This window comes from Lactonifactor sp. BIOML-A5 (assembly GCF_009677585.1).
GTDB lineage: Bacteria > Bacillota > Clostridia > Lachnospirales > Lachnospiraceae > Lactonifactor.
This window is the reverse complement of record NZ_WKYV01000015.1, coordinates 1-230,686: the sequence shown is the minus strand read 5'-3', so window position 1 is coordinate 230,686 and position 230,686 is coordinate 1. Positions and strand designations below refer to the sequence as shown.

Genomic DNA, 230,686 nt, shown 5'->3' with positions numbered 1-230,686 from the left:
TATTCAGCCTCTCATCAACGAAGGGGCCACCAAGGAGGATCTCTCCGCCTCTATTTTCCAGGCAGTGGTTAACCAGACCATCAGCGGACTGGCCTGCGGAAAGCCCATTCGGGGCCATGTGGCCTTTCTGGGAGGTCCGCTGCATTTCCTGTCTGAGCTTCGGGAGGCATTTATCCGTACTCTGAAACTGGACGATGCGCATACCATTATCCCGGCAAATTCTCATCTTTTTGCCGCCATCGGTTCCGCCCTGAACGCAAAAGAAGATGCGGATACTGTTTCTCTCCTTGGCATGAGAGACCGTCTGGCTTCTTCTATCAAAATGGAATTCGAAGTTGACCGGATGGAGCCTCTTTTTGCCTCTCAGGAAGAATACGACATCTTTAATGAGCGTCAGAGTGCGTACAATGTAGCATCTGCGGATCTCGCTTCCTATGAGGGAAACTGCTACCTGGGGATTGACGCCGGCTCAACTACCACCAAAGCCGCACTGGTAGGGGAGGATGGTTCTCTGCTCTATTCCTTTTACAGCAGCAACAACGGAAGCCCTCTGGCTACTACCATAAGAGCAATTAAAGAAATCTATACTCAGCTCCCCTCCAGCGCTACCATTGCGTACTCCTGTTCCACAGGATACGGGGAGGCCCTCATAAAGGCAGCACTAATGCTGGATGAGGGGGAAGTGGAAACGGTATCCCATTATTATGCCGCCGCCTTCTTTGACCCTGAGGTAGACTGTATCCTGGACATCGGCGGTCAGGATATGAAGTGTATTAAAATCAAAAACAATACCGTTGACAGCGTACAGCTCAACGAGGCCTGCTCTTCCGGCTGCGGTTCTTTTATTGAGACCTTTGCCAATTCCCTGAACTACAGTGTACAGGATTTTGCCAAAACCGCACTTTTCGCCAAACATCCCATTGACCTGGGTACGCGGTGCACTGTATTTATGAATTCAAAGGTTAAGCAGGCACAAAAGGAAGGGGCTGAGGTATCAGACATCTCTGCTGGTCTGGCCTATTCTGTCATAAAAAACGCGCTTTACAAAGTAATAAAGGTATCTGATGCGAAAGAACTGGGTGATCATATTGTTGTCCAGGGAGGAACTTTTTACAACGACGCTGTACTGCGCAGTTTCGAAAAAATTGCGGACTGTGAAGCCATACGCCCGGATATTGCAGGAATCATGGGAGCCTTCGGTGCTGCCCTGATTGCCCGGGAACGGTATGATGTCTCAAAAGAGACTACTATGCTGCCCATTGAAAAAATAAATACGCTGCAGTTCTCCACCTCTATGGCCAACTGCAAAGGCTGCACAAATCACTGCCGCCTCACCATTAACAAATTCTCCGGAGGACGTCAGTTTGTTACTGGTAACCGCTGCGAACGGGGCATAGGCAAAGAAAAAAACAAAGAGCACATTCCCAATCTCTTTGAATACAAATATAAGAAGCTCTTTTCTTATGAGTCTCTTACATTGGATAAAGCTGTGCGGGGACAGGTGGGAATTCCCAGAGTTTTAAATATGTTTGAAAACTATCCTTTCTGGCATACCTTTTTCACAGAGCTGAAATACCAGGTTGTACTCTCTCCCACCTCTACCAGAAAGATTTATGAACTGGGAATTGAATCGATCCCCAGCGAATCGGAGTGTTATCCGGCCAAATTAGCCCATGGACATGTAACCTGGCTGATTAAGCAGGGCGTTAAGTTTATCTTCTATCCATGTATTCCTTATGAGAGAAAAGAATTCCAGGATTCCATTAACCACTATAACTGCCCCATTGTAACTTCTTATGCAGAGAATATTAAAAATAACATTGACGAGCTTCAGGATGACTCTATTGTATTTCGCAATCCGTTTATGGCATTCACCAGTGAGGAGGTTCTGACCAAGCGTCTGATAGAAGAATTCCCTGACATCCCGGAAAGTGAAGTTAGAGCCGCCGCCGCCAAAGGGTGGAAGGAGATGGCTGACAGCAGGGAGGATATAAAGCGGAAGGGTGAAGAAACGCTGGAGTACCTAAAGGAGACTGGCAGAAGAGGCATTGTGCTGGCCGGACGGCCTTACCACATTGACCCGGAGATTCATCACGGGATACCGGATCTGATTAACTCCTATGGAATCGCAGTGCTGACTGAGGATTCCATCTCCCACCTGGCTCCCATTGAACGTCCTCTGCGGGTAAATGATCAATGGATGTACCACACCCGGCTGTATGCCGCCGCCAATTATGTGAAGACTACAGAGAATCTGGATCTCATTCAGCTGAATTCCTTTGGATGCGGTCTGGACGCGGTCACCACAGATGAGGTTTACGAGATTCTGGCACACAGCGGCAAGATATATACCTGCCTGAAAATCGATGAAGTCAACAATCTGGGAGCGGCCAGAATCCGTATCCGCTCACTGATCGCAGCGATCCGGGTAAGAGAAGAACAGAAAATGTCAAGGACTATTGTGCCTTCTTCCATTGAAAAGATACCATTTACACAGGAGATGCGGCAAAACTACACCATACTCTGCCCTCAGATGTCACCCATTCATTTTTCCATCCTGGAGGCAGCTTTTAATGCCAGCGGATACCATTTGGAGGTATTGCCCAATGATAATAAAGAGGCTGTGGATGTAGGTCTGAAATATGTGAATAACGATGCCTGCTACCCATCTTTAATGGTAGTGGGGCAGATTATGCAGGCGCTGCTGTCCGGCAAATACGACACTCACAGAATTGCTATCATTATGTCCCAGACCGGAGGCGGCTGCAGAGCCTCCAACTACATCGGATTTATCCGAAGGGCACTGGAAAAGGCAGGGCTTTCCTATATCCCGGTCATATCCATTAATCTAAGCGGACTGGAAAGCAATCCCGGCTTTAAAATCACAGCCAGGCTGGCAAGCCGCCTTGCCTTCGCGGCAGTCTTCGGTGATATTCTGATGAAATGCCTTTACCGGATGAGGCCTTATGAAAAGGTTCCCGGCTCTGCCAACGAACTGCACCGGAAGCTGGAAAAGGAATGCATTGCCTTTGTAGGTCAAAAGCATGTAACAATCGGGGGCTTTAAAAAGCTCTGCCGGAAGATGATTCGTGAATTTGACAGTCTTTCCATTACCGATGAAGTGAAACCAAGAGTAGGCATTGTAGGCGAAATCCTGGTAAAATTCCTTCCAGCGGCCAACAACCACCTGGCCGAGCTTCTGGAACGGGAAGGCGCCGAAGCGGTATGCCCGGACTTAATTGATTTTATGTGCTACTGCTTCTACAACCTGAATTTCAAGTCCAGATACCTGGGCTTTAAGAAATCCTCGGCAACCCTGGGCAACCTGGGAATCAAGGCGATTAACTGGATTCGAAAAGCCGCCAATGAGGAATTTGCCCAAAGTGTACACTTTACTCCCTCCGCGGATATCTCCCAATTGGCAAAAATGGCTTCTTCCATTGTATCCGTAGGAAATCAGACCGGCGAAGGCTGGTTCTTAACCGGAGAGATCCTGGAACTGATACATAACGGTACCCCAAATGTGGTCTGCACCCAGCCCTTTGGCTGTCTGCCCAATCACATTGTGGGAAAAGGAGTCATCAAAGCCGTGCGGAAGGAGTACCCCCAGGCAAACATCGTAGCCATTGATTACGACCCCGGAGCCAGCGAGGTAAATCAGCTTAACCGGATTAAGCTGATGCTCTCCACTGCCCAGAAGAACTTAAAGAAGAGTGGTTCCGGCAAGCCTGAGATCAGGTAACATTTGAACTATAAAAGGGATGCTGTCACGTAACCTGACAGCATCCCTTTTATAGTTCTTTTTAATACAACACACATATCACCGCGTTACAAGTCCTGCTTTTTAAATTCCCGGACAGCTAATACACTGCCAAGCAAGCCTGAGCAAAGAACTGAAATAATGCAGATATATAAATATTGGCTGTCCGCCGGCAGCATAGCAGATATCTGTATCGCCAGCCACGGTACAAAACTAGCCGCGGGAAGCAATTCTTCTGAGACTTGAGAGCCAACGGACTGCAGCAAAACAAAAATCAAAGTGCATAACATCGCCGGATAAAACAAAGTCCGCTGTCTGACGGCAAACCAGATAACAGGCAGAAATGCAATAAAGCTTAAGATACCTATTTGCGTTAGCAGCCGTACGGTATAGGAAACCGTAGTTATTGTAACCTGTGAACGGAATAAGCACAGTGAACCTGCTATAGTAATACATTCTGTAAAAATCATTACTGACAGATACCAGCAAAACCATACAGCAATTTTACTCAACACAAAATTTTTTCTATTTACAGGAGCGGTTATAATATTTATAATTGTCTTTTCTCCATATTCCTTCTGCATGGATTGTGTAATAAAGAAGCCGCTCATAATTGGCAGAATGATGTTTACCAGCATAGAAACTGTCTGCAGCCACTCTTGATAACCAATCTTAGATTTATCAATCAGAAGGGATTTCAAAACCAGCAGAATAGGTATGGAAATCGTCGACGCAAAACCTATAAGGGCCATTTTGTTTTTCTTTAATTTTAATATTTCTGTCAGAAACACATTATTCAAATTTGGCACCTCCAGTCAATGCGGTAAAATAATCTTCTAATGTTTCGTGTTTAAAATACAGGGATGATAAGCCTACCCCGTGGGTAACAAGGCAATTTGCTATAGATACTGGATCTAACGTATCCTCATAGATCTCAACACAGTTTTTATCGGTGACTGCATAATTATTACAGTTTAACAGGTTTTCCAACAGCTGCGTTGCTTTTGGAACAGAATCTACTTTAATTTCAATATACTTCTTATTCTTTTCTTCTAATTCTTTCATAGAAATTTCTTTTACTAAATGGCCCCCGTGTATTATCCCAATATCGTCTGCAAGCAAGGCAATTTCAGATAAGATATGACTGGAAATAATAATGGTCTTCCCCTGCTCATGGCACAAATTTTGCAAAAACTTTCTGATTTCAACTATGCCAACCGGATCAAGGCCATTTGTAGGTTCATCCAATATCAGTAGCTCGGGATCATTCAATATGGCGTTGGCAATTCCTAATCGTTGTTTCATGCCTAACGAATATGATGAAAATGGCTTCTTGTCTTGATAGGGAAGCCCTGTAACTTCCAACGCGCTTTTTACAGCATCTTTTTTGATTGTTCCCCGCAGCCGGGCAAATATCTCTAAATTCTCCGTTCCCGTCAGGTAAGAATAAAAACTAGGTGTCTCGATAATAGAACCTATACGTTTATAAATATTGTTTTCGTTTCCCTGCAGCTTTTCTCCAAAGGCTTCCACTTCCCCGGATGAAATGGAGATAAGACCCAGTACCATTTTCATAATAGTAGTCTTTCCAGCCCCATTTCTTCCCAACAAACCGTATATACGACCTTTCTTTACGTTTAAATTAATTTTTTCCACAGCCATAACATTCCCATAGGTTTTAGTCAGCTGCTTCGTGCGCAGAATTATCTGGTTTTCCATATACCGCCCTCCTTTTCCTATTACAATTAAAGCATAGAAACCCTGCTGAAACCTTGCCGTAATTATGCTTTATTCATGCTTTTGGAAAAGTCAGCCGAAAAGTTGTACCTCTGCCCCAGCAGCTTTCTGCATGAATCTCTCCATGTAAGGAAGCAGTCAGCTCTTTGGCTATGGACAAACCCAGACCGTTGCTGTTTTCCGTTCGTGATGTGTCACACTTATATAAGCGGTCAAATACAAATGGTAAATCTTTTTCTGCTATTCCAATCCCATTATCAGCGATTGAAAGATTAAGTTCATTAAGGGAGCAGCTTATCCGGACCGACAGTTGTGTGGCATGGCTGTGCCTGATCATATTTGCCATCAAATTAGTAAGGATTCTGGTATACGCGCTTTTATCAAGAACGACATATACAGCTTCCTCCGGTATCTCAAACCTAAACTCTATCTTGTTTTCTTCCAATTTTATAACCCAATCTGCAAGTATCAAGCGGGTTAATTCACATATATTCTGCTTTTTTAAGTCATAAACCCATTCGCCGGACTCTATTTTTAAGAATTCAAATAATGACTGTATATAATCCCCCAGATTAAGTGCTTTTCTTTTAGCGATAGTCAAAAACTCATCATGCTCCTCACCGGTAACACCATTCTTTTCTAATACTTCCAAATATCCGATAAGTGAAGCTAATGGTGTGCGGATATCATGGGATAAACTGGTGACTAATTTTTTATATGCCTTTTCCGACTTGTCTTTTTCCATAAGTTTTTCTTTATCGCGGATCACGATAGCATTGATTTTGTAAACAAGTTCACTAACTATACTATTTTCAACGGCCAGCAGTCTTCTGTCTAAATTGCCGCTGCCTATATCATCCAGAATATGAGAAATTTCCTTGATCTGCTTCTTCGTATTGCAGATATAAATAAATTGAAAGATAATAATAACACTTAAAACAGTAATAATTATCCCTAACATGATTACACCTCTGTGCGGAAGCGATAGCCAATGCTGTGAATGGTTTGAATATAATCTAAATCCATCTGCTCATTTCTTATTTTTTTACGCAGTTTGCTGATAAAGGACATGATATTTCTATCGTCAAAAGAATACTCATTCTTCCACACATGATTATAAATTTGTTCTTTTGTGAATACTCTGCCTTGGTTTGAAGCCAAAAAATAGAGAAGATCAAATTCTTTGGCGGTTAGCCGGACTTCTTCCGTATTTACAAAGACACTTCTTAATGAGTAATTAATTTCTAAGCCGGTAAAATGCAGTGTTGAATTTTCTTCGGACTGGCCATTAAAGACAGTGTATCTTCTGATCAGTGAATGAACCCTTGCCACAAACTCACTCATTAAAAACGGCTTTGTTAAATAATCATCCGCTCCCAGCCTAAGCCCTGTTACTTTATCCACTTCGGAGTCCTTTGCCGTAAGCATTAACACAGGCACATGATCCTTGATTCGTATGTTTTCTAATACCTCAAACCCATTGAAGAATGGAAGCATAATATCCAGCACAACAAGCTGATACTTATTATTTTCAAAAGCCTCCAACCCGGTTTTACCATCGTACTTTACCGTAACCTCATAATTTTCTTGCAGCAGTTCTCTTTCAATCAACATACACAAATCTTTATCATCGTCTATTAACAAGACCTTACTCTGCTTCATAAAAACTCCTCCTGCTCTATAAGTTCCCCCACATTATATACGGTTAACGGTATAATAGCAATGGGGCTTCCTAATCCGGCTAACCAAATTTCAGTTCCGGAAGACCTTTCTTTCACAGGATACCGCAGCGCAGTTCCTGGAAAGGAAAAAGTCCGCATAGCCTGTGAAAGGCTTTGCGGACTAATCAAATGCTAATAAGAGCGGCCCAAAAATCATTTATATAAGCGCAGTTTTTTAGCCAGTTTATAGATAATATTTCCAGCCGGGAGTCTTCTCAGCTGATCCTCGGGCGCCTTCACAATAGCTACAAAGAGAATAATATATGTGAACACTGCCAGAGGCACTGCCACAGCCAGGCAAACAATATTATGGGGAAGTAAATGATGCAATCCATAATAGCTCCCCCAGGCCACAAGTCCCATCCCGGCAGAGGCCAGAAAAGGCTTTCCGTAGGAGTCTCTGAATTCATTCTTATATCCCAGATACTTTTTCAGATAGATCCCATTCAGGATACACATACTGACAGAATACAGGATAGTGGCCACCAGCACTGCTATGATCCCAAGCTTGTCGGTAAACCAAAGTCCACAGAACAAAAATACCACATTGAGCACAAGGGCAATGGCTGCATTGCGAACCGGAATCTGGGGTTTTCCTATCCCCTGAAGAACGCCGTTGGTTATGGTAGACAGCGAGGAAAAAACTATGGATACCGCCCCAATCATAAGAAGGTTGCCCGCAATTCCTGTGGTTGTGGGGAAAAACAGCTGAATAATAGGGTGGCCTAACACCGCCAGCCCCACAGCAGCCGGGACAGAGATAAACATGGTCAGCTGTACAGCCTCATCTATCTTTTGATTGGCTTTTGAGATCTCCCCCCGGGCATAATGTCCCGATATATTAGGCACCACCGCCGTGGAGGATGCACTGGAGAGACTGAGGGGTATATTAATCAGAGTCATATAGTAGCTGCTGAATTCTGCATAGGTTGCGCTGATCAGCTCGTCATCAATTCTATGTCTGCCCATAATTGAGGAGAACATGTAACCGTCAATATAACTGCTGACATTATAAATAAAAGTACTGAAAATAACCGGCGTCACCATCAGCAGAATAATCCGGAATACTTCCCGGTAGCTGATGTCCACCCCTGTACGATCCCGTTTCAACTGACGTCTCAGCGTGCCCCGGTTAATATAATATACAAAGGTCATAAAAAGCAGACCTGCCAGCACCCCGGCTCCCGTACCCACGGTTCCTCCGGCGGCCCCCCAGGTAGCTTCCTCTACGGCATCTGCCGCCAGATACTTAATCAGCAGCCACGCTGCAAGTACACTAACAATAGCATTCAGAATCTGTTCTATGATCTGTGAAGCAGATGTTGGAATCATTGTATTATGTGCCTGAAAATACCCCCGCAGGACTCCGAGGATAGCAGATAAAAAGATGGTTGGAGTTAATACCTGCAGTGCCGGAATGGCATTTGGCTGATTCTGAGGGATCAGATAGGGAGCCCCGAACAGAGCTACCAAGGCTGCAATCCCTCCAACAATACAGGCATAGATCATAGCGCCCTTAAAAACCTTATGAGCACTTCTGTACTGGCCAAGAGCCAGACGTTCTGATACTACTTTAGAAACAGCCATGGGAATACTATACGAAGAAATTAAAAGCAGTATAGAGTATACCGAAAAAGCAAAGCTGTAATACCCCATCCCTGTTCTGCCAACGATAGCATTGAGGGGAATTCGGTATACAAGCCCGATGACTCTGGATACCAGAGCCGCAATCATGAGAAATGATGCATTCTTCAAAAAAGTATTCTTTTGTTTCATAATTATTCATCCTTCGTTTTATACATTTTCTATCTGCCAGTCAATCGGCGCAATTCCATGGCTTTGCAGAAAATTATTCGTCTGGCTGAAAGGCCTGCTTCCGAAGAACCCTCTGCCCGCGGACAGAGGACTGGGATGGGGAGCTTCCAGAATAAGATGGTTTGGGTTGTGAAGCATGCTCTTTTTCATCTGTGCCGGCCTGCCCCACAGGATAAATACCATGGGCCGGTCAATTTCATCCAGAATACGGATGGCTGCATCTGTAAACTGCTCCCACCCCATTCCCTGATGGGAATTGGCCTGGTGAGCTCTCACCGTTAACACTGTGTTCAGCATCAGAACTCCCTGGCGGGCCCATTTTTCCAGATATCCATGGTTGGGAATGTAGCAGCCCAGATCATCGTGCAGTTCCTGGTATATGTTAATCAGAGAGGGCGGAATATCCACCTCTGGCTTTACAGAAAAACATAAGCCGTGGGCCTGCCCGTAATTATGATAAGGATCCTGTCCCAGAATCACAGCCTTTACCTCTTCCAGAGGAGTAAAATGAAAGGCATTAAAGATATCGTCAGCCGGGGGGAACACCCTTTTTGTCTGATATTCCTGGTTTATTTTTTCAAAAAGCGGTTTGTAGTATGGTTTGCTGAATTCCGGTTTTAAGGCTTCCAGCCACTCTCCCTGTAAAGGGGGCATATGCACTTCCTCCTGTTCTTATAATCTGACAGAAACACCCTTATTATGTAAGTATCTCTTAACTTCTTTGATTTCCAGTTCCTTATAGTGAAAAAGAGAGGCCGCCAGAGCCGCGTCCGCCATTCCTGAAGACAGCGCCTCATAAAAATGCTCCATAGTTCCGGCACCCCCGGATGCAATCACAGGGATATCAACTGCCTGGGCAATCTGTCTGGTCAGCTCTATATCATAGCCGGCTTTCGTCCCGTCGCAATCCATGCTGGTGAGAAGTATCTCCCCGGCACCCCGTTTTGCCGCCTCTCTGGCCCATTCCACTGCATCGATTCCCATGTCAATCCGTCCGCCGTTCTTATAAATATTCCATCCGCTTCCGTCCGGCCGCTTTTTGGCATCTATTGCCACAACCACACACTGGCTGCCGAATTTGTCTGCAGCGTCATTGATTAAATCCGGTGTATTGATGGCCGATGAATTGATAGAGATTTTATCTGCACCCTCCCTCAGGAGCATTTTAAAATCATCCACGGTTCGGATACCTCCCCCCACAGTAAAGGGAATGAACACATTGGCAGCTACCTTCCGGACCATATCTACTACCGTATCTCTCTGATCCGAGGAGGCGGTAATGTCCAGAAAAACCACCTCATCCGCACCTGCCTTATCGTAAGCCCTTGCGATCTCCACCGGGTCACCCGCATCCTGGAGGTTCACAAAATTAACACCCTTTACTACTCTGCCCCGGTTCACATCCAGGCAGGGAATAATTCTCTTGGTAAACATAATCAGCGTCCCTCCCTGTGTATATTTGTAAAGTTTTCCAGCATCTTAAGTCCCATAGTGCTGCTCTTCTCCGGATGGAACTGACACCCAAAGAGATTCCCCTTCTCAACAGAAGCGTGGATCTGCGTACTGTATTCTGTGGTTGCTTTGACAACAGATGGTTCATCCGCTTTCAGGTAATAGGAATGCACAAAATAGACATACGTTTCTTCCGGTATCCCGTCAAATAACCTGCCCTGATTTTGTATATGGAGAGAATTCCATCCCATGTGAGGGATCTTCAGACCCTCCTGCTTTGGTATGTGAAGAATTTTACCCTTTAACAGACCCAGTCCTTCCACGCCCGGACTCTCCTCACTCTCCTCAAACATAAGCTGAAGCCCCAGGCAGATGCCCAGAAAAGGGATCTGTTTCTCTGCAACTTCGTGTATTACCGGTACCAGTCCGTATCTGTTCAGATTCCCCATAGCATCGCCGAAAGACCCCACCCCCGGAAGGACTACCCGATCTGCAGACAGTATCTCCTCCCTGTCTCTGGACAGCACTACTTCTTCCCCCAGAAGGGCGAATGCTTTTTCTACACTTTTTATATTTCCTGCGTCATAATCAATGATTGCAATCATATGTATCTTCCCCGTTCGTTCCTTAAATATTCAAAAACGCCCCTGTATTCCTGCTTCGGAGCGCACTCCATGCCAGGTATGGCATAAGCATACATGGATAGTTTAACACAGCTAAAAAAAATATACAACGGATGAAAACACGAAAAGAGGGCATCTGACATGCCCTCTTTCGATCATTTTCACTGTTTTTCTAACTCAAACCAGAATTCTACTCCATTGTCATAATTCTGTACTCCGCACTTCTGATTCATGGAGTCCATAATAGCTTTTACAATAGAAAGTCCAATGCCGCTACCTCCGTATTCTCTGGTTCTTGCCTTGTCCACTTTATAAAACTTTATCCAGATTTTATCCAAATCCTCTTCCGGTATGGGATCTCCTGTATTGAACACAGTAACCCTCACTTTTCTTTCTTCCTGAAGGATCCGAATCTCTATGGTATTGCTGTATTTGACATGGTTCAGAGCATTGGATACATAATTTGTAACCACTTCCTCTATCTTAAACTCATCCCCCCATACATAGACGGGATTCTCCTCCTGGAAGATCACCCTTACTTCTTTCTGTTCTGCCAGTATCCTGGTAGACTGCACCACGCCACGGATTAATTCTGTCAGTTCAAACCGCTCCATGGTTACCTGATCCTTGCCGAACTCCAGCTGATTCAGAGTCAGAAGCTTTTTTACCATCTCATTCATCTTGGCTGATTCGTCGATAATGACATCACAGTAGAAGTCCCGGCTCTCTTCATCCTCATTGATACATTCCTTCAGGCCCTCCGCATATCCCTGTATCAGGGCAATAGGGGTCTTCAGTTCATGGGATACATTGGAAAGGAATTCCTTTCTCATCTCATCCACCTGAATCTTCTTCTCTATGTCTTTCTGCAGTTCGTTGTTGGCAGATTTCAGGCCTGAGATTGCTGTCTCCAGTTCCCTGGACATCCGGTTAAAGTTATCTCCCAGAATACCTATCTCGTCCTGCCCCCCGCTGGTGTATCTGGCATTAAAGTCCAGATCCGCCATTTTCCTGGAAATATCCGTAAGTTCTGTAATGGGCTTTGTGATTCTCCTGCTGAAAAACAATATGATTACTATACTGATAAGAATCATCACCAAACCAATATAAATATAAAACATATTGGAAATCTGCACGCTGTCCCGAATGCTTCCCACAGGGGTGCGGATCAGAAAATATCCGCTGTTCTCCAGCTTCCCCCACATCTCCAGATAATCGGTCTGCAGGTTGGTGTCCTGAATCTTCTGAATAATATAATCATCGGTCTGCTTTACTGCTTTGCCGTTGGCATTGCGCAGGCCATTGATATACCCAAAGAGGGTGGGATATAATACATCACTCTCTCTGCCCTCTACGATACGGTAGGACTGGTAGTCGCTGGCCACCCAGGAGATATTCTTCTCTGAGCAGTATCTTCTGAACTCTGAGGTTACATCGGAGTCTCTCACATTGGATGTCACTACCAATTCGTTGATCTTACCGTAAACTGTCCTCAGCATATCTTCCTTTTTTGAGGTATAGTAAGATTCCAGAAAAAAAGTATTGATCAATCCGATAGCCAGAAGCATTACCAGCATTAGCCCGGTAAAGGTAAATGCCAGTTTTTTATTCAATGATCGTTTCATGTCTATACCTCAAACTTGTACCCCATACCCCAGATGGTTTTGATATATTCCCCTCTGTCTCCCATCTTGCTTCTTAATTTTTTTACATGGGTGTCAATGGTACGGGCGTCCCCAAAGTAGTCATAGTTCCATACGGAATTCAATATCTTTTCCCTGGACAGAGCAATGCCCTGATTCTCCATAAAATATGCCAGAAGCTCAAATTCCTTATAGCTGAGTTCAACGTTTTCTCCGTCAATAGACACCATATGCGCGGCTTTATTCAGCTCAATTCCCCCAGCGGACAGGATATCGTCGGATGCTATCTGATTTGTCCGGCGCAGGATAGCTTCTGCCCTTGCCACCAGAATCTTAGGGCTGAAGGGCTTAGAAATATATTCATCCACTCCCAGCTCGAATCCCAAAAGCTCGTCCCTCTCATCCCCCCTGGCGGTCAGCATAATGATGGGGACCTTGGATTCCTTGCGAATTTCCCTGCATACCTCCCAGCCGTCCATCTTTGGCATCATAACATCTAATATAATAAGTGCTATGTCCTTTGTCCCATAAAAAATATCCAGAGCCTCTTCACCATCCCCGGCTTCCAGCACATCAAAGCTTTGCTTTACCAGAAAGTCCCGGACCAATTTTCTCATCCTGCTCTCATCGTCCACAACTAATATCTTACATTTTTCCATCTGGTCTTCCTCCAACATGATCTATCTTTCTTAACTATATCAATCAAATATGTTAGAACTGTGAAATTTCCGGATCTTTTTACTCTTCCTAGAAAAACAGGTTTCTATCCGTCTTTTCAAAAGCTTTTCCTTATTATACCCTCTGTACAGACACATTGCAACCAAACCGGCCAGCATGTGTAAAAGCTGCGGCAGGCAACTATTCGTCACCTGCCGCAGCTTTTATTTGTCTTTATCTCTTGTTAAATATCAATTGCCCGGTAATACCCGTTAGAAACGGCATCTACAACACGTCCTGCCCTGATGCAGTCTCCAATCTCAAAGACTCTGGGCGCTGCATTATAAAAGCTTTCCGCCGTCTTACGATCTGCTTTCATACCTGCAGCCAGAAGAATGGTGTCAGCCTCAAAAAGGACCTCTCCCTCAGGAGCAGTACACAGGAGACCTTCCTCAGTAATGGCTTTGGCTGTGGTATTGACCTGTATTTTAATAGTACTGTCCTTCATATAAACCTTCATGGCATTTTTGTGCATGAAATAGGAATCCGCTGCCCAGTCATCCTTCATTTCAACAATGGTAACCTCTTTCCCAAGCCCGTCAAGATAGATGGCACATTCACTTCCCACAAGGCCGCCTCCAAGAATAACAACCTTCTGTCCAATTGCAGGAGGCGTTTGATGAAGAGCTTCCAGTGTAACCACTTTATGGTTATCTATACCAGGAATGGGAGGTACAATTGGCTTTGCTCCAACCGCTGTCATGATGACATCAGCGCCCAGTTCAGCCGCCTGCTCTGCTGTAAGCTCTGTATTCAGCTTCACAGTAACCCCGGCTTTATGGAGTCTCCGTTCCAGTACTTTGACAAACTGGAACATATCCGCCTTAAAGGGAATGTGCTCCTCAGATAAGAGCTGTCCTCCCAGACGGCTGTTCTTCTCATAGAGAGTGACGGAGTGTCCGCGTTTGGCTGCTGTTATGGCCGCCTCCATTCCCCCGGGGCCCCCGCCTACGACTACTACCTTTTTGGGAGAAGTCGCGGGAAATCCAAATTTATTTTCCAGCTCATTTCCAACCACAGGATTAAAAGCACAGGAATAGGTTCTGTTCGTCAGATAATTGTAAAAACAGGTAAAACACCGGCAGCAGCGGGTAATATCATCTTTCTTTCCGGAAAAAGCTTTTTCCGGGAAATAGGGATCGCAGATAGACTGCCGTGCAATCTCTATAATATCCGCTTTCCCGGATGCAATAATTTCTTCCATCATATCTGGATCGTTGAGTCCACCTAAGGTGGCAACCGGGGTCTTTACATGCTTTTTCACCTCAGCTGCCAGGAATACATTACATCCGTGTTCGATAAACATAGATGGATGCGTAATTACAAATACTTCCGGATCCTCATGGACACCTGCGGAGACATGAATTATATCAACTTTTCCGTCAAGCACCTTAGCCATCTCTATCCCTTCCTCAACGGTATACCCGCCGGGTGTGAACTCTGCCCCGCTCATCCGGTATTCAATGGGGAATCTGCATCCCACTGCTTCCCGAATCTTTTCGATTACCAGAAGTGGGAACCGCATACGGTTTTCTAAACTGCCCCCCCATCTGTCCGTTCTCTTATTCATAGACGGCGACATAAACTGCCCCAAGAGCCACCCGTGCCCTCCATGGATCAGTACCATGTCAAACCCTGCCTCTTTTACCAGCTTTGCAGCACTGGCAAAACAATCCGCAACTCTGTAGATATCCTCCTCAGTCATGCTGCGCACGGTAAGGCCATCCGGGTTAATTTCGTCGTTGGGACCGATTGCACACTGTCCGGAAGAACCGTCATGGCTTCTGGCGTTGGCATATTTTCCCCCATGGGCAAGTTCCATAACGGCATTGCAGTTGTGACGGTGCATAGCCTTCGCCATCTCCTTCAGGGATGGCAGTGACATAACATCGTAAAGTGTAACCTCCTTGGTATGGGTCCTGCCCACAGCATCCACAATGCCAAGCCCTATGGCTACGCTTGCAAGGCCGCCCTGTGCCCGGTTTTCGTGAAATGCCATATCCTCTTTTCTCATATGGCAGTCTGGGTCCAGCTCCGGATTTGACATGGGAGCACCGAAAATCCTATTTTTAAAGGTGACTCCATTGATGGTTATGGGGCTTGCCAGATTTGGATAATACTTATTGTTCATAGATATACCTCCTCGTTTGCTTGTACATCCTGTTTTAATATGTTATAAATATAACATACCGATTCTTTTATTAGAAGAATCCTTTTCGTTGTGACCCTACAAGAAAAATATTGTATCTTTGTGCAGGGAGGGATCCTATGACATTTAGACAAATAGAATTTTTTACCACTGTATGCAAATGCAAAAGTATCAGCAAAGCCTCCGCCGTGCTGCGCATATCCCAGCAGGGGATATCAAAGGCACTGCTTGACCTGGAGGCCGAACTGGGCTGCCAATTGCTGAAAAGGACCAGCAGCGGGGTGACTTTAACTAACTACGGAACTTATGTGCTGCAGGAATTTGAAATTATCCTGAGAAAAAAAGAGTACATATCCTCCTATGTCCTCCAGATGAAATCCACAGCCAGAGAGCCGCTTCTGGTAGGTATGTCCTTTGGCGTTCTCTCCGCTCTGCCCCACAACTTTTTATCCGATTTTATAACCCAACATCCCTATATTGAGTTGAATTACAGCGATTATACAGATATCACTCTTGAGAACAGGTTATTAAAAGGGGAATGTGATCTGGCACTTATTGCCGGACCAGTGAATTGCGAGGGTCTCCAGATGGAAGTTATAAAGGCCGAAAAGGTATATCTATGCATCCCTTCCAGACACCCACTGTATGAGGCACAGGAAATCACCCTGCAGGGTTTGGCTGCCTATACCTTTGTCATGTTCAGCGACCAGTTTTATATCCAGCACCACTTTTGGGATTCCTGCAGACACGCGGGCTTTTCTCCCCGGGTATTTCTGTCATCAAACGATTTTAATTCCCTGAAAGAGCTTGCCTTTGACACAGGGAACCTGTTTGTGGTGCCGGAGCATACCATTCCCAAAAAGGATTCGCAGTTCAGGTATTATCCCTTTCCGGATCCCTATTTTACTTGGGAAATCACCTATGCCACACGCAAAAATAAGCTGATGACGGAAGGTATGATGGCCTTTTATCAGAGTTTAAAAGAAACTGTCGGCTAAGGAAAAAGAACGAGAGCTTCCTTTTAAAAATTCTTTAGAAAGTCTTTCCTGTTACTTTAGATTCTCATCACAGATTCGTCACAATCATCCTGTAATATAATAATTGTTAAGAGGCCAACAACCTAACGCAAAACTTTTTCTTTTTCAAGCCAGCATCCGAATGGGTGCTGGCTCTCCTTCATTAATTCTTTTAATAACCAGAATATTCAAGGATAGCCCTGGCAGAATACACCAGGGCTAGTTTTTGTTAAACAAGTCTTCTTATTGTTATAATTGTCCTGTAGTTTGCAGGGGTTAATTTAATACCTCCGTCCGGAAATGGTGCTGAATTAGAAGCATTAACCATTTCTCCATTTCCAATGTAGATACCAACATGTCCATCATAGCACAAAAGATCTCCTGGTCTGGCCGCTGATAAAGAACCTACGGCCGTACCACTGCTTCTCTGTTCACCGGATGTGCGCGGTATTTTAATTCCAAATTTTTCGAATACTTTCATCGTAAAGCCTGAACAGTCGCATCCATTGGTCAGACTTTCTCCGCCCCATACATAAGGATTGCCGATAAACTGCATGGCATAATTCACTACTGATTGTCCCATATCAAGAACGCCGTCACTGGAAAAGTAATATGGGATTCCTTCAACCTGGTAAGTTCCGCTTACGCGAACTCCTGTAGATTTGCAATAATAAGTTTTTCCTCCTACGTCTACCCATCCGGTTGCCATTACCCCGGTGGAATAAAAGTAATACCAGGCATCGCCAATCTTCTTCCACTGATTGGCCGCCATAACTCCCGTAGTTTCAAAGTAATAATAATTAGCACCTATGTGTTCCCAGCCAATTGCCATTACTCCGCTGCTATAAAAATAATAATCATTTACACCTAGATGTACCCAGCCAGTTGCCATAGCCCCACTGGCATAGAAATAATACCATTTATCTTCTAATTGTACCCAGCCAACTGCCATAATTCCGCTGTCATAAAAATAATACCACTTATTTTCCAGCTGGAACCAGCCTTTCACCATACCGCCCCAGCTTTTTAGATAATACCACTTTCCTTCATATTTTAGCCAGCCTGTAGCCATAATACCGCTATCAGAAAAATAATAGTAATTATCTTCAACCTGCAGCCATCCTTTTGCCATCGCTCCCCAGTTTTTTAGATAATACCACTTGCCATCCAGCTGTAACCAGCCTGTGACCATAATACCATCACTTTGGAAATAGAAGTACTCATCATCTATCACCATCCACCCGGTAGCCATAGCTCCCCAATTTTTTAAATAGTACCATTTACCCTCTAGTTGTATCCAGCCCGTCTGCATCCATCCGTAATGGTCAAAATAAAACCATTCGCCATCAATGTATTCCCAGTCACTTATCGTAAAAGATCCATCCGCATGTCTATACCACCACAGTCCGTTTTCTTCTTGTACCCATTCTCCTGAAATCGCTGCATTTGCAAGGTACTGGACATTCTCTTGAAGTTCTTCTTGCTCTTCTGTAGAACTTGCCTCATCTTCTACATAATCAACTGCCTCGTATGGAGCATAGTCTTCCTGAATATCTGCCGCCTCATCGGTTCGACCTTTATTCTCCGTATCAGTGTTTTCATCCTCAATATCTATAAAATTTTGCTCCTCTGGAATTTGATCTGCGCCTTCCACTTCATCTTCGCCAGAATTTATTACAATATCTTCCCCCGTCTCACTTGCATAAACAGAATTTGGACAGCTTCCGATTACCATAGCAGCTGCCACCAATGCGATCATTAACTTTGCCTTTCTTTTTTTCATATAACGCCCTCCCAAGTTCATTTGTTTTTCAGTTCATTTATATCTTTTTAATTCTCCATTGGACCGTACCTCCTTAATAAAGCCAATATATATGTACATATTTGGCATTTTTATGCATAGTTATAAGTTTTCTAATTTTATTAACTATATATTATTTTTAACGATTTATATCCGTATTACGCTCACTATTTTTTTTCTTCAATTATACTATCGCCTTATTCAATAATCAATTTTAATCGTTCGACTAATTTCGACAAAACGCCATCAAAAAAAGAGTCTGCTACATAAGACTCTTTCATAAACATTCTATTATTCATCTTTACAATTAAAAAATTGGGGTGCTACACATAAAACAAAATCCAAACTCTATAACGAGTTCGGATTTTGTTTGTTCAAATGGAGTAGACGGGAATTGAACCCGTGTCCAAAAGCCTCTCCCATGTTCTTCTACTATCATAGTCAGTTCTTTTACATTCCCTCTGCCACCCGGGAACTAACACCCTGGTGGGTTCAGTAGCTTCATATTACGTCTACCGGCTCAAAGCTTTGCCGATAAAGTTTCTCACAAAGTCGATGCCAGATTCTTAAAGTGTGAGTGCTCTAAGGCTGACAAGCTGCAATTAGGCAGCTAACGCTAAATTTTCGTCTGCGTTTAATTTAAGGTTGTGATTTAACGCATCACCTGCGGATAGCTTCACCATCTTCGAAACCCCTGTCGAAACCTTTACTACCCCCTGTAGTAAAGTGTACCCGGAACGCTGCAATGCCTGCCCCTGGGTGTTCATACAGCTTTAGCCGTATACATCATACAAACGAATCGCTAACTTATTATATGATACTCACGCGCGTACTGTCAAGGCCGAGAAAATAAACTTTTTGTGAAACCAGCCAGGCACAGGGAATCATCGCAGCGCCCCGGCGAAACTCGAGGGGATGTGCCATAATCAGACACATCCCCTCAGACCTACTGGTGCTGTTTGTTATAGATCCCCAGCATAATTAGGATTCCCAACAGACCGGCAAGCATTTCCAGAAGATAGCCTGCCCCTACGGTTCTCTGACCGTGAATTACCAGTGCAAGACATACAATAAAAAGCACCAGGCCAATAATTCTCACTATCCATTTCTTCATAACACACACCTCCTGTGTTCTCTCCTAGCCCTTGAGTCCTCCAAGGCTCATACCTTCTGTCAGTTTCTTCTGCACACAGATATACAGAATCAATGTGGGCAGCATTACAATAACCAGACCGGCATAGAGACGGCCATAGTTTGCGGCTGCCTGCTGTGCCTGCATCAGCTGCATCAGTCCTACCGGAAGTGTCTTGGATTCTCCTGTGAGCATGGTCATGGCAATGATATATTCGTTCCAGAAGGAGAGGAAGTTAAATAGAATTACCGTTATAATACTTGGCCTTGCCATGGGCATCATAATTGAAAACATCGTTTTGAAATACCCGGCACCGTCTACAAAAGCTGCCTCCTCGTAATCTTTGGGAATTGATACAAAGAAACCGGACAGCAGGTAAATGGTAAAGGGCAGTGCGGTGGAGGCATATACCAGCGCCAGCACAAAAAGGTTATTTAACAGAAAACCGCTCCCGAATACCCGGTTCAGGAATTTGTCTCCGTCCACAAACATCAGGAATATGGGGACAACAATGTAGTTTACATTGATAAATAAACCTCCCATAAACATAATATTACACAGTTTGCTGCCTTTGAAGCGGTATCTTGCCAGAACATAAGCTGCCGGCAGCGCGATTACCAGGAGAAGCAGCAGCGCTAATACCGTAACTATGACGGAATTAAGCATATATTCTCCCATTTTGGCACCCTGAAAGGCATCGATAAAGTTCTGAAAATAAATGCCTTTGGGCAGTGTCCATGGATTGCCGTAGAACTCTGCATTTTCCTTAACGGAGGCCAGAAATACCCAGCCCACTGGAACTGCAATACTGATTGCCAGAAGCAGCAGTACAATGTATATGAACACCTTATACAGCGTGTCTTTTCCATTTTTCTTCATATTCTCACCCTCCTAAAATTCCAGCGGCTCCCGCTTTGTAGCCAGGTTTACAAGTCCAGCCAATCCAAATGAGAACAAGAATACAATCACTCCTATGGCCATACCATATCCGTAAGATGAGTTCGTATACGCCTGGCCGTACATATAGCTCAGAAATACTTCACTGGCTCCGTCGGGCTTACCTCCTGTCATGGCCTTGACAAAAAGGAAACTCAGATTAATGGTACTGATGATAAAAAAGGTAAGTGTTGTTCTGATATTTGTCCAGATAAGGGGCAGGGTTATATTAAAAAATTGATGAAGTCTTCCCGCTCCTTCCAGATTGGCTGATTCATATAAGCTCTCCGGTACGCTGGACATACTTGCCATATACATTACCATATAATATCCGATTGCCTGCCACACCATAGCGATGACAAGGCTGTAGATTACCAGCTTTTGATTGCCCAGCCACAGAATAGGATCCGCTTTTGCGCCTCTGAATATGGACAGGATACTGTTCAGCAGACCCTGGCTGGGGTCGTAAATTGCGGAAAAGATGGCTGATATAACAACAACAGACAAAATGTTGGGGATGTAGAAAATAATTCTGAAGAAGTTCTGGCCCTTGATCTTTTCTCTGGACAGAATCGCTGCAAAGACAAGGGAAAATACCATTGTAATAATAGTAACCATCACAATCAGCAGTACTGAGTTCTGGAAGGACCGATAGAATTTGGGATCCTCAAAAAGTATCCTAAAATTATTCAATCCCACAAATGTCTTGTTATTGGAAAATCCGCCCCATTTATATAAGGACATTTTAAATACATTTATTGTTGGGACTATCATGAAAATTATGAAAAGAATAACTGCTGGCAGCACACACACTGCAATAAAACCATTTCTTCCTTTCCTATGTTTCATTCCCGTTCCTCCTTTCTCCCTTTTGCGAAGAAAAAAGGACATTATAGAATGCCCTTTTTCCTGTTGTATAGATTACTCCATAGCTTCTCTTAACTTATCGCTAGCTTCCTCTACTGACTTCTGCCAGTCTGCAACTGTTTTATCTCCGCTTACGATACTATCCACTGCCCTGAACAGGGTGTCATTCATGGATACACCTTCCACCGGATTAGTAGAGGCGAATCCGCCCATTACAGGTACTGCTGCGTCGTTATCATATACACTGTAGAACATTTTATTGTCGCCTGTAAGTTTTTCTGAAATCCCAACTATTGGCTGAATGGCATTAGACTTCGCAAAGATGTCAGCTGCTTTGTCAGAGTACATAAATGCAATCCACTCTTTAGCCAGATCCTGGTTCTTTCCTTCCGCCGGAATCCACATCTGCTCAAAGAAGGTAAAGGAAGAAGGTTTCTGAGAATCTGATACTGCAGGAACTGCTGAGAATCCCCACTCAAATCCTTCTGCTCTCGGTGCATCTGCCATTTCTCCCGGAAGCCAGGTTCCGTTCGGACAGAAGATTGCTTTGTTGTCCAGGATTAACTGCTGATTTTTTGTAAAACTTTCTTCATTGGCATTACCCAGAGTTGTAGGTTCTACATACTGTGCCAGTTTGCCGATTGTCTCGAATACTGCGGTTGCCTCCGGTGATTCCCATATGCCGTCTTTATACGTCATGCATTCGTTATAGAAATCCGCACCGCCCGAAGACTCCAGGGTTGCGTAGATAAATGCGTCGAAGTATCCCGCATGAGGATAGGTGAATAAGGAGATTCCCTCAGCTTTTGCTTTATCACCCAGCTCCCACATTTCATCCCATGTCTTCGGAACTTCCCAGCCTTTTTCTTTCAGCAGGCCTGCGTTGTAGAAAAGTCCGCAGGGGCTGTAGAACATAGGCGCATAATATGTTTTTCCGTCATTGTAAGGCATAGTTCCCAGGGTATCGAGAAATCCCGGAAGGATTTTTTCTCTTACTGTGACCTCTTCTCCCGGAACTGTCATATCCAGCACATCATCCAGACAGGTAAGGCCTTTTTCCTTTGTAATTGTCTCAGTAAGACCGGCATCTCGTCCTGTGGCACAGTGGATTACGTCCGGGTAGTCACCGCTCTTCATAGCAGGCGTAATCTTATCTTCAATCTTTTTATCAACCTGCAGTTCAACGGTTACACCCTCATGGGTTTCCTCAAACGCTTTGGCGACCTCACTCCAGAGTTCTGCGCCGTAACCGCCTTCAAATGCAGCTACTTTCAGCACCTGTCCCCCGTCCCCTTTAGCGTCATCACCACCCTTTGAACTGTCGTCTGTATTCCCACAGCCTGCGAGAATGGTGGTTGACATTACTGCTGCAAGTCCCAAAGCAAGCCATCTTGTTACTTCTTTCCTTTTCATACCTTTTTCCCTCCATAAATGATATTTCCTTGAGATGTTTTTATCATAGCCTAGTTTTACTTCTAATTCTATAAATATCTTGTCTTTACTTTTATATATTTTGCTTTTTACACAAAAGAAATACTATTTTATTAAAATAATCAGTGCATTTCAACCACAATATGAGCTGTGTAGATTTTGGCAGCTATCATTTCCAATAAATTTCCAGGTTGAAAAAAAAGTATCCTGCCTTTATAATTATGGCAACTTCAAAAGAGAAAGGAATGTACAGCAAATATGAATAAAAATGGCACTCTTTGGTATGATACGGACGGAAATCCTATTCAGGCTCACGGAGGAATGATTCTTCAGCACGGCGATACCTATTATTGGTACGGAGAAAACAAAAACGGCCCGACTTCCTTTGCTCCCTCCGGTGATATCCGGGTAGATTTCATAGGTATCTCCTGCTATTCGTCGAAAAACTGCATGGACTGGAAAAATGAGGGGATTGTCCTTCCTGCTTCTGCCGCACCGGACAGTGATTTATACCGTGATATGGTCTGCGAGCGTCCTAAGGTAATCTACAACCAAAAAACCGGAAAATTTGTCATGTGGATGCATATAGATACCCCGGACTACCGCTCCGCCAGAGCCGGCGTAGCTACAGCAGACGTCCCCACCGGCCCATTCACCTATTTGTACAGTGATATTCCCAATCGCTCGGACTGCAGGGATATGACTCTGTTTCAGGATCTGGATCAGCGCGTATATCTGATTCACAGCTCAGACTGGAATAAAACGCTCCGAATCAGCCAGTTGACGGAGGATTATCTTCACTTTACCGGTGTCTGCACAAAGATATTTCCAGATCAGGAGAGAGAAGCCCCGGCTGTTTTCTTTCACCAGGGCCTGTATTATATGATCACCTCCGGCTGCACCGGCTGGGATCCCAACAGCGCCCTGTACGGCATCTCTTCTAATCTTTTAACAGGCTGGAAGCTCATCGACAATCCCTGCGAGGGGGAAAATTACCGCAAAACCTTTTACGGCCAGAGTACCTTTGTTTTTGAAAAAGACGGACACTTTTATTTGATGCTGGATCACTGGAAGCCTGAAAACCTAAAAGCATCCGGCTACAGTATCCTGCCCGTAACTGTGGATGGAATGGATCTGAGTATTTCTTTTACAGAATATCCGTTCCAGCACACAAAATAAAGGGGGCATAAGCCCCCTTACCCTATCTCATACCATATAATCTCATTGGCATCCAGCTCTGCCCGGAAGCTGCTGCCGTCTCCCCGGTACACTACCGTACTCTGAGGCTCATAGGTATTGTTAACCACACAGTATTTATTATTTTTAATATAGGCATGTACCTCCACATTATAATTTGTGCTGAACCAGTGTCTGATATTTTCTTCGTCTGACGCGGCCCAAAGCACAGCCCGGTACAAAAGCCTGCTGTTCTCAAAACTGTAAGGAAGCCCGCTGATGTATACACTTCTTCCCCTGCCGAAAGAATTTACCGCCAGCTGCACTTCTTTGTCAATCTGTTTTAGAACCGTTGTTCCTTCCAGGGCAAATATATTCTTCTTTCCCTCACCAAAGTCAATTTCACCCCGGCAGTCTTCTGTGATAAAGTGCGCATGTTCTTCCCAGTTATACTTATCCTTATTCAGGTTGAATCCATTTTCTTCCTCAACCCCCATTACCGTGGCCAGCTGGAAAAACCTGCCTTCCCACTGATAGGCGGCAGGTTCCCCGACACCGATAAAACCGCCTCCCTGGTATATAAATTTTTTCACAGCCGTAATGATTTTCTCATCGATCCAGTTTTCACCTCCGCTGTATGCCGTGCCGGCATCCCCCACGTTGATGATAACATCAATACTGTCCAGGAGATGTTCGTCCCTGCGGATATCGTCAAAGCTGATAAATTCAACCGCAAAGGGTGCACCGCTCAGAGCCTCTATAATGCCTGCATAAGAATAGTTCTGTTTATAATACAGCGCGTGATGAACCATGTGATTGCCCCAGGCACGCATTCTTCCCCAGCAGTTCAGGACAGCCACTTTTTTGATGCAGTAAGGAGTGGTTCCCTTTATATTGGAATACAAAAGCCGGAATTCCTCACACACGCTCTGCACATAGTCCATAAATTCCGGAAATTCCAGGGCCAGTTTCAGGTATCCCCCATAGCCGATCCGGTCAATGGGTTTCCTGAGGATCGCCCGTCTCGCAGTTACCCAGTTCACTTTTGCCTCTTTCACCGGGTCTCCTCCTTCATGGAAGACATCCGGGAAGAAATACGGAAGGAATCTTCCCTCTGTATATTTTACCCCCGGTATATCACTGATAAGACGGAGGGTGGAACCGTTGCCCACACTTCCCACCACAGCGTCAAGGCCAATGCTTTGGAATTCATCCATAAAGGGCTCCATGCCAATCCAGTGGTCACCCAGGAACATCATGGCTTCTCTGCCGTATTCATGTGTGATATCTACCATTTCTTTTGCCAGTTTGGCTACCTCTTTGCGCTGAAAATCCTGAAAGTCCCTGAATTCCCTGGAAGGTATCCGGTAGGTGTTATTCATATATCCCTGATCAATAATAAATTCCGGGCGGAACCGGTAGCCTGCCTCCTGCTCAAACTGTTCCAGTATATAAGGGCTGACCGATGCAGAATACCCGTACCAGTCCACATATTTTTCTCTGGCAAGTTCATCAAATATCAGGGTGAACTGATGGAAGAACGTTGTAAAACGTACCACATTCACATGAGGATTTTTCTCCAGAAAACGGCGCAGCCGCTCCATGGAATAAGCTCTGGTCTTGGGCTGACGCACATCAAAGGTCACCTGATGCTCCACATCCTTCCATCCGTTTGTGACCGAGTTGTACATATGAACCGGATCCCACATAATATAAGCCAGAAAACTCACCGTATACTCATGATAAAGGCTGGCAGGCTCTATGACAACACTGCCGGATTCTTCGTCATAGTTCCACCGGTCCACAGGAACCACCTCACCTGTGGTGCGGTCTATGACTTCCCACCATCTTTTTATATCATCCCGGGTATTCACCTTCAGCATATCCGGATAGAGATGGTCCATTAAATGAATGCTGAGCTTCTCTTTGTCTGCATTATGAAAGGAAGTCATGATATACATCTGCTGGATTTCGTCAGGGTTCGCCTTTGCCCACTCATTATCTTTCCGGGTCGTATAATAGGTTGAGTATACCTTAACTCCGATATTCTTTAATTCATCCGGATAATCTGTCCCGTCGCAGTCCCGAATGGCATCCGCCCCCCAGCGCTTTACCACTTCTTTTGTCTCCTGTACAATATCCATATCTGTTGGTATTGTCACTCTTCCAAAACCATACTCTTCCATAGTTTATCTCCTTACCTTCCCGTTTCTGCATTCTGTTACTAGATCTACATGATTAAATTCAGTATAAAAAAATAGTTTTCTGCCTTCAACTCCATTGTTGCTCAATAAGTTATATATCTTGTCTTTCCCCACTGAAAATGCTATAATTATACTATTATTTTTTTAAGGAGTCTCTTATGGCACATGTACAATATTCCATGGCTGAGGTCTACAACCGTCAGCCTCTTGAACGTTTATTATATATTTCCTCTTCCTCTTACGGAAAGGATTGGATCAGCCTGCTTCATACCCACAGCTTTGCAGAATTATTTTATGTGGTGGAAGGCAGCGGATATTTTTGCACGGAATCTCACCAGTTTCCCATCTGCAAAGACACTTTAATTATCATTAATCCCAATGTAAAGCACACAGAAAAGTCATCTACAGACAAACCACTGGTTTACATTGCACTGGGGATAGAAAATCTCCGTTTTCAGTTTTTCTCCGACACCCTGGACTGTCACATCTATGATTTTCAGAACCACAGAAGCAGCATCCTTCCTCTGCTTCAGACTATGCTGGATGAGGTAAAGCACAAAAAAAGTTCCTATGAGCAGATCTGCCAGCATTATTTTATGATTTTTCTTCTGCGGACCCAGAGAATAACCGGCGACAGTTTTTCACTGGCAGCCCCCAAAGATATTCCGGCTGAATGCGAGTTCGTGAAAGAGTATATTGATACCCACTACCAGGATTCCCTTACCCTGGATTCTCTCGCGGAGCTGTCCCACTTGAACAAGTTTTATCTGTCCCATATGTTTTCAAAGGCCTATGAGACCTCACCCATTAACTATCTTCTGGAGCGGAGAATCCTGAACAGCAAGGAGCTTCTGAAGAATTCCGATTACAGCATTACTCAGATTGCTCATATGACCGGTTTTTCTTCCTCTAATTACTTTTCTCAGTCTTTCAAAAAATATGCGGGCGTTACCCCCAATCTGTATCGAAAGAAGCACAGAATCGGAAAAGCAATGCTGCAGGAATCCTGATTCCGCAAAAAAGGGGAGAAGAAATCTTTTCAGTAGATTTCTTCTCCCCTTTTATTATTTCGTCACTGCACCGATAAATTAGAGTATCCCATCAGACTGATATCCACTTCTCTGGCTGCCTCCCGGCCTTCCCGGATGGCCCATACGACCAGTGACTGTCCTCTGTGCATATCTCCCGTTGTGAATACATTAGGCACACTGGTAGCATATTCCCCTTCTCTGGTGGCCACATTCGTCCGGGGGGAAAGATCAACCTTAAAGGCATCGGCAATATACTTCTGGGCGCCCAGAAAACCTGCTGCGATCAGCACAACCTCAGCCTTCATCTCCTGCTCGCTGCCTTCCACCGGCGCCATAACCATGCGCCCTGTTTTCTCGTCTTTTTTGCTCTCCAGCTTTACCGTAATCAGCTTTTCCAGCTCTCCCTTTTTATTCTTCACGAATTCTTTCACTGTAGTCTGATAGATTCTGGGATCATGACCAAACATAGCAATGGCCTCTTCCTGCCCGTAATCTGTCTTGCAGATCTTTGGCCATTCTGGCCAAGGGTTATTCGCCGCCCGCACATCCGGGGCCTTTGGCATCATCTCCAGCTGCGTTACATTGGCTGCTCCCAGGCGGATAGAAGTTCCCACACAGTCATTGCCGGTGTCGCCTCCACCGATAACAACCACGTTCTTTCCCTTCACGTCAATATATTTTTTATCTGCAAATTCCGAATCCAGCAGGCTCTTTGTGGCAGCCCTCAGGAAATCCACCGCAAAGTGGATCCCCTTGGCATCCCTCCCCGGCGCGCTGATGTCTCTGGGATTGGAAGCGCCGCAGGCCAGAATTACTCTGTCATAATTTTTCAGGAGATCCTCAGCCTTATAGTTTTTGCCGATATCTGCATTTGTGACAAACTCTACTCCTTCCTCCTCCATGACTGCGATTTTCCGATCAATGACGGATTTGTCCAGCTTCATGTTTGGTATGCCATACCTGAGAAGACCTCCGATTCTGTCGAAGCGTTCAAATACCGTCACGGAATGCCCCCTGCTGTTCAGCTGATCCGCAGCTGCCAGGCCGGAGGGACCGCTCCCCACAACAGCCACCTTTTTACCGGTTCGGACCTTAGGAGGATTGGCCTTTGCATATCCCTCTTCATACGCCTTTTCGATAATTGCATATTCATTTTCTTTTGTGGATACAGGCTGACTGTCCAGATTGCAGGTACAGGCCGCCTCACAGAGAGCAGGACATACCCGGGAAGTAAATTCCGGAAAATTATTTGTCTTCTTCAGGCGCCGGTATGCCTGCTTCCAGTTGCCAAGATACACCAGATCATTCCACTCCGGCACCAGATTGTGGAGCGGACAGCCAGAGGCCATCCCCGCCAGCATCATTCCCGACTGGCAGAAAGGCACCCCGCAGGCCATGCACCTGGCCCCCTGGAGCTGCTGCTCTTCCAGAGGAAGGTGAACATGGAACTCATTAAAATGTTTTATTCTTTCTTCCGGTGCTTCTGCATCTGATGTTTTTCTTTTATAGTCTAAAAATCCTGTTGGTTTTCCCATCTTCTTTTCCCTCCTATCTTCTGGTATTGGCATAAAATGCTTCAATCTGTGCCTGTTTGCTGCTCAGCCCTTTTTCCTCCATCTGCACAATCGTCTGAAGCATACGGCTGTAATCATGAGGTATAATTTTCTTGAATTTGGGGAGGTATTCTCCAAAGTTATTCAGAATCTCTTTTCCCTTTTCCGAATTGGTACAGGTAACATGATCCTGAATCATTTCTTTTAATTCCTGCACATCGTATTTAGATGTGATTTTTGACACGGAGATCATCTGTTTATTTAATTTTGTATAGATATCGCTGTCTTCGTCCAGCACATATGCCACACCGCCGCTCATTCCTGCGGCAAAGTTCTTGCCGATTTTTCCAAGAACCACAGCACGGCCCCCTGTCATATATTCACAGCCGTGGTCTCCTACGCCCTCCACAACTGCAATTGCCCCTGAATTTCTCACACAGAAGCGTTCTCCGGCTACGCCATTTACATAAGCCTTTCCGCTGGTGGCACCGTAGAGAGCCACATTGCCGATAATAATATTTTCATCCTGCTTAAACTGCACGCTCTTAGGGGGATACACTATCAGCTTGCCTCCGGAAAGCCCTTTTCCGAAATAGTCGTTGCTGTCTCCCTCCAGCTCCAGGGTCAGACCTTTGGGGATAAAGGCGCCGAAGCTCTGTCCCCCTGCCCCGTGGCAGAGCACTGTATAAGTATCTTCGTCCAGGCTGTCCTGGTATCTCCTGGTTATCTCAGCCCCGAAGATAGTTCCAAAGGACCTGTCGGTGTTGGACACATCCACTTCAATGCTCTTCTTCTGTCTTCCCTCCAGCGCAGAGCCCAGCCGTTTCAATAAAATTTTTTCATCGGCTGTCTTTTCCAGATGGAAGTCGTATACCTGCCTGGGGTCAAAGGTTACTTTTGCCTTTGGGGAAGCATAGGGATTATCCAGTATTCTGGCAAGATCAACCTTTGATGCCTTACTGTTTTGGATCGTATCCTTTACTTTCAGCAGATCGGTTCTCCCTACCAATTCATCCACTGTTCGGACGCCAAGCTCTGCCATATACTCCCTCAGCTCCTGGGCAATAAATTTCATAAAATGAATGACATACTCTGGTTTCCCCCGGAACCGTTTTCTAAGCTCTGGATTCTGTGTCGCCACGCCTACCGGGCAGGTATCCAGATTGCATACACGCATCATCACACATCCCATGGTTACAAGGGGTGCTGTGGCAAAACCGAACTCTTCCGCCCCCAGCATAGCGGCAATGGCTACATGGCGGCCGCTCATCAGCTTGCCGTCTGTCTCAATGACTACTTTATTGCGCAGTCCGTTCCGTATCAGTGTCTGGTGGGTCTCAGAAAGCCCCAGTTCCCAGGGCAGCCCAGCATTGTGGATAGAACTTCTGGGCGCCGCTCCGGTGCCTCCGTCATAGCCGGAAATCAGGATAACCTGGGCACCCGCCTTGGCAACACCTGCTGCGACTGTGCCCACACCGGCTTCGGATACCAGCTTTACGGAAATTCTGGCATTTTTGTTGGCATTTTTCAGATCATAGATAAGCTGTGCCAAATCCTCAATGGAATAGATATCATGGTGGGGCGGGGGAGAGATCAGACTCACCCCAGGGGTTGAATGTCTGGTTTTTGCAATCCAGGGATATACCTTGCCTCCAGGCAGATGTCCGCCCTCCCCCGGCTTTGCCCCCTGAGCCATCTTAATCTGAATCTCCTGGGCGCTGACCAGATATCTGGAGGTCACTCCGAAACGGCCCGATGCTACCTGCTTGATAGCGGAGCAGCGGTTTTTGCCGTCCTTTCCTGTTACCAGGCGATCGTAGTCCTCTCCGCCTTCTCCGCTGTTTGATTTGCCGTGGAGAGTGTTCATGGCAATTGCCAGCGTTTCGTGAGCTTCCTTAGAGATAGAACCGTAAGACATGGCTCCGGTTTTAAATCTTTTTACAATAGCCTCCACACTCTCCACTTGATCTAAAGGAATTCCTTTTTTCGGATACTTAAAGTCTATCAGATCTCTGAGCGTACCCATCCGTTCCTCATTATCTATGAGATGTGTATACTCTTTAAACTGGCTGTAATCTCCGTTTTTCGTGGCTTCCTGCAGCAGATGGATAGTCTGCGGATTGTACAGATGTTCTTCCCCTCCACGGCGCATTTTATGTCTTCCCATGCTGTCCAGGGTTGTATCTACCTCAAGTCCCAGAGGATCAAAGGCCTGGCTGTGAAGCTCATTTACTTCCCTGGAAATATCCTCCAGGGTAATACCCCCGATTCTGCTCACAGTGTTTGTAAAATATTTGTCGATCACAGTCTGGTCGATGCCGACTGCCTCAAATATCTGGGCTCCCTGGTAGGACTGGATGGTAGAAATGCCCATTTTGGAGGCAATCTTTACAATCCCGTGGAGCACTGCATCATTATAATCGTTCACCGCCGCATAATAATCTTTGTCAAGCATATGATTGTCAATCAGTTCCCGGATTGTCTCCTGAGCCAGGTATGGATTAATGGCACAGGCCCCGTAACCCAGAAGCGTTGCGAAATGGTGAACCTCTCTGGGCTCTCCAGATTCCAGAATCATTGCCAGAGAAGTTCTTTTCTTAGTTTTTACAAGATGCTGATGGACTGCCGACACAGCCAGAAGGGAAGGAATGGCTACATGATTCTCATCCACTCCCCTGTCTGAAAGAATTATAATGTTGGCGCCGTCCCGGTGCGCTCTGTCAACTTCCACAAATAAGCGGTCAATGGCTTTTTCCAGATTGGTATTTTTATAGTACGTAATGGGGAGCACTTCAACGGTAAAGCCTTCTATCTTCATACTTTTGATTTTCATCAAATCCGTATTTGTCAGTATCGGGTTATTCACCTTCAGTACTTTACAGTTCTCCGGCTTTTCCTCCAGGAGATTGCCGTCCTCTCCCACATATACCGAAGTACATGTCACGATCTCTTCACGAATCGCATCAATCGGCGGATTGGTTACTTGGGCAAACAGCTGCTTAAAGTAGCTGAACAGGGGCTGATGTGCGTTAGAAAGCACGGCCAGAGGAGTGTCAATTCCCATAGCCCCAATTCCCTCACTTCCGTTTCGCGCCATGTTCAAAATGGATGTACGGTATTCCTCAAAGGTATATCCAAAGGCTTTCTGCAGACGCATTCTCTCCTCGTCCGTGTATTCCGGCACCCTCTTGTTGGGAATCTTCAGTTCCCTCAGTTCCACCAGGTTGCTGTCCAGCCATTCACCGTAAGGCTGCCTGGAGGCATAGTATTCTTTTAACTCATCATCCGAGAACACCTTGCCCGCCCTGGTATCTACAAGGAGCATCTTGCCCGGATGCAGCCTCTCCTTCTGTACGATTTTTCCGGGAGCAATGTCCAAAACACCTACCTCTGAGGAAAGTATCATATATCCGTCTTCCGTAATATAGTAGCGGGAAGGACGCAGGCCGTTGCGGTCCAGTACCGCCCCCATAATATCACCGTCTGTAAACAGAATAGACGCCGGTCCGTCCCAGGGTTCCATCATAGTTGCGTAATACTGGTAAAAATCTTTTTTGGACTGGGACATGGTTTTATTGTTGGCCCACGGCTCCGGGATGGTAATCATAACCGCCAGAGGAAGAGGCATGCCGCTCATTACCAGAAATTCCAGTGTGTTATCCAGCATGGCGGAATCCGAACCCTCTGCGCTGATTACCGGGAGTACTTTGTGGAGCTCTCTGCTCATGGCACCGTGATCCATGGTTTCTTCACGGGCCAGCATCTTATCCGCATTTCCGCGGATCGTATTAATTTCTCCGTTATGTACCACCAGCCGGTAGGGATGCGCCCTCTCCCAGCTGGGAGTGGTATTGGTACTAAACCGGGAATGCACCAGGGCAATGGCGGATTCATATTCTTCACTCTGCAGATCTGTAAAGAAGGTTCTCAGCTGACCAACCAAAAACATCCCCTTGTAGGCAATGGTACGGCTGGAAAAAGAAACCACATAGGTATCTTCATTGCTCTGCTCAAATACTCTCCGCACCACATACAGCTTTCTGTCAAATGCCAGGCCCTGCTCCACATTTTGGGGACGCTTAACAAAGCCCTGCATAATAAATGGCATACACTCCACCGCCCGATGCCCAAGAACCGAAGGAACCGTAGGAACTGTTCTCCAGCCCAAAAACTCCAGTCCTTCTTTTTCTACTATGATTTCCAGCATCTTTTTCGCCTGATTTCTTTTCATCTCATCCTGAGGGAAGAAAAACATGCCCACACCATAGTCTCTTTCTTCTCCCAGCCGGATACCAATGTCGGTGCACGCCCTGCGGAAGAACTTATGGGATATCTGCAGAAGGATTCCGACTCCGTCACCAGTCTTGCCCTCCGCATCTTTGCCTGCTCTGTGCTCCAGGTTTTCTACAATTTTCAGCGCATTGGCGACAGTTCCATGGGTTTTAACACCATTGATATTCACAACCGCACCAATACCGCAATTGTCATGCTCAAACCGGGGTTCATATAAGCCCTGGACTTCCGGGTTATTCGTTGTTTTCTGCATCTTATATCCATCCTTTCTTAATTTGTCTCCTGCAGCATAACTGCCTGCCGCTTTTTATCTTTAGCAATTCACTGCACTAAATATACTACATTTTTTCGTGCCTGTAAATAGGTTTTTCCCATTAAATTGACAGATAATTTGATATTAATTAATATACAAAAATATTATCTGTTTATATCAGTATTAATCTCAAGTTTTTATATATGTAAAAACAATTTTACCACTTTTTGTTCTGTTTTGCTCATAAAAAAAGACAATCCACAGCCATGCGGATTGCCTCTTTTTAAAATTGTGTCTAAATTGTCTGACTGGATTTCCCAGTTTTCTTATAATTTTGGCTGAGGTAATAGCAGCCCCATACTGCAATGAGTATCTCAGCAACAATCAAAAGTGGATACCAGGTCCAAAAGCCTGAGTCTGATGGAATATAGGTTAATATACAGGACCATACGTTCACCGCAACGTGAGCCAGAATTGGAATCAGCAGATTGCCGGATTTTTGATACAGCCAGGCAAACCAGCACCCAAGGCAGAAAGCAAAAATGAACTGAACCATATTGCCGTGATAAATCCCGAAGATAAAACCCGACAGCAGGATCCCCCATCTGCCTCCCAGATAGTCTTTCAGTCTGGCATACACCAGTCCCCGAAATACCATCTCCTCAGCGACAGGTGCCAGCACTCCCACGACTGCCAGAATCACTATAAAGCTGCTCTGCGCATACATCTCATCCGTCATCTCTCCGTAGTATGGAAAAAGGTCCGGTATCCGAAGTACTGCCATTCCCTGGCTGAGCAGATCAGAGAGTGCAGCTGCCGCAAACAGCAAGATGAGTACAAGGACAGGAGAAGCTTTTGTCTTTATTCCTTCCGCACCCAGATTTTCACGGAGTATGCGGTCTTTTTTCATAAAGTACAGCAAAAAGGGGATTGCAAGAATCTCCATCAGCCCCGTAAGCCCAATGGTGCTCACCGCATCTGCACCGGCGCTCCCTCCCATAAGGGCATACACCGTCATTGGTATAATCACTATAAGAGAAGCTACGATACTGGCAGCAAAATGTATTCCTACAGGGTACAAAACCCTCCATACCTTAAGCAGGGGCCTTCCTCTGTGCAGATCCAGCCTATCCTTCTGCCCGGTTTCCTGCGGCTTTGCCGCCTCCTGTCTTTCCAGCCTGCCGTCTATTAAAAAGGCTGCCAGTTCAGGGACTGAATTGACAATGGCAAGAGGCTGGGCCCTCAGGAGTTCCTCCCTGCTGCCATAGCCGTAGGCCACGCCTACACAGGGAATCCCGACCCTTCTGGCTCCGTTCACATCATGCTCTTTGTCCCCTACCATCAGAACTCTCTGCCGGTATTCTCTGATCTGAAGCTGCCTCAGGGCTTCCTCAATCACCTCTGCCTTATCGGTTCTGCTTCCATCCAGTTCACTTCCCACCACTACCTCAAAATACGGCAGAAGTTCAAACCGTTCCAGAATCTGTTTGACAAAGTGTGTAGGCTTGGAGGAGGCCACTCCCAGTGTGTAACCCCTGGTGCAGAGCTTGGCCAGCATCTCCTTTATTCCCATATATGCATGGTTCTCCCAGATGCCAATCTTGCTGTACCGCTCCCTGTAGACCCGGACAGCTTCCTGCCCCTGCTCCTCACTGAACCCGCAGTATTTCATAAACTGCTCCTTCAGGGGAGGTCCCACAAAGCACTCCAGCTTCTTTAGATCTGTTTCCTGAATTCCGAAATGTGCCAAAGCATACTGAACGCTCTTTGTAATTCCCTCCGCCGAGTCTGTCAGTGTGCCGTCTAAATCAAATAATATTGTATTCCACATGCTATCCCAATCTTTCTGTGTGTATATTGTATCTATTCATGCTCGGTTATTTCACAGAGTACGGCTGCATCTTGAATCTCCGTATCAATGAAGTGTTGCTAATGGAATACATTATAGCACAGTTAATTCCCGGATACAAACCCCAGCAGGCTAGGATCTTCTGATTTTTTTCCTGTGTTCCGCCAACATCAGAGAACTCCCGCTTATCAGGAAAACGCCTTCCCAGGGAAATGCCTTTTGGCTTTCCTGTTCCAACGGCTCCTGAACCTCTATGCCGCTGTCCGGTTCCTCTTCCTCCTCTTCTATCATAAATTCCCACGGCTCCATCTTTGTAAGATTTCCCGCTCCGTCTCTCACTACAAGAATAATTCTGTTTTTGCCGGTTTCCAGGGCTTCCCTGTCCACATAGATTTCTCCCTCTTTGATGGTACACCGGACTTCCTTGCCGTTCACGGTACAGGATACAACCTGGATTTCATCCGGGTTCTCCCACTGGATTCTGGGGACGAACTCTTTTGAGTAGGTAACTTTCTCCCCCTCCCCGTTATAGTAAAATCTGGTTCCATTCTGATTCACCGTAAACATCCAGGTTTTCTCTGTACAATTGCCAAAGAGATCTTTTGCTTCCAGACGCAGTGTATATTCGTCATCCTCCGTAATAGGTGCGAAAGACAAGGTCATCTGACGCTCCCCTTCCTTCCGGGCAAATACCGGTGTGAGTGTCCCCTGACGCTTTCCCTGCAAATGAATCCTTAGAAACCCAGTATCCAGATGGTCGTCTTCAATCGCAACCTCAGGAGCCACCGCACAGGCATTGGAGGACAAATCCTCCAGGTTCTTCATAGTGAGGACAGGACAGGAAGAATCCTGGACTTCATAGGGTCTTCCTATGCTGTGCAGCTCCTCCTCAACCTCCTCCTTCTCCGGTACTTCCGGTTCGCTCTTTTCATCCTCCTCATTGACAGGCTCTTCCGCATCATTATTTTCTATCCTGACCGTATATCTTACCAGGATCTCTGTCTCTCCCGGCTCCACCGCTTCCAGGGTTCCGTCTTCCCGGCTCTTCAGTTTTCCGGTATCCAAAACCTCTGCATAGCCTGCCCACGGGCTCGTCCAACACTCTCCCGGCTTTAGCCTAATGGGCTGTCCATCCGGCCCAACAGCACCTGATTCCCCTGCCATAACAGGCCGCGGAATCAGAAGCAGTATGCCTATAGCAGTTATCATCAGTCCCCAGTCTTTTTTCATTCTTGTGGCTCCTTTCTTTCTCCCGATTCTTTTAAACGCTCTGTGAGAAGCTTGTAACTGTAGTTCTCCCGGATTCCCCTGACTTCCTTCCCCCTGTCCAGTATCTCCTCTGCCTTTTCCCTGTCCTTTTCCTCCATCAATGCCATAAGGCTGTAGGCACAGTAGGGCTCCGCCTCCTCCGGAAAGTCCTGCAGCAGTCTTTCATAGATTCCTCCTGCCTTTTCACAGTCCCCCTCCATACGGCAGTTCCAGGCAGTCATCAGCCTGATCTTAACCTGTTCTTTCTCCGACATGGGGTAAGCTAAGGTTTTATCATACTGGGCATTCGCCTCGTTCCAGATCCCTCTGTACTCATATGCCTTTCCTGTAAGCAGGCATAATTCACGGGCATAAACAGGGTAAAGAATGTGATCTCTGCAATGCTCCAGTGACTCTGCCCCCTCCTCTGCCAGGGCAATCCCCTGTTGCCAGGGGTCCTCAAGATATTCCCCCAGTTCCTCCTCGTAAGAAAAATAAACACCGCACAGTGTCATACATTCCTGTGCTTTTACCAGTGGATTCTCTTCCTCCCCAAGCAGGCCGCGCAGATATTCCAGCGCTTTCCCGGCCTCTTCCCAGGGGATCTCGTCACTATAGCAGGAGAAGATACGGCACAGATTCAGGTAGCTGCGCTTTTCCCTGGAATCCTTCGGATCCATAGAAAAATACTCCTCTGCTTTTTTATAATTTACCGAAAAATAGGGATCCCGGATGCTGCCTCTGAAATAAAGCCTTCCAATCTCTGTCCACAGCTTATGCTCCCGGGGCAGCCTTTTCTCATACCTTTCGGCCAGTTCCCGTATTCTCTGTATTCCCGCCTTTGTCTCTCCCCTTGCTATATAGGTGTTTAGCAAAGCCAGGTACACCTCCTCCTTCTCCGGCTTCATTTTGACAGCCTGCTCATAGGCCTGTGCAGCATCCTTCTCCTGCCGGGCTCCTGTTTCAAGAGCCTCCTGGTAGGTTTCCTCCTGCTTCTGGATGTTTATCTCCTGTTGGAAAAGGAGCAGACACCCTGCCATTACAAATACTGCCCCCGCCGCCGACAGCAGCCCTGTCTGCCTCTTTCTGTACAGCAGTCTGGTGAGTCTGTGCTTTACTGTCCGGACACTTTGATATCGTTCCATGACGTTTCTTCTGGTACACTTCTCCATAATCTGTTCCAGGGCACAGAGATCCTCTCCCTGATATCTTCCGCACTTAACCAATTCTTTCAGAACCATACCCAGTCCATAGATATCTGACTGTACGGCCGCCCTCCCCCGGTACTGCTCCGGGGCTGCATATCCTGCGGTTCCTAACCGATCTTCTGCCGAGTGTCTGTCTCGAATCAGTGCAATGCCAAAATCTACAAGGAACAGTTTTCCTTTTTTTCCGATGATCAGATTTTCCGGCTTCAGATCCCGGTATATTACAGGCGGTTTCTGATTGTGCAGATAGTCCAGTACATCGCAGAGTTCTATTCCCCACCGAAGAATTGTCTTCCCGGGAATCTTTTTTTTCGCTCTACAGAGCTCCTTTAAGTTAATTCCACAGATATAGTCCATTACAAGATAGGTATACCCTCTCTCCTCTATAATATCAACAATGCCGGGAAGGGCAGGGTGCTTCATTTTCTTCAGCACATCCCTCTCCCGGAGCACGCCGCCTCTGCCGCTTTCTATTTCTTTTACTGCCCAGTTCTTCTCCAGTCTGAGATCATAAGCCAGATAGACCTTTCCCATTCCCCCTTTGCCTATCAGCTGTATAATCTGATATCTGCAATCTAATATTTCTCCCTTTGATGCAATCGTTCCTCCCCCTCTCTGTCTGTACGCCGCTGCGGTCTGTCCACTGCCGCCGTCTGCGCTTACCCTTAACAGAGAAATCTCACTTCTCTTTTAAACCTATAAAAATGGAAATATGGCGGATCTGCCTGAAAAATAGATACTTAAGATCTTGAATGTGATTCAAGTATAGTACAATCCCTTGCAAATATCAAGTGTAAATTTGCATACGCAATCTTACTATGTGTTTTTCGCAAAAAAAGGCAGACAAAACCGCTGTTTCAGCAGTCCTGTCCGCCCTGTGTTCTTTCCTGTCCTACATTCTCTCGGGAGCCGAAAAGCCCAGAAGCTCTATACCAGTCTCAAGCACATCTCTGGTAAGTACTAAAAGTCTTATCCAAGAGGCCTTTTTCCCGGAATCTTCTTCCCCCAGAATCTTTGTCTCATGATAAAAACGGTTAAACGCATTGGCCAGATCGTAGACAAAGGAACATATCTTATGAGGAGCTTTTTCCTCGTAAGCGTTCTCCACCACACTGTTAAACCTGGAAATCGTAAGCATCAAATCTTTTTCACAGTCATTTGCAGGCGCTTTGATGCAGCCCTGCTTCCAATCGCCTCCCTCTTCCTGATACCTGCCGAGAATAGACTTAATCCGCACAATTGTATATAAAATATACGGACCTGTATTCCCTTCAAAGGAGGTAAAACGCTCCACATCAAAGATATAGTCTTTGGATGCCTGGTTCGATAAGTCGCCATACTTAATCGCAGACAGGCCCACAATCTTGGCCGTCCCCCTGGCATCCTCTTCTTTTACGCTCCGGTTGTCCACAATTTTTTTATACATTTCATCATTGATTTCCCGGATCAAGGTCTCCAGCCGCATCACTCCGCCTTCTCTTGTTTTAAAAGGCTTCCCGTCTCTTCCATTCATAGTTCCGAATCCAAGAAAGCTTAATCCGGTTTCTTCTTTTACCAGCTTTGTCTTTCTCGCACACCGGAAAACCTGTGTAAAATACAGTTCCTGGCGTTTATCCACAACGTAAATGATCTCATCCGGACAAAACAGCTTCATCCGCTCTACAATGGTTGCCAGATCTGTAGTATTATACAGAGAGGCCCCGTCTGACTTCAGAATCATACAGGGAGGGATCTCTTTGGTGTCAGACTCTTCTTTTACATCTACCACAAGTGCCCCTTGATCCAGATGTGCATATCCTTTTTCCTTCATATATGCAACCATCTCCGGTATATAGGGCTGGGCATCGGATTCTTTTTTCCACAGATCAAAGGTTACATTCAGCTTTTCATAGTTTTTCTTCAAATCACTGACTGAGACATTCAGAATATGGTTCCACAGAGCCTTATATCCAGGATTCCCATTCTGCAGCTGATGCGTCGCCTCCATAGCCTCTTCTTTGTATTCCGGATGTTCTTTGGAATATGCACTGGCAGCCGGGTAAATCTCTTCCAGTTCAGCGATGGTAAATGGAGGTTCTGTGGGGTATTCCCCTGTATAATCAGGCTGGAAATACACCAGCTCTGGTTTTCTCTTTTTCAATTCCGTGATAATCAGTCCCATCTGAAGACCCCAGTCACCCAGATGTACATCCCCAATCATTTTGTGACCCAGAAAACGCCCCATGCGTTTCAGACTCTCACCGATAATTGCAGAGCGAAGATGGCCCACGTGCAGCGGCTTTGCAACATTGGGACCGCCGTAGTCGATCATCACCGTCTTGGGATTTTCTGTCTGTTCCACAGAGAGATGATTGTCTCTTTGCATCTCATTGAGATACTCTGACAGAAATTCCCCGCTGATTTTCAGGTTAATAAAACCGGGAGGCACCGCTTCTGCCTCCTTAAGCACCTGGCTTTCCCCGATCTGCTGTACCACATCGCCGGCGATCATAATCGGAGCCTTTTTATATTGTTTTGCAGCAGCCATCGCACCGTTGCACTGATATTCACACAGATCCGGACGGTTAGAGATGGTCACCCTGGCATACGTCTCGTCATAATCTGCTGCCTTGAACGCTTGTCTCAATTCCTCTTCTATTAGTTCCAGTATCTTTTTCATAACTCCTCCACTACAATTCTATCTCAACTTTTTTTGCACAGGCTACTGCCAGCGCTCCATATCCAATATGGCAGGCAACACTTAAGGAAAGGGGATCCATATGAATCGGCATTCCGGGGAAAGCAGCTTCCAGTTCCTTCTTCCATTCCAGGGCTTCCTCCTGATTTCCTGTATAGGCAGCCTCCAGGCACATCAGACCGGACTGCACATACCCTGCAAATCTCCCCTCAAAATCCTTTTTCATTGCCTGAACCATGGTTCTTTTCGCCTGCTTTTTGCCTCTTGCCTTAGACAGGGCATCCAGCTTTTCTCCCTGAATCTGCAGGACAGGCTTCAGGTTCAGAACCGTTCCTATGGCCGCGGCGGCAGGGGTAATTCTGCCTCCTTTTTTCAGGTATTTCAAAGATTCTACCGTAATATAGATACTTGACTCGGCCTTCTCCTTCTCCAGGATTTCCCGAATCTCTGACGCAGACCTGCCTGCAGCTGCCAGTGTAATGGCATCCAGAACGGACTGTCTCTGAGTCACTGATATTCTCTGATTATTCACAACCTGTACCTTGCCGTTATACTCCTTAGCCAGTGCCTGCGCTGTCTGGCATGAATTACTTAACCCACTTGACATAGGGATATGGACAATTGCTTCATACTCCTCTAAAATTTTCTCCCAAAGCTCCATAACGTCCGCAGGAGATGGCTGCGACGTAAAGATCTCAGCATCATCCTCCAGCCTCTGATAGAACTCCTTCTGTGTCAGTGTTATATCCTCCAGAAAAAGCTGTTCGTCGATATAAAAGGGCATTGGGATTACATAGATTCCCAAATCCCCAGCCTGGGACTGGGTAATGCCGCTATTACTATCTGTTACGATTGCTGTTTTTTTCATATGGCCTTGTACCACTCCTTTTATATTCTCGTGTTCAATGTACTGATCAAAAACGAACCGAGTTTTAGCCGTTACATTTCATTTTAGCATAACCAAACAAATATGACAAATCATTTTCTAAAACTTCCATTGTTTATCAAAAAATATGGTACAATGATACTATCTGAAGAAAGGAGGTCATTTTATATGTCATACAAATCTCAGTCCTACGCCAATACGGCAGAAACATTGATAAAAAATCTAAAAAAGCGAAACATGGAGGGATTCTACTGTCCGACTGCAGAGTCCGCCGTAGAAAAAATCCGGGAATTAATCCCGGAAACTTCCTCGGTAACCTGGGGCGGATCAGAAACTTTAGTAGAGGCAGGAATTCTGAAAGGACTCCAGGGGTGCGGCTATGAACTCATTGACCGAATGTCCGCAAAGACTCCGGAAGAGAAACGGGCACTTTACGGCAAAATTGTAATGGCTGATTACTTTTTGATGAGCAGCAACGCCATCACTATAGACGGTGAGCTTATCAACATAGACGGTGCCGGCAACCGGGTTGCCTGTCTCTGTCACGGTCCCCGGCATGTAGTGATAGCGGCCGGTATGAATAAGGTGGTAAAAACCATAGAAGACGGAGTACATAGAGTCCGAAATGCAGCCGCACCGCCCAACAGCCTCCGGGTTGGTGTAAAGACGCCCTGTTCCGTAACAGGAACCTGCCAGGACTGCCTGTCTGACGGATGTATCTGTTCTGATCTTGTAATTACCAGACGTTCCATGGTACCCGGCAGAATTAAAGTAGTTCTCATCGGAGAAGATTACGGCTTTTAAACGCAGAAACCTCTGCCCTCGGGAAAATTTCCCGGGACAGAGGTTTTTCCTATTCTCTGCGCAGTGCATCAATAGGATTCAGATTTGCAGCTTTCACAGAAGGTAGAAGTCCGAAAACAATTCCGATAACCATAGAAAAGATTACAGAGCCCACGATAGCCGGAGGACTGATGGCAACCGGCGTCTGAGACATCTTGGAGATAGCCTGGGCCAGAACAATACCTGCAATGATTCCCAGAAGCCCCCCGATACTGGTAAGTACCGCGGCCTCTGTCAAAAACTGTGCAAGAATCTTATTCTTCCGTGCGCCTATCGCTTTTTTCAGACCAATCTCGCTGGTACGTTCTGTCACAGATACCAGCATGATATTCATAACGCCGATCCCCCCTACCAAAAGAGAAATACTGGCTATCCACAGAAGCTGCCGGTTTGTATTGGCGCTTACTTCCTGGAGATTTTTGGCTTTTTCCAATAGATCTGCCGCTTTATACTTAATCTCTCCGGTGCTGTCAAACAGATACCCATTGAGCAGATCGGCTGTTTTTCTGCCTGCACTGCTCATAGTTTCTGTGTCAGGGGCCTTCACAATTACGTTCTGGGGTTCATCATAACGGTATACTACAGGCCAGGCGGCATCAGGCATCATCAGCACGCCGCTGCTCTCCTGGTTATAATTGTAGTAATCCTCCATAGAATTAATCACCGGCTCAAAGGCATTGGTTCTCTTTACCACACCAACCACGGTAAAAGGCTCACCCTGTATCTCAACTGTCTTTCCCAGGGGCTGTTCATCCTGAAACAGACTGTTTTTGGAGTCCTCATCCAATAGCACTACTTTGGCAAATTGACGGTAGTCCTTTTCTGTTAACCCTCTGCCCTGAACGATTTGGTACCCGCAGGTATCCAGGTAATCTTTGTCAATCCCCAGAACCTTCCCCCCTTCCAGACCATTGTTCTGATAATAAATCCCATCCGCATAGGTCCTGCTCTGATACAGGGAAGCCTTTTCCACCTCATCCAAATTCAGGATTTCCTCTTTCACCTCAGGAGTGATCACGGGAACTCCTGAAGGGATATCATTATAGCCCATTTCATAGGGATAATCTCCCTGATTCAGCGTTACATCTACTGTGTTGTTGCCTGAACCAATCAGGTTCTGTTTGATCTGCTCGTTTGTTCCCTTAATAGTAGAAACAATAGAAATAATAGATGCAATTCCTATGATAATGCCCAGCATTGTCAGGAAGGAGCGCATTTTATGTGACCAGATGCCCTGAAAGGACAATCTTATGTTTTCCAGCATAACTTACCTCCTTCTAATAATAAAGTTCATCAATAGACGCATCCTTTGTTCTGGCATTCTCCTTTACCCCTTTTCCATAGGGAAAGGCCAACTTATCCTCTCTTGTGAGTCCGCTTTTTATCTCTATAAGAGAGCCCCACAGTGTCTTGCCTGTGATCACTTCCTGTTTTTTCAGCCTTCCTTTTACAGAACAGTATACGTAGCTTTTCCCGTCCTCCGTCCTCACAAAGGGCTTTTGAAGATACAGGGCATCCGCACCCGCACCGGTGTCTATATCAGCCTGAAGACTGACATATTCCTGGTTTTTTAATCCCTCTGCCTGGGCGATATAGGCAGTAAAAGGATAATAAGATACATTGCTGTTGCCGCCGCCCCCAAAGAAATTGCTGCTGGCCGGATATGGGGAAATTTCCTTTATCTCAGCCTCAAAAGGAGTTCCCGTCTCCATAGAACTTCCCGTCAGCATCTGTCCCGGCTTTACATTATCCAAAAGAAGCTCACTGATGCTTCCCCGCACATATAGACCTTCACTGCTTACCACCTGAATAAATGGTTTGCCGTCTGTTTCACCTTTCTCGGGATCGCCTACTGCTTTCACCGTGCCTTTAATCGTACTTTTAATGGTCTGATTCTCCAGTTTGCCGCTGATCTTCTGTATTTTCAGGTCACTTTCTTTGATATCCAGCTCCAGCTTTTTCAGATCCTTCTGTTTCTCCTGGATCGCTTTTTCCAGCTCTGCCTTGGTATAGCCTGCAATAATATCATCCTGTGGAATCTCATCGCCGATATCAAAAAATTCATCTCCCTCCGGATTTTCTTCCGGCTCTTCTCCCTTTACGGCACTGAGACGGATCTGATATTCTTCCTCCGGGATACATTTTTCCACAATCTTTCTTCCGTCCAGGTAGAGGGCCGTCAAAAGCAGTCCGTCCACCGTATCTCCTTCCCGTATTTCCAGCTGGGCATACTTTTCGGGAAGTGTCTTGGTATCCCCTTCCCCAAAGCCCCCCAGCATATTCAAAAGGGAACCCATTAGTATGGGATTTTCTTTACACAGATAGACAAAGGGGTCCTCTTTTGTCCCACTTCCTTTGTAGGGCTTGGAATTCTCATCAATGCGCTCCAAAGCCTCTGCCTTGACCTCTTCTTTGGGCGGTTCCTCCTTGTCGGGGTCCTGACCTGGGTCCAAAGTTCCCGGATCCGGATTTCCTGCCTCGGGATCTTTTTCATCCATGTCTTCTTCTCCCGGTGCACCTGTCTTTGGCTCCATTGCCGAGCTGCCAAAGAGACGGGTAAATCCGCCGCTCACCCCTGTGAAGGATGTGGTTTGGGCTGTACCTGCTGTCTCGTCTTTCCCCGGAGAAGAAACTTTTGAGGATTCCGGCACAGGCTTTTGCTTCTTCAGCTTCTCAATTTCCTGTTCTGTTCCTTTCTTCTGGATCTCCATCCCTTCTTTATTCAGTTTTTCAACTTCCAATTCTATATTTACAAGGGTCATATCATAGGAGAGCAAAGGGTCACCCACATCTACCTGGTCTCCCTCACTCACATAAACCTCTTCTACGATCTGCTTGTCGGTCAGATGTACATCCTGGGAAACATCGGAGGAGATCATTCCGTTTAAGCTCATGGGATCTCCCCAGTAGCCCTGGGCCAGATCACTGACATTGTATACCTTTACCGTTGATTTACTCATTTTGCCGTAGCCGTACCAGATACCCACGGCTGCCACGCAGACTCCTGCGATTCCCCCTATCACTAATCCCAGTCTCTTTTTCATTCTCTGCCCTCCTCTTCCGCCAGGATACCGTCTTTGATGGTTACAACCCGCTGAGCATAAGACGCTATCCCCGCATCATGGGTAATCATTAAGATGGTGACCCCTTCTTGGTTCAGGCGTCCGAAAAGTTCCATTACCTGTTCCCCGGATCTGGAGTCCAGCGCACCGGTAGGCTCATCTGCCAACAGTATCTTTGGATTATTGACCATAGCCCGGGCAATGGCAACCCTCTGTTTCTGCCCGCCGGAAAGCTGCGTAGGCTTAAAGTCTACCCTGTCCTCCAGCCCAACGCGGGTCAGCGCAGCAATCGCCTTTTCCTGTCTTTCTCTGCGCCCCACACCTGCATAACTCAGAGGAAGTTCCACATTCTCTAAAGCACTCTGCCTGGGCAGCAGCTGAAAGCTCTGAAAAACAAACCCGATCTTGTTTAGACGAATATCTGACATGGCGTTGTCTGAACAGCTGTTAATATCTACTCCATCCAGGAAGAAGGCTCCGCTGGTAGCCTTATCCAGGCATCCGATAATATTCATTAAAGTGGTTTTCCCGGAACCGGAAGGCCCCATAATGGCCGTATACTCCCCCTCTTTCATGGTGAAGTTTACATTTTTAAGTACAGGGATTGTCATTTTGCCCTGCATATAATCTTTACAGATATCTTTTAGCTCAAGTATCATTGGGCAACCGCACCTTCCTCTCCTTCCGGGCTTTCGATCATATCGTCAGAAGGTATGGGTTCCTCCGAAGACATCCCCTCGTCTGAAGGCATCGCCTCGTCCACAGGCATGTCCCCCTCTGCAGGTGCTGACATATCCCCCTCATTCATCAAAGCGGTAGGGCTGTCCGTTGTAGGTGCCCCCTCCTTTAGGGTTTCCAGGGGGAACGCCACCGCATCCTCCCTGGACAGTCCGTCTTTGATTTCATACTGATTCAGCGCTTCATCGAACTCACCCAATACTACACTTCTCTTTTCCAGCTTTTCTTTGCCGTTATCTGCCCATACGTATGGTTTGCTGTCAAGATCCGCTATAAAGGAAGCATCCAGCCATACCCCTTCTTTTTGTTCTTCCTGTCCGGCGTTCTGTTCTATATATACATGCTGCCCCAGAAGAAGTCCGTCCGAGGACTCTAATTCCACATAAAAGTAATAGGAAGTGGAGGCTGACTGATCCGAACCTCCCTCCGAAGACATCCCCATGCCATACATTCCGGAATTGTTGCTGGCGGCAGGATTATCCACATCAATCTTCCCAAAGGTTCCGTTCCATATCCGCTTGTCATCCACACGGGAGCGGACAATAGCCGGTTCCCCTTCTGTCACGGCCGAGAGATTTTGTTCGTTTACTTTCCCCTTGATCCTGAAATCTCCAGTGGCAAGGATGGTCATAAGCGCCTGGCTTTCCCCTCCTGTCATATCCTGGCTTTCTCCATTGTTGATGGATTTTACTACACCTTTAATCTCACTGGTAATCGTCGCATTCGCAATCTGTTCCTTCATCTGCTCAATCTCAACAGATTTGCTTTTTTTCTCATATTCTGTTTTCTTTATATCCGTCTGAGCAGTCTGAATCTGGGTTGTATAAGATAATTTTTCGTCATCACTGGCTTCTTTTTTCTCTTTTTCCAGCTGCTTAATCTGGTTGTTCAGATTTGTGATATCATTGTCAAAGCGTTCCAGCTCCAGCTCCGCCTGCTTCAAGTCGGTCTCCATGGTTGCTGTATCGTAAGTCAGAAGGGGGGTTCCCACATCTACATCTTCCCCTACTTCCACTAATATCTCCTTAATGGTTTTGTCCTGCTTTTGCTGTATCTCCCAGGTTTCCTGGGATTCTACCACACCGGAGAACCTTCCCGGATTCCCCATACCGCTGCCCAGTCCCATCAGTTCGGAAACCTTCTCCACATACACCAGCTCGTCCGTATTCTTCCCCTTGTCCCTTCCCCGAAGCAGCCAGAAAGCCCCTGCTATCACACATACGGCAGCAACTGCAGACACCGCAATTAGGATTTTCTTTTTCATACATCATCCTCCATCTTCCTTATATTTAATTTTCACTGTGTATTTAGGATAAACAAAAATATTTTATACAGTATAGCAAAGTCTTATTAACTTCTCTATGTAATTTTCTTAAATATTCTTTAATTCTGCATGCCGTATTGTTAGGGTTTCCAGAATACTGCTGCTTATGTGCCCCCAGCCTTTCTTTTACGCATACGGTTCACGCCTTGTAATTGCTTAGTTGACTTTTTTCCCTTATCTGATAAACTATATGAATAAAAATAAAACAGTAAATTGGAGAAAATGCATGAAATACAGCAGAAAACTATTGCTTTTTACACTGTTGCTCCTGATTCTTGTCTGTCTTTTTGGGGGGTGTCAAAAGTCAGAAAAAAGTCAGGTAAAGGCTGCTGCTACCAGAGAGCTGGATTTGTTAAAGGATTTGGATGATAAGACCATTGAGAAGTATATTTCCTACGAAGATCTTTACCCCTCAGGGGAAATCCATCAGGAAGTTTCCTCAAAAATCAAAAATATATTCTCCAGGTTTTATGAGAACTTTTCCTATAAGATCCTGGACATTCAGGTGAAAAACGAAACCGCCAGGGTAACGGTTCGTCTCAACACCATTGACGCCGAAACACTGGCAAAGGACTATTCCCGGGCTTCCATGAAAAAACGCATCGCCAGTTCTGCCAACCCGGAAGGAGTCGAGTATTCCCTGGAAGATTATTATCTTCTTCTGGGAGAGCTGCTAGATGAGAACCAATACGACACTGTGGAGAATAACTGTACTCTGAAATTATCTAAGGAAAGTAATACCTGGAAGCTGGAGCACAGCAGCCGCCTGGACGACCAGCTGGTAGGAGGTTTCGTGTCTTATCTAAAAGATCCTAACCTATTTGCCCCGGAAGAGATTGTGGAGATTCATTTTGATACTCTGAAGGAATTTGACACCGAACAGCTGAACCGTTATCTGGGGATAGACACCTTGTTTGATGCAGACGACGCCTATAGCCGTTCTCTCACTCAGGAACTGACAAATCAGATCAGCGATCATTTTGACTATCGTATCTTAAAAGAGTCCGATGACAGTCATACTGCTACGGTAACCGCAGAGATTACCAGCTACGATGCCAAGAGTATTTTGAATTCCTACGAGAAAAAACTGGACTCCTATCTGAACTCCTCTCAGGCCTTTGCAGACGGTGAAAGCGGCCGGCTGAAGAAATCCAGTCAGCTGCTTCTGAATTCTATAAAGGCCAATAAAAGCGCTTCCTCCACAAAGCTGGATCTTACTCTTATCAATGACGGGACTAGCTGGAAGCTGCAGATGAACGAAGATGTGGCGCAGGCTATTCTTGGGGGGATGGGAGAGGCAGTGAAGGAGATTTCCAGTGATGTGAAATGATCTGTCTTATCAGGACGGACGGGAAACAGATGCCGTTCCTACGCAGGGTCAGGCGGGAGATAGTACAGCTCATATGCTTGCTACTGCGCTTCTCCTAAGCTAACTGCCTACCGCTCACTAAGAATCTCCGGAGAGCCGTCGATTCTAAGTGTTCGGTGGCAGTGGATCTTAGGACGCGCTACGTAGTCTGCGCATATGAGCTGTACTATCTCCCGCCTGACCCTGCGTAGGAACGGCATCTGTTTCCCTGGCAGTATATTCAATTCACATACTGTGTATATTGGTAGTATATTTAGTATGTAGTATTTTTTATGGTTTGATTATTTGTTTCTGCAAGTGTAAATTTTTTCTATTTCATATTCCCGTGATTATTTTTATGAATAAGAGTGCCAGTACTGCCAGGATGATGGGTCTTACGATTTTGGTGCCGGTTTTCATGACCATTCCGGAACCCAGATAGTGGCCGGCTATGCTGAAGACGGAGGCGGCTAAGCCCAGGGGGAAGATGATCTTGCCGTGGAGGAGGAAGGTTGCCAAGGCGGCCATGTTGGAGGCAAGGTTTACCAGTTTGGTGTTGCCGGCAGCTGTTTTAATGTCCATGCGGGCCATTCCGGTATAGATGAGTATCAGGAAGGTGCCGGTTCCCGGACCGTAGAAGCCGTCATAGGCGCCGATCACAAAGGACGCTGTAATTACAATTGCATATTTTGCCCTCCCTGAGATTGCCACGGAGGATTTTCTTTCCATGTCTTTGCTGCGGAACACGTAGAAAGCTGCCACAGGCAGAACTGCCAGAAGTGTAATTTTCAGGATTTTGTCGCTGGTTATGAGCGCAATGTTGGCTCCAAGAGCGGAGCCTGCCAGAGCCACCAGAACAGAAGGGATGGCCAGGGGGAGATCCGCGTATTTATTTTTACAGAATCTCCAGGTGGAGATGCATGTGCCTGCGGCAGAGGATAATTTGTTCGTAGCTATGGCATTGTGGATAGGAACACCAGCCAGAAAATAAGCAGGCAGGGAGATTAGGCCTCCTCCGCCTGCTACTGCATCTACAAAACTGGCCAGAAATATAAGGGGACACACTATCAGAAAAGCAGTAACTGTCAGTTCCATATCTGTCTTCCTCCATTAACCCGCTGCATTGAATACGTCTCTGTCCAGGGCTTTGTCCTGACTGGCAACGATGGTTGTGCATACAGCGTCCCCTGTGATGTTTACGGCCGTTCTGGTCATATCCAGGATACGGTCGATTCCCATTATAAGTCCGATTCCTTCTACCGGAAGACCCACGGAAGTAAAGACCATTGACAGAGTGACCAATCCTACAGACGGCACTCCGGCAGTTCCTACGCTTGCCAGGGTTGCTGTGGCAATCACCGTCAGGTAATCCACGGGAGTCAGACTGATATGGAAAGCCTGTGCTACAAACACCACGGCAACTCCCTGCATAATAGCGGTTCCATCCATATTGATAGTTGCCCCAAGGGGAACCGTAAAAGAGGAAATACGCCTGGATACCCCCATCTTTTTGGCAAGGGTATCAATCGACAAGGGAATGGTGGCATTTGAGGTTGCTGTTGAAAAAGCGAATCCCATTACAGGCAGAAATTTTTTCACAAACTTGATAGGATTCAGACCAGTAAATAGCTTCAAAAAGATTTGATAGACCCCAAAGCACTGCAGGGCCAGTGCCACCAGCACTGCGGCCATATATTTCAGCATAGGCACAAAGGCATCAAATCCTATATTGGCAAATGTCTTTGCAATCAGACAGAACACGCCCACGGGAGCCACTTTCATCACTGCCATGGTCATATCCATCATCAAGTCATTCCCCTGGCTGAACAAATTTGCCAGCCCTTCCGCTTTTTCTCCCCGCTTTGCCAGAAGAATGCCCACAATCAGCGCAAAAAATATTATCTGCAGCATATTTCCCTCTGCAAGAGACTGAATGGGGTTCTTGGGTATAATATTCAGCAGTGTATCTGTCAGACTGGATGCCTCTGCCACCTGCGTCTCCTGTGCCTGAACCGATGTGATATCCAATCCCACACCAGGATTAATCAGGTTCGCGATTCCAAGAGCAATAGAGATCGCCAACGCTGTGGTAGCCAGATAGAAGGCCATGGTCTTTACACCGACTTTTCCCAGCTTCTTTGTATCTCCAATGGCCATACTGCCGCAGATCAGAGAGCAGAGAACCAGCGGTACTACCAGCATCTGCATCCCCCGGATGAACCCGGTTCCAATCACTTCAAAGATACCGCCCACAATGATGTTATCTCTGACATACCCTTCCGGGAAAAAATAATGGATCAGAATACCGGCAGCAGCTCCCAGAATCAAAGCGATAAATATTACCGTAGTCAGCCCCGGTTTCTTTCTCTCTTTCTTTGCATTCATATACAATCTCCTCATTTTCCTGATAAACTAGTTTTTCAAGCTGCAGATATAGGTTTCCAGCGCTTCCTGCCAACTCACAGGAGTCTCCATACCGCTGATGCGCAGCATCATATTATAGAGCACCGAGCGGGCAGGGCGCATGGATATATCAGGTAAATCTCTGGAGAAAGCAGGAATAATCCTGGCATCAAGACCTGCAAGCTGCATAATCTTCGCAGCAAATTCATATCTGCTGCAGGAGCCGCTGCAGACAGCGTGATAGGTTCCGTATGCTTCCTCTGTCAGAAGACGCAGGATACACTTAGCCACCTCCAGAGCACTGGTGGGGGCCGCCACCTGCTCCTCAGGAACCGGTATCTCTTTCTCTTCCTTTGCCGCTTCCAGCAGGTCATTTACAAAATTTTTTCCCTCACCGTATACCCAGGAGCTGCGGATTATCAAATGCTTGGGCGCCAGATCCTTCACAAAGTTCTCTCCTGCCAGCTTGGATTTGCCGTACACGGTAAAAGGGGCCGGCTGATCGAATTCACTGTAATAGGTATCTGTCTTTCCGTCAAAAACATCGTCTGTGGACAGCTGGACAATGCGGGCATTTACCCTTCTTGCCGCCACTGCCAGGTTCCTGGCTCCCAGCGCATTCACGCGGTAGGCAAGTTCCGGCTCTTTTTCGCAGAGCTGTACATCTGTGATTCCTGCACAGTTAATGATGACATCCGGCCGATTCATTTCTGCAAACATGTTTACTCCATCGGCATCTGAAACGTCCCTGTCTTCCCGGTCTGTAAGAAAAAGCTCTGCTTCCCTGGCATCTAAGAGTTTTACAAATTCTCTCGCCACCCTTCCGTCAGCCCCTGCAATCCAAACCCGTCCTAACTGTGTATTCCTCATCGTTGACCTCCTGTTTATTGTTCTGTCTGTCCTACTGTCTTGTCTATCTTAAGTCCCAGCTCCTTCAGCTGTATCTCGTCCACCTCACCAGGTGCCTGGGTCATAAGGCAGGAAGCATCTTTTACTTTAGGAAATGCGATAACGTCCCGTATACTGTCTTCTTTAGCCATCAGCATCACCATACGGTCGAGTCCGTAGGCAAGGCCCGCATGAGGAGGCACCCCATATTTGAAGGCATCCAGAAGAAAGCCAAAACGCTCGTAAGCCTCTTCCCTTGTGAATCCAAGAGCCTCAAACATCATTTCCTGAACGTCATTCTGGAAGATTCTGACGCTTCCGCCCCCCAGCTCTGTTCCATTTAACACAATATCGTATGCCTTTGCCCTTACAGCCCCCGGATTAGTCTTTATCATGGGCAGATCCTCTTCCATGGGCATGGTAAAGGGATGGTGCATGGCAGTAAAGCGGTTCTGTTCCTCTGACCATTCCAGCAGCGGGAATTCTGTAATCCACACAAAGCGGTATTCCTCCTTGTCCAGCAGCTCCATCTGCCGGGCCAGTTCCAGCCGAAGAGCCCCAAGGACGTCCCAAACTACCCTGTTTTTATCGGCGGCAAAGAGAAGCAGATCTCCGGGCTTACCGTTTAGAGCGGCGATTAGCCCCGACATCTCCTCTTCCTTCATAAATTTAGCAAAAGAAGACTTTACGCTCCCATCCTCCTGAAGGGCAATATAAGCCAGTCCCTTTGCACCGTAATCTTTTGCGTAATCCACCAGCTTGTCTATCTTCTTTCTGGGCATGCCTCCCTGCCCTGGAGCATTGATTCCCCGCACGCTGCCTCCGGCCTCCAGTGCATTCTTAAACACGGCGAATTCACAGCCCTTTACAGTTTCTGAGACATCCGTAAGCTCCATGCCGAACCGGATATCCGGTTTGTCGGATCCGAACCGGTCCATAGCTTCCTGCCAGGTCATCCGCTGTATGGGAAGGGGAACTTCCACACCCAGTACCTCTTTGAATAGATACGCCAGCATTCTTTCATTTACATCGATTACATCGTCCACATCAACAAAAGACAGCTCCATATCGATCTGGGTAAACTCAGGCTGACGGTCTGCACGCAGGTCCTCGTCCCGGAAGCATTTTGCAATCTGAAAATAGCGGTCATAGCCAGAGCACATGAGAAGCTGCTTGTAGAGCTGAGGGGACTGTGGAAGTCCATAAAAGCTGCCCGGGTGAACACGGCTGGGAACCAGATAGTCTCTGGCGCCTTCCGGGGTGCTCTTCCCGAGAACCGGTGTTTCTATCTCCAGGAACCCCTCCTCTTCCAGAAAGCGGCGGGTAAGCATAGCCACACGGCTGCGCATCATAAGATTCCTCTGGAGATCCGGACGGCGCAGATCCAGATAACGGTATTTCAGACGCAGTTCTTCCTTTGTTTTGCTCTCCTCTTCCACCGGGAACGGAGGAGTCTCAGCTTCAGAGAGGACACGGAGCTGTTTGGCACGAATCTCAATCTCTCCTGTCGCCATCTTTTCATTTACCGCTCCGGAACGAGCCTCTACTTTTCCCACTACAGCAACTACAAACTCACTTCTGAGTCTCCCTGCCTTTTCAAACCCTGCTGCATCAATGCTTCCCTCCTCAAAAATCACCTGTACAATCCCGGAACGATCCCTGAGATCCAGAAAGATAATGCCTCCCTTATTCCTGTTTTTCTGAACCCATCCCATAAGGGTCACTGTCTCACCAATATTTGCTGTAGAGACTTCCGTACATCTGTGGGTTCTCTTTAATCCCTTCATTGATTCTGCCATAATCCTCTTCTCCTCTATACTCTGTCCTTAAAGAACTCTTCAATCTCCTGATAGCCTTCCTGCATCAGCTGTTCTTTCTGGAATTTCTTATTTTTCTTCATCATGGAAATAGATACCTGTATGCCTGCCTGGCGCTCCTTCGCTGCCTGAGCAAGAAGCTTTATCATACCTTCCGCAGGCATTCCCTTTTCAATCAGATACGCTTTTTTCCCCTCTCCCTGGGGAACCTGGTATTCCCTCTCCAGAAGCAGCATAACAATACGCTCAAAACCAATAGAAAATCCGCAGGCACATGTCTGATTTCCAGTAAATTTTCCAATCATCTCATCATAGCGTCCGCCCCCGCCTACTGAGCCGCCGAACCCATCGATAGAGATCTCAAAAATAGGGCCTGTGTAATAAGACATGCCCCGCACCAGCGTAGGATCGAACTGGATTTGAAAATCAGCTGTCTTAGCAGCATCAACGCTGGTAATAATTGTTTCCATATCTTCCGCAGTTGATGCATCCAGATATCCTTCCAGCTTTTCTTTACAGTACCGGACACCCTGAATATCACTGGTGATCTCCTGAAAGAGATCCAGATATTTATGGATTCCTTCCACCGGGAATCCTTCTTTTTCCAGCTCCTGGGCCACACCCTCAGCGCCTATCTTGTCCATCTTATCCAGAATAATAAAAACTGTGTCATAGCTTTCTTCAGAGAACCCGCTGTAGGCAGCCATTGCTTTCAAAATCTTCCGATCGTTGATGCGGATTGTAAAGTTCTCAAAATCCAGCTTTCCAATAAGAGTAGAAGTGGCAAGAATCAGCTCAATCTCCGCCAAAACTGTTGGTTCCCCCAGTATGTCTATATCGCACTGCATAAACTGGCGGAAGCGCCCTCTCTGGGGACGGTCAGCCCTCCACACATTTCCCATCTGCAGGGCTTTAAAAGGAGAGGGCAGTTCATTGGCATTGTTGGCATAAAACCTGGAGAGGGGTACCGTAAGATCGTAGCGAAGTCCCCCGTCCACAAGATCTGCCTCACAGGCTGCTGTCTCCAGCTTGAGCTTTTCCCCTCTTTTCAGGATTTTAAAGATTAATTTTTCGTTTTCTCCTCCCTGTTTGCTGGAAAGATTCTCTATATGTTCTACACAAGGGGTCTCAAGGGACAGAAACCCGAAGCTCTTATACGTATCTTTAATCATGCGGATCACGTAATCGCGGATCTCCATTTCTTTTGGCAGGATATCCTTCATCCCGGTTACCGGTTTCTTTTTTAATGCCATAGTTGTTCTCCTCTCTTTCATGTTTAAAATTCTTCATGCACAATCTTCTGAAAGGTCAGAAAAATCAGCATGTCATAATTCTTTACTTCATCAATCATCATTTCCAGAGCTGTATATTTATCAAACTTTTTACGGTACGGGCGATCCGTAGTCAATGCCGCAAAGACATCGCACACTCTCAGAATCCTTGCCCCAAAAGGTATAGTCTCCCCTGCCAGATGCTCCGGATATCCGGATCCGTCAAAATTCTCGTGATGATAATACACACTTCTCAAAATAAAAGGAGAATAGTTTCTCTCCTTCAGTATCTCATGGCTCAGAGTAGAATGAAGCCGCACATATTTTAGTTCTTCCACAACCAGAGGGTTTTCAATGCCTGCGATGTAACCTGCCAGCTTTAGCTTGCCGATGTCATGGAGAACTCCCGCAACTGCCAGCTCATATGACTTCTCCTCCTCCAGTCCAAGCCCCTGAGCTGTCTGATAAGCCAGATTGCTCACCCGGATGCCGTGTTCGATCTCTTCTTCCAGATCAAAGCTAATCAAATGATGGGGTTCCTGATCCCGCCGGAAATCCGTCATCTGAATTCTCCTTCCTGCAGATAAGTGGCAATTCCCACACGTTTTCTCTCAATCATCTCGTCTATTCTGGTAATATAATGGGTTACATCTTTCACATTTTCCACCCGCTCAATGCGCCTGCCGCTGTCAAATACCAGTTTTGTGGATGCACCCGCTCCGGCAGCAATAATGGTCTGCTTTTCTTCCATAATCAGTATATTGTATATTCCTGCTTTGTCAACCCTTGCATACCCAACATTTTCAAGATTGCCTGTCATATTCTTCTGCCGGTACAGATAATAGGGACCCATCCCCATACTTCTGGCACAGTCCTGCACCATATCCATAATCTCCTGGTTATTCTCAAAGGTCATCTCCTGATACTGTTCTTTAAACATATTCAGCCGGGCTGCTCTTTTCACTGCCAGTGAGTGCACGGTTAAACTGTCCGGGGAAAGTTTCTTCACTTCCTCTAACGTACAGGTTACGTCATCCTTTGTCTCCCCGGGCAGGCCCACGATAAGGTCCATGTTAATATTGTCAAATCCGGTTTCCCTGGCCAGGGCAAATGCCTCCCGGATATCCTCCACAGAATGTTTTCTCCCAATGAGGTCCAGAGTTCTCTGATTCATGGTCTGGGGATTCACTGAGATCCTGGTAACCGGATATCTGCGCACTGTCTCCAGTTTCTCCCGGGTAATACTGTCAGGTCTGCCGGCTTCTATTGTGAATTCTTTTACCTGCTCCAGGGGAAATCTGTGCTCCACATGGGTGAGGAGACGCTCTGTCTGCCTGGGGGTGAGGGTAGTGGGGGTTCCTCCCCCTATATAAATCGTGTCCAGCCTTCGGTTCTTCATGGTCTCGCTGATAAAATCCAGCTCTTTTAAGAGGGCATCCAGATATTCGTCTACTCTGTCCTTCCACCGTTCCAGAGGATAAGAGCTGAAGGAACAATACAGGCAGATGGAAGGGCAGAACGGGATTCCGATATACAAACTATAGCCGTTTTCATAATCCACAGGCTCAAGCAGCACCCTTTCTCTGTTGGCAATGGTAATCGCCAGCGCTGTCTTTTCATTGCTGGTATAATAGTTTTTGCGCATATAATCAGCGGCCTCTGCATTGGACATGCCTGACTCAATCAGCCCCATGGCGATCTTGGTCGGGCGTATCCCGGTAAGGTTCCCCCAGGGCAGCTCTCTGCCTGTGAGCTTTGCCAGGTTTCTGTACACCATCTGTTTCAGCCTGTTCTTGGCTGTTTTCCTGTCTACACAATCCAGGGCAATGGCATCCGAAACGGAGCATTGCCCTGCCTGATAGACGAATAATGATGCCTTTCCTTCCTGGTACAATACCTGAAGCAAGGTCTGGCACAGCTTCTTCTCTGCTTCCTTCTCTGCCTCCCCTTCGTAGAATATCCGAAGCTCTTCCCGGGGATAAAAGGCTTTCACCAGCGTATATACATCATATTCAAAATCTCTCTCATTAAATTCGATTCCTGTCATCTTCTGTCCCCCGGCCTACACAAAGGGATTAAAAGCCTTTTCATGGGCTGCTGTGGTAGCTTCTCCGTGACCCGGATACAGTTCCGTATCATCCGGAACCGTGTCCAGGATTATGTGAATACTTTTTCTTATCTGCGACATATCCCCCGTAGGCAGGTCTGTTCTCCCACAGGATTCCAGAAAGATAGTATCCCCGCAGAAAACCACATGTTCCTCTTCCATGTAATAACAGCAGGACCCTTCCGTGTGCCCGGGAGTAAGAATCATACGAATCTCAAATCCTGCCAGATGCAGAACCTCACCATCCTCAGCCCAGTAATCTGTCTGTACATGGTAGGGCTTCATCATCCAGCCTCCAGACAGATTCTTGGCGGAATCTGCCAGAACCTCCCGTTCTGCCCTCGGCGCATAGATAGGAATATGATATTCTTTTTTTACCTGATTTGAGGCCATCATGTGATCGTAGTGACCATGTGTCAGAAGAACAGCCACCGGCTTTCCCTCTATTTTTGATACAGCCTGTTTAATCTTTGCCGGGTCATCCCCCGGATCTATAATCACCAGCTCCCTGGTATCTTTATTCATAACTAAATAACAATTGGTCGCTCCCATACCCACAGGAAGATACCTAAGCTCTAACATTCCCATAGCAACTCCTAACCGGTGGTACGCTCAATGTCAATGACACTGTCCACCTGCCTGATTTTTTCAACTAAACTGTGCAGTTCTTCCTTGCTCCTGATATCAAAAGACATACTGATCGTAGCCGTCCCCTGCTTTGTCGTCCTGGTATTCACTGCGCTTAAGTCAATTCTCCGCTCCGTAAAGATTCGTGAGATATCTACCAGGAGTCCTGTCCTGTTGGTAGCGTACACATTAATCTCAGCTGTGTACAGCTCACTATGGGCCACGTCCGGCACCTGCCATTCCGCGTCGATGAGACGCGCCCTGTCAGCCTCTGACATATGCAGCACATTCACACAGTCCGTGCGGTGGATAGATACCCCCCGCCCACGGGTGACAAAGCCAACAATTTCATCTCCCGGTATTGGGCTGCAGCATTTGGAAAAGCGTACTGCCACATCGTGAATCCCTTTCACCACAATTCCATTTTTGGACTTGCCCACCGGAAGCTTTTCTTTGGCCTCCGCCGCCGCTTCCAGCACCTGTTCGTCTGTCAGCTCTTTTTTATGCTCTTTCTCATAGCTTTCCATGAGCTTATTCAGCACCTGGCCCTCTTTCAGTCCCCCATGCCCAAGGGCTGCCAGTACAGAATCCCAATCACGGAAGCCGTATTTGCGCATCACAGATTCCATGTATTTATTTTTCGTAAGGCTGCCCAGAGCCACACCCTTGGCTTTGGCATATTGGCTCAGCATATCCTTGCCCTTGGAAATATTGTCTTCCTTTAATTCTTGTTTAAACCATTGGTTAATCTTGTTTTTTGCCTGGGTACTTTTCACTACCTTCAGCCAGTCCCTGCTGGGTCCCTTGGAATTCTGTGAGGTGATTACTTCAATTCTGTCCCCGTTTTTAATAACGTATTCTATAGGGACCAGCTTTCCGTTCACTCTGGCTCCCACCATCTTATTGCCCACCGCACTGTGAATGCTGTACGCAAAGTCAATTGGCGTGGAACCGTTAGGCAAGGTTTTTACATCTCCTGCAGGGGTAAAACAATATACATTCTCTGCAAATAAGTCTAAATCACTTTTCAGAAGGCTCATAAATTCCCGGTTATCCGACATATCCCGCTGCCATTCCAGAATCTGCCGCAGCCAGCTCAGCTTCTCTTCTTCCTGCTGGCTCACGCTTTTTTTGCCGTCAGAAGCTTCTTTATACTTCCAGTGAGCGGCGATGCCATACTCTGCCGTCCGGTGCATCTCAAAAGTACGAATCTGAATCTCAAAGGGCTGTCCTGTAGGTCCTATCAGCGTCGTATGTAATGACTGGTACATATTAGGCTTCGGCATGGCGATATAATCTTTAAATCTTCCCGGAATCGGCTTATACATCTCATGTATAATTCCCAAAGCCGCATAGCAGTCTTTGACCGTATCCACTATGATACGCACCGCAAAGAGATCATAAATCTGATCCAGGGTCTTATCCTGATTCACCATCTTTTTATAGATGCTGAAAAAGTGTTTTACTCTTCCGTCTATCTGCGCATGTATATTAGCTGCTTCAATATGCTTCCGGACCTCGCCCACAATACTGCCCACGAACTCTTCTCTCTGACTCTTTTTTAAAGAGATCTTCTCTACAAGGTCATAGTAGACTTCCGGCTTGAGATATTTCAGCGCCAGGTCATCCAGTTCCACTTTAATCTTAGAGATACCAAGACGCTGGGCAATGGGAGCATAGATGTCCATCGTCTCTCTCGCCTTATCCTTCTGCTTATGCTCCGGCATATACTTCAGGGTACGCATATTGTGAAGACGGTCAGCCAGTTTGATGAGTATAACCCGGATATCCTTGGCCATAGCCAGAAACATCTTTCTCAGATTCTCTGCCTGTACCTCCACTTTGTCGGCTGAGTAGGACAGCTGTCCCAGTTTTGTAACTCCATCCACCAGAAGCGCTACCTCTTCGCCAAACTCCCGGATGATTTCATCCGTGGTCATTACGGTATCTTCCACGACATCGTGCAGAAGGCCGGCAACGATGGTTTCCTTATCCAGCTCCAGGTCAGCCAGTATAATTGCCACGCACAGGGGATGGATGATATAGGGTTCTCCAGACTTCCGCGCTTGCCCCTCATGAGCATCTCTGGCGATTTGATAGGCTTTCTCTATCATGGTAATATCGGTGGACGGATGGTATTTTCTGACACTGGAAATAAGCTCTTCATATAATACTGAGGGGCTGGTAAAATCTTCCATGGCCTTGACGCTTTCGTCTGCCTTTTTGATTTTATATAACTTTTCTTCCCGATCTACTGTGTGTTCATTTTCCATTCGTTTGCTCACCTACCAATTTATTTTCCGTCATAACAGATGACAGACGCTACATCGTAACCCTTCAGTCTCTCCCTGCCCTTTAAGCCTGCCAGCTCCATGAGGAAGATAATCTTTACCACTTCTCCTCCCAGTTCCTCCACAAGCTTTACGGCAGCTTCAATGGTACCTCCGGTTGCAATGAGATCGTCTACAACCACAACCTTCTGTCCGGGTTTAATGGCATCTGTATGAATTTCAATCTCTGCGCTGCCGTATTCCAAATCATACTCCATTGCCAGCGTCTCGCAGGGCAGCTTTCCCTTTTTGCGCACCGGCACAAAAGGCTTATGAAGATTGTATGCAATAGGAACACCAAATATAAATCCTCTGGACTCTGTGCCCACAACCACATCTATATCCAAATCCTTTACAAGATTCTGCATAGAATCCACTGCCAGCTGCAGCCCGTCCGCATCCTGCAGTACACTTGTTATATCCCTAAAGATAATACCTTCCTCCGGGAAATCCGGGATACTTCTTACGTAATCTTCCACTTTCTTCATTTCAATTATCTCCTTAACTGCGTCTTATGCAGTTTTTCTTTCTATCTCTCCATATTACGACACAAAAACTGCATTTTACAGACATTATAGCATCTTTTTTTTGCAGAATCAAATTCTATTGTAAATTCTGAACTACGATTTGTAAAGTCTCTCTTCCCATATAACTGTTCAGCTCCGGATAATATGCCACACTCCACTCCTCTTTTTGACGGATCTCCTGCACAAATGCTTCTCCGTCCCCAAAGTAAACAGCCTCCATGGGATAACCCGTCTCATCTACCGCCTTCATTTTTACTACATTTTTATTCTTCCCAAAAACTCTCGCTCCCATAAGTCTCAATTTTTTCTGGGCAAACAAGGGTTTTTGGTTTCCCTTTCCAAATGGCTCTAAGAGACTCAGCTGGCTGATGAGGTTTTTGTTTATATAATTCAGGGGCATGGGGACATCAATGAGCACTTTAGTGACAAAGTCCTCCTCCGTAAGGCTGCAGCCGCTGTTTATCTTTTCCCTGAATGGTTCAATATTCTTTTCTTCCAGGGACAGCCCTGCGGCCATGGGGTGCCCTCCGAATTTTGTCAGGTATTCCCGGCATTTCACCAGCTCATGAAACATATGAAATGCCTCAATAGATCTGCCGGATCCCTTGACCCCTTCCTCCGCTCTGGTAAGTACAAACGCAGGCTTTCCATACCTTTCACGGATTCTTCCTGCCACAATTCCCGCCAGACTCTCATGGCACTCCGGCAGGTAGATCACCAGCACTTTGTCCCGGCCCAAAGACGTGTTCTCTACCATCTGCACGGCTTCCTCTGTGGCCTTTGCCGTCATATCCTTTCTGCTGTCATTGAGGCTCTTGAGATCCTGGGCCAGCACTGCGGCCTCTGACGGATCCCGGCATTCCAGAAGAGACAAGGCTCTCTTGGCTGTGCTAAGACGTCCGCTTGCATTCATACATGGCCCCAGAATAAAACCGATATGGTAGGAGGTAATCTTCCTGTCCTCCAGCTGATTGGCCCGAATAAGTTCCCTGAGGCCAGTATTCCTGGTGTTTTGTATGCGCTTCAGTCCTTCCTTTACCAGAATTCTGTTTTCCCCCTGCAGGTCCATCACATCCCCTACTGTGGCAATGGCCACAAATTCCAGTAATTCTTCCAGTGCGTCTTTGGAAACCCCCAAATGCTCAAACAGCCCGCATACAAGCTTGTATGCCACACCGGCTCCGCAGAGGCCTTTAAAGGGATATCTGCACTCCTTCTGTTTTGGATTTACTACCACATCCGCAGGGGGAAGGATCTCCTTAATTTCCCCTCCTTCCGTCTCCTGAAAAGGAACCTCATGATGATCTGTCACCACAATAGTCATTCCCAGCTCTTTTCCGTAGGCAATCTGTTCTGATGCGCTGATCCCGTTGTCACAGGTAATAATGGTGTCAATCCCCTGCTCATAAGCTCTGGCAATGAGTTCTTCGTTCAGGCCGTATCCATCCTTTATCCGATCTGGAATATCAATATCTACAGACGCTCCTGCCTGCCGGAGCCCCTGAAGCAATATGTAGGTAGAACAAACTCCGTCAATATCATAATCTCCGATAATACGGATGTTTTTTCTCTCCTCAATTTTCATATAAATCAGAGAAACTGCCTCCCTGAGGCCTTTCATCCGTGTCCATGAGGGAAGATCCCCCAGGGTGCCGTAAAGATACTCCCGGATTGCGTCATCCCCAACAATATCCCGGTTGCGTATCAGTCTGGCGATCACGGGGTCAATCCGGAATTCCTCCCCGATCCTATTAAAGTCTGCACTTTTCGCTGTTATCATCCATCGTTCCATGGTTTTCCTCCTGTAAAACATTACAGGGGATGCCCGTCGGACATCCCCTGAAGCTTGTATTATGCTCTATTTTTTCCAATCTTTGTCTTCATCACATACCACAGTGCACCTGTAATGCATACAGAAGAATATGCACCGCAGAGAATGCCCACCATCAGAGGAAGTGCAAATTCCCGGATAGAAGATACACCCATGACAAACAGCAGAAATACCATAATAAAGGTAGTCAGAGAAGTATAAATACTTCTGGTCAGCGTCTGTGTGATACTTGCATTAACAATTGTAGCAAGCTCATCCTTTTTCTTCATCATACCCTTATTCTCACGGATACGGTCAAAGATAACAATGGTAGCATTGATGGAATACCCAACAATGGTCAGCATACATGCGATAAAGGTATTGCTGATAGAGATTTTGGCAATGGCGTAGAATGCCAGCACCACCAGCACGTCATGTATCAGAGCCAGTACGGCGCTGCTGGCAAAGCGGATATCTTTGAAGCGGAACCAGATATACACCAGCATCAGCAGGGTAGCTACCACCACTGCGATGACCGCGTCTTTTCTCATCTCTCCGCTGATCGTGGAGGAGATACTCTCTGTAGTAATCTTGGTCTCATCTACCTGGAAATTATCCACCATAGCTTTGTTCAGCGCTTCTCTTTCATCCACTGACAGAGTTCTTGTCTTGATGATTACCTGGTTGGAATTTACTACCTTTGTAGGCTGTACATTAGCGTCTCCGGTGATATCTTCCACAAGAGGAACTACCTTGCTGTCTATCTCATCCATGCTTAAATCTTCGTTAAAAGTTACATTCGTAGAAGTACCTCCCACGAATTCCAGGCTGTAATTCAATGCCTTCCCTGAGGAAGCCTGATTTACCCCCATCATAACAGGTGCCAGCAGCACTAGTACAATGGATATGGCAAAGAAAATCTTTTTCTTTCCCAGAAAATTAATTGGCTCTCTGGGTTTGATTTTACCGTAGAACTTAGCGTCTCTGACTCCGACTGCATATAACGCATAGATAATCAGTCTGGATACCACCAGTGCGGTAAACATAGATAAAACAATACCAAGGGCCAGAGTCTGAGCGAATCCCTTGACGCTTCCTGATCCCAGCCAGTTCAGCACAAAGGCAGCGATTAAGGTAGTTATATTGCCATCAAAAATAGCAGAAAATGCCTTTTTAAATCCTGACTGTAGTGAGGTTCTCACAGATTTTCCGGAAGCAATCTCCTCTTTGATTCTGGCATAGATAATAACATTAGCGTCCACAGCCATACCGATGGACAGGATAATACCTGCGATACCCGGAAGGGTCAGTGTCAGATCAAATGCATTCAGACAGATAAGATCCAGACATACATAGATGATAAGTGCAATACCGGATACCAGTCCGGGAATCAGGTACACGATAATCATAAACAAAATCACCAGCGCCAGACCAATACCGGCTGCCTTCACACTGGTATTAATCGCCTGAGTACCCAACTGAGCCGCCACTACATTAGAACGCAGTTCCTGAAGCTCCAGCTTCAGAGAACCAATTCTGATTGCAGATGCCAGGTTCTTGGCTTCTTCAATACTGCTCATACCTGTTATCTGTGCATTCCCGTCAGAAATTACGCTCTGCACCACAGGGGCACTCAATGTTTCATTGTCGTAGACAATAGCAATCTGTTTATTTAAGTTAGCCTCTGTTGCCTCGGCAAACTTTGCGGCGCCCTCTTTTGTCAGCGTCAGGCTTACCACGTACTGTTTGTTCTTTGTGGTATTATCTTCGCCTACCACACCCTGGGCGTCCGCCACATCGCTGCCTTCAAGAACTACATTTCCCTCTGTATCCATAAACTGCAGAGATCCCGGCTTGCCTAATTCCGTAAGAATGGCATTGGCATCTGTAGCACCTGGGATTTCCACACTGATTCGGTTATTTCCCTCCTGGTACACCTGAGCCTCTGTACTGTACTGCTCCACACGTTTCTGAAGCTTATAGATAGTATCAGACATATCGGAGGCGCTTGGGTTCTCTGCTTTCGTCTCATAGGTTATGCTGACACCGCCGGCCAGATCGAGACCTGTCTTAATGTGTTTTGCCGCCCCTGTTCCGGTAGGCCCAATTCCCACGGCTGCTGTAAATACCAGGAAACCGGTAATCAGCACTGTCAGAATTAAAACAACTATTCCTTTGTTTTTTTTCATCTTTCTTCCCTTCTTACTTTCTTAAGATTAGTCAGCCAACGCTGCTTTTATCATAATGGCACATTCCACACGTTTTCTCTGAAGCTCACAGCCCACTTCATATACATCATGTATTGTGTCATGGAAATGATAGGAGTTGGCGGCACAGCCGCCGCTGCAGTAAAATCTAGCAAAGCATTCCTGGCACTTGGGCTTGGAATACACATTGCAGTCTTTAAATTCTTTGACAATGTCCTTTCTGACCACACCCTCGTCCACGTTGCCCATAAGGTATTCTTCTTCCCCCACAAACTGATGGCACGGATAGAGATCTCCCCAGGGCGTAACTGCCAGATATTCGGTTCCGGAACCGCATCCGGAAAGCCGTTTGTATACACAGGGTCCCCCTGTAAGGTCTATCATGAAGTGGAAGAAATTAAATCCTCTTCCTTCTTTTTCTCTTTTAATCATTTCTTTTGCCAGGATATCATACTGTTCACAGATGATCGGCACATCCTCAGGACGTATGGCATACTCTTCCTCGAAAGGAGCAACCACAGGCTCCACAGAAATCTGCTTAAAACCCAGATCAGCCAGGTGAAGCACATCCTCAGCAAAATCCAGATTATGGCGGGTAAAGGTCCCTCTCACATAATATTTATCCTGATTTCTGCTCTCCGCAAACTTTTGAAACTTGGGAACAATCAGTTCGTAGCTTCCCTTTCCCTTCCGGAAGGGGCGCATATAATCGTGGATCTCTTTCCTTCCGTCAATGCTCAGAACCACATTGCCCATTTCCTTATTGGCAAATTCCATAATCTCGTCGTCAAGCAGCACGCCGTTGGTAGTCAGCGTAAAACGGAAGTTTTTATTATGAAGCTTCTCCTGTTCCCTGCCGTAGGCTACCAGCTGCTTCACAACGTCCCAATTCATCAGGGGCTCTCCGCCAAAGAAATCCACTTCCAGATTCTTCCGGTTTCCGGAATTAGCAATCAGAAAATCCAGTGCTTTTTTTCCCACTTCAAAACTCATCAGAGCCCTTCTGCCATGGTATTCCCCTTCCTCGGCAAAGCAGTAGCGGCAGGCAAGATTGCAGTCATGTGCTATATGCAGGCACAGTGCTTTTACTACTGTCTCCCTCTCTTTAAAATGAGAGATAGCATCCTTATAGATATCCTCAGTAAAAAGCATTCCCTCTTCTTTCAGCTCCCGGCACTCCGCCAGCGCTGTTTCCACTTCCTCCAAAGCATATTTTTCGCTTAGTATCTTTGCTGTCTCCTCAAAAGACAGCTTGTCTTCCAAAAGACCAACCGCATCGTATACAATTTCGTCCACAATATGGACGGAACCACTGTTAACATCCAAAACGATATGGCAGTCATTATTTATATAACGATGGACCACAACGAATCCCCTTTCTCTCTCTAAAAAAGTCCAGCGAACCTCCTCAGCATGCATTACAACACAAACAAGCAGCGGCTTTTGAACCGCTGCTTCATTGTTCCGTATTACAGCTGACTATTTGGAATGTTCACAGCTCTGGTTGCCAACGGTGCAAGATGTCTTGCAGGCTGACTGACAGGATGTCTGACATTCTCCACATCCACCTTTTTTCACTGTATTTTGTAAACTTTTCGTATTTAATGTTTTAATATGTTTCATTACTTTTCCTCCTTAATATCGTAAACTGTGCTAATTATATCACAAGACACCCCTTTTTAAAAGTATTTTTTTACTTGTTGAGCGCCTTACGACAGCATTCCTCCCAGGGTCCCTCCCGCCACACAGAGAAACAGTGAAGAGAGCAGAGACGATGTGTTTTCGCTTACCCGGTGTTCCACCAAAAAGGTGACTCCCACCAGCAGGGCTGCATAGATTGCACCCAGCACCATACCCCAAAGGAATTTCCGGGTCCCCGCTCCCTTTCCCACGAGAAATCCGCCAAGAAAGCAGGATAATATGTAGATCACTGTAATCCCAAGATTTACTTTACTTTCTCCCAGATCGAATTTATACAGGAGAAATGCCAGCAGAAAAAGCAGCAGAGCGGTAAGCACATAGGATGCCAGCAGGGATTTCATTAGTAACATTGGTATTGATTTTTTTGCAGCTGTCTGTTCCATAAACAAACCCTCCCATATAGTAAATATATGGAAGGGTTTCCCGTTCTATCACTTTTTTCTATTTTTTCTTCTTTTTTCTGGTAACAACAAGAATAATTATGATAAGTAATGCTGCTGCTCCTCCAATAATATAAGGAAGCAAAACACTGGTATCTCCTGTACTCGGATTGGAAGCTTTGGTCTGCTGGGTCTTGGCTGCAGCTGCTTTCGCAGTTGGGGTCTTTTTCTTATTGGTTCCCGTCTTGTTGCTGCTGTCCGTACTGCTGCCATTATTCCCGGTCAGGCTGCTGTTATTGTTGGAGCTGCCTGTACTGTTCGTTTTCTTGTCGGATGAGTCACCGCTCGGCAGCCCCACCAGAGGTTTGCTGCCTCCTACGTCAAAGGGACTGAAGGATGACGTCTCAAATGTCATCAGTCCGTCGGCAATGACTGGAGTGATAAGCTCTACGGTGCCATCCTCCAGATAATGGACAATGGTAAAACTTTCATACCCCGATACCTCCGGTGCTTTCATCACTACGGTCACTTTCCTGCCGTGAGGAATCTCATATTCAGTGTCCGTCATAAGGTCCCAGAGCTTCATCTCATAAGAGGATAGCAGAGTATCTATGGTGGGAATCGCCAGTGACGGGGCGTCATGATTCAGATTCACCTGAAACTGTACATACCATGGAAGGAAATCCCCTGAAACACTTACCCCGTTGCTGGTACGGTTTACATACCCCGCTGCCTCCTGGGCGTCTTTCAGCTTTTTCAGATCATCAGCAGCAGTCATTGCCTTATCCGCCGGGGAGAGTTCCTCATATAGCTTCGATGCGGCAACCACTCTTCCCACCTGGGACTGTTCCGTGATTCTCACGGGGAGGGATTCCACTGCCAAATGGAAAGCACTGCCCTTATGGGAGGCCACCGTCTTTTCCGTCTCTTCCCCTTTTAGTGTTTCTTCATTATCAGCCCCTATCTCATCGCTGCTTTCCTTGTCCTGAACAGGATCCTTATCTGGGCTGTCGCTTCCCTGGGGAGTATCCTGTCCCTTTGAACTGTCTGTGCCTGGCTGCTTATCCTGACTTTGCGTATCGTTCTTTTCAGGTACGCCTCCCGGATTCTCAGCCTTGTCTTTGTCCTGTGTTTCCTGATCAGGGGTTTTGTCTGTTCCCGGTTCACTGCCCTGGGTTCCGCCGCTGTTTTCCGTCTTCTCATCAGTCTCAGTCTTACCAGTGTCGGATTCTGTTTTCTCTGTGTCCTTCCCTGTATCCTTCAGAGAGGCGGTGTAAACAGTGACTGTCCGCTTTACCACGCCTTTCTTCTCATCCCAACCTTTTATCTGAGAATAGTCATACTTTTCTTTATCACTTGGAGAAAAGATAACTACACAGGCGCTTTCATATGTATCAGGTACAAAGCTGCTGTCTGCCCAGGAAAAAGTTCCGTCTCCGCTGCAGCTTTTCAGGGACAAGTTTGCCAGAGCCTCCGGCTTTTCCATAGTAAAGGAATCCGGAAGAGAGATATCCTTTGCAGGCTTACTCTTTCCGCCGTCTTCTTTCTCTATATTTTTATCGTCATCCGTATTTTTATTGTCGTCTGTCTTCTTATCTTCCGTCTCTTTTTTCTCGGTCTCCTGTTTTTCCTGTTCTTTATCCTCTTTTAACGGCTCTTTCTTGGATTCATTCTTCTTTTGAGCTTCTTCTTTTTTTGGTGTGCTGTCAGCCTTTTCTTCCCCCTTCACTGCAAGGCAGCCGTCATCCCCCAGGGACGCGTCTTCTTTTCCAAAATAATTGGCAGCCAGAGTAAGCTTGCTGCCTTTCCCTACATTAACCAGAGGTTTGGTAAAACCAGGAGCTCTTTTTAAGCTGACTCCTGAGGGAAGGGACCATTCCGCAGTACCAGAGATGGTTACAGTACCGCTGATATAGATTGTCCCGCTGCTTCCCGCCAGGGATTTAGCTTTTTTCCACGTCTTCACCGCAGTTTCCGCCGTACCCCCTCCTGCCGTGTCATCTCCGGAAGCTCCGTTCAGATAAACAGTAGTTCCGGCCTCAGCCAGTATTGTCTGGGTATTCCCTGCCAGTCCTGATACTATGAGGGACAGTACAATGCTTAAACCTATAATATTCGAAACAAGATTATGAAAACGTCTTTTTTGACCTCTGTTTAGTTTTTTCATTTTTCCACCTCTTATGTTTGCTCTTCTCAAATTGATGACTGTTTATATTCAAGTATATCCCAAAATAGGGCATATACATTTCTACATTTTCCCAAACATTATATCATAGTTCTCTTTCTTTCGACACCCCTAAAATCATATTTTTTGAATAACCATATTATGGAAATCCATCCGTGCAGCAGACCGCTCACACAAGCACTGCTTTTAGTTCTCACTTGCAATTATTACTGAAATACTGTATATTTTTCTTTATATATAATTTATACAGATAAAGGAGTGACATTCATTGGATCCTAGTGATGCCATACAGTTAATGGTTCTGCTGCTGTTATTAGCACTTTCTGCTTTTTTCTCATCAGCAGAAACCGCAATGACCACAGTGAACAAGATCCGTATTCAGACAATGGCTGAGGACGGCAACAAGAGGGCTGCCACCTTATTAAAAGCGGTCAACGATTCCGGCAAGATGCTGAGCGCAGTTTTAATAGGAAATAATATTGTAAATCTAAGTGCTTCTGCCCTGGCAACTTCAGTAACGATTAAGCTTTTCGGCAATGCTGCCGTAGGGCTGGCAACAGGTATCTTAACACTGTTGATACTGATTCTGGGGGAGATTACACCTAAGACAGTCGCTACTATCTACTCAGAACAGCTGGCGCTGGCCTACGCTAAGGTAATCTACGGACTGATGGTACTGCTTACCCCGGTGATCTACCTGGTGAATAAACTGTCACTTGGGCTGCTGCTTCTATTCCGAATAGACCCTAACGGCAAAAACAGTACGATGACCGAGAGCGAGCTCCGCACCATTCTCAACGTCAGCCATGAAGAGGGAGTGATTGAGAGCGAAGAACGCCAGATGATCTACAATGTATTTGATTTCGGCGACTCTCAGGCAAAAGATGTAATGGTACCCCGCATTGATGTAACCTTTGTGGATGTGGAATCCACCTACGATGAGTTGATTGAAATTTTCAGGGAGGACAAGTTTACAAGACTTCCTGTCTACGAAGAGACTACGGATAACATCATTGGAATTGTTAATATGAAGGACTTGCTTCTGCTGGACTCCAGAGAAAACTTTTCCATCCGTTCGATTCTGCGGGAGGCATACTTCACCTATGAATATAAAAATACTTCTGAGCTTCTGATGGAGATGCGGGAGGATTCCATTAATTTTGCCATTGTTCTGGATGAATACGGAGCTACAGCCGGCCTGGTGACACTGGAGGACCTTCTGGAAGAAATCGTGGGAGATATCCGGGACGAGTACGATGATCAGGAAGAAGAAGAGATTACGGAGATTGTGCCGGGAGAAGAATACCTTTCCCTAGGCTCCACAAAGCTGGATGATCTCAATGAAGAACTTGACATTGAACTGGAATCCGAAGACTATGATTCCATCGGCGGATATATCATTGAACAGCTGGATCGTTTTCCGGTAAAGGGCGAGGAGGTTACCACCCCTCAGCAGATCCGTCTCACTGTGGACAGTGTGGTGAAAAACCGGATTGAACTTGTGCATATCTATCTTCCCTCCAAGGAAGAAACATCTGAAAAGGAGAAATAATACTATGGGTAGTTTTTTTGGTCTGGACAGCCCTCTTATGAGATTTTTATCCAGATTAGCTGATATCTTTATTCTGAATATACTGTTTTTAATCTGCTGCGTCCCGGTTATCACCATCGGGGCCTCAGCCACAGCCCTTTACACAGTCACCCTCAAAATGGCTCGAAATGAAGAGTCCTACATGGTAAAGGGCTTTTGGAAAGCCTTTAAGAGCAATTTTAAGATCAGTACAATTGTATGGCTGATTATGCTGGTTCTGGGTATCATACTCGGTCTTGATTACCGGATTACGGCAGCCTTTACAGGGGTTATGGGAAAAGTCATGCAGATAGCCATTCTTATTATCGGTACCTTTTATACTATTACCATGCTCTATCTTTTTCCCTATATTGCCAGGTTTGTCAACGATGTGAAGAACAGCCTCAAGAATGCCCTTCTGTTCAGTATTCTGAATCTTCCTTACACCATACTGATCGCAGTGATCACAATCGCTCCGGTATTCCTGACTTTTCTCACAGGAAAAACACTGGCATACGGACTTTTTATATGGCTTTTCTTTGGATTTGCTGCCATCGCATATGTTAATTCCCTGCTGTTCCGAAAAATATTCGCTAAATATGAACCTCAGTCTGAGGACAGCTCTCCGGAGCAACAGGGGGCAGAATAAAAAAAACGCCGTGCAGGCACAGAATGGATTACTTTCACAACAAGTACCATCCTACACCTGCATGGCGTTTTTTCGGAGTTTTTTATACTGTGTCTGGCCTACAGGCGGAAGCATCCGCCGCCCACAAATTCTCTGAGAATTGAATTATGAGGGATATCTTCACTTGGCACACCCACAAAATAGTCCAGAAACTTCAGCAGCCTCTTGGCCTCCACATATTCCGGTGCATCCCTCTCTATGCCAAACAGAATAGGCTCTGCGTAAAGCTTCAGAATCGCCAGCTCGTAGATAAGAGCAGAGTTAAACATAACATCCGCGGATTCCTGGTAGGGGAAGATATTCTCGCTCTCTCCCCTTCTCACAGATGGCCACATGGCTATGGTATTTTTAGCTGAAGTACCTCTGGTTCTGGCATCTCTCACAATACGCCTGATTAGCCGCCCGTCTGTGGTGGGAATCCGGTTGTGTTCATCAATATTCAGCTGGGTCAGGGCACTGATATAAATCTTATATTTGCTGTCCGAGGGAAGGGAACTGCTGAGTTTATCGTTCAGGCAGTGAATCCCCTCTATGACCAAAACATCCTCAGGGCCCAGCTGCATGGTATCCCCCCTGTACTCCCTCTGGCCGGTAACAAAGTTGTAGGTGGGCAGCTCCACACACCTGCCCTCCAGAAGATTGCACATATCTTCATTGAACTGTTTTACATCCAAGGCCTCCAGACACTCGTAGTTTTTGTTTCCCTCACTGTCCACAGGCGTATCTTCCCTATTGACAAAATAATTATCTACCGAGATCTGATGGGGCTTTAGCCCATGCGCAGACAGCTGAATGGAGAGTCTGTGGGAAAATGTAGTTTTACCGGAAGAAGACGGGCCGGCTATCATAATAAACTTCTTACTCTTCATCCCTGCTATATCTTCCGCAATCTTGGATATCTTGCCTTCCTGAAGTGCCTCAGCGATGAGTATCATTTCTCTGGCGCCCACGGTGGTAATCATGTCGTTCAGCTCTCCCACCGTAGCCACATCCATCCGCTCTCCCCATTCCTCAGATTCCTTCTGCACCTGAAAGATCTTAGGCATGGGACGAAACGGCGGCACCTTCTCCGGATTGGTGGCTTCCGGAAGCTGGAGAACGAATCCCTCATCGTAGAGAAACAGATCGAAGTATTTCAGATAACCTGTATGATTGACCATAAACCCATAAAAATAGTCCTCAAATTCATCGATACTGTAAATATTGACTCTGGAGACCCTACGGTAGCGGAACAGCTTTTCCTTATCATACATACCATGCTTGTGAAAAAGATCTATGGCATCGTTAGTTCCCACACTCCGCTTCATAATGGGAATCTTCTTCTCCACCATTTCCATCATATAGGCTTTTACTTTCCCTAGAAATTCTTCATCCACTTTCACCTTTCCCTGAATTGTAAAATAGAATCCGGAGCCCACCGCAAAGTGAAGGACTGCCTTCTCTACGTTTTCGTGTCCGGCCACATGGTACACTGCTTTCAGAAGAAGAAGAGAGGCGCTTCTTTTGTATGTTTTATGTCCAATGGAGTCTCCGGTGGTGATAAATTCTATGGTGCACTCTCTCTTCAGACGTTTATGGAGTTCTTTTAGTTTTCCATTCACTGTAACCAGCACAATAGGATATCTGGTGCTACCCTCATAATCCTGTGCAATTTCTCCAAAGGTAATTCCCCATGGATACTCCCTCTTTTCCCCGTTAATTTCCACACAAATTTTCTCCTGTTCCATAAGCAACCTCCATTTATAAAGTAAGGACGAAGGAATACACTTCCCCGTCCCAATTCTGCTCTGCATGATCCAATCAATGATTTTATATCCAGGTAAACGGCTCCTTTACCGGCATTCCCTCCACAGAGAGCTGCGGGTATTCTTTGGCAAGTACCTGTCTCATAAAATCAATAAACATAGCTTCTGTTCCGTAATGCCCTGCATCAATAATGGCTATCCCTCTGGAAGGCGCATCAATTCCCGTATGATAGTCAATGTCCCCTGTCACCAGAACTTCAGCCCCTGACGAGATAGCCTTTGCCACCATACTCTTTCCGGATCCGGTAGACACGGCTGCACGTTCCAGACTCTGCTCCATATCCCCGTAAACGGTTACATGGGACAGATTCAGGGCTTTTTTCACAAAATCGGCGCACTCCCTCAGTGTCATCCTCCGGGGAAGGGTTCCCACTCTTCCAATCCCTTCCTCTCTGCCGCTGTCCTCAAAGGTAACATCCAGCACGGAGGTGTCGGTCAGCTGAAGATACCCGGCACTCAGTTCTGCCATGCCGCAGATATCAAAATTTGTGTGCATGGCATAGCAGGATATGTCCTCTTTTATCATTTTTATGATCCGTCTTCCCAGATAATTCCCGGCGTTTACTTGTTTGATCCCGCTGAAGATCATAGGATGATGGGTTATCATCAGATCCGCATGAAAATTTACTGCGGCATTTAATGTCTCATCCGTCACATCCAGGGCAAGAAATATCCTGGATATCTCTGCTTCCTCATCTCCCACCAACAGTCCGACGTTGTCCCAATCCTCTGCAAAGGACGGGGGATACAATCTCTCCAGCGTCTGTATAATTTTCTTACATTTCATAGTGTTGTAAAGCAGCTTTTATATACTGCATCTCCTGTTGAATTTCTTTTTCCCGTTCTCTTGCCTGAGAGGTTCCGGATAAAGAAAGCGTATCCAGAATCTGCAGGCAGGTATCTCTTTCCTTCTCCAGGAACTGTCTCAGAACAGGATGCCCGGACTGAAGCAGTTCTCGTCCGTACCTTAAGTAAATCTCTTCCGTATATTCCATCTCTCCATGGACAGCCCTCATCATGGGATAGTATTTTCCATCTTCCAGCACCATTGTCTCATCTGTTATGAAGTATCCGTTTTTCTGCAGAAAGAATCGTACCTGGCGGATCTCTGACTGGGGCTGAAGAATGAATTCCGATACACTGCGGAGGACTTCTTCGCCGTCCCTGAGAATCTTCTGTACCAGACCTCCCCCCATCCCGGCAATGATAAGCGTGTCTGCTTCTCCGGGCTTCAGGGCCTGTACACCGTCTGACAGGCGTGTCTGTATGTATTCCCTGAGCCCATTTTCCTCTATGTGTGCCTCAGCCCGGGACAAAGGGCCTCTCCGGATGTCCATGGCGATGGCGCATGGTATCTTTTTCTGCTGTATCAGATAAATGGGGATATACCCATGGTCACAGCCTACATCTGCAACTGTGTTTCCCTCTGTAACCATGCCGGCCACAGCTAAAAGCCTGTTGGATAACTGCATACGATTTCTCCTGTATTAATCCAAATAGTCTTTCAGCTTGCGGCTGCGGCTGGGATGGCGGAGTTTTCTAAGGGCCTTTGCCTCAATCTGACGGATACGTTCCCTGGTTACATTGAATTCTTTTCCCACTTCCTCCAATGTTCTGGCGCGGCCGTCATCCAGGCCGAAGCGAAGACGGAGCACCTTTTGTTCTCTCTCGGTAAGGGTTCCCAGTACTTCCACCAGCTGTTCCTTTAACAGGGTAAATGCTGCTGCATCCGCGGGCACAGGTACATTGTCATCCTGAATAAAATCACCCAAATGGCTGTCTTCTTCCTCTCCGATAGGAGTTTCTAAGGACACCGGCTCCTGTGAAATTTTAAGAATCTCGCGCACACGGTCAACTGACATATTCATCTCCTCTGCGATCTCTTCCGGCAGAGGTTCACGGCCAAGCTCTTGAAGGAGCTGTCTGGATACCCGGATCAGTTTATTAATGGTCTCCACCATGTGAACCGGAATACGGATGGTACGGGCCTGATCGGCTATGGCCCTTGTAATTGCCTGGCGGATCCACCAGGTGGCATAGGTGCTGAACTTGTATCCTTTTCTGTAGTCAAACTTTTCCACTGCCTTGATAAGACCAAGATTTCCTTCCTGGATCAGATCCAAAAACAGCATCCCCCGGCCTACATAGCGCTTTGCTATGCTCACCACCAGACGGAGGTTCGCCTCTGCCAAACGCTTTTTGGCATTCTCATCCCCGTCTTCCATCCGCTGGGCAAGCGCAATTTCTTCCTCCGCGGTCAGAAGGGGAACCTTTCCAATCTCTTTCAGATACATCCGCACCGGATCCTCAATGCTGATCCCCTCAGGCACAGTCAAATCTATATTCTCTACATCAACCTCGTCTTCTTCGTCCAACTTAATATCTTCATCATCGTCCAGCAACAGCACATCCGTATCCGTATCGCTGATTCTCAGCACGTCGATTCCATTGGCTTCCAGATAGTCAAAGACTTTGTCCAGATATTCAGCATCCAGCGGGGTATCCCGGAAAAAGTCATTAATCTCCTGATATTCCAGAACATTCTTTTTCTTTTTGCCCATTTCCAGAAGCTCTGCTAATTTTTCACTGAATTTTGCCATATTCATTTCCATAGGTGTTCCATCCTCTCATAACTTGTTTATATTTTATCCTTAATCGAAAGAAATATGCAATATCACCCGTTTTGCCTCTATCTCCTCTAATCTGCGCTTATCCGCCAAAATCTGCTGTAAACCCTGCATATCAGTGGGAGACAGGTGTGCTGTCCGATATTCGATGCTATTTCTCATAATTCGGCATACCGTATCGGTTAATGCCTGCTGCCGTTCTCCGTCTGTCTCCAGATGAAGTGTGGCATTGAATAAAGAGGCGATCTCTTTTTGTTCTTCACTGTCTGTAAACCGGTTCAGTAGCTTTGCCGGATTCACTTCACCCTGTGCGTGCTGTTCATATAAAAGCTCTGCCACTGTATGGTACAGAGGGGTGGTAAAATCATCCGGGCCAATATAGCCTCTCACCGTGTCAAACATGGACGGATAGGAAACAAGCCAGGTTAGCATCAGCTTCTGGGACGTTTCTATTCCGCTTTCTTTATTGTTTTTTTTGTGAATGCCGGATTTAGGCTTAATTCTCTCCTCTGCCGGTGTTCCGCTGAGGGCCAGCTTATTCACCAGCCGCTTCAAATCTTCATAGGCAATATGGTACTTAGATGCAATGGATTCCATATAGTTGTTCCGCTCGATCTCCTCCGGAAATTCCAGCAGCTTCTTGGCTATTGCCCGGTAAAAATCCGTCTTGCCCTGGGGATCCCCAAGATCATACTCCCCTTCCATCACAGAGATTTCGAACAGAAAACTGTTCATTGCTTCATCCAGACGCTCTTCAAAAGCTTCCCTTCCCAGTGCCTGTATAAACTCATCCGGATCCTTATAGGGGGACAGATTCACCACCCTGGCCTTGAGTCCTGCGGCCTTCACTATGGGAATTCCTCTGAGTGCTGCTTTTCTTCCCGCCTCATCGCTGTCATAGGTGAGGAGGACTTCCTCTGTGTACCTGCGCATCAGGCTGGCATGCCCGGACGTCAAAGCTGTCCCAAGAGAAGCTACCGCATTGGTAAATCCTGCCTGGTGCATGGCAATGACATCCATATAACCTTCACATATAATCAGATTTTTCTTTCTGGAGGTTCTGGCGATGTTCAGTCCATAGAGGTTCCTGCTTTTGTCGAATATCTTTGTCTCCGGAGAGTTCAGATATTTGGGTTTTCCATCCCCCATCACACGCCCTCCGAATCCAATCACCCGGCCGTTCACATCCTGAATGGGAAACATCACACGATTCCAGAACTTGTCATGCATTCCTCTTTTCTCATCAAACTGAAAGAGGCCGGAATCCTTTAACAGCTCATCCGAATAGCCCTTTTGTTTCAGGTACCGGTGCAGCATGTCCGAATATTTAGACGAATAGCCGAGTCCGAACTTTTTTATGGTTTCGTCACTGAGACCTCTGCCGGTGAGATAGCCGTAAGCCTGTCTGCCCGCCTCCTGGCGGAGCTGGTAATAGTAAAAGTTCGCAGCCTGTTTCTGAATCTCCAGCAAGAGAGCCTTCCGGTCAGCCTGCGCTTTCTGTTCTCTGGAGTATTCCATCTCAGGAAGCTCCACTCCGGCACGTTCAGCCAGCATTTTGACTGCCTCTACAAAGGTATAATTCTCATATTCCATAATAAAGGTATATACGTTGCCTCCGGCTCCGCAGCCAAAGCAGTAATACATCTGCTTTCCGGGGCTCACAGAAAAGGAAGGAGATTTTTCATTGTGAAAGGGACAAAGACCAAAGTAGGAACTTCCCTTTCTCTGAAGCTTCACATAGCCGGAGATGACATCCACGATATCATTTTTCATTCGTATCTCTTCAATTAAATCATCTGAATAATACATGTTCTTCCTCCATATGCTATATTACACGTTACTTCCCGGTTTCCTTTTCCTTTTTCTCATTTTTTTGTCGGAAATTCCTGTCAATATACTTCCCATCCCTTCGGAATATAGATTTCCCGGAACTTATTAATGGAAAATTGGTCGGTCATTCCCGATATGTAATCGCATACCACCCTCTCCTTTTCCTCTCCGTTTTGTATTAGTTCCACATACTCCTGGGACATAGCTGTTTCATGTAAGCTGTAGTATTCATACAGCTTTTCTATCATATTGCAGGCTTTCTCTTCTTCCTTTTTCGCCACAGGATTCAGATACACATCCTGAAACATAATGCTCCTCAGATCCCGCATGCCCTCTTCTATCTCCGGAGACATTGTGATCTTGTCTCTCCCCTGGCTGTTTCTGATAATGTCATGGATAAAGGTATTGAGCCGCTCTCTGGTCGTGTACCCCAAAAGCATTCGGATTGTGATGGGAATGTTATCCTCACTGATAATCCCCGCTCGTTCTGCGTCATCCATATCGTGGTGTATGTAGGCGATTTTGTCACAGTAGCGCACAATCTGTCCTTCCAGTGTGCTGGGGCTTCCCGCAGTTCGGTGATTGCGTATTCCATCCAGTACTTCCCAGGTCAGATTCAGTCCTTCTCCCCGCTTTTCCAGCCGCTCTACCACCCGCACACTCTGTTTATAGTGGGCAAATCCCAGAGGACATATAGTGTCCAGCACCTTTTCTCCGGCATGTCCAAAGGGCGTATGCCCCAGATCATGTCCCAAAGCAATAGCTTCCACAAGATCCTCATTCAGACGGAGTGCTTTTGCAATGGTTCTTGCAATCTGAGACACCTCTAAGGTATGTGTCAGCCGGTTGCGGTAATGATCCCCCTGAGGAGACAAAAACACTTGTGTTTTATCTTTCATCCTCCGAAACGCCTTGGAATGCAGAATCCTGTCTCTGTCTCTTTGATAGACGGTTCGCACATCACACTCTTCTTCATGCCTCCTGCGTCCTCTTGAATGTCTGCTGTAAGAGGCATAGGGACTCAGAAGTTCCATCTCCAGTTCTTCAAAACTTTCACGAATTGTCATACTTTGCACCTCCATGGGAACAAGTAAAATCAAAGTGTCTATATTTAATATATTCCGCAAAATACAAAAATTTCCTCTTTTTTGTAAGAAAAGGCCTTATTTTGTATGGTGCCTCCTCCCAGTAATTTTTGCTTTATAGAGCCCGCCCTGCAGAGTAAAAAAATACGGATACTGTCTGTATCTGCTCACAGACAGGTATCCGCATTTCTGCTCCTATATAAATCTGGCAACCATCGGAACCAAAACAACCGTTATGATTCCTGTAACTACAATGGCAAGGCTGCTCATAGCCCCCTGAACCTCACCCATCCCAAGAGCTTTGCTTGTCCCGATGGCGTGTCCTGAAGCTCCCAGTGCAAGTCCCTGAGCCACAGGGTCTTTGATACGACATACCTTAAAGACCAGATCGGCGACCACGGTACTAAGTATTCCTGTGATTACCACCGCAGCAACTGTTATACCTGACAGGCCTCCGATCTCCTCTGTCACGCCAATGGCAATGGCTGTTGTGATGGATTTTGGGAGCAGAGACAGGGTCATGGTTCGTTCCAGATGCAGCAGGCAGGCCATCCCTCCAATCAAAGCCATACAGGTGACTGTACCTGCGGTAAGTCCAGCCAGTACAGGCACAAGGTTCTCTTTCAGAATCCTGAGCTGCCGGTACAAAGGCAGTGCCAGGCAGACCGTAGCCGGAGTGAGCAGATACGTGATATACTGCGCCCCCTGGTTAAACGTCTGATAACGAATCCTGCCGGCAAGCAGCACCGCAATAATAAATACAGTGGAGATAAGAAGGGGATTGCACACTGCCAGTTTCGTTTTTTTCTGGACTGCCAGCCCCAGCCCATACCCCAGCAGGGTAAGAAAGAATCCAAAATATGCTGAATTCTCAAACACCGCATTCATAATCCTCACCCCCTGACTCTTTTTCCGTTTTTTTCACCTTTGCGCACAGCCGCATTGCTCCCTGGGTGACTGCCCCTGTTACCCCCATAATTGCCGCAGTTGTAATTACAATAATCACAGCAAACCCCAGCAGCCCCTGGGATATACTGGCGTAATTCTCTATTACTCCCACACTTGGCCCTGTAAACATCACAGGCATCAGCACCAGCAGAAAATCGGCAGTTTCTTTTATCTGTTCTTCTTTAACGAATCTCATACACAGAGCCAGAAACAGCAGAATCATTCCATACACACTGGCCGGAACCGGCAGAGGCAGCAGATAATTCAGCAGCTCCCCTGCAAAGGTAATGCCTCCGATAATCCCAATTTGCTTTACATACTTCATAATAATTAAGACCCTTCTTTCTGTTACACTCTAATAGCCATTCGCCCTTTATGATAGCACAACTGGGATCCTCTGTTAATATTGCCTCCCACTTTTCCACTAATTTCAGATGATTGAACAATATTATTTTCTTTTTCTTATACTTTCTGGTTATTTTTATACGGTCTGCCGTTAACGGTATGCCTCTCTTAGAAGCTGGATTTCTCTGGCATAGCCCTCCAGATCATTTGGCGTTTCCAGATAAAAAGGCAGCTCTCTCAGTGCAGGATGATTGATGATACGGATCAAGGCCTCTTTGCCGATATGCCCCTCCCCTATCCTGGCATGCCTGTCCTTATGGCTGCCCAGCTCATTCATACTGTCATTTAAGTGGATCGCTTTTAAACGCTTCAGTCCGATCACCTGATCAAACTCCGTCAGCACTTCATCCAGATCATTTACAATATCATACCCGCCGTCAAATACATGGCAGGTATCCATACAGACTCCCATTTTATCCGAGAGTTCCACACGATCCAGGATCTCCCGCAGTTCCTGGAAGTTTCGTCCTACCTCACTTCCTTTTCCGGACATAGTCTCCAAAAGCACAGTCGTGGACTGTTCCGGCCTCAGATTCCGATTCAAGACATCAGCAATCAGAGCAATCCCTTTTTCAGCCCCCTGCTTAACGTGGCTTCCCGGATGAAAGTTATAATAATTTCCCGGTGTATACTCCATTCTTCTGAGATCGTCTGCCATGGTTTCAATGGCAAAGGTGCGTACTTTTTCATCTGCTCCGCAGGCATTCATGGTATAGGGTGCATGAGCCAGAATACAGGGAAACCCATGGGCTTGGGAGAGGTTCTGAAAAGACTGCACATCTTCCGGCCGTATCTCTTTTGCCTTCCCCCCTCTGGGATTCCTGGTAAAGAACTGAAAGGTATTGGCACCGATTTTCAAGGCTTCTTTTCCCATAGCTTCATACCCTTTTGCAGATGATAAATGGCTTCCTATTGTTAACATCATAATTCTCCTTTTTCTTAACATTTCATGCAATATCTGATATATTATTATTTGAGCTTAACAGCTCCTATTCTATCACAAATCACACAAAGAAAGAAGAGATACTATGTTCGGAGAATGTCATGCCCATATTATTATGGACGCTGTTAACTATAAACATGCGGTAAACCGCCATCAGACCGGTGTAGACGAATCTGTAATTCATGCCCATTTTTCAGCCTATCAAAAACTGGGTATCCGGTTTGTCAGGGACGGCGGGGACAGCTTAGGTGTATCCAGGCGGGCACGGGAGATTGCCCCCTCTTACGGAATCGACTACCGCACTCCTATATTTGCAATACATAAAAATGGCCACTACGGGGGCATTGTAGGCAGGGGCTTCGACACTCTTCCGGAATATACTGCCCTTGTCAGAGAGGTAAAGAAGCAGGGCGGGGATTTTATTAAGATCATGACAACGGGAATCATGGACTTCGATACGGACGGCCATATCACGGGGGATGCCCTGCCCTATGCCCTGGTTAAAGAAATGGTGCATATCGCTCATGAGGAAGGTTTTGCGGTCATGACCCATACCAACGGAGCCGGCCCTGTATACGATGCCCTGCTGGCCGGCGTGGACAGCGTGGAACACGGCAATTACATGGATGATGAGTGCATCCTGGCCTTTTCCCAGTCTGAGGCTGTGTGGGTGCCTACGGTCACTGTAGTTCCTAACCTCATAGGCTGCGGGCGGTTTACGGACACCGTTCTGGAAAGCATCTGGCAGGAAGCCGGTGATAACATAAGAAAAGCCTGGAAAGCCGGCGTCACCATGGCTTTGGGCAGCGACGCAGGCGCTTATCTGGTTCCCCATGGACAGGGACTTTTAGATGAGTTGAGGCGGTTTAAGAGTATTCTTTCAGGGGAAAGGGATCTGGAACAGAGATTGGAGTTGGGGGAGAGGAAGATTAAAGAAAAATTTTAGTTTTGTGTAATTGTTTTGTGTATGTAAAGTTCGAGATAAAATAGTCGGCGAGCGGAGTGTCGCAGACGGACGGTCAAGGGAGGAGGTCTTGGGGCCAGGGGTACTGTGTGGATCTGCTTGCTACTGCGTTTCTCCTCAGCTAGCTGCCTGGCCGTTCACTAAGAAGCTCAGGAAAGCCTTCGCTCCTAAGTGACCGCCGACAGTGGATCTTCGGACGCACTCCGTAGTCTGCGCAGCTCCACACAGTACCCCTGGCCCCAAGACCTCCTCCCTTGACCTGGCAGAGACTCACTTCACATTCACGGAAAACGGGGGAAAGGTTGGGAGTTGTACACTTTTCCTCTTATTTCGCACCATTGTCCGCTTGATGTTTTGGATAGATAGCGCCCCCCCTGGAACTTCTCTCACCGTCCCCCCGCCACCTCACACTTTCCGACTTGAATCACTTTAAGCTGAAGTCCAAGCGCTACACCCTTAAATCCCAATTAGACACAAAAAAATCTCTGTAAACTGCATTTACAGAGATTCTACTGCGGGAGATGGGACTTGAACCCACACGAGCATACACCCACAAGATCCTTAGTCTTGCCTGTCTGCCAATTCCAGCACTCCCGCTTATCGCCTTGGCTTTACTGCCGAACGACAAGTGATATTATAGCATCCAGTTTATGTTTCGTCAACACCTTTTCAGAATTTTTTTCAACTTTTTTCCCCTTTTTTCCAAGCCTTAATTCTGTCAAGCTTTTCCTTTACTTCTTTCTCTTCCCCCTGAGATGTGGGCTGATAGTAACATCTGTCTTTCAGGGCATCCGGCAGGCACTGCATACGAGACAATTTCTCCTTTGTATCATGGGCATATACATACCCTTCCCCATAGTGAAGTTCACCCATCAACCCTGTGGGAGCATTTCTAATCTGAAGGGGAACTGGTTCCGCAAGGTGATTCATGGCATCATTTTTACACTCTTCATAGGCGGTATATAAGGCATTGGACTTCGGTGCCATAGACAGGTACACGACTGCATGGGTTAGATTCACATTGCATTCAGGCATTCCATTAAAGTGGCATGCCTGGTAGGCAGAGACTGCCAGATTCAGGGCATGGCTGTCCGCCATTCCCACATCTTCACTGGCAAAGCGAATCAGACGCCTGGCCACATAAAGGGGATCCTCCCCTGCTTCCAGCATTCGCGCAAGCCAGTACACTGCCGCGTCCGGATCGCTGTTGCGCATAGATTTATGAAGTGCGGAGATCAGATTGTAATGCTCCTCTCCATTCTTGTCATAGAGAAGTGATTTTCTGCTGATACACTGTGACATTCCCTCATCTGTAACAGTGACACCCCCGCTGCTGTCAATTGCACCGTTTAACACCGCCATTTCCAGAGTATTAAGAGCAATCCTGGCATCCCCGTTCGCAAAGGCAGCCACAGCCTGAAGCTGTCGGTCCGTAATACGGATATTCTGTCCCCCGAATCCGGCAGGACTTTTAAGTGCATGCGTCAGAAGTTTTACCAGATCTTTTTCTTCCAATGCCTTGAGTACAAATACCTTACACCGTGACAGGAGAGCCGCGTTAATCTCGAAAGAAGGATTTTCTGTAGTAGCACCGATAAGGATAATGCTTCCCTTCTCCACATAAGGCAGAAAGGCATCCTGCTGTGCCTTATTGAAACGGTGAATCTCGTCTACAAACAATACCGTGCGGATTCCCATTCTCCGGCTGCTTTCCGCGCGGCTCATCACATCCTTAATCTCCCTGATTCCGCTGGTAACAGCACTAAAATTTATAAAATCTGCCTTGGTGCGGTTTGCTATGATGCTCGCAAGTGAGGTTTTACCTATTCCAGGTGCGCCCCAGAAAATCATGGAGGATATCTGATCCCGCTCTATAAGCTGGCGCAGCATCTTGCCCTCCCCCAGCAGATGTTCCTGCCCTACAAACTCTTCCAGACGCTCCGGCCGAAGTCTGCTGGCCAGGGGAGCGCTCCGGCCTCTGTCATCAAATAACGTCATCTGTTCCATATCTATACCACTCCTTACCGATCCTTAATTCTTATTTTCCTGTGGACAACTTATATACGAAATTCTATAAATCATCATTACTATTTTATCAAACATTTGTTCGGACATCAATGCTTTATTTCATGTTGCAGCCTTTGATCCTGTATTATACCCGTACAGACCTGCAAAGGAGACGCAAAAAACAGGTGCCCGGACTCTGATAAGAGTCTTCAGCACCTGTTTTTTATCACGCTTCCATCTCGACGGAGGCCACCAGCCTTCTGGCATCCTCATCTGAGGGTTTCTTTCCCGTCCAGATCTCCATTGCCCGGATTCCCTGGCATGAACTCATGGCTTTTCCAACATAGGACTGGAATCCTTTTTCTTTTGCCGCCCGGGGAAGCTTCGCATCTGAGTATCAAAGGTGCCGGAACACGAGATCGGATAGTCCGCAGTTAACGCTCTGCGCCGTTATGGCGTAGATACCTCATCGGTTCTTCGCGGCGGTCCCAGGCTTGGCACCTATTTTGTTGAAAAAGCCGCCAAGGAAATGGGGCTGACGGTCAGCTGCGATTTAAACTACCGCAAAAAATCATGGTCCAGAGATGAAGCAAAGGAGGTCATGAGCAGATTACTGCCATACGTAGACGTCTGCATCGCAAATGAAGAGGATGCCGCCGATGTATTCGGTATTCATGCTGAAAATACTAATATTGAAACCGGTAATATTTCAAAGGACGGGTATATTGGCGTAGCGCAAAAAATCTGCCGGCAGTTCGGCTGTAAAAAAGCTGCCATTACACTGCGGGGAAGCCTGTCCGCTACGGATAACAACTGGGGCGGCATGCTTTATGACGGTAAGAATGCCTTTTTCTCCCGTACTTATTCCATTCACATTGTGGACCGTGTAGGCGGTGGCGACAGCTTTGGAGGAGGGCTTATCTACTCTCTGATCTCCGGCTATTCTTCTCAGGAAGCCGTGGAATTCGCAGCGGCTGCCTCTTGTCTGAAGCATACCATTGAGCATGATTTTAATCTGGTTACCCCCGATGAAGTCACCTCTCTTGCAGGCGGCAATACAAGCGGCCGTGTACAAAGATAAAAAATCAGGACAAACTAATTACCCATTTAAACGATTCCGGTTTAAATGGGTAATTTGCTTATTATGCTCCTATATATTTTGCCTTTCTGTTCTGGCAATTCACCCTCTTGCAGATGGAGCAGCTGACAAAATCTTCCTCTGATGGGAACATGATTCCTGAGACTGACTTTGTAGGATACATCAGAGTTCCCCCAGTCAATTCCACACCTGTAAGTTCTTTGACATCCCCTATCAGAGAGAACAGCTGAGCCTGCTGTCTGATGGGCCAGGTGTCTGCGTTCCCGGATCCGGGATTCATAACGCCGAAGGTTTTAATCCCGTACTTTTCGGATAAACGATTCCGGAACTGCTTTCGCGCCTCTACCAGGATCATTTCCTTGAGCATATCCAGCCAAAGATTCACAATGTAGTCATCCTCCCGGCGGCTCCACTCATCCACCTCTGTACCACAGGTTGCTACAAAGGCAAAGACATTGTGAACACCTTTTAGTTTGGCCGCAAGGGTAGGGCTTTGGAATTCGGTATCCTCTATGGTTACTTTATCCCCATCAATTTCCGTCACCTCACAGATTTTATACACTGCTTTAGGCTTTGCAGTCCGAAGGGCATCCTGCAGCTTTTCTCCCATCATTTCCACATCGTCCTGCTCTGTCAGATGCAGCTTCTCCGACAGTGTCTCTATGGATATCTGTACTTGAAAGTCATCCATCACAAAACGTTCCATTGGCATCCTCCTTTACAACTTCATATTCTTATGTGTCACGCGAATCATCTTACTGTGATTGTACTATTCCTCCGGCCGGTTTGCAATGAAAAACCATTTATTTTAGTATCACTGCAGCATAGTGGAGGACAACATTCAGCGCCCCGGCGATGCCCATAACCTTTATAGGGTTCATCTTTCTTTTTCTCAGCAAAACCATGGAAACCACAAAAATTGCTCCTCCGGACAGGCTCAGCGTTTCAAAGGAAATCCCCCGGCTGCTGTCGCTCCAAAGTGCCTGTACCAAAATACCAAGGCCCGCAGAAGCAATCAATGCCACAACCGCAGGCCTGAGCGCCTGCAGAATCGTCTGAAGTACTTCCAGCTCCCGGTATTTGAAATAAAAATAGGCCAGAACCGACATGATAATACATGATGGGAGGATACAGCCCAATGTAGCAATCACTGCCCCCAATAAGCCGCCCAGACGCAGGCCCACAAATGTGGCTGCATTAATGGCGATTGGGCCCGGAGTCATCTGTGAAATTGTCACCAGATCCGTGAACTCCCCCGCAGAGAGCCAGTGCTGAATATGTACTACCTGACTTTGTATCAGAGGAAGGGCGGCATATCCCCCGCCGATGCTGAAGGCGCCTATCTGAAGAAAACTGAGAAATAATTTTATATAAATCATTCTGTCCCATCCTTCCTCATATTCCACAGCCCACGTATGGTCCCAATCCCCACACATACCAGTATGATAATAATCACATTTATATGAAACACATAAGCACAAAGGAAAGCCCCTGCCATAATCAGCAGAGATACCACATTCTTCTCCCCCGTAATCTTGGCGCCCAAATCGATAACCACATCTGCTATTACCGCTGCGACTCCCGCCTGCATTCCTTCCAGAACCAGACTAACCATCTTATTATCCCGGAACGCCGCATAAAACATGGAAACGATCGACAACACAAAAAACGGAGGCAGTACTGTCCCTGCTACTGCGGCCAGAGCCCCTCTGAAACCTGCGATTCTAAATCCTACTATAAGAGACCCGTTCACCGCAATCGCCCCAGGGGCCGACTGAGCCAGAGCAGTAAGGTCCAGCATCTCCTGCTCCTCCATCCAGTGGTATTCATCCACAAACTTCTTTTTCATCAAAGTAATAATGACATATCCTCCTCCGAACGTAAATGCACTCAGATAAAAGGTGGATAAAAATAGCTTTTTTATAATTCCCTTTTCCATCTTTGAAAGCCTCCTCTTCCATCAGTATACGTCCTGAGGGTTGATAAGTAAAATAATAATCTCCCATGAACTATATAAATATATCCCTATTTTGATAAAAAATATGCATATCCCATATTTGGGGACAGGCCTGATCGATTTTGGGACGTGTTCTTTCTAGAAAGAACACGTCCCCCCTTTTCCCTCTACCAAACTATCCTGATTTCTGTACCGCTTCCCTGAATGCTGTCCATCTCTATACAGGCTCTATGAAACATAGCCCCGTGTTTTACAATGGAAAGCCCCAGCCCTGTACCTCCCACCTGTTTTGAGTGGCTTTTGTCTACCCGGTAAAAACGCTCAAATACTCGCTGCTGATCTGACTGAGGGATGCCAATACCGTTGTCTTTGACTGCCAGTACGGTATGCCCCTCTCTGTCCTCTACACGAACCTGTACATATCCGCCTTCCCGGTTATAGATTATGCCGTTGATACAGAGATTGTATATCATTTCATCCAGTATCTGACGCACTCCGTTTACGGTTCTGGATTCTCCCAACAGGGAGAGAGTGACACTATGGCCGGAGGCGGTTGCCTGCAGGCGCTCCACAACTTCTCTTGCCACGGAATACAAATCCACCTCTTCTTTCTGCAGAGCCACCTGGTTCTCGTCCAGCTGGGACAGCTTTATAATATCACCTACCATGGTTATTAGCCTCCCGGTCTCTTTATAGATATTCTCTGCAAATCTGGGAATGTCCTCCTGTTTTACCAGGCCGTTTTTCATGATCTCAGCATATCCGGAGATCGATGTGAGAGGCGTCTTAAGCTCGTGTGAAACATTTGCGGAAAATTCCCTGCGCATCTGCTCTCTCTGCTGCTTTTCTGTAACATCCATGATCACAATAACCGCGCCTTTGATCTGCTTTTTGCTGGTCACGGGATTCGCCATGATCTGGCAGTATTTCCCCTCTACCTGTATTTCCTGTTCACTTGGATTGCCCTTCAGCGCCTCGTCCACTACATTCTGGAGTCCCACACTGCGGTTAAAGGTAAGTATATTTTGTTTCTCTCCGATGGCCTGTTTCATCCCCAAGAGCTCCAGTGCGCTGCTGTTGTAGGAGAGTACATTTCCATCCTGGTCAATCACCAAAAATCCTTCACTCATATTTTCGGTCAGCGCGGTAAACTCTCTTTGTTTCACCTTCAGTTCCTCAATTTGAAGCTTAATGGTCTTGTTTTGCTTTTCCAGTCTGCCCAGCAAAGGTGCCAGCTCATCGTAAGTATCATTCTCTTCCGGTTTTTTCAGATTCAGTTCATTGATAGGCTGTACAATCTTTTTCGTCTGGCGGGTAGCTATCAGCATGGTAATTGCAGATACTATAACACAGATGAGAAGAACCAGGGGAATAACCCGCAGGAGGCTGGCATATACACTGCTGCTGGTATTCGCCACCCGAAGTACCATACCGTTGTCCAGCTTCAGGGCATAATAATACGTCTCCTGCTGCAGGGTATCTGATACCCTGCTGCACCTCCCTGTCCCCTCTGTCAGGGCAGCCTGAATCTCGGGGCGCTTCCTGTGGTTTTCCAGGGACTGGGGATTATAATAACTATCAAAAATAACCGTGCCATCACTGTTTACCAGGGTGATACGGTTTCTTCTGTTTACCTCCGGCTGGCTGAGGATCTCATCAAGATACTCCTCTCCCATCTGTTCCACGGCAGTTTTGATATATCCTGCCTCTGTCTCCACTTCGCTCTTCATCTTCTCTACAAAATCCCCGTAAAATACACCCACAACGAAGATAGAAGTGACTAAGATAGCCAGTATAGAGATCACACACATATTCCCAAAGATTTTTTTTCTCATTATCTGGTTCCTCCTATCCGGTATCCCACACCCCGGACAGTCTCTATCATTTCTCCGCAGCCGCCCAGCTTCTGCCGAAGAGTACGGATATGTACATCCACCGTACGTGTCTCCACATCAATGTCATATCCCCAGATACGGGAAAGAATCTTATCCCGGGACAGCACAAACCCTTTGTTTTTCAGCAGGTAACAGAGCAGTTCAAATTCTTTCAGGGTAAGTGTAACCTCTTTTCCGTCAGCCATAACCAGGTGCTTGTCAATATCCACAGATATGCTGCCGGCTTCAAATACGTTTTCATCCTTCACCGGCTCCGTGCGGCGCAGGACTGCTTTTATCCGGGATACAAGCTCCATCATGCCAAAAGGCTTGGGAATATAGTCATCCGCACCGCTGTCCAGCCCTACCACTTTATCATATTCCGTGCCTTTTGCTGTGAGCATAATTACAGGAACCTTCTTTGTAGAAGTATTTCCCCGGAGCTTCTTCAGGATCTGAAGACCGTCCTCATCCGGCAGCATAATATCCAGCAAAACCAGGGCCGGCATCTGCTTTTCTATTCCCTTCCAAAAGTCCTTTGCACACATAAATCCCACAGCTTCAAACCCTGTGCTGTGCAGCGTGTAAATCACCAGTTCCCGTATGCTGTCATCATCTTCTACCAAATAAATCATACGTTCCTCCATCCTATCCTTATTATCTAAAACTCATGCTTTCCGGTAATTGAAAATTCTACCCACTGGGCAATATTTTCTGCATGATCACCGATTCGTTCAAAATACTTGGCAACCATGATAAGATCAAAATAAAACTCTCCATTCTGGCTGTCTTTTACAACCAGTTCAATCAGCTCACTTTTTACCTCCTGAAACAGATCATCCACCACGTCATCATACCTGACAACCTCCTGAGCCATTTTCAGGTCTCGGTTTACATAGGAATCAATGCTCTCCGTAACCATTTTAGTAGTCGCCTTAGCCATGTCTCCAATATGAATCTTGCTGGCATTTTGGCGCACCTGAACATATTTGGAAATCTCTGCAATATCAGCCGCCTGATCTCCAATGCGCTCCATATCAGAAATCATCTTCAGCGCAGAAGAAATCTGTCTCAGATCCCGGGCAACCGGCTGCTGCTGCAGAAGCAGCTTCATACACAGGGCTTCTATGTCCCGTTCCTTCTGATTGATTTCATCCTCAATCCCCAAAACCTCTGCCACGCACTCTTCATTTTTATCCACATTGAGCAGCGCTTCATTTGCCTTATTAATGGCTGATTCACACAGGGCGCCCATCTTGATTAATTCAATATTCAGCTGTTCAAGCTGCTGTTCGAACCTGATTCTCATTATCCAAACCTCCCGGTAATATAGTCCTCTGTTTTCTTGTTATTAGGAACAGAAAATACCTGCTCTGTCTCCCCATACTCAATAACCTCTCCCAAAAGGAAGAATACTGTTTTGTCAGAAATACGGGCCGCCTGCTGCATATTGTGCGTAACCATAATAATAGTATAATCTTTTTTCAATTCTATCGCAAGATCTTCGATTTTTGAGGTCGAGATAGGATCCAGCGCCGAGGTAGGTTCATCCATCAGGAGCACCTCCGGCTCTACCGCCAGCGCCCTGGCGATACAGAGACGCTGCTGCTGCCCTCCGGACATGCCCAGGGCGCTTAATTTCAGCCGGTCTTTCACTTCCTCCCAGATGGCGGCATCTCTAAGAGACTTTTCTACAATATCGTCCAGCTTTGCCCTGGAATGAATTCCGTGGGTTCTGGGACCGTATGCAATATTGTCATAGATGCTCATAGGGAATGGATTCGGCTTCTGAAACACCATGCCCACTCTTTTGCGCAGATGATTCACATTCATATCCCCGTAAATATCCTCCCCGTCCAGCAGCACTTTTCCTGTGATTCTGCATCCTTCCACCAGATCATTCATCCGGTTCAGAGATTTTAATAAGGTTGATTTTCCGCAGCCGGAGGGGCCGATAAAGGCGGTTATTTCGTTGGGCGGCAGATTCAGATTTACATCCTTCAGGGCATGAAAATCATCATAATATAAATCCAGATTTGAAATCGTAAACTTATCCATGTCTTTATCCTTTCTTCACTTTTTTGGCCAGAGCACCAGACAGCCAGTTAATCAGCAGTACAATAATAAGGAGAACCACCGCAGTGGCATACGCCTGATCGGTATAGAGGCCTTCACTGGACAAGGCATACATATGCACAGACAGAGTTCTCGTGGAAGACAGGATGCTGTTTGGCACTTCAGCTACCGTTCCCGCCGTATACATAAGGGCTGCTGTCTCCCCCACAATTCTTCCGATAGCCAGAATTACTCCGGAAAGGATTCCGGGGACAGCGGACGGAAGGACCACTACAAAGACTGTTCTGAGACGTCCGGCCCCCAGCCCAAAGCTCCCTTCCCGAAACGTATCAGGCACAGCGCCCAGCGCCTCCTCTGTGGTTCTCATAATTACCGGCAAAATCATAATTGCGAGGGTAAATGCGCCCGCAAGAAGGGAAAATCCCCATTTCAGTGTTGTCACAAAAAACAGCAGGCCGAAAAGACCGTATACAATAGAAGGAATTCCCGTCAGAGTCTCAGCCGTCACACGCACAATTTCTACTAATTTATTGCCCCGCTTGGCATACTCTACCAGATAGATCGCAGCAAAAATTGCCAGGGGGCCTGCAATTAGCAGGGATAACAGTGTCATAAGTATGGTATTGATAAGTGCAGGAAGCAGTGAAACATTCTCCGTGTTATATGTCCATGCAAAAAGAGACGGCGTCAGGTTCGGAATCCCCTTTATCATAATGTATCCAATGAGAAATAGAAGAGCACATACTGTAATCAGAGACGCCAGTGTCACTATAATCAGCAGAAACAGGGACAAAGGGCTGCTCCCATAGGCTTTTACTTTTTGCTTCCAGGTTTGCTTATTCATTGCCTGCATTATTTCTGCCTCCTTTTAAGTAACGAGAATAATAGATTGATAATCAGGATAAACACAAAGAGTACCACTGCTGTTGCAATGAGCGCTTCTCTGTGGAGATCCGCCGCATACCCCATTTCTAAAACAATATTAGCAGTCAGGGTTCTGACCCCTTCGAAGAGTCCCTTGGGCATACGCGGCTGATTGCCAGCAATCATAATCACCGCCATAGTTTCTCCGATCGCTCTTCCAACCCCGAGTACCACTGCGGCCATAATGCCTGACTTAGCTGCCGGAAGCACTGTAAAAAATACACTTCTTTCATGAGTTGCCCCCAGGGCAAGCGCCCCTTCATAATATTGATCCGGCACTGCCCGGATTGCCGCCTCTGAAACGCCGATCACTGTGGGGAGAATCATAATTCCCAAAAGAAGAGATGCCGTAAATATACTGCTGCCGTTGCCATTCAGCTCAAATGCTCTGCAGAACTGCCGCACAAGAGGGACCATTACTACCAGCCCGAAAAAGCCATAGACAACTGAGGGGATTCCCGCCAGCAGGTCCACAGCAGGCTTCATAAACCGGTACATCCATTTTGGACAGAACTTTGCCATAAAAATTGCTGTCAGAATTCCGATGGGAACGCCTGCGATAATTGCTCCTGCCGTAACATAAATACTGCCCAGTATCATGGGGAAGATGCCGAAGAGATTATTATTCGGTCTCCAGGTCTTTCCCAGAAGGAATTCCCCGGCTCCGATTTTGCCTATGGCCGGAATTCCATTTGCAAAAAGGAAGATACAGATAAGGGCCACTGCCAGTATAGAAGCGCAGGCAGATATCAGGAAGATAATTTTCATTATTGTTTCTTTCATGTCTTTCATGTTTTACGCTCCTTCAACGCGAAAAAGGGCTGCGGCCTCTTGTTTCTGCCACAACTCTTTCGCCGTAAAATGATTACTGAATATCTCCCCAGGATGTTGTCTCGCCTGTGTAAATAGCTTTTACCTGGTCACTGGTCATGTCTTCTACTGAGTTTTCTTTGTTTACAATTACTGCAATTCCGTCCAGCGCAATCTGAGTTGCTGTCAGACCGCCGCCTGTTTCAGAGTCCTTCAGTTCTCTGGAAGCCATTCCGATATCGCAGATGCCATCCATCGCGGACTGCATACCTGTTGTTGAATCACTCTGCTGTACTTCAATTTCAGCTCCGGTATTCACTTTCAAATATGCCTCCTTCAGCGCTTCCATAACTGGTGTTACGGAGGAAGATCCTGCAACTACAATCTTTCCTGACGGTTTGCTGCCGGCATATGCTTCTGCGGAATCGTTCACAGTGATATATCCGCTATCCTCAACTACCTTTTGTCCTTCACTGCTTAAGATAAAGTCCACAAAGTCCTGAGCCACTTCACTTAAGCCTTCTTTTGCAGCAATATTAAAGGGACGGGAAATCTTGTAAGTACCGTTTTTAATGTTGTCTACCGTTGCCTCAGCCCCATCGATTTTTAATGCTTTTACAGTGTCATTCAGGGAACCCAGAGAAATATAACCGATGGCATCAGGATTTCCAGCCACACTTGTCATCATAACACTTGTGCTGTTGGTGATTTCCGCGTCCTGTGTGGTGTTGTCCACTTTTTCCCCGCTGTCATCTTTCTCTTCCACGCCAAACAGTTCAATAAACGCTCCTCTTGTGCCTGACCCGTCCTCCCTTGAAATAACAGTGATGGGATTGCTATTTCCAGACGTATCCTTTGCATCCGTATCTCCTGTGTTGTCTGTACCCTCAGTCTGTGTGCCGCTGTTGGTATCCCCTGTGTTATCTCCGCATCCTGCCAACATGCCAAGGGTCATCGTTGCTGCCAAAAGTCCTGCTACTAATTTTTTCATCATAACCTTTTACTCCTTTTGTTGTTTGCTTCACTTAATACATTTAGATAGTAACAATCCCTTGTAAAATCCAAAAGCCTGGGCATGTTAAATAAATGTAAAATGTAAAATCTGCCTCTCTTACTCATGATTCCCACAAAAGGCAAAGGATATGAGTTTCTCTCTGAATTTTTCCAGAAAAGTGATTCACAGGTACATATTAAAGACTGCTGCATAAAATATTACGAAGGTTCTATTTTGCGAGGTACTTATGAATTATTCGCATATGCGCGCTATGCAGGATAATCGGGTGGATCGGGGCAGGCTTATGGTAACTGTCCAGTCCTCCATCCGGAATCTGCCCATCACAAATGCAAAGGTCACTATCTCCTACTCCGGAGATCCCGAAAGCCCTATCGAAGAATTAACCACAGATGCAAACGGACAGACACCTGAGATCGAGCTTCCGGCACCTCCGCTGGATTACAGCATGGCTCCCTCAGAGTATCAGCCCTATTCGGAATACACAGTTCAGATCAATGCTGACGGCTTTGAGCCTATCGACGTCTCCGGCACAGAAGTTCTCCCGGAAGCCGAGGCACTTCTTCCGGTTCGTATGCAGCCCACAGCGCCCGGAGAACAATTTCAAAACATCGTGATTCCGGCTCATACCCTGTATGGAGAATACCCTCCCAAGATTCCTGAGGATGAAATTAAACCCACCAATGAATCGGGGGAAATTGTTCTGAGCAGGGTTGTAATCCCGGAATATGTCGTAGTGCACGACGGCGCCCCCAGCGATTCAACGGCAGCAAACTATTATATCCGATACAGGGACTATATCAAGAATGTTGCATCCAGTGAGATCTACGCCACCTGGCCGGATAATACCATACGTGCAAATGTTCTGGCCATTATGTCCTTTACCCTGAATCGTGTTTACACAGAGTGGTATCGGAACAAAGGGTATGATTTTACCATTACTTCTTCCACAGCCTATGATCACAAATTTATGTACGGCAGAAATATTTTCAAAAGCATTTCCGATATTGTAGATGAATTATTCTCCAATTATCTGTCACGGCCGAATGTTAAACAGCCTATCCTGACACAGTACTGCGACGGACAGAGGGTCTCCTGTCCCAACTGGATGAGTCAGTGGGGTTCAAAATACCTGGGGGATCAAAATTATTCAGCCATTGAAATCCTCCGGCACTATTACGGCGACAATATGTACATTAACTCCGCAGAGGAGGTTTCAGGGGTTCCCGCCTCATGGCCCGGCTATAATCTGGATATCGGCGCCAGCGGAGACAAGGTACGCCAGATGCAGGAACAGCTTAATACCATCGGAGAGGTATACACTGCGATTCCTTCCATTGCTGCTGACGGCATCTACGGGGAGGGCACACAGAATGCAGTCCGAGAATTCCAGAGTATTTTCGGTCTCCCTCAGACCGGAATCGTAGATTACCGCACCTGGTATAAGATACAGGAAATCTTTGTAGGCGTTACAAGAATTGCGGAACTTCAGTAGCTGCTGCCGCAACAAGGGCCGGGGACACATGGTTCCCGGCCCATTTATTTATCTTTTTGTCATACTAGTTTAAATACCTTGTCTTTTTCTCCCTCCAGGTAATAGCGGATGTTTTCCATAGAGATTCTCTCACAGGCTTCGATGGAATCATCGGAATAAAAGGCACTGTGGGGTGTTATAATCACATTCTCCCTGTTAGTGAGCTGGCTGTTTGCAAGGTCAGGGGATTCACTGTATAGCACATCCAGACCCGCGCCTCTGACAAGCCCCTTATCCAGCGCCTCCGCCAGGTCCTCCTCATTGATCATACCCCCTCTTGCCACATTAATGATAAAAGGATGCTTTTTCATTTTAGCAAAGGTATTTTTATTGAAAAAGCATTCATTCTCTTCCGTCATGTTCATATGGATGGTGATAATATCAGAGCTTCCCAAAAGAGTGTCAATATCCGTCAGCAATACCCCCATATCATTGGCGGTTTTAGCCTCAATGTAAGGATCATATGCAATCACTCTCATCCCAAAGGCCTGCGCCCTTTTCGCCACGGCCCGGCCAATCTTTCCGAATCCTACAATCCCCAGAGTCTGGCCTTCAATCCGCCGGACCTCACGATCTTTTAAGCTCTCAATCTCCCATGCCTTATCCTGGTTTATTCTTCTTGTATGATAGGGAAACATCTTGCAAAGTGCCAGCATAAGTGCCATCGCATGATCTGCTACTTCCTGGGTACAATATTCTCCCACCGCACATACAGCAATCCCCTTCGCCTTAGCATAATCAGAATCAACGAAATTCCAGCCTGTTGCCTGCACAGATATAATTCTGCACTTTTTCAAGTGATCAATCGCCGTTCTGTCAAGGGGGGCAAACCCCGTCAAAACGGCATCTGCGTCTTCTAAAGCCTCATAATATGCCTCCAGATGATCTTCGTCATACACCGCGAATCCGATCTTTGCGCCGTCCGGCAGATACATAAGCTCTGTTTTAATATCCCTGTTTCTACTCTCTGGATACTCAGCAAATACAACCTTCATATCATTAACCTCCTTATACATTGTCATACGGCATAGCCGCATGCCCGCCAATTATTCTGGTGTAAAAGTAAATTTACTCTTGAAATTGGTCTGACCAATTGTTATAATATTATTATACACTATAACCGCTAAAACGTAAATACATTTTATCCTGTTATTTATTTAACTTTCTAAAAGGAGAAGAAACTATGGAATTCACAAAAACCACCACAAATTGCAACGAAGTATTCAGAAAAATCGAGCAGGATATTCTCACCGGGGAGCTGGAATGCGGGGACAAGCTTCCTACAGAACGAGATATGGCTGCCAACATGTCACTGAGCCGCTCGTCTGTTCGAGAAGGACTGAAGGCCCTGGAAATTATGGGGATCCTGGAAAGCCGCCAGGGGGGCGGCAACTATATCACCCAACATCCGGAAAACACGATCAACAATACCCTCTGTATCATGTTTGCCTTAAGCAAAGGAAAGCTGGACGATCTTCTACAGCTCCGAAAGGTTCTGGAAACGGAGGTATGTAAATATATCGTACGAAATGTCTCTGATCAGGCTATTCTGCAGCTAGAATCCTCCATTATTCCTCCCCAGGCCCACATGGAACCTGGCAAGGAACTATCTGTGGAACTTCTCACGGCATATGACAGCAATTTTCATATGGCGCTGTTGGATCTTTCCGACAATATCCTCTACAAATACCTGTATCAGACCCTTTTTGTTCTGATTCAGCAGTACTTTCAGGGGATGGCAGAGGTCACCTATGAGAAAGCCGAATACCAAAAAACTTACGAAGAACACCTGGCAATCCTTACCGCTTTGAAGAAAAGAGATGAAAAGCTGCTGGAAGAGATGATTGAAGCGCATATCAGAATTGACGAGACTTACAGAGAATCTCTTCCCAGACACACCAAGATGGGGATCTCCATATAGGAGAGCATCCGGTTATTCAGATTCCCTCGCAGAAGCACAGTTTCCTGGGTAGTAAGAAAGATTGCGCGAAAGCGCATTCTCCGCCTGCGGCGGGCTGTCGCAGACAGCACCTTCCTTTCCGCAGCAGTGTGATCCCCCGGAGGGTTTTTTATTACATAGGGAACGAAGTTTCCTATGTAATAAAAAAACGCAGCCGGAAGACTTTGTCTGCCTCCGGCTGCGCATATCTATACATCCTATTAAACTCAGAACAGTTTGCGGATATCATTAAACATTACAAATACCATCAATGCCATTAAAAGCATAAATCCGGCAAAATGAACCATACCTTCCACATTCCGGTTCAGTGCCTTGCCCCGGATGGCTTCAATTATCAGGAAGACAAGGCGTCCTCCATCCAGAGCAGGAATCGGCAGCAGGTTCATGACCCCAAGGTTCGCCGACAGAAGGATGGCCCAGTAAATCATCTGCAGGGAAACCATCTTCGTCCCTTCCGGCTTTGCCTGATCAATCGAGTCGCCGATGGCATTTACGATTCCCACTGGTCCGGAAAGATCGTTTACGGTAAACTGCCCCTTAACAAGCATAAATAAGCTTTCCACTGTGGTACGGATCCAATATTTTACTTCTATGAAGCTATACTTCATGACCCCCAGGAAGTTCGTTTTCTCCCTGCCCAGATTATAAGCGAACCCCAGAGAGATATTCTTATTCATCCTGGGAACTACAGATACTTCCTTTTCTTTGCCGTCTCTCTCGTACCCGATGGTTACTCTCTGGCTGCTAAGAGGATTTTCCTCCAGATACTTTACCAGCCCATTGGCATCTCCAATGGGGGTTCCGTCTATACTGGTAATTACATCTCCAATCTGAAGACCGGCTTCCTCCAAAGGCAGTCCTCTGGACAGGCTGGTAATTTCTGCCGGGCCGTCAGGCGTATAGCCGAAACCAAGCATATATTTTTCCACACTCTCCGCCTGATAGCGGATTGACTGCTCTTTTCCGTCTCTGGTGTAGGTAAGGTTTATCTCGTCGCTGGTAAGTCCGTGAAGGGCAATGTACGTATCCATATCCCTGGCGATATCTACGCTGCGGCCCTCAAACTCTGTGATTATGTCTCCGGCCTGAAGACCCGCCTCTGCCGCCGGGGATCCCTCCGGCACTTCCATCACCTCGGCAGGATCATATCCCACCACACTGACAATAATCATGGCAAATGCAAAGGCCATAATGAAGTTAAAGATTGGCCCCGCAGCTACCACGGCAATACGTCCCCAGATAGGGGCATTGTTAAACGTATTCTCCCCTTGTTCGTCCCCGTCTTCTCCTACCATAATGCAGGAACCGCCAAAGGGCAGAAGCTTTACGGAATACCTGGTTTCCCCTTTCACTGTACTGATCAAACGGGGACCCATTCCCAAAGAAAACTCCACAACACCAATGCCATTTCTCTTTGCCAGCAGAAAATGACCCAGTTCATGAAAGATTACAATGACGCTGAATACCAGCATTGCCACCAAAAGTTTTACAAGAAACGGTCCTGCGTTACTTACCATATGAAATATATTGCTCATAATTTACCACCTGCTTTCAATCCACTTGTATGTATCCTTTTCTATCTCCAATATTTCGTCTACAGTTGGATTGCTAACCACCTGATGTCTTCCCATAGATTCCTCAATAATACGGTAAATATCCAGAAAACCGATACGTTTCTTCAAAAATTTGCCCACTGCCATCTCATTGGCGGCATTAAATACCGTGGGCATAGAGCCTCCTGCTTCGGAAGCCTCCATAGCCAGGGGCAGCCCCCGGAAGGTTTCTGTATCCGGCGCCTCAAAGGCAATGCCGGCCAGCTGGAAAAAGTCAAGACGTTCTCCGCCCAGATACTTTCTGGTTCCCCCATACAGGGCATACTGAATCGGCAGGCGCATGTCAGGGGTGCCTAACTGAGCCATAATACTTCCATCCTGAAATTCTACCATAGAATGTATCACGCTTTTCGGCTGTACCACTACCTGAATCCGGTCCAGTTCAACGCCAAACAGCCACTTTGCCTCCATAACCTCCAGGCCTTTATTGACCAGCGTCGCTGAGTCTATGGTTATCTTCCGGCCCATAGTCCAGTTGGGATGTTTCAGGGCATCTTCCACCTTTACATTTCTTAGGTCCTCTGCCTTTTTTCCCCGAAAAGGCCCGCCGGAAGCTGTAATCAGAAGTCTGCTCACCGTCCCGGTGTCTTCCCCGTTCAGACACTGAAAAATTGCACTGTGTTCACTGTCAACGGGAAGAATTCTCACGCCCCGGGACTGCGCCAGGGGCATAATAATATGGCCGGCGGTTACCAGCGTCTCTTTATTGGCAAGGGCAATATCCTTTCCCGCTTTTATTGCTTCTATCGTGGGCAGAATTCCTATCATCCCCACTATAGCAGTTACAAGAAGTTCCGTTTCCTCTAAGACAGATAATTCCAAAAGACCATCCATCCCGCTCACCACCCGGGTATCGGTATCGGCAACTCTCACTGCCAGCTCTTTTGCTTTTTCTTCCTTCCATACAGCTGCAAGACGGGGATGAAATTCCCGTATTTGCTCTTCCAGAACCTCAATATTGCTGCCTGCACTCAAAGCCAGAACCTGTATATCCTGATTTCTGCGTACCACATCCAGCGTCTGTGTCCCTATGGAGCCTGTGGACCCCAAGATTGCTATTTTCTTCATATGCTTCCCTTCGCTATAACAGCACTGCCGCTAAAAAATAAATAAACGGCGCTGTGAATATCACACTGTCGAACCGGTCCAGGATTCCCCCGTGTCCCGGTATCAGCGTACCATAATCCTTAATCTCACGGTTTCTTTTGATGGCAGAAGCCGCCAGATCCCCTATCATAGAGATCAGCGCGCCGACAGCTCCAATGACCGCATACATGGCAATATCACTGTGGACGGCAGCCGCATAGACGGCACCGATAAGAGCTGCACCGACGACTCCGCCGACTCCGCCTTCTACCGACTTTTTCGGGCTAAGAACAGGAGCCATCTTATGTTTTCCTATCAGCATCCCCACACAATATGCGCAGGTATCACTTCCCCAGGAGCAGATAAAGATAAGCCATACAATAAACTTACCATCCTCCAGGTTCCTGGTCTGGTAGATATAAGAGAGCATCACCGCTACATAAACAATGCCGAAGAACGCCGCCATAACCTGTTCCGCACGGTACTTTGGATAGGCGAACACATAGACACACATAATACCCACCAGCCCAAAGAGCAGGGCAATCATCTCATACTTCGGCTGGCCCAGAAGGATGGTGAGATAGAAAATCACTGCCCCTCCATAGCCTGCCAGTTCCAAGGCATTAAACCTATCTTCTCTCACACCCATGGCACGGTACAGCTCCTGCATCCCTATCAGAGAGATGCCCAGAAGTGTACAAAATAATACAAGATTTCCTGAAATAATTGTAATCAGAGCCAGAATCACCAGTACAATCCCGCTTAACAGCCGTGTCTTAAACATTATGACTCCTCCTTGACGCCTCCGTAGCGTCTGTCTCTACTATTATATTTCTCGATTGCCTGGATTAATTCATCTCTTCCAAAATCAGGCCACGGAACAGGAGTAAAATAAAACTCTGTGTAGGCCAGCTGCCACAGCAGAAAATTGGACAGCCGCTCTTCCCCGCTGGTGCGGATCATCAAATCCGGGTCCGGCAGTCCTGCGGTATCCAGATAATTTGAAATCGTGTCCTCAGTTACAGTTTCCCATTCCAGTTTCCCCGCTTCCTGATCCCGCATCATTTTTTTTACCGCACGGGCGATCTCATCCCTGCTTCCATAGTTCAGGGCCAGCTGAAAATGAAGTTCATCATAGTCCCTGGAGAACTCCTCCAGTTCCCGGATGCTCTCCTGGAGGTCTTCGTCGAAAGCAGATGGCTCTCCCAGGATACGGACTCTCATCTTATTCTTTTTTGCGATTTTAATGCATTTCTTGGTGTAATTCCGGAACAGCTTCATCAGTCCGTCAACTTCTTCTTTGGATCGTTTCCAATTTTCCGTGGAAAATGCATATACCGTCAGATATTTGATCCCCAGATCTTTTGCAATCCCGCATATCTTCTCCAGATTTTCACAGCCCTTTACATGGCCGTAATTCCGGGGCATTCCTTTGGACTTTGCCCACCTTCCGTTGCCATCCAGTATGATGGCTACATGATTGGGAATATTCATCCTAAACTCCTCTCTACGCGCAAAGAGGCACGTGCCCATAAGATACTTATGGTAGTGTGCCCCTCTCCTGTCTTTCCTATCAATTATACGGTCAGGATTTCTTTTGACTTATCTTCTACAACTTTGTCAATATCTTTTCCAAACTTATCTGTGAGCTTCTGTACTTTTGACTCCAGCTCTTTGATTTCATCTTCAGAAACATCCTGTTTTGCCAGCTTTTTGTAAGCATCGTTGGCGTCGCGGCGGATATTGCGGATGGCCACTTTGCATGCCTCTCCTTTTTTCTTAACATCCTTAACTAATTCTTTTCTGCGCTCCTCTGTCAGCTCAGGGAGCACCAGGCGGATTACTTTTCCGTCATTGGTAGGGTTGATTCCCAGATCGGAAACAAGTATTGCTTTTTCAATGGCCTTTACCAGGGAGCCTTCCCAGGGCTGAATCTGAATCATTCTGGGTTCCGGCACGGTAACATTTGCCACCTGCTGAAGAGGAGTCGGCGTACCGTAATATTCCACCTGAATCTTGTCCAGGATATGCGGGTTGGCACGTCCTGCACGGATCGTTCCCAACTCAGAAATTAAATTTTCCAGTGATTTCTGCATTTTGTTTTCGTATACCTGCACTCTTTCGTCCATATAAAGTTCCTCCTAAATCCTTTTATTTAATAAGCATTTGAATTCTATACCGTTACTCTTGTGCCGGAGCAGTTTCCATGGGCGGTATTCACAATACTGTTTTCTTCACTCAGTCCGAATACCAGCATAGGCATATGGTTTTCCATACACATAATAGATGCTGTCATATCCACAACTGCAAGCTTCTGGTCAATGACCTCCTGGATGGTTACTTCCTCATATTTTTTCGCGTTCGGATTAATCTTAGGATCGCTGTCATATACACCATCCACAGCCTTTGCCAAAAGAATGGTCTCCGCCTCAATCTCAATGGCACGAAGTACGGTAGCGGTATCTGTGGAGAAATATGGATGGCCTGTTCCCCCGGCAAAAAATACTACCATTCCTCTGTCAAAATATTTATTCGCCCTGTCCTTGGAAAATAATTTTGTAAAAGATCCACAGGCAAATGGTGTCAGCACCTGAGTCTTTATTCCCACATAGCGGAAAATCTCGGATACATAGATACAGTTCATCACGGTAGCCAGCATGCCAATCTGATCTGCTTTGGTTCTGTCGATAGTCTCACTGGTTCGTCCTCTCCAGAAATTCCCGCCTCCGATGACGATTCCTACCTGGGTTCCCTCATCCGTCAATACTTTTACCTGTCTTGCTACTTCCATTACCGTAGCTTCATCAAACCCTGTCTTATTAGGACCTGCCAAAGCTTCTCCGCTTAACTTCAACAATACTCTCTTCATGAATTACACCTCAGTTATTTTAAGTCTTGCCTTTCAGCATTCACAGGACATGGATCATGTTTGTCCCATGCCTACCGACATTATACCATAGAACTGCATAAAATCCATATTTTTTTTCTATAGTTTCTGCCGGTACGCTCACCCGCATTTGCTGTATCCGCACTGGCGGCAGATGACGCAGCCGCCCTCATGCTCTAAGGATGCACCGCACTCTGGACAAAAATGCATATTTCCAGGGACTTCACCGGGTTCAGGGATCAGTGGATCTGCTGATTTACGCACTGTGCCTTTTCCGTCTTTTTCGGTCTTTACTACGATTTTGCTGGCAGGAGGAGCCCAACGCCCTAGTTTTACCTGCTCATTATAGACTTTTTCGATTACCCGGGCGATGGCGTCCGGGCAGGATGTACATTTTAACTTTGGCTGCCTGATAGTGGACGGACACCGGATTCCCCGAAGCTGATTTACGATAGATTTTACATCAATACCGCTGCGCAGAGATATAGAGACCAGACGGGCGGTAGCCTCACTCTGGCTGGGACAGCCTCCGGCTTTCCCGGTGTTGGTAAACACTTCACAGATTCCCTCATCGTCATAGTTTACGGTTATATAGAGATTGCCGCATCCTATCTGTACCTTTTCCGTAATCCCGGAGACAACAGCCGGTCGCAGACGGGGAACTACTCTTCCCGCTATCTCTTCCTCTTCCCCGTCCTTTTTCACCTTGCCGATATTCAGTACCTGCTCGTTGCGGCTTCCGTCTCTGTAGATGGTAACCCCCTTGCAGTCAAGCTTAAAGGCCTGGGTATACACCTCTGCCACATCCTCTCTTGTGGCATAATTGCTGAAATTAACGGTTTTTGACACTGCATTATCCGTATATTTCTGGAAAGCAGCCTGCATGCGCACATGATAAGAGGGGCTGATGTCATGGGTGGAGACAAAAACTCTCCGCAGATCCTCAGGAAGCTCTTCCATATGGGCCACCGTACCTTCCTTTGCAATCTTCCGCATTAACTCTTCTGAGTATAAGCCTCTTCTTTCCAGTTCCTTTTTTAAGATGGGATTGACCTCCAGCAATTCTGTCCCATCCATAATATTTCTTATGAACACATAGCCAAAGATGGGCTCTACTCCCGAAGAACAGCCGGCAATAATAGAGAGTGTCCCTGTGGGGGCTATGGTTGTGATTGTTCCATTTCTCTGGGGCATATCCTGAGGAAGGATACTTTCTTCGAAGAGCGGAAACGCTCCCCGCTGTTCTGCCAGCTTCCGGCTGGCCTCACGGCCGCTTTCCGTGATGCATTTCATTACCTGTTCTCCCAGCTCTACTGCTGCCTCTGAATTATAAGGGATTCCCATCATAAGCAGGCAGTCTGCCCACCCCATAACGCCAAGTCCGATCTTTCTTGTCTGTTTTGTCGTGTAATCGATCTGATCCAGAGGGTATTTGTTCACATCAATTACGTTATCCAGAAAATGAACTGCCTTTTTCACAGTATTTTTCAGTTTTTCCCAGTCAAATACATAACCTGCTCTGCTCTCCCTTAACATCTTTGTCAGGTTGACAGACCCGAGATTACAGCTCTCGTGGGGAAGCAGGGGCTGTTCTCCGCAGGGATTGGTGGATTCAATCTCGCCCTGCTTCGGAACTACATTGTCCCTGTTCAGGCGATCCAGAAAAATAATTCCCGGCTCTCCGTTTCTCCACGCGGCATCCACGATCTTGTCAAATACCTTTCTGGCTCTGTATTTGCCGGCCACGGTTCCGGTATGGGGCTCGATCAGATTGTATTCTCCATCCGTCTCTACTGCCCGCATAAATTCTTCTGTAAGCCCTACAGAAATGTTAAAGTTCGTGATCTCTTTATTATCGGCTTTGCAGTCAATAAATTTCAGGATATCCGGGTGGTCAATTCTAAGAATTCCCATATTGGCACCCCTTCTGGAGCCGCCCTGCTTTACTGCTTCTGTTGCCATATTAAATACCCGCATAAAGCTTATGGGGCCGCTGGCCACACCTCCTGTAGAATTAACCGTGCTTCCCTCCGGACGAAGTCTGGAGAAGGAAAATCCAGTCCCGCCTCCGCTCTTATGGATCAGAGCAGCCTGCTTGATGGCCTCAAAGATAGAGTCCATACTATCCTCCACCGGAAGAACAAAGCAGGCAGACAGCTGACCCAGAGGACGTCCTGCATTCATAAGGGTAGGGGAATTAGGCAAAAATTCCAGTTCCGTCATCATATGATAAAAGGCTGCCGCCGTGGCATCTACATCTGCGTTTTCATCGTGGAGAAGATCTCCCCGGGCAATTGCGTTGGCCACACGGTGGAACATTCCATCCACCGTTTCCATTGCCTCTCCATTTTCATCTTTCATCAGATAGCGTTTTTCCAGTACCATTCTGGCATTCTTTGATATCTCCATTCATTTCCTCCTTTTCCGTGAAAAAGAACCGCTGCAGTTTTTTTGCCTGTGGGCCTTTGACTGCAACAGTCCTTTTCTATCTTTCGTTCTGACATACCATATATTGTAGCATAGCTTCTAAAAATGTCAATACCTGGTGGTTTATGTCCGATATTATTTTAATGCCTGCACCATCTGCTCTAAGCGTTCGTCATACTCGTCCATCCCCGACAAAAGGGATCGGAAGGGTTTGTTGCCGCAGGCCTCATCGTAGATTTGAAATCCATTTTTCCCCATACGCTTTGACATATAAAGTGCCTGATCTGCTTTATGAAGAAGAACATCGTAGGTGTCTCCGTCCTCAGGATAACGGGAGGCGCCGATACTCACAGACACATGCCAGCCGTCCACATTCTGCCTCAGGCTTTCACACATCTGCTCCAGCTTTCTCTCAAGGGCTTCTCTCGTAGAAATCTCCCTGAAAAATACGATAAACTCGTCACCTCCGATTCGTCCTATATAGTCTGTTTCTCTAAGTATACTCCTCAGAACCACGGCCACCCGCTTGAGGACCTCATCTCCGAACATATGACCGTAGCTGTCATTTACCGTCTTGAAATTATCCAGATCAATGAACCCGATGGCCCCGGCGTGAATTTGCCTGGTCCTCAGAAGATGGGATACTTTCTTCTGCATTGCCTGCCTGTTCAAAATCCCTGTGAGGGGATCACTGTCTGCTGCCTTCTGCAGCTGCAGGTTCCTCTTTTTCTGCTTCTGGATATTTATCAGTTTTCCCATATAGCCGATGCATACCCTCTCGAAGCCAGTATCCCAGATTGGATATAGATATACCTCATACCACTCATAGCCTTTTTCTTCCAGATCAATCTGCATCTCCAGCCTGCAGTCTGGCTTATCTTCTGATATTTCTTTTATCTTTTCATAAAGTCTGGGAATATCTTCTTTCAGAATCAGCTGTTCTTTGGCGCTTCCCCGCCAGAAATTTTCAAAACCTGCATCCCGCCCTGTCAGCACCTGGTACTGATCCGAAAATATCAGTTTGTCTGACTTGATATTATACTCAAATAAAATTTCTCCGGAAAGCTCGGAAAGAATTCTGTATTTCTGCCTTTCTAATTCCAACAGTCGGAGAGTACGGGTTGACAGCTCATACTCGTTGTCCTGGTGGCTTTCCATATCTGGTACAATGATACCGCTGTCCTCATCTGTCAGATTATTTTCCTCTGACTCTCTGCGTATGCCCTCCTCAAACTTGTAGACTACTTTGAGAAAACAGTCCAGCATAAGAGGGTTGAACACTCCGCATTCCCCGTCTTTTATCATCTGAATCGCCTTCTGGGAGGAATAGGCATCTTTGTACACCCGCTTGCTTGTAAGAGCATCATACACGTCTACGATAGACACCGCCTGAGCCCAGATAGGAATCTCGTTTTCCTTCAATCCGTCAGGGTAGCCATTTCCATCCCATCTCTCATGATGATAGCGGCAGATATCATAACAGTAATCATAGTAAGCCAGGCTCTGTACGGTAGCCAGTTTTTCCAGAATCTCACACCCTTTCAGGGTATGTGTTTTCATTATTTCGAATTCTTCCTTTGTCAGCCTGCCTGGTTTATTTAATATCTGATCGGGAATTGCTATCTTTCCGATATCGTGCATGGCTGCTGCCTCGGAGATACTTTCTATCTTTTCTTCGTTCAGGGCATACTGTCTGTGTCTGCGGGAGAACTCCTTCAGCAGAATCTTGGTAAGTGTACGTATATTATAGATATGCTGCACCGACTCTGTATTTTTAAACTCGATCACAGCACTGAGCGTGTCAATCATCTGGGCGCTGTTTTCTCTGAGCTTCTTGGACTGGCGTCTGAGAATCTCTGTCTGTTCTTCCACTAGCCGCTCCAGCTTCTGTTTGTAGGTATACTGTTCGATGATATTGTGGATACGCTGACGGATAATATTGGGATTAAATGGCTTAGAGATGATATCGGTAGCTCCCATCTCATATCCCTTCTGCATTACTCCGTCGGATGTCTCTACCGTAATCATAATTACCGGTATCCGCCCAATCCATCCCTTTTGGCTCATCTTATCCAGCACACCGAACCCGTCCAAAATAGGCATCACAATATCCAGAAGAACTACCTGAATGCTGTCGCTTTGTTCTTCCAGCACATCAATAGCCTCCTGGCCGTTTTCAGCCTCCAGCACTTCATATTCTTTGCAGAATAGTTCACACAATATCGCCCGATTCAGTTCCAAGTCATCCACGATGAGAATCCTGGGTTTCCCTCTATGCAATTTCTCATCTGCAGTCATGCTTGACACCTCCTCTTTTACCCCTGTATCTGACGAATACAGTACTGTCTCATATTCTTTCTTTGCCTGCTCAAAATAAGGGGAGATTTCTTCATACCGCTTTTCTCTCACTGCCGTTACGATTCCGGCGCACTCCTGGCTCAGCTTGTCAAATCCTAAATTGGCTCCTACACCTTTTAAGGTGTGAGCCTGCATGAGAATCTTATCATAGTCTTTTTCTTCTATTCCTTTTGTAAGCTCGCAAAATGTGGTATCATCTACAAATTTACACAAAAACTTTTTCAACAACGCCTCGTTGTTTGAAAATCTTCGTAAAGTAGTTTCATATGGAAAACCGGCTGTTTCCATAATTTCTTTTATTTCCATATTCTTAATATCCTTTCCGGGCTTTTTTCCCTGCTGAATAAATTATTTCATTTTTTACTATTTTACTCTTCTTTCTATCAAAAGTAAAGCACATGTAGCGTTTGGCAATCTCCTTCTGACACTCCTAGGGCTAAAACTTGTTGGATTCTTATATACGCCTACTTCCAAATATACTCGAAAGTATCTAAGACCAATGGATTTCTATAAGACTTTTACTACCAATGCTTCTTATGAATCAATTTACGATGGCATAAGGCTCGTGTCTAAACCTGTTTGGTTTCTGATTGTACCGTCAGTATTATAATTGTCTACATTAGTCGTTCGTCTACTTCTGTCCATTTTTCTGAGAAGTCTACGCTTTGTATTTTCAATGTTCTGTACCTTATCAGTTAGTTCTAATATTTTTACATCGGATTCTCTTGCAATAGCAATAAAAGACCTGGCATCTTGGACAGTTGTGAAAATTCTTCTCTAAGTTCCTTACTTGTATAACCTTTGATGTGTTGCACGATATCTGATGGGCTGAATGTTGGAAGACAATTTAAAAACATATGATACACTATCCATCCAACCCCTAAAGGAGTTGGCTTTTCGCTATTTTATTGTAAAAGTTTTGGTTTCATTTTATAATAAGTACAGTTTTAATTACCACAAGGAGGTATACTACATGAAACGATTAAAGATTGAACCCGCAGTTACTGATGCCCAGATTCTGACCATCGCCGGCCTTGCCAAAGAAATATGGCAACAGCACTTTACCCCTATCATAGGCGCTGAACAGGTTGCATATATGCTGGAACGCTTCCAGTCCTACTCGGCTCTCAAGGAACAGTTAGGAGAAGGATATGAATACTTTCTTCTCAGTCTGGAAGGTACTCCTATCGGGTATTCCGGAATTCACCAGGAGGACAAAACGCTGTTTCTCAGCAAGATTTACATAAAAAAAGCGCACCGGGGCAACGGCTACAGCTCCCAAGTGATTGATTTTTATACTTCCCTGTGCAGGGAGAGAGGACTCTCCCTCATCTGGCTGACGTGCAATAAAAACAATACAAATTCCATTGGAGCTTATGAGCATTTGGGATTCCGGAAAACAAGAACGCAGGTGGCGGATATTGGGAATGGGTTTGTGATGGATGATTATATAATGGAAAAGAAATTATAGTTTTGTGTATGTAAAGTTCGAGATAAAATAGTCGGCCAGCGCAGCGTTGCAGACGGACGGATATAGGAGGGAGCACCGGGGGGCCGGGGCTCCCTCCTATATCCTGGCAGAGACTCACTTCACATTCACGGAAAACGGGTGGGGAAAGTCGAACGTTGTACACTTTTCCTCTTGTTTCGCACTATTGGTGGCTTGATGTTTTGGATAAATTGCGAGCCCCCTAGAACTTCCCCATACCCAGGTGAGAGGAATTCTGCGGCGGTGGGCGGGCTGGTTCGGGCGGGAGGGAGGCTTAAGTTCCGGGGACGATTCCGCAGGAGTGAGTAGAGAGTCTTAGGCAAAACCGGGATTCACGCNAGATTTTTTCGGCAGTCAGGGCCGAAAAAAAGTGAGCATGGGCAGAGAATGCACATCAAGCATTCTTTGCACATACGAACGGTGCTCCGGCGGAGATTCCGGTTTTGGCTTAGACTCTCTTCGCGACGGAGGTGTCCCCGGAACTTAAGCCTCCCTCCTGTCCGAACCAGCCAGCCCACCGTCGCGGGATTTCTCTCACCGTCCCCCCGCCACCTCACACTTTCCGACTTGAATCACTTTAAGCTGAAGTCCAAGCCCTACACCCCTAAATCTCAATTTTTCGACAACAAATACCTCTTCCGATACTTCAATTTCACATACCTCATTACCCGGTTAAAGTAGGACACATTAACAGCTCCGCCTAACACTCCCACGACAGGTATCCCCTGAATAAACTTCATACACAGCATATCCTCTGCCATGGCATCCGCCGTCTGCCGCATCTGTTCTTCCACCAGATAAGGGACAGCGATTCCCTGGCTTAAATACTCTGTAATCTCATTTACCTTGTCGTCCAGCGTTCGCTGTGTTTCCTCATGTGCAAGCGCTGCCTCTATCATCAGAAGAATATAATATTTCTCTTCCTCTTTTTCATAGGAGAATCCATAACTTATAGCTGCTTCATAGATTCCCTTCAGAAGCACCCCAATAAACACAGGAATATCAGCCAATCCGATTCCCAGGACCCCCATGACAGTTCCCTCCAAAGCTGTCAGTCCCAGATTAGACATACTGCTTCTGGAGGAAACTTTATTCAATTGTTTGATTACTCTTTTCTGATCTCTCTCATATGTATAATCCTCTGCTTCATACTCCAACATTCGCTTTTCTTTGTTGTATGTTTTTTCGATCCATCCTGTCCCTTTTGAAAAGACCAGGCGGAATCCTTTATAGAAAGCAGTTTCCAGCTTAACTTTTACCCCTTCGGGAATCTTATTTTCTAACTTTTCCGAGACTGCCCGAACAGTCCCCTTCTTATTCTTGTCCAGCAGTTTCTTCTCTTTTTTGCCAATCTTTTTCAGCTGGCTTCTCATAACATTATCCATAATATTCTCCCCTTATAACTATACAGGCACATCTTTATGTGCCGCCTTCAGCAATTCTAAACCGGCCCCTTTTTCCGGTTTAGAATACCCAATAATCATAACATATATTATTCTTGACAGCTGTTAATTTTTCATGAAACATTGGTGGGAATATTTAAAGAAAATTTATATGTTTTGCAATACATTAGAGGAATATAAAGAAAAAGGGACAGGGCAAGATGAATTAGGGACAGGCTGGATCGATTTTGGGACGTGTTCTTTCTACAAAGAACACGTCCCCTCTTTTACATCTTTTAGATTTGAGTCATGATAAAGATATCATATATTGCCTTTATTGCTGTTTCAAAGTCACTGTCTTTTACACCGATAATGATATTCAGTTCACTGGATCCCTGATCAATCATTTTTACGTTTATATTGGCATGAGCCAGCGCAGAGAAGATTCTTCCGGCCGTTCCTCTGGTAGCGCGCATTCCCCGGCCTACTACCGCCACAAGGGCCAGATCGGACTCCATCTCTACTACATCAGGCTGCACGGCTCTGTGGATACCCGCTATTACCTGCTGTTCTTTTTCTTCGAACTCGCTTTGGTGGACAAATACTGTCATGGTATCAATTCCTGACGGCACATGTTCGAATGAAATACCCTGTTCTTCGAATACCTGAAGGACTTTGCGCCCAAATCCGATCTCTGCATTCATCATAGATTTTTCGATGTAAATAGAGCAGAATCCCTTCTTGCCGGCCACACCTGTAATGGTGTATTTTGGTTTTCTGCAGGTGCTTTCTACGATGAAGGTTCCCTTATCTTCAGGTGCATTGGTGTTTCTGATATTAATGGGAATTCCTTCTTTTCTTACAGGGAAGATGGCATCTTCATGCAGTACAGTTGCTCCCATATAGGAAAGCTCCCGAAGCTCTCTGTATGTGATAGTTTCAATCACCTGAGGATCTTTAATAATTCTCGGGTCTGCCACTAAAAATCCTGAGACATCCGTCCAGTTTTCATACAGGTCTGCCTTGATCGCCTTTGCCACGATAGATCCTGTAACGTCCGATCCCCCTCTGGAGAAGGTGTGAACCACCCCATCCTCTGTGGCACCATAGAATCCGGGGATTACAGCAGTCTTTACATTTTCCAGGCGTGCAGAAAGTATCTCGTCAGTTCTGTCTGCTTCAAAACTGCCGTTTTCGTCAAAGATAATAACTTCTGCCGCATCTATAAATTCGTATCCCAAATAGGCAGCCATAATCTTACCATTGAGGAATTCCCCTCTGGAAGCTGCATACTGCTCTCCCGCACCATTTTTAAATGATTGCTCAATTACCGCAAATTCTTCTTCCAGTGACAGAGAAAGGCCAAGACCGCCGATGATCTCCTGGTACCGCTCCTGGATACATCTCAGCAGATTTTTAAATTCTTTTCTCTTCTCTGCAGCTGCCTGATAGCACTCATACAGCATATCCGTAACCTTAATATCATCGGTAAATCTTTTGCCGGGTGCAGAGGGAATCACGTACCTTCTTGACTCGTCGGCACGGATAATATCCCCCACCTTCTGAAACTGTTCTGCACTTGCCAAAGAGCTCCCGCCGAATTTCACTACTTTCTTCATTGCTGCTTTTCCTCCCGATTGTATGATTCCATTACAACATAATACATAATATTATCGTTAAATTTTAAAAAAGTCCAGAAAAAATTGTCTTTTTTACAAGGAAAATGTCTTTTCCTCTATCATGTGCAGGATTTTTTCGTTTGCCTGGTTATTCTTGCTGTTATCTGCTTCGAAGCGTTCCAGCATTCCCAGATAGTCTGCGCTCTCTCCGCACACATCAATCCCCAGGACCCTGTGATTTCTGCAGATCTTTCCGTAAACCTCGTTCAGCTGCTTTAGGGTCAGACCACCCTGATCCCAGTTGGTAGCAGCCTCCCCCGTGTCTATTACATCTTTATCAATAGAAATATATACCGGATAATGAATATGCCGCGCCGCAAATTCCTCCCAGACATCGCTTTCCTCCACCGTCTGCCTGCTATATGCTGTAATCCGCTTTCTGTATGCAGGATCAATGGCCTCCAGCTGCCTTTTTTCCATTCCGATCATAATTACTTCCTGAAGATACTTATGTTCCTCCAGAGTTCTTCTGACCCAGCACCCGCAGGATAATAACTCCTCAAAAAGCGGCTGCTGCATATCTGTGTGATGGTCAAAGAGAACCAGGGCAAATGGTTCTCTGATATATTCCAGCAGCAGATAAGTCACATAGTGATAATTGCCGGAATCAATAAAATGAATTCTGGCATGGGGTCTTTGTCTCAGCCGTTTTCTCAGTACAGCCATGGCATGGCTGTCACAGTAGCCATTTACCCCGGATACATCTGTAAGATCGATCCAGGTATACTTCTCCTTCCGGTAAAAATCCTGTTCCTCATAGACATGATCAAAATTCAATACTGTTATGGGTTCTCCCATTTATTTCTCATTCTCCCTTTTTCTGCTGTCAAAATAAACAAACCTGTCTACCGCATCCAGAATGTCCTGAAACTCTTCCCTGGGTGCAAGGTCAATATACCTTTTAAGAAGCTCCCGTTCCTGTTCCTTATATCTGCCATAAAAAATATCAAAAAGGTTATGGCCCCGCAGGTAAATTTTCACTTCCTCCATATGGCTTATGAGTTCTTCCTCAGATTCCAGGTTCTTCCCCAGCACTTCTGTCAGATGCTGTCCGCTCCGTATTCTCCAGAGGTAATCCTGCCATTTTCCGAAGAGGATGCGGTAAAACTCTTCCGGAGTCTCTATCACTCCCAGCTGTGCCATAATCTCCGGATTCAGGAAATAGTTTTCAAAGGAATAGTATTTTAAAATGAGAACATTTCTCCTGGTTACCTTGGGAAGCTTATCAATGTCCTCCAGGCTGCGCTCATCGTAATATCTGCAGAGCTGCTTTGCCAGCTGTTCCGGATTCTTCCCGTCCCCGTCCCTTATCATAAGAAACTGGTCCCTCATATATATCTGGTTCATATACTTCAGATTAGCGTAAGTTTTGATGTTCGTACAGCTATTGGTCGTTATAATAGCAATCCGCGAAAGCTTCCCTTTTTTGTCATAAATCTCAGAATAATATTTTTCAAGAAGCAGCGGCAGACGGTTTTTATCCTGTCTGCCCTCTACAATAAATACAAAGCTTACATTCATCAAATCGCTGGCCGAATATCCCAGGTCATCGAGAATAGCGTTTATATTCGTCTTTTTCCTGGCAACAGAATATTCATCCTCCCCCAATACAATCTGACGAATCTGCCTGCTGTTAAAGTTAAAAATCAAATTCGGAGAGTGGGTAGAAAAAATCACCTGATTCTTTTTCGACAGCCGATACAGAATCTCACTGGAAACCTTCTGCAGCTTGGGATGGAGAAAAATCTCGGGATCTTCTATCATGATAATACTAGGGATTAGATTTCCCTGTTCCACGTATGCCTCCAGAAGAGACAGCATATAGATACTTTTCATGCCTTTGCTCAAATGTTCAATAGGCTGCTTTCTGTTTCTGCCGCTGTGATACGTTTCTACCGTAACCTGAAACATATGATCCGGACTGCATTCCATCGTATAGCAGATTTCTTCAGAAGAACCACCGTTTCTTCTGAAATTCCGGTTCACCTTACGGGAAAAATCGCTTAGGTTCATATGATACATCTTATACTCCAGAAGCTTTGATGTCTCGAACACATCCAATTCCCGGGGCGTCTTCTTCTCAATCAGCCCTATGCAGGAAAAACAGTGCTGACACTGCTTCCCCTCATGGAACATACAGCTGCCAGAGCGCATTCTGCCGAGAAGTTCGTTTTCCTGAAACATCAGCAGATCATCCTGTATTTCTTTAACCTCCCGCTGTATGTCAATAAAATAAATTTTTGGAAAAACCTCCCGAATATGGGAGTTATTCTTTTTAATGCCATCGTGATACCGTATTTTCCCCTCATAATTGGCTGAAAACTCAAAGAACAGCTTACCGTCCTTATAGGAGGGCAGCTTCTGGCAAAAGTCCTTCTCCCACAGCTCATAGCGTTTATACTGGCTGACCATCCCAAGGCTGTGAAGAAGCCCTAAATCCTGAGGAGAAAAGCTTAACGTAACCTGAATCTCTATATTCTGGCGCTTTTCATTAAAATCCTCTTTTTTTATCTCATACACCCCGCCCACTGCACGAATCGCATCCAGGACAGAAGTTTTTCCCGTATTATTTTTCCCCACAAGAATCAGGGCATTTTCAATTCCCTCTATACGCATTTCACGGATAGATTTAAAGTTCCGAATAACAAGGCTCTCAATCTGCATAATCTGCTCCTTTTCTGGAACAACATGTAACTACGGCAAAAGGACGGAGAGTGTGTCCCCGCCCTGTATTCTCAGGCTAACCTGGAGATAAAGCTTTCAATCTTGTCAAATGCAGTCTTCAATTCTTCAATAGAATACGCATAAGAAATCCGAATAAATCCCTCTCCGCATTCCCCGAACGCAGTCCCAGGGATCACAGCCACCTTTTCCTCCGAAAGCAATCGGTTGGCAAATTCTTCCGAAGTCATGCCGAACCTGGATATATTGGGGAAAATATAGAATGCTCCATACGGTTCAAAGCAGGAAATATTCATCTGCGCTAACCGATGCATCAGATATCTCCGCCTTTCATTGTAAGACTGGCGCATTAAAAGCACATCCTCATCCCCATATCTCAGTGCACTGACAGCTGCATACTGGCTGTTTGTTGGCGCTGACATAATGGCAAACTGGTGGAGCTTGATCATCTGCTTCATAATCTCACCGGGCGCCAGAGCATAACCAAGTCTCCACCCCGTCATGGCATAGGCTTTTGAGAATCCATTGATAAGAATGGTTCTCTCCCGCATTCCCGGAAGACCTGCTATGCTCACATGGGGATCTCTGTATGTCAGTTCACTGTAGATTTCATCTGATATGACAGCCAGATCATGTTTCATAATCAGGGGTACCAGTGCCTCCAGATCTTCTTTCTCCATAATCGCCCCGGTAGGATTGTTGGGAAAGGATAAAAGAAGCGCCTTCGTTTTTGGGGTAATGGCCGCCTCCAGCTCTTCCGGCTTCAAACGGAACTGGTTTTCCTCCTTCAGGGAGATCGTTACCGGCACTCCGTCAGCCAGCTGTACACAGGGTACATAAGATACAAAAGCCGGCTCCGGAATAATTACCTCATCCCCCGGCTCCAGTATGGTGCGGAAGGCAATATCAATGGCCTCACTCCCCCCTACGGTAACAAAAACCTCACTTAAGGGATCGTAGCTAAGCCCCTGTTTTCTCTTCATATGTCTGCATATTTCTTCCCTGAGCTCCTTGAGACCGGCGTTGGAGGTGTAAAAGGTTCTGCCGGCTTTCAGAGATCGGATACCCTCCTCCCGGATATGCCAGGGTGTATCAAAATCAGGCTCCCCAACCCCAAGGGAAATGGCATCCGGCATCTCGCTGACCAAATCAAAAAACTTTCGGATACCTGAGGGTTTCATCTGCTTTACTTTATCAGTCACAAACCGGCTCATGGAGTGATCACCATTCTTCCATCCTGTTTTTTCTTAATCAGGTTGACTCCCTGCTCCTTATATTTTGTCAGCGTAAAATAAGTAGCCGTGCTTTGCACTTCATCCATAGACGCCAGATTTTCTGATACAAACATGGAGATTTCCTTTATGGTTTTCCCCTTCAGCTCTACCAGAAAATCGTAAGCCCCTGACATAAGATATAAAGTTTCCACTTGGGGATACTGGTAAATCTGCTCCGCGATTTTATTATAGCCATCTCCCCCCTGAGGAGTTACCTTCAGTTCTACCAGTGCAGTTACCAGTTCCTCCTCTTCCTTGTTCCAGTTAATCAGCGTATGGTAGCCGCATATAACCTGCTCATTCTCCAGTTCTCTGATAATCTTCTGTACCTCGTCTGCCGGCCTGCCTGCCATCACGCCGATCTCCTCAGCGCTCAGACGGGCATTCCTCTCCAACAGCCGCAGAATCTCTTTTCTCAATTCTATATCCATATTCTGTCTCCTCATCTCTGCTCACACGGTCTGGTTTACTGTCTTTTTATTCCAGCACTCTAAGCTTAGCCAAAAATTCATATCCCAGGGTAGTAGTCCCCACATACCCCACATCTCCGGTCATAAGAACTTCGCCGTCCTCTTCGATTTCTACCTGAAGTTCTCCTCCCGGCATATGAACGGTCATCTTATTGCTGGCAAGGCCCAGGCGGTATGCCACACCTGCAGCCGCACAGCTGCCGCTGCCTGATGCCAGTGTGTAACCGGCGCCCCTCTCGTGAATTTCTATGGCTATATTGTATTCATCTATAGGCTTCATGATCAGCGTATTCATCCTGTTCGGAAAACAGGGGGCGTCCTCGGAAAACTTTCCAATAGAACAGACCTTTTCCCTTGAGATTTCATCCATGGGAATGACACAGTGGGGAATTCCTATAGAAACACAAGTGGTCTTATAGGTCTTTCCTCCAAACTCCATCTCCTCATTGATGACTTCCCGCCTGGGTCCTGTGACAGGAATCTCATCACTGAAAAAATTGAGTTTTCCCATAGATGCCCGAAGCCGGCTGCCGTTCTCATTGAGATAGGTCACTTCCACAGGCCCTCTGTCTGTGTGGAGAACAAAATGTTTTTTCTGAACATAGTCATTATCCTTGAGATAACGGGCAAAGATTCGGATTCCGTTTCCGCTCTCCTCTGCCATGCTCCCGTCCGGATTATATATTTTCACATGTATGCCGTCTTCCTCAAAATAAGGCCCCACCAAAATTCCGTCAGACCCCACCCCAAAATGCCTGTCACAAATCATCCTGGCCCGCTTAGGTGTCAGCTCATAAGTGTTTTTAATACAGTCGTACACCAGATAGTCATTCCCCAAACCGTGATATTTTTTAAATGTAACTGCCATAATTCATACCTCCCTATTCTCTCTTTTCCTATCATAGCAAGCATTATTTGATCACAAAATCGAAATGGTGCTTTTTATATTGCAAATTATGCTGTATAATACAAAAGAGGTGTCTACTATGAGTATATACGAGAAACGTGGGTATTTAAATAGTGAATTTCAGCTTTTTCACCTGACAGATGCCCCCATGACAGAATTTGAATTCCATTACCATGATTTTGATAAAATAGTTCTTTTTATCAGTGGTAAGGTAAATTATATGATCGAGGGAAAAACATATGAACTAAAGCCCTATGATATCGTATTCGTCAACCACAATGCCATTCATCGTCCGGAGATAGATGTGACAGTGCCATATGAACGGATTATCGTCTATATCTCTCCTAATTTTATTAAAGATTACCGTACCGGCGACTACGATCTCAGCTACTGCTTTCAAAAGGCACAAACGGAGAATTCCAATGTCCTGCGCATGCATACCCTGGGCAAAACGACTCTTTTTGATTCCGTTGTGGCGCTGGAGCAATCATTCTCTGATTCCGCCTACGCCAGCAGCTTGTACCGCCAGCTGCTTTTTCTGGAGTTCATGATACATTTGAACCGTGCCGCCCTCAGCAATGACCTGGAATACCTGAATACCAGCACCTGCAATTCCAAAATCATGGACCTGCTGGCTTACATTAACGAACATCTGGCAGAAGATCTCTCCATTGATCATCTGGCTCAAACCTTTTATATCAGCCGCTATCACATGATGCGGCTTTTTAAAGAAGAGATGGGGTATACCATTGGGAATTATATTTCATACAAACGGCTGTCCCTTGCCAAAGAATTGATAGAGAAGGGGATGCCTGTAACACAGGCCTGCTTAGACTGCGGGTTTAAAGATTACTCCACATTTTCCAGGGCCTATAAAAAGAGGTTTGGGCATTCGGTGACCGGGGATAGATAATGGAAGAGTGTATGTAAAGTTCGAGGTAAAATAGTTGCCAGCGGAGTGTTGCGGACGGTCAAGGGAGGAGGTCTTGGGGCCAGAGACAGGCCAGACGCACGTAAGAATGGGCAGAGAATGCACATAAAGCATTCTCTGCCCATACGAACGGTGTTCCCACTGGGGTATCCAAACTTAGGAAGCTATTTCTCTCCTACTCGACAATTTTATAATACGTCCTAGCCGTCACTCCGTAGACAATTCCATACAGTACCCCAAACACCAATATCACGCCAAGCGTACAGGCAGCAAACAGTCCTACATTCGTCAGATTCATAATTGCCATTAATCTGGTTACTATAGGAAAGGCAAAAGCAATGTGAATGACAGCCATAACCAAAGGCAGGAAGAACACGGTAAGTACCTGACTTCTGATAGATGATCGGATTTCCTTTTTGCTCATTCCCACCTTCTGCATAATGGCAAATCTCTCTTTGTCATCGTACCCCTCCGAAATCTGTTTATAATAAATGATCAGTACGGTTGCCATTAAGAAAACCAGGCCCAGGAAGATACCAATAAAGAACAGTCCTCCATATACCGAATAAAAATCTTCTCTGCCGGATAATCTTCCTTCCACAAAGACGGCCAAATCCCCGTCTGTATTTTGCTCAAACCGTGACTTCAGGTCACTCTCAAAGTCCCGAATCTCATTCTCATCGCCCTTTAAGTCAAACCCATACTTATACATAAGTCCGTTGAGATTGGCTTCTTTAAAATCCTGTTTCTGCATCTGCCTCTTCACCGCATCTGCGTCCGGGAGAATCATGTAATATACCTCTATGAGTTCTTGATCCTCCGGTCTCTCTGTATCAAATAAGTGATCCAGATGTTTTTTCACCTGAAAGGTATCGCCTTCTATAGTAATCTGAGAGTCACTGGAATCGTTTTTTGAATACATGAGGATTTCGCCCGGATTCAGTGTTTCCTCTTTGTGCTCCAGGCGGTTATACTCCTCCAGAGGAATCAGGCATATCTCTTTTAATTGGCTGCTGTTAAAGTCCTGCAGTTCGGTGATTTCAAAATCGCTGCCATCTTTATAAGCAACCATGCTTCCCATACTGACAGCAAACTGATTGACTGCCTCCATCTGACGGTCTTTCAAGGTCTCCTCCACTATGGAATTGACAATCTGCTTCTTTTCTTCATTGATATCATATCCTGTAACCTGTACTTCTCTGGGGTATCTGGTTTTAAGAGCATCCTCCTGTCCCACATACAGAGATACCGTGCCTGAAATCATAACCAGCACCGCTGTTGATAGAATGCAGATATTGGCCAGACCTACCGCATTTTGTTTCATTCTGTAAATCATTCCCGAAACGCTGATAAAGTGCTTCGTCTGATAATAATATCCCGGGTTTTTCCGCAGAAGCTTCAATATGGCCACACTTCCTGCTGTAAACAAAGCATAGGTGCCGATAATGACCAGAAGGACGGCTACAAAGAAAAGCATCATTGCATCGAGAGGAGATTTTGTGACAATTGATATTGTATAGCCAATGCCTAAGCAGATAACTCCCACCAGAGCCAGCAGCCATTTTGTCTTAGGTTCCCGCTCTCCTCTCTGTCCCCCTTTAAGGAGATCTATGGGATTTATGAGGTGAATCTGGTGCAGATTGCTTGCCAAAATCACCAGGAAAATCGCAGCAAAAAGGCAGATCGTAGACAAAAGGGCTTTACCGTATATTGCCGATTTCAAGGTCACTGAAAAATTTAAAAGTTTTAGCAGAAGAAGGAACATGAGACGGTTCAGCAGAAGCCCTCCCACCAGTCCTCCCACTATAATAATCAGTGCAATCTGCAGGGTTTCGCAGAACAGCATCTTACCAATATGTCCTTTATTCATTCCAAGAATATTCAGAAGTCCTATCTCTTTCTGCCTCTGCTTCATTAAGAAACGGTTCGTATAAAACAGAAAAATCACCGCGAAAATTCCGATCACCCAACATCCCAGATTGAGTATAATCTTCAGACTGGCGCCCCCGCTCATGTGATCCAGTCCCTCATTTAAGGAGATGGAATTCAGCATATAGTACATCATCGTAGTGAAAATCCCTGCTAGAATATAAGGGATATATACTCTTTTATTCTTTTTGATGTTATTGGCTGCAAGTTTGTGATAAAAGCCTTTATTCACGTTCCTCACCTCCGCTCATCAGCACCGTCAGTGTATTGTTAATCTGGTGCATAAGTTCCTCACTGTCCATATTTCCCTTATAAATCTGATTGTAGACTTCCCCATCCTTGATGAACAGCACTCTGCCGGCATGACTGGCCGCCCTGGCACTGTGCGTTACCATCAAAATGGTCTGTCCCTCTTCGTTAATCTCTGAAAACATATCCAGCAGTTGATCTGCGGAACGAGAATCAAGAGCTCCGGTAGGCTCATCCGCCAGTACCAGTTTGGGGTTTGTAATCAATGCTCTGGCGGCGGCGGCACGCTGTTTTTGTCCCCCGGATACTTCATAGGGATATTTTTTTAAAATTGCCTCTATGCCCAGCTGTTTGGCCAGGGGAAGGAGTCTTTTATTCATTTCCTCATACGGCACCTTTGAAAGAACAAGGGGAAGCAAAATATTATCCTGAATGGAAAAGGTATCCAAAAGATTGAAATCCTGAAACACAAAACCCAGATTATTTCTTCTGAATTCAGCAATTTCCTTTTCCCGTATCCCCACAATACTTTTTCCGTTCAGCATAACATCTCCCCCTGTAGGTTTATCCAGGGAGGCCAGAATATTCAATAAGGTGGTTTTTCCGGAACCAGACTCACCCATTATTGCAACATATTCTCCTTCCTCTACAGAAAATGATACATTGCGCAATGCCTGCACTTTATTGCCGCCGAATCTGGTAGTATATGTTTTTTTTACATTTTTTACGTCCAATAATTTCATAATTAATCCTCCATCCATATGATAGCAGGTTTTCCCTGCGATTACATACATCAGAATACCAAACCTACAGATCTTCTGCCATAGATTGGGCTTACATTTCATTGAGGCAATCTTACGAAACCGTAAGGTTGCTTAACAATATAATACCCGTTATAATCGCATATATCTGCATATTTACAGCATTTTTCATGGATTTAGTTGGATAATTATTCAGATAACCCTTTATAATTCTTTATATTATCTTGGGCAATTGGTGTAAAAATTGGTGTAAAATACGATTTATCAAAAATCCATTGGTGTAAAAACTTTATCTAACTAAAGTACTGTTTTTGCTTGTGGTTGACAGCTTTCCAGGAGGTTTTAAAAACTAGATACTATGCTGCAAGTATAAATGGTCCACTTTTTCTATCTCACTTCGCATCCTACTTATGTCAACATGATTATAAACTTGCATTGTTAGATGTAAGTTGGAGTGCCCCATTATCTCCTGTAGGGTTCTTTGATCCATCCCACTCTCGGCCATTCTGGTGCATCCAGTATGTCGTAAAATATGTGGGGTAATATTCGGTAATAACTCTGGATCACGCCCTTCCCGTTCAGAATCATACTTCTCTTTTTTATTGTAACCGCACACTATACGTTTTAAAAGACGCTCGATAGTGTTAACACTCATTAATTTACCTTGGGATGTTAAAAAAACAAAATCGTGGTAATCACCAACTGTGTGATTTTTTATCAATCCCCTTCTAAACATTAATTCTTTTTGGTTTACTATACTCTCGATTGCTCTTTGGCTCATAGGTACATAACGATTACTTTTAAATGTTTTGGGGGCATCAACAAAGAAATGATTTTCTTCTTTTTCATAATATGAGTGTAATAGCTGATGGTCTATTTTAATCATTTTTGTATTAAGTTTAATATCATTCCAAGTCAACCCACAAATCTCACTTGCTCTACAAGCTGTTTCAATCATAAACACGAATAGCCAATAATATTCTCTATATACTGATGAAGAAGCAACGTATTTTAAAAAAACACCTTGCTCTTCTAGCGTTAGTGCTTCTCTGGCATTTGATCTTATACCTAATTCTTTAACGCAACCTTTTGCATAATTCTTTCTTATGAAGTCCTCCGATGCCGCATAGTTAAGAACTGCACATATAACTTTTCCAAGTAATATAATGTTTCCATTACCAACATAATCATCTTGCATATCTTGATACATAGTAATGAAATGATGTTTTCTTAATGAATTTATTGGAATATTTACTTGTCTTCTTTTACTTATATGTTTATCCCATAGCATTTTATAATTGCTATATGTCCTTTTTTTGACATGTCCAAGTTTTATTTTAGATTTATAATACAAGTCAAATAAATCATTTAAATTCATTTTCCCAGAAGTGTATGAAATAAAATCCTCAGCCTCGGTTCTTATCTTCTCTTCTTTTTCTCTTAAAGAGATGTCCTTTCTTTTACCCTTAGGGTGTGGATCTTTTTCCACAAGTCTCCAACTGTATTCCGCTTTTCGTTCTCCTGAAATATCGGTATAGCGAAACATATACCTCCCATCGTTGCGTTGACTTTCACCATCCCTTAAAATACGTCCTTTGTTATCTTTGCGCTTTTCAGACATTATGCTCTCCTTTCCAAATCTGAAAAGAGCCTTAATATGATATATAAAATATACCATAAGAAGGCTCCGTATTCAATTAAAGTGCCTGAAGTTTGTCGTTAAACTCCTCAAATTGCTTGCGCTTAATCAGTCGATGAGTTCCTTTCCAGATAACAAAATTGCAACTGGGGTCTCTAGTTAAATTGTCCAGCTTATTAACTCCTATGTTGAATAGAGCTGCAGCTTCTTCTAATGTTAGATTAACTTTTTCCCATACTGGAATTTCTATTTTCCCTATATTAAACACCTCCTCTAAATTCCCAACTCAAATTTCAATTGCGGCTGAGTTGGATTATAATCAGTCAATATGAAATCCTCATATGTAAACTCATAGAAATTATCCTTCGTAGTATCTAAAGCAAAAACAGGTTCTACGTCTTGAGATTTTCTTTTTAACATTTCCTCAGCTTGTTCGACATGCCTATCATATATCTGAACATTTGTCATAAAATGAGTAAATACCCCTGGTTTATAGCCACAATGCTTTGCTACCATCATCTGAAGCGCTACATACTGTATCTGGTTAATATTCCCGGCGGTCAGCCAGTCGCTGGAACGCTGAATTAAGCACATATCCAAATATTCGCCGCGTACATTCCAGATAGTCAGGAAGCAGCAAGGCATAAGTCCATCAGTCATTTCAAAGTCTGTATTTTGCCAAAGAGACATTATGTGCCTCCTGCCATAAGGATTATTTTTAATGTCATCCAACAATCGTTCCAACAAATTATGCCTCTTGACAGTTGCACCGTACCTTTGGCCGATAGTGCCTGGTATATCTTTGCTCTCCCATGGCCTCCACCATTTTATATCTAATATATCTTCTAAAATCTCAAGAGAATTGCTTTGCCACTGATAAATCCAAAGAATTTCGTTTATTGCTTTTTTGATTTTAATTGGACGTAAGGTTGTGATAGGGAATTCGTTTTTAGATAAGTCATAAGAATGTAAGACATGATTAATTGATATTGTATGCGCTGGAGTCCCATCAGCATATTGAGGTCTAGGATCTTTATCCCAGTAACCCTCATCCAAAATTCGTCGAATTGTTTCTTTCATATATCTATCGGCTTTAGTCACTGTGCTCCCTCCTTTACTTTCCACTTTTCCAGTGTTTTATAGAACATATCTCTAACCGATGTTCTTTCAGTATGTATCACCACGGTTATCGGCTGGGATAAATCTAAACTTAAAAGCCCAAGATACGATTTGCCGTCAATTACCGCACGTTTCTGCTTAACATCTATGTCTTCCTCATATATATTGCAAACTTTCATAAAGCAATTTAAGTCTTCTATCTCAGGCAATTTAATATTAATTCCCATATGTCCTCCTATTTTATGTATACATCCGATTTCTTGGTTCCCAGTTCTAGTGCTTGCTGGTGACTGGAAACGTATATATCAATTTTATTCCCTTTAATAGCGCTCCCAGTGTCTTCGGCTACATATGTCACACCGTCTATAATGACCTGGCTGTCTAAAGGTATGACACGCGGATCGACTGCTATTGTTCTGCCAGCGGTAGGCATTGTCCCACTTTTTGTCGCTCCTCCAGCCCATTTTCCACAACATTTTCTGCAGTTACAGTAATATGTAATCTTAAACTTTCCTAGATAGTTCAGAGCCGTATTCGATGTTTCAGTTACATCTGGCTTTTTGTCTCCTAAATACTTGCCATACACATAAGCCTTTCCCTCTTGGTAAGTCACCTCAACCCATTCACTATCGTCTGTTGATTCTATTATCTCAATCTCCGTTCCGAACGGTACAGCAGTTAACTTTTCAGCTTCTATGTCCGGTGCACTTCTTATATTAAGGCCGTTTTTTGCTGTAACGTATTTCACATTATTTGTTGTTTCAGCTGCATATATAGTACTCGTATTAATGGCAAGTGCTGCCAAGATAATTCCAATTATTCTTTTGTGATTCCTAATTTCTTTATCCTCCTAATCGTTCTTTCCCTAATTCCTTTACCCATTAAGATTTCTCCACTGCCATTACAAACTACCAACATGTTTTTAATATCTGCTCCATGTCTCTCCTTTGCAAAATTTCAGTTTTATTGAATAAACCCATCCTCTATCAGGTCCATCTGTCCCTCTATATTTTTATCTTCCATCCACCAGAGGAATACTTCATAACCATTTTTCCATCTTGGCGGATTCTTTTTACAATTTACTTGAAGATATTCCAACATTTTATCAAATGCCCGTATATATGCCCTTTGATATGTCGGGAAGTCAGCAAATTGTTTCCATCGCCCTTTGGAAGCCATAGGGCAACCAATACACCCTACCCGTGAATATCCATGATCATACAGAGGATTATATTCTATTCTTTCTGACCGGATATACTCCCATATATCACGGTGCTCCCAATCAATTATAGGATTTACTACCATTTTGTTTTTCTGCATACAGTGTTCGGTCATTTTACGTTTTTCTAAATTATCATTCATGAGCATGATTTCATCCGTAGCTGTAATTTTATCTGCTTTTACCTTGCTAATCGTCTCATAGGCTTGTCTCTCCGTTCTGGCAGTGCTTTCATCCCAGCGGACTCCCGTTCCAATAAATCTATTAGCACACCCTGTTTCTTTTAATATCTGACAGCAATATCGCATAAGCCTGGAAGGGGGCATTCCTTTTTGGGGTATAAGTGTCCACATACTAACCCGCTTTCCCTTGTACTTAGGCATTTCAATAGCTGCCTTAATTCCCATATCCTCCAGTTCCCCGAACCTCTTACGTATGTGATACACTGTCGGTGGCGCATCAACAGTAGTATGGCTATTATGCACCTCAAATGGCACTCCAGACCGCTTGAACAGCTCCAGCATCACATCACTGTCCTTCCCGCCGCTATATGTGCATACCAGCGGTTTCCCGTAGTGCTGCAGACTCATTTCTGACGCCAGTTTGATTCTTTTTATTGACTTCTGCTCTAAATCCATCATTGAAAGGAAGCCGATGCATCTTTCCCGGCCGGGGCTTCCGCCTCCTTTCTTATTTGCTCAAATCTTAATTTACATTTCAAAGCAGATATTCTGCCATTTTTTATATGCGTCCATGTACAGCTCGTTCCTATCCCCGTTAAAAGTCATTTCATAGTACATACCGTCCGGTGCAGTCGTTGATAATAATGCCTTATGATTCTGCAACGTCTTACAGTACCAAACCACATACACATCATTGACAGCAATATCTACTACATCTGTTTTCTCACAATGCTCATTATAGTAATCAACCACTTTAGCTTTGCAGATGTTTAAAAATTTCTGACTTCCCATATTTCCTGCTTTCTCCGGCACTCAGCAGCCGACCGCTAAATCCTAAGTTACTGACCTTGTTCGTAATATGTTAAATCTACAATCGCCTCTAAAACCTCATCTTCATCCATGCAAGTTAATTGTTCAATTGTTTTTACGTGCTCATCCAAAAGGTCAGGAAATGCTGCCATTACCTCTTCTTCAATGCAAGAAGAGCAGCATGTCCCATCCTCTACCCAAATCTCAGTAAATTCTTTCCCCATAAAAGTGAGAGTTTTTGTTATCGTATTTCCTTTGATTTCCACTTTATACTTTGCCATCTCTTACCTCCTTAAATCTTAATTTGTTCCCGACATTTATGTCGGCCGCTAAATCCTAAACTAGTAATTCCTTTCACCGAAACAATTATGTTTAAAATCCGGTTTTGGTACATCATTTCCATAATAATATAATTGTTTATCATAAAGCCTACACATGGTTATTTCACCAATCATTCCATGTCTGTATGTGTGTGTAATTTTATATTTATTAGGACATTTATAACAATTTTTCACTTAAATCCTTCCTCTTAATCCGCATCTTTATATCCAAAGCAAAAAACTCTTTCTCAAATCATAGTTGAATATACCTAACGCTCTAAACAATATCCACATCTTGGACACTCATACCATTTGTCTTTATAGTAGTTGTTCAGTCCATAGTCTTCTTCCTCCTCAGTCATGTAACTGCCGCACTCCGGACATGTCTTTAATTGTGACTCAAATAACTCCTGTCTATCATTCTCATATTCATATTTCATTTTAAACTCCTGTGCTCCCAAACCCGCCATTCCGAACTCTATCAGTAGCATCATCGACTGTGATCCCATATTCCACGAAGATTCCTTGCATGAATCCTTCGCCCGGATTAATCCTCAACATCTTGGCCTCATTGCTGTCATTCGTCATTTTTGCAAATATGTGCCCTTCATTTTCTGAGTAAAAGTAATCGCTGTCAATTATCCCAACAGTATTATTCAGCTGGAGGCGATATTTAAAACCCAGTCCGCTCCTAGGATAACATTTCAGCACCCATTCGGGCTCCATCTCAACACGAATTCCCGTGGGGATTTTTATTGTTTGACCGGGACTTAAAATGATATGATTAGGGGCAAAGAAGTCATACCCGGCAGAACCCTTAGTTGCGCGTTTTGGTAGTTTCAAATTATCATATATTTCTCTTATATCTTCTGTGGAGGAGTCGGGAAATACATCTTTCCAATCTTCTAAAAATCTATCCCAACTTACTTTGTGAAATTTTGCGATTCTCTTCATATTTTAATTATTCCTTTCTTTTCCATAATATAAAATGAAATTGTTGCGGATACTAATTACCAAAAGAGGTGATTAGAATGGCAGTTGCACACAAGTCCGCTATATCATATGGATTTCTATATGTCCCAGTTGGACTCTATAAAACCACTAGAGATATTAGCGTAAATTTTAATCAATTGTGTAAAGATACTCATGAACGAATTAAATATAAAAAATACTGTCCTTCCTGCAATAAGGAAGTGACTAATGATGATATTGTTAAGGGATACGAATTCCAAAAGGGTAGATACGTAACGATTACTAACGATGAAATAGAAATGATTAAAACCAAGAAAGATAAAACCCTACATTTGGAAGGCTGCGCTAAAATGTCAGATATAGACCAGATATACTTTGATCGTAACTATTATGTGGTTCCGGAACCAGGGGCAGAGCAGTCCGTAGAACTTATACGTCAGGCATTATTAAATTTAAAAATAGTCGCTATTGCTAAAACTGTGATTAATGTTAATGAAGAGTTAGTTGTGCTGTATCCTACAAAAAACGGATTATTGGCAAAAATACTGTATTATCAGGAAGAGATACAATCTATTCCGGTAACATCGATTAAACCAACTATAGATAAGCAACAACTAGAGATGACCAAGACATTGTTTAAGACAATGATTAAGCCGTTTGATATCTCAGCATATCACGACGAATACCAAGAAAGGCTTAAGGATGCTATTGAAAAGAAAATCGAAGGAAAGCAAATTGTTTCCGCAGATAATAGTGGGCCATCAAATATCATCAATTTTATGGATGCAGTTCAAAAAACTCTTGAGACTAAGATTTCGGGAACAGCATGATAACAGAAGATTTATTTCTAACAAAAGGGATTCATCCAATGCTGATAGGTGAAGAACGTGATCCCTTTGATTCTGACGATTATATTTATGAATTGAAGCTTGATGGAATCCGATGCATTGCCTATCTGGATAAAAATGGAACGGATTTGCATAATAAGCGTAATAAGCAGCTCCTTCCGTGCGTCCCGGAACTGGCCGAGATACACAAACATGTATCCTGCAGGTGCATATTAGATGGAGAATTATTTGTATTAAAAAACGGCGTGACTGACTTTTACGAAATCCAACGTCGGGTTATGCTGACATCTCCTTTTAAAATCCGTCTGGCAGCCCAACAATATCCCGCTTGTTTTGTGGCGTACGATATCATTCAAAAGGAATTTCGAAACGTCACTAAGCTCCCCTTGATGGAGCGTAAAGAGATGTTAAAGAGTGTAGTGGCAGAAAATAATTACTTTGGATTATCCCGCTATGTAGAGCGTAACGGTGTAAAATTTTTCGAACTTGCCCAGGAGCGGGGGCTAGAAGGAATTGTTGCTAAAAAGAAAGATAGCCTGTACTGGTTTGGAAAGCGCACAAAAGAATGGATTAAGTCTAAGGTATACACCTCTGGAGACTATGTAATCTGCGGATATATACAAAAATATAATGACATGACAAGCCTGGTATTAGGTCAGTATGACGGAAATATCCTAAAATATAGAGGTCATGTAACACTAGGCGTATCCCTGCGCAAACTGAACGAGCATCCATACCTGATAGTGGATGATTCTCCTTTCGGATATGTGCCAGAAGGAAACGGTGCCGCCACATGGTTAGAACCCAGGCTGGTATGTATAGTTGAATCAATGCCTACTGATAATGGCAATTTCCGCCAGCCTGTACTCAAGGCCATTCGAGATGATAAATCACCCATAGAATGTCAAATAACTTCTGAGGCCGATGCTTAACGCGTTGGCCTTAATCGCATTTACTCCAGCCGCATGATTTGCATATATTGCAGCCGCCTTCAAAAAAAAGTTCTTCTCCGCATTCAGGACACTTAGGTTTATTTGATTTGTTTTCTTTGATTTTTACTGGCTTATTTTCAGTTTTTAACGATTCATCATCATCACCGATATCATTTTTCATTTCTTTATACATAGCTATTAATGCATTCCCTATTGCTACCGGACAGCTGCTTCCTTTACTTGTATCATGCTTCGTAGCCTTTCTTACAGCATACGACGGACACGTCCCGCTACTTTGGAGCTGATCGACTATTGAATATACATCAATCCCCCCTCTTGCAGCCAGGGATATCATCCGGGAAAGACCGATCATGAAATTATGGCATCCGCCTGTCGAGCCTTTGCTAAAATATGTCTCCAGCAATTCACCTGTATCTGGATCGAAGAAAGCTTCGCAATGTAAGGTTCCACATCCAGTTATAATTGTCCTCTTCTTACCTATACAATTATCATCTGCTTTGATAATCATCCCACGCTCAAGCTGATTTGATGTATTATCCTCTTGAGTATTTTTATCCGTGGTCAAAATACCTCCTCTTTTACACCCATCACGGTAAATAGTTACACCTTTTAGACCTTTCTCCCAGGCTCTCATATATAGAGCTTCTACTTCCTCTATAGTAAATGAATTTGGTACATTGACTGTGGAACTTATTGATGCATCAATGTGTTTCTGCCAAATTGCCTGCGTATCGATTCTTTCTTTATAATTTAAATGTTGTGCCGTTATAAAATATTTTGGCAATTCAGTATCGTCTTTTAAGCCGTGCTCACTCATATATCTTTGTACAATGGGCGTATATACTTTATAGTATTTATCGCATCCATGAAGAGACTCTGTTTTTCTGGTATAATAGTTGGCAAATATAGGTTCTATCCCGCCAGAAATACCAAGCATAGACCCCGTACTCCCTGTTGGTGCTATAGTTAGTAATTGAGAATTGTGTAGTCCATATTTTTTTACTAATTCTTTCGTATACCCTAAAGCATTTTTAGTAAAATAAGCAGATTGTTCTATGGCTATTGGATTATACATTGGATATGGTCCATACTCTTTAGCCAATAGTGCTGAAGTTTTTATTGCTTCATCCGCCATAGCATGACCTATCATATCACAGGTATGTAAGGCCTCTGAGCTTCCATATCTTATTCCCATCTTTATCAGACAATCAGCTAAACCCATAATTCCTAGACCCACTTGACGCCAATCTCTTACAGAATCCCTTTGCTCTTGCAATGGATGTAGTGGCAACCCCTCATCGAGAACACCATTCAATCCTTTTATGGCTATAGATACTGTACTTCTAAAATCTTCGAAATCAAAAGTTTTATTTGGTGTTACAAATTCGGATAAATTTATGCTACCTAATAAACAACTGCCACCTGCCGGAAGAGGTTCTTCGGCGCAATTATGTACCACATAACCTTCTACAATTCCCCAATGTCTCTCAGGTTCAATAAAGTCATACACCTTAATTTCTTCATATGGTTCTACATTATAAACATAGGAGGGCCTATTTTTCATCATTATTTCAAGTTGTTCCCTCTTGTACTGTTGATAAAAATTGATTTCAGCGATAAACTTAGTAATGTCTTTATATTGGCCAATATTTACATCATAACTTTCTCTACATTCATATTCTCCATTTGGAAATTTTATCTTTCTAGGTTTGTTTGTTGTAATATAAACTCCATGAATATCAAAATCCTCAAATAATGTCTGTGATAGTTTTTCAGCAAATTTCTTACAAGTGGTTTTATATAAAACTCTTCCGTTTTTAATCACTGAACCATTGGCGGAATAACATCCATGTAAAAAACTAGCCTTCTGATTATGCGTCCAAGAATCATATGTATCAGGAAATTCTCTATCCGGTAGATTGGTTTTGGAAAAGCCTAATCTCAGTAACTCTTTTTTATATCCATCTAAATATATAGATCTTTCTGATTTGATTGTAAATTTTTCATTAGCAAATAAGTCATAAATATCAGTGTCTTTCTTACCAATATTAACTTCAATCCCTCCATGATCTTTACTATCAAGTCTTTTTAATTGCCCATCCCCTTGTATAAAACCGCATTTAACAAAAAATTCATCAAATGATTTATTTGATTTTGTATATGGCATAATATACTTTCCTTTTAAATCTTTAGCCATACACTCTTCGCCGTCAATAGTCATAAATCTATGGTCTGGTGTACAAATAATTTCGTCTTTTGCCAATTTTATTTTTACAGTTTTTTTTGACCCTGAACACCATACTTTACTCTTAACAATATTTCCATTTACATTATAAATAAAAGGTTCTGTTCCGCATAACTCTTCAAATGTTTTATATCCTACTGTTGTTAAAAGTCTCATTTTCCCTGAAAAGCATGGATTTGTTCCAGAATAATGAAAAGCATCATCACAACTAAGTAAATTCCAGTTTTCTATTCTATCCCAGAAAAGCATCCCCGGTTCAGCATAATCCCAATTGGCAACACATATTTTGTGAAAGAATTCGTATGCATCTATCTCTTTTGTGATAGTCTCTCCTGTAGCTTCTCTTGTAAAACTTAACGTAAATGGTTGTCTATTTTTTACTGCCACCATAAACTTATCAGTTATACGAATAGAAATATTTGCCTTGGTAACTCTCTCAAGATCGGATTTAATATTGATAAACTCTTCTAAATCCGGATGTTCACAGGATAAGGAAATCATCAATGCTCCGCGTCGTCCCTGTTGACAGATGAGTCCTGTTATTAATGAGTATAAATCCATAAAGCTCACAGATCCCGTTGTCGTTTTTGCAGAATTTCTTACTATTGACCCTCTTGGAGCTAGTTTACTAATGTCAATTCCGCATCCGCCTCCATAACTATATGTTCTGGCTAATTTGGTTGCACAGTCGAAAATCGACTCAATAGAATCCTCTGGAGGTGATATCACATAACAATTACTATATGTCGTCTTTGGATATTTATTATCTGAATATGCCTTTTCTAAGCATGTATTTACATCTGCTCCATGCATCAGATCTCTTTTATAAATTCGTAATGGGTCTAACGCATTTCTGTTCGAGAGAATTCTTCCACCAAATAAAAATTTCTTCTCGACTATCAGTTTTTCAATATCTTTATCCCCTCCTGAAACTCTTAAAAGCCATTCATCAAAGCTTTCATTATTATTTCTGTATTTCTTCTCCCATATATCTATTCCCAGGGTATTTTCCTCCCCCAGCCACTCTTGAACTGTCATTTATGCCTCCATTCTAATTACATATCCTTAATTTTTACTTTCAGTTTTTCTAAAGCCCTGTAATTATCAGACCCATATTTGCTATGGTCTTTTATAATCATATGAATCTGCTCATTACTAATTAGCTCTATAAGTATCTTTCTCTCTTTATCAGATAACTTTTTCAATATTTTGCTCCCTTTCTAACCCAACAATTCTCTTCTAACATCTTCCCAGTTACATAATCTTTTACCAGCCCAGTCCTCATTCCAAGAGTAAATATCTCCAAAGACTGCTTTATACTTAGCGTTGCTTGTTCTTATATTTCCGGAGCTGTCGTCTAAGAAAAATCCATCTGACATATCAATATGCGATTTATCTTTATATTTTTTAAGATTTACACCAATCATTTCTATACCTGGAAGATTATTTTCTATCCACTGTTTTTTCAGGCGTAAATTCGGCTTGAATCCATGTGTAATAATTTTTATATCATAAAAACCTTTAATTTCCTCAATAGCCTCTTTTGCATTTGGCATAAATTCAAGTCTATTAAAGAATCTAGGCTGATTAAAGTATGTATTTATATATTCTCTGCTCGCACACATGCATTCTTTGAAATCCCATGTATTTATATCCCACCATTTTATAGGCTGAAATTTTTTATAAGCGACAAAATCCTCATTATACAAGGAAACGATTGCTTCTATAGTGTTTGCAATGCAACCATCAAAATCAAAAAAAATCGTTTTAACTCCTTTAAGCATTTTCACCTCGCACTTTATTAATTATTCTTACTAACTTACCTACTGCCTCCTCCAAGTCATTATCATTCAAAATCCGATACTCAATAATATTAGACTTTTCAAAGCTTCCAAACTCATTATTCTCTTTGTCATAATTTTCTTTCCAGGATTCAAAGCCTCCACGTTTCTTAGCTCTCTTAATTGCAGTCCTATAAGGAACGGTGATGTAGATAGGAACTAACATAATATCCATGTCTTTAGTTTTAAGCTTTAGTTCATAATATCCGGATGGATTTATGATACATATATCTGATTCCATTAATTGTTGACGGGTAGTGAATGAGCAATATCCACACCTTTCAGTATAAGCAACCATATCTTGGCGGAGAGCATCCACCTCTTCAGCTTTGATAAATATGTGATCAGATTCCTCCTCAGTTTCACCATTTCGTTTGCTCCTAGTGGTATAAGATTGAAGCACTTTTAATTTTAACTCTTCAGCAGCTCCTTTACAGATTGCACTCTTACCAGAACAACTTCTTCCTATTATGCAGTATACTATATGCATCTTAATTCTCCTCATGTTGAGCCTTCATATCTAAATATGTAACCCCAACGGCCATCGCCGCCCATATATCGGCCTTAAATCCATAAAACACATCCGGGTTCTTCTTATTTCCTTTCCCATTCTTGAAGTCAAATTTAGCAAAGCGATCAATAAGAGCTATTCGAATATTGGAGTCTTTAGCCTTCATACTTCCGCATAGGTTGATTTTCTCGTCCTTGCGATATATAAAATCTTTCACTTTTGCATTGGCAACCTCCCAGAAGCGTCCTATCCAAATGCAAGTGTCAAACACCTCTCTTCCAACACCCATACCATATGATGCTATATTTTCAATAACAAATTCGTCATAAGTTTCTTTTCTCAATTTCTCAAGTAGTACTTCGTTTTGAACTTTATCAAATCCGTATATTTTATAATGATCGTCTAATATAACATATGCTGTTTCTGCAGAGCCTGGGTCTATAGCTATTAGTATGTCAAATCACTCCCTTCTTCTTATCCTTTGAAACTACTCTTTCATTGCATTTCTTATTTTTGTATTTCTTCATTCCATATGTGATTTTTGAACCTTGCTCCACACTTAGGGCATTTAATAAAAAATGGAACATCGACTTCATTAATCTCAGGTTTATATTTTCTACTAGCAATTACGTATCTACAGTTGCCGCACATGCAAACAACGACAGAATAGTCTTTATCTGATGGATTTTCCGAATTATGCATGTCTATACCAATTATTTGATAACCGTCTATTTATATCACCTCCAAACTCCAATGAAAGAAAGGTTTACTCCTTTTCCATTACATACATTATTCTTTAATCTTTCTTATAAAATCTTGCTCTGAGATAATCGGAACTCCCAATTCTTTTGCCTTTTTATTCTTAGAAGAACCGGATGTCGTATCATTGTTAATAAGAAAATCCGTTTTAGAAGATACACTTCCAATTACTTTGCCGCCTTTAGACTCAATAATCTCCTGTATTTCCTTGCGATTTTTAAAGTGTTCAACTGACCCAGTAATAACAAATACTTTACCAGTTATTGCACTGTTGATAGATTGTTCTCCTATTACAGTATTCGTAATATGCAGATTCCTTACCAACTGTCCTACTCTGTCCTCATTCCACATTGTATGGAACCACTGGTGGATATTCTTATTTAATACATCCCCAAAACCATCTAATCTAGCGAAATCATAATTTCCAAATCCCGCTGCCTCAAAATCATCCCATGTGGAAAATGTCTTTGCTAATTCCTTGGACTGTGATGTTCCAATATTAGGAATACTTAGGGCTGTAATAAAATTTTTCAGTTCTACTTCCTTACTCTTTTTGATACTTTTGTCAAGTTTTTCTACAGAACGAGTCCCGAAACCTTCCATATTAATAAGTTCGCCATAATGACAACCGAGATTGTAAACATCAAATAGACACTTAATCCATCCAAGGTTGATAAATTTCTCTAATGTTGCTTCGGAAAGTCCTTCGATATCCATCCCCTTCTTAGATACGAAGTGCGATACTCGGCCAAGCAACTTACCTTGACACATTTCATTCGTGCAAGTAAGCACTTGCGTATCGTTATCCTTAATAACGGCTGTAGTCGCTCCGCATACTGGACACTGCTTTGGAAGTTCTAAGTATTCAATTTTATTATTATTTAACATATTCCCAATGATAACCTCCCGCTGTTTTTCTATTTCTATATCCAGTACAACACATACATATACCAGATACGTCTATACTATTAATTTTTGATGCATCATGAAAGCTATCGTAAACTATATCTTTTTCAACACATTTTACTTTAAGACCTTGAGTTTTTGATAATCTCTCGTTTCTTGTTCCATAATTACGATTTTCTTTTGGCGTCATCCATTCTAAATTTTCCAAATTATTATTAGTCTTATTTTCATCTTTATGGTTTACTTCATATTGTTCCGTATTGTATATTGGGTAAAATGTTGATAATACTAATCTATGAACCAAAAAATATCTTCTTTCATTTTCACAGCATAGTCCAATTTGCAAATACCCATGTTTTCCTTTTCTCTGTTTTAATATTCGCCTGTTCTTATATTTATTTGAAGCTATTCTTCCAAGATTACTTACTTCGTAATCTGGTGCTTCATTAATTCTTTTCCAAATTTCTTTTATTACTAATCCATTCTCCTTCCTCGTTTTTTGCCATTATCACGCCAGGGATTATCATATTAAATTTACATACTATAATTTCTTGTCCTTTATATGGGTGTCCCAATACGTCTTTCATAATGCTAACGTTGTGGAGAGACGCCCGGCTTACCTCGGTTTCATCCAGATCAACCGAATCAAAAATTGCAACTGGTGTCAAAATTCCCGATTTGCCCATGCTCCATTCTATATCACGCAAGATAGTGACAGCCTCTTCATCATAAAATTTGTAGGCAATTTGTGAACGGAGGTGATGCCCAGTAGCTCCTAATGATTCACCATAAGACACATCGTCAAAGCCGAAGACAATACCGTCAATTGGAAAGCCTTTATCTTCTGCTTCAGATTTTAATTCTTCAATAATATTCTCCAAATCTACTCTCGTTACATCAGCTGGGATAGCCCTGTGCGGAACCACTTCAAATCCCAATTCCTGCATTCTATAAAGTCTATTGAAGAAACTATTTCCACCAATACCCTTTATACATTTCCATGCAATAAACTTTAAATTTCTACTCGCTGCCACACTACTATCAAGTTGTCTGATGGAACCGCTCGCTAGGTTGCGGGGATTTTTGTACTTATCGTCTTTATTAATAATAGTAGTGTTAATTTTCTCAAAATCTGCTCTGGTTATAATAACCTCTCCATCAACTTTAATCTCCTGAGTAACAATCTGTTGTGGTAGATTTATAATAGTTTTGGCATTATGTAATACATCCTCGCCAACGATTCCATCACCTCTAGTCTCTGCTGAAACTAACTTGCCACCAGAATACGAAATTCCGGTTGTCAATCCATCCATTTTTAACATAGCAATGCCAACTCTTCGATTTAGGAAAGAGATAACTTCATCTATTGATTTAGTTTTATCAAGGGATAACATGGGATGGGAATGTTTGACTTTTTGAAGTTTAGATTTGACTTCATATCCTACAGATTGTGTCGGACTGTTATTTAGAATGAATCCTGTTTCGTTTTCTAGCGCCTGAAGTTCATCGATAAGACTATCGTATTCATAATCAGAGACCGGCGATTTTGAATCATTATAATATACGTCTCTGTATGTATTTAACTGTTCTGTCAGTTCTTTTATTCTTTGTATTTCGTCCAATTAATTCCTCCTGCCTAAAATTCATACGTGGCTTTCACTTCTAAAATTTGAAACTTATCAGGTTCGTCAAAATAACCTAACTGAGTTTTCATCTCATCATATGTTCCAAGATAAGCTTCATTAAAATCGTTCACTGCATTACCAGATCCGTCATCAAACTCTAACGGAAAAGATTTTGTTGCTATAACATATTTCTTATTCTCTATAATCATCTTGTTTTATATTTATCAATTTCATCAAACAATTCTTTTGAATATTTAAGTAAATCAATATGTCTAAATGTTGAGGTAGAACCCATTATTACATTTTCAAAAACTTTATTTCTAAATATTTTGGGTTGCGATTCAACTGCTTTTGTATATCCATTACTACCAAGACTATCACACCCAATCCATGTACATTTATTTTTCTTATCTAAATAGCCTATAATACAAGTCATTTATTGCTCCTTCTTTTTTCAAGAGAAATGCTTCTTTATTGCTAAAGTTCAACTTTATTGGTTGCAAATTTCAATATGCAGATAAATAATCAGTAAATACTTCTATAGGTTTATTTTTCAACAAAAATATGTCTTCCATTTTTTCGTAGAATTCATCATATGTAGGTATACTGTACTTATAAATATTTTTCAAATCGACCACATAGTCTTCCAAGTGTTGTACTGATTTATCAAAATCGTTCTCATCAGATGTGTAATAGGCATGATAATTTTCATTGCCATCAAACATAATAATGTTCCAACCACCATCTACAAAATCAAACATAAATCCATATCTGTTATCTTCATTTTCCACGAGTATCTCCTTTCCTTAATCATAATTAGTTTCCATTCTCCGAATCTAACTCCCAAGAAACATACGTTTTCACATCATTCCAAAATACTGTATTCCTGTTCCTTTACACTGAATACATGTTCCTTTCATTTCTGGAATACCACAATCAAAAATTCCTGTTCCTCTACATTCTAAGCAGCCAGAATATATGAACATATTGCTCTTTATATGAACTTTCTTTTTAATTATGGTATCTCTCATAAAACCACAATATATATTCATTCTCATAAGTTAATTATCTATTGAATTGCGATTCAATCTGCAATATAAAACTATCTTCTATGATTTATTTCTATATTAAATGCGTCATCTCGATATTTTGCTCTTGTATTCCAATTACCTTGTTCATGTGCTAATTTCAACATTTCCCATGGCAAAGCTGAATCGTCAAACACAACATCTTCTGACTCAACTTTACTATCATATATTATAGGTCTGCACCATAATTGAATCCATTCGTAAGCAATTCCATCAATATCTTCACATTTTTCTTTTGCTTTCTTTAAATTAGAAAATACATATGCTTCTTTATTGTCTCTTGAAATAATTAAATACACATGCATTGTTAATTCTCCATCCTTTCTCCGAATAGAACCGTGAATCTATGTACATTCTTCAAATATAATAATCTGATATTTTGGTTTATCCTTGTGCTCATAATCTTTTGATATTACACCAATTTCTTGTAATTCACGTAAAGTTTCGGACACATATTTTAATACATAATTTATATCAGTACCAATATCAATCTTTGTTGTTTCAAATTCATATTCGTCTCCACAGGCTAAGACATACCCAAGATATAAGTGACTATTATTCATTGGATCATCAAATAATTGAATTTCATCTTTTACTTGTTTACAAGTATATTTTTCTCCTTCATCTGTCCATTTCCAATCCTTGAATTTATCCGTTTTAAACTCAGTCAAATCATATCCTGCTATAACGTAATAATTCTTTACTATACTCATTGATTACTCCTTATTCGATTTTCTGTAGTTTCTACATACTTTAAATCCAAATCATTAACAATATAAATTCTTCCTGTATTCTGTGCAGCATTAGCAGTTGTGCCACTACCACAACACACATCAACAACTCGTCCACCTTCATCAGTGTAAGTCCTAATAAGATGTTCAAATAACTTAGTAGGCTTCTGTGTAGGATGAAGACCTTTCTCTAAATTGAATTTGACAACACTTCTTGGATACCTTCTACCTTCATATTCTCCATCTGTTCTTTCATAATTGGATGAAGTAGCCAAATTCTCGGTCATTCCACTTCTCTTCATCTTATAAGGCTTACCGGCTGTAAACTGTGGATTGTATTTCATATATCTTTCAGCTTTGTTATATGTAGTTGGTGCTTTCCCAAATATCAATACAGATTCATGCACTTTAAATGGCTGGTGATTTACGCTTGCAAAATTACTACCATTATCCTTTTCCCAAATCCATTCATACTTAAAGTAATCCAAATGATTCATTACCAAATAACTTGTAAATGGCTGACTTGCTGTTAATGCTATACAACCATCAGGAACAAGCATCTTCATAGCAATATCAAAGAATTCCTTATCATCAATCGGTAAATCCCACTTATTTGCTGTTACTCTATTCTTCCCTTTGAATGTATAAGGAAAGTCACAAAGAAACATATCGATGCTCTCATCACCATAATCTTCGTATAATGCGTGAAGAAAATCTAACGCATCATAATTGTATATCCCATTGTCTCTAATTAAGTTTTCTTCCAATCTCTATAAGGAGTAAATCATGATTTCTTGTGCGCACAAACCTCATTTCCTCCTTCTTATTTATAATTTTTCTGCCATAAAACGAGCGTTCTAACAATATTTATTTATAACCTCGATTAATTCTTCTCTTAATTCTTGGTTTAAAGATTGAACTTTACTCTTTATATAATCATCAGGGTTATCAAGCGTTACAGCAATACAATCATCGCCACAATCTCTATCTTCATCATCAACCATAACAATTTCTGCTTCGTAGAATTCACCTTCGTCTTTATTAAGAAACCCAAAATATATTTGCGTTTTGTCATTATACCCAAGTTTTTCTAACTGTTTTATCAATTCTACAACTCTCAAAATATCCTCCTTTCTAAAACCACCATGAAAGTCCTATTTTATTGGCAAAATCGGCTCATTTTTATCTATATATAGTGGTTGTTTTGTATGTATGCCACCATATATAGACTGTAAATTTTTATCTAATTCTCAAACTTTCTCCCTGTGGTTCTAAGTGAGCAAAATCACAGTTAAGTGAACCATCCTGACCTTCAAGACCATTCTCTTTCAGATATTCTCTAATTGAATCACCGTCAATTGCGTCTGGCTGCTTAATTCTGTACTGTTCAGGTACGTTTTCTACATCCACATCAATAACTAACTTTCTCTTACCACCATTCTTCTGAATACCAAATGAGAATAAATCAGTTGTAAACTTTCTCTTACCAGTTGCTCTCATGCACATTTCAAGATTCTGCTTTAACCACTTAATACGGTTCTCATAAGTCTTCTTTCTTGCTGTAAGTCTATCTGCTTCCTTAGATAATCCTTCTACATTAGATTCAAGAGACTTGATAATCTTTGCATATCCATCTGCCTTATCTTCAATTTCAAATTCGATTGATTCTAAAGTGTCCATAATGCACTGTTCATCGCATTCTTCATCTTGTAACATATCCATAAGTTCCAAGAACTGTCCTGTTAATTCATATAAAGCACTCATTCATTATCCTCCTATGCACTTTCTTTTAATCTATAAGCGTTCTCTAATAACATATCTCTCAAAAACGTCTGCTTTGTTTTTACTTCTTTGGTCTGAATTGCCTTAGAAATAGCATAATTATTACCAACCAACACACAATATTTCTTTGCTCTTGTGATAGCTGTGTATAACAATTCAGAGTTATTCATGATGTAACTACCAGTATCCATACCAACAATAGTCGATGTAAAACCACTACCTTGCATCTTGTGAACTGTACAAGCATAAGCCAATTCAAGATTCTTTGAATCACTCTTGCTAAATAATACTTCTCCAATTCCAACAAAATCTATCATGCAATATCCATCATCTGCGATTTCTTTTACAATTCCTATATTTCCGTTAAATACTGGTGTTGTTTCACCATCCACATTGACACATTTATAATTGTTCTTGGTATTGAGAACCTTATCTCCTACTCTAATAAGATACTTCTTCGTATCTTCATTCTTTTTCTCTAACAAAATCTCAATCTCTTTACTATCGTTGAATTTAGGATTGTAAATATTCTGAATTTTTGTATTGAGATTGTAGCAAGATAATTCACCTTTTAATCTCATAGGTACGCAAACTTGAACTTCCATAATGTCGCTATACTTACTCATTTCTGTTTGGAAATGGTTTAATATAGTATCTGACATGGACTCTTTACTACTTGTAATATCAAGTTCCATATCCTTTAATTCTCCAAGAATCTCATTTCCCTCAAAGCTGTTACCAAATATCTGCTCTTGATTTGCAACCTTGATAGATGTAGGAATGATACCACTCATCAATGCTTGTCTATGTGGCTTAGTTAATTTAACAACAGGAAGAACGTTACTATCCAAAATGTCAGCAAATACTTGACAGTTACCAATAGGTGTCAACTGCTGAACATCACCCATGATAATAACTTTCGCACCAGTTGGGATAGCTTCTAATAAGGAAAGGAATAATGTACCATTTATCATTGTTGCTTCGTCAATAAGAACGATATCTACTGCTAACTTATTCTCCTTGTTAAATAGGAAAGTACCGTTCTGATAACCTAATGCTCTGTGAATTGTACTTGCTGGAAGTCCTGTTGCTTCTGTGATTCTTACACTTGCCTTACCAGATAATGCACAAGCCAAGATGTTGTAATTGTCATATAATGAACAAATACCATTGGCTGTACTTGTTTTACCTGCACCTGCCAAACCAGTGAGTGCCATAACATGATTATCAAGACTCAATTTAATAGCTGATTTCTGTTCATCTGTAAATGAAAATCCTTGATTTTCTTCTACTCTCTGAATGATAGTTTCCCAATTTCCAATATTAAAAGATTTTGGGATATAATCTTTATGTAACTCAGATTCAAATTCATCAAAATCGGATTCAATAACCTTGATTCTACCAATCTGTAATCTAAGTAATTCACTCATTATATTCTTCTCCAAATCGTAGAATCTTTTGAGTGCAATTTTTGAACCGTTATCAAGAACTACAACATCCTCATTAACAATCATTGATTTCGCAGTAGCATTTACAACTTCTTCTGGTACAAAACCAAGAGTGTCATATAATGCTTTCATAAGTTCTTGGTAATTCAAATAACTCTTACCAGCTTCTCCTTGGTCATTCAAATGATGTAATAAGAAACCTTTAATTCTGCGAATGTCATATTGTCCAATACCTACTTTACAAGCAACCTCATCTGCTTTCTTGAAACCTACGCCATCCACACGCACAAGGTCATAAGGGTTATTTCTTACAATATCAATGACTGTATCAGGCGAATGATAGAAGTCTACTAACTTTTTAATGAATGTATGAGTTAATCCAAGTTGTCCTAATTCCATATAAATAGCACTATAATCCTTAGATTCCTCATACTCATCAATCATTTTAAGAGCCACCTGATTACCAATTCCCTTAATTTTCATAAGAGATTTCACATCTCTTTCTTCTAATAATTTGATTACGTCATCATACTCATCAAACAATTTGTCAACCAAGTTCTCATTCAATATATTCTTCAAAAACTCTCTCTGCTTATCCTTGCTTGAAATATCAATACATTTACTGATATATACAAGTTCATAAGTATCTCCATATGTTTCGTGACTTTCCGCTAACTTACAGAAAACTTTATATGTAGTACCATATTCAAGAGTACACGTATTTCCTTTGAGTTTTACTGAATATAAATCTTCATCACAATTTTCTAATCGTTTGGTTACTATCGCACTGAAGATTGCGAATTCACCAGAATTTACTTTCTTTGAATACTTTGGATAGAAAATCCTATCCAAAGTACACTCTATTTTCAAAATCTTTTCTTCTTCCACTAATACCCCTCGCAATCTGACAATAGTGTTTTACTCTTGTTGTAATCTCTGTAAACCAAATCATACTGAGTAATAATGTCTAACTCCTTATCAATATCTGCTGCTACGATGTTAATACCATCATCATCCTTACCGATTATTTTCTTTGCAAATTCCTTTTCGGAATTCATAACATCAATAATGTCACCATCTTGTAGAGGTAAAATCTTAAATATCTCTTTTCTTATCTTTCTATACTGAATTTCACCAGTTTTCATATTGTAAAGAATAAGATTTGGAGCAATGATATTTCGTGTATTTAACACAAACCATCTGTTACCACTAAGAGTTTCATCTTTATATCTCACTTCATTAAACTTCTCTACTTGTGTTTTCATTATTGAATAAGCGTCAATGTGCTTATCTTCAAGGTAATCAAATATCTCTAACAACGCCTGTTTTGAGTTGAGATTGTTATAAGATTTACCACTCTTGGTCAATTCCGCATTTCTGATGATGATATTTTTAACATTCTCATCCGTATATTTCTTCTCCAAAGTAGTTAGAGTAATCTTGTCTTTACCGTATAACAACTCAAAGTAATCTCTAAATCTAAGTAATTTGTCTGTTTTACCATAGTTTTTACAACAATCAGCAATTAAATATCCTTCAAGAACTTTCTTTGTGATACCACTCTCTTTACACTTTTCCAAAAATGTATAGAAATCGCTACTCTCACACATACACTTAAATAAGATATTTGGTGTCTCATCCACCTTTTCTTCATCTTTGGTTAAGAACATTTCAACTCTTTTCTTTGCTTCGTTGATATAATATTCTCTATCTAAGTATTCAGGAATCTCTTTACCATGAATATCCTCGTTATCAATGAATAAGTTATCTGGTGTATTTGCAAATTTTTCATATGACTTAACTCCCTTTTCTACTTTTAATTTATAGATAGAACCGTCAGTCTTCTTTGCACTTGCGAATACTCTATGCACCTTACCCTTTAACAACTCTCCATCAATGCTTGTAACCTTTGTAGTTCCATCACTTGATTTACCATAAACACCTGTTCCATACCAAACTTCTCTAAATTTAGATGACAGTTTGATTACTTTTTGGAACTTAATTAACTCATTACACTCGTTTATAGTCTCTTCAATAGGTTTACCATTCGCCAAATAATTTCTAACTGCATCATTCAGAATAGGTAAATCGTTGTCAATAGGTTTATTTTTCTTAACCATCGCACCTTTACATTCAAGTTTTCCATTCTTCATAACAGCTATGTAATTGTTTACATCCTTCTGAATGAGTTTGGTGTACTCTTCAATTTCAAACTCCATTCGTAATCTCTCACCAACTGAATGAGTAATCTCTATTACCTTATTCTTCATTTCTTCATTCTCACAGAGAACGAAAATACCATCCGTGTTAGTCTGTAACAATCTGCAATATGGTTCTAACTTATCAACCAAATCCAATATGAACATCTGACCAAAGATACAAGTGAGATTTGCCATTAATGGGTCATAAATAGCACCATTTCTATCTTTTGAAGCACCATAAATACCATTAATCATAGGCTTCAAAGCCTTATTCTTTGAGTTACCTTCAGATTTAAGTTTGAGTCTGAAATCTCTCATCATTCTAAAATCATCAGGATTCTTAAATTTTCTACTTAAAAGATGATATTCAATATCAGTCGTTGGGTACATACTCGAAACGTCAGCGTGTAAGATAATACCTTCAAATACCGATTGTTTATCATCTGCTCCGTGACATCCTCCCCATGCAAATACATGAGGAATACCTGCCACCATACAACATAACTGATTATTATGCTGATTATCTTCTGAACGAAGATGCTCTTTGTATCTCCAATTCTTAGGATTCATATACCATTCTGGAATGAATTTATACTTGTCCGATAACTGAATTGTTTCTGGAAGTCTAATGTCAAACTCATCGTCCATCGTGTGTTGGTCAACAGCATTTAAAATCTTTGCTGCTAACTGTACCTTTGTCTTTGTGAAATAGGACATATCTAAATTGTAAAGTTCAATGATATCCAACTGACCTTCAAAATCATCCCAACACTCATCTAACACTCTAAGCAACTCGGAAACATCGTGAATGTTATAAAACTTAGTCTGTTCTATTTCTTCATCTGTTAATGGTCTGTCAATATCGAAATCTACTTCTGTCTCTCGAATATCATCACCCATAAATGCTTCTAACTGCTTTAATGACTTATCTTTCAGAATTGCATCGTAGTCATTTAACGCATAATTCTTTGAATTTTTAACTACTTGGAACGGCTTTTTGCCTTCTTTGATTAACTTATCATTCACATAACCGACATTCATTCCATCCAAAATTCCTTTGAATATTCCTGTATCATACTGTCTGCCGTTATATGAAACGAAAATCTCATCTTTATGAGCATCGTAGAACTGCATAAGTTCTTGTCTATTGTTAATGATGGTTATAATATTCTCTCTATTTTCATAGTTGATGAATGTTACACACCACCAATTAATCTTGCTGTATACCTCGAAGTCATAGCCCCAAATCTTACTTTTATCTATCAATCATCTCTCACTTCCTTTCGTTAAAATCCAAAACCTTGCTGAATATTAGACTTTTCAAAAATCATATCTTCTATAATTACTTGTGGACACTTACCATTTCTTGTATCAAGTGAAAATCTACCAACCACATCAAATTTCACATTGTCTCCAACTGACAATATTTCTTTGTATAACTTTGCTAGAGAACTACCTTTTGTCTGTTTAGTAAATTTAATATTGTGATATGTGAACTCTATCTTATTCTGTTTAGAACCAATCAGATTGATGTTATATTTATTACAAGGAATATTCTTTATTAAGAAGATTGGTTCACTAACTGTGTTACCCCAAACGTAGTCGTACTTTGCTACATTCTTGATAATCTGGTCGTGTAACTGTGAAGCGTCATATACGTTATAAACATAGTAAGTAGCTTCATCAATCTTTCTCATAGTGGATAACATTTGGAACAACTTATTTGTATTTTCAAATGAAATCTCGCAACCGAAAGCACCTGCATGTCCATCTACTTTATTGAATAATCCTGTGTCTTTACACCACTGATTAAAGTCTCTAATCTCACATTTTTCATATCCTCTACCACTACCTTTACATACATTTCCTTTTCTTCTCATAAGCAAACATGGTCTTTGGTATTGGTCTGCTAATCTATTTGCAATAAGACCAGTTGAGTTGCTATCAACATCATCTCTTGCGTTACACACGAGAATAGGTAATTTATCCATACCAAACTTCTCAATTTCTTCTGAAAGTATAGAAGCACTTTCTTCTGTCATTTTTTTCTGCTTTCTATTAGATGACTCACACGCTTTCAGAATGTATTCTTGAATTGTCATTTCAACAATTCCGTTACCTCTAACTTTTCTCTCCAACATTCTATCAGAGTTAATAAGTGCCTCAAACATATATCTCTTATCTTCAAATTCTCCCAATCGAATGAGTGAATTTATCAACGGACACACATAAAAACCAACACCATTTATGGTAATTTTGTAATCCATAGAATACATTTGAGCATCAACCAATGTTCTAATTAACTTATTCTTATTGGTCTTATTTCTAATCTGATTCAATCCTTCTAAAATCAAATATCTTGTCTGTAAGTTCATGGTGTCAGCTCTATCACCTATCATTCCTAAAGCAACCAAATCAAGGTAATCATCTGCATAATTGACACCATAATACTTATCAAGTAACTTAGTTAATTTGTATGTAATGCCAACACCTGTCATAGCCTTGTCGGTTACTCTGTCAGATAATTGGTTATTTACTACTATCGCTGGATTTCCTTTATCTGAAATAGCGTGGTGGTCTAAAATAATCACATCTTTACCACTTCCTACAATCTTCGCACATTCATCAATATCACCTGTTCCTGCGTCTGGAACGATGACTAATTGTGAATTATCCAAGCAAATTTCTTCTACAAATTCATCCAATCCGTGTGATTTTCCTTTATGTATGAAGTATCGAATTTCAATAGATGGCTTAATTCTCTTGATGTACTGATAAATATTTGCACCAGATGTATTACCATCCACATCACAATCGACAACTAAATCAATCACACTGTTCTTTTCTATATGTTCAACTAATGTATCTCTCGCTTTTTCAATGTTGTTGAATAACAACTCACTTTCTGTATTTTTAACAGTTGGATTTAGGAAGGAGTTAATATCTGTGATACCTTTTAATCTCAAAATATCTTCAAGCTCATTACCAAATCTCACCTGACCTAATACTTCATATTTAAAACTCAATCAATCTCTCCTTCCTAATCATTTGTTCCAACATAGATTTTGTTATCCATTAACTGCAATAATGTTTCTTTACCTCTATCCGTTGGTGAATCTTTATAACCAAGTAACCCATTAGTGTCCCAAAGAACCGTGACGATAACATATGGACTCAACTTGTCAATTATCTTTTCTTTTATGTGTTTAGCCCACTTCCTACACTCTTCTGAATTAACATTCTCAAACTGTTTATCCAGTGCAATAATTACTTCTCTAACACCAAGCATAAGAATCATTCCTCGTTGATAATCTGTTAAATTGCTACCACATAGAGCAACTGTAAAATTATATTCTCCAAACATTGTGTCTGTTTGAAACACGGATTTCTCAGCTTCTACCAACATAATCTTTCTTTTCTCTTGAATTGCTTTCATATTGTGATTCAACCCAAATAAATTCTGACCAAGTGAATGATTATAAAATCTTCTACCAACCTTAAAAGGTGTATACTTACCAAATAACTCTATATCTTCATCTATTAAAGAACGTCCTCTCACTCCTATAAGCTGGTTATTCACATCAAAATGAGGAATGATAATCTTTTGCTGCCATGTGGAATACATAATGTTGTATTTCTCCATAGTTTCAATTGATATACCTTCATTAATCCATTCTTGCGTATATAACTTTTGGAATATATTGAGGATACTTTTGTCATATGGAACTAAAGGTTTATTCTCAACTTCTTTCTTTGTATTTCTCTTATACTTTCTAATGAATTCCCAATCTGAAATCTGTTCTTGCTTTCCAAATCCATATTCACAATTATCTAAATTAAGTTTTACACATATCCAGTTAATTGCTTTATGGAATTCTTCTTGCTCATATCCTTTAAATCCCATAACAACACCAATCACATCTAATTGCCCACATTCTGTATAACAATGAAATGATTGAGATTCCTTATAGTAATAGAGTTTCTGCTTACTACCATGATGACATACGGTGTTTGAAATCCACATGTCATCATCTTCGTAAGATATAATTGCTCCCATATGGTCTGTGAGCAAAGTTCTAATATCATCTTCTGATAATTTCTCTTTCAAGTCTTGGGCGGTCATTCTATACCTCCCTATTTCGATAATTCTGTTGCTAAGTCTGAACCTGATACATCAACATCAGATTCAATCATTCCTACATCACCTACATCATCTAACTGAAAATCAATTATTGTCTTTTCGATGTCAGTGATGAGTTCATAGTTATAATCTGTTACAAAACAATCAACTTCTCTCATTGTTCCCATATTGAGTTTTGTCCAAATTATAATAGTCTTCCATTTACCACCACGATTTTTGAATATGTAATACGACATATTAGGAACTAATGCTCCAAAGTTACCAGCACTCTCTAATATAGGTTTTAAGCGTTTCAAATCCTTATGTGTAACAGGAAGTGCCAATATACCACCATCTGCCTTTTCAATAATCGCCTTAGAACCTTTCAACGCACCTGCGTCTTTGTTATTATCTTCTTTGTAGTTATCATTTAACTGTGTTGCAGAACCAAGATATATACCAAACTTGTTACATACAGACTTCAAAGCTGCACTAAATAAGAATAAAATCTGGTCTGTTCTCAATCTTGTGTGTGTTTTATTGTAGTAATACTCATATAATGATGGAGAATCGTTAATATAATCAAAGAAACAAGCAGTTATGTTGTGGTTCAATATATACTTCTCTATTGTTTCAGAGATAACATCAATTGTGAAATCTGGCATATATTCAACAAAGTACTCATATCCTTCGATGTACTTTGCCGATTCTTCAAGAATCTTTTCTTCTTCTGGTGTGATATCATCCCATTCTTCTATTCTGTCCTGTTCAATACCACTAACATGAGCTAGGATAATATCTTGAATTTCTTCTTTTTCCAACTCAGTAGATATGAATAACACAGGTTGGCTTTCACCAGTTGAAATCCATTGCTTCTTATTCCAATCGTAAATTCTGTCAGAAACCATGTTACATCCATCGGCTAATGAACTTCTTGATTTACCACCACCTGATACAGAACTTCTAAGTATGTACTTCTTTGGTCGCATACCTCTATAAACCGTTGTTAAGTAACCAGATTGAAATGGATAACCATAAACATTCTGTTGTTCTTTGTGCTCATGTAATCTATTTTGAATTCCGTCACCTGCTTTAAATGCGTAGTTATCACCAAAAACATTCTTCCACATAGCTTTGAAATCCATAAACTTATTATTTATTGCATTCAGAACATCCATGCTTGTTAATTCATTGAATGTTTCTAACTTCTTCTCGTCAGATTCATCGTAGATAAACGTAACGTCTATCTTCAGTTCTTCACACGCATTTCTTATAATTGAATACTTTCTAACATCGTCATAGTATTTACCAACGTTCAAAACTTTATCTTTTGACATTGATATTGCTTCTTCGATATATTCCCAACCATTATTGTTCTTCCACAATGACATCGCAGTATCAAACTGTGCAATTTCATTTTCTATATCAATAGGAGATATTCTTTCAACATTGCCTTTCTTTGCAATATTTACTAAAGCACCCCATATCATTCTGTGAAAGTTTTCAGGATAATCATTTGCATTAGTTGCGTATTTCTCATCTAAAATGAGTCGTGGGTTAATGCAATAACACCCAAACAATAAAAATATTGCCTTTTTGTCTACTTGTTGACTGAAATTAATGAATGTCACCACCTTCCAATAGATTTCCTAAATTGATAAGTGATGAATTACTGTTAGTAGATTTACTCTGATTTCGCTTAACAACCTTTGTTTTAACTTCTACATTTTCCAATCGTTTCATCTGCTCTTTCATCTTTTCTTGTTGAGAATAATAATTACTCGCTTCTTCATAGAAGTGTTTAATCAACGCAACTCCATATTTTTCAAGTAATTGCTTTCCTAATACTTCTTTGCAGTACCATAATGTATAAGTCATAGCTGCATAAGACCATCCAAATTCTATTCTCATATCTTTTATCTGTTTCAACATGAAACCAGTTGGTCTTTCAATCTCATAATGAGTACAAATAAACTCTATTAACTGCTTATATTCATCACTATCTCTTAGGATTTTTTCATAACATTCTTTGCAATATGTTTTGGAAGCGTGACTACATTTTTCTTCTGGTTGTAGTTTCTTACCACAACTCTTACATGTTGATAATCTAGCCATACGCACCTACTTTACATTGGGAGGTGTTACCCTCCCATAATAATTAGTTTGTCTTAATACCAAACTTCTGAATGAGTTCTTCGAGTTCCATAACAATAACCTTAGTTAAGTCGAGCTGTGTATCTCTCAAAGTATCAAACATCTTCACATTACCGTTATCATCAAGACCGAGATTTCTCTGTAATACTGCTGTTGCTTCAGCTAAGTGTCCGTTAGATGCTAATAAACCACCTAATTCAATACCCTTTGCTTTGATAGATTCAAAATCTTCAACAGGTGTAGTCTTATCAATAGTCTTCTCCTTTGTAGTGAAATCTCCACCCAAATCTTCAACTGCCTTAGTCCACACAGATTTCAAATCTTTAACATTGATTTTTTCTGGTAAACCAAATGTATCCTTGAGGTCAGGGTACTTATCAGACTTCTTGAATGTGATATATCTCTCACCCTTACCATCTGCATACATATAACCAACTAAGAAAGCAGCTTCTCTACAGTAAGAGAATGTATTCTTATTTAACTTGAGAGCATCACTTTCCTTCTTTGTATCAAAGTCCTTGGAATGTGTAGACTGTGCAATAAAATGAACAGTATAACCAAGACTCTGAATAACACCGATATTTCTTAATGCGCTCTTGAAACGAAGAGAACCTTCACCAAATGCACCAACATCTTTAAGAATCTCAGCGTCTCTATTCTCTAAGACATATCTCTCACAGAATTCTTCATACTTGTCCAAAGTGTCGATTACGATACAAGAGAACTTTTCCTTCAATGCAGGATTTCTTAACTGACCAATAACTGACTTAAAATCAGACATTGTATCAATCTTGACTGCCATAATACCAGGGATATTCTGGAATCTATCTTCAAACTCTAAGAAGAACGGCTCTTTATCAGGTACTAATTCCTTTAAAAACTTCATAAGTGTAGTTGTCTTACCAACACCTGTATCACCCATAAGAACTGTTGAATACTGTGTTAAGTCTACGGATACCTTATTTGGTGTTAAATCTAATAAATTAATCATCATAAATTATGTGTATCTCCTTTATAAATATTTTTTAATATTTGCCTATCTGAGATAACTCAGATAGGCTTTGTCATGTTAATTAGTTCTGAGCGAATGGATTGTATGTAGTCTGTGGAGCTGGTGTGCTAGTATCAGGCTTGAAAGGCAAATCTTCTCCGCTATTTGCATTACCACTCTTAATTTCTGCTAACTTAGCCTTTCTCTTAGCCTTTAATGCATCTACAATTTCCTGAGTAAGTTCATGCTCAAAGATTGTGCTAACTGCTGTACCAGACTTGACTTCATTCTTACGAATAAAACTTCTTACTTCCTTCTCGATATCTGTACCAAACGCAGCCTTTTCCACCTGTTTAACAATTTCAACAGAGTTGATAACTGTACCAACTAACTTTGTATAAGCACCTTCGTAGTAACCAGCCTGTCTAAAGGCAGTAGCCATAGACTTATCAACAATCATCTTTACAGGAATTAACTTATCTGCTGTGTAAACAGCATCCTTGCCAAATCCATCTGCTGTCTGTCCAATAGCGTTCATAACTACTACAAGATTGCCAGTAGGAACACTCTTAACAACTTCATCTTCAATCTTCTCGATAATACCTTCTACCTCAAACTTAGCTTCCAATACTGTAGAATCATAATCCTTTGGCTCTACCTTATTGATGAATCTTGCAGAGATAGTATTTGTAGAAACTACATTACCATCGTTACCCTTGAAGTCATTGTCTGTGAACATACCATCTGTAATAGAGATAATGTCAGGATTTTCACCTTCTGAACAATGCTCAATATCCTTCAGATTTTCTTTTGCGTCCATGTACTTCTGATAGAAATAGCTTTCTTCTGATGTGAAGTTCTTGTTTTCATCCTTCTTATACTTGTTAGCATAGAATCTGATTTCATGTTCACTGTTATCAGCAGTTCTTAAAATAAGGCTACCACCGATAGCATCTTCACCTTTCTTGGTCTTGAATTCCTCGATGTTGTTCTTCACCAACTTACCTGTTACTGTTACTCTGTTTTTTAGTTCTTTCATTTAAAAAGTCCTCCTATAATATGTTTAAAATTTGTAATAAAATAATAATTACCTAAAGCTAATAACTTATAATGAACAGCCCTTTCGGAACTGATTAAATAGGGTAGATTTATGTAAAAATCTATATCCAAAACAGCTATTTTAGGGTACAAAATCCCAAGGGTGGCTGTTTTAGCACCCAACAAAAGTTTATAATGTTTGTTTTTGTGAATTATGAACTTATGTATTGTGTGTTGTCTTAAATATTAATCTGCCGTCAAACAGGTTAATATCATCATCAGATGAAACAGAAATTTTATTTTTAAATTGTGATATCGTATTCAGCAAGCATGGCGCGAATCGTCTCAATATCCTTTTCATACGTCAACTTAATCAAAAGCGACTCTTCCGCTAAATCAATTTCTTTTATCTTTTCTCTAACGGATGCCATAGTTTCATCATTGTACTTTATGTAGGATGTTATATTGCTACCGAAAATATTCTTTGCCTCAATATTGTATCGCAAATTAGTAAACATTGATGTTGAATACCATGGTTTTGATCTTTCATATGTGCTAGATGTTTTGTATTCATCAAACGCTTCCGTAAAAGCATTGGCAGCTTTCACTAATTGCTTATATTCTTTGCTCTGTTCAACCTTTTTAAGCAGGCTATCATATTCTTTTTGTGAAGTAGTTTTTGCTTCTCTTTCGACAGATACCCTCTTTTCAGAGAACGACCTTTTAATTAAATTTTTAACTCTGTTGTTACTTTCATTTTTTGCTTATCCTTTCTTTTTTTGTTTTTATGTGTCATTCATTTATTCTCCAAATGAAAGAAACAATTCATCAACTTAATATTACTCAGAACAATGACATGTTGGTTGATATTTCAAATATTCAACACCATCTGAGGTATCTGAATATCTATATGGACTAATAATTGGATTAATCTGTGGTGAATAATAAATTGTGTCATCATCGGTAGTTTCTTCTCGTATAATTCTCTCTACGAGTTTGCCGTCTTTATCATATTTCTCTGTTGTTTCTGTTATTTTTGTTTTAACCATTATTTTGTCTCCTTATTTACTCTTAACTGTTATATTGAATACAGATTTCAAAATACAAATTACTAACCAAATACCTGTTGCAACATTCCACTTGAAAGTTAACCCAAAACATATTGTAATTAGCTTAATAATCCCACAAGTCACAATCCAACTAAACCCATACGCAACCGCAATAATCAAAATAATAACTAGTGCGGTAATTCCACCCTCTGCGATTCTACTTTTTAAATTTCTACTTCTCAATAATTAACTTCTCCTTTTTAAATTAGTTGTAATATCCCTTCCCAATTATCAGGTTTCCACGCAAGACTATCATCTGCTATATAATGTAATTCTCTAAATCCATCTCCGTCTTTTAAATATAATCCATAGTCTTTAAGCCATTCATTATTAACTTCGTTACCTTCATATGGTGCAAATATTAATATTATTACTTTTTTGCATTTGTCTATCTTGTCAGCAACAATGTATAATTCAGCTTCTATATTCCATGCTGACATTATTGCTTTTGGAATTTCTGTTTTCTTTAATGTGAAATGCCCAGAATCGCCACTAATGTTTTCATAATAAAATCTCAATTATCTTCTACCCCACCTTTATCCTCTTAATATCTCGCCAGTATCTTTATCACATAATCTAGCGTTTTCACATACTTCTCTCATAATATATGGATAATTGTTTTTGGATAAATAATCATTTGCAGCTTCTAAAAAATCATCTCTCGCTTTGTCTATTTCATTATGAGAATAATCATCTTCATAATCCCATGTGTCGAGATAATTGTTCCCTACCGCACTGTTTGATTTTAAATCCTCAATAAGCATTTCCAATTCATCACATGCCAAATGATGCATATTTTCACCTCCACCTATCTATTCTCCAAATGAAATCGAAGTTTTATCGGATTTCTATTTCACCAAATTCTAGCTCATCGTTCTGAAATACTTTTCTTTCCTTATATTTAGCAAGAATACAATCATCTGTATTAATTTCCATAAATGGAATTCTCGTTGCTATTAAATCAGTCAACGCTTTCATTGTGTTCTGACTCATAAATAAGTACGCTGTCTGATTGCTAATACACTCATATTTCTCAATTTCATCAGATAGTTTTTGATTATCTAAAGTAATAATTTTCTTTGAAATATCAACTTTCATATTTTCTCCTAATCCGTAATAGTAGCAATTCCATATTGAGTAGCACACTCATATTCAATCTTGCAGCCACACTTCTCATCCCAACCTTTTGCAAAATATGCTACATCCGCTTTTGCTAAATCAGCAATACTTCTAGCCAGATATTCAAGGGGTTTTGCGTCTGAAGAAAAATTCGTATAAAATGTATCAATTATTTCTACTTCTTCACCAACATATTCCTTTGCTTTTGTAATAGCACTTTCTCTTTCTGATAAAATTTATTCGTCTGTTTTCCTTAAGTTTTTCAGTTTGCAATTCAAGATATGTTTCAAGAATATTGCGTATTAATTTAAATATACTTATCCCTCTTTTCAAATAAAAGTCGCAATTCATTTAATTGTATCCCCATTAAATAGTTCCGGTTCTAGATATGTTATTGGAATCTGTTTTGACTTAGCATATTCAATCTCTGATCTTGTAGATGAACCAATATAACCATTCTTATTAATTACAAAAATCTCATCAGCCATATCAATTTTTCTCTTATGCATATCGTCTAACATATCTTTTGTAGCTTCTGACCAAACCTCGGTATCGCCAGCGTGTCCAAACAAACCAACCGAAATTACTATGTATTCCTGCAAGGTAAGCACTTTCTGCACTTTTATAAATTCATTTTTAAACTTCGTACTACCGCATAAAGTAATTACTTTATATTTTCCTACCAATTAATTCTCCTTCCATACCTCTTATTGTTGATTCTCTACCTGAAAATTCTCTACAATTAATATTTATAGATAATGGTAATTTCAGTTCATCAACTTGACTAATTAATTTTTCAACCTCTTCAACGACTGTTTCCTGATACTTACATACATTAGATTTACTGCAGTCTCTACAGTTTCTACCATTACTTGTCTCTACCATATCATTCACTCTCCTTACCAAACCTTGCCGACATACTCTGTTATTGGCATAACAATCCACTTTTCTGAATCTTCTGTATCTTTCGTATTTAAGTCTGCAACATAAGCTTCCACCTGAGATAGGTAGTCAAAATACATTGGATGTACCTTATTCATATGTTTCCCATTACCATAAGTTCTGACTGCAATATATTTCATTTTACTTCTCCAATCACCTCTTAAAATTCACGTTTCATATCTTATTCCTCTTTATCAAATAAAGCACATCCAGCTTGTTTAAATGACTTTACATGTTCATCCCACTTTTTATCATCCATGTCATACAATTTTTTAAGACACTTTTTGCATAGGAATTTATTTGTATTTCTACCATGCAATTTCATATTCATAGCCAATACTTCTTTTGATTTTATTCTTGTTGGCTTTGGATTTCCTTCTTTATCTTTACCATAAGTACATTCAGAACAATATTTGTTAAAATATTTTTGTGCTATCTCAACCTCTAAATTATTATATTTAGCAAACTCTTTAATGACTTCTTGTGTCGGTTCGTCTCTAAAAGTTCCACCATTCCAAGCCTGTGTTTCGTATTCTTCCATTGTGCAATTCATAATCAACCACTTTTTATTTAATACAAAATCATCTCTTAATATCTTTCTCCATCTGGCATAAGCTTTTGGATAAAAATATCTATCAAGAACCCATGTTGTCTTAGTGTAATAGGGGCAAGCACAATGGCACCCACATCTACTATATCCTTTTTTATATTTTGGATTTATATCTATATTCTTCCATAAGGTATATAGCCAAATATCTAATTCCGTCCATTTTCTAATAGGAAGTACCCCTTGCCATTTCGTGCTTCCCCATTCGGATTCATTTATCCATTCATCTTCATACCCAGCTCTTGTAGATGATTCTTCATTTCTCATTCCCATCCACATTAAATATGGATGTTCATGATCCAACTTGGAAACCATAACTCCTACTTTAAAAATTCTACAACAGAACCTTGCAAATCTAGTTGGAATCATATGGTCTGAATCTACATATTGGTAAAATCCTTTATCTGGATTCATAATTTCACAATTAGGAAAAGCTTTAACCATTAAGTATGTATCAGCACAATCAAGTGAAGTGTTATTAAAAATTGCTTTAGTATCTGGATATAAACTTCTTATTAGATAAGCAACAACCATAGAGTCTTTTCCCATTGATACAGGGATAAGCGAAGTATACTCTTTATATTTCTTCATTTTTTCTTTGATTAAATTCAAAGAATATGTTTCTATTTTTTGTAAATGATCCTTATTCATATCAATAAGTTCACGCCAACTTATCAATTCAATATTATCAATATCTGAGTAACTTTTTGACTTACTCAAAAACGAAACTTTCATTTGGAATTAGAGAATAAAAAATTAGACGGTTGCAAACGTCAATATTAGCAAAGAAAGGTAAAGATAATACTAGTTAAAAAGTAATGTACATTACACTTAGGTATTGAGTGAATCCAATTTACAATGAATATCTCACATTTTTAAGAGATGTAACTGGCGAAAAACTATCCAACTTAAAAGAAGGATATTTTTGGTTAGATAGACAAATTATAAAAGGCTTTGACAAGCAAGGCAATATACATAGTTTCTACCGTGTTAATATCAGTGATAATATGAAAGTTTCGTTTCAAATTATATTCTCAAATTTATTTCTCTTTTACACACTTATAATCATTGTTTTTTCATATCCTGACTGTTTTATAAACCAATCATCCAACTTATCGGACTGGTCAATGTATTCGACCTTGCATCCGACACGTAAAAATTCTTTCCCTACCAAATCTCTTAATCTGTTTTCAAGATTTATCCATCTCTCTTTACTACCGTCGCCATATCCAATAGCTTTATAGTCAAGAGCATAACAATACCAATCTCTCAACTTTGTTTTGTCAAATCTAGAATATCCAAATGTAGTTAAATCAGCCAAAACAAAATTATCCTCATAATATTCGGGATATCCATTTTTCTTAGTACAACAGTAATACTCCTCTTTTGAATTTTTGCGCTTAACCATTGCCTTAACGGTATATTTTACATAGAGTCTTGCAACCTCCTCTAAAGACATGTTCTCCAGTCTGGCTCTGTTTTTTACGCTTTTACTCTTCTCATACTTTTCAATTAGAAATGCCAACGGCTTCATACAGAAATACCATCCGTTTATTATCTTTTTCTTTGCTTCATGAATGTGTTTACTTGTTTTGACGTTCATATTTCACCTCATTCCCCTATGTGACGAAAGATTTGTTTCAATCCTTCTATTAATTAAATTTCACCTCTGACCACTCTCTCATTGACACTTGCGACAAATTCATTGATTTCTTTATAATTCGGATTGTCTGGTAAACTCGTATTCTCTTTTGCATATTCCAATTTCTTTTCATATTCGCTTACCATTTCAAAGAATTCTGGCGTAGGCTGCCTATTGCTATCAAGGTATTTTCCATTACGGATGTCCATAAGTAAATCATGTTCTTTTTCTCTAAAAGTGATAATCTCTTCTTTCTCCAAAATATCCAAACACATCATATAAAGGCGTATTAAGTGCATCATATGCTTTCCAAGTTTGTTATGCTCAATGGCATTTTTGTTTCTCTTGCCAACCTTTGAATAATCTTTTACAATATTATTCATTTCAGACCACATAGATTTATAATCTCTTAATGGATAATGACTTAAATTCACATCCATAAATATCTCTGTGTCGTATTCTTCTTGCTCTGATTTATCAATATATAGTTTGAAACTATCTTCTGAGAACGGAAAATATTTCTCTGGAAAAGTGTGATATGCGTTCATAATACTGTTTAAGATATGTTTCTCTCTTTGCTCTTGATTTACCAATCTTACTGCTTTATTATCCAAACGTCTCAATTGAGCAGTTGCATAGCCACCAAATGAATATGCTGCTCTCTTTGATAAGAATAAGTGTGCATTATCTAACAACTCTTGCCCAATTGGTGAAACATACAAATAATGTTCTGGTTTATTACCAAGCATCTCAATAGTGTTTGGATTCACATTACTGAGAAGTGAAATCAATTTATTAAATGAATAAATGGTAGTATCCGTTTCCTCATTTACAAATTGCTCAAAATTTTCATTCGTTAGAATCTGATTTTTGCTATTCAAAGAACAGCCTCGTATATCCAGGTCACTATTTTTATTGTTAGTGCCATAAGCATGACTACACCAAGAGTTAAGATAATGATATTGGAACCCAAATTTTTATCTTTTCTTAAAAAATCATACTCAGTACTCTTTACTTTCTCTTTAATTTGTTCAATATTCATTACCTCAATCTCCTCTTTTATTTCATGGTGTGCTTTTTTCTAAAATCCATAATATAATTCCCAATTTTCACTGTTGGTAACTTATATGAATATAACTGGATCTTTTGTAAAACATAATCCATTTTCTTTAACATTATATCCTCCTATGAATCACTTATTTCAATGTCATAATTTTTTATTCAAATATTCAAAATCTAATTGACTTGCACATATTCCACTACATAAATACCCACTCTGAAAAGGAACTCCTTTAGGAGTTGAACCATTTTCTTTTATGTAATTTACTCTCGGACTAAGCCATAACATTTCAATTTTGTTATTTCTAAACATTTCAAATCTTTCCTTATGGTCAAAAATCCCTTGAAAATTAATAAGCATTGCAAATGGTTTCCCTATTTCATAAAGTCTTTTAAACACTTCTCCTTTTAAACTATAAGGAGGGTTACTGATTATGTAATCACATTCAGGAGCTTCTACTTCAAAAAAATCTTGACCTGTTGAAATATGTCCGAACTCTACATTGAAACCATTGCTCTGTAATACTTTTACAAACTCACTATCTTCCGTATCAAAAGGGCACCAAACTGTTGAATTGCTTTTGAGTCTTTTCATTATTGGATACACTGCATATGATGGAGTGTAATACTCATCATTTTTGTTAAATTTATATTGTATTTGAGCCATTTTTCTACTAAGAGTAAAACCAGCTTTATTGTGCGCACAAAACTCTTTACTCCTTTCACTATTTTATCCTCTCTTTATTTACCATTGAAACCAAGATTTCATATTAAAATGTAATTGTCATTGTTGAAAAATCACTTCCATCAAGACTAACTCTTGGCACTAATCCCGATAATGCCACAATATTCTTTTGGTATTCTGGACAAATATCTTTTTGTTTTGATATGACTTTTTCGGTTTCAAATTTTGCCAACTTTACACCCATTGAATTTGTGGCATAGTGATCAACCGTCCGTGAACTTGGCAATACAAACTCAGGTGTATGTTTGCATTCTTTACCACAATAATCACAATAATATGTATCAATTTGTTTTGTTTTCTTCATATACTAATTCTCCTTTAAACTAAGATGAAACTCGACTTTCATCAGTCTTACTCTAACAATTTTGGTATATTGATTTTATAGTTATCACAAATTTTTGTCAGCTCCTTTTCAGTCATCCACCCATCATACCAAATTGAATAATTCTCTTCATTTACATTTAAATAGATATAAAAATTTATCTTCATTGTGACCTATTCTATGTTGGAATCCAATAATTACTCCTATATGTTGTTCTCCATCTTTCGTAACAATAAATGTATTATCATACATTAATGTGTTACTCACTTTATTGCGCTGCATTTTAGTATGTATATAGCACTCTTCACATAAAAGTGTACCGTTGTATTTAATACTCCCGATTGCTGAAGCGCATGATGGACATACATTATAATTTTTTCTCATTTTATTTCCTCACACGAAACCGAAATTCCGATTTAGTTTACTGTCCACCAGTAATCAAAACACTTTTTATAACTTTCACCATTATGTATTTCTCCCTTATATTTTCTTACAATCTGATTCGCATATTTCTTACAAAATTGATACCGATTTCCTCTATGTCTTCCACGATATAGCCGTTTATAATATGGCTTCGGATTATCAATATATCCAAATCCTTTCACCCAAATTTCATTATAATATATCACTGGAGATGGATACCACTGGCATTTGTCAGCTAAAAATTCCAAATGCGACTTGTACTTCGTATCACTTTTCAAGCGTTTTCTGCGTTTTAATTTCTTATAATCTGTTGCTGTCAATTTTACAAATTTTACAATAATCACCTTCAAATGAAAGAAAAATTTGGTCCGCTTATATCAACGGCCTGTCATATGCAACCAGTTTCTCCACAATCAAATCCATTGGCAGTACATCTCTGCAAAAGTATGCTGTCGCAAACGGGCTCCCCTTAACCGGCTTATCCATATGTTCGTTGTCATGATACGACACTCTCGCATCAAAACTGAGGAGCTGGATACCCTGGCTAAAATACTTATATCTTGTTTTACCTTGTAGGGAATTTAGCGGAAGAAGTACCGCAAAAGGTTTATTGAATGAATATAGACGATCTAACACTTTGTCTTTGATGCTGAATGGTGGATTGCTTACAATAATGTCCCAGTCATCCGGTTCATAAGTAAAAAAATCTTTCTTATCAGCTAACGAGCTTCTAATCACTTTAAATCCACACTCCTTAAATCTTTGATAAAATGCTGACCATTCCTCGTCCCATGGACACCATATTACTTTGTCCTTGGGAAGATATTTGATTATATGGTCTACAATATAGTAAGGCGAAAATAAATTATCCCCTTCTTTCGTTCTATTTGCTGTTAAATATCCTGTGTTTTCTCCCAAACGCTTTTCACTTCCTCCTCTTGTCGATATCTGTATTCCTTTTGATTTTTCCTGCTAAGTCAATAAATTTTGCCATAAAATAACTCCTCACTTTCGATTTAATGTCCCTAAGTGCTACGTAGCTCTCTTATCCTTTCTTACAATTTTTATATGTGCCAACTGTGAACTACCCACAAGCTAAAGCTTGTTGGCTTCTTAGTCAATATCTCTAACGAGACAAGTTTACCTAAGCTAACTCCGTAGTTCCTACGGTTTTCATTCTCAAACCTTCATTGAGAATATTTATCGCTGCATTTATATCTCTTTCGTGATGTGTCCCACACTCAGAGCAAGTCCATTCTCTTATTGATAATCCTTTCTTACCATCTTTGTGACCACAATTAGAACATATCTGACTAGATGGATACCATGTATCTATCTTAACAACTTCTCTGCCATACCAATCAGCCTTATATTCTAGTTGTCTAACAAACTCACTCCAAGATACATCTGCTATTGATTTTGCCAATTTATGATTACTCATCATATTTTTTACTTTTAGGCTTTCTAAAACTATGACTTGATTTTCGTCAGTTAACCTTTTAGAAAGTTTATGTAAAAAATCTTTTCTCTGATTAGTAATCTTTTCGTGCTGTTTTGCAACTTTAATCCTACTTTTTTCTCTATTCTTACTTCCTTTTTGACAACGAGATAAATCTTTTTGCAACTTTCTTAATCTCTTTTCAGATTTTCTAAGATACTTAGGATTTTCAATCATTTCACCATCAGAAGTAATTGCAAATTCTTTAATTCCAAGATATATACCAATTTCATTTTCTAATTGTGGTAATTTTTCTTGTTCTTCACAATTTACCAAAACTGAAACATAGTATTTTCCAGATGGTTCTTGTGAAACTTTTACAGATTTAATAATTCCTTTAAAATTTCTATGCTTTTTAATTTTTACTAAACCAATCTTAGGAAGTTTTATATATTTATCAGATATTATTATACTTCCATTCTGATTGTTAGTTTTGTAAGAATAGTAATGTGATTTCTTACTTTTGAATTTTGGAAATCCTACTTCGGGTCTTGAAAAGAAATTGTTATAAGCTGTTTGTAAATTCATCTGAGCGTTTGCTAATGCAAGAGAATCTACTTCTTTCAACCAAGGAAATTCTTTCTTATATTGAGCAGGTGTGTTATTTAGTTTCTGTTTTGTTTCCTTATAATGCTCAATCTTATCTGAAAGCATACGATTATAGATGAATCGTACACATCCAAAACATTTTGAAAAATATTCTTGTTGTTCTTTATTGGGATATAATCTATATTTGTAACCTTTTAACATCTATAATCACTTCCTTTCGTTTATATATTCTCCAAATCAACCTTGATTTTCGATATATTTCCTTAATTGTTTCTCACTTACATTACCAATACTGCAAATGAAATATCCATCCGTCCAAAACGTATTTTCCTTCCAAAAATGTTTTGATAAATATTCTTCATGAAATTTCCATATGTGATAAGTCGTATACGATTTCATCATTCTAACTAAATTTGATAAGTTAATATTTGGTTCAGTTTCAATCATATAATGTATATGATCTTTATCAGTTTCCATTTCATGTATTATTACATTATGCTTGTTACATATCTCATAAGAAAATTGTTTTATATCATCTGATATATTTTTATTTGATAATAATTTCTTTCTGTATTTGCAAACAAATATAAGATGATATTGTAGTAAGAATTTATGCCTGTTTTTAGATTTCCAATTATTCATATATAATTATTCTCTGTCATTCATCCCATCAGCTAAAGCTAATGGGATTTCTGACTATATTATTTAAAGTGTCATCTTGCTAATAAATGGGAAGAATACATCCAGAGGATCTCGTAAAATTGCGCTGCCATAATCTTTTTCATATTGTTCCTCTAATTTGCCGGCCTTTTTATAGGCTTCAATGACGGCATTATATCTAGCTTCTTTTTCGTCAGCCAGTTTCTTAGCTCTATTACGTTTCTCTTCCAAAGATTTTTCATATAATTCACATTGTTCTACACTCTCAAATCTTTTCCCGTCGTCAGATAAAATTTTCATAACCCTATTCTCCTTTTACACTTTTCAAATCTATATCTTTGCTTAATACATGGGTACTTCTTTTTGTCAACTTCAGCAAAAAAGTCATCCATAGTTCTAATAAATAATTGATACGGTTCATATAGTGCTTGATAAACTACCACTTTCTGTCCATCCTCGGCATTTATAGCATAATTTAATACACGGTAGAAACAATCGCTTCTCCCCAGCTATAAAATGAATAACCGTATCTCCCGGCATGATTCTATCCATAAAACTCCTTATTTAATTTTTGATATATGTGAAATTTAGGCGAAACACCTAAGATATGTTACAGAAATTATTTTACTAATCCAAACTCAACAACTTGCCATGGATGAAATAATATATAACCCATCATTCCTGCCCAGCTTCTAAAATACGTTTTGCGAAAGTATGGTGTTCCCAAGAATCTATCATTGTCATAGATTTTAACTATATATTTCTTTTTCTTTAACATGTTCATTCCCCTGCTTCAGTATCAAATATTTCTTTGTATTTGCTAATAGAGGCTGAATAAGCATTCATAGAGCCAAAGGCAACAGAATCATCGTAGTCTTCCCAGGAATCTTTCTCTTCTTGGACTCTCTTAGTTAGCCAATCAATAAACTGCTCATCTTTTTTGTTTAAACTTTGTATACCATCGCGGAACCCTATCTGATACCATCTTCTTCTGCTACAGCTACTACATTTATTAATCAGATTTTGTTCTACTATTTCTACTGTTGTTTCAGTGTCATGGTTATATGCTGCATCCATGAGTTTTTCTTCGTATTCCTTTTTCATATTCGTTTTCCTTATATATTAACAAACAATTTACTTACTTTTATATTTAGTGCCTCAGCTATTCTAAATATAACATCTACAGAGATTCCAACCCTGGTGCCAGCTGCCTCAATATTACTTAAATGTGTCCTGCTAATACCTATTTGTTTTGCTAACTGTTCCTGATTGTACCCTCTTAGTTTACGGTGGTACGCTATTGTAAGTCCTAACTCTTTATATTTGTCATTATACATGCCCATCTCACCTTTGCAAATTTATACATTGTAATTATACAATATTATTTACTATATCTCAATATACAAATTGCATTCCTGTAGGCACTCCATCTAATTTCAGTTTAATGGCTCAAAATATTTTTCTAAGTCTTCATTCGGTATCTCTAGCCATTCCGTTGTTTCTGGGTTATCAAGATGTACTGCTGCTCCAATGATATTAGTCTCATTATCACGTTCCCAGATACTTCCACAAACGATTTCAACACGTTCTTTAACATCTAACATTCCGTCATCACTATAGCTATCAACCTCAAATGACTCTATACATCTATACTGCATTATCATTTCCTTTCCTCCGATAATCCCGGAAATCCTAATATTTATGTCCAGGGCAAAAGTAATCCGTTGATACATAATCATCCAATGGCTTGCAATACACCATCTCGCCCTCTTCATTATCCTGCACTAGTTCTCCGCAAATGCAGGTAGCGCAGCATCTATCATCTTCCCATTCTTCTGGACTATCCATACAACACCTTCTTTCTCCGGCACTCAGCAGCCGACCGCTAAATCTTAATGAAGTCAATTGTCAGTTCGCGTATTTTTTTTAATATCTGTAATACAAGCGTTGTCGAGACAAGTAGCTGTCCATTATCCGTATACTCCTCTTCTATGTCTACAAAACTTACATCTCTTATTTCTTCCTGTATCATTTCAAGCTCTTCTTTACTCATCATTTTCCTTTCCGGCAATCGCCTAAATCTTAATTATCAGCGGCTTCATTTATGGCGAATTGACAATATTTTAAAATATCATCCCTATCATACTGCAAATCCTCCGCTATATTGCATCCGCAAACATGTTCGCAATATCTTCCCGGTGTAAAAATTCCTGGTAACTCTGCGCCGTCACCTCGTGCCCAGTTCTTTCACACCATGACATATACCGCCCAAAAGCATGCGGTTCTGGCTCTCTGCAGTTGATACGAAGCGATGTACAGTTAAGTACACGGCGTACCTTATTGGTCACTTCATCTTCAATTACACGGCGAGAAATTTTATCTATCTTCCCATTCACGATTCCCGTGATATTACTTTCACTGATAACCTGTCGGATTGCTTTCTCAACTTTTTCATCAAGTACCTCATTCACCATATCTTTCAAAGTTTCTCTGTTAATTCCATTATCAGCCAACATCTGACTAAGAATTTTTCTAAGTTCTATCTGCTCTACTGTCATAAACTTTCCTTTCTGGCTTATAGCCCAATCGTGATACTATCCAAATGGACATTAACTTATTGGCTTACATCTTTACAGTGTAACAGCATCCGTTTTTATTTTCTTTGCTTTCCAAGTATTTTCTACATAAGCAATCCTCACATTTACTTCTATCCAACGATTCAAAATAAAACATCATCCTTTATATGCTGTATCAAACCAAATCTAATTCGTGAATAACTGAATCTTGTCCTCTGTCAAAAATGAAATACCCATTGCCATATTGAATATTATATGGGGTAAATCCCATCTTCCGTATCTCATCAAACAGCATTTCTGCAATTTTACGATTATTGGTCATTATGCCACCCCATTCTTTTGTATGTATGAATCAAAATCTTTCTTCATATGTAAATAATTCTCTTTTTGATTCTTATTATATATCGTAACTTTATTTGTATAATCAACTAACCAGTAAGGTACTTTATCATCTTCTTCTTTGTTATAGGCATAGGCCACTAGTGCAACAAATGATTGAATGTGGTTATCTACTATCCGTTTAGCTGTTTCATCAATTTCTACTGTATAATCATCAAGACTCTCCTCGTACATTTCAATGTCATCTGAATCCAGCTTTTCGTCTACATTTTCTTTTACAAAATCCAATACTGATATTTGCCCAATAGAATAAGTATCTGTTTCGGTAATCAAATTTTCTTCTATATTTAAATCTTTTTCTTCTATATGTAAAAACTCATACATAAGACTCTCCAACAATTTAATTTTTGAAGTTACGATTGACTTATCTTTTGTACTTCTTGACTTTCCTGTATTTTTATCAATACACAAGTTTATGTAAGATTCACCATTAATTTCTTTCTTTTGCATTTCGTCTGAATTAGAAAAAGCAGCCAAAAAATCAATAAACTTTATATCTTCCACTCCTAAGTTTGCAAATTTAGAAAAAAGTCCAAACCATAAGAATGAGTCTTTTGCATTGAACAAGTTGGATACACTTGTGTCAGCAACAACTGTTAACCTCTCGACAAGACTATAAAATTCAGTAAAGTTAGAATCACTTGCTTCCTCTGATAAAAATTCACACATCTTGTCAAAATCACCAAATGAATCGATAAAATCAGAAACCATAATACTTTCCACAACAACCCTTCTGATTATACTAGAAGTATGATTTCCTTTTGTATACGAACTCCCTTTAAACTCTGGCTGAAAAAAGGGCATTTTTACGATGTTTTCAACAAATTCTGCAAAACTTTCATCTAACCCAAGCCAACCGTTCTGTGCTGCCGTCATCGGCCTGCTGCGATTGAACCGAGCAATGTCATCTGCAATATCTTTTTTTGTGCAGTTCATGTTATATAACACCGGAAGTTGCCTATCTCTAAATATATCTTGCAATTCCTCTGGTAGCTTTGAAAATTTCTTTCCACGAATATCACATTCTTTAAAATCCGTTATTGGGAACCCTTCTTCGTTTAATTTTTCACTTCCATCTTCATTAAGTACGGGAACTTGATATTTTATTTTATAATGCTTAACATTCTTAGAGATAGCAAATCCGTCATGCAGATAATCATCTAAAGTAGTACACCTCTGTTTTCCATCAATAAGCCACTGCATTCTTACTTTATTTTTAATCTCTTCTGAGATAATAATTTGAGTAAGCGACTTCCCTCGTAAAATGTCAGAGATTAATTCACTTTTAGCAAAACCCTTCCATTGACCACTATGACGTTGCAAAATATGGTCATCCCGGATACGTTTTTTCTGTAACTGCTTGCTTATTGAGTCAATGCTATAACTGGTGTTTTTATATGTTTCTGCTACGTCATTCATCATCGTATCCATTGTGTCCATTTCCTTCTCCTCCACATAACTGCATTCTTTATATAATTTACGTTTTTTTTCATATGAACGCATTTCAGCCAAATGTTCGGTGTATTGCTTATCTGATAATCCTAATTGCACTCTTATTTCTGATGGCCTATAACCGTTCATAATACACTTGGCAATTTTTCTTTGAACTTCCGATATAGAATTAAGGTACTCTTTTACATTTTCTCCAAAGGAAAACCCAATTTCCTCCGGCAGCTCGTCCTCTATCTGAAACCCAGAGTCAATCCTCTCTACTATGTCAATTCCCTCATCCGTAGGTGCGTCTAATGATATGTCAGATATGATTATGGGATTACCCTTCTTGTCTCTTCTAATTCTCCCATTACTGTCTCTTTCCACGTTGCATCTTTTCCCGCGCCTGTTATCTCTAGTCCAATCGTAAAATGCTCTGTTAATGTTTCCTGTAAGAAAAGTTTTAAATGAACACTCTTTTGAATCATCATAACTTTCCAGGCTCTCTAACAATGTATCTGATGCAACTGCATACAAATCATCATGGTACATGTCTGATACACCTTTTCTATGAATTAGAGGATTACAAATCTTTTTCAATTCGTACATATCATTTGCATGATATTTTTCCACTAATTCAATTTGCTTATCAGTCAGATTTAACTTTTTCTGTTTTCCCATATTCACACCTGCCTTATGCACACACTAAACTATTCACAATCCAGAATTCTAAAAGCATACTTTCTATTCATCAGTCCATCTATTGCTTTTTGAATTCTTTCCCTTTCTAAACAGGATGGGTTGATATTTTGTATTACATTTCTTATAATGAGGAGTTCATCTTTTATCATTCTTCTTTTTTCTCTATTATTTTGTATCCTTTTATACTCCTTCCATCCACCATATAAGTCCTTTGGTTTTTCAATTTCAATAATATGTAAAATATCAAGAAATTCTTTGTCAACTATGTCCAGTTCTGTAAGTAACTGACCTTCTCTTTGCTTTGCTTCACCAAAGACATCCCCACAACTACCAAATTTTTCTTTCCATCTGGTAATATCCTTGTTGACTATGTAATGATCATTTTGAATAGCAGTCGGTTTCTGGGGTTCAAGTAAAACTTCCGGAACTGCTTCGGCTCTGAAATGAAATCTTTTTAGTGTCTTTGGTAAATGTTTGACAATATTTTGTGCTTTCGAGTATTCAAATAATTGCTTATTATTTTTTGAACGCGTTTCTGGGGTTCCATCTGCACTTAATCGAACAAATACTTTTTTACTAGAATTTGTTATTACATACTGCAATTTATCATCATCCTCTCTATATTTTTTATAAAGGATTCCCAGGGTTTGACCCCTCACGTCCATGGCCGCGTGCACTAAAGCAAAGAATCTAGTTTGAAATGAAGAAAACAAATAAATAGTATAACGTGTTTACGAGTTACAACCAAATTCGGCCAAAATTTGGCAATGGTTAACCATGGAATACTCTAACCTGTGTACTTTAGGCCAAAGTATCCCTATTTGAGCATGTTGGATTTGAACCAACGATTTAGGAATCAAAATCCTATGCCTTACCCCTTGGCGAATGCTCATTAGTTTATTCTCTTATTGTTGGAAAAATATTTTGGAAATACATGGTAGAATAACCTAAGAATGCTTGACTTATTAATCAAAACTATGTAATAATTAAAAAACATAGGACTCTACCTAGATGTTTCTATGTCACAAATTTTATAAATTTGTGTAATATGTATGAGACTGCCCAGAGGTGCGCCAACACCGTTTGCATGGGCAGTTTTCTTATCTGAAATATACTATAGCACCAGAACATAAGTTTGTCAATTATTTTCGAACATTTGTTCTGATTTTATTTGTTAGTTTATATAATAACAACAACTATCCACTACATAAAATAATGTCATGCATTATACCACATCTTCTTATATCATCTATATCCTGAAGAATGGAATACAATTCCATGTGAGGAATAAACTGATCGTCGTTAAATACTATTGTTTTCGCGTTTTTAACAAGTACACACCCCTCATCTGGTGTTGCAGTTTTTCTAACCTCTATCTCTTTATCAAAATCTATTGTGCTAATAATTATTCTCCTCTTTTTTCCTTTCTTATCTGATTTTTTTATTTTTTGAAGGATTTTAATAGCTTGATCTACATCATAATATTCAAAAGTCGCTTTCATTATATACTCCTTACACTATTTAGAAATCAAGACTTATGCAACAAGCAGCTTTCACATCTTGCATTACTGATTCTAAAGATTCCTCTTTTATACTTCCAATCTTATCTCTAATTCGTTTTTTATCAATAGTTTTCATGGATTCGCATTGTATAACCGAATCCTTTTTCAAACCTGGGGCATCTTCTTTACGTAGGACGATATGTGTAGGCATATTTTTCTTTTTACCTACTCTAGATGTCATAGTAACAACTATGGTTGTAGGACTACGCTTATTGCCAATGTTATTTTGTAAAATTAAAACCGGGCGGATACCACCTTGCTCACTGCCAACTACCGGCCTTAGATCCGCATAAAAAATATCTCCTCGTTTTATATCCGCCATATCGCTACCTCCCTTCTCCTCCTGTGTACTTTACTTTTTCTTTTTATATTATAGCGTATACGCTAATTATTGTCAACACTAATTATTGCAAATACTAATTATATCTGCTAAAATATTATAAATAAGTATGAGGTAATTTATAATGAAGATAATACTAAACGAAACATTAAAGGAAAAAGGTAAATCTCAGTACTGGCTATCACTACAAACCGGCATTGCAACATCCACAATCAATAATTTATGTAATGGGAAAACCTCTAGTATCCAATTCTCTGTTATAGATAAAATTTGTGATGCATTGCAATGTGATGTTTCTGATATTATTTGTGCTGATTTTAGCTATGAACAAAGACTACTACAGTATAATTATCGTTTAAGAAAAAAAGACGAAAGTGAATAATCACTAACGTCTTTTTTCTCAATCTAATAATAATTTCATATCCGCAAATTCCATCTTTGTATCATTGGGAGAAATTTCAAATCCAAATTTTTTATAGAAATGGTACAGTCTTTCTTTATGTCCATAATCAACTCTAGAAAGCCATCCATCTATTGTAGTATAATTATTACTCCTAGCATAACTAATTAATGCTATCATCATAGCAGATCCATACCCCTTAGATATTTTATAACAATATATATCGCTTAAGTTAATACATCTTTTCTCATTATCAATACTACAAACTATTCTCCCAACATATCTATGGCTACCATAAACTGACACTCCAACGGCTAAAGCACGTTGGGTTCTTACATACATTCACTTCCAAATATACTCGAAAGCATATAAGACTAATGAATTTCTATAAGACTTTCACTATCAAAGATACCTTTGTATCCATTAGTGATAGTATTAGGCTCATGTCAAAACCTTTTATATATTCTAATTCTAAATTGCTATGCTACTTAAATTTTTCTTACCAGTTAATCTATCCACTTCAATATTATGAAGTCTATAGAAGTTTTCAAATCGCTTATTACACTTATTAACATCAAAACTTTTTAAATCATTACTAATATTCATTATTAAGAAAGCAGAATAAAGGTCTCTTTGTATCTTAATTCCATTAAAATCATTCCATCTTTGTGATAATGATTTCTTTATATATGTCCCATCAAAATGATTAAACTGACTTGCTTTTGCTTCAAAAGTATTTATCTCAATAAGCTTTTCACCATAATATCCTAGTTTTCTATCTATAATAGCTAATAGCATAGATGGTGCTTTATTCGCCAAAGACTTACCAAAACGTTTCTTGCGTTTATATCTATCTTTATCATTCTTTTCAGTATTCTTTGCACGTTTTTGAAGTCCTGCAAAATTCATTTTTTCAACATATACTTTATTGCCAAGAGATACGATATAATTAGCCAAACATTCATGTTGACACTTCCTTATATCTGCTTGCTTTCTATATAATTCTTTCAATTTGTTTTGATATTTGATATAGTGATTTGATTTATTCCAGATAACTTTTTTATTACCTTGTTTCTTAATTGTTCCATCTTCATTATAATTATCTGGATTAGTTGCTCGTCTCGACCTATCCATCTTTCTAAGAAGTTTTTGTTTCTGATTTTCAATGTTTTGAACTTTATCGGCAAGTTCTAATATTTTTACATCGGATTGACTTGAAATAGCAATAGTGCGAGTTCCAATATCCAAACCAACATCACCATCTCCAATATAATGTTTTATTTCGCCTGTTTCTGTATTTACTTTCACAGGTGGATTACCTTTAAAAACAATCTGTACATAGTATTTATACTTATTTCTTACATATTTCCGCACAATTCTGTTGTAACAAATTTGAGATTGCATAGCTTGATATTCATAATAATTGTCATAATCTATAATAACTGGTATTTCTAATCCATTCCAAAGAATCATATCATCTTTAAAACGTATGCCTGTAGAGTTTGATTTTCCTTCTAGTGAATTAAATTCACCATATCTTTTATAATAAACTTTCTTCCCATTTCCATAGAATAATTTATCATAAGATTTCCATAACTCTGTCGCTATTTTCTGTGCAGTGAAAGAATCAATATTTTCTTTAAAATGCTTCTGCATTTGTTTTACATCTTCATGAAATGAATATTCTGACATACCATATTGTTTACGAATATCATTTATTTGTTTCCAAATTTCTTTATCTGATTCCTTATTTCCAGCTAATGAAGATAGAAGAGTGCGATATTTCTTTGTCTTAATCATTTCTTTATAACGTTTCTGTGTTACATTAACCAAAGAATTATAAATCTGTCTGCCAATTTTAAAACGATTATCTAAAATATCTTCCTGATACTTTTCTGTTTTTAATGGAAATTCAACAATAAAGTTTGCCATAATATTCACCTCACTTTCTAATATAATATTCTCTTTTTAATATCTTTTCTTTTGATTCTCTACATACTTTTTAATTGTTTCACTACATACACATCCTGCCGTTGAAACAAAATAACTTCTTGTCCATAAACTAGGCATTTTAGATAAGTCATTAAATTCTTCTCTAAGTATTTTACTTGTATATCCTTTTATTTGTTGCATAATATCCGATGGGCTTAATGTAGGTGGACAATTCAAGAACATATGAGAGTGGTCTTTATCACATTCAATTGCGATTATTTCTATTTCTAACTCCTTACATTTAATTTTGACCAGTTCTTTAAATCGTTCTTCTACATTTGGTATCAGAAAAATTTTACGTCTGTATCTTGGACAAAATACAAAATGATAGTTTATCAAAGATACAGTTGTGTTTGTATGTCTATATTTATTTTCCATGTATGTATTATATCATAATATGTGTATGATTTCAATACATACATACACATCCATTTTAATATTGTGCTATCCATCCCACACCTAAAGGGGTGGGCTTTTCGCACTTTTTCTGTAAGAATTTATGCCTGTTTTTAGATTTCCAATTATTCATATATAATTATTCTCTGTCATTCATCCCATCAGCTAAAGCTAATGGGATTTCTGACTATATTATTTAAATAGTATCCCACAGCGGCTCCCCTATCTTGAAATCAATCATTCTTCCGCTTCAGGATTTCAGTTACTTCTTTAACTGTGAGACAATACATCCTTGCCACTATCCTTTTATCTTGATACTTAGTATATTCTCTAATTATATCTTCATCTGTATGGTTATATTCAACTGGCTTGTTCATATACTGTTCCATCCGCTCCTCCTATATTCTGCAACTACCAACATAATTGATTTGATAATTACAAATACTTATATTATTATATCAGGAAACCCTCATTTCTTCTACCATAGATAATAACTGGTTCATAGCTGCAATGTCATTTTTTTCACTCGTTATTGTAAGTGCTTCCTGTAATATTACACGTAAGTCACCGTATTTAATTGAGATGACCGGAGACTTATCAATATTGATATCTTTTCCTTCCATACAATTTTTTAAATAATCTGAGTAATCTTCCGTATACCTGTCAATCTTTTCGTCAATTGCTCCAATATATCCCTTAGTGATATCTTCAGATGAATGTCCAAACATAAACTGTACCATCTTAATTGAATCAGAATCTTGTGGATGCAATTTATACATCATATTTCCATAGAACTTACGAAAACTATGACTACTACATGGATATTCAATTCCAACTTCCTGAACTGCTTTTTTCAATGCAGATCTATAGGCGGCAGTACCAATACTAAATATTCTCTCATCATAGACAGTTAATGGTTTTATTTTTTCCAATCGACAATATTCAGTAATACAATTTTGAGCAAATTGATGTAATCGTACACCTAAATTCTTTCCAGTCTTCTCTTCTTTTAGCGTAGTAAGCCTTACTCGGAATTTTCCATTATGAGCATATAAATCACTCCATTTTAAAGCCATTGTGTCTCCCACACGTCTTCCAAGTGATACCATAAGGCAGCTAATCAACCAGTGGTGATATTGTCCATTATCAAAGAAATATTTCAATACCTTATTCAAATCTTCAAACGAATGAAACGGATCAACTTTTGTAGCTTCCCCTTTTTCTTTTGTAACATATGATACTTCGGTTACAAATAAGCTATTTTCTTCATCTCTCTCGAATTTAATCCAAATTTGGGAACTATAATTTGTAAACTTTGTAATATTATCTTCGTCCTCACTTTGTAGTGGATAATATTGATATTCTGCCATGATATTTTCCAATTCAGTCTCAGATATTATTTCACTAATTAAACGTTTCTTAATCTCATTTGATACCTTTCCCATCTTTTCATCCCCTTATTTAACGAATCAGCCAGTAGCCTTTTACAGCTACTAACCGTTTATATGTAATTATGCAATAAATCTATCTTGCCCACTAATAATATCTTCCATGAATATATCCCCGTTTATGACAGCTAACAAAAACAATTTTATTTTTTACTATCGTCTTTGAACTGGGGATATTGTATTGTTGCATTTACAAGCAAATCATCTGGGTTTGTTTTTTCCAGGTATGTTATTAATTTTCTTTGTACGAATTCATTTTGGCTGTCATCCATTTTTTTAATTTCATACAGCGCATTAATTATTCTATGGCAATGCGACTTTGTAAATTCGTTCCAGTTGGCTTTATGTAATAACTCCAGCACCCAATCAAGGTGATCTCCGTGTCCCCTTCTAAAAATCTCTCTTGCGAGAGTAAGACATGACAAATTTCCAGCCCTTTTGTTATTTCTATTGACAATTAGTCCCCACTTATCACATAACTCTTTAATTGCAGTGTCAATTGCTTCACCGGCACATACATGAGCTTTAAAAATATCATATGGGTCAGGCTTCTTTAAACTGTCGCCTTGACAACCAAATAAAGCCGCTTCATCTGCCTGTGAAAGCCCTACTGTTATGACACATAAAACATAGTCAACACACATCATTTTTAAAGCAACAAGCCTGTGTTGCCCATCCCATACATATAGATTACCATCACTCCTATAATTAATTTTAAGCGGATCACACTTCATATCGTCCCACTCTTGGGCAAGTGTTTTAACATGACTTTGTACTGGCCGTTGATATGCTTTATCAATATGTAAATCCTCTACTGGTACTATCACAAATACTTTATTGCCTATAGGGATACCGCCCATAAGAATTTTCAATGCGTTCTTACGGCTATCCATATTATTCTTATAAGAGGCATTGATTTTTCTCATCTTTTCAATCATCTTGTCTTTTGACATACCGTATGCCACCATTTTTTACCTTGTGAATTGTTCTGCTCCATTGATTTCATACTAACATTCTCCTTTTTTAATTTTATAATATAAAAAAACAACCAGAAGATTATCTGATTGCTTAATTAATCTATATGTACTATAAAAGGCATTAGCTACTATACTAACGCCCTCATTGACACTCCCCATAGCTAAAGCAAGGGGTTTTACGACACATTTGATAATACTCATCATATTTCTTCATATTTTGTGTGCACTAAAGAACCAGAAAGTTCGCGACGCTTCCCGGTTCAATATGAAAAATCAGCAATAGAATTATTTCTGATTCTTTAGCACACACAAAACACACTATGCTTCCTGTAAACTATTATTTCAACTGTCTTATCGTCTTAACTGAATAATTACTATGCCGTTTTGAATATCAACAAACAATTTATTAATTGATATTGATACATTCAGAAACTCTCCAATCTTTTCAATACATTCCTCGCCACTATAATCTTCAGTCATTACCCAGAACCATTCTCCAGATTCAATCTCTATCCATGCCTTTTCATCCGTTAAATCTTTACACAGGTTGTTAAAGTTATCCAAAGACATTTTCAAGCAATTAACTTCACATATTTGGTACTTTTTTATACGTTTAACATTCTCTTCTACAGATGCCATGTCTTTTCTCTCCTATCCTACCATATGTTCAATAGCTTCTTCCACGGCTGCATTTAGGCTCTTTCCATGCTCTATAGCATATGTTGCTATCGTTCTGTGCAGCTCTGGACTAATCCTAACGTTAAACGTTCCCTTGTATGGCTGCTCTGGCTGCACACCTCGTTCCTCGCAGTCGTTCAGGTAATCATCAATCACGTTCTGAAAGCCTGTTTCCAACTCCTGCACCGAATCCCCTTCATATGACAGTAAGGACTTTAAACCGATTACCTTACCAAAAAGACATCTATCTTCTTTCGAATATTCGACAGTACCATTATAATTCTTATATGATAACAAACTGCTCATAGTAAACTATCCCTTCTTAATTCTCTATTACCTGGTCTAATATATATCTATCTATCAGTTTATCCTTCTTACTCATATCCACATCTCCTTTATATATAGTATACTCCTAGCAGCGAAATCATGCAACTATTTTTAGTTGCTTTTTGTGTATTATAATAGGCACTAACAATCTCTTGTTAATGCCTTCTGATTACACACAAACCGAAGTAAACAATCATTATTTCATATCATTATCTGTTGGAATAACCTGCCATCCCTTGTTTCAAATCTACCTGCATTCGGGCTTTTCTTCGCAGCTTCAACTGCTATTGGTTGTAGCATTGACATTCACATAACCAACGCACCTTTTTCTGTCCGGATGGCGACATATGGTCATTTACTCTTTTTATTTAAAATACCAAATTTTTCCCGATAGATATATTGATGATTAATTTATCCTTTTCGCCCTACGCTCTCAAGTAAACACCCAATCGTATAAGCAATTATCCCCATAATTATTGTATACACACTTTTACCTACCTTTCTTTATATAGAAGAGCTAATAGTAAACAAGTCTTCAATGAAAATCCGCTTCATCTAACCATAATTCATCCAGAGGTGATTTTAGCGATGTGATCCTATTAGCCTGTTTAATTATCCTCTTTACCTCGTCGACACTGATTTCGTGTTTCTTAGCAATCTTATTATGGCATTTTGTTTTTGTAATCCATATAAACATCATAACAGCTAATCCTACATCTATCAGGTTTATTCATATAATGTTCCATCTTAATATTTCCTATCTCTTAACCTCCATTCTTCCTCTCTAGGCACTTCAACTTCAGCTTCTAGAAATCCCTGGCATACTCTAGGGTTACACTTGTGTAATGCTATAGCATCACAATCCATAGCAATTTTGTGGTATGGCTTGTTTATATTATCTCTTTCGACTTTCAACGGATTTAGTGAATTGTAATGTGTGGCAATGCAAAAGCACCTTACGTAATTGAACTTTACAGTTTTCATAATAGCTCCTTAATTCATATACATAATCTAACATTTACATTATAACATAGTCTTTGAAAGTTTAAAGTCTAACATTACTCAACATGTACATTACACAATCCTTTAAATTCTTCCATGGTCATTACATGGACGGAGTGAGGTGCCTGTACATCCACATACTCAACTCCCCTAAAAACAAAACTTCCTATTATCTTATACTCTTTCATAAATTGTTCCTCTCCCAGTATTCATTAACCAAAACCATTTTCTTCGTTGCTATCATTCCAGCCCCAATTAAAAACAGCATGACACCCAACACTAAAATTGCACCATTGCCAAATAAAAAGCAAAATAATGCTGCCATGCTAAGAAATAACCCCATTTTCCTTTGTTGGCGAAAATACTCTCTCTCTTCTAATATTTCTTTCATTTGTATTCTTTTCCTTTTTTCTATAGCCCTCCTCCTTGCTTTCTCTCTTGCTGCGTAAGCAGGATCAAAGTCAATGATTTTCCCACCTTGAGCAATATAAAGTTCCGGATCAAAAACTACGTTGTTCATTAATTCCTCCTAAATCTTTCTTTTTTACCACAAAAAAAGCAACCAGAAGTAATCTGACTGCTGTGAACTACCCACAAGCTAAAGCTTGTTGGCTTCTTAGTCAATATCTCTAACGAGACAAGTTTACCTAAGCTAACTCCGTAGTTCCTACGGTTTTCATTCTCAAACCTTCATTGAGAATATTTATCGCTGCATTTATATCTCTTTCGTGATGTGTCCCACACTCAGAGCAAGTCCATTCTCTTATTGATAATGCTTTCTTACCATCTTTGTGACCATCATTTTTAGTAACTTTTAATTGCATAGTAAAATCAAAACTACTGTAAGAAATTTTACCACACTCTATTTCAACACCATGCTTTTCTGCTACTGATTGTAATGCTACTTCTACATCTTTTCTAAATAATTCAAATCCTCTTTTATTAAATTCCATTCTCTTTTCCTCCAATATTGTCATGAAAGACATCTTTCATCAATCACACAATGCATCAATTGCCTCGTTTCTACCTTTATTTATCTTTTTAATCGCAGTAAGAGATGCTGAGCACTCTCTGTTTTCATTAAGTAGTTTATTATAATCCTCCATAACAGCAGCATGAAGAATTTTGTACACTTGTATCTTCATCCCTTGATTATATATTTCTGTTAAAATTTCTTCTAATGTCATACATTTGACCTCCAATTTTCATATTAAAGATGTGTCTTCCTAAGCTGTTTTTGCGAATCCGTAACCAAAAGAAAAGAAATGTGAAATTAATCGTTAATAGATTCTACCAGTTCTTTCAATTCTTCCATTACTTCTATGATACATTCGATACTTGATAATGCCCGATTTTTATTCAATGTCAACATATGAGTATCTTCATATAAAACTAAAGATATTAAGCTGCTAAGCTGATATTTGGCATACTCTAATTCTCTTTTTGCCTGTCTTACTCCTACATGCATGTTAAACCCCTCCATAATTTTCAATTGAAATTGCGTTTTCATTTATCAACCTGTAATTGTTCCAGGTCAGCGACTACTTCAATCAGTAGCCGGTATATGTAATTTATTCATTATCTGGTGATATCCCCATTGCCATCAATGCCTCTTTGGCACTCTTATTCTTATATATACTAAGTAATAATGCATAGTAGTTTTTCTTAAAATCAAAATATGTATCAAACATAATATTCTCCTTTTCTGTTATGCCATCTGCAATTTCCGTTTTTCTCCCTCATAATATTGTTTAAATTCTGGTATACTTTCATTTAATTCTCCACTATCGCAAGTCATTTCAATATCGTCCTTCTTTAATAAATAGTGTCCATACTGTTGTATTACATTGATTCCATCTATTCTGATTCCTGTTATTTTCATTTTAATCAATCCTTTCTATATTTAATTAGTTGAGCGTCATTACTTTTTGTTTAGTTACCATTAGGAATATACCAAAGGGAATTGCAAACAATGAGAGTGTAATGTCTTGCAATAAAATAGGTGTAACAATACCAATTAATAGCATTGCGACACCTGATAGTTTCTGTTTTATGAAGTAGTTTCTTTTTGCTTTATGTTTCTGTGTTGCCTTATGACGATTCCAATCAATCAGCTTTTCTGCTTCTGTGAGCGTGTATAATGGTTCTTGGTAATTTGTTTTTACTTGCGTGTACATTTTGTTGTCCTCCCTTGTAAACGGTCTAATAATCGTAACAATCATATTCCATATCAATCTTTACTTCTAAATCATCATCATCTTGACATCCTATGATATTGACAGAATATCCTAGCCCCTCAATAAAAGAATAAGGATCTATTTTCTTTCCCGATTCCATTAAATTACTATAGATTCTTAACTGCTCTTCTATTACTTGTGGTGGCGCATCTGTCTCGAAAATTTCATACTCTCCGGTCATTCCACCTGTAATTCTTACGTTTTTGAGATTATTTTTCATATGATTAATCCTCACTTTCTAGCCTTTAAAGGCTTATAAAATACTAGCTTCCTTAATTGCCTGATACATTTTATCTCTTATTTCTTCTGCTCCTTTACCACTTACAAATCCTCCTGTTTGTGCTTTTTGTACCTCATAAGCTAACGGTAATAATTCAGTATATAGATTAAGTTCCATATCATTATTAAATTCAGGTATATTCATTATATCCTCACTTTCTGTCCTCATAGGACATAAAATCTATTTTTCATTTACTATTACCATTGATATATTAATACTGTTTTATATGATTCTGTTAACATATGGCTACCAATATAATCCGCTATTTTAATTTTTAATCTTTCTGGATTCATACCTTGTTTTAACTTTTCATAATACAATGTTATTTTACCTACATTTGAGTCAAAATACATTTCAAACCCTTTATCATCTACTAACTTTTTAACCATATTATATAATCCATTTTTCTCATCTAATTTACACATTTTCTTTGTCTCCTTTTCCGAATAAAATTTTCCATTCAACCGCTTTTTAGTCTGATTATAAACAAATCAAAATATCTATTTGTAGATATAATGTCATAATCTGCAATAACCCCATCTTCGTCTAACTTAGATAATTTGCTCAAAACTTCATTTATAGAGCCAGTTGCAATGTCTATATCATCAACGAAAACAGATATTCCTTTATAATCCTTTTCAATATTACTAAATGCCAAATATTTAAATTTTAAGCCCTCCATGTCTTTTTCCTCTGTTCCTTTAAAATTCGTCTTCTATTGGTTTTTCAAAACCATTTATAGCAAATCATGCAACTTACGCTACATTTATAACTACAGGGGTTAGAACACCCTCTATCCCATATCGGTCAACCGCATTTGGGAATACTTTCTTCATAATTTGCAATGAACCGTTTACATCACTATTAATAAGTAATCCGTTATTACTTTTAAACAATCCTCTTTCGATTCTTCTGTTTTTATCATAATTCTGTTTAACAGGTTCTTCTCCATCAAGAAAACTTGTTCCTGATGTATAACTTTCTTCTGTTTCAGTATAATTGATACCAACATTTTCACACTTATATTTAAGTTGTTGTAATAACATCTGATAATGGATTGATATAAATTTTTGATTACTTCCCTTGCTCATACCAGATTCTTGCTTCCATTCCTTATTCTTTCCGATTACCAGAGTATCAATGTTATTATCCATGCACCACTTGACAATATAGTGACTTGCGTTGTGCATATAGTTTTTAATTCTCTGAAAACGTTTGAACGTAATCGAATCTAATTTCTTTGACCAGTCCTTTCCATGTCTGATTTTCAGTAGAGATTTTTCTTTTGCCAATTGCTTGTTATAAAATTGATTTATACTTTTGATTCCCTTGCCGTTAATAATAATTGGATTTAATCCGATATTATTTGTCATAGTTACAAGATTATCAACTCCTAAATCAATAGCAGCTATATTATTCGATTCTCTATTTTGTTCTGATATTTCAATTTCATATATTATTTCCATTACATAACAACTTCCTTTTGGTATAAACCTTACCTGAATCGGTCTGCCTAAACACCTACATTTCCAATCATAATCATTTACAAGCCGATTTCTGATATAAATAGTGGATTTATCATAATCGTATATCAATTGATTATTCGGAATCATCCAAGGGAACCGTCCATCTTTATCAAGATATTTCGGTAACTTTGGCATACCCAGATACTTTGAAGGATTCTTTTTCCAATCTTTAATGGCTGCAAAGTAGGATTTCCAATTCTTGTCCAATAAACGCAATGTACAATTAGCCGGTTGACTAAATGCAAGTTTGTAATTCTCATGCGTTTTAAATTCTTTATTCATATCATAGTAAGAAATATATTCTCTGTCTGATATGAATTTTTGTCTGATAGTGTAATTCGCTTCATTATATAAATTCTTTGAATGGAAGCATTGTTGGTCGATTACCTTGAATTTCGGATGAGATTTTTTAATCACTATTCTTTCTGTTCTTTGTGCCTTTATCTTTTTCACCTCCTTTTCTCTTAGTTATTCTCTGCATTTATAGAGGCTTGAAACTCTCATGTAAACATGGCTGCATTTTAACTAATTATGAAATCCTATTGACCGCTACCCATTCGCAATACTGCACTTGCTCCACCGTCAATCCAGAAAAGGTTTATAAGAGATTTTCTGGTTCTCTGTAAGATTTATTACCTTAAATCTTTTCTCCATTATCCAAGATGAAAAAGTTTTCAAACTGACAATCGCAAGCACTTGCTATTTCTTGCAAATCTGACTCTCTCCAATTATCCATTTTAATTTTCTTTGATAATGTTGGCTGTTCTATTCCTAACTTTTGTGACAAACCTACTTGTGTAATATTTCTGATTTCTAATATTTTTCTGATTTTATCAGATGTGTTATTTTTAGAAGTATTCTTCTTATGCACTGTATTCACTATATTGTAATTACCAATTTTTGTATTATAGCCATAGCATTCTGATGTTGTATTGTATTTTTTGATTAAAGCCTCTTCTATAATATCTGCTTCGCTCTTGGTTAAATTATCCATTAAGATAATGTGTTCAAAATTATTCCAACCATATTTTTGAATTGCCTTACTAAAATATTTACAATTCTTATATCCTGCTCCATCTTTAGCAAATCTTTTCTCTATTTCCTGTCCTGTCTGTCCTATATACATTTTCTTATTACTTTTATTGATGTGTACATATATTTTATAATTTCTCATGTGCTTCTCCTTTCCTTGTAAGTACATTATATAACCTACAAGTTAATTTGTCAAGTATAAAATAACCAGTAGGTAAATATTATTCCATACTGGTTATTGTCCTTTATACTATTGTACCATCTGATAATTTAAAAACCGTTTCGCTTTCTATACCAATAGCCCTGCATATTTCTTTTATATCAGACTCTCTCCAATCATTATATTTAAACTTCTTAGAAACGTTTGGTTGTGAGGTTCCCAGCTTATCGGCAAGTTCTTTTTTTGTTACACCTTCACGCTTCAAAACGATTTCTAATTTTTCGCTTATACTAAGCATATAAATTACTCCTCTCGTATATTAATAACTTACAAGATATATTATAGCCTAAAAACTATTATATTTCAAATAGCTTCTAGGCTATAAAATTGTTTTTATATATTAATTACTATTCCACCTTTCTATATATTCTCTTTAATATGTTCTAGCGCGTCTACAATTGTATACCATTCATCAGCACCGAAGGGAATTAAGCAATATTCACCATCCAAAGAAATTTGAATATTTTTGTTATAAAGCCTTTCTATTTCTGCATCATCTGCAATTTTTAATTCAGTTTCTGCAATAAACTTTTCTATCTGATTTTCCATTTCTTTTTCCTCCATTCTTAATGTAAAAAGACAGCTGTTAAGCTGCCTTCTCCAATAATTTTTTAATGTTATTTACAATATTATTGTCTCTAATGTTTACAGGTAATATTAAGAAATCATACTCTTTTCCATATACCATCATAGGAGCCTTTGGATTTGTGAAACCAACTTCTAAAACGTCTGTATCAATAGTTCTGCATAATTCCACCAAGAAGGTAGGATTGAAAGCAATTGTAAAATCTGCTTCTGTATTGTTTTCTTCTGTTTCTAAAATATCCATTGACTCACCTTTTGTTCCGATTGCATATGAAACCATGCTACCATTATTATTATAAAATACCATTGGTTTCTTTCCATCTTTTAACAAGTCCACATTATACTTAGATACTTCCATTAATTCTTTTGTGTTCAATTTGCACATTTTCAGATCGTATTTATTCATTAACATATTGTCAAGTTTAAAATATACACCTTCTACATTCCTTGTTGCCATTTCAAATCCAATTCCAGATATAACGGTAAGTCCTGATTTTATGTCAGATTCACAAGTGCTAATAGTAACGTTATTGTCCGTTTTAAGGCACTTTTTAAGTTTAGGATAAACGCTACTATGTAAAAGTATTTCAGTTGCTTCATTCTCTGTATTAATGCCTTCTCTGATGTGTTTAACACCTATTCTATGCCCATCAAGCGCAGCAATTCTATTCTTTTTTAAGTCAAGACAATAGCAATTCATCAATTTATTAACATCATCTTTTGATATATAATATGATAACTTTTCAAGTGTTTCTAATAAATTATTGCCTGATGTAGTATAGGCAGCTTGCACCATACTATATACAAATCGTGGAAAGTCTTCTGTGCCTTGATTATTTGTGTTTGTGACTGTTTTCTTATCTGTATTTACAATTATTTTATGTGCTTCTTCGTCATATTCAAGCGTGATTGCATCTGCCTTTAATTTGATAATCTGCTTTATGTCATCGTGATGAATACAACATTTTCCATCTGATATAATGTTTGCGTGTTGGAATACTCTTAATTCCGTTTCAAAATCTGTAGCTACCATGTTTAATTTTCCATGTTCTGTATATAACAATACAGTTTCTAAAATTGGTACACTTGATTTTTTAACAACTGATGGTAATACCTTTTCTGTCATTTCCTTAAAGTCTTTCATATCGATATTAATTTTCATTTTTTGTTTTCCTCCTGGTTTGTATTAATTTGCTATATAATTTTTATCATTTTCAAGTAAAACCCTATATTCTTTTAAGGCTATGTATAATTTATAAGGTATATATTTCCTATATTCTTCTGCTACTTCTTGAATTTTCTCTTCTTTTGCTTTTGCATAATGTAAAAATGCATCATCTAATGTCTTGAAATTTCCTAATCTTAAACTATTATATGTTGCAGAATATCCATATTTTGTTTTTGATATCCCATTTGGCAATCCTCTTTTGTTTGGTTTGTTGAATAAAAGCATATTTATTCTTTGTGGTACCAACAAACATGTGTTAGGTGAGTAAATTTTATTCCCTGGTGATAAAATATCTTTATCAAGATGCATTCTTTCTGTTCCGACTTGATAAAAATTATTATCATACCATTTTGCAAAATTTTGATAATTAAGCCACTCTTTACAAACTGTACAGATTCCAAAATAAGCAGGATATTTATCTTTTAGTGATACTTTGTAACATCTTTCAATAACTGCATTCCATATTATATAAGATTGTGGATGCTTTCCGTTTTCAAGAGTGGTTTTATATACTCCTACTCCAACATATCCAACATTACAATGTGTTTTATCATATGGATTTTTTATTTCTCCGCTTCTAAAATTTGTATATGTCGTTTTAACTTTATGTTTATATTTGTCTTGAAATTCTACAACAATAGTTGAATTATTATCCTCTATGATTTTCATTAAAGTACCTTGATTATTTGGCTTTATTTCTCCAATTCTGTTTTTATTCTTCAATTATTACCTCCGTTGTCAAAAGTTTTCCTTTGGTTTTACCATGTAACACGTTCAGGAATAAATACCAACTCAGCGTATTCATATTTATTCATATACTTCATGTTTGTATCAGGTTCGCCATCAAACGCATTATATACACTTGTACATAAATCCGGCTCTCTATGCTTTCTAGGATCTACATCTTTCCATAACGTGCCGTTTTCGTCTTCATATACTGGTCTACTCCAACTATCCATACCTTTATAAGTCAATTTAACTTCCATTGTTCTACCTCCCTTTCTAAGCTGTTTTATCTTCCAGTAAATTTAAATTATTTTAAATTTAAACCCTTTGTGGCTATCTGCTTCACCTCTACAAACCGCAGATATTGCAGTTTGTGATAGTTTTATTCCAAATTTTTTTAATGATATTCTACTTACTTCGCTTGCTGATTTATATACTCCAAGCGATTCATTTTTATTATTAAAAACTTCTACTGGTATTCCCCTTGACAACCCATTGTTTCTACCATTAATCCTCATATTTTCTTTTTGATTATATTTACACCATTCAAGTCTATTCCCCTGATCCAAGTATTTTATCAATGTTGGTCTACATATTTTCATTAATTCAGTTATTGTCTTCATATCTTGAAATTCATTCCATAAACTACAAGCTTCTTTTACTCTACTTGAACAAGCAAATTCATGACATCTTAACCAATCAATATTAGATAAATCAAATATAGTTGATATTATACTATTTGATATACTGTTCTTAATCCATTCTAAACTGGAAATACTACAATCTAGTTGAATATAATAATTTTCTTCGATACCATTTTTAATAGCCATTTCTTTTTTCAACTCATCATTAAGTTTTTCATTCTCTAGTGTAATATTTTTAACATTATAATTTCCAAAAACTAACGAATAATGCTGTCCTCCGTGTGTTTCAATAATGCAATTATAATCTATTAAATAGAAATCATACTGCTTTTTATAATTCCATTCGAATCTTTTTTGAATTTCAAAATTTATATGCAACTGGTTTAATACGCTGAACATAAATTTTTCTGGGTACGAAATACCATCACCACATCTAGGGCAAGAAAAACCTCTTTGAATTAATTTGTTAATTGTTATAGGTTTTTCAAACCCACATTCTGAACATTTAAACAAAATACGCTTTGCACTTCCATAAGAATATAAATAAGCTTCTTCTTTATTAACAAAATATTTAATAGCATAAGGGTGAGTAGTTGCTATATCATTAATTCCTTTTATAACTTTATGATTACTACATACTGAACAGCCTGTACCATTTAATAAATCATATTCAGATATTCTATCTACATTATTATCTATTAAACATTTGTATAAATATCCTTTTATTGTATATTGTCTGGTTTTTATTCTAATTTGTTTTATAATCTCAATCTTACCAGTATAAGTAATTATGCTTTCACCAATTTTATATTTATATTGGTTATAAATGTCACATAATTTCCCTATTCTGCATAGTTTAAAATGTGAACAAGATATTTTCAATTCCTTTTCTTTATACTTAATAATAATAGATTTTCTTTCAGGATTATATCCTATTATTTCCAATACGTCATTAATATCTCCATATTGGAAGCTTACTTTGTGACCGACACTTTCTTTCCAATTTATTTTTCCCTTATTACCAGTATCAATAAATCTCGGTAAATTATTTAAATTAATACTCTTTAGCATGCTATATTTTCACCTTCAATCATTAAAATACTTCTATTAGCGTCAAACAAATAATAATCTGTATTATTTAAAATAACATCATACCTTTCTTTTCCGCAAAACGAATCTACTACATTTTTTTCTTCTTGTGTCATGTCTTTATATTTTGATTTTCCAAAATTATTTGGCAACCATCCCTTTTTTTGACTACCGTATAAATTAAAACGTGCCAATAATTCTTCATTAGTAAATGTAATATGACAAGTACCCTTTTTATAAAACGTGATGCTAAAATACTTTAACTGAATATCTTTTGTTTCTCCATATTCCTCTGCAAATTTCAAAGATTCTTCAAGGTCAACTGCTTCAGTTATTCCACCATCAAGATAATTGAAACATTTTTCAATGTCTTGTAATTTCTCTTTTACCTTATAATCCGTTGGTCGATATTTATTCCAAAATGAATCATATCCAGATAAAGGAATGATAACTTTTTTATTAATTATCCATGATTTATTAGTTTTCCAACCGTTGTAATAATGGATATTACTAGAATTATCTTTATCCCAATAATGTTTATGACTAAATTCATCAAATAACCCGATTATAGTTTCCTCTATACCCTTTACTACTTTCTTGCTCATTTCAATTTTTAATTCATAGATGTTATATAAAGAAAATTCATAGTTCTTTAAATCCTCAATTCGATTATAAAAATCTGTTTTCAAATTTCCAGTCAGTTTTCCAATGAATTTTGGATTGTTAAAAAGTGCCGTCCAATACTTTCCCCTTACTTCTTTAATAAATCCATTTATCGATAATTCATTTCTGTATTTGTCTCTGTTCGTAGATAGGTCAAGACTTAAAATGCATCCGCCCTTTTGAATTGTTTCGCCCGTTTCTGCATCTTTTCCAAACTCACGCATAATTAATGGACTCATTGCATTATATTCTTTAATTAAATTAATGCCTGCCATAACTTCCAATTCATATTGACTTACAATGGATTTATATAAATCATTTTCGGCAAGCTGTGTATCTTCTGTATATGTATATTCTTCTTTCTGTTCTTCTGCTTTTTTAAGTCCGTCAAATATAAAAGACTCCCTTTGTGGCTTTGGTAATTGTACTTTAATCAATACTATTTCAACATCTGTTTTTCGTTCTGCATCTGTAAAGGAATCTTGTAAATACTCAATACTAGCATTAAATTCAGTAAGTAGCTTTACAAGCGTTGTGCGGTCGTTACTATATTGATTTTTGAGCGTTTCGGCATTAAGCAAACAAACTATTGCACCGCCGTTTCTCTTTTGCATTTCTATAGCTTTTAAAAGGTGTTTGCAGCCATTAGAGAAAGGCGGGTTCATAATAATAAGGTCATATTCTTTCATTGTGTCGTAGGTCAAGAAATCATTGTGAACCAGTCTATAATTTTTACCCTTCAAAATATGTTGTAAATTCTGATCCGCTTCAATACAATCAATGTCAAAGTTGCGTTTCTGCCATCCCGATTCTTCTTTCCTTTTAATTGCTTCAATAATATTTCCTTTGCCTGCCGATGGTTCTAAAATGCTTTGAATATAATCAAAGTCAATATCACATAACATTTTATTTATAATTGCTTCTGGTGTTGGGTAAAAATCCTTATTATCTGTAAACATATCTTTCATTCCTTCCCATATTGCCGATTATTATTGACAAAAGTTTGTATATCTTCTTTAGTCTTAAAAAATTCTGTTATATGTGATTCACTAGTTTTTAAATCTTGTTTATATGCTCCATATCTATAACCTTCTCTATACGGTAAACAATTTTCAGGCAATAAACTAATGCCATATTTAATATTATTTTTAATCATGCTATCACCCCTTTAAAATTAAACGGCATAATCTCAAATAGTTATGCCGTTGTTAATAAATCCGTTGGATCATATTTGAATATAAATCCATGTTTAAAGCTGCTATAAAAGCCTTGCAGCGTTGCAAACTTCCGCTTAATCTCTGCAAAATCTTGTTTGTTTAGTTCCGTATCAGGTGAAACAATCCAAATTTTAGCACCTGTTTTCGTGTGCGTGTCCTCTGTTATATTGTAGTTAATAGATTGTTTTGTTTCTTCCTGTTGTGGTGTCTCTGTTGCTGTTTCCGTGGTTTCTGTCGGCTTTTCTTCCGTTTCTGTGACTGTTTCCACCTTGCTACAATTTAATAGCGTTGTCGGATCTTCCTTGAATAGAAAAGCGTGTTTAAACTTGCTATAGTAGCCGCCGATCGACTTAATATATTTATTCACTTTTATATAGTCTTCACGGCTTAATTTTTCCGCAACCTTGACAAGATATATTTTTTCATTTGTGCGTGTGTCGGTGTCCTCTGATACTTCAAAAGTCAAGCCGTTAATATCTATGTTTGTTTCCTCTGTTGCTTCTGTTGTGGTCTTCTGTGCTGTCTTCTTTTCTGCCTTAATAGTCTTTTTAATAACCTTTTCTACTTCATAAGGTGTTTTTACTTCCTTAATTTCGCACCAAGAAATATTACCTTTTTCAATCCATTTAAGGAATATTTCATCTGTAATATAACTCCAATAATTAGCTTGATTTGCTCGCCCTGTACATTCTTTTGTAAGTTTCCCGTTTAACTTGTAAGCGTGGAAATGTTCTTTTCCGTCATATTCTGTTCTATGAATACGATATACATAGCCTTTACTTCTTCCATAATTAAAGCCAGTTTTCAAAATAAAACATTGACCTTCTTTAATTTCTCCGCTTTCTGTTTCAAAAACTTTGTTTTCCTTCTTGTATTCTGTAACGGTTACTTTTTCGTATACAGTGCCGTCACCCTCTTCAAGAAGTCCTCCGCACGTGGTATCAAGTTTATTGATAAAAGCTTCAAATTGTTCTATTAATTTTGCGGTATCTTTCATATCATTGTAATGACTTTCTGCTGATGCTGTGGCCTTTTCAATATCTGTATAATAATGATGATGCATCAAGTCAGATACATTATTTTTTATATACTCTTCTTTAGATTGCTTTTTAAAATTTTCATAATCTTTTTTGTATTGACTATAATTGAAATAACTATCCACTTTTGCATATTTTAATATTCCGTTACCCTTTGCAATGATAATTCCATCTTTTTCGATATGCCAGTTTGAACGTGGAGGATTGGCCATATGTCCTGGAATTATTCCAGTAACAACATATCTATTTTGATTTTCTGCGCTTTCCTCTGCTTTCTTCTGTAATCTCTCAATAGATAGTTTTGCAGATTGTTCTTCTTGTTCAGATGCTCCATGTTCAACGGTCATAGCCTCTAACTTTTTGATTTTTTCCGTGATTGAATTATCATAAGAAAAGCCGGTATAATTGTACTTGCGGATTTCTTCTGGTTCTTTTGCTCCATAAACATTGACACAAAGTATATAACCGTTTTTCTCTGCTACTCCGCCCCAATTAGCAGGATCATAATAATCTGTCATGCCATCGCTTCTATCCTCTTTGTATCCGTAAACCTTCCAACCTTCCATATTCATTAATTTATGAGCAATCATAACCTTTACATCTCTATATTCATAATAAGTTGACATATAATCACCGTTTAACCTTTCTTTATTGTTTTATTTTCGTGTTATTACCACTATAAAAGCCACTAGAATATAATCTAATGGCTTCTAACTGGGAATAAAAAAGAGATATTCCGATAAGAAAATCTCCTTGCTTGTATTATTATTATATTTAATATATTGTTTTATCATGTAAAACAACTCTTTTATACTGTTAGATTAACTTCTCAACTACTGTTGCACCGCTTATAATAATCTCATTATAATCATTACCATACTTATAATCATTACCTGCTATTAAATACAGATTATTTCCAAAATACATTGACATATCTTTGATTTTTTTATTAATTATTTCAAGCGTGTCTTCGCTGTCAATTTCAATAGCTGACGTTCCATTAAGTTCTCCAGCATCATAATAGCCTTGATAAATACCATCTTCGCAATATGGGTAAATAAGCTCATCTTCATCATCATACATAGGATCTTGAAAAAGCTGATGCGAAATATTACAACTATCTCCGACATTATAGTTAAAATCATCTTTCCTTAATCCAAAAAACTCATAATCAGTTTTTTCCATTAGCTCAATAATTCTGTTAGCATCTACCATCTCAGCAACTCCCACATTTTAATATAAATTTATTGTAATTTATTTTACTGCTTAATAGCATACAAAATAATCGTTTTATTTGTTATAAACAATATTGTAATTTTATTTCTTCTGCTTTTCTCTTCTTACCTATGCTTATAAGCAGCAAATATTCTTGTATTTTATATTCTCTATTTCTTTTGTTCTCTTCCATTGTTGTATTTAGAGAATCCGGAAAAGATTCAATCATTTTCTCGCATTCTGATTTAGTTCCTATAAATACTTTTCGCCATGCCGGCAGTTCCTCATACTCATAATAAACTGGAACTAATATTACAAAGCTGTCTAAATATGACACAATATGTTTACTCATTTCTTTCGCTGTCATTGTGTAACCTCCTTTGATTATGTGTTTTTAATTACTTATTGATATAGCCAAAACTAACATTTTGCAATTAATAACTATCAACATGAAAGCGTTTACTATGTCCCGTTTGGCGGTGGTTCGTGATACTTTTATGCTTGGTTATTGTTTGTTGTTTCTGTTTTGGCTACATTGTATAAATAATTAAAGACTACTTAGTTTAGTAGTCTGGGAATTTATTGTTTTAGATTTATATATTTTTATATGTCGTATTGTATGCAAGCCTATTTCAATCTAAATAAGATTTTTATTATCTTATTTATTATGCTCTGCCGTAACGGCTTCTATATATTCTATCAAGTGTCTACTTTTGCAGGATTGACTAACAGTGTCTAGCTTGTGATTCTCTGACAATCACACTAGAATATATTCAAGCTATAACCCTTTTCGCTTCACTTCTTCCCTTATAGAATAGGAAAGTTGCTTTATGCCTACACTTTGCTAGCTATGTGCTGTTAGCGGTCAGTAGCTTGTTTCATTACTGATCGGATTTGATACTTGGTAATTCTCTGTTTAAAACTAAGTTTTGGGGAATTTTTCAAATTGTCAGATTTGACAACTATCTAAGAAATGTGTTATACTCTACTTGCGAAGGTTGAGTATTGAATGTTTAACCACATTTCAGTATTCCCGAAAGTCTGGTAGTTGACGCTACTGGACTTTTTTGATTGTTAAGATTGATTAGTTGGCACTTGTCGGAGTTTGCATTGCCTTAACCGTTTAGTGTGTGGCTTGTGTCTCTCTTAACTTGATATGAGTATAGCATAGGTTTATCTATTTGTAAATGGGTTTATCTATATTTATCTGTTTTTAGCATTGTGCACTATCCACATTGTTATTATGGGTTTATCTATAGTTAAATATACACAAATAACAATAGAATGTTTGACAAACTACATGATATAATGTTATTATGTAAGACTTTATACAAGGAGGTTTATTACTAAATGGCATTGACAGAGGCAGAAAAGAAAGCACAAAAAAAATATAATGAAAAAACAATCACTATAGCATGTAGTTTCAAGCCTGGTACAGATATACAAGAAGGGATAAGAGTTAAACAGTATCTTGCTAACACTAGGCAGAGTGCTAATAGTTACATTAAATCATTAATTAAAGCCGATTTAGATAGTAAAGGTTATTACTATACAGAAGACAAGGAGACTAAAGACAATGAATGATATACAAATACTAAGCCAACAAATCATATCATGTCGCATTATATAGAAGGAACGGAATCTGTATATTGTCTGTGTTGGTTTATTGTATGGTTAGATCTGTTACGCTGCATGTGTGCTACACCCTTGCCAGTGTGTGTATATCTGTGGTCGTATATAGTATATGTATTGTCTGTGTATGGGCTTATAGGTTGTGTTGCATTTAATAGGTAAGTATAAGCGTAAGAGGGTTGTGTGAGGGTGTATTGAGTGATTAGGGACGTTGTAGAGTGGTACGTAGTGTTGTAAAGGTACAATGTTGTTATTGTGTTGATAATTTGATAGGTGAATATAATACTATTGTACTATTTTTATATGTGTAAATGTTGTTTTTATGGTTTTGTTTGTAATATTATGATACTATTATTATACTTATTAACATTGTGTTGATAACTTCGTTGTGTGCAACATATAATACTATATGATGTATAATATTGTTTTGTTACTATCATATCATTTTATAACACGTCCGAACACTAAAATTATATTGCCATTTATTCGGCTATATTGTCATATATTAGGCTATATATTTGTGTTGCAATTACAACATTTTTAATCCCCAGTATCCATCAATATACATCCACAAATTTTTGCAGTTTTGTTCAAAATGCAAATTATACCCCCTAAAATCAGGGATTTTACATCAGTGTAGTACCGGGGGTACTTTACATTTTCAGATGGCAATCAAATGTTACAAAGTCCCCTATGTGTCCCACTCACACGTCGCCCATAAAATCACGATTCCACCCAATCCCAAAATTATCACACAGTTCACCACTCCAATCCAAAAACACTTCGGCAGCGAGTTCGATAAACTACCTATAAGATATACTAAAACTAAATTTTCTGACAAATATAAAACAGCTAAAACACACCTGATCACCTCTCCTACTCTCAAAAAGTCCTTATAAAATAAGCCAATTCTCGAATACCCTATAATTACCCCTATTATAATAGGAAGTCTATTACTCCAAATGCTCCCATTTTACAAGCAAAAATCATTAGAATCTATAGAAATATCTATTAATCATCTAACCAGATTCGAAGTTTCCATCATCATCAAATCTAAAATTCAAACAGAGAATATAATACATGACACTATGGCAATACTTTTAAAAAGGTTTGGAGGACGACAATAATGAGCAACTATGATATACTTGATACCATAATAGAAAATATTAGAAATGAATGGTATTCAAATATGGATAATACAAAAGAAAAGTGGGAAGTCCCACAGTATTCAAAATCACAAATCAACAAAGCCGGTAAAATAATTGCAGACTCTTCCTCAACTACAGAAGATAGAGAATCTGCCCTTACAATATTAAATAACTGGCGCTCATCACATGCATACCACTGCAGGTCATGCCAAGCAACTTACGGTTAAGAAATCCGGATGCAATTGTGGTTCAAAGACTTAAAAGATTAGAATCAATAACAGGAAAATTAGAGAGATACTCTGACATGAAATTATACCGGATGCAAGATCTCGGTGGATGCCGTGTTATAGTAGAGGGAATTAAAGATGTGTATGAAACCTTAAACAGATATAAGAATTCCCGTATACGTCATATACTCAAGCGAGAATACGATTATATCCAAAAACCCAAAGATTCTGGTTATCGTTCTTACCATATGGTCTATCAATTTCAGAGTGATAAGAAGGAAACCTATAACAAAAATATGCTTATTGAAATACAATTCAGGACTAAGTTACAACATGTCTGGGCCACAGCTATAGAGATGGTTGATATATATACGAAATCACAGCTCAAGGCCAGTAAAGGAGATAGTAACATTCTACGCTTCTTTGTATTAGTATCTTCAGTATTTGCCAAATTAGAAAATATGCCTATATGCCCAAATACGGTTGATGACTATAATACATTGGTTTCAGAAATTAAATCGATTGACCGAAAGACAAATATCATTTCAATGATAAGTGCATTTTCAACTGCTATTAATCACGTAACTAAAAATGATTGTTTAAAAAAGAATGGATACTATGTCCTACAATTAAACTATAAGAAAAAAGCCTTAAAAATATATTCATTTCATAAGAGCCAAATAGAATTAGCAACAAAGACATACAATGCGATAGAATCACAAAATATTCCATATATAGACGCAGTTCTTGTATCCGCTACATCATTTGATACCTTAAGGGCTGCTTATCCTAACTACTTCACTGACATCTCAGATTTTGTCTTAATGATGAGAAGAATTTTAGCTTAAAATAACTGAACTCTAATTTTAGACAGGTATAAACAAACGCCTGTCTTTTTTTATTGCCATTTTATTAAAAATCCGATTCCAAAAAGAGAATATGATTATGTGCATATAATTGAACTACTCTTCCACTGCCCACCCCTATATCCAAACAGTAATCTAATAACGAAAGGAATTATAAATATGAATAACTTAGTAGAAATCAATAATGTAGTATTAGGAATCAAAGAATTTGCTGGGCAACGCGTAGTAACATTCAAAGACATCGATAGGGTTCATAATAGGCCGAATGGAACATCCCGTAAAGCATTTAATCGAAATAAGAGAAGACTGATCGAAGGCAAAGATTATTTCATGGTGAAACCTAATGTCCGCCAAACGGACATTAGAGGAATTATTGTTCCCAATAGAGGAATAACAGTAATCACAGAATCTGGATATTTACTTCTAGTAAAAGTTTTCGACGACGATATAGCCTGGAAGGTACAACGTAAATTAGTGTCCACATATTTCAGAGCCAAAGAAGAGAATATACATATGGATACTCAGCAAATCGCCTTAAAAACCATGGCAGATATTCTAGCTATAATCCAGCAAGATATTACCACTCTGAAGGAACAGCAAAATAATATACAGAAGCAACTCCCCAAGAAAAGATTTTCATCCTGGGCTAGTAAAATGTTCCCAAAATATCAACTTTTAATGGATTATTTTGATATCTCCCTGAAAGAATTATTCCATAATCTATTCATAGAATTGGAGAATCTGTATCCGGAGATAGATTTATCCCAGGAGCAAGATGATTATTGTTTCGAAAACGGATTAGATAGTTGTTTCACTATGGATATTATAGAACACAATCGTAATCTTAGAAAGCTCTTTGAGGCAATGGTTGATAACCTTTTGCAAAAATACAACTTAATGCCTTTAGGCGATAATACTATATCATTTCATAGAGGAACTATTTTCGATGATTAAAAATTTTATTACTTTTTCCATTTGTCACATGTAGTAACCTTTTTAAAAGAGAATACTTAAAGGTGAAAAACACGATAAGGAGACAATAATGAAAAATCATGCACCAATTACTACATACAAAAACAAAGCTTATGATGAGAAATACACTCTCTTCTACAATGAACTCTTAGAGAAAACTGATGATGATATTATTTTCTGGTGGAAATATAGTCAACATTACATCAGGAAAACAAACGATCTTTTCTATGTAATCTGCAAAGTATGTGAAGATTTACTCAGACAAAGAGAGAATACATATTTAGATGATAATTATAATTGATAAGTTTTCGTAGAAAAGAGTAATTTATGAACGTAGTGAATAAATTACTCTAATGTCTGTCTTATTAAAAGGAGTATATCTTATTTCCGTTCCGTAAACAAGGTTCCACCCTTGTCAAAATTCGCTACTTGATAATTTTGACTATACTTTTTCCTTGTTTACTGAACGCTCGTAAAAAATATAAAGGGGGTATTTATGAAAGAAAAGAAGGAATACTTTACAAGATTTCCAAATCAATATATTCAATGTAACATCAAGAAGCAATTTGGTATTAGCCGCAAATTTTACATAACATATATTTTAATTGACAGATATCGTTCTTATGAGGATTTCAGTTGGGTAACTATCAGAAAGATTTTAAATTTTTACGGTTATAAGACAACAAAAAACAAGCCCAAAGCTGTGTATGAGATCCTTGACGTATTCGAGTATATGATAAACAACAAAATGATAGAGGTGAAACAGGACTTGGATTCACTTACCTACGATACTGGTATTGAAATTAAAATCATACCTGAGAATTTCGATTGTCCTGACAAGTTTACTAAGCTGACATCTTCTCAGTTCAATACTATCATGATGGCCGATAGCTCATTAAATAAAGAGAATATATTAATGGCCTTCCTCTACATCAACTCATATATTGGCTGTCGTAGTCAGATTGAATCATCTAACGGCAAAGATTCCTGTAACAATCCTGAAGCCTTTTGGAGAAGTATTGAACATATGGCAAAGGAATTATCTATGTCTAAGGAAACCATTAATCAATGCATTCACTATCTTATTACCCCTACTAAAACTAAAGATGGAAAATGTTTCAAACCTTTACTTATAAAGCAGGAAGTAGGAAGTATACAACCTGATCTTAAAAAGCCGCCTCAAAAAGTTTCCAATATCTATGTTTTGAACAAAGAAGGATATCAACAAGAGATTGAATGCACGCTTTGTAAAATGCTTGAAGTATATGGAGCCAAAAATTTTATAATTTCTGGAGGAGAAAGAAATAAAACAAAATAAATTTTATATATACAGATTCGTTAATTATGACAATGATATTACATATGTTGGTAGAACAACTAATTTATCACGCAGATTTTTAAATCACTCTCATTTAACAGATGATATAAAAAAGGTTGAATATATCGAATGCAACACTGAGGCAGACATGATTTGGAAAGAAATATATTACATAAATCTGTTTTTTAACAAGCATAGTACTAACGTATCTAATGTCTATGGTACAGTAACTGATTTAATGCTAAATGATATCTGGAAAATATATCATTATAGCGTGGTGGTACATCACTTTAATGAACAAGACATGATCGATAAGTCTAATATTATTAAAAATGTAGGTTTATCAAAATATAGCAACTTGATTAATATTATAGATCATAAAAAGATTAATAGAATAGGCGAAAATAAGTTTGATTTATCTAAGGATTGGTATTTAGCCCAGCAAAACGAAAGTTCACTAAAAGAACTATCAAATAATGTCAATAATTATTTTAGAAATATTATGTCAGGGAAAACAATCAACTGTATGTGGACAACATATTACGAGAGTAAATATTTGATATCCGGAAAAGGATTCAAAAAAGGCTTTATAGGATTAAATGATCTTAGTACAAAATTAAATAGTAACAGTATCTATCTTGCATATCTATGTAATAACTTTTATCCGCAAAGCTATACACAAAGAATCTTTCCTGAAAGTACATATGCTTTAATTGAAATATTGCATTTTATTTCACACTCTGCTATCAGAGATGGTAAAGAAATATGGATATACATACCTAGCATTAGAATGAGGAATCTGTTGAACCATTGGATATTAGAAAACAGTTAGAACTATTCAAATATATCCCCCACCACAAAGAGAATAACATAATGTAACAAGTAAATAAGTCATTTTTGCAGAAAGGTGATTTCAATGACGATAAACAACATAACCAAAAGGAGACAAGAATTAATAAATGACAGAAATATCAACCAAGAAAAAAAGTAACCAGAAAACACCCCATATCCCCTCCAGGGAAGAATTTCATAGATATGCCTCTAATCTAATATCGGTTGGGGATTATTGTACAGATTATTTCCCATACCAAGGACGTCAATCCCAAAAGGTAGAATCTGCTTTACAGTGGACTAGGAAAAATGCATTAGGAAAAAATCAAAAGGAAGGTTATAAAAATGATAGAACGTAATTTTGAAAATAACAACGAGAATTGTATAGAGTTCCTGAGTGGTGAACATTATTGTACCGTAACATTCACTAACCGTAAACACATAAACCGTATTAAGAAAGTATACGAGGAGCGAAAAGATGATTTCAAGTATTTCACTGAGAACGATGACGGCAGCATATGCGCTAAGTTCCCGTTAAAATGGATTAAGATAAATCCAGGAAGTAAAACTGGACGGGTAATGACCGATGAGCAAAAGGAGGCCGCACGGATCAGATTGGCTCTGGCGAGAGAAAAGATGGGTAAGAGGTAAGTATGTTTTGTGAGAAACTATTGAAAACAATCAAGAAACTGATGTCAAATTTAAATCTCAATACATTAGGTGATAACTTGTTAAGCTAAGGCATTAAAATCGAAATTCGCTATCACTTTCTAGTAAATATTTACAGGATATTAATTGTAGACGGATATAGCTCTATGCGGATTGATGAAACAAGACATATAGATGAGGTTTCTGTTTACTTTTATGGATTAGTGTGTTATCGCACACAACATATGATTAAAAAATGAAAATAAGGGAGGAATAAAGATAGGTCATTTGATAAAGAGCCATGAATGGTTTGAGAATAAAGTCCATGATTATCATGAAGATAAAGTCACATTGTTAAGCAGATATAATGCTCCGAGGCAAATACAGAGACAGGAAGCCATTGAACGAGATAGGCAGAAAGATAGATATTGTCAAAGCCATGGGATACCTCTATATCGTATGAATGTACCGTTTTATGGTGCAAAAAAATGGGATTATAAAGATTACTATCGATATATTAATACGGAATTAAAATTTATAGTCAATTTAGTACATGGAGGTGAATCAAATGCTTGATACTCAAATTAACATGTACACTGTTGATACAGGACATTTTTATAGTAATCACGAGAAATATCTACATGATTTGAATTGTAAATACCGTAAAGAGATGAGTTATATAAATAACAAACTCCCCAGGCTTGAAAAGAAACTTAAGGAATACGGGTATTCTTCAGATGATATCAAATTATTCAAGGCCGATAAATCAGAAATAATAGAAAAAAATATTCTTGAGTCGCATGTCGAAACTATTCAAGAATATATAAAGTGGAACTCTCTCATTGTACATAAACGTAAAAAGGCAAATGAGTCAAAGGATAAACTGTTAAAATTATTGTCACATAAGGTTGAGCAAAATGAATTAACCAATGGGAAAGATCATATTCGGTATATCAGAGAAGATGAACTACATGACAACAACATTATTTCAGTATTTGAGTCAGCTCTTACCAGAACAATCGGAATACAAAAAGATGAACTAACCGATACTTTATTAGTTGTACAAGTTTATTATTTTGATGTATTTAAAGATATTTCTTATTACGGTTTTATGTATAAAGGTGAAAAATATAAGTATTTTACATCATCAGCTGGTCAAATTCGTAAGAAAAAAGCAGTTTTTATTAAAGAATCTATATGGGATAATATCGAAAAGTCTATTATGTGTGGTTTAACTATAGATAGAATTAACGAAAAAGGTGGAAACAATGTAAATAAACACTTGGCATATATGGCATTAACGAATTCTGCCACTGATGAGTGGAAAGAATTTGATATTAATAAGTCTATAGTTATTCATGATTTTGAAACAGATGTATACGGTACTTATGATTTTGTAGACGAGAGGGACTATTCTATTACCAGTAAAACAGATTATGTACCAATACCACATACAGACGGAGCAGGAATGGTGTTACCTTCTGTATCAAGAAAAAATTTTATGTTTCGAGCACCATGGATTAAGGGCTTATTAGGCGTATTTGATTTTATAAAATTCATCAAGGTCAACAACTACTCTCCAATTATCAAGGATATTTATGGAAAAGAACATGATGTGATTAAAGAAGATATTCAAGTTATCTTTACAAAAAGTCAATTTAAGATGGCGAAGTATTACAATTCATGGAACGAATATAAAGAATACTATAAGAAATATCATTGCAGTGCCGGACGTTGTAATATTGAAGAAGATAGAATAAAAAATGCTAAGATTAATTACCAGATGTTGCAAACGTTAACAAATATCACTGATGAAGAAATTGATTTATTGGCATCAAGATCTGTGGAGCGTATTATCAATGTATGCTCATCTAAGGAAACCATGTTAGATATTCTTGGAGTTACCCCATACAACACGAATATGACAGCATTTCAGAAAGCTATAAAGATATATCCACCACTTTTAAGTGATACATATGCAAAGGATGTTATTAGAGAAATAAAAGACAGTCTACTTAAAAAATATCGCAGTGGTAAATTAGAAGTAGCTGGTAAATACACATTTATACTTCCTGATTTTTATGCTGCTTGTGAATATTGGTTTGGGCATATTGATAATCCAGATGGTCTACTTAATGATAAAGAGGTATTTTGTTGGCTATTCAAACATTTTGACAAATTGGATTGTCTAAGAAGTCCACATTTATACAAGGAACATGCCATTAGGTTTAACATTGCAAATGACGTATATGGTGAACGTGTTGAAAAAATCCGAGAGTGGTTTGTTACAGATGGACTGTACGCGAGTACGCACGATTTGATAAGTAAAATTTTGATGTACGATGTAGACGGTGATAAAAGTCTTGTAGTAGCCGATACTAATTTTGTTAGAATTGCGGAACGCAATATGAATGGCATTGTGCCTTTATATTACAATATGCGGAAAGCGGAACCTACTGAATTGAATAATAAAACAATATATGCTGGGTTAAACCAAGCCTTTACTGGTGGGAATATTGGAATTTACAGCAATAATATTTCTAAAATTTGGAATCATGAAGTGTTTATAGACGGTACTGAGGAAGAAAAGAAAGAGGCTATTGATATTGTGAAACTCTTATGCATGGAGAATAACTTCAGTATAGATCAAGCCAAAACATTATATATGCCAGCAAGAGCAGAGTGGTTTCAACCAGTAGTTTCTAAATATACTAATCTAAAACTTCCAGCTTTTTTCAAATATGCAAAAGATAAAGACAATGGGCAGTTGCAACCTCGAAATGAAAGTTTTGTAAATAAATTATACGACAAAATACCAAACAAACCAATTAATACTAGAGGGATGAATTTAGGAAAGTTAGAGTATACGAAACTCATGCAAAATCCTAATATTGTATGTAGTAAAGAAGTGTCTGACTTATACGACATTCTTAACAAACAATATCGTTATATGATAAATATGAAAGATGAGTATATTGACAATATGCGCTATGTGGCATGTAAGATTCGTGACGAGTTTAGTCGGATTGGATATTCCGAGGAAACCATCGCTGATATGCTTGTTGAATATTTGTATGGTAAGGGCAAACGATATAAACAACTTTTTTGGTTCTGTTATGGTCAATATATTGTGAATAATCTGGAGAATAATATAAGTGTGAGAAAAACTAAATTTATTCAGTGTGTTGATTGTGGAGAATGGGTTGAAGTTGATAAATTAAATACAAAAACCACTAGATGTAAAGATTGTCAACACGAAGAAGATAAAAGAATTAAACGTATTTACAAGGCCAATAGTTTGCAAAAGTAGAACCAGCCTTTTCAACCACTATGAATGGACTACCTTTTTTTAAAAAACCCATTTATAGTGGATTATTTAAAAATGAGTTTTGTGGCTATATAGGAAAGCAGCATATCGCCACAATAACAAAAGGAGAAATCTCAATGTTATTACTTACTAAATTAGATATGTTATTCATAAATCGAATTCGACAGAATGGAGGGAATATACTATTTGACTTTGACACAAGATGAATTAATCAAGCGAATAGCAGATCGAGAAGATATTAATGTAGCGACAGTCCGAAAGGTTTTCAAATCGGCAGAGAATATTGTTTTCGCTTACTTGTCTTCTACGACTCCATCTGAAAGCACGAATGTAAAATTGATGGACGGATTAAGTTTAGAATGTAATTATATTCCAGAAAAAGAAATTCATACATATGATGATATTCTTTGTAAGCCTAGAATATGGACAAAACCAAAAGTGACCAGATATTACAACCGAAAGCTTAATGGATATTTTGAGAATTACTAATAGAAGGTTGTCGTGATGACCAAATTTTCGTCTAAAATACGGATATAGGTTAGTTGGTGTGATTCCGTATAAAAAACTTGCGTAACGTGATGAAACCCGTTTAGTACACCAAGCGAGACGGTACGGATGCGAGGCTCAGGAAGTGATTTAGTGATTCTAACTCCTATTACAAGAGTCCTTGTGAATCAAAGGCGTTTATAATGAGCAATCAAAAAAAATTCATTTCTTTTCATCTTAATCTAACGGATGGCGGTGCTGCTTTGATAGTGGCATCGTCATTTTGTATCTTTGGCGTATAGCTCAATTGGTAGAGCACTTGGCTGTTAACCAAGGGGTTTCCAGTTCAAGCCTGGGTATGCCAGCTACTCTCCTACTCTGGAGAAAATACTTAAAACAAAGGACGTGAATACACATATTACAAATAACAAAACTTGAAATGGAATATCTAATAAGCAAGAAATGCCAATTTCAAAAGGAAATTTTTAAGACTTATGGATGCGGTGGTAAATATTACTGCATAGAAAATGATAGAGTAGTTAATATGCTAAATCATTTTAGAAAGCAAAAAATTATTAAGACATTCAAGTAATGACAAAATCATTAAGAAAGGCGGTGACAATCCATCGCTAAGAAAAAGATTACCTCCGATGGCATATACTTTATTGGACAAAATTCATGCGATGTCACAGGTTCCTGTATTTTTATAAAATTCGGAGGCAAACAAATATTATTGGAGTGCGGGTTACACCAAAGCGTTTCCAATTCTTATCTTGATTCTTACAAGATAAACTCTGCAAAATTCAAATTCAATCCCAGAGATATTGATTATGTGTTTGTGGGTCACAGTCACATTGATCATATCGGTTTATTGCCAAGATTGTGTAAGGAAGGATTCCACGGAAAGATAATCATTACAGATTCTTCAGCTCAAATTGCAGATGCTCTATTAAAGAATTGTGCATATATTCTTGAAGATGAAGCTCGTGTATTATCTAAAAGATATAATCGTGAATATAAACCCATTTATATCGAAGAAGACGTATATCATACATTAGACCATTTTTGTATATATGATAAATATAATGTGGTTCATAAGATAGATGACGTGGTGAGTTTCATGCTTCTGAAAAATGCACACTGTGTCGGGGCTGCACAAATCGTTTTGTTTCTAACTGATGGGAATAAATGTCGTAAAATTCTATATTCTAGTGATATTGGTGCATTGAATACAAAAAATCATTATGTTCCTGATACAGAAATATATAATGGTTTCGTTGATTTTGCAATCATGGAGAGTACGTACGGAAATCCTAAAAAAATCAATAAAAAGACTCGCGCATTTGACACTGAGCATCTACGAGTGGCCGTTGATACAGTTCTTGAACGGAATGGTTCACTCATATTACCAGCATTTAGTTTTAGCCGTACTCAGGAATTACTAACAGAGCTATATGGTATTTTCGGAAATGATGAAAATTTCAAGTCTGATATTATCGTAGATTCTAAGCTCTCGTGTGAATTATGTAATGTTTATGATAATGTATTGAATGGAGATGCAAAGCGCTTATGGAGCAGTGTATCATCATGGAAAAATCTTAAACTGATTAAGGAAAAATCCGAGTCCCAAGCCTGTATAGCTGATAATGTTCCAAAGATTGTAATTACTAGTTCTGGATTTTGTACAAATGGACGTGTTGTAAAATATTTGGAGAAATATTTGAGAGATGTTAATTCTATGATTGTATTTAGCGGATATACAGGAAATAATCCTAGTTATCTATCATACCGGATACAAAATTACAAGGATCATAAGACAATCAACATAAACAAGAAGCCAGTACCGAATCGTGCTGATTGTATTACGATGAGCACATTCAGTTCTCACGCTAATAATGAAGACTTAGTAACATATGGTTCGTCACTAAACACTAATAAGCTGATACTGGTCCACGGGGCGCAAGACGCAAAAGAAATATTAAGAAAGCAATTACAAGATGCGATATCAAAGAATGATAGAACTTATAGAGTTTTAAGTAGTTCTAAAGATATGGTAGTTCATCTGTAGAAAGAGAGCACCACTCTCCTATTTTTGTATAACGAAAGGAAGATAGAATATTGTTTGATGTTAAAAAAAACAAAAAGTAAAGTTACTCCAGCTAAAAGGATCATTGAACTAAAACATTTTTCTGTAAAAGATTTGAGATTAGTAAATACAGATACTGGTGAAGATATCACTCAAAATGTCATTGACAAGATTCCTGATGGTGTTGAGACGGTAGATTTCAAATTCACGTTTGAAATTGACGATTCCGATGATGTGTAAGGGTGGTGAGTAATTATATTTGATACTACACGAAAACCGGGCGAAAAAGAAGAAGAATATATCTGGAGACTGGGCCAGGCAAAAGATGCTGGACTATTGGATATAGAATGGGATAAGATCGCTGATTTAGTGAATAAGGAATTTCGAGAAGAAGATGTTGAATACAAAGAAGCTGCCTATAGAAAGCCGTATGCCGGAGCCAAGAGATATTTTGAGGCAGGAGTTTTTAATAATCTGACTGAAGATAAGTACCTTAAAGAATTACAAATACAAAAACAAGAATTAGCCAAAGAACAAGTAAAAACACGGGATGAAAGAAACGAGCTACGTCGCATTATCCGTGAAGAGGCTCGTAAAGAAAGCTACAGAGACCAAATATTGCGAAGTATCTCTGAATATCAGTGCAGTCCTCTTTTATATGACGAAAGCAAACAATTTACTGGTGTTTTGAAAACAGATAATGATTTGCTAATTTCTTGTTTTGACGTTCACGCCGGCATTAGCACAAAGAACTTCTGGAACAAATTCGATGAAGATGTTTTAAAGAGAAGATTCAACGAATATCTGGATAAAATTTTTGAGATACAGCTACGACATGGATCGGAAAATGCTTTTTTGGTTCTGAGTGAATTAGTATCTGGATTTATACATCCAACCCTTAGAATTGAAAACAATCAGGATATGATTGAGCAGTTTCTGTGTGTAACAAATTACATATCTGAGTTCTTATCGGAACTTAGCTATCATTTCAATAATGTGCATGTCTTTATCGCTCCTGGGAACCACGGGCGACTTTCCCCTAAAAAGGAAGACAATATATCTAATGAAAATATGGATAATCTGGTATTGCCTTTCTTAGAAGCAAAACTGCAGAATTTTAAGAATATTATATGCCATAAAAACAAAATAGAACAATCTATTGCTATGTTTAATATTCGCAACTTAACCGTCTTCAGTAGTCATGGCGACAAAGAGTCTATGGAAAAGGCAATACCTAATTTGACCTTATTTACTGGTATCCGCCCCAATATTTATTTATGTGGGCATCGCCATACCAATGCAATGATGACAGTTTATGATTCTAAAGTTCTTCAGGCAGGATGTTTATCTGGTTCAGATGCTTATTGTATGGATAACCGCTTAAGAAATAGACCTGAACAATTAGTTGCAGTGATCACAGAAAAGGGGTTAGATTGCCTGTATGATGTGAAATTCCAATAGTTATTACTATTAATTTCAACCGAAACAGATAAACACCGGCAGCTCTCATCTGAAAACAAGTAAGTGGCTGCCCCATAGTCATTGCAATGGTTGGTGGCGAATGACAAATTAAAAACAAGGAGAATGATTTTTATGAATAAAGCAGAAATAATTACATCTATCGCAGATAAAACTAGATTAAGCAAAAAAGACACAGAGGCTATGTTAGCAGCATTCCAGGAAACAGTTAAAGATGCTCTTATTGCCGGAGATAAAGTACAGATGGTAGGCTTCGGTAGTTTCGAGGTTGTAGAACGAGCTGCCAGGGAAGGTAGGAATCCTGCCACTGGGCAATCAATGCTGATTGGCCCATCTAGAGCACCCAAATTTAAGGCCTCGGATAAATTAAAAGAAGCAGTAAATGTAAAGTAGGTGATAATTTGAAAAGGTTAGAATTTAAAAGTGTATTAGATTTTACCAAAAGAGTTTGTGAAGTATATGAAGATGAGACAGCTAACCACTACGTTAGCGTATATGGTAAATACGATTTTATCAAACAAGTGTTACAAAACCTGATCGTGAATGGTTATCCTATAGGAAACGAGATTGAGTTACAGGATTTTGAAGTAGATAACTACGATAAAGAATTTGTTCTGTATCTTGTCGAAGATGGAATTATTGTTGAAAAAGTGTGGCATGAGAAAAATGAATTTCATGAAGCTATGTATTTCTATGGATATTCAAACGTCGCCTTTGTACATGATGAGTGTAATTCAGCATTACTCAAATACGTAGAGAGTAAGTATGTTTTTGAGGTTGCAATCGCTGAAGATGATGTGGATGATCCCGGTTATCGTACTAACACTATTGAGACTGTACATATTAGCTACAATGATAGAGGCTTGCCATGCGGTTTTTCAAAAGCTTGGACCACAAGCGAAAATGGTGTTATTTGCAGCTCCGCATATTTACATTTCAGTAATGATATAGATATCTTAAATGAAGTTGCCGAAAAATTTGGTGTTAAGTTGTAACTGTAATCAAAACAAAATAATAATTTCATTTTTAGAGCTTGTGAGTTATTCGCAAGCTCTTTTATTGTGCTTTCGACTGTATATCGATTTTGCACAGGCCTTACTCTAATTCTCTCTATGGGGGATTTGTAACGTAGTAAAAATTACATTTGTTCAGAGAATAAGTAAATATGGTCAGATGGATAATCTGATAAAGAGTTTTGTAGGACGGTTGATACTCTCCTATCTCTGCCTTCAATTATAAATAATAAATTGGAGGAAATTAAAAGTGAATGAAGTAAATTTGCAAAACATGAATGGACAGGTTGTAACAAGTAGTAGGGATATCTCTGAGAAGTTTGGAAAAAGACATGATAAACTAACGTCGGAAATCAAACGTATGTATAGTGACTTGATTGGGTCTCCCCAAAATGGTGGACACCCACTTTTTATTGAATCAAGTTACATACATGAACAGAATGGGCAGTCATACACCGAGTATTTAATGAATCGTGACGGATTTTCGCTTTTGGTCATGGGATTTACAGGCAAGAAAGCGCTCGAATGGAAATTAAAGTATATTGAGGCTTTCAACAAGATGGAGGAAACATTAAAGTCAAGCAATATTATTTCCGAAGAAGAAAAATTAAAGTTAAAGCTTTTTAGTAAAGATCCAATGGAAGTCGCTATGGCACATAATAAACTTATAGAACTGGCTACTGCTCCACTCATCGCTGAAAATGAAGAATTAAAACCCAAGGCTAGATTTCATGATGCAGTACATACATCAGTTAATTCTATATCTGTTGGAAAATTTTCAGGCGTACTACAAAAAAATGAACTTTTCAAGAGGTTTGGCAGAAACAAATTATTCCAGTGGTTAAGGGATAATGACTATCTATGTGTTTGTGGCGATTTAAAAAACAAGCCAACTCAGAAAGCTTTATCTGGCGGATATATGGATTATGATGAATATGTTACCGATAATGGGTATGGTAAATCAATAACTACATACAAGCCTCTAATTACGGGTAAAGGTCAAATTTATTTTACAGAGAAATTACTGAAAGATTTTCAATAGGAGTGATTATATTAATCACTTCTTTTTGTTTAAAGGGAAGTGATAAAATGTCAAGATTTACAGTTTATAATAATATTGTAACGGAAGAAAAGTGGAAGAAAGTAAATCCGAATAACATACAATTAGGCGAAGATTGGTTAGAATATTTACAATCAGTTGACAGAAGTCCTCAGACGTTGCAGGCCTATCGTAATGATTTACGCATATTTTGGGTGTGGTGTTTGGACTTTAATAATAACAAATACTTCCCAGAATTAACAAAGCGAGAAGTAGCGAAGTTTCAAAATCATGCACTTAATACTTGGGGGTGGGGTTCTAGTAGAATTAGACGTGTTAAATCTTGTCTATCATCTCTCTCTAATTACATCCAAGATATTCTTGATGATGAACCAGAGTTCGAAAATTATAAACCCATAGTTAGAAAAATAGAGAATCCTGCTAAGGTGGCACGTAGAGAGAAAACTGTATTAACAGACGAGCAAGTTGAGTATCTTCTAGCAACTCTCGTAGAGCAAAAGAAATTCGAATGCGCTTGTGCCATTGCTATAGCTGCTTATTCAGGTATGCGGCATGGTGAATTGTTACAAATGAAGCCAGTATTCTTTGACGATGAACATTTTGTGTACGAATCTATGTGGAAAACAGATAAAGTACGTGCAAAAGGTCATGGTAAAGAAGGAACTCCTCTTAACAAATTTGTCTTATATGGAGCAAAGCCATATATTGACCTTTGGATGAATGAGCGAGAAGAAAAAGGTATTGATTCAGATTGGATGTTTGTAACAGTATCTGTTGATAAAAATAAGAACCGTATATATAATCAGCGAAAAGATACATCTACTTGGGTTGATTGGTGTGAAGAAATTTTAGGTGTAGATTTTTATCTCCATTCTTTACGTCACTTTACGTGCACTAAGTTACATAGAATGAATTTACCATCTCATGTTATTCAAGAATTTTTTGGGTGGGCAAGTTCAGAAATGTTAAAAATCTATAACGATCTCACTGCCGAAGATGAATTTGGAAAGTACTTTGGAAAAAATGGTATCAAGGAGATAAAACAAGGTTCATTAACTGACATCTAATTAAATCTCCATTTACTTTGTTAGTAAGGGAGCGTAATTATCGCACTCCCCTACTCTACTGCTAATTGCGCTTATCCACCAAAAAATTAATTATATAATTTACAGCGTTGATTATAAGTATATATAACAGATATAATATCCCAAAAGCTGTAACACAAAAAATGGCATCTATGAGTATCTGGTACTGTAAATATTGATACAATATAGTTAGTATATAAACAATCATAAGGCCCATGTAAGAAATTATAATTCTTTTATTTTTAACACTTAGATACCTCCAAGCCTCCCAGAAATCAGCTTGTGGATACCCTAATAAGCGACGATATTTTGCGTTATATTCTATGATATTATTACAAAACTTCTCTAAGCACTTCTTACTTCTTCTATTTTGGGAGCGATAACTTTTCAAATATATAAGATATACATTTCTTGTGCTTTGGTTAACATACTTGTCGTACTTTAATAATATGTAATTCATTTTTTCTTGAAGTGTGGTTTGGTTTATGCTATCTATATCTGATTCTCTAATTAGCTTATACATTGGGTAATATATGCGATTATAAGCTTTTTCTATTTTATCCAATGGTATGTTTTTATTCACCGTATATTTTGTTATTAAGAATGTAATTAGTCCAGTAAGTAATACTGGTAAAATCGGCAGAATTTTATTCATAATATTTTCAAAGTTCATATACGTACCTCCTCTATTCTTTCACACTATTATACTACAAAGCGAATTGTTATACCATCTATATCCAGGTCAACCTACATCCTTAATTCTTTGCTACCTACCATAACTGTCAATAAATAAAAGAAAGGTGGTGAGCATATGGCTCATACTAAAGAAAGCGTAGTACGTGAGTCAATGAACTCGCCAAAGCAAATAGATACAAGTATAATTTTTAATATTCCTAGAAGCAAACAACAATTTGATGTAAACAAACATCGGTATAAATGTTCATGCTGTGGAAAGGGCTTTTTTACTCAAAAAAACAACTTTCAAAAGTCGAATAGTCCCTTATTTCAATCCAATGATGGATATTTACCTTGGTGTAAAGAGTGTTCAGATAAATACTATTTTTTATTATGCGCTGCATATATGGGTAATCAAGAACATGCAATAGGACATTTTTGTCAGCAAGCAGATTGGGTATATGAAGAGAATCCTTTGATTGCTGCTAAGGAAGTTGAATCAGGACATCGAGATCGGACAAGACTTTCACATTATGCCGCCAAGAAAAACTTAAACGTCGGTGGAAGAAAGACGTATATTGATACGTTAAAACACAATTACGAAATACAAGAAAAGAATATTATCACGTCTAAAGAACAAGTAAAAACTAGTGAATTATCAATAACTGCCTCTGCTGTTGATAGATGGGGGATAGGATTTACTGAAATGGACTATAAAAATCTGGATGAACATTATCGTATGTTAAAGAAAAACAATCCAAACGCAGACAATAATCAGGAAATCTTTATTAAATCTCTTTGCAATCTTAACATGTTAATGATACGTGCACTACAAAGTGGCGATGCGAAAGAATATAGTAACCTCGTTGAGCAATATTCTAAAACCTTTAAACAGGCAGGTTTAAGAACAGTAGAAGAAAAAGATTCAAGCAATGATGAAACGTTCTGTATGACGCTTGGTTTCATCTCTGATTACACTCCTGAAGAATTTTACCAAAACAAAGCACTGTATGAAGATTTTGACCATCTAGGGGAATATGTAGAGCGTCACATTACTAGACCTATGATTAATTTGGAGACAGGAAGTAACATAAGAGATAAGGAATATTTTGTCCCAGAGGTTGACGAATATGAAGAAGAATAGCTTGTCTCAATATGCAGATAAAAATCAACTTGATCTGTACAAAAATTTCCCTTCTACACATTTCTTAAGTAATCAAAATAATGTTTTGCATGTTTTGGCATGGGGAACATTTTTCAAAAGAAATATGCACAGATTTGTTATTGATTACTTAAAAATCGCTTTATATGAATATCAAGCGATAACTATTTATATGATGGGTATATCAAATTTTATATGTATAATAGCTAGTCGAAACGATGCTAAATCATTTATTGTAGCTGTCTATGCGGTAGCAAGATGTTTATTGTATAAAGGTACAAAATTTAGGATAGGGGCTGCTACAGAAAAGCAAGCAAAACTTATTGTATCAGAAAAGATTATAGATGAACTATGCGATTGGTCTCCTATTCTAAGAAGAGAGATTGATGATTATTCAACAAGAAATAGTGACATTTTTGTTAAATTTAGGAATGGTTCAAAAATTACCGTGTTTGTAGCAAATGAGAACGCAAGAGGTCTCCGTAGTCATGCTATTTGTAGAGAAGAAACAAGGCAAATCAAAAAAAAAGTAGAAGACTCCGTTATATCTCCATTTCAAACACCACGTAAGCCAAAATACCTATTTAAGCCAGATTATAAAGATAATAAGCAATTAAAGGAACAACCTATAGATATTTACATCAGCTCCAGCTGGTACGATGATGGTAACTGGATGTGGGCAATATCTGATCAGGCACTTGATGCGATGAAAAAGCATAAAGGCGGGCTGATGCTTGCTTTTGATGAAAGCATTGCACTGAAGCATGAGTTGAAAACCATTGAGCAGATGGTAAAAGAAAAGAGAAAACAAGATCCCGCCACATGGCAAATAGAGTTCTTAAATCTAAAAGTAAAAGATTCTTTATCCTCTTATTTTACATATTCTATGCTTGTTAATAGACAAGTTTCTAGACACGTATTTTATCCACATACAATAATAGATTTCAAGTCCGGTAAAAAGAATAAATATGCTATACCAAAATTAGATAATGAAATCAGAGTTATATCCAATGACATTGCTTTTGTTGCTGGAAATCAAAATGATAATTCAGTATATTCCTGTATTAGAGCTATACCAGAATCTCTGACTTATACAAATGAAGATAATAGTGTAGAAGTAAAACAGGGATATCGAAGACAATATCCATATATCGAATCTAATCAAATTGGTGATACAACATTACAAGCAATACGAATAAGGCAACTTTTTGTAGATTTTGAGGCAGATTATATTGTACTGGATACTCGGAATGGTGGTCTTCAAATATTATATGCGTTACAAAAAATACTATATGATACAGAACGTGGAGTAGAATATGCTCCGATAAAATGTATGAATAATGAGGACTACGCTAAAGTTTGTTCTGATCCAAATGCAAAAGCATGTATATTTGCAATAAATGCCACTCAAAATCTTAATAGTGATATTGCAATAGGGTTCAGGAAAAATTTAATCGAGGGGAAAATTGATTTATTAGTCAATTACAACACAGCAAAAGAAGATATTCTAACTAACAACAAAGAGTATACTGAAGCTATTGATGTAGAACGTCAGATAGAATTTGAAAAACCATTTCTAGAAACACAAGCAATGATAAGCGAATGTGCAGAACTGCAATACGAAAAAATGCTACAGACTGGAATAATAAAAATTCAAGAAAAAGGTAAAAACAGAAAAGATAGATATACGAGTTGTTCATACGGTTCATATTTTATAGATCAACTAGAACTGGATGAATCTAATTCTTCATCAGAATATGAATATTCAACCTTAATCAATTAGTGAAAGGAGGCGACTCATGCCCGAAGAAATAAGACGTAAGAGGGGGCGCCCTCCAAAAAACAAAGCAGATCCTAATGCATGTAATATATCTGAAACCAATTCTTCAAGTGTTCAAAATCAAAGCTATGAATTTAATAGTTATTTTGGAACAGTTCCCATTTCTGATTTCGATTCTATATTTGGTTGTAATATATATTCTACTTTTTCCCCAGAAGAAATAAAAATGATCATCAAAGATCCTATTACAAATCATGCCCTCACACGCAAACTATCAAAATTTGTATACAATTCTGAAGGTGTTGTAACTAATGCCATAGATTATATGGTTGCATTACCCTGTTTAGATAGGGTTGTATATGGAAAGAAAAGGATGTTTGCTAAAGGTAAGCTTTCAAAAAATAAGGATTTAATGTTATCAACACTAGAAAACATTCGTGATAAGCAATTTATCCGTGATGCTCTATTTACCGATATGGTTGAAGGAACGTGTTTCTATTATTTTGAGGTCACTAATAAACTTAAAAATTATGATAAGTATATGAATGACTTTGATGTTGAAAATATTATGGAGATCAATGACCTTGGAATGAATGCGGCGTTAGTCCCCTTACCGTATGAGTATTGTAAAATTGTGGGACGAAAAAATAGTAGAAATGTAATCGCCTTTAATCTTAGGTATTTCGATGAACAATGTAACACTCAAAAGAATAAAGAACGGAAATTGAAAAAATATCCATCAGAAATTAGAGAAGCTTACTTTGCGTGGGAAAAAGGGAAAAGGGCATCTGATAGCTGGGTTGTTCTAGATAATAAACACACAATTGCGCACAAAATTAAATGCAAAATTAGTGAACCTTGGGGAAGACCGTTAGCTATTGCTGCTATCTCGGATATTTTATACCAAGATGAATTTGTTGACACAAAACGTAATGTACTCCGTGAGTTAAACAATAAAATTATTTATCAAACTCTTCCAGAGGGCAAAGATAAAGGAAGCTGTGCACTCACAAGAACTCAGCAAGAAGATCAGCATGAAAAAGTAAAAAGTGCAGTATTAACCAAAAACAATCGAGGCGGGACATCATTTTTTACAGTATCATCAGGAACAAAAATTGATTCTTTAGATGTAAAAGCCACAGATATTTTTGACGAAAAAAATGAAGCAAATTTGACTGATAAAATATCTCTTGATTTAGGAATAGCCAGTAGCCTCTTGAATGGTTCTGGTTCAGGCAATTACTCTTCGCAACAAAATAATCTTGAACTAATTAATGCCCAGATATATTCCTGGATTCAAGAACTTCAAAGTGAATTAAACTATGTAATTAACGAAAACATTATAAAAGACAAACGAAACAAAGTTGAAGTATATTACTTGCCGACTTCTCTTGTGAATCGACAGAAATTCTTTGATATGATGAAGTCACTTTTTCTGGAAGCAGGCGGTTCCTACACGTTTCTTATTGCAGCTTCTGGTGTTTCGCCTGATGCATATTTTAATACGCTTGATGAAGAAGTTGAAAATAGGATATTTGACAAATATGAGCCACATAAGACGAGTTACACAATCTCAAAAAACAATACTGGGCGTCCAGAGGATAATGATTCCAATAATCAATCTACTATCCAAACAAAGGCTACTGCAAGTAATCAGCAACCAAAACCATCAACAAAATGAACAAAGTAATTGAAGGCCTTAATGGTCTTTTTTTATACCTAAAAGGAGGATAACCCTATGCTTAATAATATCCTCGAATTATCAAAAAAAGCGACTCAAGGTGGACGAGTACCGATCAAAATTGCACTTTTGAAAATTCATGAAGATGTAAATGAAACAAATAAGAATGGTATACATTGGGAACTTGAATATGTCAAAAGAGCAATGGAATCAGCCAAAATGATGCCTATATGTGCCGAGTTTTGTACAGAGGAAAAATCCACACCATTTGGGCATGGTTTAACTGAAACTATCATTTCGGATGATGGAATCAAAGAGCCATTATTCCAAAACAGTGAAACAGTAGGCGTCATTGAAAACGTTTCTATAGAAGATATTTCTGAAGGGGATTCTACTATAAAAGTTCTTTGTGGTAATGGTTATCTTTTTAATCAAAGATATCCCAATTTTGTTAAATGGGTACGTCAAAATTACGCCCTTAGCCAAGTTGATACCTCAATAGAAATTATGGGATTGCCAGAGAACAATAATAAGATTTCATACTTAGAGGATAATCCAACTGATGAATATAGAACGCCTATGGCATTTCTATTTTCTGGAACAGCAATCATTTCCCTCTCACCAGCAGATGACGATGCTGTGGTGCTTGAAGTCGCGCAAAAGCAAAAAATAAAGGAGGAAAACAAACTTATGGAATTTAACCTGGAGGATTTTAAGTCTGCAATTAAGTCTACGATTTTAGAATGTAATGCAAAAGATGAGACATTTATATCTGAAATCAATGAACTGACAGAGCAGCTTAAGGAAAAGGAAACTTGTATTGAGGAAAAAGAAAAAGAAATTTGTGCTCTTACTGCAAGTGTTGAACAGGTGCAAAAAGCACTTGATGAGTTAAAAGCTGAACACGATTCTTATTGGACTGAACGTGAAGTTCTAGAGAAAGAACTCGGAAAGCTTAGAGCTGAAAAAAGAATTAGTGAGCTGAATGAAGCAATTAAAGAATTCACAGATGACGAAAGGAAATTTGCTGAATCTGAAATCAATTCCTTTAATGAAAATCCAATGAACAGTGAGATTGATGCCATTGTATCTAAAATCTATGCTGAAATTGGAAAAGCAAAAAAGGCAACTGATGAAAAAGTAACTGAACTGAATAGTAAAAAATTTGATGTTGATGTCGATGATATCTTCTCCGAAATGTGTGCTGAAGCACTTACCAGCGAAGATGATGACACCAACATTTTTTAATTATGGGAGGAAATCAGAATGATTAAATTTAACAGAATATCTCAGATTGAAAGATCCGAATATCCATTTGAAGACGCAGTATTAAAAAACGATGCACTGAATGGTGACTTTGGAACTATTACAGATGGTGAATTTGATACTGCTGCAGCTTCATTTAAAGCAATTATGCAAAATGAGACTGGTGATGACATGGGTATGCCAGAATACAAGATTAAAGCTGGAGAGCATGTAAGAGTTCTCGATTTAACAAAATTTAACGGACAGGCTATTGAAGTGTATGGCGCACAGCTTCCGGCTGCTTATGCAAAAGGGGATAAGTTAAAATCTAATGCTTCTGGAAAACTGGTATCTGGTGCTACTGTTGCTCCTTATCTTGAGGTTACAGATATTGTCGGTAATAAAATTGGTCTCGTAGCAAAAATCGTCGCAGCAACCGCACCAGTTTCAGGAAACTAATTGAGGGAGGGTACATATATGTCTTACACATTTGAATTAAACAATGAAAGAAAAGACGCTAATTTTGTTAGTGGTAAAGTTAATGGACGATCTGCCGTTGTAGAGATTTTCTCTGCAATGACTCATGGAAAAGATTTGGCTCCGTTTGGTAAGAAAGCTGATATAGCAGCTAAGTATATTATGGAGTTGAATAAAAAAGCTGATTCTGGCGATACAGTAGCTGTATCTGAACTTAATGAGATTAGACGTTTCGCTATGGAACCTATCCTGATGCAGGAAATTAAGTTACTTTCCATTTACGGAAATTACAAAGCAATTGGATATAACGAGTCCTGTGAAGTTGAAATTCCAGAATTTGCAAATGTTGATGCTAAGATTCAGGCTGCTGGACAGGATGTTGGTTTCCCTGTAATTAGAAAACATCGTGAACCTATTGCTACAGCAACCATTTCTGGTGGTTATGCTGTTGATTACAGAAAAGCCTCTCTTGGCGATATGACACTGGAGAATGAACTTCAGGATCAGGTTCGTGTACAGATTAGAAATAGAGCTACTAAATATGTAGTTGAGACAATTTACAAAGCAATTAAAAACGCAACGGGTGTTAAGTACTTCTGTGAAGATGCTGGACTTACAAAGACTAATGTTGATAAGGTAATTGCTAACATTAGACGTTTTGGTAAGCCAACTATTTCTGGTGATTATGCGCTGATTTCTCAGTTCAACGGATTTGCTGGGTATAATGGAATTACCCCTTCTGTTAGTGGCATTTCTGATGCTATTATGAATGAGATTCACGAAACAGGTTTAATGGGATTATACAACGGTGCTATCCTGTCTGAAATTCCAAATCCATATGATCTTAGTAAGTTAAACACCACTGGAGATAACTTCGATACTATGCTGCCTACAGGAATCGGTTATGTAATTCCTGCTGGTGGTCAGTCTCCGATCTATATTGTTACTCGTGGAGGTCTTACATCTTTCTCTGGAAATGATGTAACAACTGGCGAAATGTTAACGAGATTTGACATGGAGATCGGGGCTTTAGTAGCTAAGGGGCACGAATATAAGATTGGAGCTATTGCTGATACTAATCTTAGTACAGTAGAATAATTAAGTTTAAAAAGAGCCATGCGATTGTGTGGCTCTTTTGTTAGTCAAATGGAGAAAATTATATGAATAATTATTTCTATTGTTATTCAAAACGGATGTCATATTTTATACGTTCTTTCGGGATTTCTTATTTAAGTAGAGGAGTAAATTCAAACACTCACATGCCCTATTGTAAGTTTGAAAAATCAGAACGATTAGATGAGGTCATTCGTCTGTATAACGAAGTTAAACATTCAATATAGTTGCGAAATAATCATTAGTCGATATGGAGGAAACAAAAAAATGGCAAATGTAAAAGAGAATATAGAACTAGAAGATAATCGTTTGGATAAAAAGGTGAAAATAAAAAGCATTGCGCCTTGGGTTACGGGTTCACCAAGAAAAACATCCACAGGAGATATTAGTATTCCTGCATCTGGAAGCATTCTTCTTACAAGAGAAGAAGTTATTGCTCAAGCACAAAATGGTAATAAACTTATTAGTGGTGTAGATGGCTTAGGTAGTCATGCTACATGGTATATTGAGGATGAGTTTACAAGAAAAGAACTAAGTTTTGAGATCGATGGAAAACCACAGGCGTTCTTAACACATGATGATATCAATAGATATTTTTCATTAAAAACACAGAGATCTTTTGAAGATAATATCACTAAGAATATTGTTACACGTGCGGAGAAAGCATTTTTAATTGAGAGTATTAAAGCTCTTGGTTTGAACGATTATCAAAAAATTGCATTCTGTATAGAATATACCGGTATAAAACCATAAGAGAGGTGATTCAATGGAAGGGAACACAAGGGCTTCTGAGGTTATAGACTTTTTCGAGTCTAGTTTTGCAGATAAGCATACTATACCTGATTCTCTAGAAATGGTGTGGTTAATAAGAGCTATAGGGAGATACTCTGTTGAACTTGATCCATTGAATTTTGATGAGGAGTTTTTAGTATTCGATACTAAATTAGATGCTTATACGATAGATACATTGGCTACATTTATGAAAGAGTCTTACCAGGAGCGGCAGACTTCGTTAGCCAACAAAAGAGTAAGTATTGTCGGACGAGATATAAGTATTGACGGTTCAAACGGTGCAAAGACAGCGGAAAGTGCCCATCTAAAGTACGTTGCGGAAAAAGGACGTAAGATGGTAGAAAATCAAAAACCATCTGCATTTGTGTAGGAGGTATCTTATGAAGGAATGGTATTTACTGACCTCTGATACTCCCCCAAACTCAATAGGTGGTTTTGAAAATCAATCTTACGCAGACTTTAAACAAGATGCTTTCTCAGAAGCTTTACAGACAGATATTGCTACTACCATAACTCTATACAATAATGACAGAACAGAACAGAAAGAAATACGGTGTATTATTCAGGAGAATACCGCAAATTCACAGTTAAAATCTATGGAGCGTTCCGTTCTTGCTACCATAGGCACTTTAAAGGCGGGAATGTACATCTTCTATGAAAATGTATATTGGTTGATTAATGGATATCCTGGGAATAATGGGATATATGAAAAAGCAACAATGATTTTATGCCAATACATCCTCAATTGGCAGGATGATACAGGAAAGATTATTGAACGCCCAGCTAATTTCACATCTGCAGCAAAATACGATACTGGTACAAGTGGAAACCAGTATATCACATTAACCTCTAATAATTTCACAATATTGCTTCCTGACGATGATGAGTCTGCAACACTTGACAATAAACGAGTTTTTATAGATAGAAATAAAGATAATCCTAGAAAAGTTTTTAAAATCTCTAGAAGTGATGATGTTCTTTTTTTGTATGGAGAAAAACACGGTGGAATTCTTAGTTTTATCGCTGATAAAGCTGAACTAGATATGATGAAAGACAGGCCGGATATTAGGCTCTGCGATTACTACTCTCCCACTGACGCGCCTATTCCACCATCCGGCGATGAAACTCCAGTTTTATCCGCTTTCATTTCCGGAGGCAATACACTCCGTTGTGGACGTTCTAAAACATGGACGGCTACATTTAAAAATAAAGATGGCGAAGAAATTACAGATTGTATTTTCAAATGGAATGTATTAGGTGATTTTAATATCACACAAACCATATCTGATAACAAGATTCAGCTACGAGTGGATGATGAAAATTATATATCATCATCTTTTTTATTGCAAATAAAGATGCAGGATATCATTGTAGCTGAAAATGAAATAACTATAATCGAAGGTTTTTAGGGGGTGGTTGATTGTCAGAAACGACATTGAAAGATATTGGATTATATAAGAGTAGAATCATATCAACCCTGTTGAACTCTACGGATATCTGCGAAGCCTTATTAAGCAAAGAGCAGTTTACGGAGGAAGAAATTGATAGCCTTCATTATACTCAAGTATTTCCATATCTATACATAGATGAAGCTCAGACCGAAGTCCTTCCTTATATCTGTGTGGAAGTCAATGTTCCAAGTGTACCAACCAGAACAGTCAAAGATATGAGCGTAATTATTTTTGTCTACAGCCATAAAAAATGTATGAAGTATTCTAAAAAAGGATTCATCGGTACAAGGGTGGATATTATATCTGACCTGGTTGAGCGCCAGTTACGGGATATGGATAATCTAGGCATAGGAAAGTTACAATTAAAATCTGTCACCCATCTGTTTCCGAGCAATATGTATTACGGTAGACAGATGATATTTAATATTCCGGATTTCAAGGTAAAGAGGTGATTGGTATGCAACTTGATTATTTTTCTTTATTAAGTCCGGAACCCTTTTCATTAGTTGGAATTGGAAAAGTAAAAAGTCCAAAATTGATAGAAATATCTAGAATAGGGATTGGCACTTATTTTGCATATCTAAATTATCTGTTAATGCGTGTAGATGAGTATTATCAAAGGCTTGACACATGCGGTATAGATTACTTTTCTTCAATGAATCAGTCTGAGAAAGAAACCATTATACAGATCAGAAAGGAATATGAATCATACTCTCAGGAAGAGCAGTTAACTATTCCCTTGTATAACATAATCATATTTGACAGACTGGTATTATCTGCATTTTGTGAGATATTTAATTTTTTCTTTGTTGAATCAGTTGAGTATGATTCTAAGCAGCAATGTTTCTTATTGTATGACGGAAGTATTAACGGTGAAGGGGTCAAAAAAATAACTGGTGTGATTCATTCAGGAAACTTTGCTGTTGTCGTTGATATCATTTTACAACGTGTGCATGTCAAACGTAGTGATATAGACGGTGACAATCTAAAAGTCAAAAACAAAATAGCCGCTAAACTTTTAGAAAAGATGCGCAAGGCTGAAAAAGAAAACAAAAAGAAATCCGATAAAAAAATGGATTTGGGTAATATGGTGTCTTCTATTTCTGCACACGCAAGAGATTTGAATATTATCAATGTGTGGGAAATAACGATTTTTCAATTATACGATCAACTTTCCAGGCAGCGTATTGAAGATTCATATACTATTGCTTCAACCTCCATGTCAGTGTGGGGAGATAAAAAGAATACTTTTGACGGAGATATGTGGCTCCAAAATATAAATGATAACTAGGACTCGTATAAACGGGTCTTTTTTTAATGCTTAAAACCTAATAGGAGGAAATATTATGCCAAATATTAATAAAGCCAATCGTCAGGTGTGTGATGTAGACATTCGTGACGTTGCTACAATGAAACCAGTGCTGTTTTTTGAAACAGCTAATACAACTACTCAGAATATTAGTTCCGAATCTGTATTTGCTATGGCAAAGGGGACAAAGAGAGTTGCCTTTGCAAATCCATTAGAAGGGACCATGACCATTGAGGCTCAGGTTTATCCTTTTGAATTATACTCTCTTATGACTGATGGGATTATTGAATCTGAAGCTTCCTATCCAGTAAGAGAAACTATCAAATGCACTACTGCTGGTGAGATAACAATTCCGGCAGGCGCTGTTGCAGGAACAGTTTTTGTATTTGCATCTGGTGATTTTGCTGGTAAAGAAATTACGGGTACATTTGCGGATGGCAAATTTACTGCAACTCAGGCTTCGGACATTGCTATTGATACGGAATACGAAGTGGGATATATCGTTTCCAAATCTGAAAAAGTTAAGAAGATCTCATTTAATAATACGAAATTGCCAAAGGCTTATTATGTAACGATGAATACAGTTGAAAAAGATGAAAATGAAGTTCTTACTCCTTATAAGATTATTGCATATAAGGCACAGCCACAGAGGAATTTTGAATTATCTCAGAGTTCTGAAGGAGACCCCTCAGCACTTAGCATGACCTTTGATCTTTTGGAGACGAAGGATGGTAAGTTCGTAGATATGGTAGAAATCGAAGAGTAAAAAAGAGAATTGACATGGAGGGCCATTATGGCCCTCTATATTAATTTTAGGAGTATATACTTGTATGGGAATTAAGTATGCGGATTTTAGGCATAGTATTGGTGACAATTTTACAGACTTCGGAAGAAACATAATGATAATTGAGAGAAAATATGTTGATAAAACAGCCAAGAGAAGAGAAAAAGCATACATACGACACGAAAAGGTTTATAAGTATAAATGCTTGAAATGTGGAAACGAGGATTGGCTAACTGAAGATTTAATATCAGGCAAGCAACACATAGGATGCAATGCCTGTTGTTCACCGCCACATAAACTTGTTGTAGGGGTTAATGATATTACCACTACTGCTCCATGGATGATAAAGTATTTTCAAGGTGGATCGGAAGAAGCTAAGAAATATTTTAAGTTTTGCAAAACCACTATAGATATGGTATGTCCAGATTGTGGGAGAATACATAAAAGTACTCCACATAAGGTTTATAACGCTCATAATCTTACCTGCCCATGTCAAGACGGATGGAGTTATCCAAATAAATTTATGTATGCGTTATTAGAACAATTAGGTGTGAATTTTCAGCCAGAAAAAATATTCAAGTGGTCTGACGGCCGAGTCTATGATGATTATATAGAGTATAAGGATTTAAAGATTATAACTGAGCAGCACGGCGCACAACACTATAAAAAACCATTACATAAAAATGGTAAGACAGTAAAAGAAGAACAAAAAAATGATTTCTTAAAATACCAACTTGCGATTAATAATGGGATTTCGAATTATATTGTTATTGACTCAAATACTTCTTCACTAGAGCATATGAAGCAATCCATATTAGACTCAGGATTACTTTATCTATTAGATAAAAATAATGATGATGTAAATTGGATTAAATGTCACGATTTTGCAACTTCTAACCTTTCTAAACTAGTCTGTTTATACAAAGATTCCCACCAGAACAAAACATTGCATGAAATAGCTGATATATTTAAAATTTCTTATAAAACTATTCTTCATTACGTTAAAACTGGCTCAACTCTAGGATGGTGTACATATGAAAAATTCGAAGATATGATTGAAAAGAGAAAGACGGGAAATGTTTTAGTCAATACGCGCCCAATCCATTGCTTGACAAACAATCGGTATTACAGAAGTTCGAAAGTATTTGTAGAAAAATATCTTACCGAAACAGGAACGAAATTATGCGATCGAAATATTCGCTCTGTTTGTAATGGAAAAAGAAATCATGTCAACAATATGAAATTTGAATATATAACACAGGAAGAATTTAATAAAATCAAATCTGATACTCCTAATATTGTATATGGTAATTATTTTAAAATCAAATAATCTTGAGGTGAATCTATTGATAAAAGAATGCAAAGTAATTTTAGAGAATGATGATGTAATGGTTGTTGATTTTGAAGGCAAGAAAGTTCAATTGACATCAAATAAATTATTCTCAGATATAGCATATGTTAAGTATGATAAAGGAAAGTATACTTTGACAGATAAGTTAGAATATGAAAGATCACAAAAAAAGAAAGTCGGGAAAACAGTGGAGAAAAAGTTATTCGAAGATACTGTTTTAGAAGAGAATGATGTTACAAAATAAAAATGTAGTTAATTATAATATTTTTATAGGGAATAATTGACTACAGCTTAGTCTTTTATTCCCTATTTTTTACGCAAAGGAGGTGCGTTATATTAAAAAGCAAGTTTTTGATAGCTTAGAAGAAGTAAAAGAGGCTTTTGGAGATAATGGTATTATTCCTATTACAGAGATGAAGCAGGTTATTTTTTATATATCAAGATATCTCATACAGCCAGTGTGGATTTGTCCTTCTGAAACTAATCACGGAAAAATGGCATATTACTTCATTAAAGCTGAAACAAAAAAGCCATATGAAGAATGGATGAAAAGCCGTCCTGTAAAAAACACAAAAAAATATTAGTAAGCATAAAATGGAGGAATATATGATAAAAGATAATATTAAATTAAAGCAGAAATTAACAAATATTGAGATAATCGGATTCACTCAGGATTTAGCAAATGCATACTTTTCAGAAGACGAAGAGGGAAATGTTACATATACGCCTTATTTAGCACGACTCCAGTTTCGTCTCCTCTTCTACTTATATTGTGTAGAGGGTTTGACATTTGAAACAGTCACTGACGATTCAGGGGAAATGGTATTAGAAAATATATTAGAAGCCGTAGAAAGTGACGAAGAGTTACATAGTTTATTTAAGAAATATGATGATGGCGCATATGACGATTTACCCATGGTTACGCAGTTAGCTGAAATCTCAGCTGACGCCTATGATATGGCTGAATTCAAAAAACAGCAACTGATTCATGACCGGAAAGACTCATTGGCTATTTTACTTGATGCATTAACCACTAAGGTTGAAACGTTAGACATCTCAAAATTTAATGTTCAAAGTGTTTCAGAAGCTATAGTCAAAGCTTATCTATCTAGCAGTGCATGGGATCTTAAGGAGGATAACGACACTCCGCCTACCTTTGGAGAGAAGCGTTATGAAAATTGAAAGCATTAAAGGAGATGCTATGCGCAAAATGATGACAGCAATGGCTCAGACTGTTAGTGATGCAGAGCCTATGTTGCAAGACCATGTTGCTTCTTATTATACTGGAAACCCCTTGGCATATGACAGAACTGGTACATTGATGACGTCACCTAAAGTAACTGGGCCAAATGGCGGCGGTGACTCCTGCTCTATGTCAATGGAAATGGATAAATCAATTTCCTATAGTACTGGTACTTTTTCAGGAGCGGAGGTAATAGATGTGACGAATAAAGGAGTGGCAGGTGTTGTTGGTACGCCTGGGTATTGGGATAGAGCTGAAGAACATGTGAAAGTAATTGCTGACTCACATTTTGGTGCGGCATTTGGTAAATAAAAGAACCCCGGCCAAGATATGACTGGGGGTGATATGAAAATTCACGTTATAGGAGGCTCTTATGTTTGATTATTTATATTCGATTAAAGTTAATTCAAATCTAGCAGATATAGAAAAAAAGCTTGAGAAACTAAACATCTTATTGGAACAAATTGATACTTTACTAAAAGATTTGGAGAATGAAAGTGTAAAGATTGATCTAGAACTTCAATCTGACATCTAACGTCTTTCCGCACTTTGGACAAATGCTTTCTCCAGGCATTACCTTTATCTTTCCCTTACAATTTGGACACTCAATTTCAGTACCATTCTTTGTGATATCCTTACGGACTTTTTTCAGGCTTTCGTTTGTAATATGTTTAATATCTATTTTACTTATAATTCTATCTCTCCTTTATAGTTATGATAAAATAACTTTCTGCCTATCTTATAGGTCTGTTGACTATTAATGGGTTACAATTGTATAGAGAGACGCGTTAGGACACAAACGCGCAATGTGTCCTCTCTCAAGTCAATTGTATCACGGAGAAAGATTATGGTAAATACGGAACATATATAAATATTAAAAGATGAAGTCCCATCTCTTTGAGTTTGCCTGTCTATAGTGCTTAATAAAATACTCAATTTGACTATTTTTTGTGTAATTATGTAGAATAATAGGTTATAATGTAGATAATTATTAATTGTGGGGGAATTTATATATGAATATATTATCTACAGCGATGCATAAAATTGATTCTATTAATAATGCAATAGAGACAGTAAAGCTTGAGAATACGGATATATCTGATTATGTTGGAGAATTACTGAAAGAAATCTTTGTCAATAAAAACTACAAGCACTACAAGGCACGAAGTAATACATCTGAAGTTACAAGCTCCATATTCAAATGTGTGAAGGAGGTAACATTACTTCAAGAATGCACAGAAGCAATTGCTAAAAAGTATCTTAAGTCCGAATTCGATACAAGAACCCGGTATTCTCACTTGAAATATCAAATAAGAGAGGGGCATTTAATTCAGGTAATGCTATATGATCGGGATAAACTTTATTATTTTATATCGAAAGTTGAGTTAGATCCGTTTTTATCTGGAGAATCATATAAAAAGTTGTTGGGATATCCTTATAAAAGAGGCGCACTTAAAACATGTTTGTATGAATTTGAGGATAAAACCCAAGATATAGATAATATCTATGTTGTTGATAAGTCTGATACTGAATATTGGAAAGATCTTTTTTTGGACTTAATACCTTGCTCCACTAATGAAGCAGCAACAAAAGACTTATTCAATCTTATAGATAAAAAGATCGCAACGAATACTAAGAATTCTTTAAATGACTATTATAATCTCAGGAACCAACTTGTTTCATATTTCAATCAACCTAGAGAGTTTACATATGACAATATGATAGATGCGATATTTAATAATTATATTCCATCAATACCAGAGAAGGTAATATGTGTAAACTTAGAGGTAGCAATATAATATTATCTAGGGATGATTTTTTGAGATTTTTAGAGAACATAACACATCCAAGCGCTGAGTACATAGCTAAAAAGAAAGAATTGCTTAAAAGCTTAGATGATATACAGATACGTAAAGATTGCAAAGGTATTATAGTTGATGTTCCTGATTTATCTATACCAGAAGATAAAAAATAATATATCAAAAATTTGGAGGACAGATTATGATACAGGACGATGATATTAAACTGGGTAGAATTGATAAAAATGATTCTCTTACCGGATTCATGGAATTCTTTAAAGAACAATATGGAATAGAGCTTAGGAGAAAAGAGCCTGGAGAAACTGGGCTGACTTTTAAAGACGTATTTGGATGTGGTTTTTCGGAAACTGAAATTTGATTGTATTAAAAATAAGTAGGGGTGAGACATCTATGATTATGAGATCCCAAGCAACCATCATTTCTAATGGTAAGTCAAAAGAATTTTTTCAAAAGCTAAACGAGAAATGTCCGGATAAATCGTTTTGGGACGATTGTAAAAAGATACGTTCTAATGTAAATGAAAAATCGATGAAAGCACTTAATGATTTGATGGATATACATGACCAAGAATAGTATAGTATTATAATTAAAGCCGCCCATTACGAGCGGCTTATTTCAACGAAAAATTTGTAAAGAAAGGGGAATTTCAATGCTAATTAACCCAATTAGATATTGGAGGGCTAAAAAGGCACTAAAAAAGAAAACAACAGTATTCTTTGATTATTGTCCTGAGTGTCTAGAAGAATGCCAATATAGAGACAACTTGATAAAGAGGGAAAGTACAATAACCTGTACATGCAAAAATCCCAAATGTATACTTTACAATGTAGAACGTACAATTCCAATACCCGAATATATTGAACAGTTTATTGAATACACTATTACACTTACGCCCCCCCTGTGTACCAGAAGAAAGGATTGGTAATATTTGAAAGAGATTCTAATACGTTACAATACCTACAATGAGTATAATAATTCAAATGAACGTGCTCATATTCAAGTATTAATCGATGGAAAACCCATTGAAAGACTCCGGCATTTTTCTATAGAAATAGATCCCAAAGATTTTGAACCGGAATATACGATTAAGCAATATATGGATTTTCCTAATGATGAGGAATATTGTTCTTAATTATGGTGGACATAACTCATCTTAAATTAGTAGCAAACTTTACATCCTCGGCTCTTCCCGCTCTCTGCAATAGTCCCGCTCAATATAGTCTTTAACCTTCCAAGAGATGGACAATCTTGCGTGGAATGATATACTTTGCCTTTTGGAGTCCAGTAAACAGTTTCGATATCCCCTCCAGTATCCTCGGCAGCTCCTCCTTGGAATTTAACTCCGCCTGAAACAGCTGCAGGCTGTGATGATGTAGTTTCCGGTTCAGGATTCTTCAATTCCTCTATCTGAGCGTTTAAATTGTCTATTGTTCCGTTTAACTGTTCAATCCGAGCCTTTAAATCAGATATAGTTGCATCGCAATTTTTATGCTTTGCTATGATATCTTCATAATTATTGTTAAGAGTATATAAATCATTTTCGAGTTCTTCTTTTTCTTGGCTTATTGTCTCTATAGATTCTTGTAAGTCTTTGCATTTTTCTTTGTTTTCTGATGCCGCTCCGTAAAATATAAAAGCCATAATTCCGAAAAGTATACATAAAGTTACAGCGACAACTGTAGCTAGGTGCTTCTTCCAATTTTCTAGTAAATGTCCCTTTTCCAACATTTCATCCCCACTCTAATGCTTTTTAATTTTCTTGTTCACCCTTTTCTAATATGGAGGCATTCATTTATGTTCAAACGCCCAATTCTTACCTTTATTATAACAGGTATTCTAACACTAATTTTCATCTTTGGTGCGGCTATACCAACTGCATTCATTTAAGACAACACCTGTAAGTGCAGCTATGACGCAATAGCTCCAATCATTATTAAAAACAATATTCTTCATCTATGTATCTCACTTCCTAGAAATTACATATAGTATATCACTTTGTACATATTTTGTCATTATTTTGGTATAACACTGTACAATTTGTATATTTAAATGATATAAATTGCTGTTCTTTCAATTAATGGTATTTATAACATTCAGTTAGCATCACCTAGTTCACGCTAGGTGATTTTTTATTTACACATTTTACAACAAAGGAGGTAAAAATGTCAGACTATAAAATAGACATACGGGCTCAACTCAGCGGTTTTGAAGAGATTGAGTCCAAAATAAACAGTCTAAAGAGCAAGCCTGTAGATATAAAAGTAAATCTACAGGGAGCAAATGGTGATTTATCGAAGCAGCTTCAATCTCAGATGGCTGGTGTAGAACGTCAATTTGGCAAATCAGGACAATCTGCAGGTAGAACATATACTACTGCCTTACAACGTCAGATAGAAACTATGGCGAGGACTCAAAGAAATGCTTTTAGTCAACCATTAGGGAATATGACAAAAGAGCAGTCCAGTTATATTAATTGGTGGGAAAAGCAGCTAACCAAGTTCTCCCAGAGAGATGCTACTATGGCAAGTAACAAAACTTTAGCATGGCTTAAGAATAATTCAAAAGCTGCTAAAGATTACGGTGATGTATTAACAGACCTCGCCACTAAACAAAAATTATCCACTAATCCTGAATCTCTAAAAGAATATACAAAACAAGTAAATGCTATAAAGGCCGAAGCAGCATCTCTAGGAAAAGTTGGTAAGTCAGTAACTGAAGAATTAAGTAGAGGTTTTAAGCAAATCGGCCAATTTGTATGGACATATGGTGCCCTTCAACAAACAGTCAATGTAATTACAAATTCAATCGGAGAATTAAAATCTATAGATGGTATCTTAACTGAGATATCAAAAACATCTGACTTAACTACTGGTCAGTTAAAAACACTTGGAGAAACTTCATTTGATTCCGCAAGTAAATATGGTAAAAAGGCCAGCGATTACTTAACTGGTGTACAAGAAATGAGTCGAAGCGGATATTATGGTGATAAAGCCGAAGAAATGGCTCAATTGAGCGTTCTTGCTCAGGCTGCCGGTGATATTAACGCTAATGCTGCCAATAGTTATTTGTTAGCTTCTAATGCTGCTTATCAATATCAGGGTAATGTACAAAAATTAACTACTGTCCTTGACGGACAAAATATGATCACCAATAGGAACAGTGTTTCAATGGCAGATATGGCTGAAGCTACAACAAAGGCCGCATCAATGGCTTCTGAACTCGGTGTACAAGAAAATCAATTATCTGCCATGATTGGTACTATTGAAAGCAGGACAAAGGCTGGCGGCGACGAGGTAGGTACTGCTTTAAAATCTTTACTTATAAATGTGGAGAACATCAATAATGCTAAGATTGCTGATACCTTTAAAGAAGCTGGTGTTGCTCAAACAGAATATGTTAACGGCGTCGAGCGAATGCGGAACCCTGTAGATATATTAAAAGATTTGGCAGTTGTATTTAACTCTCTTGAAGAGTCAGACCCACTTCGTACCGATATCCTGACTAATATAGGACAAAAATGGCAAGCTAACAAACTTAGCGCATTACTTAGTGGTTGGTCTGACTATGAGAAAATGCTCAAGGATTACTCCGAGGGAACTGGAAGCGCGGCTATTGAGGCAGAAAAAAGCGCGAATAACTGGGAAGGCGCAACAAATAAGCTTAGTAATACTTTTACTGGCTTTATGCAGAATTTTGTTAATACCGATGGTATTATAGGTACTACTAATGCTATTACTGGATTAGTAAGTGGATTTGATACATTAACATCAAAAATTGGCCCACTTAGTTTAGCATTAGGGGGACTTGGTTTATTCCAAGGAGCCAAAGGCGGTGGTAAACGCTGGAAGTATCGTCCAGCATTTATAAAAAGCACTTATGCCACCGGGGAGTTTAGCGGCGACGTGTACGAGTTATGTACTGCATAACAAGGACTCCCATAGTTAAAGGCAAGTAAATGGTATAGGGTGTAATGTCCTATTCTTCTATCTGATAATGATAGAACGGGAAAGATTCACAGTTCAAAAGATTGTGTCACATGACCCTGGTTACTAAACTATAGTAGAAATTTCTATAGCGGCAAATGCGAAAGCATGAGGTACAGTAATAATATCAGGGTACGATCTAATCCGCAGGCGGAAGTCCTAAGTCAAAAGATACGGACTAACCTCAACGACTACCGGTGCCAATGGATTTCATGAATTCACGAAGGTATAGTCTAGCGATAGGGAAGCGTGTTGCCCGAATAATTATCAGGTTGAATTCATCTCAGCCTTACACGCGGTTTGGACTGACGATACTTCAGTTGATGAAACAGTATCAAATATTAGCACCACTCCTCTCCGCCTACTGAGGCCTTATTCAGCAGACGGATAATGTATGTGCTAAGTGTAAATCAAAATTAAGCAGGTTAATGTAATTGTTGTTATCTTGTATCTCATTAGCATATGGTATGTGCATTCTGCGGAGCCCAGCGGACTCTGATGCGTTTCAGAGCGGACGCTATGCGGATCATAACGGACGCCCCAAAAC

At 40.0% G+C, this 230,686-nt stretch carries 236 protein-coding genes, 3 tRNA genes, 1 other RNA gene and 2 pseudogenes (1 of these 242 cut by a window edge); 58 read left to right on the top strand and 184 right to left on the bottom strand.

Features of this window, described 5'->3' with window-relative positions; genetic code table 11:
* Window positions 1–3,742, top strand: the 3' portion of a protein-coding gene (locus tag GKG41_RS13725) for a 2-hydroxyacyl-CoA dehydratase (protein WP_154259566.1). 518 nt of this gene lie to the left of the window's left edge; the window shows 3,742 of its 4,260 coding nt (coding positions 519–4,260); its start codon lies off the left edge, out of view; its stop codon occupies window positions 3,740–3,742.
* Window positions 3,743–3,828: 86 nt separating this feature from the next.
* Here GKG41_RS13725 and GKG41_RS13720 read toward each other — a convergent pair whose 3' ends face one another.
* The 11 genes from GKG41_RS13720 to GKG41_RS13670 form a co-directional block, all read right to left on the bottom strand.
* Window positions 3,829–4,551, bottom strand: a complete 723-nt coding sequence (locus GKG41_RS13720; protein WP_226903909.1) for an ABC transporter permease — start codon at window positions 4,549–4,551, stop codon at window positions 3,829–3,831.
* A gap of 1 nt (window position 4,552) precedes the next feature.
* The gene (locus GKG41_RS13715) at window positions 4,553–5,479 is read right to left on the bottom strand and encodes an ABC transporter ATP-binding protein (protein ID WP_154259526.1); all 927 of its coding nucleotides are present in this window, start codon (window positions 5,477–5,479) and stop codon (window positions 4,553–4,555) included.
* 73 nt (window positions 5,480–5,552) lie between these two features.
* Window positions 5,553–6,458 (bottom strand): HAMP domain-containing sensor histidine kinase, encoded by a 906-nt coding sequence (locus tag GKG41_RS13710; RefSeq protein WP_154259525.1) that lies wholly within the window; start codon window positions 6,456–6,458, stop codon window positions 5,553–5,555.
* A 2-nt stretch (window positions 6,459–6,460) separates the two neighbouring features.
* Complete coding sequence (locus tag GKG41_RS13705) at window positions 6,461–7,159, bottom strand: response regulator transcription factor (protein ID WP_154259524.1); 699 nt, start codon at window positions 7,157–7,159, stop codon at window positions 6,461–6,463.
* A 212-nt stretch (window positions 7,160–7,371) separates the two neighbouring features.
* Window positions 7,372–8,994 carry a polysaccharide biosynthesis protein gene (locus GKG41_RS13700; RefSeq protein ID WP_154259523.1) on the bottom strand — a complete coding sequence of 541 codons (1,623 nt, stop codon included), beginning with the start codon at window positions 8,992–8,994 and terminating at the stop codon, window positions 7,372–7,374.
* Window positions 8,995–9,012: 18 nt separating this feature from the next.
* Window positions 9,013–9,687, bottom strand: a complete 675-nt coding sequence (locus tag GKG41_RS13695) for a uracil-DNA glycosylase (RefSeq protein WP_154259522.1) — start codon at window positions 9,685–9,687, stop codon at window positions 9,013–9,015.
* A gap of 18 nt (window positions 9,688–9,705) precedes the next feature.
* Window positions 9,706–10,467: an imidazole glycerol phosphate synthase subunit HisF gene (gene hisF, locus GKG41_RS13690; RefSeq protein WP_154259521.1), complete on the bottom strand. Its 762-nt coding sequence runs from the start codon at window positions 10,465–10,467 to the stop codon at window positions 9,706–9,708.
* Between the two features lie 2 nt (window positions 10,468–10,469).
* A complete protein-coding gene (hisH, locus tag GKG41_RS13685; RefSeq protein ID WP_154259520.1) occupies window positions 10,470–11,090 on the bottom strand; it encodes an imidazole glycerol phosphate synthase subunit HisH in 621 nt (206 codons plus the stop codon).
* 179 nt (window positions 11,091–11,269) lie between these two features.
* Complete coding sequence (locus tag GKG41_RS13680; protein WP_154259519.1) at window positions 11,270–12,733, bottom strand: HAMP domain-containing sensor histidine kinase; 1,464 nt, start codon at window positions 12,731–12,733, stop codon at window positions 11,270–11,272.
* A gap of 2 nt (window positions 12,734–12,735) precedes the next feature.
* A complete protein-coding gene (locus GKG41_RS13675) occupies window positions 12,736–13,410 on the bottom strand; it encodes a response regulator transcription factor (RefSeq protein WP_154259517.1) in 675 nt (224 codons plus the stop codon).
* 242 nt (window positions 13,411–13,652) lie between these two features.
* A complete protein-coding gene (locus GKG41_RS13670) occupies window positions 13,653–15,599 on the bottom strand; it encodes an FAD-dependent oxidoreductase (protein WP_154259514.1) in 1,947 nt (648 codons plus the stop codon).
* 137 nt (window positions 15,600–15,736) lie between these two features.
* On the opposite strand from GKG41_RS13670, the gene GKG41_RS13665 reads away from it, so the two are divergent.
* On the top strand, window positions 15,737–16,615 hold the full coding sequence (locus tag GKG41_RS13665; protein WP_154259512.1) for a LysR family transcriptional regulator: 879 nt from the start codon (window positions 15,737–15,739) through the stop codon (window positions 16,613–16,615).
* A gap of 247 nt (window positions 16,616–16,862) precedes the next feature.
* Here GKG41_RS13665 and GKG41_RS13660 read toward each other — a convergent pair whose 3' ends face one another.
* The 6 genes from GKG41_RS13660 to GKG41_RS13640 form a co-directional block, all read right to left on the bottom strand.
* The gene (locus GKG41_RS13660; protein ID WP_173015564.1) at window positions 16,863–18,416 is read right to left on the bottom strand and encodes an NlpC/P60 family protein; all 1,554 of its coding nucleotides are present in this window, start codon (window positions 18,414–18,416) and stop codon (window positions 16,863–16,865) included.
* Window positions 18,417–18,810: 394 nt separating this feature from the next.
* Window positions 18,811–19,150: a transfer-messenger RNA gene (gene ssrA, locus GKG41_RS13655) on the bottom strand.
* A 230-nt stretch (window positions 19,151–19,380) separates the two neighbouring features.
* Window positions 19,381–19,548: a hypothetical protein gene (locus tag GKG41_RS23190; protein ID WP_173015565.1), complete on the bottom strand. Its 168-nt coding sequence runs from the start codon at window positions 19,546–19,548 to the stop codon at window positions 19,381–19,383.
* 24 nt (window positions 19,549–19,572) lie between these two features.
* The gene (locus tag GKG41_RS13650) at window positions 19,573–20,445 is read right to left on the bottom strand and encodes a carbohydrate ABC transporter permease (protein ID WP_072853159.1); all 873 of its coding nucleotides are present in this window, start codon (window positions 20,443–20,445) and stop codon (window positions 19,573–19,575) included.
* A gap of 12 nt (window positions 20,446–20,457) precedes the next feature.
* Complete coding sequence (locus GKG41_RS13645) at window positions 20,458–21,351, bottom strand: sugar ABC transporter permease (protein WP_154259508.1); 894 nt, start codon at window positions 21,349–21,351, stop codon at window positions 20,458–20,460.
* A gap of 72 nt (window positions 21,352–21,423) precedes the next feature.
* Window positions 21,424–22,782, bottom strand: a complete 1,359-nt coding sequence (locus GKG41_RS13640) for a carbohydrate ABC transporter substrate-binding protein (protein WP_154259506.1) — start codon at window positions 22,780–22,782, stop codon at window positions 21,424–21,426.
* Window positions 22,783–23,058: 276 nt separating this feature from the next.
* Between GKG41_RS13640 and GKG41_RS13635 the strand changes: the two genes are divergently transcribed.
* Entirely contained in the window at window positions 23,059–23,979 is a 921-nt protein-coding gene (locus GKG41_RS13635; protein WP_154259504.1) for a glycoside hydrolase family 43 protein, read from the top strand.
* Window positions 23,980–23,996: 17 nt separating this feature from the next.
* On the opposite strand, the gene gnpA is transcribed toward GKG41_RS13635, so the two are convergent.
* A complete protein-coding gene (gene gnpA, locus GKG41_RS13630; RefSeq protein ID WP_154259502.1) occupies window positions 23,997–26,162 on the bottom strand; it encodes a 1,3-beta-galactosyl-N-acetylhexosamine phosphorylase in 2,166 nt (721 codons plus the stop codon).
* 176 nt (window positions 26,163–26,338) lie between these two features.
* On the opposite strand from gnpA, the gene GKG41_RS13625 reads away from it, so the two are divergent.
* Complete coding sequence (locus GKG41_RS13625; protein ID WP_154259500.1) at window positions 26,339–27,190, top strand: AraC family transcriptional regulator; 852 nt, start codon at window positions 26,339–26,341, stop codon at window positions 27,188–27,190.
* Window positions 27,191–27,252: 62 nt separating this feature from the next.
* Here the strand turns inward: GKG41_RS13625 and GKG41_RS13620 are convergent, their stop codons facing one another.
* The 7 genes from GKG41_RS13620 to GKG41_RS13590 form a co-directional block, all read right to left on the bottom strand.
* Window positions 27,253–28,746, bottom strand: a complete 1,494-nt coding sequence (locus tag GKG41_RS13620) for a glutamate synthase subunit beta (protein ID WP_154259498.1) — start codon at window positions 28,744–28,746, stop codon at window positions 27,253–27,255.
* A 13-nt stretch (window positions 28,747–28,759) separates the two neighbouring features.
* The gene (gltB, locus tag GKG41_RS13615; RefSeq protein ID WP_154259496.1) at window positions 28,760–33,310 is read right to left on the bottom strand and encodes a glutamate synthase large subunit; all 4,551 of its coding nucleotides are present in this window, start codon (window positions 33,308–33,310) and stop codon (window positions 28,760–28,762) included.
* A gap of 295 nt (window positions 33,311–33,605) precedes the next feature.
* Window positions 33,606–35,141, bottom strand: coding sequence for an HAD-IA family hydrolase (locus GKG41_RS23905; RefSeq protein ID WP_154259494.1), 1,536 nt, complete (start codon window positions 35,139–35,141; stop codon window positions 33,606–33,608).
* Window positions 35,142–35,291: 150 nt separating this feature from the next.
* Entirely contained in the window at window positions 35,292–36,389 is a 1,098-nt protein-coding gene (locus GKG41_RS13605) for a hypothetical protein (protein WP_154259492.1), read from the bottom strand.
* Entirely contained in the window at window positions 36,386–38,173 is a 1,788-nt protein-coding gene (locus tag GKG41_RS13600) for a serine/threonine-protein kinase (protein ID WP_256282320.1), read from the bottom strand. Before GKG41_RS13600 ends, GKG41_RS13605 begins: the two co-directional genes overlap by 4 nt.
* 334 nt (window positions 38,174–38,507) lie before the next feature.
* Window positions 38,508–40,274, bottom strand: coding sequence for an arginine--tRNA ligase (gene argS / locus GKG41_RS13595; RefSeq protein ID WP_154259487.1), 1,767 nt, complete (start codon window positions 40,272–40,274; stop codon window positions 38,508–38,510).
* A gap of 10 nt (window positions 40,275–40,284) precedes the next feature.
* The gene (locus GKG41_RS13590; RefSeq protein ID WP_154259485.1) at window positions 40,285–41,160 is read right to left on the bottom strand and encodes a DegV family protein; all 876 of its coding nucleotides are present in this window, start codon (window positions 41,158–41,160) and stop codon (window positions 40,285–40,287) included.
* A 186-nt stretch (window positions 41,161–41,346) separates the two neighbouring features.
* On the opposite strand from GKG41_RS13590, the gene GKG41_RS13585 reads away from it, so the two are divergent.
* A complete protein-coding gene (locus tag GKG41_RS13585) occupies window positions 41,347–41,982 on the top strand; it encodes a lactate utilization protein (protein WP_154259483.1) in 636 nt (211 codons plus the stop codon).
* Window positions 41,983–42,031: 49 nt separating this feature from the next.
* Here the strand turns inward: GKG41_RS13585 and GKG41_RS13580 are convergent, their stop codons facing one another.
* From GKG41_RS13580 to GKG41_RS13565, 4 genes are read right to left on the bottom strand one after another with little or no spacing between them, the layout of a single operon-like run.
* Complete coding sequence (locus GKG41_RS13580) at window positions 42,032–43,285, bottom strand: ABC transporter permease (RefSeq protein WP_154259481.1); 1,254 nt, start codon at window positions 43,283–43,285, stop codon at window positions 42,032–42,034.
* A gap of 13 nt (window positions 43,286–43,298) precedes the next feature.
* Window positions 43,299–45,065 (bottom strand): hypothetical protein, encoded by a 1,767-nt coding sequence (locus GKG41_RS13575; RefSeq protein WP_154259479.1) that lies wholly within the window; start codon window positions 45,063–45,065, stop codon window positions 43,299–43,301.
* A complete protein-coding gene (locus GKG41_RS13570; protein WP_154259477.1) occupies window positions 45,062–45,742 on the bottom strand; it encodes an ABC transporter ATP-binding protein in 681 nt (226 codons plus the stop codon). The genes GKG41_RS13575 and GKG41_RS13570 overlap by 4 nt, the downstream gene beginning before the upstream one ends.
* Window positions 45,739–47,085, bottom strand: a complete 1,347-nt coding sequence (locus tag GKG41_RS13565) for an efflux RND transporter periplasmic adaptor subunit (RefSeq protein ID WP_154259474.1) — start codon at window positions 47,083–47,085, stop codon at window positions 45,739–45,741. The genes GKG41_RS13570 and GKG41_RS13565 overlap by 4 nt, the downstream gene beginning before the upstream one ends.
* Before the next feature lie 286 nt (window positions 47,086–47,371).
* Between GKG41_RS13565 and GKG41_RS13560 the strand changes: the two genes are divergently transcribed.
* On the top strand, window positions 47,372–48,475 hold the full coding sequence (locus tag GKG41_RS13560; protein ID WP_154259472.1) for a hypothetical protein: 1,104 nt from the start codon (window positions 47,372–47,374) through the stop codon (window positions 48,473–48,475).
* A gap of 354 nt (window positions 48,476–48,829) precedes the next feature.
* On the opposite strand, the gene GKG41_RS13555 is transcribed toward GKG41_RS13560, so the two are convergent.
* The 16 genes from GKG41_RS13555 to GKG41_RS13480 form a co-directional block, all read right to left on the bottom strand.
* Entirely contained in the window at window positions 48,830–49,588 is a 759-nt protein-coding gene (locus GKG41_RS13555) for a TSUP family transporter (RefSeq protein WP_154259470.1), read from the bottom strand.
* A gap of 15 nt (window positions 49,589–49,603) precedes the next feature.
* Window positions 49,604–50,878 carry a dicarboxylate/amino acid:cation symporter gene (locus GKG41_RS13550; RefSeq protein WP_154259468.1) on the bottom strand — a complete coding sequence of 425 codons (1,275 nt, stop codon included), beginning with the start codon at window positions 50,876–50,878 and terminating at the stop codon, window positions 49,604–49,606.
* Window positions 50,879–50,905: 27 nt separating this feature from the next.
* Entirely contained in the window at window positions 50,906–51,766 is an 861-nt protein-coding gene (rfbD, locus tag GKG41_RS13545; protein ID WP_154259466.1) for a dTDP-4-dehydrorhamnose reductase, read from the bottom strand.
* A gap of 14 nt (window positions 51,767–51,780) precedes the next feature.
* Window positions 51,781–53,583, bottom strand: coding sequence for an aspartate--tRNA ligase (gene aspS / locus GKG41_RS13540; RefSeq protein WP_154259464.1), 1,803 nt, complete (start codon window positions 53,581–53,583; stop codon window positions 51,781–51,783).
* A gap of 14 nt (window positions 53,584–53,597) precedes the next feature.
* Window positions 53,598–54,854: a histidine--tRNA ligase gene (hisS, locus tag GKG41_RS13535; RefSeq protein ID WP_154259462.1), complete on the bottom strand. Its 1,257-nt coding sequence runs from the start codon at window positions 54,852–54,854 to the stop codon at window positions 53,598–53,600.
* A 23-nt stretch (window positions 54,855–54,877) separates the two neighbouring features.
* Window positions 54,878–55,435: an HD domain-containing phosphohydrolase gene (locus tag GKG41_RS13530; RefSeq protein ID WP_154259460.1), complete on the bottom strand. Its 558-nt coding sequence runs from the start codon at window positions 55,433–55,435 to the stop codon at window positions 54,878–54,880.
* Window positions 55,432–56,919 carry a coproporphyrinogen dehydrogenase HemZ gene (gene hemZ, locus GKG41_RS13525; protein WP_154259458.1) on the bottom strand — a complete coding sequence of 496 codons (1,488 nt, stop codon included), beginning with the start codon at window positions 56,917–56,919 and terminating at the stop codon, window positions 55,432–55,434. The genes GKG41_RS13530 and hemZ overlap by 4 nt, the downstream gene beginning before the upstream one ends.
* A gap of 15 nt (window positions 56,920–56,934) precedes the next feature.
* Window positions 56,935–57,567: an MBL fold metallo-hydrolase gene (locus GKG41_RS13520; RefSeq protein WP_154259456.1), complete on the bottom strand. Its 633-nt coding sequence runs from the start codon at window positions 57,565–57,567 to the stop codon at window positions 56,935–56,937.
* 8 nt (window positions 57,568–57,575) lie between these two features.
* Complete coding sequence (locus GKG41_RS13515) at window positions 57,576–59,879, bottom strand: bifunctional (p)ppGpp synthetase/guanosine-3',5'-bis(diphosphate) 3'-pyrophosphohydrolase (protein ID WP_154259454.1); 2,304 nt, start codon at window positions 59,877–59,879, stop codon at window positions 57,576–57,578.
* A gap of 20 nt (window positions 59,880–59,899) precedes the next feature.
* Window positions 59,900–60,424, bottom strand: coding sequence for an adenine phosphoribosyltransferase (locus tag GKG41_RS13510; RefSeq protein ID WP_154259452.1), 525 nt, complete (start codon window positions 60,422–60,424; stop codon window positions 59,900–59,902).
* A gap of 115 nt (window positions 60,425–60,539) precedes the next feature.
* Window positions 60,540–62,255 carry a single-stranded-DNA-specific exonuclease RecJ gene (recJ, locus tag GKG41_RS13505; protein ID WP_154259450.1) on the bottom strand — a complete coding sequence of 572 codons (1,716 nt, stop codon included), beginning with the start codon at window positions 62,253–62,255 and terminating at the stop codon, window positions 60,540–60,542.
* 59 nt (window positions 62,256–62,314) lie between these two features.
* Window positions 62,315–64,462 carry a protein translocase subunit SecD gene (secD, locus tag GKG41_RS13500; RefSeq protein ID WP_154259448.1) on the bottom strand — a complete coding sequence of 716 codons (2,148 nt, stop codon included), beginning with the start codon at window positions 64,460–64,462 and terminating at the stop codon, window positions 62,315–62,317.
* 27 nt (window positions 64,463–64,489) lie between these two features.
* Complete coding sequence (gene scfB / locus GKG41_RS13495) at window positions 64,490–65,845, bottom strand: thioether cross-link-forming SCIFF peptide maturase (protein WP_347563318.1); 1,356 nt, start codon at window positions 65,843–65,845, stop codon at window positions 64,490–64,492.
* 114 nt (window positions 65,846–65,959) lie between these two features.
* Entirely contained in the window at window positions 65,960–66,103 is a 144-nt protein-coding gene (gene scfA, locus GKG41_RS13490) for a six-cysteine ranthipeptide SCIFF (protein WP_072848102.1), read from the bottom strand.
* An 86-nt stretch (window positions 66,104–66,189) separates the two neighbouring features.
* Window positions 66,190–66,564, bottom strand: coding sequence for a TIGR04086 family membrane protein (locus GKG41_RS13485; RefSeq protein WP_072848103.1), 375 nt, complete (start codon window positions 66,562–66,564; stop codon window positions 66,190–66,192).
* A 58-nt stretch (window positions 66,565–66,622) separates the two neighbouring features.
* Window positions 66,623–68,728, bottom strand: coding sequence for an LPXTG cell wall anchor domain-containing protein (locus tag GKG41_RS13480; RefSeq protein WP_154259443.1), 2,106 nt, complete (start codon window positions 68,726–68,728; stop codon window positions 66,623–66,625).
* Between the two features lie 286 nt (window positions 68,729–69,014).
* Here GKG41_RS13480 and GKG41_RS13475 point away from each other — a divergent pair, with 286 nt between their 5' ends.
* A complete protein-coding gene (locus tag GKG41_RS13475; RefSeq protein ID WP_154259441.1) occupies window positions 69,015–70,298 on the top strand; it encodes a hemolysin family protein in 1,284 nt (427 codons plus the stop codon).
* Window positions 70,299–70,302: 4 nt separating this feature from the next.
* Window positions 70,303–70,965 carry a DUF624 domain-containing protein gene (locus tag GKG41_RS13470; RefSeq protein ID WP_154259439.1) on the top strand — a complete coding sequence of 221 codons (663 nt, stop codon included), beginning with the start codon at window positions 70,303–70,305 and terminating at the stop codon, window positions 70,963–70,965.
* Window positions 70,966–71,063: 98 nt separating this feature from the next.
* Here the strand turns inward: GKG41_RS13470 and GKG41_RS13465 are convergent, their stop codons facing one another.
* The 9 genes from GKG41_RS13465 to GKG41_RS13425 all read right to left on the bottom strand — a co-directional run bounded on the left by GKG41_RS13465 (window position 71,064) and on the right by GKG41_RS13425 (window position 80,626).
* Window positions 71,064–72,731: a nucleoside kinase gene (locus GKG41_RS13465; protein WP_154259437.1), complete on the bottom strand. Its 1,668-nt coding sequence runs from the start codon at window positions 72,729–72,731 to the stop codon at window positions 71,064–71,066.
* Window positions 72,732–72,813: 82 nt separating this feature from the next.
* The gene (locus tag GKG41_RS13460) at window positions 72,814–73,596 is read right to left on the bottom strand and encodes a Nif3-like dinuclear metal center hexameric protein (RefSeq protein WP_154259435.1); all 783 of its coding nucleotides are present in this window, start codon (window positions 73,594–73,596) and stop codon (window positions 72,814–72,816) included.
* A complete protein-coding gene (locus GKG41_RS13455) occupies window positions 73,586–74,281 on the bottom strand; it encodes a class I SAM-dependent methyltransferase (RefSeq protein ID WP_154259428.1) in 696 nt (231 codons plus the stop codon). Before GKG41_RS13455 ends, GKG41_RS13460 begins: the two co-directional genes overlap by 11 nt.
* A 15-nt stretch (window positions 74,282–74,296) precedes the next feature.
* Entirely contained in the window at window positions 74,297–75,421 is a 1,125-nt protein-coding gene (gene rpoD, locus GKG41_RS13450; RefSeq protein ID WP_154259426.1) for an RNA polymerase sigma factor RpoD, read from the bottom strand.
* A 39-nt stretch (window positions 75,422–75,460) separates the two neighbouring features.
* Window positions 75,461–77,245, bottom strand: coding sequence for a DNA primase (gene dnaG / locus GKG41_RS13445; RefSeq protein ID WP_154259424.1), 1,785 nt, complete (start codon window positions 77,243–77,245; stop codon window positions 75,461–75,463).
* Window positions 77,246–77,325: 80 nt separating this feature from the next.
* A complete protein-coding gene (locus tag GKG41_RS13440) occupies window positions 77,326–78,333 on the bottom strand; it encodes a deoxyguanosinetriphosphate triphosphohydrolase (RefSeq protein ID WP_154259422.1) in 1,008 nt (335 codons plus the stop codon).
* A gap of 213 nt (window positions 78,334–78,546) precedes the next feature.
* Window positions 78,547–79,239, bottom strand: a complete 693-nt coding sequence (locus GKG41_RS13435) for an LrgB family protein (protein ID WP_154259419.1) — start codon at window positions 79,237–79,239, stop codon at window positions 78,547–78,549.
* A complete protein-coding gene (locus GKG41_RS13430) occupies window positions 79,223–79,624 on the bottom strand; it encodes a CidA/LrgA family protein (RefSeq protein WP_154259417.1) in 402 nt (133 codons plus the stop codon). Before GKG41_RS13430 ends, GKG41_RS13435 begins: the two co-directional genes overlap by 17 nt.
* A 171-nt stretch (window positions 79,625–79,795) precedes the next feature.
* A complete protein-coding gene (locus GKG41_RS13425; protein ID WP_154259564.1) occupies window positions 79,796–80,626 on the bottom strand; it encodes a deoxyribonuclease IV in 831 nt (276 codons plus the stop codon).
* Between the two features lie 106 nt (window positions 80,627–80,732).
* On the opposite strand from GKG41_RS13425, the gene GKG41_RS13420 reads away from it, so the two are divergent.
* Window positions 80,733–81,593, top strand: a complete 861-nt coding sequence (locus tag GKG41_RS13420; RefSeq protein ID WP_154259415.1) for an amidohydrolase family protein — start codon at window positions 80,733–80,735, stop codon at window positions 81,591–81,593.
* Between the two features lie 531 nt (window positions 81,594–82,124).
* Here GKG41_RS13420 and GKG41_RS13415 read toward each other — a convergent pair.
* Window positions 82,125–82,208, bottom strand: a tRNA-Leu gene (locus GKG41_RS13415).
* Window positions 82,209–82,292: 84 nt separating this feature from the next.
* On the bottom strand, window positions 82,293–83,618 hold the full coding sequence (locus GKG41_RS13410) for a replication-associated recombination protein A (RefSeq protein ID WP_154259413.1): 1,326 nt from the start codon (window positions 83,616–83,618) through the stop codon (window positions 82,293–82,295).
* Between the two features lie 394 nt (window positions 83,619–84,012).
* Between GKG41_RS13410 and GKG41_RS13405 the strand changes: the two are divergent.
* Window positions 84,013–84,699, top strand: a pseudogene (locus tag GKG41_RS13405) (PfkB family carbohydrate kinase); the annotation flags it as partial.
* 61 nt (window positions 84,700–84,760) lie between these two features.
* On the opposite strand, the gene GKG41_RS13400 reads toward GKG41_RS13405, so the two are convergent.
* The 10 genes from GKG41_RS13400 to GKG41_RS13355 form a co-directional block, all read right to left on the bottom strand.
* Complete coding sequence (locus tag GKG41_RS13400; RefSeq protein ID WP_173015566.1) at window positions 84,761–85,423, bottom strand: vitamin B12 dependent-methionine synthase activation domain-containing protein; 663 nt, start codon at window positions 85,421–85,423, stop codon at window positions 84,761–84,763.
* A gap of 97 nt (window positions 85,424–85,520) precedes the next feature.
* Window positions 85,521–86,096: a chromate transporter gene (locus GKG41_RS13395; protein WP_154259407.1), complete on the bottom strand. Its 576-nt coding sequence runs from the start codon at window positions 86,094–86,096 to the stop codon at window positions 85,521–85,523.
* Complete coding sequence (locus tag GKG41_RS13390) at window positions 86,093–86,656, bottom strand: chromate transporter (protein ID WP_154259405.1); 564 nt, start codon at window positions 86,654–86,656, stop codon at window positions 86,093–86,095. The genes GKG41_RS13395 and GKG41_RS13390 overlap by 4 nt, the downstream gene beginning before the upstream one ends.
* Window positions 86,657–86,841: 185 nt before the next feature.
* Window positions 86,842–88,509, bottom strand: a complete 1,668-nt coding sequence (locus GKG41_RS13385) for an ATP-binding protein (protein ID WP_154259403.1) — start codon at window positions 88,507–88,509, stop codon at window positions 86,842–86,844.
* Window positions 88,509–89,183 carry a response regulator transcription factor gene (locus tag GKG41_RS13380; RefSeq protein ID WP_154259401.1) on the bottom strand — a complete coding sequence of 225 codons (675 nt, stop codon included), beginning with the start codon at window positions 89,181–89,183 and terminating at the stop codon, window positions 88,509–88,511. Before GKG41_RS13380 ends, GKG41_RS13385 begins: the two co-directional genes overlap by 1 nt.
* A gap of 26 nt (window positions 89,184–89,209) precedes the next feature.
* Entirely contained in the window at window positions 89,210–89,857 is a 648-nt protein-coding gene (phoU, locus tag GKG41_RS13375) for a phosphate signaling complex protein PhoU (RefSeq protein WP_154259399.1), read from the bottom strand.
* On the bottom strand, window positions 89,857–90,606 hold the full coding sequence (pstB, locus tag GKG41_RS13370) for a phosphate ABC transporter ATP-binding protein PstB (RefSeq protein WP_072848358.1): 750 nt from the start codon (window positions 90,604–90,606) through the stop codon (window positions 89,857–89,859). The genes phoU and pstB overlap by 1 nt, the downstream gene beginning before the upstream one ends.
* A gap of 4 nt (window positions 90,607–90,610) precedes the next feature.
* Window positions 90,611–91,477 carry a phosphate ABC transporter permease PstA gene (gene pstA, locus GKG41_RS13365; protein WP_347563259.1) on the bottom strand — a complete coding sequence of 289 codons (867 nt, stop codon included), beginning with the start codon at window positions 91,475–91,477 and terminating at the stop codon, window positions 90,611–90,613.
* Complete coding sequence (gene pstC, locus GKG41_RS13360; RefSeq protein ID WP_154259397.1) at window positions 91,477–92,340, bottom strand: phosphate ABC transporter permease subunit PstC; 864 nt, start codon at window positions 92,338–92,340, stop codon at window positions 91,477–91,479. Before pstC ends, pstA begins: the two co-directional genes overlap by 1 nt.
* A 73-nt stretch (window positions 92,341–92,413) precedes the next feature.
* Window positions 92,414–93,349: a substrate-binding domain-containing protein gene (locus GKG41_RS13355; protein WP_347563263.1), complete on the bottom strand. Its 936-nt coding sequence runs from the start codon at window positions 93,347–93,349 to the stop codon at window positions 92,414–92,416.
* A gap of 274 nt (window positions 93,350–93,623) precedes the next feature.
* Here GKG41_RS13355 and GKG41_RS13350 point away from each other — a divergent pair, with 274 nt between their 5' ends.
* The gene (locus tag GKG41_RS13350) at window positions 93,624–94,865 is read left to right on the top strand and encodes a peptidoglycan-binding protein (protein ID WP_341443334.1); all 1,242 of its coding nucleotides are present in this window, start codon (window positions 93,624–93,626) and stop codon (window positions 94,863–94,865) included.
* Between the two features lie 59 nt (window positions 94,866–94,924).
* On the opposite strand, the gene GKG41_RS13345 is transcribed toward GKG41_RS13350, so the two are convergent.
* The gene (locus GKG41_RS13345; protein ID WP_173015567.1) at window positions 94,925–95,899 is read right to left on the bottom strand and encodes a C-terminal binding protein; all 975 of its coding nucleotides are present in this window, start codon (window positions 95,897–95,899) and stop codon (window positions 94,925–94,927) included.
* A gap of 188 nt (window positions 95,900–96,087) precedes the next feature.
* Between GKG41_RS13345 and GKG41_RS13340 the strand changes: the two genes are divergently transcribed.
* Window positions 96,088–96,825 carry a GntR family transcriptional regulator gene (locus GKG41_RS13340; RefSeq protein ID WP_154259392.1) on the top strand — a complete coding sequence of 246 codons (738 nt, stop codon included), beginning with the start codon at window positions 96,088–96,090 and terminating at the stop codon, window positions 96,823–96,825.
* A 245-nt stretch (window positions 96,826–97,070) separates the two neighbouring features.
* Here GKG41_RS13340 and rseP read toward each other — a convergent pair whose 3' ends face one another.
* The 9 genes and pseudogenes from rseP to GKG41_RS13295 form a co-directional block, all read right to left on the bottom strand.
* Window positions 97,071–98,399, bottom strand: coding sequence for an RIP metalloprotease RseP (gene rseP, locus GKG41_RS13335; protein ID WP_226902791.1), 1,329 nt, complete (start codon window positions 98,397–98,399; stop codon window positions 97,071–97,073).
* A gap of 3 nt (window positions 98,400–98,402) precedes the next feature.
* Window positions 98,403–99,545, bottom strand: coding sequence for a 1-deoxy-D-xylulose-5-phosphate reductoisomerase (locus tag GKG41_RS13330; RefSeq protein WP_154259390.1), 1,143 nt, complete (start codon window positions 99,543–99,545; stop codon window positions 98,403–98,405).
* Window positions 99,546–99,558: 13 nt separating this feature from the next.
* The gene (locus GKG41_RS13325) at window positions 99,559–100,347 is read right to left on the bottom strand and encodes a phosphatidate cytidylyltransferase (RefSeq protein WP_154259388.1); all 789 of its coding nucleotides are present in this window, start codon (window positions 100,345–100,347) and stop codon (window positions 99,559–99,561) included.
* Window positions 100,347–101,057, bottom strand: a complete 711-nt coding sequence (locus GKG41_RS13320; protein ID WP_154259386.1) for an isoprenyl transferase — start codon at window positions 101,055–101,057, stop codon at window positions 100,347–100,349. The genes GKG41_RS13325 and GKG41_RS13320 overlap by 1 nt, the downstream gene beginning before the upstream one ends.
* A gap of 83 nt (window positions 101,058–101,140) precedes the next feature.
* Window positions 101,141–101,692 (bottom strand): ribosome recycling factor, encoded by a 552-nt coding sequence (gene frr, locus GKG41_RS13315; RefSeq protein WP_072848373.1) that lies wholly within the window; start codon window positions 101,690–101,692, stop codon window positions 101,141–101,143.
* A 44-nt stretch (window positions 101,693–101,736) separates the two neighbouring features.
* Complete coding sequence (gene pyrH, locus GKG41_RS13310; RefSeq protein ID WP_154259384.1) at window positions 101,737–102,432, bottom strand: UMP kinase; 696 nt, start codon at window positions 102,430–102,432, stop codon at window positions 101,737–101,739.
* Between the two features lie 138 nt (window positions 102,433–102,570).
* Window positions 102,571–104,859 carry a vitamin B12-dependent ribonucleotide reductase gene (locus tag GKG41_RS13305; RefSeq protein WP_154259382.1) on the bottom strand — a complete coding sequence of 763 codons (2,289 nt, stop codon included), beginning with the start codon at window positions 104,857–104,859 and terminating at the stop codon, window positions 102,571–102,573.
* A gap of 153 nt (window positions 104,860–105,012) precedes the next feature.
* On the bottom strand, window positions 105,013–107,541 hold the full coding sequence (locus GKG41_RS13300) for a diguanylate cyclase (protein WP_154259380.1): 2,529 nt from the start codon (window positions 107,539–107,541) through the stop codon (window positions 105,013–105,015).
* Window positions 107,542–107,981: 440 nt separating this feature from the next.
* A pseudogene (locus tag GKG41_RS13295) lies at window positions 107,982–108,095 on the bottom strand (transposase); the annotation flags it as partial.
* A 113-nt stretch (window positions 108,096–108,208) separates the two neighbouring features.
* On the opposite strand from GKG41_RS13295, the gene GKG41_RS13290 reads away from it, so the two are divergent.
* Entirely contained in the window at window positions 108,209–108,706 is a 498-nt protein-coding gene (locus tag GKG41_RS13290) for a GNAT family N-acetyltransferase (RefSeq protein WP_154259378.1), read from the top strand.
* Between the two features lie 629 nt (window positions 108,707–109,335).
* Here GKG41_RS13290 and GKG41_RS13285 read toward each other — a convergent pair.
* The 7 genes from GKG41_RS13285 to dapF form a co-directional block, all read right to left on the bottom strand.
* Window positions 109,336–110,109: an EcsC family protein gene (locus GKG41_RS13285; RefSeq protein ID WP_154259376.1), complete on the bottom strand. Its 774-nt coding sequence runs from the start codon at window positions 110,107–110,109 to the stop codon at window positions 109,336–109,338.
* Between the two features lie 293 nt (window positions 110,110–110,402).
* Window positions 110,403–111,725, bottom strand: a complete 1,323-nt coding sequence (locus GKG41_RS13280) for an aspartate kinase (protein ID WP_154259374.1) — start codon at window positions 111,723–111,725, stop codon at window positions 110,403–110,405.
* 93 nt (window positions 111,726–111,818) lie between these two features.
* Window positions 111,819–112,583, bottom strand: coding sequence for an arginase family protein (locus GKG41_RS13275; RefSeq protein ID WP_154259372.1), 765 nt, complete (start codon window positions 112,581–112,583; stop codon window positions 111,819–111,821).
* Window positions 112,584–114,449: an ATP-binding protein gene (locus GKG41_RS13270; protein ID WP_154259370.1), complete on the bottom strand. Its 1,866-nt coding sequence runs from the start codon at window positions 114,447–114,449 to the stop codon at window positions 112,584–112,586.
* A 71-nt stretch (window positions 114,450–114,520) separates the two neighbouring features.
* On the bottom strand, window positions 114,521–115,681 hold the full coding sequence (locus tag GKG41_RS13265; RefSeq protein ID WP_154259368.1) for an aminotransferase class I/II-fold pyridoxal phosphate-dependent enzyme: 1,161 nt from the start codon (window positions 115,679–115,681) through the stop codon (window positions 114,521–114,523).
* On the bottom strand, window positions 115,678–116,172 hold the full coding sequence (locus GKG41_RS13260; protein ID WP_154259366.1) for an Lrp/AsnC family transcriptional regulator: 495 nt from the start codon (window positions 116,170–116,172) through the stop codon (window positions 115,678–115,680). Before GKG41_RS13260 ends, GKG41_RS13265 begins: the two co-directional genes overlap by 4 nt.
* Before the next feature lie 46 nt (window positions 116,173–116,218).
* Window positions 116,219–117,079: a diaminopimelate epimerase gene (dapF, locus tag GKG41_RS13255; protein ID WP_154259364.1), complete on the bottom strand. Its 861-nt coding sequence runs from the start codon at window positions 117,077–117,079 to the stop codon at window positions 116,219–116,221.
* Between the two features lie 118 nt (window positions 117,080–117,197).
* On the opposite strand from dapF, the gene GKG41_RS13250 reads away from it, so the two are divergent.
* A complete protein-coding gene (locus tag GKG41_RS13250) occupies window positions 117,198–118,031 on the top strand; it encodes an AraC family transcriptional regulator (RefSeq protein WP_154259362.1) in 834 nt (277 codons plus the stop codon).
* A 193-nt stretch (window positions 118,032–118,224) separates the two neighbouring features.
* Here the strand turns inward: GKG41_RS13250 and GKG41_RS13245 are convergent, their stop codons facing one another.
* The 12 genes from GKG41_RS13245 to GKG41_RS13190 all read right to left on the bottom strand — a co-directional run bounded on the left by GKG41_RS13245 (window position 118,225) and on the right by GKG41_RS13190 (window position 127,231).
* The gene (locus GKG41_RS13245; RefSeq protein ID WP_347563299.1) at window positions 118,225–120,210 is read right to left on the bottom strand and encodes an FtsX-like permease family protein; all 1,986 of its coding nucleotides are present in this window, start codon (window positions 120,208–120,210) and stop codon (window positions 118,225–118,227) included.
* The gene (locus GKG41_RS13240; protein ID WP_154259360.1) at window positions 120,203–120,970 is read right to left on the bottom strand and encodes an ABC transporter ATP-binding protein; all 768 of its coding nucleotides are present in this window, start codon (window positions 120,968–120,970) and stop codon (window positions 120,203–120,205) included. The genes GKG41_RS13245 and GKG41_RS13240 overlap by 8 nt, the downstream gene beginning before the upstream one ends.
* 367 nt (window positions 120,971–121,337) lie before the next feature.
* Window positions 121,338–122,609: a site-specific integrase gene (locus GKG41_RS13235; protein WP_173015542.1), complete on the bottom strand. Its 1,272-nt coding sequence runs from the start codon at window positions 122,607–122,609 to the stop codon at window positions 121,338–121,340.
* A gap of 76 nt (window positions 122,610–122,685) precedes the next feature.
* Entirely contained in the window at window positions 122,686–122,895 is a 210-nt protein-coding gene (locus GKG41_RS13230) for an excisionase (RefSeq protein WP_347563298.1), read from the bottom strand.
* Window positions 122,896–122,900: 5 nt separating this feature from the next.
* Window positions 122,901–123,728, bottom strand: coding sequence for a thymidylate synthase (locus GKG41_RS13225; protein WP_347563297.1), 828 nt, complete (start codon window positions 123,726–123,728; stop codon window positions 122,901–122,903).
* On the bottom strand, window positions 123,725–123,973 hold the full coding sequence (locus GKG41_RS13220) for an HPr family phosphocarrier protein (protein ID WP_194167090.1): 249 nt from the start codon (window positions 123,971–123,973) through the stop codon (window positions 123,725–123,727). The genes GKG41_RS13225 and GKG41_RS13220 overlap by 4 nt, the downstream gene beginning before the upstream one ends.
* Window positions 123,974–123,981: 8 nt before the next feature.
* A complete protein-coding gene (locus tag GKG41_RS13215; protein WP_154259356.1) occupies window positions 123,982–124,551 on the bottom strand; it encodes a 3D domain-containing protein in 570 nt (189 codons plus the stop codon).
* A gap of 158 nt (window positions 124,552–124,709) precedes the next feature.
* Window positions 124,710–125,606, bottom strand: coding sequence for a phosphoadenosine phosphosulfate reductase family protein (locus tag GKG41_RS13210; RefSeq protein WP_347563296.1), 897 nt, complete (start codon window positions 125,604–125,606; stop codon window positions 124,710–124,712).
* Between the two features lie 69 nt (window positions 125,607–125,675).
* A complete protein-coding gene (locus GKG41_RS13205) occupies window positions 125,676–125,939 on the bottom strand; it encodes a DUF6275 family protein (RefSeq protein ID WP_154259354.1) in 264 nt (87 codons plus the stop codon).
* A 47-nt stretch (window positions 125,940–125,986) separates the two neighbouring features.
* Window positions 125,987–126,238 carry a hypothetical protein gene (locus GKG41_RS13200; protein ID WP_154259352.1) on the bottom strand — a complete coding sequence of 84 codons (252 nt, stop codon included), beginning with the start codon at window positions 126,236–126,238 and terminating at the stop codon, window positions 125,987–125,989.
* Window positions 126,239–126,546: 308 nt separating this feature from the next.
* The gene (locus GKG41_RS13195; protein WP_154259350.1) at window positions 126,547–126,717 is read right to left on the bottom strand and encodes a hypothetical protein; all 171 of its coding nucleotides are present in this window, start codon (window positions 126,715–126,717) and stop codon (window positions 126,547–126,549) included.
* Window position 126,718: 1 nt separating this feature from the next.
* A complete protein-coding gene (locus tag GKG41_RS13190; RefSeq protein ID WP_154259348.1) occupies window positions 126,719–127,231 on the bottom strand; it encodes a deoxyuridine 5'-triphosphate nucleotidohydrolase in 513 nt (170 codons plus the stop codon).
* A 77-nt stretch (window positions 127,232–127,308) separates the two neighbouring features.
* On the opposite strand from GKG41_RS13190, the gene GKG41_RS13185 reads away from it, so the two are divergent.
* Together GKG41_RS13185 and GKG41_RS13180 are read left to right on the top strand one after the other, a co-directional pair.
* Window positions 127,309–128,079: a Ku protein gene (locus GKG41_RS13185; protein ID WP_154259345.1), complete on the top strand. Its 771-nt coding sequence runs from the start codon at window positions 127,309–127,311 to the stop codon at window positions 128,077–128,079.
* A complete protein-coding gene (locus GKG41_RS13180; protein WP_154259329.1) occupies window positions 128,076–129,029 on the top strand; it encodes a DNA ligase in 954 nt (317 codons plus the stop codon). Before GKG41_RS13185 ends, GKG41_RS13180 begins: the two co-directional genes overlap by 4 nt.
* Window positions 129,030–129,039: 10 nt before the next feature.
* Here GKG41_RS13180 and GKG41_RS13175 read toward each other — a convergent pair whose 3' ends face one another.
* The 54 genes from GKG41_RS13175 to GKG41_RS12930 form a co-directional block, all read right to left on the bottom strand.
* Window positions 129,040–132,333, bottom strand: coding sequence for a hypothetical protein (locus GKG41_RS13175; RefSeq protein WP_154259327.1), 3,294 nt, complete (start codon window positions 132,331–132,333; stop codon window positions 129,040–129,042).
* 17 nt (window positions 132,334–132,350) lie between these two features.
* Complete coding sequence (locus GKG41_RS23185) at window positions 132,351–132,500, bottom strand: hypothetical protein (RefSeq protein ID WP_173015543.1); 150 nt, start codon at window positions 132,498–132,500, stop codon at window positions 132,351–132,353.
* 15 nt (window positions 132,501–132,515) lie between these two features.
* The gene (locus GKG41_RS13170; RefSeq protein WP_154259325.1) at window positions 132,516–133,079 is read right to left on the bottom strand and encodes a hypothetical protein; all 564 of its coding nucleotides are present in this window, start codon (window positions 133,077–133,079) and stop codon (window positions 132,516–132,518) included.
* A complete protein-coding gene (locus GKG41_RS13165; RefSeq protein WP_173015544.1) occupies window positions 133,072–133,626 on the bottom strand; it encodes a hypothetical protein in 555 nt (184 codons plus the stop codon). Before GKG41_RS13165 ends, GKG41_RS13170 begins: the two co-directional genes overlap by 8 nt.
* Window position 133,627: 1 nt before the next feature.
* On the bottom strand, window positions 133,628–133,990 hold the full coding sequence (locus GKG41_RS13160; RefSeq protein WP_194167089.1) for a hypothetical protein: 363 nt from the start codon (window positions 133,988–133,990) through the stop codon (window positions 133,628–133,630).
* A 446-nt stretch (window positions 133,991–134,436) separates the two neighbouring features.
* On the bottom strand, window positions 134,437–135,294 hold the full coding sequence (locus GKG41_RS13155) for a BRCT domain-containing protein (RefSeq protein ID WP_154259321.1): 858 nt from the start codon (window positions 135,292–135,294) through the stop codon (window positions 134,437–134,439).
* Entirely contained in the window at window positions 135,284–135,616 is a 333-nt protein-coding gene (locus GKG41_RS13150; protein ID WP_173015545.1) for an HNH endonuclease, read from the bottom strand. Before GKG41_RS13150 ends, GKG41_RS13155 begins: the two co-directional genes overlap by 11 nt.
* Before the next feature lie 142 nt (window positions 135,617–135,758).
* The gene (locus tag GKG41_RS13145; protein ID WP_154259319.1) at window positions 135,759–136,934 is read right to left on the bottom strand and encodes a hypothetical protein; all 1,176 of its coding nucleotides are present in this window, start codon (window positions 136,932–136,934) and stop codon (window positions 135,759–135,761) included.
* Between the two features lie 208 nt (window positions 136,935–137,142).
* Entirely contained in the window at window positions 137,143–137,373 is a 231-nt protein-coding gene (locus GKG41_RS13140; protein ID WP_154259317.1) for a hypothetical protein, read from the bottom strand.
* Window positions 137,374–137,443: 70 nt separating this feature from the next.
* Window positions 137,444–137,728 carry a hypothetical protein gene (locus GKG41_RS13135; protein WP_154259315.1) on the bottom strand — a complete coding sequence of 95 codons (285 nt, stop codon included), beginning with the start codon at window positions 137,726–137,728 and terminating at the stop codon, window positions 137,444–137,446.
* 311 nt (window positions 137,729–138,039) lie between these two features.
* On the bottom strand, window positions 138,040–138,330 hold the full coding sequence (locus tag GKG41_RS13130) for a hypothetical protein (RefSeq protein ID WP_154259313.1): 291 nt from the start codon (window positions 138,328–138,330) through the stop codon (window positions 138,040–138,042).
* Between the two features lie 39 nt (window positions 138,331–138,369).
* Window positions 138,370–138,738 carry a hypothetical protein gene (locus GKG41_RS13125; protein WP_154259311.1) on the bottom strand — a complete coding sequence of 123 codons (369 nt, stop codon included), beginning with the start codon at window positions 138,736–138,738 and terminating at the stop codon, window positions 138,370–138,372.
* Complete coding sequence (locus GKG41_RS13120) at window positions 138,735–139,523, bottom strand: site-specific DNA-methyltransferase (protein WP_154259309.1); 789 nt, start codon at window positions 139,521–139,523, stop codon at window positions 138,735–138,737. The genes GKG41_RS13125 and GKG41_RS13120 overlap by 4 nt, the downstream gene beginning before the upstream one ends.
* Window positions 139,524–139,613: 90 nt before the next feature.
* Complete coding sequence (locus GKG41_RS13115) at window positions 139,614–139,877, bottom strand: hypothetical protein (RefSeq protein WP_154259306.1); 264 nt, start codon at window positions 139,875–139,877, stop codon at window positions 139,614–139,616.
* A 118-nt stretch (window positions 139,878–139,995) separates the two neighbouring features.
* Window positions 139,996–140,520, bottom strand: a complete 525-nt coding sequence (locus tag GKG41_RS13110; RefSeq protein ID WP_154259304.1) for a siphovirus Gp157 family protein — start codon at window positions 140,518–140,520, stop codon at window positions 139,996–139,998.
* An 11-nt stretch (window positions 140,521–140,531) separates the two neighbouring features.
* Complete coding sequence (locus tag GKG41_RS13105; RefSeq protein ID WP_173015546.1) at window positions 140,532–142,874, bottom strand: AAA family ATPase; 2,343 nt, start codon at window positions 142,872–142,874, stop codon at window positions 140,532–140,534.
* Window positions 142,874–145,453, bottom strand: coding sequence for a hypothetical protein (locus GKG41_RS13100; protein ID WP_154259300.1), 2,580 nt, complete (start codon window positions 145,451–145,453; stop codon window positions 142,874–142,876). Before GKG41_RS13100 ends, GKG41_RS13105 begins: the two co-directional genes overlap by 1 nt.
* Before the next feature lie 20 nt (window positions 145,454–145,473).
* Window positions 145,474–147,213, bottom strand: coding sequence for a DHH family phosphoesterase (locus GKG41_RS13095; protein WP_154259298.1), 1,740 nt, complete (start codon window positions 147,211–147,213; stop codon window positions 145,474–145,476).
* Window positions 147,214–147,227: 14 nt separating this feature from the next.
* Window positions 147,228–148,310, bottom strand: a complete 1,083-nt coding sequence (locus GKG41_RS13090; RefSeq protein ID WP_154259296.1) for a hypothetical protein — start codon at window positions 148,308–148,310, stop codon at window positions 147,228–147,230.
* An 11-nt stretch (window positions 148,311–148,321) separates the two neighbouring features.
* Window positions 148,322–149,941 carry a DnaB-like helicase C-terminal domain-containing protein gene (locus GKG41_RS23900; RefSeq protein WP_154265065.1) on the bottom strand — a complete coding sequence of 540 codons (1,620 nt, stop codon included), beginning with the start codon at window positions 149,939–149,941 and terminating at the stop codon, window positions 148,322–148,324.
* Window positions 149,925–150,422, bottom strand: coding sequence for a hypothetical protein (locus GKG41_RS13080; RefSeq protein WP_154259292.1), 498 nt, complete (start codon window positions 150,420–150,422; stop codon window positions 149,925–149,927). The genes GKG41_RS23900 and GKG41_RS13080 overlap by 17 nt, the downstream gene beginning before the upstream one ends.
* A 43-nt stretch (window positions 150,423–150,465) precedes the next feature.
* On the bottom strand, window positions 150,466–151,455 hold the full coding sequence (locus GKG41_RS13075; protein ID WP_154259290.1) for an AAA family ATPase: 990 nt from the start codon (window positions 151,453–151,455) through the stop codon (window positions 150,466–150,468).
* 79 nt (window positions 151,456–151,534) lie between these two features.
* Entirely contained in the window at window positions 151,535–152,491 is a 957-nt protein-coding gene (locus tag GKG41_RS13070; protein ID WP_154259288.1) for a hypothetical protein, read from the bottom strand.
* 301 nt (window positions 152,492–152,792) lie between these two features.
* Window positions 152,793–152,921, bottom strand: coding sequence for a hypothetical protein (locus GKG41_RS23770; RefSeq protein ID WP_279233625.1), 129 nt, complete (start codon window positions 152,919–152,921; stop codon window positions 152,793–152,795).
* Window positions 152,922–153,329: 408 nt separating this feature from the next.
* A complete protein-coding gene (locus GKG41_RS13065; protein WP_154259286.1) occupies window positions 153,330–153,539 on the bottom strand; it encodes a hypothetical protein in 210 nt (69 codons plus the stop codon).
* 12 nt (window positions 153,540–153,551) lie between these two features.
* Window positions 153,552–153,782 carry a hypothetical protein gene (locus GKG41_RS13060; protein WP_154259284.1) on the bottom strand — a complete coding sequence of 77 codons (231 nt, stop codon included), beginning with the start codon at window positions 153,780–153,782 and terminating at the stop codon, window positions 153,552–153,554.
* Between the two features lie 17 nt (window positions 153,783–153,799).
* On the bottom strand, window positions 153,800–154,117 hold the full coding sequence (locus GKG41_RS13055; RefSeq protein WP_154259282.1) for a hypothetical protein: 318 nt from the start codon (window positions 154,115–154,117) through the stop codon (window positions 153,800–153,802).
* 18 nt (window positions 154,118–154,135) lie between these two features.
* Window positions 154,136–154,393: a hypothetical protein gene (locus tag GKG41_RS13050; RefSeq protein WP_154259280.1), complete on the bottom strand. Its 258-nt coding sequence runs from the start codon at window positions 154,391–154,393 to the stop codon at window positions 154,136–154,138.
* 43 nt (window positions 154,394–154,436) lie between these two features.
* Complete coding sequence (locus GKG41_RS13045) at window positions 154,437–154,697, bottom strand: hypothetical protein (RefSeq protein WP_002573426.1); 261 nt, start codon at window positions 154,695–154,697, stop codon at window positions 154,437–154,439.
* Between the two features lie 368 nt (window positions 154,698–155,065).
* On the bottom strand, window positions 155,066–155,404 hold the full coding sequence (locus GKG41_RS13040; RefSeq protein WP_154259278.1) for a hypothetical protein: 339 nt from the start codon (window positions 155,402–155,404) through the stop codon (window positions 155,066–155,068).
* Window positions 155,388–155,603, bottom strand: coding sequence for a hypothetical protein (locus tag GKG41_RS13035; protein WP_154259276.1), 216 nt, complete (start codon window positions 155,601–155,603; stop codon window positions 155,388–155,390). The genes GKG41_RS13040 and GKG41_RS13035 overlap by 17 nt, the downstream gene beginning before the upstream one ends.
* A gap of 14 nt (window positions 155,604–155,617) precedes the next feature.
* Window positions 155,618–155,800, bottom strand: coding sequence for a hypothetical protein (locus tag GKG41_RS13030; protein ID WP_154259274.1), 183 nt, complete (start codon window positions 155,798–155,800; stop codon window positions 155,618–155,620).
* A 41-nt stretch (window positions 155,801–155,841) separates the two neighbouring features.
* Window positions 155,842–156,987, bottom strand: a complete 1,146-nt coding sequence (locus GKG41_RS13025; protein ID WP_173015547.1) for a phosphoadenosine phosphosulfate reductase family protein — start codon at window positions 156,985–156,987, stop codon at window positions 155,842–155,844.
* 331 nt (window positions 156,988–157,318) lie between these two features.
* Window positions 157,319–157,870: a hypothetical protein gene (locus GKG41_RS13020; RefSeq protein WP_154259270.1), complete on the bottom strand. Its 552-nt coding sequence runs from the start codon at window positions 157,868–157,870 to the stop codon at window positions 157,319–157,321.
* A 53-nt stretch (window positions 157,871–157,923) separates the two neighbouring features.
* A complete protein-coding gene (locus GKG41_RS13015) occupies window positions 157,924–158,811 on the bottom strand; it encodes a nucleotidyltransferase domain-containing protein (protein WP_347563301.1) in 888 nt (295 codons plus the stop codon).
* Window positions 158,787–158,951 carry a hypothetical protein gene (locus GKG41_RS23895; RefSeq protein ID WP_347563295.1) on the bottom strand — a complete coding sequence of 55 codons (165 nt, stop codon included), beginning with the start codon at window positions 158,949–158,951 and terminating at the stop codon, window positions 158,787–158,789. The genes GKG41_RS13015 and GKG41_RS23895 overlap by 25 nt, the downstream gene beginning before the upstream one ends.
* A 165-nt stretch (window positions 158,952–159,116) precedes the next feature.
* Window positions 159,117–159,635 (bottom strand): sugar-phospahte nucleotidyltransferase, encoded by a 519-nt coding sequence (locus GKG41_RS13010; RefSeq protein WP_154259269.1) that lies wholly within the window; start codon window positions 159,633–159,635, stop codon window positions 159,117–159,119.
* A 103-nt stretch (window positions 159,636–159,738) separates the two neighbouring features.
* A complete protein-coding gene (locus tag GKG41_RS13005) occupies window positions 159,739–160,017 on the bottom strand; it encodes a hypothetical protein (RefSeq protein WP_154259267.1) in 279 nt (92 codons plus the stop codon).
* Window positions 160,018–160,830: 813 nt separating this feature from the next.
* Window positions 160,831–161,376 carry a tRNA (adenine-N(6)-)-methyltransferase gene (locus tag GKG41_RS13000; RefSeq protein ID WP_154259265.1) on the bottom strand — a complete coding sequence of 182 codons (546 nt, stop codon included), beginning with the start codon at window positions 161,374–161,376 and terminating at the stop codon, window positions 160,831–160,833.
* Window positions 161,377–161,602: 226 nt separating this feature from the next.
* The gene (gene tnpB / locus GKG41_RS12995; protein ID WP_154259263.1) at window positions 161,603–162,706 is read right to left on the bottom strand and encodes an IS200/IS605 family element RNA-guided endonuclease TnpB; all 1,104 of its coding nucleotides are present in this window, start codon (window positions 162,704–162,706) and stop codon (window positions 161,603–161,605) included.
* 36 nt (window positions 162,707–162,742) lie between these two features.
* Entirely contained in the window at window positions 162,743–163,147 is a 405-nt protein-coding gene (gene tnpA, locus GKG41_RS12990; protein WP_154259261.1) for an IS200/IS605 family transposase, read from the bottom strand.
* A 63-nt stretch (window positions 163,148–163,210) separates the two neighbouring features.
* A complete protein-coding gene (locus GKG41_RS12985) occupies window positions 163,211–163,465 on the bottom strand; it encodes a hypothetical protein (RefSeq protein WP_154259259.1) in 255 nt (84 codons plus the stop codon).
* Window positions 163,462–163,674 (bottom strand): DUF1653 domain-containing protein, encoded by a 213-nt coding sequence (locus tag GKG41_RS12980; RefSeq protein WP_154259552.1) that lies wholly within the window; start codon window positions 163,672–163,674, stop codon window positions 163,462–163,464. Before GKG41_RS12980 ends, GKG41_RS12985 begins: the two co-directional genes overlap by 4 nt.
* Window positions 163,675–163,784: 110 nt before the next feature.
* Window positions 163,785–163,943 (bottom strand): hypothetical protein, encoded by a 159-nt coding sequence (locus GKG41_RS12975; RefSeq protein WP_154259257.1) that lies wholly within the window; start codon window positions 163,941–163,943, stop codon window positions 163,785–163,787.
* A gap of 2 nt (window positions 163,944–163,945) precedes the next feature.
* Window positions 163,946–164,269 carry a hypothetical protein gene (locus GKG41_RS12970; RefSeq protein ID WP_154259255.1) on the bottom strand — a complete coding sequence of 108 codons (324 nt, stop codon included), beginning with the start codon at window positions 164,267–164,269 and terminating at the stop codon, window positions 163,946–163,948.
* Between the two features lie 11 nt (window positions 164,270–164,280).
* Window positions 164,281–164,502, bottom strand: coding sequence for a helix-turn-helix transcriptional regulator (locus GKG41_RS12965; protein WP_347563294.1), 222 nt, complete (start codon window positions 164,500–164,502; stop codon window positions 164,281–164,283).
* Window positions 164,503–164,601: 99 nt separating this feature from the next.
* Window positions 164,602–164,940, bottom strand: a complete 339-nt coding sequence (locus tag GKG41_RS12960) for a hypothetical protein (protein ID WP_154259251.1) — start codon at window positions 164,938–164,940, stop codon at window positions 164,602–164,604.
* Between the two features lie 384 nt (window positions 164,941–165,324).
* On the bottom strand, window positions 165,325–165,723 hold the full coding sequence (locus tag GKG41_RS12955; protein WP_154259249.1) for a hypothetical protein: 399 nt from the start codon (window positions 165,721–165,723) through the stop codon (window positions 165,325–165,327).
* Window positions 165,724–165,916: 193 nt separating this feature from the next.
* Entirely contained in the window at window positions 165,917–166,063 is a 147-nt protein-coding gene (locus tag GKG41_RS23175; protein ID WP_154265064.1) for a hypothetical protein, read from the bottom strand.
* Window positions 166,063–168,252, bottom strand: a complete 2,190-nt coding sequence (locus GKG41_RS12950) for a DUF262 domain-containing protein (RefSeq protein WP_154259247.1) — start codon at window positions 168,250–168,252, stop codon at window positions 166,063–166,065. Before GKG41_RS12950 ends, GKG41_RS23175 begins: the two co-directional genes overlap by 1 nt.
* Before the next feature lie 29 nt (window positions 168,253–168,281).
* Window positions 168,282–168,938, bottom strand: coding sequence for a hypothetical protein (locus tag GKG41_RS12945; protein ID WP_154259245.1), 657 nt, complete (start codon window positions 168,936–168,938; stop codon window positions 168,282–168,284).
* A gap of 156 nt (window positions 168,939–169,094) precedes the next feature.
* Window positions 169,095–169,165: transfer RNA gene (locus GKG41_RS12940), tRNA-Gln, on the bottom strand.
* Window positions 169,166–169,469: 304 nt separating this feature from the next.
* The gene (locus tag GKG41_RS12935) at window positions 169,470–169,775 is read right to left on the bottom strand and encodes a hypothetical protein (protein WP_154259243.1); all 306 of its coding nucleotides are present in this window, start codon (window positions 169,773–169,775) and stop codon (window positions 169,470–169,472) included.
* A 19-nt stretch (window positions 169,776–169,794) separates the two neighbouring features.
* Window positions 169,795–170,157: a type II toxin-antitoxin system PemK/MazF family toxin gene (locus tag GKG41_RS12930; protein WP_154259241.1), complete on the bottom strand. Its 363-nt coding sequence runs from the start codon at window positions 170,155–170,157 to the stop codon at window positions 169,795–169,797.
* 142 nt (window positions 170,158–170,299) lie between these two features.
* Between GKG41_RS12930 and GKG41_RS12925 the strand changes: the two genes are divergently transcribed.
* Window positions 170,300–170,557: a helix-turn-helix transcriptional regulator gene (locus tag GKG41_RS12925; RefSeq protein WP_154259239.1), complete on the top strand. Its 258-nt coding sequence runs from the start codon at window positions 170,300–170,302 to the stop codon at window positions 170,555–170,557.
* Between the two features lie 18 nt (window positions 170,558–170,575).
* Here the strand turns inward: GKG41_RS12925 and GKG41_RS12920 are convergent, their stop codons facing one another.
* The 33 genes from GKG41_RS12920 to GKG41_RS12770 all read right to left on the bottom strand — a co-directional run bounded on the left by GKG41_RS12920 (window position 170,576) and on the right by GKG41_RS12770 (window position 191,461).
* Window positions 170,576–170,917 carry a GNAT family N-acetyltransferase gene (locus tag GKG41_RS12920; protein ID WP_154259237.1) on the bottom strand — a complete coding sequence of 114 codons (342 nt, stop codon included), beginning with the start codon at window positions 170,915–170,917 and terminating at the stop codon, window positions 170,576–170,578.
* 129 nt (window positions 170,918–171,046) lie between these two features.
* Entirely contained in the window at window positions 171,047–172,507 is a 1,461-nt protein-coding gene (locus tag GKG41_RS12915) for a transposase (protein ID WP_154259235.1), read from the bottom strand.
* A 36-nt stretch (window positions 172,508–172,543) separates the two neighbouring features.
* A complete protein-coding gene (gene tnpA / locus GKG41_RS12910) occupies window positions 172,544–172,945 on the bottom strand; it encodes an IS200/IS605 family transposase (protein WP_154259233.1) in 402 nt (133 codons plus the stop codon).
* 251 nt (window positions 172,946–173,196) lie between these two features.
* Entirely contained in the window at window positions 173,197–173,352 is a 156-nt protein-coding gene (locus tag GKG41_RS12905; RefSeq protein ID WP_154259231.1) for a hypothetical protein, read from the bottom strand.
* Between the two features lie 69 nt (window positions 173,353–173,421).
* Window positions 173,422–174,408 (bottom strand): tyrosine-type recombinase/integrase, encoded by a 987-nt coding sequence (locus GKG41_RS12900; RefSeq protein ID WP_154259229.1) that lies wholly within the window; start codon window positions 174,406–174,408, stop codon window positions 173,422–173,424.
* Window positions 174,409–174,554: 146 nt separating this feature from the next.
* Window positions 174,555–175,364: a DUF6551 family protein gene (locus GKG41_RS12895; RefSeq protein ID WP_243141020.1), complete on the bottom strand. Its 810-nt coding sequence runs from the start codon at window positions 175,362–175,364 to the stop codon at window positions 174,555–174,557.
* 375 nt (window positions 175,365–175,739) lie between these two features.
* A complete protein-coding gene (locus GKG41_RS12890) occupies window positions 175,740–176,027 on the bottom strand; it encodes a hypothetical protein (RefSeq protein ID WP_154259228.1) in 288 nt (95 codons plus the stop codon).
* Window positions 176,028–176,039: 12 nt separating this feature from the next.
* Complete coding sequence (locus GKG41_RS12885) at window positions 176,040–176,372, bottom strand: type II toxin-antitoxin system HicB family antitoxin (protein WP_154259226.1); 333 nt, start codon at window positions 176,370–176,372, stop codon at window positions 176,040–176,042.
* 768 nt (window positions 176,373–177,140) lie between these two features.
* Complete coding sequence (locus tag GKG41_RS12880) at window positions 177,141–177,377, bottom strand: hypothetical protein (protein ID WP_154259224.1); 237 nt, start codon at window positions 177,375–177,377, stop codon at window positions 177,141–177,143.
* Between the two features lie 74 nt (window positions 177,378–177,451).
* Complete coding sequence (locus tag GKG41_RS23765; RefSeq protein ID WP_279233624.1) at window positions 177,452–177,583, bottom strand: hypothetical protein; 132 nt, start codon at window positions 177,581–177,583, stop codon at window positions 177,452–177,454.
* Window positions 177,580–177,915 (bottom strand): hypothetical protein, encoded by a 336-nt coding sequence (locus GKG41_RS12875; RefSeq protein ID WP_154259222.1) that lies wholly within the window; start codon window positions 177,913–177,915, stop codon window positions 177,580–177,582. Before GKG41_RS12875 ends, GKG41_RS23765 begins: the two co-directional genes overlap by 4 nt.
* 127 nt (window positions 177,916–178,042) lie before the next feature.
* Window positions 178,043–178,348 carry a zinc ribbon domain-containing protein gene (locus tag GKG41_RS23535; protein ID WP_154259220.1) on the bottom strand — a complete coding sequence of 102 codons (306 nt, stop codon included), beginning with the start codon at window positions 178,346–178,348 and terminating at the stop codon, window positions 178,043–178,045.
* A 39-nt stretch (window positions 178,349–178,387) separates the two neighbouring features.
* Window positions 178,388–178,582, bottom strand: coding sequence for a hypothetical protein (locus GKG41_RS12865; protein WP_154259218.1), 195 nt, complete (start codon window positions 178,580–178,582; stop codon window positions 178,388–178,390).
* A gap of 86 nt (window positions 178,583–178,668) precedes the next feature.
* Complete coding sequence (locus GKG41_RS12860; RefSeq protein WP_154259216.1) at window positions 178,669–178,863, bottom strand: hypothetical protein; 195 nt, start codon at window positions 178,861–178,863, stop codon at window positions 178,669–178,671.
* 240 nt (window positions 178,864–179,103) lie between these two features.
* Entirely contained in the window at window positions 179,104–179,277 is a 174-nt protein-coding gene (locus GKG41_RS23170; protein ID WP_173015548.1) for a hypothetical protein, read from the bottom strand.
* Window positions 179,278–179,302: 25 nt separating this feature from the next.
* Entirely contained in the window at window positions 179,303–179,572 is a 270-nt protein-coding gene (locus GKG41_RS12855) for a hypothetical protein (protein WP_154259214.1), read from the bottom strand.
* 25 nt (window positions 179,573–179,597) lie between these two features.
* A complete protein-coding gene (locus tag GKG41_RS12850; protein WP_154259212.1) occupies window positions 179,598–179,852 on the bottom strand; it encodes a hypothetical protein in 255 nt (84 codons plus the stop codon).
* 33 nt (window positions 179,853–179,885) lie between these two features.
* Complete coding sequence (locus GKG41_RS12845; RefSeq protein ID WP_154259210.1) at window positions 179,886–180,056, bottom strand: hypothetical protein; 171 nt, start codon at window positions 180,054–180,056, stop codon at window positions 179,886–179,888.
* Window positions 180,057–180,109: 53 nt separating this feature from the next.
* A complete protein-coding gene (locus GKG41_RS12840; RefSeq protein ID WP_154259208.1) occupies window positions 180,110–180,337 on the bottom strand; it encodes a hypothetical protein in 228 nt (75 codons plus the stop codon).
* Between the two features lie 35 nt (window positions 180,338–180,372).
* Complete coding sequence (locus tag GKG41_RS12835) at window positions 180,373–180,594, bottom strand: hypothetical protein (protein ID WP_154259206.1); 222 nt, start codon at window positions 180,592–180,594, stop codon at window positions 180,373–180,375.
* 73 nt (window positions 180,595–180,667) lie between these two features.
* Window positions 180,668–181,891 (bottom strand): transposase, encoded by a 1,224-nt coding sequence (locus GKG41_RS12830; RefSeq protein WP_347563293.1) that lies wholly within the window; start codon window positions 181,889–181,891, stop codon window positions 180,668–180,670.
* 184 nt (window positions 181,892–182,075) lie between these two features.
* Window positions 182,076–182,612, bottom strand: a complete 537-nt coding sequence (locus tag GKG41_RS12825; protein WP_173015549.1) for a GIY-YIG nuclease family protein — start codon at window positions 182,610–182,612, stop codon at window positions 182,076–182,078.
* A gap of 103 nt (window positions 182,613–182,715) precedes the next feature.
* Complete coding sequence (locus GKG41_RS12820) at window positions 182,716–182,928, bottom strand: helix-turn-helix domain-containing protein (RefSeq protein WP_154259202.1); 213 nt, start codon at window positions 182,926–182,928, stop codon at window positions 182,716–182,718.
* Window positions 182,929–183,050: 122 nt separating this feature from the next.
* Window positions 183,051–183,239 carry a hypothetical protein gene (locus GKG41_RS12815; protein WP_154259200.1) on the bottom strand — a complete coding sequence of 63 codons (189 nt, stop codon included), beginning with the start codon at window positions 183,237–183,239 and terminating at the stop codon, window positions 183,051–183,053.
* A 37-nt stretch (window positions 183,240–183,276) separates the two neighbouring features.
* Complete coding sequence (locus GKG41_RS12810) at window positions 183,277–184,437, bottom strand: DNA polymerase III subunit beta (RefSeq protein WP_154259198.1); 1,161 nt, start codon at window positions 184,435–184,437, stop codon at window positions 183,277–183,279.
* Window positions 184,438–184,461: 24 nt separating this feature from the next.
* Window positions 184,462–185,226: a hypothetical protein gene (locus GKG41_RS12805; RefSeq protein ID WP_154259196.1), complete on the bottom strand. Its 765-nt coding sequence runs from the start codon at window positions 185,224–185,226 to the stop codon at window positions 184,462–184,464.
* A gap of 35 nt (window positions 185,227–185,261) precedes the next feature.
* Entirely contained in the window at window positions 185,262–185,489 is a 228-nt protein-coding gene (locus GKG41_RS12800) for a hypothetical protein (RefSeq protein ID WP_154259195.1), read from the bottom strand.
* Window positions 185,490–185,531: 42 nt separating this feature from the next.
* Window positions 185,532–186,944 carry a hypothetical protein gene (locus GKG41_RS12795; protein WP_154259193.1) on the bottom strand — a complete coding sequence of 471 codons (1,413 nt, stop codon included), beginning with the start codon at window positions 186,942–186,944 and terminating at the stop codon, window positions 185,532–185,534.
* On the bottom strand, window positions 186,938–188,584 hold the full coding sequence (locus GKG41_RS12790; protein WP_154259191.1) for a DUF4942 domain-containing protein: 1,647 nt from the start codon (window positions 188,582–188,584) through the stop codon (window positions 186,938–186,940). Before GKG41_RS12790 ends, GKG41_RS12795 begins: the two co-directional genes overlap by 7 nt.
* Window positions 188,585–188,589: 5 nt before the next feature.
* Window positions 188,590–188,781: a hypothetical protein gene (locus GKG41_RS12785; protein WP_154259189.1), complete on the bottom strand. Its 192-nt coding sequence runs from the start codon at window positions 188,779–188,781 to the stop codon at window positions 188,590–188,592.
* A gap of 41 nt (window positions 188,782–188,822) precedes the next feature.
* Complete coding sequence (locus GKG41_RS12780) at window positions 188,823–190,505, bottom strand: hypothetical protein (RefSeq protein WP_154259187.1); 1,683 nt, start codon at window positions 190,503–190,505, stop codon at window positions 188,823–188,825.
* Between the two features lie 190 nt (window positions 190,506–190,695).
* Window positions 190,696–191,094 carry a hypothetical protein gene (locus GKG41_RS12775; RefSeq protein ID WP_154259185.1) on the bottom strand — a complete coding sequence of 133 codons (399 nt, stop codon included), beginning with the start codon at window positions 191,092–191,094 and terminating at the stop codon, window positions 190,696–190,698.
* Window positions 191,095–191,176: 82 nt separating this feature from the next.
* Window positions 191,177–191,461, bottom strand: coding sequence for a hypothetical protein (locus GKG41_RS12770; protein ID WP_154259183.1), 285 nt, complete (start codon window positions 191,459–191,461; stop codon window positions 191,177–191,179).
* 983 nt (window positions 191,462–192,444) lie between these two features.
* On the opposite strand from GKG41_RS12770, the gene GKG41_RS12765 reads away from it, so the two are divergent.
* The 18 genes from GKG41_RS12765 to GKG41_RS12685 all read left to right on the top strand — a co-directional run bounded on the left by GKG41_RS12765 (window position 192,445) and on the right by GKG41_RS12685 (window position 209,255).
* Complete coding sequence (locus tag GKG41_RS12765; RefSeq protein WP_154259181.1) at window positions 192,445–192,678, top strand: hypothetical protein; 234 nt, start codon at window positions 192,445–192,447, stop codon at window positions 192,676–192,678.
* 1,174 nt (window positions 192,679–193,852) lie between these two features.
* On the top strand, window positions 193,853–194,101 hold the full coding sequence (locus GKG41_RS23530; protein ID WP_243141019.1) for a hypothetical protein: 249 nt from the start codon (window positions 193,853–193,855) through the stop codon (window positions 194,099–194,101).
* Between the two features lie 17 nt (window positions 194,102–194,118).
* Entirely contained in the window at window positions 194,119–194,949 is an 831-nt protein-coding gene (locus GKG41_RS12760) for a hypothetical protein (protein WP_347563292.1), read from the top strand.
* Between the two features lie 177 nt (window positions 194,950–195,126).
* Window positions 195,127–195,921, top strand: coding sequence for an ORF6N domain-containing protein (locus GKG41_RS12755; protein WP_154259179.1), 795 nt, complete (start codon window positions 195,127–195,129; stop codon window positions 195,919–195,921).
* Between the two features lie 88 nt (window positions 195,922–196,009).
* A complete protein-coding gene (locus GKG41_RS12750) occupies window positions 196,010–196,240 on the top strand; it encodes a hypothetical protein (RefSeq protein WP_154259178.1) in 231 nt (76 codons plus the stop codon).
* 195 nt (window positions 196,241–196,435) lie between these two features.
* Window positions 196,436–197,257: a hypothetical protein gene (locus tag GKG41_RS12745; protein WP_243141018.1), complete on the top strand. Its 822-nt coding sequence runs from the start codon at window positions 196,436–196,438 to the stop codon at window positions 197,255–197,257.
* Between the two features lie 148 nt (window positions 197,258–197,405).
* Window positions 197,406–198,089 (top strand): hypothetical protein, encoded by a 684-nt coding sequence (locus GKG41_RS12740; RefSeq protein ID WP_154259175.1) that lies wholly within the window; start codon window positions 197,406–197,408, stop codon window positions 198,087–198,089.
* Window positions 198,090–198,216: 127 nt separating this feature from the next.
* Window positions 198,217–198,447: a hypothetical protein gene (locus tag GKG41_RS12735; protein ID WP_154259173.1), complete on the top strand. Its 231-nt coding sequence runs from the start codon at window positions 198,217–198,219 to the stop codon at window positions 198,445–198,447.
* A complete protein-coding gene (locus GKG41_RS12730) occupies window positions 198,434–198,739 on the top strand; it encodes a hypothetical protein (protein ID WP_154259171.1) in 306 nt (101 codons plus the stop codon). Before GKG41_RS12735 ends, GKG41_RS12730 begins: the two co-directional genes overlap by 14 nt.
* Before the next feature lie 565 nt (window positions 198,740–199,304).
* Entirely contained in the window at window positions 199,305–202,046 is a 2,742-nt protein-coding gene (locus GKG41_RS12725) for a hypothetical protein (RefSeq protein ID WP_243141017.1), read from the top strand.
* A 796-nt stretch (window positions 202,047–202,842) separates the two neighbouring features.
* Window positions 202,843–202,915: transfer RNA gene (locus tag GKG41_RS12720), tRNA-Asn, on the top strand.
* 260 nt (window positions 202,916–203,175) lie between these two features.
* Window positions 203,176–204,618, top strand: coding sequence for an MBL fold metallo-hydrolase (locus GKG41_RS23890; RefSeq protein WP_347563300.1), 1,443 nt, complete (start codon window positions 203,176–203,178; stop codon window positions 204,616–204,618).
* Window positions 204,619–204,672: 54 nt separating this feature from the next.
* Window positions 204,673–204,876, top strand: a complete 204-nt coding sequence (locus tag GKG41_RS12710) for a hypothetical protein (RefSeq protein WP_347563291.1) — start codon at window positions 204,673–204,675, stop codon at window positions 204,874–204,876.
* A gap of 96 nt (window positions 204,877–204,972) precedes the next feature.
* Complete coding sequence (locus GKG41_RS12705; protein ID WP_243141016.1) at window positions 204,973–206,097, top strand: hypothetical protein; 1,125 nt, start codon at window positions 204,973–204,975, stop codon at window positions 206,095–206,097.
* A 132-nt stretch (window positions 206,098–206,229) separates the two neighbouring features.
* Window positions 206,230–206,508: an HU family DNA-binding protein gene (locus GKG41_RS12700; RefSeq protein ID WP_154259166.1), complete on the top strand. Its 279-nt coding sequence runs from the start codon at window positions 206,230–206,232 to the stop codon at window positions 206,506–206,508.
* An 8-nt stretch (window positions 206,509–206,516) separates the two neighbouring features.
* Window positions 206,517–207,110 carry a hypothetical protein gene (locus tag GKG41_RS12695; RefSeq protein WP_154259164.1) on the top strand — a complete coding sequence of 198 codons (594 nt, stop codon included), beginning with the start codon at window positions 206,517–206,519 and terminating at the stop codon, window positions 207,108–207,110.
* A 268-nt stretch (window positions 207,111–207,378) separates the two neighbouring features.
* Window positions 207,379–208,170 (top strand): phage regulatory protein/antirepressor Ant, encoded by a 792-nt coding sequence (locus tag GKG41_RS23525; protein WP_154259162.1) that lies wholly within the window; start codon window positions 207,379–207,381, stop codon window positions 208,168–208,170.
* 47 nt (window positions 208,171–208,217) lie between these two features.
* On the top strand, window positions 208,218–209,255 hold the full coding sequence (locus tag GKG41_RS12685) for a tyrosine-type recombinase/integrase (protein ID WP_154259160.1): 1,038 nt from the start codon (window positions 208,218–208,220) through the stop codon (window positions 209,253–209,255).
* 61 nt (window positions 209,256–209,316) lie between these two features.
* Here GKG41_RS12685 and GKG41_RS12680 read toward each other — a convergent pair whose 3' ends face one another.
* Window positions 209,317–209,946 carry a hypothetical protein gene (locus tag GKG41_RS12680; protein WP_154259158.1) on the bottom strand — a complete coding sequence of 210 codons (630 nt, stop codon included), beginning with the start codon at window positions 209,944–209,946 and terminating at the stop codon, window positions 209,317–209,319.
* 138 nt (window positions 209,947–210,084) lie between these two features.
* On the opposite strand from GKG41_RS12680, the gene GKG41_RS12675 reads away from it, so the two are divergent.
* The 22 genes from GKG41_RS12675 to GKG41_RS12570 all read left to right on the top strand — a co-directional run bounded on the left by GKG41_RS12675 (window position 210,085) and on the right by GKG41_RS12570 (window position 227,288).
* Window positions 210,085–211,092, top strand: coding sequence for a hypothetical protein (locus GKG41_RS12675; RefSeq protein ID WP_154259156.1), 1,008 nt, complete (start codon window positions 210,085–210,087; stop codon window positions 211,090–211,092).
* Window positions 211,079–212,893, top strand: a complete 1,815-nt coding sequence (locus tag GKG41_RS12670) for a hypothetical protein (RefSeq protein ID WP_154259154.1) — start codon at window positions 211,079–211,081, stop codon at window positions 212,891–212,893. The genes GKG41_RS12675 and GKG41_RS12670 overlap by 14 nt, the downstream gene beginning before the upstream one ends.
* Window positions 212,894–212,909: 16 nt before the next feature.
* Entirely contained in the window at window positions 212,910–214,571 is a 1,662-nt protein-coding gene (locus GKG41_RS12665; protein ID WP_154259152.1) for a hypothetical protein, read from the top strand.
* 57 nt (window positions 214,572–214,628) lie between these two features.
* Window positions 214,629–215,819, top strand: a complete 1,191-nt coding sequence (locus GKG41_RS12660) for a hypothetical protein (protein ID WP_154259150.1) — start codon at window positions 214,629–214,631, stop codon at window positions 215,817–215,819.
* 18 nt (window positions 215,820–215,837) lie between these two features.
* Window positions 215,838–216,275, top strand: a complete 438-nt coding sequence (locus tag GKG41_RS12655; protein ID WP_154259148.1) for a hypothetical protein — start codon at window positions 215,838–215,840, stop codon at window positions 216,273–216,275.
* An 18-nt stretch (window positions 216,276–216,293) separates the two neighbouring features.
* The gene (locus GKG41_RS12650; protein ID WP_154259146.1) at window positions 216,294–217,391 is read left to right on the top strand and encodes a hypothetical protein; all 1,098 of its coding nucleotides are present in this window, start codon (window positions 216,294–216,296) and stop codon (window positions 217,389–217,391) included.
* A gap of 282 nt (window positions 217,392–217,673) precedes the next feature.
* Window positions 217,674–218,159, top strand: a complete 486-nt coding sequence (locus GKG41_RS12645) for a hypothetical protein (protein ID WP_154259144.1) — start codon at window positions 217,674–217,676, stop codon at window positions 218,157–218,159.
* A 13-nt stretch (window positions 218,160–218,172) separates the two neighbouring features.
* Window positions 218,173–218,568 carry a hypothetical protein gene (locus GKG41_RS12640; RefSeq protein WP_154259142.1) on the top strand — a complete coding sequence of 132 codons (396 nt, stop codon included), beginning with the start codon at window positions 218,173–218,175 and terminating at the stop codon, window positions 218,566–218,568.
* Window positions 218,569–218,578: 10 nt separating this feature from the next.
* Window positions 218,579–219,607, top strand: coding sequence for a hypothetical protein (locus GKG41_RS12635; RefSeq protein ID WP_154259140.1), 1,029 nt, complete (start codon window positions 218,579–218,581; stop codon window positions 219,605–219,607).
* An 11-nt stretch (window positions 219,608–219,618) separates the two neighbouring features.
* On the top strand, window positions 219,619–220,101 hold the full coding sequence (locus GKG41_RS12630; protein WP_154259138.1) for a hypothetical protein: 483 nt from the start codon (window positions 219,619–219,621) through the stop codon (window positions 220,099–220,101).
* 5 nt (window positions 220,102–220,106) lie between these two features.
* On the top strand, window positions 220,107–220,940 hold the full coding sequence (locus tag GKG41_RS12625) for a hypothetical protein (RefSeq protein WP_154259136.1): 834 nt from the start codon (window positions 220,107–220,109) through the stop codon (window positions 220,938–220,940).
* 55 nt (window positions 220,941–220,995) lie between these two features.
* Window positions 220,996–221,724 (top strand): hypothetical protein, encoded by a 729-nt coding sequence (locus tag GKG41_RS12620; RefSeq protein ID WP_154259134.1) that lies wholly within the window; start codon window positions 220,996–220,998, stop codon window positions 221,722–221,724.
* Window positions 221,725–221,788: 64 nt separating this feature from the next.
* On the top strand, window positions 221,789–223,072 hold the full coding sequence (locus GKG41_RS12615) for a hypothetical protein (RefSeq protein ID WP_154259132.1): 1,284 nt from the start codon (window positions 221,789–221,791) through the stop codon (window positions 223,070–223,072).
* Window positions 223,073–223,088: 16 nt separating this feature from the next.
* Window positions 223,089–223,337 carry a hypothetical protein gene (locus GKG41_RS12610; RefSeq protein ID WP_154259130.1) on the top strand — a complete coding sequence of 83 codons (249 nt, stop codon included), beginning with the start codon at window positions 223,089–223,091 and terminating at the stop codon, window positions 223,335–223,337.
* 82 nt (window positions 223,338–223,419) lie between these two features.
* A complete protein-coding gene (locus tag GKG41_RS12605) occupies window positions 223,420–223,677 on the top strand; it encodes a hypothetical protein (RefSeq protein WP_154259128.1) in 258 nt (85 codons plus the stop codon).
* Window positions 223,678–223,699: 22 nt separating this feature from the next.
* On the top strand, window positions 223,700–224,275 hold the full coding sequence (locus GKG41_RS12600; protein ID WP_154259126.1) for a hypothetical protein: 576 nt from the start codon (window positions 223,700–223,702) through the stop codon (window positions 224,273–224,275).
* Window positions 224,265–224,648 (top strand): hypothetical protein, encoded by a 384-nt coding sequence (locus GKG41_RS12595; RefSeq protein ID WP_154259124.1) that lies wholly within the window; start codon window positions 224,265–224,267, stop codon window positions 224,646–224,648. Before GKG41_RS12600 ends, GKG41_RS12595 begins: the two co-directional genes overlap by 11 nt.
* 61 nt (window positions 224,649–224,709) lie before the next feature.
* Window positions 224,710–224,871, top strand: a complete 162-nt coding sequence (locus GKG41_RS12590; protein WP_154259122.1) for a hypothetical protein — start codon at window positions 224,710–224,712, stop codon at window positions 224,869–224,871.
* A 478-nt stretch (window positions 224,872–225,349) separates the two neighbouring features.
* On the top strand, window positions 225,350–226,135 hold the full coding sequence (locus tag GKG41_RS12585) for a hypothetical protein (RefSeq protein ID WP_154259120.1): 786 nt from the start codon (window positions 225,350–225,352) through the stop codon (window positions 226,133–226,135).
* A gap of 20 nt (window positions 226,136–226,155) precedes the next feature.
* Window positions 226,156–226,311: a hypothetical protein gene (locus GKG41_RS12580; RefSeq protein WP_154259118.1), complete on the top strand. Its 156-nt coding sequence runs from the start codon at window positions 226,156–226,158 to the stop codon at window positions 226,309–226,311.
* Between the two features lie 26 nt (window positions 226,312–226,337).
* Window positions 226,338–226,514: a hypothetical protein gene (locus tag GKG41_RS12575; protein ID WP_154259116.1), complete on the top strand. Its 177-nt coding sequence runs from the start codon at window positions 226,338–226,340 to the stop codon at window positions 226,512–226,514.
* Between the two features lie 570 nt (window positions 226,515–227,084).
* Window positions 227,085–227,288 carry a hypothetical protein gene (locus GKG41_RS12570; RefSeq protein WP_154259114.1) on the top strand — a complete coding sequence of 68 codons (204 nt, stop codon included), beginning with the start codon at window positions 227,085–227,087 and terminating at the stop codon, window positions 227,286–227,288.
* Between the two features lie 26 nt (window positions 227,289–227,314).
* Here the strand turns inward: GKG41_RS12570 and GKG41_RS12565 are convergent, their stop codons facing one another.
* The gene (locus tag GKG41_RS12565; protein WP_154259112.1) at window positions 227,315–227,884 is read right to left on the bottom strand and encodes a hypothetical protein; all 570 of its coding nucleotides are present in this window, start codon (window positions 227,882–227,884) and stop codon (window positions 227,315–227,317) included.
* Window positions 227,885–228,318: 434 nt separating this feature from the next.
* On the opposite strand from GKG41_RS12565, the gene GKG41_RS12560 reads away from it, so the two are divergent.
* Window positions 228,319–230,082, top strand: coding sequence for a phage tail tape measure protein (locus GKG41_RS12560; protein WP_154259110.1), 1,764 nt, complete (start codon window positions 228,319–228,321; stop codon window positions 230,080–230,082).
* Window positions 230,083–230,686 lie beyond the last annotated feature (604 nt).

Coding starts and splice junctions, on each gene's coding strand:
- GKG41_RS13715 (WP_154259526.1), bottom strand. CDS start 5,479: ATGGAAAACCAGATAATTCTGCGCACGAAGCAGCTGACTAAAACCTAT.
- GKG41_RS13710 (WP_154259525.1), bottom strand. CDS start 6,458: ATGTTAGGGATAATTATTACTGTTTTAAGTGTTATTATTATCTTTCAA.
- GKG41_RS13705 (WP_154259524.1), bottom strand. CDS start 7,159: ATGAAGCAGAGTAAGGTCTTGTTAATAGACGATGATAAAGATTTGTGT.
- GKG41_RS13700 (WP_154259523.1), bottom strand. CDS start 8,994: ATGAAACAAAAGAATACTTTTTTGAAGAATGCATCATTTCTCATGATT.
- GKG41_RS13695 (WP_154259522.1), bottom strand. CDS start 9,687: ATGCCCCCTTTACAGGGAGAGTGGCTGGAAGCCTTAAAACCGGAATTC.
- hisF (WP_154259521.1), bottom strand. CDS start 10,467: ATGTTTACCAAGAGAATTATTCCCTGCCTGGATGTGAACCGGGGCAGA.
- hisH (WP_154259520.1), bottom strand. CDS start 11,090: ATGATTGCAATCATTGATTATGACGCAGGAAATATAAAAAGTGTAGAA.
- GKG41_RS13680 (WP_154259519.1), bottom strand. CDS start 12,733: ATGAAACGATCATTGAATAAAAAACTGGCATTTACCTTTACCGGGCTA.
- GKG41_RS13675 (WP_154259517.1), bottom strand. CDS start 13,410: ATGGAAAAATGTAAGATATTAGTTGTGGACGATGAGAGCAGGATGAGA.
- GKG41_RS13670 (WP_154259514.1), bottom strand. CDS start 15,599: ATGAACAATAAGTATTATCCAAATCTGGCAAGCCCCATAACCATCAAT.
- GKG41_RS13665 (WP_154259512.1), top strand. CDS start 15,737: ATGACATTTAGACAAATAGAATTTTTTACCACTGTATGCAAATGCAAA.
- GKG41_RS13660 (WP_173015564.1), bottom strand. CDS start 18,416: ATGAAAAAAAGAAAGGCAAAGTTAATGATCGCATTGGTGGCAGCTGCT.
- GKG41_RS23190 (WP_173015565.1), bottom strand. CDS start 19,548: ATGAAGAAATGGATAGTGAGAATTATTGGCCTGGTGCTTTTTATTGTA.
- GKG41_RS13650 (WP_072853159.1), bottom strand. CDS start 20,445: ATGAAGAAAAATGGAAAAGACACGCTGTATAAGGTGTTCATATACATT.
- GKG41_RS13645 (WP_154259508.1), bottom strand. CDS start 21,351: ATGAAACATAGGAAAGGAAGAAATGGTTTTATTGCAGTGTGTGTGCTG.
- GKG41_RS13640 (WP_154259506.1), bottom strand. CDS start 22,782: ATGAAAAGGAAAGAAGTAACAAGATGGCTTGCTTTGGGACTTGCAGCA.
- GKG41_RS13635 (WP_154259504.1), top strand. CDS start 23,059: ATGAATAAAAATGGCACTCTTTGGTATGATACGGACGGAAATCCTATT.
- gnpA (WP_154259502.1), bottom strand. CDS start 26,162: ATGGAAGAGTATGGTTTTGGAAGAGTGACAATACCAACAGATATGGAT.
- GKG41_RS13625 (WP_154259500.1), top strand. CDS start 26,339: ATGGCACATGTACAATATTCCATGGCTGAGGTCTACAACCGTCAGCCT.
- GKG41_RS13620 (WP_154259498.1), bottom strand. CDS start 28,746: ATGGGAAAACCAACAGGATTTTTAGACTATAAAAGAAAAACATCAGAT.
- gltB (WP_154259496.1), bottom strand. CDS start 33,310: ATGCAGAAAACAACGAATAACCCGGAAGTCCAGGGCTTATATGAACCC.
- GKG41_RS23905 (WP_154259494.1), bottom strand. CDS start 35,141: ATGTGGAATACAATATTATTTGATTTAGACGGCACACTGACAGACTCG.
- GKG41_RS13605 (WP_154259492.1), bottom strand. CDS start 36,389: ATGAAAAAAGACTGGGGACTGATGATAACTGCTATAGGCATACTGCTT.
- argS (WP_154259487.1), bottom strand. CDS start 40,274: ATGAAAAAGATACTGGAACTAATAGAAGAGGAATTGAGACAAGCGTTC.
- GKG41_RS13590 (WP_154259485.1), bottom strand. CDS start 41,160: ATGAAAAAAACAGCAATCGTAACAGATAGTAATAGCGGCATTACCCAG.
- GKG41_RS13585 (WP_154259483.1), top strand. CDS start 41,347: ATGTCATACAAATCTCAGTCCTACGCCAATACGGCAGAAACATTGATA.
- GKG41_RS13580 (WP_154259481.1), bottom strand. CDS start 43,285: ATGCTGGAAAACATAAGATTGTCCTTTCAGGGCATCTGGTCACATAAA.
- GKG41_RS13575 (WP_154259479.1), bottom strand. CDS start 45,065: ATGAAAAAGAGACTGGGATTAGTGATAGGGGGAATCGCAGGAGTCTGC.
- GKG41_RS13570 (WP_154259477.1), bottom strand. CDS start 45,742: ATGATACTTGAGCTAAAAGATATCTGTAAAGATTATATGCAGGGCAAA.
- GKG41_RS13565 (WP_154259474.1), bottom strand. CDS start 47,085: ATGAAAAAGAAAATCCTAATTGCGGTGTCTGCAGTTGCTGCCGTATGT.
- GKG41_RS13560 (WP_154259472.1), top strand. CDS start 47,372: ATGAAATACAGCAGAAAACTATTGCTTTTTACACTGTTGCTCCTGATT.
- GKG41_RS13555 (WP_154259470.1), bottom strand. CDS start 49,588: ATGGAACTGACAGTTACTGCTTTTCTGATAGTGTGTCCCCTTATATTT.
- GKG41_RS13550 (WP_154259468.1), bottom strand. CDS start 50,878: ATGAATGCAAAGAAAGAGAGAAAGAAACCGGGGCTGACTACGGTAATA.
- rfbD (WP_154259466.1), bottom strand. CDS start 51,766: ATGAGGAATACACAGTTAGGACGGGTTTGGATTGCAGGGGCTGACGGA.
- aspS (WP_154259464.1), bottom strand. CDS start 53,583: ATGGCAGAATCAATGAAGGGATTAAAGAGAACCCACAGATGTACGGAA.
- hisS (WP_154259462.1), bottom strand. CDS start 54,854: ATGGCATTAAAAAAGAAACCGGTAACCGGGATGAAGGATATCCTGCCA.
- GKG41_RS13530 (WP_154259460.1), bottom strand. CDS start 55,435: ATGACGGATTTCCGGCGGGATCAGGAACCCCATCATTTGATTAGCTTT.
- hemZ (WP_154259458.1), bottom strand. CDS start 56,919: ATGACAGGAATCGAATTTAATGAGAGAGATTTTGAATATGATGTATAT.
- GKG41_RS13520 (WP_154259456.1), bottom strand. CDS start 57,567: ATGGGAATGTTAGAGCTTAGGTATCTTCCTGTGGGTATGGGAGCGACC.
- GKG41_RS13515 (WP_154259454.1), bottom strand. CDS start 59,879: ATGGAAAATGAACACACAGTAGATCGGGAAGAAAAGTTATATAAAATC.
- GKG41_RS13510 (WP_154259452.1), bottom strand. CDS start 60,424: ATGAAGAAAGTGGAAGATTACGTAAGAAGTATCCCGGATTTCCCGGAG.
- recJ (WP_154259450.1), bottom strand. CDS start 62,255: ATGGAACGATGGATGATAACAGCGAAAAGTGCAGACTTTAATAGGATC.
- secD (WP_154259448.1), bottom strand. CDS start 64,462: ATGAAAAAAAACAAAGGAATAGTTGTTTTAATTCTGACAGTGCTGATT.
- scfA (WP_072848102.1), bottom strand. CDS start 66,103: ATGAAACATATTAAAACATTAAATACGAAAAGTTTACAAAATACAGTG.
- GKG41_RS13485 (WP_072848103.1), bottom strand. CDS start 66,564: ATGGAACAGACAGCTGCAAAAAAATCAATACCAATGTTACTAATGAAA.
- GKG41_RS13480 (WP_154259443.1), bottom strand. CDS start 68,728: ATGAAAAAACTAAACAGAGGTCAAAAAAGACGTTTTCATAATCTTGTT.
- GKG41_RS13470 (WP_154259439.1), top strand. CDS start 70,303: ATGGGTAGTTTTTTTGGTCTGGACAGCCCTCTTATGAGATTTTTATCC.
- GKG41_RS13465 (WP_154259437.1), bottom strand. CDS start 72,731: ATGGAACAGGAGAAAATTTGTGTGGAAATTAACGGGGAAAAGAGGGAG.
- GKG41_RS13460 (WP_154259435.1), bottom strand. CDS start 73,596: ATGAAATGTAAGAAAATTATACAGACGCTGGAGAGATTGTATCCCCCG.
- GKG41_RS13455 (WP_154259428.1), bottom strand. CDS start 74,281: ATGCAGTTATCCAACAGGCTTTTAGCTGTGGCCGGCATGGTTACAGAG.
- rpoD (WP_154259426.1), bottom strand. CDS start 75,421: ATGGAAATGAATATGGCAAAATTCAGTGAAAAATTAGCAGAGCTTCTG.
- dnaG (WP_154259424.1), bottom strand. CDS start 77,245: ATGTATTATTCAGATGATTTAATTGAAGAGATACGAATGAAAAATGAT.
- GKG41_RS13440 (WP_154259422.1), bottom strand. CDS start 78,333: ATGACAATTCGTGAAAGTTTTGAAGAACTGGAGATGGAACTTCTGAGT.
- GKG41_RS13435 (WP_154259419.1), bottom strand. CDS start 79,239: ATGAATGCGGTGTTTGAGAATTCAGCATATTTTGGATTCTTTCTTACC.
- GKG41_RS13430 (WP_154259417.1), bottom strand. CDS start 79,624: ATGAAGTATGTAAAGCAAATTGGGATTATCGGAGGCATTACCTTTGCA.
- GKG41_RS13425 (WP_154259564.1), bottom strand. CDS start 80,626: ATGTTAACAATAGGAAGCCATTTATCATCTGCAAAAGGGTATGAAGCT.
- GKG41_RS13420 (WP_154259415.1), top strand. CDS start 80,733: ATGTTCGGAGAATGTCATGCCCATATTATTATGGACGCTGTTAACTAT.
- GKG41_RS13410 (WP_154259413.1), bottom strand. CDS start 83,618: ATGGAACAGATGACGTTATTTGATGACAGAGGCCGGAGCGCTCCCCTG.
- GKG41_RS13400 (WP_173015566.1), bottom strand. CDS start 85,423: ATGGAACGTTTTGTGATGGATGACTTTCAAGTACAGATATCCATAGAG.
- GKG41_RS13395 (WP_154259407.1), bottom strand. CDS start 86,096: ATGATTTATATAAAATTATTTCTCAGTTTTCTTCAGATAGGCGCCTTC.
- GKG41_RS13390 (WP_154259405.1), bottom strand. CDS start 86,656: ATGGAAAAGGGAATTATAAAAAAGCTATTTTTATCCACCTTTTATCTG.
- GKG41_RS13385 (WP_154259403.1), bottom strand. CDS start 88,509: ATGAGAAAAAAAATCTTTGGGAATATGTGTGTGATCTCTATACTGGCT.
- GKG41_RS13380 (WP_154259401.1), bottom strand. CDS start 89,183: ATGATTTATTTGGTAGAAGATGATGACAGCATACGGGAACTGGTGATT.
- phoU (WP_154259399.1), bottom strand. CDS start 89,857: ATGAGAATCAGGTTCGAACAGCAGCTTGAACAGCTGAATATTGAATTA.
- pstB (WP_072848358.1), bottom strand. CDS start 90,606: ATGGATAAGTTTACGATTTCAAATCTGGATTTATATTATGATGATTTT.
- pstA (WP_347563259.1), bottom strand. CDS start 91,477: ATGCAGGCAATGAATAAGCAAACCTGGAAGCAAAAAGTAAAAGCCTAT.
- pstC (WP_154259397.1), bottom strand. CDS start 92,340: ATGAAAGACATGAAAGAAACAATAATGAAAATTATCTTCCTGATATCT.
- GKG41_RS13355 (WP_347563263.1), bottom strand. CDS start 93,349: ATGAAAAAATTAGTAGCAGGACTTTTGGCAGCAACGATGACCCTTGGC.
- GKG41_RS13350 (WP_341443334.1), top strand. CDS start 93,624: ATGCAGGATAATCGGGTGGATCGGGGCAGGCTTATGGTAACTGTCCAG.
- GKG41_RS13345 (WP_173015567.1), bottom strand. CDS start 95,899: ATGAAGGTTGTATTTGCTGAGTATCCAGAGAGTAGAAACAGGGATATT.
- GKG41_RS13340 (WP_154259392.1), top strand. CDS start 96,088: ATGGAATTCACAAAAACCACCACAAATTGCAACGAAGTATTCAGAAAA.
- rseP (WP_226902791.1), bottom strand. CDS start 98,399: ATGAGCAATATATTTCATATGGTAAGTAACGCAGGACCGTTTCTTGTA.
- GKG41_RS13330 (WP_154259390.1), bottom strand. CDS start 99,545: ATGAAGAAAATAGCAATCTTGGGGTCCACAGGCTCCATAGGGACACAG.
- GKG41_RS13325 (WP_154259388.1), bottom strand. CDS start 100,347: ATGTTTAAGACACGGCTGTTAAGCGGGATTGTACTGGTGATTCTGGCT.
- GKG41_RS13320 (WP_154259386.1), bottom strand. CDS start 101,057: ATGAATATTCCCAATCATGTAGCCATCATACTGGATGGCAACGGAAGG.
- frr (WP_072848373.1), bottom strand. CDS start 101,692: ATGGACGAAAGAGTGCAGGTATACGAAAACAAAATGCAGAAATCACTG.
- pyrH (WP_154259384.1), bottom strand. CDS start 102,432: ATGAAGAGAGTATTGTTGAAGTTAAGCGGAGAAGCTTTGGCAGGTCCT.
- GKG41_RS13305 (WP_154259382.1), bottom strand. CDS start 104,859: ATGGAGATATCAAAGAATGCCAGAATGGTACTGGAAAAACGCTATCTG.
- GKG41_RS13300 (WP_154259380.1), bottom strand. CDS start 107,541: ATGGAAATAAAAGAAATTATGGAAACAGCCGGTTTTCCATATGAAACT.
- GKG41_RS13290 (WP_154259378.1), top strand. CDS start 108,209: ATGAAACGATTAAAGATTGAACCCGCAGTTACTGATGCCCAGATTCTG.
- GKG41_RS13285 (WP_154259376.1), bottom strand. CDS start 110,109: ATGGATAATGTTATGAGAAGCCAGCTGAAAAAGATTGGCAAAAAAGAG.
- GKG41_RS13280 (WP_154259374.1), bottom strand. CDS start 111,725: ATGAAGAAAGTAGTGAAATTCGGCGGGAGCTCTTTGGCAAGTGCAGAA.
- GKG41_RS13275 (WP_154259372.1), bottom strand. CDS start 112,583: ATGGGAGAACCCATAACAGTATTGAATTTTGATCATGTCTATGAGGAA.
- GKG41_RS13270 (WP_154259370.1), bottom strand. CDS start 114,449: ATGCAGATTGAGAGCCTTGTTATTCGGAACTTTAAATCTATCCGTGAA.
- GKG41_RS13265 (WP_154259368.1), bottom strand. CDS start 115,681: ATGAGCCGGTTTGTGACTGATAAAGTAAAGCAGATGAAACCCTCAGGT.
- GKG41_RS13260 (WP_154259366.1), bottom strand. CDS start 116,172: ATGGATATAGAATTGAGAAAAGAGATTCTGCGGCTGTTGGAGAGGAAT.
- dapF (WP_154259364.1), bottom strand. CDS start 117,079: ATGGCAGTTACATTTAAAAAATATCACGGTTTGGGGAATGACTATCTG.
- GKG41_RS13250 (WP_154259362.1), top strand. CDS start 117,198: ATGAGTATATACGAGAAACGTGGGTATTTAAATAGTGAATTTCAGCTT.
- GKG41_RS13240 (WP_154259360.1), bottom strand. CDS start 120,970: ATGAAATTATTGGACGTAAAAAATGTAAAAAAAACATATACTACCAGA.
- GKG41_RS13235 (WP_173015542.1), bottom strand. CDS start 122,609: ATGTCTGAAAAGCGCAAAGATAACAAAGGACGTATTTTAAGGGATGGT.
- GKG41_RS13220 (WP_194167090.1), bottom strand. CDS start 123,973: ATGGGAATTAATATTAAATTGCCTGAGATAGAAGACTTAAATTGCTTT.
- GKG41_RS13210 (WP_347563296.1), bottom strand. CDS start 125,606: ATGATGGATTTAGAGCAGAAGTCAATAAAAAGAATCAAACTGGCGTCA.
- GKG41_RS13205 (WP_154259354.1), bottom strand. CDS start 125,939: ATGGGAAGTCAGAAATTTTTAAACATCTGCAAAGCTAAAGTGGTTGAT.
- GKG41_RS13200 (WP_154259352.1), bottom strand. CDS start 126,238: ATGGCAAAGTATAAAGTGGAAATCAAAGGAAATACGATAACAAAAACT.
- GKG41_RS13195 (WP_154259350.1), bottom strand. CDS start 126,717: ATGAAATATGAATATGAGAATGATAGACAGGAGTTATTTGAGTCACAA.
- GKG41_RS13190 (WP_154259348.1), bottom strand. CDS start 127,231: ATGAAGAGAATCGCAAAATTTCACAAAGTAAGTTGGGATAGATTTTTA.
- GKG41_RS13185 (WP_154259345.1), top strand. CDS start 127,309: ATGGCAGTTGCACACAAGTCCGCTATATCATATGGATTTCTATATGTC.
- GKG41_RS13180 (WP_154259329.1), top strand. CDS start 128,076: ATGATAACAGAAGATTTATTTCTAACAAAAGGGATTCATCCAATGCTG.
- GKG41_RS13175 (WP_154259327.1), bottom strand. CDS start 132,333: ATGACAGTTCAAGAGTGGCTGGGGGAGGAAAATACCCTGGGAATAGAT.
- GKG41_RS13170 (WP_154259325.1), bottom strand. CDS start 133,079: ATGCTTAAAGGAGTTAAAACGATTTTTTTTGATTTTGATGGTTGCATT.
- GKG41_RS13165 (WP_173015544.1), bottom strand. CDS start 133,626: ATGCATATAGTATACTGCATAATAGGAAGAAGTTGTTCTGGTAAGAGT.
- GKG41_RS13155 (WP_154259321.1), bottom strand. CDS start 135,294: ATGTTAAATAATAATAAAATTGAATACTTAGAACTTCCAAAGCAGTGT.
- GKG41_RS13140 (WP_154259317.1), bottom strand. CDS start 137,373: ATGACTTGTATTATAGGCTATTTAGATAAGAAAAATAAATGTACATGG.
- GKG41_RS13130 (WP_154259313.1), bottom strand. CDS start 138,330: ATGCATGTGTATTTAATTATTTCAAGAGACAATAAAGAAGCATATGTA.
- GKG41_RS13125 (WP_154259311.1), bottom strand. CDS start 138,738: ATGAGTATAGTAAAGAATTATTACGTTATAGCAGGATATGATTTGACT.
- GKG41_RS13110 (WP_154259304.1), bottom strand. CDS start 140,520: ATGAGTGCTTTATATGAATTAACAGGACAGTTCTTGGAACTTATGGAT.
- GKG41_RS13090 (WP_154259296.1), bottom strand. CDS start 148,310: ATGACCGCCCAAGACTTGAAAGAGAAATTATCAGAAGATGATATTAGA.
- GKG41_RS13080 (WP_154259292.1), bottom strand. CDS start 150,422: ATGGCTAGATTATCAACATGTAAGAGTTGTGGTAAGAAACTACAACCA.
- GKG41_RS13075 (WP_154259290.1), bottom strand. CDS start 151,455: ATGATGATTAATTTATTAGATTTAACACCAAATAAGGTATCCGTAGAC.
- GKG41_RS13070 (WP_154259288.1), bottom strand. CDS start 152,491: ATGAAAGAACTAAAAAACAGAGTAACAGTAACAGGTAAGTTGGTGAAG.
- GKG41_RS23770 (WP_279233625.1), bottom strand. CDS start 152,921: ATGGCATCCGTTAGAGAAAAGATAAAAGAAATTGATTTAGCGGAAGAG.
- GKG41_RS13065 (WP_154259286.1), bottom strand. CDS start 153,539: ATGGTTAAAACAAAAATAACAGAAACAACAGAGAAATATGATAAAGAC.
- GKG41_RS13050 (WP_154259280.1), bottom strand. CDS start 154,393: ATGCATCATTTGGCATGTGATGAATTGGAAATGCTTATTGAGGATTTA.
- GKG41_RS13045 (WP_002573426.1), bottom strand. CDS start 154,697: ATGAAAGTTGATATTTCAAAGAAAATTATTACTTTAGATAATCAAAAA.
- GKG41_RS13035 (WP_154259276.1), bottom strand. CDS start 155,603: ATGGTAGAGACAAGTAATGGTAGAAACTGTAGAGACTGCAGTAAATCT.
- GKG41_RS13030 (WP_154259274.1), bottom strand. CDS start 155,800: ATGAAATATATTGCAGTCAGAACTTATGGTAATGGGAAACATATGAAT.
- GKG41_RS13020 (WP_154259270.1), bottom strand. CDS start 157,870: ATGAACGTCAAAACAAGTAAACACATTCATGAAGCAAAGAAAAAGATA.
- GKG41_RS23895 (WP_347563295.1), bottom strand. CDS start 158,951: ATGAATATTGAACAAATTAAAGAGAAAGTAAAGAGTACTGAGTATGAT.
- GKG41_RS13010 (WP_154259269.1), bottom strand. CDS start 159,635: ATGGCTCAAATACAATATAAATTTAACAAAAATGATGAGTATTACACT.
- GKG41_RS13005 (WP_154259267.1), bottom strand. CDS start 160,017: ATGAAGAAAACAAAACAAATTGATACATATTATTGTGATTATTGTGGT.
- tnpB (WP_154259263.1), bottom strand. CDS start 162,706: ATGTTAAAAGGTTACAAATATAGATTATATCCCAATAAAGAACAACAA.
- tnpA (WP_154259261.1), bottom strand. CDS start 163,147: ATGAATAATTGGAAATCTAAAAACAGGCATAAATTCTTACTACAATAT.
- GKG41_RS12985 (WP_154259259.1), bottom strand. CDS start 163,465: ATGAAAATTTTATCTGACGACGGGAAAAGATTTGAGAGTGTAGAACAA.
- GKG41_RS12975 (WP_154259257.1), bottom strand. CDS start 163,943: ATGTTAAAGAAAAAGAAATATATAGTTAAAATCTATGACAATGATAGA.
- GKG41_RS12970 (WP_154259255.1), bottom strand. CDS start 164,269: ATGAAAAAGGAATACGAAGAAAAACTCATGGATGCAGCATATAACCAT.
- GKG41_RS12965 (WP_347563294.1), bottom strand. CDS start 164,502: ATGTATAATGACAAATATAAAGAGTTAGGACTTACAATAGCGTACCAC.
- GKG41_RS12960 (WP_154259251.1), bottom strand. CDS start 164,940: ATGAAGAGGGCGAGATGGTGTATTGCAAGCCATTGGATGATTATGTAT.
- GKG41_RS12955 (WP_154259249.1), bottom strand. CDS start 165,723: ATGACAGTAGAGCAGATAGAACTTAGAAAAATTCTTAGTCAGATGTTG.
- GKG41_RS23175 (WP_154265064.1), bottom strand. CDS start 166,063: ATGACCAATAATCGTAAAATTGCAGAAATGCTGTTTGATGAGATACGG.
- GKG41_RS12950 (WP_154259247.1), bottom strand. CDS start 168,252: ATGGGAAAACAGAAAAAGTTAAATCTGACTGATAAGCAAATTGAATTA.
- GKG41_RS12945 (WP_154259245.1), bottom strand. CDS start 168,938: ATGGACGTGAGGGGTCAAACCCTGGGAATCCTTTATAAAAAATATAGA.
- GKG41_RS12935 (WP_154259243.1), bottom strand. CDS start 169,775: ATGAAAGCGACTTTTGAATATTATGATGTAGATCAAGCTATTAAAATC.
- GKG41_RS12930 (WP_154259241.1), bottom strand. CDS start 170,157: ATGGCGGATATAAAACGAGGAGATATTTTTTATGCGGATCTAAGGCCG.
- GKG41_RS12925 (WP_154259239.1), top strand. CDS start 170,300: ATGAAGATAATACTAAACGAAACATTAAAGGAAAAAGGTAAATCTCAG.
- GKG41_RS12920 (WP_154259237.1), bottom strand. CDS start 170,917: ATGTATGTAAGAACCCAACGTGCTTTAGCCGTTGGAGTGTCAGTTTAT.
- GKG41_RS12915 (WP_154259235.1), bottom strand. CDS start 172,507: ATGGCAAACTTTATTGTTGAATTTCCATTAAAAACAGAAAAGTATCAG.
- tnpA (WP_154259233.1), bottom strand. CDS start 172,945: ATGGAAAATAAATATAGACATACAAACACAACTGTATCTTTGATAAAC.
- GKG41_RS12905 (WP_154259231.1), bottom strand. CDS start 173,352: ATGGAACAGTATATGAACAAGCCAGTTGAATATAACCATACAGATGAA.
- GKG41_RS12900 (WP_154259229.1), bottom strand. CDS start 174,408: ATGGGAAAGGTATCAAATGAGATTAAGAAACGTTTAATTAGTGAAATA.
- GKG41_RS12895 (WP_243141020.1), bottom strand. CDS start 175,364: ATGTCAAAAGACAAGATGATTGAAAAGATGAGAAAAATCAATGCCTCT.
- GKG41_RS12890 (WP_154259228.1), bottom strand. CDS start 176,027: ATGGCATCTGTAGAAGAGAATGTTAAACGTATAAAAAAGTACCAAATA.
- GKG41_RS12885 (WP_154259226.1), bottom strand. CDS start 176,372: ATGAGCAGTTTGTTATCATATAAGAATTATAATGGTACTGTCGAATAT.
- GKG41_RS12880 (WP_154259224.1), bottom strand. CDS start 177,377: ATGAAAACTGTAAAGTTCAATTACGTAAGGTGCTTTTGCATTGCCACA.
- GKG41_RS23765 (WP_279233624.1), bottom strand. CDS start 177,583: ATGAAAGAGTATAAGATAATAGGAAGTTTTGTTTTTAGGGGAGTTGAG.
- GKG41_RS12875 (WP_154259222.1), bottom strand. CDS start 177,915: ATGAACAACGTAGTTTTTGATCCGGAACTTTATATTGCTCAAGGTGGG.
- GKG41_RS23535 (WP_154259220.1), bottom strand. CDS start 178,348: ATGGAATTTAATAAAAGAGGATTTGAATTATTTAGAAAAGATGTAGAA.
- GKG41_RS12865 (WP_154259218.1), bottom strand. CDS start 178,582: ATGACATTAGAAGAAATTTTAACAGAAATATATAATCAAGGGATGAAG.
- GKG41_RS12860 (WP_154259216.1), bottom strand. CDS start 178,863: ATGCATGTAGGAGTAAGACAGGCAAAAAGAGAATTAGAGTATGCCAAA.
- GKG41_RS23170 (WP_173015548.1), bottom strand. CDS start 179,277: ATGAAAATAACAGGAATCAGAATAGATGGAATCAATGTAATACAACAG.
- GKG41_RS12855 (WP_154259214.1), bottom strand. CDS start 179,572: ATGTACACGCAAGTAAAAACAAATTACCAAGAACCATTATACACGCTC.
- GKG41_RS12850 (WP_154259212.1), bottom strand. CDS start 179,852: ATGAAAAATAATCTCAAAAACGTAAGAATTACAGGTGGAATGACCGGA.
- GKG41_RS12845 (WP_154259210.1), bottom strand. CDS start 180,056: ATGAATATACCTGAATTTAATAATGATATGGAACTTAATCTATATACT.
- GKG41_RS12840 (WP_154259208.1), bottom strand. CDS start 180,337: ATGTGTAAATTAGATGAGAAAAATGGATTATATAATATGGTTAAAAAG.
- GKG41_RS12835 (WP_154259206.1), bottom strand. CDS start 180,594: ATGGAGGGCTTAAAATTTAAATATTTGGCATTTAGTAATATTGAAAAG.
- GKG41_RS12825 (WP_173015549.1), bottom strand. CDS start 182,612: ATGAGAAATTATAAAATATATGTACACATCAATAAAAGTAATAAGAAA.
- GKG41_RS12820 (WP_154259202.1), bottom strand. CDS start 182,928: ATGCTTAGTATAAGCGAAAAATTAGAAATCGTTTTGAAGCGTGAAGGT.
- GKG41_RS12815 (WP_154259200.1), bottom strand. CDS start 183,239: ATGGAAAATCAGATAGAAAAGTTTATTGCAGAAACTGAATTAAAAATT.
- GKG41_RS12810 (WP_154259198.1), bottom strand. CDS start 184,437: ATGAAAATTAATATCGATATGAAAGACTTTAAGGAAATGACAGAAAAG.
- GKG41_RS12800 (WP_154259195.1), bottom strand. CDS start 185,489: ATGGAAGTTAAATTGACTTATAAAGGTATGGATAGTTGGAGTAGACCA.
- GKG41_RS12795 (WP_154259193.1), bottom strand. CDS start 186,944: ATGCTAAAGAGTATTAATTTAAATAATTTACCGAGATTTATTGATACT.
- GKG41_RS12790 (WP_154259191.1), bottom strand. CDS start 188,584: ATGTTTACAGATAATAAGGATTTTTACCCAACACCAGAAGCAATTATA.
- GKG41_RS12785 (WP_154259189.1), bottom strand. CDS start 188,781: ATGATTAAAAATAATATTAAATATGGCATTAGTTTATTGCCTGAAAAT.
- GKG41_RS12780 (WP_154259187.1), bottom strand. CDS start 190,505: ATGTCAACTTATTATGAATATAGAGATGTAAAGGTTATGATTGCTCAT.
- GKG41_RS12775 (WP_154259185.1), bottom strand. CDS start 191,094: ATGGTAGATGCTAACAGAATTATTGAGCTAATGGAAAAAACTGATTAT.
- GKG41_RS12770 (WP_154259183.1), bottom strand. CDS start 191,461: ATGACAGCGAAAGAAATGAGTAAACATATTGTGTCATATTTAGACAGC.
- GKG41_RS12765 (WP_154259181.1), top strand. CDS start 192,445: ATGGCATTGACAGAGGCAGAAAAGAAAGCACAAAAAAAATATAATGAA.
- GKG41_RS23530 (WP_243141019.1), top strand. CDS start 193,853: ATGAGCAACTATGATATACTTGATACCATAATAGAAAATATTAGAAAT.
- GKG41_RS12755 (WP_154259179.1), top strand. CDS start 195,127: ATGAATAACTTAGTAGAAATCAATAATGTAGTATTAGGAATCAAAGAA.
- GKG41_RS12750 (WP_154259178.1), top strand. CDS start 196,010: ATGAAAAATCATGCACCAATTACTACATACAAAAACAAAGCTTATGAT.
- GKG41_RS12745 (WP_243141018.1), top strand. CDS start 196,436: ATGAAAGAAAAGAAGGAATACTTTACAAGATTTCCAAATCAATATATT.
- GKG41_RS12740 (WP_154259175.1), top strand. CDS start 197,406: ATGATTTGGAAAGAAATATATTACATAAATCTGTTTTTTAACAAGCAT.
- GKG41_RS12735 (WP_154259173.1), top strand. CDS start 198,217: ATGACAGAAATATCAACCAAGAAAAAAAGTAACCAGAAAACACCCCAT.
- GKG41_RS12730 (WP_154259171.1), top strand. CDS start 198,434: ATGATAGAACGTAATTTTGAAAATAACAACGAGAATTGTATAGAGTTC.
- GKG41_RS12725 (WP_243141017.1), top strand. CDS start 199,305: ATGCTTGATACTCAAATTAACATGTACACTGTTGATACAGGACATTTT.
- GKG41_RS12700 (WP_154259166.1), top strand. CDS start 206,230: ATGAATAAAGCAGAAATAATTACATCTATCGCAGATAAAACTAGATTA.
- GKG41_RS12685 (WP_154259160.1), top strand. CDS start 208,218: ATGTCAAGATTTACAGTTTATAATAATATTGTAACGGAAGAAAAGTGG.
- GKG41_RS12680 (WP_154259158.1), bottom strand. CDS start 209,946: ATGAACTTTGAAAATATTATGAATAAAATTCTGCCGATTTTACCAGTA.
- GKG41_RS12675 (WP_154259156.1), top strand. CDS start 210,085: ATGGCTCATACTAAAGAAAGCGTAGTACGTGAGTCAATGAACTCGCCA.
- GKG41_RS12670 (WP_154259154.1), top strand. CDS start 211,079: ATGAAGAAGAATAGCTTGTCTCAATATGCAGATAAAAATCAACTTGAT.
- GKG41_RS12665 (WP_154259152.1), top strand. CDS start 212,910: ATGCCCGAAGAAATAAGACGTAAGAGGGGGCGCCCTCCAAAAAACAAA.
- GKG41_RS12660 (WP_154259150.1), top strand. CDS start 214,629: ATGCTTAATAATATCCTCGAATTATCAAAAAAAGCGACTCAAGGTGGA.
- GKG41_RS12655 (WP_154259148.1), top strand. CDS start 215,838: ATGATTAAATTTAACAGAATATCTCAGATTGAAAGATCCGAATATCCA.
- GKG41_RS12650 (WP_154259146.1), top strand. CDS start 216,294: ATGTCTTACACATTTGAATTAAACAATGAAAGAAAAGACGCTAATTTT.
- GKG41_RS12645 (WP_154259144.1), top strand. CDS start 217,674: ATGGCAAATGTAAAAGAGAATATAGAACTAGAAGATAATCGTTTGGAT.
- GKG41_RS12640 (WP_154259142.1), top strand. CDS start 218,173: ATGGAAGGGAACACAAGGGCTTCTGAGGTTATAGACTTTTTCGAGTCT.
- GKG41_RS12635 (WP_154259140.1), top strand. CDS start 218,579: ATGAAGGAATGGTATTTACTGACCTCTGATACTCCCCCAAACTCAATA.
- GKG41_RS12625 (WP_154259136.1), top strand. CDS start 220,107: ATGCAACTTGATTATTTTTCTTTATTAAGTCCGGAACCCTTTTCATTA.
- GKG41_RS12620 (WP_154259134.1), top strand. CDS start 220,996: ATGCCAAATATTAATAAAGCCAATCGTCAGGTGTGTGATGTAGACATT.
- GKG41_RS12615 (WP_154259132.1), top strand. CDS start 221,789: ATGGGAATTAAGTATGCGGATTTTAGGCATAGTATTGGTGACAATTTT.
- GKG41_RS12600 (WP_154259126.1), top strand. CDS start 223,700: ATGATAAAAGATAATATTAAATTAAAGCAGAAATTAACAAATATTGAG.
- GKG41_RS12595 (WP_154259124.1), top strand. CDS start 224,265: ATGAAAATTGAAAGCATTAAAGGAGATGCTATGCGCAAAATGATGACA.
- GKG41_RS12590 (WP_154259122.1), top strand. CDS start 224,710: ATGTTTGATTATTTATATTCGATTAAAGTTAATTCAAATCTAGCAGAT.
- GKG41_RS12585 (WP_154259120.1), top strand. CDS start 225,350: ATGAATATATTATCTACAGCGATGCATAAAATTGATTCTATTAATAAT.
- GKG41_RS12575 (WP_154259116.1), top strand. CDS start 226,338: ATGATACAGGACGATGATATTAAACTGGGTAGAATTGATAAAAATGAT.
- GKG41_RS12565 (WP_154259112.1), bottom strand. CDS start 227,884: ATGTTGGAAAAGGGACATTTACTAGAAAATTGGAAGAAGCACCTAGCT.
- GKG41_RS12560 (WP_154259110.1), top strand. CDS start 228,319: ATGTCAGACTATAAAATAGACATACGGGCTCAACTCAGCGGTTTTGAA.